This window comes from Streptomyces sp. ADMS (genome assembly GCF_033441795.1).
Lineage (GTDB): Bacteria > Actinomycetota > Actinomycetes > Streptomycetales > Streptomycetaceae > Streptomyces.
On the sequence record NZ_JAVFVX010000002.1, the window covers coordinates 1 to 175,320 of the forward strand.

General features: G+C 70.7%; 152 protein-coding genes and 16 pseudogenes. 83 read left to right on the forward strand and 85 right to left on the reverse strand.

Annotation, left to right across the window (positions count from 1 at the left end):
• Positions 1-180 precede the first annotated feature (180 nt).
• Together RB628_RS00945 and RB628_RS00950 are read left to right on the forward strand one after the other, a co-directional pair.
• Complete coding sequence (locus tag RB628_RS00945; RefSeq protein ID WP_318318287.1) at positions 181-1,893, forward strand: sulfate permease; 1,713 nt, start codon at positions 181-183, stop codon at positions 1,891-1,893.
• Between the two features lie 560 nt (positions 1,894-2,453).
• Complete coding sequence (locus tag RB628_RS00950) at positions 2,454-4,490, forward strand: glycoside hydrolase family 5 protein (protein ID WP_318318288.1); 2,037 nt, start codon at positions 2,454-2,456, stop codon at positions 4,488-4,490.
• A 206-nt stretch (positions 4,491-4,696) separates the two neighbouring features.
• Here the strand turns inward: RB628_RS00950 and RB628_RS00955 are convergent, their stop codons facing one another.
• From RB628_RS00955 to RB628_RS00985, 7 genes are all read right to left on the reverse strand, one after another.
• The gene (locus tag RB628_RS00955; RefSeq protein WP_318318289.1) at positions 4,697-5,959 is read right to left on the reverse strand and encodes a TIGR02679 family protein; all 1,263 of its coding nucleotides are present in this window, start codon (positions 5,957-5,959) and stop codon (positions 4,697-4,699) included.
• Entirely contained in the window at positions 5,956-10,113 is a 4,158-nt protein-coding gene (locus RB628_RS00960) for a TIGR02680 family protein (protein WP_318318290.1), read from the reverse strand. Before RB628_RS00960 ends, RB628_RS00955 begins: the two co-directional genes overlap by 4 nt.
• Entirely contained in the window at positions 10,110-11,450 is a 1,341-nt protein-coding gene (locus RB628_RS00965) for a TIGR02678 family protein (RefSeq protein ID WP_318318291.1), read from the reverse strand. Before RB628_RS00965 ends, RB628_RS00960 begins: the two co-directional genes overlap by 4 nt.
• Entirely contained in the window at positions 11,447-12,979 is a 1,533-nt protein-coding gene (locus RB628_RS00970; RefSeq protein ID WP_412180578.1) for a TIGR02677 family protein, read from the reverse strand. Before RB628_RS00970 ends, RB628_RS00965 begins: the two co-directional genes overlap by 4 nt.
• 327 nt (positions 12,980-13,306) lie before the next feature.
• Positions 13,307-13,528, reverse strand: a complete 222-nt coding sequence (locus RB628_RS00975) for a twin-arginine translocase TatA/TatE family subunit (RefSeq protein WP_318318293.1) — start codon at positions 13,526-13,528, stop codon at positions 13,307-13,309.
• Positions 13,529-13,919: 391 nt separating this feature from the next.
• On the reverse strand, positions 13,920-14,594 hold the full coding sequence (locus tag RB628_RS00980; RefSeq protein ID WP_318318294.1) for a response regulator: 675 nt from the start codon (positions 14,592-14,594) through the stop codon (positions 13,920-13,922).
• Complete coding sequence (locus tag RB628_RS00985) at positions 14,591-16,183, reverse strand: ATP-binding protein (RefSeq protein ID WP_318318432.1); 1,593 nt, start codon at positions 16,181-16,183, stop codon at positions 14,591-14,593. Before RB628_RS00985 ends, RB628_RS00980 begins: the two co-directional genes overlap by 4 nt.
• 166 nt (positions 16,184-16,349) lie before the next feature.
• On the opposite strand from RB628_RS00985, the gene RB628_RS00990 reads away from it, so the two are divergent.
• From RB628_RS00990 to RB628_RS01010, 5 genes are read left to right on the forward strand one after another with little or no spacing between them, the layout of a single operon-like run.
• Complete coding sequence (locus RB628_RS00990; RefSeq protein WP_318318295.1) at positions 16,350-17,360, forward strand: Bug family tripartite tricarboxylate transporter substrate binding protein; 1,011 nt, start codon at positions 16,350-16,352, stop codon at positions 17,358-17,360.
• Positions 17,357-17,890, forward strand: a complete 534-nt coding sequence (locus RB628_RS00995) for a tripartite tricarboxylate transporter TctB family protein (protein WP_318318296.1) — start codon at positions 17,357-17,359, stop codon at positions 17,888-17,890. Before RB628_RS00990 ends, RB628_RS00995 begins: the two co-directional genes overlap by 4 nt.
• Positions 17,890-19,389 carry a tripartite tricarboxylate transporter permease gene (locus tag RB628_RS01000; RefSeq protein ID WP_318318297.1) on the forward strand — a complete coding sequence of 500 codons (1,500 nt, stop codon included), beginning with the start codon at positions 17,890-17,892 and terminating at the stop codon, positions 19,387-19,389. The genes RB628_RS00995 and RB628_RS01000 overlap by 1 nt, the downstream gene beginning before the upstream one ends.
• 33 nt (positions 19,390-19,422) lie before the next feature.
• Positions 19,423-19,818, forward strand: coding sequence for a universal stress protein (locus RB628_RS01005; protein WP_318318298.1), 396 nt, complete (start codon positions 19,423-19,425; stop codon positions 19,816-19,818).
• 58 nt (positions 19,819-19,876) lie between these two features.
• Positions 19,877-21,022, forward strand: coding sequence for a DUF475 domain-containing protein (locus tag RB628_RS01010; protein WP_318318299.1), 1,146 nt, complete (start codon positions 19,877-19,879; stop codon positions 21,020-21,022).
• Between the two features lie 73 nt (positions 21,023-21,095).
• On the opposite strand, the gene RB628_RS01015 is transcribed toward RB628_RS01010, so the two are convergent.
• Positions 21,096-22,013 carry a hypothetical protein gene (locus tag RB628_RS01015; RefSeq protein WP_318318300.1) on the reverse strand — a complete coding sequence of 306 codons (918 nt, stop codon included), beginning with the start codon at positions 22,011-22,013 and terminating at the stop codon, positions 21,096-21,098.
• Between the two features lie 45 nt (positions 22,014-22,058).
• On the reverse strand, positions 22,059-22,298 hold the full coding sequence (locus RB628_RS01020; protein WP_318318301.1) for a hypothetical protein: 240 nt from the start codon (positions 22,296-22,298) through the stop codon (positions 22,059-22,061).
• A gap of 269 nt (positions 22,299-22,567) precedes the next feature.
• Here RB628_RS01020 and RB628_RS01025 point away from each other — a divergent pair, with 269 nt between their 5' ends.
• The gene (locus RB628_RS01025) at positions 22,568-23,224 is read left to right on the forward strand and encodes a hypothetical protein (RefSeq protein ID WP_318318302.1); all 657 of its coding nucleotides are present in this window, start codon (positions 22,568-22,570) and stop codon (positions 23,222-23,224) included.
• A gap of 569 nt (positions 23,225-23,793) precedes the next feature.
• Here RB628_RS01025 and RB628_RS01030 read toward each other — a convergent pair.
• The gene (locus RB628_RS01030) at positions 23,794-24,987 is read right to left on the reverse strand and encodes a sensor histidine kinase (RefSeq protein WP_412180579.1); all 1,194 of its coding nucleotides are present in this window, start codon (positions 24,985-24,987) and stop codon (positions 23,794-23,796) included.
• Between the two features lie 346 nt (positions 24,988-25,333).
• Between RB628_RS01030 and RB628_RS01035 the strand changes: the two genes are divergently transcribed.
• Together RB628_RS01035 and RB628_RS01040 are read left to right on the forward strand one after the other, a co-directional pair.
• On the forward strand, positions 25,334-28,540 hold the full coding sequence (locus RB628_RS01035; RefSeq protein WP_318318304.1) for a family 78 glycoside hydrolase catalytic domain: 3,207 nt from the start codon (positions 25,334-25,336) through the stop codon (positions 28,538-28,540).
• Positions 28,541-28,769: 229 nt separating this feature from the next.
• On the forward strand, positions 28,770-28,910 hold the full coding sequence (locus tag RB628_RS01040; RefSeq protein ID WP_318318305.1) for a hypothetical protein: 141 nt from the start codon (positions 28,770-28,772) through the stop codon (positions 28,908-28,910).
• Between the two features lie 301 nt (positions 28,911-29,211).
• On the opposite strand, the pseudogene RB628_RS01045 reads toward RB628_RS01040, so the two are convergent.
• Positions 29,212-29,658 (reverse strand): annotated as a pseudogene (locus tag RB628_RS01045) (NAD-dependent epimerase/dehydratase family protein); the annotation flags it as partial.
• 251 nt (positions 29,659-29,909) lie between these two features.
• Between RB628_RS01045 and RB628_RS01050 the strand changes: the two are divergent.
• Positions 29,910-31,637, forward strand: a complete 1,728-nt coding sequence (locus tag RB628_RS01050) for a SpoIIE family protein phosphatase (RefSeq protein ID WP_318318306.1) — start codon at positions 29,910-29,912, stop codon at positions 31,635-31,637.
• Between the two features lie 455 nt (positions 31,638-32,092).
• Here RB628_RS01050 and RB628_RS01055 read toward each other — a convergent pair whose 3' ends face one another.
• Positions 32,093-32,305: a hypothetical protein gene (locus RB628_RS01055; protein WP_318318307.1), complete on the reverse strand. Its 213-nt coding sequence runs from the start codon at positions 32,303-32,305 to the stop codon at positions 32,093-32,095.
• Between the two features lie 65 nt (positions 32,306-32,370).
• On the opposite strand from RB628_RS01055, the gene RB628_RS01060 reads away from it, so the two are divergent.
• Entirely contained in the window at positions 32,371-32,508 is a 138-nt protein-coding gene (locus RB628_RS01060) for a hypothetical protein (protein WP_318318308.1), read from the forward strand.
• Positions 32,509-32,533: 25 nt separating this feature from the next.
• Here RB628_RS01060 and RB628_RS01065 read toward each other — a convergent pair whose 3' ends face one another.
• On the reverse strand, positions 32,534-33,790 hold the full coding sequence (locus RB628_RS01065) for a cation:proton antiporter (protein ID WP_318318309.1): 1,257 nt from the start codon (positions 33,788-33,790) through the stop codon (positions 32,534-32,536).
• A gap of 334 nt (positions 33,791-34,124) precedes the next feature.
• Here RB628_RS01065 and RB628_RS01070 point away from each other — a divergent pair, with 334 nt between their 5' ends.
• Positions 34,125-34,328 (forward strand): hypothetical protein, encoded by a 204-nt coding sequence (locus RB628_RS01070; RefSeq protein WP_318318310.1) that lies wholly within the window; start codon positions 34,125-34,127, stop codon positions 34,326-34,328.
• 36 nt (positions 34,329-34,364) lie between these two features.
• Here RB628_RS01070 and RB628_RS01075 read toward each other — a convergent pair whose 3' ends face one another.
• The 5 genes from RB628_RS01075 to RB628_RS01095 all read right to left on the reverse strand — a co-directional run bounded on the left by RB628_RS01075 (position 34,365) and on the right by RB628_RS01095 (position 40,766).
• A complete protein-coding gene (locus RB628_RS01075) occupies positions 34,365-36,587 on the reverse strand; it encodes a S9 family peptidase (RefSeq protein ID WP_412180574.1) in 2,223 nt (740 codons plus the stop codon).
• A complete protein-coding gene (locus tag RB628_RS01080) occupies positions 36,584-38,368 on the reverse strand; it encodes an N-acetylglutaminylglutamine amidotransferase (protein WP_318318311.1) in 1,785 nt (594 codons plus the stop codon). The genes RB628_RS01075 and RB628_RS01080 overlap by 4 nt, the downstream gene beginning before the upstream one ends.
• A 197-nt stretch (positions 38,369-38,565) precedes the next feature.
• Positions 38,566-39,759, reverse strand: a complete 1,194-nt coding sequence (locus RB628_RS01085; protein ID WP_318318312.1) for a glutamate--cysteine ligase — start codon at positions 39,757-39,759, stop codon at positions 38,566-38,568.
• A gap of 194 nt (positions 39,760-39,953) precedes the next feature.
• The gene (locus tag RB628_RS01090) at positions 39,954-40,217 is read right to left on the reverse strand and encodes a hypothetical protein (protein WP_318318313.1); all 264 of its coding nucleotides are present in this window, start codon (positions 40,215-40,217) and stop codon (positions 39,954-39,956) included.
• 93 nt (positions 40,218-40,310) lie between these two features.
• Positions 40,311-40,766 (reverse strand): DUF4383 domain-containing protein, encoded by a 456-nt coding sequence (locus RB628_RS01095; protein ID WP_318318314.1) that lies wholly within the window; start codon positions 40,764-40,766, stop codon positions 40,311-40,313.
• A gap of 181 nt (positions 40,767-40,947) precedes the next feature.
• Between RB628_RS01095 and RB628_RS01100 the strand changes: the two genes are divergently transcribed.
• Positions 40,948-41,670 (forward strand): DUF2071 domain-containing protein, encoded by a 723-nt coding sequence (locus tag RB628_RS01100; RefSeq protein WP_318318315.1) that lies wholly within the window; start codon positions 40,948-40,950, stop codon positions 41,668-41,670.
• Positions 41,667-42,305: a hypothetical protein gene (locus tag RB628_RS01105; protein WP_318318316.1), complete on the forward strand. Its 639-nt coding sequence runs from the start codon at positions 41,667-41,669 to the stop codon at positions 42,303-42,305. The genes RB628_RS01100 and RB628_RS01105 overlap by 4 nt, the downstream gene beginning before the upstream one ends.
• A gap of 233 nt (positions 42,306-42,538) precedes the next feature.
• On the opposite strand, the gene RB628_RS01110 is transcribed toward RB628_RS01105, so the two are convergent.
• Positions 42,539-44,197: a catalase gene (locus tag RB628_RS01110; protein ID WP_318318317.1), complete on the reverse strand. Its 1,659-nt coding sequence runs from the start codon at positions 44,195-44,197 to the stop codon at positions 42,539-42,541.
• Between the two features lie 465 nt (positions 44,198-44,662).
• Between RB628_RS01110 and RB628_RS01115 the strand changes: the two genes are divergently transcribed.
• Genes RB628_RS01115 through RB628_RS01125 form a run of 3 tightly spaced genes read left to right on the forward strand, consistent with a single transcriptional unit; the run spans position 44,663 to position 46,444 of the window.
• The gene (locus RB628_RS01115) at positions 44,663-45,385 is read left to right on the forward strand and encodes a hypothetical protein (RefSeq protein WP_318318318.1); all 723 of its coding nucleotides are present in this window, start codon (positions 44,663-44,665) and stop codon (positions 45,383-45,385) included.
• Between the two features lies 1 nt (position 45,386).
• Positions 45,387-45,800: a phage holin family protein gene (locus RB628_RS01120; protein ID WP_318318319.1), complete on the forward strand. Its 414-nt coding sequence runs from the start codon at positions 45,387-45,389 to the stop codon at positions 45,798-45,800.
• Positions 45,776-46,444, forward strand: coding sequence for a DUF3618 domain-containing protein (locus RB628_RS01125; protein ID WP_318318320.1), 669 nt, complete (start codon positions 45,776-45,778; stop codon positions 46,442-46,444). Before RB628_RS01120 ends, RB628_RS01125 begins: the two co-directional genes overlap by 25 nt.
• A 134-nt stretch (positions 46,445-46,578) precedes the next feature.
• Here RB628_RS01125 and RB628_RS01130 read toward each other — a convergent pair whose 3' ends face one another.
• From RB628_RS01130 to RB628_RS42490, 3 genes are all read right to left on the reverse strand, one after another.
• Entirely contained in the window at positions 46,579-47,724 is a 1,146-nt protein-coding gene (locus RB628_RS01130; protein WP_318318434.1) for an RNA polymerase sigma factor, read from the reverse strand.
• An 8-nt stretch (positions 47,725-47,732) separates the two neighbouring features.
• Entirely contained in the window at positions 47,733-48,140 is a 408-nt protein-coding gene (locus tag RB628_RS01135) for a YciI family protein (RefSeq protein ID WP_318318321.1), read from the reverse strand.
• 109 nt (positions 48,141-48,249) lie between these two features.
• Entirely contained in the window at positions 48,250-48,597 is a 348-nt protein-coding gene (locus RB628_RS42490; protein WP_412180575.1) for a hypothetical protein, read from the reverse strand.
• Positions 48,598-48,907: 310 nt separating this feature from the next.
• Between RB628_RS42490 and RB628_RS01145 the strand changes: the two genes are divergently transcribed.
• Together RB628_RS01145 and RB628_RS01150 are read left to right on the forward strand one after the other, a co-directional pair.
• Positions 48,908-51,613: a cellulosome protein gene (locus tag RB628_RS01145; protein WP_318318322.1), complete on the forward strand. Its 2,706-nt coding sequence runs from the start codon at positions 48,908-48,910 to the stop codon at positions 51,611-51,613.
• Positions 51,614-51,946: 333 nt separating this feature from the next.
• A pseudogene (locus tag RB628_RS01150) lies at positions 51,947-52,607 on the forward strand (helix-hairpin-helix domain-containing protein); the annotation flags it as partial.
• Between the two features lie 101 nt (positions 52,608-52,708).
• On the opposite strand, the gene RB628_RS01155 reads toward RB628_RS01150, so the two are convergent.
• From RB628_RS01155 to RB628_RS01170, 4 genes are read right to left on the reverse strand one after another with little or no spacing between them, the layout of a single operon-like run.
• The gene (locus RB628_RS01155; protein WP_318318323.1) at positions 52,709-53,542 is read right to left on the reverse strand and encodes an ABC transporter ATP-binding protein; all 834 of its coding nucleotides are present in this window, start codon (positions 53,540-53,542) and stop codon (positions 52,709-52,711) included.
• Positions 53,543-53,555: 13 nt separating this feature from the next.
• Complete coding sequence (locus RB628_RS01160) at positions 53,556-54,338, reverse strand: ABC transporter permease (RefSeq protein ID WP_318318324.1); 783 nt, start codon at positions 54,336-54,338, stop codon at positions 53,556-53,558.
• Entirely contained in the window at positions 54,335-55,195 is an 861-nt protein-coding gene (locus tag RB628_RS01165) for an ABC transporter permease (protein ID WP_318318325.1), read from the reverse strand. Before RB628_RS01165 ends, RB628_RS01160 begins: the two co-directional genes overlap by 4 nt.
• Positions 55,192-56,169 carry an ABC transporter substrate-binding protein gene (locus tag RB628_RS01170; protein ID WP_318318326.1) on the reverse strand — a complete coding sequence of 326 codons (978 nt, stop codon included), beginning with the start codon at positions 56,167-56,169 and terminating at the stop codon, positions 55,192-55,194. Before RB628_RS01170 ends, RB628_RS01165 begins: the two co-directional genes overlap by 4 nt.
• A gap of 382 nt (positions 56,170-56,551) precedes the next feature.
• Between RB628_RS01170 and RB628_RS01175 the strand changes: the two genes are divergently transcribed.
• The 3 genes from RB628_RS01175 (at position 56,552) to RB628_RS01185 (ending at position 59,406) form a co-directional block, all read left to right on the forward strand.
• The gene (locus RB628_RS01175) at positions 56,552-57,406 is read left to right on the forward strand and encodes a PaaX family transcriptional regulator C-terminal domain-containing protein (RefSeq protein ID WP_318318327.1); all 855 of its coding nucleotides are present in this window, start codon (positions 56,552-56,554) and stop codon (positions 57,404-57,406) included.
• Between the two features lie 739 nt (positions 57,407-58,145).
• Entirely contained in the window at positions 58,146-58,802 is a 657-nt protein-coding gene (locus tag RB628_RS01180; RefSeq protein ID WP_318318329.1) for an ATP-dependent Clp protease proteolytic subunit, read from the forward strand.
• Position 58,803: 1 nt separating this feature from the next.
• The gene (locus RB628_RS01185) at positions 58,804-59,406 is read left to right on the forward strand and encodes an ATP-dependent Clp protease proteolytic subunit (protein ID WP_318318330.1); all 603 of its coding nucleotides are present in this window, start codon (positions 58,804-58,806) and stop codon (positions 59,404-59,406) included.
• A gap of 18 nt (positions 59,407-59,424) precedes the next feature.
• Here RB628_RS01185 and RB628_RS01190 read toward each other — a convergent pair whose 3' ends face one another.
• A complete protein-coding gene (locus tag RB628_RS01190) occupies positions 59,425-59,829 on the reverse strand; it encodes a helix-turn-helix transcriptional regulator (RefSeq protein WP_318318331.1) in 405 nt (134 codons plus the stop codon).
• 96 nt (positions 59,830-59,925) lie between these two features.
• Here RB628_RS01190 and RB628_RS01195 point away from each other — a divergent pair.
• Together RB628_RS01195 and RB628_RS01200 are read left to right on the forward strand one after the other, a co-directional pair.
• Positions 59,926-60,706, forward strand: a pseudogene (locus RB628_RS01195) (class I SAM-dependent methyltransferase).
• A gap of 300 nt (positions 60,707-61,006) precedes the next feature.
• The gene (locus RB628_RS01200; RefSeq protein WP_318318332.1) at positions 61,007-61,897 is read left to right on the forward strand and encodes an RNA polymerase sigma factor SigF; all 891 of its coding nucleotides are present in this window, start codon (positions 61,007-61,009) and stop codon (positions 61,895-61,897) included.
• A 48-nt stretch (positions 61,898-61,945) separates the two neighbouring features.
• Here RB628_RS01200 and RB628_RS01205 read toward each other — a convergent pair whose 3' ends face one another.
• Together RB628_RS01205 and RB628_RS01210 are read right to left on the reverse strand one after the other, a co-directional pair.
• A complete protein-coding gene (locus RB628_RS01205) occupies positions 61,946-62,413 on the reverse strand; it encodes an ATP-binding protein (protein ID WP_318318333.1) in 468 nt (155 codons plus the stop codon).
• Positions 62,414-62,524: 111 nt separating this feature from the next.
• Positions 62,525-63,781 carry a DUF6777 domain-containing protein gene (locus tag RB628_RS01210; RefSeq protein WP_318318334.1) on the reverse strand — a complete coding sequence of 419 codons (1,257 nt, stop codon included), beginning with the start codon at positions 63,779-63,781 and terminating at the stop codon, positions 62,525-62,527.
• Positions 63,782-63,943: 162 nt separating this feature from the next.
• On the opposite strand from RB628_RS01210, the gene RB628_RS01215 reads away from it, so the two are divergent.
• Together RB628_RS01215 and RB628_RS42495 are read left to right on the forward strand one after the other, a co-directional pair.
• Positions 63,944-65,233, forward strand: coding sequence for a streptophobe family protein (locus RB628_RS01215; protein WP_318318335.1), 1,290 nt, complete (start codon positions 63,944-63,946; stop codon positions 65,231-65,233).
• A 144-nt stretch (positions 65,234-65,377) separates the two neighbouring features.
• Positions 65,378-65,557: pseudogene (locus RB628_RS42495) on the forward strand (nuclear transport factor 2 family protein); the annotation flags it as partial.
• A gap of 149 nt (positions 65,558-65,706) precedes the next feature.
• Here RB628_RS42495 and RB628_RS01220 read toward each other — a convergent pair.
• The 4 genes from RB628_RS01220 to RB628_RS01235 form a co-directional block, all read right to left on the reverse strand.
• Positions 65,707-66,723, reverse strand: a complete 1,017-nt coding sequence (locus RB628_RS01220) for a serine/threonine-protein kinase (RefSeq protein WP_318318336.1) — start codon at positions 66,721-66,723, stop codon at positions 65,707-65,709.
• Positions 66,723-67,319, reverse strand: coding sequence for a hypothetical protein (locus RB628_RS01225; RefSeq protein WP_318318337.1), 597 nt, complete (start codon positions 67,317-67,319; stop codon positions 66,723-66,725). The genes RB628_RS01220 and RB628_RS01225 overlap by 1 nt, the downstream gene beginning before the upstream one ends.
• Before the next feature lie 13 nt (positions 67,320-67,332).
• Positions 67,333-69,675 carry an FHA domain-containing protein gene (locus tag RB628_RS01230; RefSeq protein ID WP_318318338.1) on the reverse strand — a complete coding sequence of 781 codons (2,343 nt, stop codon included), beginning with the start codon at positions 69,673-69,675 and terminating at the stop codon, positions 67,333-67,335.
• A 69-nt stretch (positions 69,676-69,744) separates the two neighbouring features.
• Positions 69,745-70,155 (reverse strand): hypothetical protein, encoded by a 411-nt coding sequence (locus tag RB628_RS01235; RefSeq protein WP_318318339.1) that lies wholly within the window; start codon positions 70,153-70,155, stop codon positions 69,745-69,747.
• A gap of 331 nt (positions 70,156-70,486) precedes the next feature.
• Between RB628_RS01235 and RB628_RS01240 the strand changes: the two genes are divergently transcribed.
• The gene (locus tag RB628_RS01240) at positions 70,487-70,783 is read left to right on the forward strand and encodes a DUF1905 domain-containing protein (RefSeq protein ID WP_318318340.1); all 297 of its coding nucleotides are present in this window, start codon (positions 70,487-70,489) and stop codon (positions 70,781-70,783) included.
• A gap of 25 nt (positions 70,784-70,808) precedes the next feature.
• Here RB628_RS01240 and mgrA read toward each other — a convergent pair whose 3' ends face one another.
• The gene (gene mgrA, locus RB628_RS01245) at positions 70,809-71,801 is read right to left on the reverse strand and encodes an L-glyceraldehyde 3-phosphate reductase (protein WP_318318341.1); all 993 of its coding nucleotides are present in this window, start codon (positions 71,799-71,801) and stop codon (positions 70,809-70,811) included.
• Positions 71,802-71,920: 119 nt separating this feature from the next.
• Between mgrA and RB628_RS01250 the strand changes: the two genes are divergently transcribed.
• Together RB628_RS01250 and RB628_RS01255 are read left to right on the forward strand one after the other, a co-directional pair.
• Complete coding sequence (locus RB628_RS01250; protein WP_318318342.1) at positions 71,921-72,808, forward strand: LysR family transcriptional regulator; 888 nt, start codon at positions 71,921-71,923, stop codon at positions 72,806-72,808.
• Between the two features lie 53 nt (positions 72,809-72,861).
• Positions 72,862-73,377 carry a mycothiol transferase gene (locus RB628_RS01255; protein ID WP_318318343.1) on the forward strand — a complete coding sequence of 172 codons (516 nt, stop codon included), beginning with the start codon at positions 72,862-72,864 and terminating at the stop codon, positions 73,375-73,377.
• On the opposite strand, the gene RB628_RS01260 is transcribed toward RB628_RS01255, so the two are convergent.
• Both RB628_RS01260 and RB628_RS01265 read right to left on the reverse strand, forming a co-directional pair.
• On the reverse strand, positions 73,359-74,429 hold the full coding sequence (locus RB628_RS01260) for an adenosine deaminase (RefSeq protein ID WP_318318344.1): 1,071 nt from the start codon (positions 74,427-74,429) through the stop codon (positions 73,359-73,361). The two genes, RB628_RS01255 and RB628_RS01260, sit on opposite strands and share 19 nt — an antisense overlap.
• Positions 74,430-74,480: 51 nt before the next feature.
• The gene (locus RB628_RS01265; RefSeq protein WP_318318345.1) at positions 74,481-74,876 is read right to left on the reverse strand and encodes a VOC family protein; all 396 of its coding nucleotides are present in this window, start codon (positions 74,874-74,876) and stop codon (positions 74,481-74,483) included.
• A 224-nt stretch (positions 74,877-75,100) separates the two neighbouring features.
• On the opposite strand from RB628_RS01265, the gene RB628_RS01270 reads away from it, so the two are divergent.
• Positions 75,101-75,943, forward strand: coding sequence for a phosphatase PAP2 family protein (locus RB628_RS01270; protein WP_318318346.1), 843 nt, complete (start codon positions 75,101-75,103; stop codon positions 75,941-75,943).
• Positions 75,879-76,586, forward strand: a complete 708-nt coding sequence (locus RB628_RS01275) for a dienelactone hydrolase family protein (protein ID WP_318318347.1) — start codon at positions 75,879-75,881, stop codon at positions 76,584-76,586. Before RB628_RS01270 ends, RB628_RS01275 begins: the two co-directional genes overlap by 65 nt.
• A 625-nt stretch (positions 76,587-77,211) precedes the next feature.
• On the opposite strand, the gene RB628_RS01280 is transcribed toward RB628_RS01275, so the two are convergent.
• Positions 77,212-78,582: a PI-PLC domain-containing protein gene (locus tag RB628_RS01280; protein ID WP_318318348.1), complete on the reverse strand. Its 1,371-nt coding sequence runs from the start codon at positions 78,580-78,582 to the stop codon at positions 77,212-77,214.
• A 185-nt stretch (positions 78,583-78,767) separates the two neighbouring features.
• Here RB628_RS01280 and RB628_RS01285 point away from each other — a divergent pair.
• The 3 genes and pseudogenes from RB628_RS01285 to RB628_RS01295 form a co-directional block, all read left to right on the forward strand.
• Positions 78,768-79,229: pseudogene (locus RB628_RS01285) on the forward strand (acyl-CoA dehydrogenase family protein); the annotation flags it as partial.
• 49 nt (positions 79,230-79,278) lie between these two features.
• The gene (locus RB628_RS01290) at positions 79,279-79,392 is read left to right on the forward strand and encodes a hypothetical protein (protein WP_318318436.1); all 114 of its coding nucleotides are present in this window, start codon (positions 79,279-79,281) and stop codon (positions 79,390-79,392) included.
• Positions 79,393-79,434: 42 nt separating this feature from the next.
• Complete coding sequence (locus RB628_RS01295) at positions 79,435-80,208, forward strand: FadR/GntR family transcriptional regulator (RefSeq protein ID WP_318318349.1); 774 nt, start codon at positions 79,435-79,437, stop codon at positions 80,206-80,208.
• 261 nt (positions 80,209-80,469) lie between these two features.
• Here the strand turns inward: RB628_RS01295 and RB628_RS01300 are convergent.
• The 3 genes and pseudogenes from RB628_RS01300 to RB628_RS01310 form a co-directional block, all read right to left on the reverse strand.
• A pseudogene (locus RB628_RS01300) lies at positions 80,470-81,177 on the reverse strand (AMP-binding protein); the annotation flags it as partial.
• Between the two features lie 19 nt (positions 81,178-81,196).
• Positions 81,197-82,087 (reverse strand): amidohydrolase family protein, encoded by an 891-nt coding sequence (locus RB628_RS01305; RefSeq protein ID WP_318318350.1) that lies wholly within the window; start codon positions 82,085-82,087, stop codon positions 81,197-81,199.
• Between the two features lie 308 nt (positions 82,088-82,395).
• A complete protein-coding gene (locus tag RB628_RS01310; protein WP_318318351.1) occupies positions 82,396-83,385 on the reverse strand; it encodes an AMP-binding protein in 990 nt (329 codons plus the stop codon).
• 201 nt (positions 83,386-83,586) lie between these two features.
• On the opposite strand from RB628_RS01310, the gene RB628_RS01315 reads away from it, so the two are divergent.
• A complete protein-coding gene (locus RB628_RS01315) occupies positions 83,587-84,456 on the forward strand; it encodes a ferredoxin--NADP reductase (protein ID WP_318318437.1) in 870 nt (289 codons plus the stop codon).
• Between the two features lie 44 nt (positions 84,457-84,500).
• On the forward strand, positions 84,501-86,108 hold the full coding sequence (locus RB628_RS01320) for an enoyl-CoA hydratase-related protein (RefSeq protein ID WP_318318352.1): 1,608 nt from the start codon (positions 84,501-84,503) through the stop codon (positions 86,106-86,108).
• Here RB628_RS01320 and RB628_RS01325 read toward each other — a convergent pair.
• The 12 genes and pseudogenes from RB628_RS01325 to RB628_RS01380 form a co-directional block, all read right to left on the reverse strand.
• On the reverse strand, positions 86,062-86,631 hold the full coding sequence (locus RB628_RS01325; protein ID WP_318318353.1) for a helix-turn-helix domain-containing protein: 570 nt from the start codon (positions 86,629-86,631) through the stop codon (positions 86,062-86,064). The two genes, RB628_RS01320 and RB628_RS01325, sit on opposite strands and share 47 nt — an antisense overlap.
• Before the next feature lie 161 nt (positions 86,632-86,792).
• Entirely contained in the window at positions 86,793-87,080 is a 288-nt protein-coding gene (locus RB628_RS01330; RefSeq protein ID WP_318318438.1) for a DUF1330 domain-containing protein, read from the reverse strand.
• Between the two features lie 49 nt (positions 87,081-87,129).
• The gene (locus RB628_RS01335) at positions 87,130-87,276 is read right to left on the reverse strand and encodes a ferredoxin (RefSeq protein ID WP_318318439.1); all 147 of its coding nucleotides are present in this window, start codon (positions 87,274-87,276) and stop codon (positions 87,130-87,132) included.
• A 281-nt stretch (positions 87,277-87,557) separates the two neighbouring features.
• A pseudogene (locus RB628_RS01340) lies at positions 87,558-88,487 on the reverse strand (cytochrome P450); the annotation flags it as partial.
• Positions 88,488-88,518: 31 nt separating this feature from the next.
• Positions 88,519-88,998, reverse strand: a complete 480-nt coding sequence (locus RB628_RS01345; protein WP_412180580.1) for an NAD-binding protein — start codon at positions 88,996-88,998, stop codon at positions 88,519-88,521.
• Positions 88,978-89,399: pseudogene (locus tag RB628_RS42500) on the reverse strand (NAD(P)-dependent oxidoreductase); the annotation flags it as partial. The pseudogene RB628_RS42500 and the gene RB628_RS01345, both read right to left, overlap by 21 nt.
• Positions 89,399-89,956: a DoxX family protein gene (locus RB628_RS01355; protein ID WP_318318356.1), complete on the reverse strand. Its 558-nt coding sequence runs from the start codon at positions 89,954-89,956 to the stop codon at positions 89,399-89,401. The gene RB628_RS01355 and the pseudogene RB628_RS42500, both read right to left, overlap by 1 nt.
• Positions 89,953-90,276, reverse strand: coding sequence for a hypothetical protein (locus RB628_RS01360; RefSeq protein WP_318318357.1), 324 nt, complete (start codon positions 90,274-90,276; stop codon positions 89,953-89,955). Before RB628_RS01360 ends, RB628_RS01355 begins: the two co-directional genes overlap by 4 nt.
• Positions 90,231-90,788: a Zn-ribbon domain-containing OB-fold protein gene (locus tag RB628_RS01365; RefSeq protein WP_318318358.1), complete on the reverse strand. Its 558-nt coding sequence runs from the start codon at positions 90,786-90,788 to the stop codon at positions 90,231-90,233. Before RB628_RS01365 ends, RB628_RS01360 begins: the two co-directional genes overlap by 46 nt.
• On the reverse strand, positions 90,785-91,198 hold the full coding sequence (locus tag RB628_RS01370; RefSeq protein WP_318318359.1) for a cytochrome P450: 414 nt from the start codon (positions 91,196-91,198) through the stop codon (positions 90,785-90,787). The genes RB628_RS01365 and RB628_RS01370 overlap by 4 nt, the downstream gene beginning before the upstream one ends.
• Positions 91,199-91,284: 86 nt before the next feature.
• Positions 91,285-92,025: pseudogene (locus tag RB628_RS01375) on the reverse strand (phosphotransferase family protein); the annotation flags it as partial.
• Positions 91,995-93,272: an acyl-CoA dehydrogenase family protein gene (locus RB628_RS01380; RefSeq protein ID WP_318318360.1), complete on the reverse strand. Its 1,278-nt coding sequence runs from the start codon at positions 93,270-93,272 to the stop codon at positions 91,995-91,997. The pseudogene RB628_RS01375 and the gene RB628_RS01380, both read right to left, overlap by 31 nt.
• 175 nt (positions 93,273-93,447) lie before the next feature.
• On the opposite strand from RB628_RS01380, the gene RB628_RS01385 reads away from it, so the two are divergent.
• Positions 93,448-94,098 (forward strand): TetR/AcrR family transcriptional regulator, encoded by a 651-nt coding sequence (locus RB628_RS01385; RefSeq protein ID WP_318318361.1) that lies wholly within the window; start codon positions 93,448-93,450, stop codon positions 94,096-94,098.
• 190 nt (positions 94,099-94,288) lie between these two features.
• Here RB628_RS01385 and RB628_RS01390 read toward each other — a convergent pair whose 3' ends face one another.
• Positions 94,289-94,729, reverse strand: coding sequence for a MarR family winged helix-turn-helix transcriptional regulator (locus RB628_RS01390; RefSeq protein WP_318318362.1), 441 nt, complete (start codon positions 94,727-94,729; stop codon positions 94,289-94,291).
• 92 nt (positions 94,730-94,821) lie between these two features.
• Positions 94,822-95,177, reverse strand: a pseudogene (locus RB628_RS01395) (YciI family protein).
• Positions 95,178-95,274: 97 nt separating this feature from the next.
• On the opposite strand from RB628_RS01395, the gene RB628_RS01400 reads away from it, so the two are divergent.
• Positions 95,275-96,324: an acyl-CoA dehydrogenase family protein gene (locus RB628_RS01400; RefSeq protein WP_318318363.1), complete on the forward strand. Its 1,050-nt coding sequence runs from the start codon at positions 95,275-95,277 to the stop codon at positions 96,322-96,324.
• Between the two features lie 138 nt (positions 96,325-96,462).
• On the opposite strand, the pseudogene RB628_RS01405 reads toward RB628_RS01400, so the two are convergent.
• A pseudogene (locus RB628_RS01405) lies at positions 96,463-96,702 on the reverse strand (alkanesulfonate monooxygenase); the annotation flags it as partial.
• Between the two features lie 321 nt (positions 96,703-97,023).
• Here RB628_RS01405 and RB628_RS01410 point away from each other — a divergent pair.
• From RB628_RS01410 to RB628_RS01420, 3 genes are all read left to right on the forward strand, one after another.
• Entirely contained in the window at positions 97,024-97,461 is a 438-nt protein-coding gene (locus RB628_RS01410; protein WP_318318364.1) for an SPW repeat protein, read from the forward strand.
• Positions 97,462-97,632: 171 nt separating this feature from the next.
• Positions 97,633-97,917 carry a GlsB/YeaQ/YmgE family stress response membrane protein gene (locus RB628_RS01415; protein WP_318318365.1) on the forward strand — a complete coding sequence of 95 codons (285 nt, stop codon included), beginning with the start codon at positions 97,633-97,635 and terminating at the stop codon, positions 97,915-97,917.
• 195 nt (positions 97,918-98,112) lie between these two features.
• On the forward strand, positions 98,113-98,994 hold the full coding sequence (locus tag RB628_RS01420) for a GNAT family N-acetyltransferase (RefSeq protein WP_318318366.1): 882 nt from the start codon (positions 98,113-98,115) through the stop codon (positions 98,992-98,994).
• Between the two features lie 34 nt (positions 98,995-99,028).
• Here RB628_RS01420 and RB628_RS01425 read toward each other — a convergent pair whose 3' ends face one another.
• Positions 99,029-99,805 (reverse strand): GNAT family N-acetyltransferase, encoded by a 777-nt coding sequence (locus RB628_RS01425; RefSeq protein WP_318318367.1) that lies wholly within the window; start codon positions 99,803-99,805, stop codon positions 99,029-99,031.
• Positions 99,806-99,970: 165 nt separating this feature from the next.
• Here RB628_RS01425 and RB628_RS01430 point away from each other — a divergent pair, with 165 nt between their 5' ends.
• The gene (locus RB628_RS01430) at positions 99,971-100,462 is read left to right on the forward strand and encodes a nucleoside deaminase (protein ID WP_318318368.1); all 492 of its coding nucleotides are present in this window, start codon (positions 99,971-99,973) and stop codon (positions 100,460-100,462) included.
• 34 nt (positions 100,463-100,496) lie between these two features.
• Here RB628_RS01430 and RB628_RS01435 read toward each other — a convergent pair.
• Positions 100,497-101,402: pseudogene (locus RB628_RS01435) on the reverse strand (GNAT family N-acetyltransferase).
• Positions 101,403-101,593: 191 nt separating this feature from the next.
• Between RB628_RS01435 and RB628_RS01440 the strand changes: the two are divergent.
• The gene (locus tag RB628_RS01440) at positions 101,594-103,189 is read left to right on the forward strand and encodes an alpha/beta hydrolase (protein ID WP_318318369.1); all 1,596 of its coding nucleotides are present in this window, start codon (positions 101,594-101,596) and stop codon (positions 103,187-103,189) included.
• A 31-nt stretch (positions 103,190-103,220) separates the two neighbouring features.
• On the opposite strand, the gene RB628_RS01445 is transcribed toward RB628_RS01440, so the two are convergent.
• A complete protein-coding gene (locus RB628_RS01445) occupies positions 103,221-103,661 on the reverse strand; it encodes an SsgA family sporulation/cell division regulator (RefSeq protein WP_318318370.1) in 441 nt (146 codons plus the stop codon).
• A 485-nt stretch (positions 103,662-104,146) separates the two neighbouring features.
• Here RB628_RS01445 and RB628_RS01450 point away from each other — a divergent pair, with 485 nt between their 5' ends.
• A complete protein-coding gene (locus tag RB628_RS01450; RefSeq protein ID WP_318318371.1) occupies positions 104,147-105,586 on the forward strand; it encodes a PP2C family protein-serine/threonine phosphatase in 1,440 nt (479 codons plus the stop codon).
• Here RB628_RS01450 and RB628_RS01455 read toward each other — a convergent pair.
• A complete protein-coding gene (locus tag RB628_RS01455) occupies positions 105,583-107,079 on the reverse strand; it encodes a hypothetical protein (protein ID WP_318318372.1) in 1,497 nt (498 codons plus the stop codon). The two genes, RB628_RS01450 and RB628_RS01455, sit on opposite strands and share 4 nt — an antisense overlap.
• A 233-nt stretch (positions 107,080-107,312) precedes the next feature.
• Here RB628_RS01455 and RB628_RS01460 point away from each other — a divergent pair, with 233 nt between their 5' ends.
• Positions 107,313-108,458 carry an aminoglycoside phosphotransferase family protein gene (locus RB628_RS01460; RefSeq protein ID WP_318318373.1) on the forward strand — a complete coding sequence of 382 codons (1,146 nt, stop codon included), beginning with the start codon at positions 107,313-107,315 and terminating at the stop codon, positions 108,456-108,458.
• Positions 108,459-108,671: 213 nt separating this feature from the next.
• Entirely contained in the window at positions 108,672-110,669 is a 1,998-nt protein-coding gene (locus RB628_RS01465) for a peptidoglycan recognition family protein (RefSeq protein WP_318318374.1), read from the forward strand.
• A gap of 52 nt (positions 110,670-110,721) precedes the next feature.
• Here RB628_RS01465 and RB628_RS01470 read toward each other — a convergent pair whose 3' ends face one another.
• The 7 genes from RB628_RS01470 to RB628_RS01500 form a co-directional block, all read right to left on the reverse strand.
• A complete protein-coding gene (locus RB628_RS01470) occupies positions 110,722-111,219 on the reverse strand; it encodes a hypothetical protein (protein WP_318318375.1) in 498 nt (165 codons plus the stop codon).
• 60 nt (positions 111,220-111,279) lie between these two features.
• Complete coding sequence (locus RB628_RS01475) at positions 111,280-111,879, reverse strand: CGNR zinc finger domain-containing protein (RefSeq protein ID WP_318318376.1); 600 nt, start codon at positions 111,877-111,879, stop codon at positions 111,280-111,282.
• Between the two features lie 103 nt (positions 111,880-111,982).
• Positions 111,983-112,225: a DUF397 domain-containing protein gene (locus tag RB628_RS01480; protein ID WP_055523791.1), complete on the reverse strand. Its 243-nt coding sequence runs from the start codon at positions 112,223-112,225 to the stop codon at positions 111,983-111,985.
• Between the two features lie 83 nt (positions 112,226-112,308).
• Positions 112,309-113,475 carry a thiolase domain-containing protein gene (locus RB628_RS01485; RefSeq protein WP_318318377.1) on the reverse strand — a complete coding sequence of 389 codons (1,167 nt, stop codon included), beginning with the start codon at positions 113,473-113,475 and terminating at the stop codon, positions 112,309-112,311.
• A complete protein-coding gene (locus RB628_RS01490) occupies positions 113,465-114,523 on the reverse strand; it encodes a thiolase domain-containing protein (RefSeq protein WP_318318378.1) in 1,059 nt (352 codons plus the stop codon). Before RB628_RS01490 ends, RB628_RS01485 begins: the two co-directional genes overlap by 11 nt.
• Complete coding sequence (locus RB628_RS01495) at positions 114,520-115,467, reverse strand: Zn-ribbon domain-containing OB-fold protein (protein WP_318318379.1); 948 nt, start codon at positions 115,465-115,467, stop codon at positions 114,520-114,522. The genes RB628_RS01490 and RB628_RS01495 overlap by 4 nt, the downstream gene beginning before the upstream one ends.
• Positions 115,468-115,488: 21 nt before the next feature.
• Positions 115,489-116,289 (reverse strand): crotonase/enoyl-CoA hydratase family protein, encoded by an 801-nt coding sequence (locus tag RB628_RS01500; protein WP_318318380.1) that lies wholly within the window; start codon positions 116,287-116,289, stop codon positions 115,489-115,491.
• Between the two features lie 194 nt (positions 116,290-116,483).
• Here RB628_RS01500 and RB628_RS01505 point away from each other — a divergent pair, with 194 nt between their 5' ends.
• The 4 genes and pseudogenes from RB628_RS01505 to RB628_RS01520 all read left to right on the forward strand — a co-directional run bounded on the left by RB628_RS01505 (position 116,484) and on the right by RB628_RS01520 (position 121,312).
• A complete protein-coding gene (locus tag RB628_RS01505; protein WP_318318381.1) occupies positions 116,484-118,103 on the forward strand; it encodes an acyl-CoA synthetase in 1,620 nt (539 codons plus the stop codon).
• A 134-nt stretch (positions 118,104-118,237) separates the two neighbouring features.
• The gene (locus RB628_RS01510) at positions 118,238-120,058 is read left to right on the forward strand and encodes a sulfatase (RefSeq protein ID WP_318318382.1); all 1,821 of its coding nucleotides are present in this window, start codon (positions 118,238-118,240) and stop codon (positions 120,056-120,058) included.
• A gap of 383 nt (positions 120,059-120,441) precedes the next feature.
• Positions 120,442-120,703 (forward strand): annotated as a pseudogene (locus RB628_RS01515) (hypothetical protein); the annotation flags it as partial.
• A 48-nt stretch (positions 120,704-120,751) separates the two neighbouring features.
• The gene (locus RB628_RS01520) at positions 120,752-121,312 is read left to right on the forward strand and encodes a cysteine hydrolase family protein (protein WP_318318383.1); all 561 of its coding nucleotides are present in this window, start codon (positions 120,752-120,754) and stop codon (positions 121,310-121,312) included.
• Between the two features lie 9 nt (positions 121,313-121,321).
• On the opposite strand, the gene RB628_RS01525 is transcribed toward RB628_RS01520, so the two are convergent.
• Entirely contained in the window at positions 121,322-122,821 is a 1,500-nt protein-coding gene (locus RB628_RS01525; RefSeq protein ID WP_318318384.1) for an acyl-CoA synthetase, read from the reverse strand.
• 262 nt (positions 122,822-123,083) lie between these two features.
• Here RB628_RS01525 and RB628_RS01530 point away from each other — a divergent pair.
• A pseudogene (locus tag RB628_RS01530) lies at positions 123,084-123,507 on the forward strand (penicillin acylase family protein); the annotation flags it as partial.
• 72 nt (positions 123,508-123,579) lie between these two features.
• Here the strand turns inward: RB628_RS01530 and RB628_RS01535 are convergent.
• Both RB628_RS01535 and RB628_RS01540 read right to left on the reverse strand, forming a co-directional pair.
• Positions 123,580-125,130, reverse strand: a complete 1,551-nt coding sequence (locus RB628_RS01535) for an acyl-CoA synthetase (RefSeq protein ID WP_318318385.1) — start codon at positions 125,128-125,130, stop codon at positions 123,580-123,582.
• Positions 125,127-126,254: a nitronate monooxygenase family protein gene (locus RB628_RS01540; RefSeq protein WP_318318386.1), complete on the reverse strand. Its 1,128-nt coding sequence runs from the start codon at positions 126,252-126,254 to the stop codon at positions 125,127-125,129. The genes RB628_RS01535 and RB628_RS01540 overlap by 4 nt, the downstream gene beginning before the upstream one ends.
• Before the next feature lie 171 nt (positions 126,255-126,425).
• Between RB628_RS01540 and RB628_RS01545 the strand changes: the two genes are divergently transcribed.
• A complete protein-coding gene (locus tag RB628_RS01545; protein WP_318318387.1) occupies positions 126,426-128,204 on the forward strand; it encodes a serine hydrolase in 1,779 nt (592 codons plus the stop codon).
• Between the two features lie 25 nt (positions 128,205-128,229).
• On the opposite strand, the gene RB628_RS01550 is transcribed toward RB628_RS01545, so the two are convergent.
• The 3 genes and pseudogenes from RB628_RS01550 to RB628_RS01560 all read right to left on the reverse strand — a co-directional run bounded on the left by RB628_RS01550 (position 128,230) and on the right by RB628_RS01560 (position 133,415).
• The gene (locus RB628_RS01550; protein ID WP_318318388.1) at positions 128,230-129,816 is read right to left on the reverse strand and encodes an NAD(P)/FAD-dependent oxidoreductase; all 1,587 of its coding nucleotides are present in this window, start codon (positions 129,814-129,816) and stop codon (positions 128,230-128,232) included.
• Between the two features lie 459 nt (positions 129,817-130,275).
• Complete coding sequence (locus RB628_RS01555) at positions 130,276-132,510, reverse strand: serine/threonine-protein kinase (RefSeq protein ID WP_318318389.1); 2,235 nt, start codon at positions 132,508-132,510, stop codon at positions 130,276-130,278.
• A 57-nt stretch (positions 132,511-132,567) separates the two neighbouring features.
• Positions 132,568-133,415 (reverse strand): annotated as a pseudogene (locus tag RB628_RS01560) (oxygenase MpaB family protein).
• Between the two features lie 533 nt (positions 133,416-133,948).
• Here RB628_RS01560 and RB628_RS01565 point away from each other — a divergent pair.
• The 4 genes from RB628_RS01565 (at position 133,949) to RB628_RS01580 (ending at position 136,157) form a co-directional block, all read left to right on the forward strand.
• The gene (locus tag RB628_RS01565; protein WP_318318390.1) at positions 133,949-134,254 is read left to right on the forward strand and encodes a hypothetical protein; all 306 of its coding nucleotides are present in this window, start codon (positions 133,949-133,951) and stop codon (positions 134,252-134,254) included.
• Positions 134,251-134,970, forward strand: a complete 720-nt coding sequence (locus tag RB628_RS01570) for a CBS domain-containing protein (protein ID WP_318318391.1) — start codon at positions 134,251-134,253, stop codon at positions 134,968-134,970. The genes RB628_RS01565 and RB628_RS01570 overlap by 4 nt, the downstream gene beginning before the upstream one ends.
• A gap of 73 nt (positions 134,971-135,043) precedes the next feature.
• Positions 135,044-135,271, forward strand: coding sequence for a hypothetical protein (locus RB628_RS01575; RefSeq protein ID WP_318318392.1), 228 nt, complete (start codon positions 135,044-135,046; stop codon positions 135,269-135,271).
• Positions 135,272-135,644: 373 nt separating this feature from the next.
• Complete coding sequence (locus tag RB628_RS01580; protein WP_318318393.1) at positions 135,645-136,157, forward strand: universal stress protein; 513 nt, start codon at positions 135,645-135,647, stop codon at positions 136,155-136,157.
• A 103-nt stretch (positions 136,158-136,260) separates the two neighbouring features.
• Here the strand turns inward: RB628_RS01580 and RB628_RS01585 are convergent, their stop codons facing one another.
• Both RB628_RS01585 and RB628_RS01590 read right to left on the reverse strand, forming a co-directional pair.
• On the reverse strand, positions 136,261-136,392 hold the full coding sequence (locus tag RB628_RS01585; protein ID WP_318318394.1) for a hypothetical protein: 132 nt from the start codon (positions 136,390-136,392) through the stop codon (positions 136,261-136,263).
• A gap of 118 nt (positions 136,393-136,510) precedes the next feature.
• Positions 136,511-136,933: an Hsp20/alpha crystallin family protein gene (locus RB628_RS01590; protein ID WP_318318395.1), complete on the reverse strand. Its 423-nt coding sequence runs from the start codon at positions 136,931-136,933 to the stop codon at positions 136,511-136,513.
• A 469-nt stretch (positions 136,934-137,402) separates the two neighbouring features.
• On the opposite strand from RB628_RS01590, the gene RB628_RS01595 reads away from it, so the two are divergent.
• Genes RB628_RS01595 through RB628_RS01615 form a run of 5 tightly spaced genes read left to right on the forward strand, consistent with a single transcriptional unit; the run spans position 137,403 to position 142,785 of the window.
• The gene (locus RB628_RS01595; RefSeq protein WP_318318397.1) at positions 137,403-138,296 is read left to right on the forward strand and encodes a universal stress protein; all 894 of its coding nucleotides are present in this window, start codon (positions 137,403-137,405) and stop codon (positions 138,294-138,296) included.
• 35 nt (positions 138,297-138,331) lie between these two features.
• Entirely contained in the window at positions 138,332-138,907 is a 576-nt protein-coding gene (locus RB628_RS01600; protein WP_318318398.1) for a 2-oxoacid:acceptor oxidoreductase family protein, read from the forward strand.
• Positions 138,891-140,132: a pyruvate ferredoxin oxidoreductase gene (porA, locus tag RB628_RS01605; RefSeq protein WP_318318399.1), complete on the forward strand. Its 1,242-nt coding sequence runs from the start codon at positions 138,891-138,893 to the stop codon at positions 140,130-140,132. Before RB628_RS01600 ends, porA begins: the two co-directional genes overlap by 17 nt.
• Positions 140,129-141,136, forward strand: coding sequence for a thiamine pyrophosphate-dependent enzyme (locus tag RB628_RS01610; RefSeq protein WP_318318400.1), 1,008 nt, complete (start codon positions 140,129-140,131; stop codon positions 141,134-141,136). The genes porA and RB628_RS01610 overlap by 4 nt, the downstream gene beginning before the upstream one ends.
• Complete coding sequence (locus RB628_RS01615; protein WP_318318401.1) at positions 141,133-142,785, forward strand: NAD(P)-binding protein; 1,653 nt, start codon at positions 141,133-141,135, stop codon at positions 142,783-142,785. The genes RB628_RS01610 and RB628_RS01615 overlap by 4 nt, the downstream gene beginning before the upstream one ends.
• 280 nt (positions 142,786-143,065) lie before the next feature.
• Here the strand turns inward: RB628_RS01615 and RB628_RS01620 are convergent, their stop codons facing one another.
• The 7 genes from RB628_RS01620 to RB628_RS01650 all read right to left on the reverse strand — a co-directional run bounded on the left by RB628_RS01620 (position 143,066) and on the right by RB628_RS01650 (position 150,257).
• The gene (locus RB628_RS01620; RefSeq protein ID WP_318318402.1) at positions 143,066-144,478 is read right to left on the reverse strand and encodes an NAD(P)(+) transhydrogenase (Re/Si-specific) subunit beta; all 1,413 of its coding nucleotides are present in this window, start codon (positions 144,476-144,478) and stop codon (positions 143,066-143,068) included.
• A gap of 5 nt (positions 144,479-144,483) precedes the next feature.
• Entirely contained in the window at positions 144,484-144,807 is a 324-nt protein-coding gene (locus RB628_RS01625; protein ID WP_318318403.1) for an NAD(P) transhydrogenase subunit alpha, read from the reverse strand.
• Complete coding sequence (locus RB628_RS01630; RefSeq protein ID WP_318318404.1) at positions 144,804-145,919, reverse strand: NAD(P) transhydrogenase subunit alpha; 1,116 nt, start codon at positions 145,917-145,919, stop codon at positions 144,804-144,806. The genes RB628_RS01625 and RB628_RS01630 overlap by 4 nt, the downstream gene beginning before the upstream one ends.
• A 57-nt stretch (positions 145,920-145,976) precedes the next feature.
• Positions 145,977-146,990: a zinc-dependent alcohol dehydrogenase gene (locus RB628_RS01635; RefSeq protein WP_318318405.1), complete on the reverse strand. Its 1,014-nt coding sequence runs from the start codon at positions 146,988-146,990 to the stop codon at positions 145,977-145,979.
• Positions 146,991-147,002: 12 nt separating this feature from the next.
• The gene (locus tag RB628_RS01640; protein WP_318318406.1) at positions 147,003-147,371 is read right to left on the reverse strand and encodes a DUF779 domain-containing protein; all 369 of its coding nucleotides are present in this window, start codon (positions 147,369-147,371) and stop codon (positions 147,003-147,005) included.
• A 14-nt stretch (positions 147,372-147,385) separates the two neighbouring features.
• Positions 147,386-148,906 (reverse strand): aldehyde dehydrogenase family protein, encoded by a 1,521-nt coding sequence (locus RB628_RS01645; protein ID WP_318318407.1) that lies wholly within the window; start codon positions 148,904-148,906, stop codon positions 147,386-147,388.
• Positions 148,907-148,973: 67 nt separating this feature from the next.
• The gene (locus RB628_RS01650) at positions 148,974-150,257 is read right to left on the reverse strand and encodes a GAF domain-containing protein (protein ID WP_318318408.1); all 1,284 of its coding nucleotides are present in this window, start codon (positions 150,255-150,257) and stop codon (positions 148,974-148,976) included.
• Between the two features lie 258 nt (positions 150,258-150,515).
• On the opposite strand from RB628_RS01650, the gene RB628_RS01655 reads away from it, so the two are divergent.
• The 9 genes from RB628_RS01655 (at position 150,516) to RB628_RS01695 (ending at position 160,344) form a co-directional block, all read left to right on the forward strand.
• Positions 150,516-150,956: a hypothetical protein gene (locus tag RB628_RS01655; RefSeq protein ID WP_318318409.1), complete on the forward strand. Its 441-nt coding sequence runs from the start codon at positions 150,516-150,518 to the stop codon at positions 150,954-150,956.
• Positions 150,957-151,661: 705 nt separating this feature from the next.
• Positions 151,662-152,882: a PAS domain S-box protein gene (locus tag RB628_RS01660; protein WP_318318410.1), complete on the forward strand. Its 1,221-nt coding sequence runs from the start codon at positions 151,662-151,664 to the stop codon at positions 152,880-152,882.
• Positions 152,883-152,902: 20 nt separating this feature from the next.
• A complete protein-coding gene (locus tag RB628_RS01665; RefSeq protein ID WP_412180581.1) occupies positions 152,903-153,259 on the forward strand; it encodes an STAS domain-containing protein in 357 nt (118 codons plus the stop codon).
• Entirely contained in the window at positions 153,256-153,690 is a 435-nt protein-coding gene (locus RB628_RS01670) for an ATP-binding protein (RefSeq protein ID WP_412180576.1), read from the forward strand. Before RB628_RS01665 ends, RB628_RS01670 begins: the two co-directional genes overlap by 4 nt.
• Positions 153,687-154,697 carry a SpoIIE family protein phosphatase gene (locus RB628_RS01675; protein ID WP_318318413.1) on the forward strand — a complete coding sequence of 337 codons (1,011 nt, stop codon included), beginning with the start codon at positions 153,687-153,689 and terminating at the stop codon, positions 154,695-154,697. The genes RB628_RS01670 and RB628_RS01675 overlap by 4 nt, the downstream gene beginning before the upstream one ends.
• 41 nt (positions 154,698-154,738) lie before the next feature.
• Positions 154,739-155,926: a PAS domain-containing sensor histidine kinase gene (locus RB628_RS01680; RefSeq protein ID WP_318318414.1), complete on the forward strand. Its 1,188-nt coding sequence runs from the start codon at positions 154,739-154,741 to the stop codon at positions 155,924-155,926.
• 509 nt (positions 155,927-156,435) lie between these two features.
• A complete protein-coding gene (locus RB628_RS01685) occupies positions 156,436-157,278 on the forward strand; it encodes a hypothetical protein (protein ID WP_318318415.1) in 843 nt (280 codons plus the stop codon).
• Between the two features lie 216 nt (positions 157,279-157,494).
• Complete coding sequence (locus RB628_RS01690) at positions 157,495-159,834, forward strand: heavy metal translocating P-type ATPase (RefSeq protein ID WP_318318416.1); 2,340 nt, start codon at positions 157,495-157,497, stop codon at positions 159,832-159,834.
• 126 nt (positions 159,835-159,960) lie between these two features.
• Positions 159,961-160,344: a hypothetical protein gene (locus RB628_RS01695; RefSeq protein ID WP_412180577.1), complete on the forward strand. Its 384-nt coding sequence runs from the start codon at positions 159,961-159,963 to the stop codon at positions 160,342-160,344.
• Between the two features lie 63 nt (positions 160,345-160,407).
• On the opposite strand, the gene RB628_RS01700 is transcribed toward RB628_RS01695, so the two are convergent.
• Positions 160,408-161,088 (reverse strand): DUF2202 domain-containing protein, encoded by a 681-nt coding sequence (locus RB628_RS01700; protein ID WP_318318417.1) that lies wholly within the window; start codon positions 161,086-161,088, stop codon positions 160,408-160,410.
• A gap of 172 nt (positions 161,089-161,260) precedes the next feature.
• Here RB628_RS01700 and RB628_RS01705 point away from each other — a divergent pair, with 172 nt between their 5' ends.
• The 6 genes and pseudogenes from RB628_RS01705 (at position 161,261) to RB628_RS01730 (ending at position 167,271) form a co-directional block, all read left to right on the forward strand.
• On the forward strand, positions 161,261-161,956 hold the full coding sequence (locus RB628_RS01705; protein WP_318318418.1) for a response regulator transcription factor: 696 nt from the start codon (positions 161,261-161,263) through the stop codon (positions 161,954-161,956).
• Positions 161,946-163,415, forward strand: coding sequence for a HAMP domain-containing sensor histidine kinase (locus RB628_RS01710; RefSeq protein WP_318318419.1), 1,470 nt, complete (start codon positions 161,946-161,948; stop codon positions 163,413-163,415). The genes RB628_RS01705 and RB628_RS01710 overlap by 11 nt, the downstream gene beginning before the upstream one ends.
• A 95-nt stretch (positions 163,416-163,510) precedes the next feature.
• Entirely contained in the window at positions 163,511-163,837 is a 327-nt protein-coding gene (locus tag RB628_RS01715) for a rhodanese-like domain-containing protein (RefSeq protein ID WP_318318420.1), read from the forward strand.
• A gap of 101 nt (positions 163,838-163,938) precedes the next feature.
• Positions 163,939-165,168, forward strand: a pseudogene (locus tag RB628_RS01720) (FAD-dependent oxidoreductase).
• A 133-nt stretch (positions 165,169-165,301) separates the two neighbouring features.
• A complete protein-coding gene (locus RB628_RS01725; protein ID WP_318318421.1) occupies positions 165,302-166,723 on the forward strand; it encodes an MBL fold metallo-hydrolase in 1,422 nt (473 codons plus the stop codon).
• 257 nt (positions 166,724-166,980) lie between these two features.
• On the forward strand, positions 166,981-167,271 hold the full coding sequence (locus tag RB628_RS01730; RefSeq protein ID WP_318318422.1) for a hypothetical protein: 291 nt from the start codon (positions 166,981-166,983) through the stop codon (positions 167,269-167,271).
• Between the two features lie 595 nt (positions 167,272-167,866).
• Here RB628_RS01730 and RB628_RS01735 read toward each other — a convergent pair.
• From RB628_RS01735 to RB628_RS01745, 3 genes are read right to left on the reverse strand one after another with little or no spacing between them, the layout of a single operon-like run.
• Positions 167,867-168,340 (reverse strand): DsrE/DsrF/DrsH-like family protein, encoded by a 474-nt coding sequence (locus RB628_RS01735; protein WP_318318423.1) that lies wholly within the window; start codon positions 168,338-168,340, stop codon positions 167,867-167,869.
• 19 nt (positions 168,341-168,359) lie between these two features.
• Positions 168,360-168,677 carry a TusE/DsrC/DsvC family sulfur relay protein gene (locus RB628_RS01740; RefSeq protein ID WP_318318424.1) on the reverse strand — a complete coding sequence of 106 codons (318 nt, stop codon included), beginning with the start codon at positions 168,675-168,677 and terminating at the stop codon, positions 168,360-168,362.
• Positions 168,678-168,694: 17 nt separating this feature from the next.
• Positions 168,695-169,936, reverse strand: a complete 1,242-nt coding sequence (locus RB628_RS01745; protein WP_318318425.1) for an FAD/NAD(P)-binding oxidoreductase — start codon at positions 169,934-169,936, stop codon at positions 168,695-168,697.
• A gap of 277 nt (positions 169,937-170,213) precedes the next feature.
• Between RB628_RS01745 and RB628_RS01750 the strand changes: the two genes are divergently transcribed.
• The 6 genes from RB628_RS01750 to RB628_RS01775 all read left to right on the forward strand — a co-directional run bounded on the left by RB628_RS01750 (position 170,214) and on the right by RB628_RS01775 (position 174,800).
• Positions 170,214-170,666 (forward strand): OsmC family protein, encoded by a 453-nt coding sequence (locus RB628_RS01750; protein WP_318318427.1) that lies wholly within the window; start codon positions 170,214-170,216, stop codon positions 170,664-170,666.
• The gene (locus tag RB628_RS01755) at positions 170,663-172,357 is read left to right on the forward strand and encodes an aminotransferase class V-fold PLP-dependent enzyme (protein WP_318318428.1); all 1,695 of its coding nucleotides are present in this window, start codon (positions 170,663-170,665) and stop codon (positions 172,355-172,357) included. The genes RB628_RS01750 and RB628_RS01755 overlap by 4 nt, the downstream gene beginning before the upstream one ends.
• A 45-nt stretch (positions 172,358-172,402) precedes the next feature.
• Positions 172,403-172,771, forward strand: a complete 369-nt coding sequence (trxA, locus tag RB628_RS01760) for a thioredoxin (RefSeq protein WP_318318429.1) — start codon at positions 172,403-172,405, stop codon at positions 172,769-172,771.
• A gap of 514 nt (positions 172,772-173,285) precedes the next feature.
• Positions 173,286-173,582 (forward strand): metal-sensitive transcriptional regulator, encoded by a 297-nt coding sequence (locus tag RB628_RS01765; protein ID WP_318318430.1) that lies wholly within the window; start codon positions 173,286-173,288, stop codon positions 173,580-173,582.
• Positions 173,583-173,672: 90 nt separating this feature from the next.
• Positions 173,673-173,831, forward strand: a complete 159-nt coding sequence (locus RB628_RS01770; RefSeq protein ID WP_318318431.1) for a hypothetical protein — start codon at positions 173,673-173,675, stop codon at positions 173,829-173,831.
• A 135-nt stretch (positions 173,832-173,966) separates the two neighbouring features.
• Complete coding sequence (locus tag RB628_RS01775; RefSeq protein ID WP_318318440.1) at positions 173,967-174,800, forward strand: PIG-L family deacetylase; 834 nt, start codon at positions 173,967-173,969, stop codon at positions 174,798-174,800.
• Positions 174,801-175,320 lie beyond the last annotated feature (520 nt).

A 175,320-nucleotide genomic window follows, 5' to 3' on the forward strand; every position in this document is an offset into this window, starting at 1 on the left:
AGGGGGCGCGCGACGCCGGATGCCGAAGGTCCGCGACCACGGGGCCGAACGTCCCCGAGCTGAGGGCCTGTTGGGCTGCGGAAGCGGCTTGGGTGTCACGGGTGCCAGTCGAACCGGCCCGGTCCCTCGCACTCCTCCGCCCGTCCGTGGATCATGGGGTCACGCCGCAGAAGGAGGCCCATGTCCCAGAGCTCGGGCAGACCCGTTTCCCTGGGGCGCCGTTTCGCCCCGGGGCTCGGCTCGCTCCTCGGCTACCGGCGCGCCTGGCTGCGCGGCGACCTGCTGGCCGGGTTGACCGTGGCCGCGTATCTCGTGCCGCAGGTGATGGCGTACGCGGGTGTGGCCGGTCTGCCGCCGGTCGCCGGGCTGTGGGCAATCCTGCCCGCGCTCGCCCTGTACGCCCTGCTCGGTTCCTCGCGTCTGCTGTCGATCGGGCCCGAGTCCACAACAGCGCTGATGACGGCGACCGTGGTCGGGCCGCTGGCCGCGGGAGACCCCAGCCGTTACGCCACCCTGGCCGCCACCGTGGCCATCACGGTCGGGCTGCTGTGCGTGGTGGCCTGGGCGGTGCGGCTCGGCTTCGTCGCGGACCTGCTCTCCCGGCCGGTGCTGGTCGGCTATCTGGCGGGGGTGGCACTGATCATGATCGTGGACCAGTTGCCCAAACTCACCGGGGTCAGTACCACGGGATCGACCTTCTTGCCCCGGCTGTGGTCCTTCGTACGGCATGTGTCGCAGATCCACCTCCCCACACTGCTGTTCGCGACGGCCCTGCTCGCCTTCGTCCTGACCGTGGCCCGCTTCTTCCCCACGGTCCCAGGGCCCCTGCTGGCCGTGGTCCTCGCGACGACGGCCGTGACCGTCCTCGACCTGGAGGACCGCCACGGGATCAAGGTGATCGGAGAGGTCCCGGCAGGTCTGCCGGGGCTTGCCGTCCCGAACCTGACCGAACTGCCGCACCTGGTGCTGCCCGCCCTCGGTGTCCTCCTCGTCGGTTACACCGACGTCATCCTCACCGCGCGGGCCTTCGCCGACCGCGCCGAAGAGGGACCCGGGCTCGACGCCAACCAGGAACTGCTGGCCCTGGGCGCGGCCAACCTCGGCGCTGGGGCGGTGCACGGGTTCCCGGTCAGCAGCAGCGCCAGCCGCACCGCGCTCGCCTCTTCGGTGGGCGCCCGCTCCCAGGCGTACTCGCTGGTCGCCGCCGCGGCCGTCCTCGCCGTCCTGTTCTTCCTCAGCCCGCTGCTCACCCGGACACCGTCGGTCGTGCTGGGCGCACTCGTCGTCTACGCCGCCCTCCGCATGATCGACCTGGCGGGCTTCCGGCGGCTGGCGGGCTTCCGGCGCCGTGAGCTGCTGCTGGCGCTCGGCTGCCTGGCCGGCGTACTGGCTCTGGACATCCTGTACGGGGTGCTGGTCGCCGTCGGTCTGTCGGTGGCCGAGTTGCTGGCCCGGGTCGCGCGCCCGCACGACGCGATCGAGGGGGTGGTCCCCGGGGTGGCCGGCATGCACGACGTGGACGACTATCCGCAGGCCCGCACGATCCCCGGTCTGCTGGTCTACCGCTACGACTCTCCCCTGTTCTTCGCCAACGCGGAGAACTTCCACCGCCGGGCCCTGGCCGCCGTCGACACACAGGAGAGCCCGGTCCGCTGGTTCGTCCTCAACGCCGAGGCCAATGTGGAGGTCGACATCACCGCCCTGGACGCTGTCGAAGAGTTGCGCCTCGAACTGGCCCGCCGGGGCATCGTCTTCGCCCTCGCCCGTGTCAAGCAGGACCTGCGGGACGAGTTGGACGCGTACGGCCTGACGGAGTCCGTGGGCGCCGGCCTCATTTTCCCCACCCTGCCGACCGCCGTTGCCGCGTTCCGGAGGTGGGACCGCGCTCAGTAGGTCACGAGTCCGCGCTCCCTGAACTGCCACGCACCCGCGCCGTCAGCGCGGTGTCGGGAGGGAGTAAACCCATGAATCGTTTCACCTCGCAAGCGGGCGCCGAAGTTGACGCTCTCGTCGGCGTTCACAGATGGTCCACTCCCGCTCCACCGGACGGGTAGCCGACACCGCGGAGCCCCGGTCCATGCTCGCCGCAGTGCGCCTGACGCGGTCCGCGCCTCACGACCTCCCGCAGGGCAGCCCTGGCTGACAGGATTCAGCAGGTGACAGAAGCGTTGGCAGCGCACGCAACCCACGCCGACATCGCCACCGCGCTGGGCAAGAACTCCGACGCCGCCACCTACACGGCCCAACGCCATCAAGGACGCGGTCAACGCCCGGATGCGGGACTCCACCAAGGGTGCCTACGCGACGGCCTGAACAACGACGGCACGGCGATCAACCACTACGCCGTCCCAGCCGGCGTCTCGGGGACGCCCCCTGTACGCAGGACTGGACCAATGCGGCACGGCCCCTCATGATGACGATGCCATGTCAATGCATGCCTCTGGACGGTGACCGTGCGCGGATCCTTCATCTGGGCCAGGGCAGCACTGGCCGCCGTACTCCTCGTGACGACCCTGGCACCCGTTGCCGAGGCAGCAGTCCGACGAGCGCCCGCCCCCGAGGCCGGTGCCCGACCCGAAGACGCCGCGCACTCGGTGGACTGGACGGCGCCGCTCAGCACACGGGGTCGCTGGATCGTCGACGCTGACGGCGGCCGTTTCAAGCTGCGGTCCGGTAACTGGCACGGAGCCAGCGGCACCTGGAACGGCTCGGGAAACCCGGACGAGGACGCCGGCCATCACGCGGGGGAGAACTCCGGCAGGATGCCGCTCGGCCTGGACCGTGCCCCCATGGCCGAGATCATCGCCGGCTTCCAGGAGATCGGCATCAACAGTGTCCGGCTGCCCTTCTCCAACGAGATGATCCACGACAGCCGCTCCGTCACGGACGATTCCGTGGCCGCCAACCCCTCCCTGCGCGGCCGAACCCCGCTACAGGTGTACGACGTCGTGGTACGGCAACTCACCGCCGCCGGGCTCGCGGTGATCCTCAACAACCACACCAACACCACACGCTGGTGCTGCGGAGTCGACGGCAACGAACGCTGGAACGCGAGCCAGTCCGCCGAGACCTGGGAGAACGACTGGCTCTTCATGGCCCGCCGCTACCGGGACAACCAACGCGTCGTCGGCGCCGACCTCTACAACGAGGTGCGCCGCGATGTCTGGGACGACCCCAACTGGGGGCTCGGCGACGACCACGACTGGTTCGCCGCCTCGCAGCGCGTCGGTGACCGCATCCTGACGGAGGCCGACCCCGACCTCCTGATCATCGTGGAGGGCATCAACTGGACCGGCATCCCTGTCGACGGACTGCCCCACGAACGCCCCACCCTGGAACCCGTACGCCGCCTCTCCCACACCCTTGTCGACTCCGGCAAGCTCGTGTATTCCGCCCACTTCTACGACTACACGGGCCCGAACCACAGCGGCGCCACAGGCACGGGCGAGACCAGCGACCCCCGCTACCGCGACCTGAGCCCCGCCGAACTGATCAAGGTGCTGGACCGCCAGGCCTTCTTCGTGACCACGGAGACGGACAGGCACTTCACCGCGCCCATCTGGGTCAGCGAGTTCGGCGTCGGCGGCCGGGACGAGACCGGGGACAAGCAGCGGGCGTGGTTCGGGAACTTCGTCGACCACCTGATCCGTACCGACGCCGACTTCGCGTACTGGCCGCTCGTCGGCCAGCACGAGGACCGCAAGGGCAACGGCTGGGCCCTGCTGCACTGGGACGCCGAGGGCCACCGCATGGGCCTCTACGACGGCGACGACTGGCGGGCGACTGCCTGGACCCGGCTCATCGGGGCCCAGGGTCGCACCGGCACGGTGGAGCCCGTGGCGGACTGGTCGATGCTCAGCCCCGATCACGGCGACTTCGTCCAGTCGCGGCGGATACGGGCCCTGCCCGACTGGGACTTGGGCGCCCGCAAGGCCGTGTGCCCCGACGGACAGCGACTGCTCGGCCTCGGCCACACCGGCAACCGGGGCCTGTGCTCGGACGTGTCCACCGGCCCCTTGTGGGACCCGGCCGGCGGACACGTGGTGGTCGTCGACGAACGGTATGTCGGGCCGGGCCAGGAATGGGCGTCCGGATACACCAAACTCCAGTGCCCCGACGGCCACTTCCTGACCGGCTACAGCGTCCGCGGCGCCGCTGTCTCCGCCGCCCTGTGCGCGGCCGCCCCGGCCGGCGCGCTCGGCGCGAACGGCCGTACCGTCTGGTTCGACCGGGGCGACAACAGGGGCTCGGCCGCCAAGGGCGGCGACTTTGCGCAGGGCCGCTACAAGGGCCAGTGCGCGGACGACGAGTACGCGGCCGGGATCGCGTACACGGGTCGGGTGGGCTCGGCACGGACTCCGGACGCGTTGTACTGCCGGAAACTGACGGGAGTTCCGGGCTGGTCTGCGCGCCGTGCCACGACGCCACCCCGGCCGACGTTGACCAGCGGGCCGCCGGGCTTCACAGCGCCGGCTGTTCGGCGCCGATGATGTGCTGTGTGCCTGGGTGAGCGACACCTGGAAGATCATCACATCGCATCGGCGCAAGCACAGCCAGGTGGCAGCGGCGGCCGCCGCCCGTCGCTCCTCGGGACGGGCTGATCAGCCCGCTGTCCGGCTCACCTGAAGACTGCCTCAGCCTGCGTACATTGTGACCCTCGGCTGGACGAACTGCCGGCAGGCACCAACACGGTCTCCTACCTGGTGCCGGCCGACCCTTCACCGGCCAGGTCGGTCAACAACACGTCAGCGACCAGTTCCTCGACCACGGCGGTGTTGTGTTCGGTCATGGCCCGGGTCAGTTCGGGGTCCCAGGGCGCTTCGGTGAGGCGGCCGGGCGGAGGGCCGTGCGGAGTACGGGCGACCGCTGCGCGGTAGTCCGCCGCCGTCATGCGCCAGGGATGGGCCGGCGTCTTGTCCAGGAGATACGCGGCGATGCGGATGCCTTCGCCATCGAAGTCGCCGTGGTAACGGAGAGCGGCGCCATGGTTCGCGAGGAGGCGGAGAAGGTGGATGGCCGCACTGTTGGGCCAGCCGGAGGTGCACACGAGCGGCGGGCAGTCCGAGCCGAAGCGGCGTACGGCGAGAGCCAGAATGCTGGGGTTCTCCACTGCGTGAACGACGGGTGCGGAGTCTGTGGCGAGGGTGAACCCACCCGGGGCCCGCAGTTGAGCGAGGGTCAGGCTGGCGGCCTGGCCGGCCTCGGCGCACACGCGGGCCACACGGGCGAGCGGGCCGTCTCCGGCGGGGTGCAGTCCACCTACGAGGACGGTGGCGGACAGGCCGTCGTCGGCGACACCGACGCGGGTCCACAGGGCACGCCGGTCCGCCGCGGACTGCGGCGGGTCGGTGTCGTGGAGGGTCGCCAGGGCACGCAGGACGAGGGTGGACAGGCGGGTGCCGTCGTCGAGTGCGTGGGAGTCGCCCTTCAGCACTCTGGCAGCGAACACGGGCAGCGGCTCCGCTCCGGCGGGGAGCGCCGCGAGCACGGTCAGGGCGTCGGTCAGCAGGGATCGGGTTCGTTCCGGGGAGCCACCCACCAGGCCGGCGGCTCGGCACGAGGCGGTCCAGGCTGCGAGCGCAGGCTGGGCACGTACCGTGGCGTGGCCGTCCAGCCACGTCCACAGTTCGGCGCGTTCGCCCTCCTGGCGGCGCCGTTCGCCCGCGCGGTCGTCGAGGGGGCCGACGAGTTCGGTGACGGTTTCGCGCACCGTACGGCCGCACAGCTCGGTGACGGCCTCCTCCAGACGGACCAGGGCGACGGAGGGCCGGGCGTCCGGCAGACGGTCCAGGCCGAGAAGGTCGGCGAGGGCCTCGCGCTGCGCGTCGTCGAGCGGTCCGAGACGCACCCGTGTGACGGAGCGGCCGGAGGAGAGACGGTTGTGGACCGTGTGCCAGAGCGGCCGGAGTTCAGGGCGCCGCAGGGTGTGCTCGCCCGGGGTCGTCTCCGGGTGTGTCATCCCGCCTCCAGGTCGGTGCCGTTCCAGACGAAGCGGGCGCTGGTGACCGCGTCGTCGCCTCCGTCTGTGAGCAGTTGGTGAACGGCGATGCCGGGCAGCTCGCCGTAGGTGCACCACTCGTGGTCGGAGGTGACCATGAGATCCAGGTCGAGTGCCGTGAGCAGGGCGAAGACCTGGCCGCGGTTGACGGTGTCGACACCGACGAAGACCTCGTCCAGCAGGATCGGCCGGGGTGCCAGGGGCACGGCCTCGTAGTGGGCGGCGACCGCGGCGAACAGCGGCAGGTGCAGCGCGATGGCCTTCTCTCCGCCGGAGAGCGCGCCGTGCAGCTTCTTGGTCAGGGGCTGCCAGCCGGTTCCGTTCGCCCGGTCGAGGCGGACGGTGAAGCGGTGCCAGGCGGTGTAGTCGAGCACCTCGCCGAGCTGTTCCTCCCAGCTCGCTGCGGTGTCACTTCCCTTGGCCTCCTCGATACGGGCGCCGAAGAAGCCGTGCAGGGCCTCCCGGTCGGTCTCGGTGACCCGGCCGGGATCCTTCAGCAGCAGCCGGCGGGCGGTGCGGGTGCTGTCCGGAAGATCCGGACGGACGTCCCAGACGAGCTGGACGGCGACGTTGGAAGCGGTACGGACCCGCTCCAGGTGCCCGTTCATACGGTCCACGAGGTCGCCGGCCTGACGGATGCGCGCCGCGAGGTGGCGGCGGATGTCACCGGTGAGGATCTGGTCGAAGAGGCGGCGCTCGGCGGTGGTGATGTCGTCCCTGCTGCGGTCGCGCTCCTGGGCGAGTGTGGTGAGCAGGCCGGTCGCCCCCACTCGTACGCCGTCCAGGGTGGCGGTGAAGAGCTGGATGTCTTCGTCCGGTTCCAGGTCCAGGTCGGCACGGGCGCCGAGGTGCTGGCGAGCCTCGTGGACCGCTTCGGAGAGGCGGGTCGCGGCGTCGCCCAGGTGGCGTGGGGCATGCGGGATGCCGGGCCACTTCGCCGCCGTGGCGCGGGCCGCCTCCAGGGTGGCCTTGGTGCCGTCCCCGGCGTGCAGTTCCGGTGTGAAGCCGGCGTCCTCTGCCAGCCCGACCAGGCACAGGTGCCGGAACCGTTGAACCGAGCCGTCCCGGACCGCGACGGCCTGCTCCCGTCGTTCGGCGTCCTGGCCGCTGGTCGCCCGCAGGCCCCCGATCTGCCCTTCCAGCCGCAGCAACAGATCGGCCACCTGGCCGGCCTCGACACGGCAGCGGCCAAGCTCGGCGCGCGCCTCGGTGACGCGTGCGACGATCTGGCGGTAGTCCTCGCCGACAGTGGCCTCCACCGCCTCCAGGCGCGCGTGCAGACCCGCCGCCTCCGCTTCGGCGGCGGTCGCACCCTCGGCCTGTTCCTCGGCCGTCCGGCGCGACCGGTCTGCCTGCGCGGCCAGCTGGTGGGCCCTGTCGGCAGCGGTGGTCGCGGTGAGCCGGGCGTCCACCCAGCTGTCGGCGGAGTCCCGGAACCTGTCGATGTCGACAAAGAGTTCACGCAACCGGTCGCGGTCGGTGGGCAGTCCGTGTTCCGCGGCCCGGCGGCTGAGCGTGCGCAGAGCGGACGCCACCTCGCCCTCGCACCGCGCCAGATGCCCGGCGGCGTCGCGCACGGCGTCGTCCCGGGCAGCCACCTTCTCCTCGGCCCGGTCCCAGTCACGCCGACGCGCGTCGAGTTCCCGGTGGTCGGGTCGAGCGGCACGGTCGGTGTCCAGGCGGGCGCGGCGGGCGCCCAGGCCGCGCAGCTGGTCGTCGAGCACGGCGAGGGAGGCGTTCATCTCGCCGATCCGTTCGGAAAGTTCACCGATTCTGCGCCGGCGGGCCCGCTGTCGCGCGAGGGCGCCGATGTGGGCCGGTTCCGGTTTGCTCCAGCTTCCGGTGGCGAGCGAGAGACGCCAGGCACCGTGTGCCGAAACGGCCGCGGGGTGCCCGCCGGGCAGAGATGTGCCGTAGGCGACACCGGCGAGGATGCGGGTCACGGTGTCGGCCGGGACGGGGATGGCCTCCTCGGGCTTCAGTACCTCCAGCAGGCTGGGCCCGGGAGCGGTCACGGCCAGGGCCGCCTCGGCACGGGTGTCGTGTCCGGGCAGCGTGATCCCTTCGTAGGGGCTGACCCAGGCATCGAGTAGGCCCGACGCCTCCAGTGCGGCCTCCACCGCGGCCTGGACGGGAAGCGGCACGCCTTCACGGAAGGCGACCAGACGCCACAGGGGCGCTCCCGCCGTCGCCGTACGGACGGTGGTGCGGGTGGACGGCGACGGAGGCGGCAGCTCGGTTTCACCGCTCAGCGCTCGTACCGCCTCCTCCACTCGGCTCCGGTCGTCCCGCAGCCCTTGGCGCGCGGCTCGGACGGTGGCCTCCGCCGTGGCGATCTCCTGTTCCAGCGGGCGTGCGGCGGCTTCGGCCAGGGCCGTTACCTCTGCCTCGCTCGCCGCACCGACCACCAGTTCCCCGGGGTCGGCGATGCGCAGTTCCGTGCAGCCGTCGGCCCACGCGAGGAGCCGTTCCGCCTGTGCGGCAAGGGCGTCGTCCCAGGCGCCGGATGCCTCGTCCCGCCGGGCGATCCCCTCGGCGAGCCGTACACGCGCCTCGTCCAGCAGCCCTTCGGCGGTGCCCCGGTCGCGTACCGCCCGGTCGTGCTCGTCCATCGCCCCGGTGATGACGGTGACCTGCTGCCGTCGGGCGGTGACCGCGCCCCGCAGCAGCCGACGGGCCTGTCGGGCCCCGTCGTCACCTCCCGTGGGTGCGGTGCCGAAGGCTTCGGGCCGACTGCCGCCCGGCTCACGCCCCGTGCGGGTGGTGAGGGACCCCGTACGGTCCTCGCCCAGGACGGACCTCGCCTCGTGATGGATGGACTCCAGCCCCGCCGCCCGGGCCGCCCTGCGTGTTTCCTCGGCGGCTTCGCGCGCGTGCTCGGCGAGTGTGCGGGCCCGGCCCATGGCGTCGTCGGCGTGCCTCTGGTCCTCTTCCGCCCTGAGCCCAGTGGCCCGGGCAGTAGCGCGCCGGCGCCCGGCGGCGGCTGCCATGTCTTCCGTGCGGCGGCGCAGCCGGTCGAGTTCCTCACCCTGTCTGTACGCGTCGCTCTCGCGCAGCCCCTCGACGGTCTCCTCCAGGGCATGCGCGCGCAGGTCCTGTTCCCTGCGCCGGGCCTGGGCCGACTCGCGTTGCGCCAGTGCCTGTTCCAGCTCCTCGGCGCTCTGGCGGGCGACACGGGTGAGGTTGTCCATCTCCGTGGTGGCCGAGATCAGCGCTGCGGAACCGGCGCGCAGGACCCGGCGCGCGTAGGCACGTTGCCGGGATGCGACAGTCTCGGCTGCCGTCACTTCGTCGTCGAGCCGCTTGAGGTGTTCGCGCTGGCGGTCCAACCGCTCGAAGCCCTCGGCGAGTTCGGCGATCTCTGCCTCGCCCAGCGGTGGCAGGGCGCGGGACAGCAGGGTGGAGAGCAGGGACGGGTCGAGCCGTTCGGACAGTTTGGGCTGGCGCAGCTGGAGCAGGGCGGACAGCAGCGATTCGTACCGCTGCTCCCCCATGCCGGCGAAGAGTTCACGCCGTACGGCCGTGCGGTAGTCGGTGGCCGTGGTGTACACGTCGCCGCGGTCGCGCAGCGCTTCGGTGAGGGCGGCCCGGGTCAGTGGCTGTCCAGCCTCGTTGACGAGGAGCACACCGTCGGGGTGGGCGATCCTGGAGCCGGTGGTGAAGTAGTCGGCGTGCACCCCGCTGGTGTGCACGCTCGCCTGCAGGCGAGCTCCGCAGCCGAACCACCGCTCGGTGCCGTCGTCGCCGGTGCGGCAGAACTCCATCCACACGTACCCGACGCGGGTCTTGCCGGAGGCGCCCTCGCCCAGCAGGTTCCAGTGCATGGTGCGCTCCGAACCACCGAACGTCGACAGGCGGTTGGGGCGGAGGCTGGCGTCGAAGAGGAAGGGCAGCAGAAGTTCCAGGGCCTTTGACTTGCCCGAACCGTTCTGCCCGCGCAGCAGCAGGCGGCCCTGGTGGAAGGTGAAGGTCTCGTCGTAGTAGCGCCAGACGTTGAGGATGCCCGCGCGTTGCGGCTGCCAGCGGCTGCCGACGGCGTGCGCGGCACGTGCCGGTGCACCGGTCCGCTCGGTGGGCTCCGGCTGCCGCGCCAGGGGAAGCTCTGTCACGCTCACTGCTGGTCTCCTTCTGCGACAACGCCACCGGAAGCGGTGGTGCCTGCCGTCTTGCGCGAGCTCGCGTCCGGTCCGGACTTGTCTTCCGGGTCCGAACTCGTCGTCTTCGTCAGGCGGTAGCGGTACGCGGCCGGGCACGCGACCACACGGCCCCTGGTCCGGCGGACCAGGCCGGCATCGCGCAGCACACCTACAGCGTCGTCGGCGAGCCGGGCGGCGCCGTCCTCGGACTGAAACGCCTTGGCCCAGCGCGGGAAGCGTCGCAGCAGATCCGCTCCGGCCTCGGCGAGCTGCTCGGGCAGCAGTCCGGCCGGCGCGGCGCAGAGCGGCTCCAGAAGGAGCAGCGCGGCGACCCTGGCGGTGGATGTGTCGTCGGGGAAACGGACATCGGTGGCCAGTCCGTCCGGGTCCACGAGCAGGAAGCCCTCTGCTCGTTCCTCCAGGACGAAACCGGCCTGCTCGACCGAGCGACGCAGGATCTGGCGTCCGGTCAGAGAGGTTACGTAGGCCAGCTCGTCGTCGGTGAGGTCCGACCGGTACAGCACGGGGTCGTCGAAGAGGCGGCGCAGTACCGAGTGGCGGAGCCTCAGGTTGCGTTGTGCGTCCGTGGCGGCGGCCTCGCTGTGTGCCTCGTCCGCCGTACCGTCGACGACAACGCCGCCGTAACGGCGCTCCCGCGCAAGCCCCGTGAGGAGTTGCTCGAACCGCGCGGGCACCTCGTCCGGGGGTACGGCGAGCCCGGAGGCGCCGACGGGTGCGGCGGGCAGCCGCATAAGCAACGTGGTGTCCACGCGGTACAGGACTTTCGCCGCCGTGGACTCGACGTATGCCTCGGTGGTCCCGTCCACCGCCCGCAGGACGTCGTACGCCTCCAGCAACTTCAGGACGTCGACGAACGCCGTCCGCTCCGGCCGGTGTACCGGGTCGAACGAGGGCAGCGCCCGGTCTGCCGCCGTGGCCTGCACGACACGGTCGGCAAGCATGCCGATGGTCGTCATCGGCATCGACAGCAACTCGGCCGCGGTCACGCACAGCAGCACGTAACGCCGGCGATCGAACGGGGCCCGGCCGGAACGCTCCCTGCGGGCCGGGCGGGAGCCGTCCGGGTTAGCACGGACCTTGGTGAGGCGGGCGTAACCGCGGCGGGCCTCAACGACCAGGCTCCAGCCGCAGGTGTAGTCGAACCACCGGGCCAGCGGCTCACGCCGGCGCCGCACCAGTTCGAAGCCGGCTGGGTCGGCGGCCTCGGTGAGCAGGGGACGAACCAGCAGAAGCCGGATCGCACGGGCAACCTCCTCCCGCTCCGCGGCGGCCAGTTGGTTGGCGAGTGTGCTCATCCCGCCGCCTCCTGCTGTGCGGCAGGGAAGTCCGCCAACGCGCCGGCTCCGCCCGCCGCCGCGATGTGGACCACGTAGTCCGGTCCGGCCAGTGAGCCCTTCGCCGTGCGCAGCAGGGCGGTGCGGCCGTCCGGGGGCAGGGCGAGTGCGATCTCCACCCGGCCGTCCCCCGTCGTGGCGCGCCGCAGCCCGTCCGAGTCAGGCCGGGCCGACAAGGCCCGGCCCAGCAGGTCCAGCAGCCGGTCGAAGACAGCGGGGTCCAGCGCGTCGAAGGAGGACAGACGCACGGGCCCTTCCGTCTCAAGCACCCGCCAGGCACGTGCGAGTTCCGCCCGCTCCGCGCGCGCCCTCTCGGCGCGCTCCGCCCTGACCGCCGCGACGTCGCGCACTCTGGCCGTACGCGTGAAACGCTCTGTCCGGCCGCTGGTCCGCAGCAGCGCCGACACCTCCACGGGCGGGGCCTCCGACCAGGAATGGGACGACGGGATCAACTCCGGGTCGGGGTGCGCGAGGTGAGCGTGGCGCGCCGGGCCGAGGCCGAAGGCCGCCGACCACAATCGGTGCAGGTCCTCTTCCGCGGGGGCCGCGGCGAACCAGCGCGCCAGCTCCCGGAAGTCCTGCACGGCGCTGGAGGAGCGGCGCCGGGACTCGTTGATCCGCTCCAGGACCTGCAGGAGGGAGAGGATGGCCCGCCGGGCGATGTCATGCAGCTGCTCGATCCGGGGGCGCGCCCCGTCGTCCGGAAGGAACCACCCCAGCAGGCCCGCCCAGCGCGCCCGTCGGCTCTCCAGCCATCCGGCCGCGGGATCCTCTCCAGCGATCGGCGGCAGCTCGGCTCCGCGCAGTGCCCGCTCGCGCAGCACGGCGATCCCTTGTTCCTCCACGCGGGCCACGGCGGCGGCGACCGCCTGGCCACGCAGGTCGAGGTTGACCAGAAACTCCTGCAGATACGCGACGGTGGCCGCCTTGACCTCCCGGAACACGCCCAGATCCGCGCCTTCTGCGCGCAGCAGCCGCTGCAGTTCGCCGTTGAACGCCTTGGTGTTCTCCACCAGGGCTTCGAGATGCCCCTCCAGCTCCCGCAGCGTGCTGAAGATGCGGCGATCGGACGAGGCGGGTTCGCCGGACAGCAGGCACAGTTCGTCGAGCCGGTCGGCGATCGCCTCCAGCACGGCCGTCTGCAGCGCCCCGGTCGAGGCGAGAACCTCGAGCGCGTGCCGCACTCCGGCGAGAGCGGCCTCGCCCCGGCGGGTCAGCGAGTACTGCAGGTTGCGCCGCTCGTACTCCTCGGCCGTGCGGTAGTTCTCGGCGTGGTTGTGCACCACGTCCAGGAGCTCCCACTGCACGAGTTTTCTGAGCGCTTCATACAATTCCTCGTCCTCGACCGCCGCTGCCCAGCCGACCCCGCGCAGTCGCTCACGCACCGTGTCGAGCCCCAGCGTCGTCTCCAGGTGCTCGCCGGCCACGCCGAAGACGTCCAGCACCGCCCCGTACAGATCGGATCTCTCCACCGTCGTGAACCGGAACATCTCCGGTGGAACCCTGCGCACGCCTGTCTCCCCCTGCCCCACCGCCTCGGCGGCATCCGAATCTCCACGGTAGAGGGCGGTACCGACACTACGGGGCGAGTCCCGGAACAGTGGATTCTTCCGGCGAGAATCGGACGGTCTCCTGGGCCGGGCCGCTGGAGGCCGCCCTCGGACCTGGCCGACGAGTGCGGCCAGGTCCACCGGTCGCGGCGGCGGCGCCGTACTCGACCCGCAACAGCACGTTCCCCATGGGAGCGCACTGTGCCGAAAGGCCGCGGACACGGGCTGCCGACGAGGCCGGCGGCCTTGCCGCCGGCGCGCCCGCAGTCAGGGACGCGAGGGCGGATCTTCCCGCTCGACAACGCCCGGGACAACCCGCCCCGGTTCAGACGGCGCCCCGGACGAGTCCTGCTCCTTCAGAGCCTTGGCCTCGCTCTTGAAGATCCGGGCCGCCTTACCCGCCGAACGCGTCAGCTCGGGCAGCTTTTTGATGCCGACGACCACGATGACGACAATGAGGATCAGGGCCAGTTCACTCAAGCCGAACATCAGGTCTACTCTCTCCCGGTGACAGGCAGCGGCCGATACGAGCACCGGTCAATCGCTACCCAATCGACATTGCTGTAGAAGTATCGCCTGAAGTGCGATCACTCAACAAGCCCCGCCTTCCAGCCTCCCCGACCGAGACGCAGATCAACCGAGGAGGCGGCATACCGCTCTTGGAGATCCGGGCATCATCGGTGCACCCGGCACCCGGACGGGCCGAACCACAGCGCCGACTCAGGCAGGGTGCACAGCCGTCGGCGTAGCTCGGGAGCGAATGCTGGTGGCCTTGGCGCGGCGGGATGTGTTCGTCGCGCCCGTGAGCTGCGAACGCGGCGCTCGACTGGCCGATCACCACCTCCGCACCCACAACCCGGCAGGCGTCAGGCGTCAGGCGTCAGGCGTGCCAGTGGTAGCGGCGTTCGGGGCGACCTGCCTGCCCGTAGCGCAGCGACACCACCGCCTGGCCCGTGACACTGAGGTACTCGAGGTAGCGGCGCGCGCTGACGCGTGAGATGCCCACCCTCGTCGCACACTCGGCCGCGGACAGGGTTCCGTCAGCCGCGCGCAGCGCGCGTTCGACCAGTTCCGCGGTCTCCACACTCATGCCCTTCGGCAGAGTGGGCGTCACCGTCGGCGCCGCCGCACGTCCCAGTGCGCGGTCCACATCGGCCTGCCCGCTCACCGTGGCGGCGTGCAGATTGCCGCGCCGGGCGCTGTAGCGCTCCAGCCGGTCCTTGAGGTCGTCGGCGTCGAAGGGTTTCAGCAGGTAGTCGACCACGCCCTGGCGGACGGCACCCCGGACCGCCTCTGCCTCCCGGGCGGCACTGATCACCAGCACATCGCAGTCCTGGGCCGCCGTCCGCAGCCTGGGTATGACATCCAGACCGAACATGTCGGGCAGGTACAGGTCGAGCAGCACCAGGTCGGGCTGCAGCTCGGCGGCGGCGGTGAGCGCCTGCTCCCCGCAGTTCGCCGATCCGACCACGCGGAACCCGTCGACGGCGTCGACGAATCCGCGGTGGATCCGCGCCACCATGAAGTCGTCCTCGACAACCAGGACGTCGATCATCGGACTTCCTCCGTCTCCCGGTCGGTGAGCTGGCCCACGGACATACGGGCGGTGAACACGGCGCCAGGATGTGTGTTGGCCACCGACACCTCGCCTCCTCTGCGTGTGCAGACCAGCCGGGTGAGTGCCAGGCCGATACCCCGGTCGCCGCCCTGCGCGGCTTTTGTGGTGAAGCCTCGGGAGAACACCTCCTGTGCGAGCTCGGGAGCCACGCCCGGGCCCGAGTCCCGCACCACGATCTCCACGCTCGACGCGTCCTGGCGCAGTTCGACCTCCACCCAGGCGTCGTTCGTGTGGTCCGGGGCCGCGGCGGCGTCGAGGGCGTTGTCGACGAGATTGCCGAGAACCGTCGCCACGTCCGCGGAGTCCGTCGGTTCCAGCCGGTCCAGGGCCGTGAGCTCCGAGATGCGCAGCTGCACCCTGCGCTCCGCCGCGAGCGCGGACTTCGCCATGAGCAGCGCGGCGACGGCCCGGTCGCGCACCCGGCTGGTGAGGGTCAGGTCGAGCGACTCACGATGCTTTCGCAGGGCGCGAACATACCGTACGACCTCGTGGTGCTCGCCGATCTGGATGAGGCCGGAGATGGTGTGCAGCTGGTTGGAGAACTCGTGGGCCTGCGCGCGCAGCAGTTCGGTGCTGCTGCGGAACGAGCCCAGTTCGCGTTCGAGCTGGGCCAGTTCGGTGCGGTCGCGCAGGGTCGTCACCGAGCCCAGCCGACGGCCGTCCTTGGTGACGTCCATCCGGTTCATCACCAGTACCCGGCCACGGCGTACGACCACCTCGTCGCGCCTCTCGGTCCCGTGCTCGGCGCCCTGCTCGCCGCCGGTCCCGGCCAGGACGTCGTACAGCCTGCCCTCGATCCCGAGGTCGGCCAGGCTCATCCCGACGCAGTTCTCGGGAAGGTCGAGCAGTTTGCGGCCGACCTCGTTCACCAGTGTCAGCCGCAGCTGCGGGTCGAGTGCGATCACGCCTTCGGCTATCCCGAACAGCATCGCCTCGCGGTGCTCGGCGAGGCCCGCGATCTCGCGTGGTTCGAGGCCGAGGGTCTGGCGCTTGATCCGCCGGGCCAGCAGCCAGGAGCCGGCCACCCCGAGCACACTCGCGATGCCGAGGTAGGCGAGCAGGTACGACGAGGCACCGCTCAGCCGCTGCCAGGCCGTCGGTGAGACCCGTCCGATCATGACCGTTCCGAGATGCTCGCCGACGTGCTTTCGGTGCTCGGCGAGGACCGGGACCTGGGCCACCAGCTCGCGGACCCCGTCCACCGGCAGCTCCCCCGACCAGCCGCGCGCCTGCGCGACGCTGGGCCCGTCGACCGGCAGCCACGTCCCGACCAGGGTGGGATTGGTGGAGGCGACGATCCTGCCATGCTCGTCGGCGACCGTGACGGAGGTGACGTTCGACCGGGTCAGCGTGGTCTGCAGCAGCGGCGCGAGGGTCTCACCGGGGGCGGGACGGACGAGCTGGGTGCGCAGCAGTGGGTTTCCGGCCATCTCTTCGGCGAGGGCGGCCACCCGGCGACCCTCGACCCGGTCGAACGTCGCCTTCGACTGCGCCAGCGACACCGCGGCGATCGCGAACAGCACCATCACCACCACTGTGAGCTGCAATACCAGCAGCTCACCGGCGAGCGTATGGCGACGTGACACAACGACCACTATGAACTCAACCTTCAATGGTCACACAAGGCAGACGGGTTGTCCGGGGGGCCGCACAATCATGGCGCCGGACTCGCCCAAGCGAAAGAGATGAGCCATGAGAACTCGCAGAGCCGCACTTCTCGGCGCTCTTGCCACCGTGTCGATACTCACCGTGAGCGCCTGTGGCGCCACCGCGGACAAGGAGGAAGCAGCCAGCGGAAACACGGGCGACAAGCCCGTCACCGGTCTGCGGATCATGGTGCCCAACACTCCGGGCAGCGGGTACGACGTCACCGCCCGGACCGTCGCCCAGGTGATGCAGGACTCCAAGGTGGCGTCCGGGGCCCAGGTGTACAACCTGCCCGGGGCCGGCGGCACCGTCGGCCTGCAGCGACTGGTGAACGAGAAGGGCAACGGCAAGCTGGCCATGCAGATGGGGCTGGGGGTGGTCGGCTCCTCGTACACCTCGAAGTCGGCGGCGACGCTGACCGACACCACGCCGCTCGCCAAGCTGATCGAGGAGGCCGGCGCGATCGTCGTGTCGAAGGACTCCCCCTACAAGACGATCGACGACCTGGTCACCGCGTGGAAGAAGGACCCCAAGAAGGTCGCCGTGGGCGGCGGCTCGTCACCGGGTGGCCCGGACCACCTGCTGCCGATGCAGCTGGCGGAGGCGGTCGGCATCGAGCCGACGGAGGTCAACTACATCGCGTACGACGGCGGCGGTGAGCTGCTGCCCGCCATCCTTGGCAACAAGATCGCCTTCGGCGCCAGCGGCTTCGGTGAGTTCCTCGACCAGATCGAGGCCGGACAGGTGCGGGTGCTCGCGGTCACCAGCGAGAAGCCCATGGACGCGGTGAAGGACGCCCCCACCCTCAAGGACTCGGGGATCGACCTGGTCTTCACCAACTGGCGCGGGATCGTCGCCCCTCCCGGGATCACCGACGCGGAGAAGAAGACGTGGATCGACTCCCTGACCACGATGCACGACTCGGAGCAGTGGAAGGCCGAGCTGACCAAGCGCGGCTGGACCGACGCGTTCGTCACCGGTGACGAGTTCGGCTCCTACCTGAAGGAGCAGGACAAGTCCGTCGCCGACCTGCTGACAGAGCTCGGGCTGGCATGAGCTCCGGGATCGACGAACGGAGCGTCGACGACGCCCGTCCGCCCCAGGGCAAGGACCGCGCACAGTACGGCGTGTGCGCGTTCCTCGTCCTGGTGGGCGCCGCGGTGATCGTGGACGGGCTCGGTATCCGCCACGTCACCAGCAGCACCGACCCGGTGGGACCGCGCGCGGTGCCCATGCTCCTGGGCGTACTGCTCCTGGTGGTCGCGGTGCTGTACGCGGTCGACGTGGTCCGGGGCGGCCACGGCGAACCGGAGGCCGGCGAGGACGTCGACCTGTCCCAGGGCACGGACTGGCGCACGGTGCTGCTGCTGATCGGCGCGTTCGTGGTGAACGCGGTGCTGATCGAACGGCTCGGCTGGGTGATCAGCGGCGCGCTGCTGTTCTGGGGGACGGCCTTCGCCCTCGGCAACCGGCACTACGTACGCAATCTGCTGATCGCGGTGACGATGTCCCTCACCACGTTCTACGCCTTCGCGATCGGGCTCGGTGTGAACCTCCCGGCCGGTGTGCTGCAAGGGATCCTGTGATGGACAACCTGAACAACCTGATGCAGGGCTTCGAGGACGTCGTCGCCCCGATGAACCTGCTGCTGGCGTTGATCGGCGTTCTCGTCGGCACCGCGGTGGGTGTGCTGCCGGGCATCGGCCCGGCGATGACCGTGGCCCTGCTGCTGCCGATCACCTACGGCATGGAGCCGGTGCAGGCGTTCATCATGTTCGCCGGCATCTTCTACGGCGGCATGTACGGCGGGTCGACCACCTCCATCCTGCTGAACACCCCCGGGGAGTCGTCGTCGGTGGTGACGGCCATCGAGGGCAACAAGATGGCCAAGGCCGGCAAGGCGGCGCAGGCCCTCGCCACCGCCGCGATCGGTTCCTTCGTGGCGGGCACGATCGGCACCCTGCTGCTGGTGCTGGTCACCCCGATCGTGGTGGACTTCGCGGTCAGCCTGGGTGCGCCGGACTACTTCGCCCTGATGCTGCTCTCCTTCATCGCGGTCACGTCGGTGCTGGGCGCGTCACGCGTCCGGGGTCTGATCTCGCTGCTGCTGGGTCTGACGATCGGCATGGTCGGCATCGACGCGGTGTCCGGTCAGCAGCGGCTCACCCTGGGCGTTCCCCAACTGGCCGACGGAATCGACGTGGTCGTCGTCGCCGTAGGTATCTTCGCCGTCGGCGAGGCGCTGTGGGTGGCCGCGCATCTGCGGCGCAAGCCCGTCGAGGTCATTCCGGTCGGCAGGCCGTGGATGGGGAAGAAGGACTGGAAGCGGTCCTGGAAGCCCTGGTTGCGGGGTACGGCGTTCGGCTTCCCGTTCGGCGCGCTCCCGGCCGGCGGTGCGGAGATACCGACCTTTCTGTCGTACGCGACGGAGAAGCGGCTCAGCAAGCACCCGGAGGAGTTCGGCAACGGCGCGATCGAGGGCGTGGCCGGGCCGGAGGCGGCGAACAACGCCTCCGCGGCGGGCACCCTGGTCCCGATGCTGGCCATCGGACTGCCGACGAACGCGACGGCCGCGGTCATGCTGGCGGCGTTCCAGTCGTACGGTATCCAGCCCGGTCCGCTGCTGTTCGAGCGGGAGGCGAGCCTGGTCTGGGTGCTGATCGCCAGCCTGTTCATCGGCAATCTGTTCCTGCTCCTGCTGAATCTGCCGCTCGCGCCGGCCTGGGCGAAACTGCTGCAGATTCCGCGCCCCTATCTGTACGCGGGAATCCTGTTCTTCGCGTCGATGGGTGCGTATGCCGTCAACGCCCAGCCCCTGGACCTGTTCCTGCTGCTGTTGCTGGGCCTCCTCGGCTTCGCGATGCGGCGGTTCGGACTGCCGGTGCTGCCGCTGATCATCGGCGTCATCCTCGGCCCGCGGGCCGAACTGCAGGGGCGGCGTTCCCTGCAGCTGTCGGGCGGCGAACTGTCGGGGCTGGTGGGCGGACCGGTGTCCTACGCGGTCTACACCGTGATCGTGCTGGTGCTTGTCTGGCCGCTGGTGCGGCGGTTCGTCGTGCGTCCCCGGGGTGAGCGAAGTGCCTGAGAGTGCCGAGAGTGTTTGGGAGGGAGAGCAGACATGACCGTACTGGTCGGATACGTACCCACGCCCGAGGGCGAGGCCGCGCTGCGGGCGGGGATCGACGAGGCACGCCTGCGCGGCGAGAAGATGCTGGTGGTGAACACCTCACGGGGTGACGCCCTTGTGGACCCGCGCTTCGCGCAGGAGCCCGATCTCGCGCATGTCCGGGAGGATCTGGCCGCGCTGGGCATCGATTTCGACATCCGCCAGGTGCTCGGCGCGGGCGATGCCGCCGAGGAGATCATCGAACTCGCGGAGGCGGCGGATGTGTCCCTCGTGGTGATCGGGCTACGGCGCCGGAGCGCGGTCGGCAAGCTGATCATGGGCTCCGCCGCACAGCAGATCCTGCTGGGAGTCGGCTGCCCGGTCCTGGCGGTGAAGGTCCCTTCCTGAGTCCGGCCACTCCCAGTGGCCGGCGGCTCCCAACTCACTCTCTCCGTATGGGATGACGATGATCTTTAGAACATTCGGCTGGTCGTTCGCCGTCACGGCGGCCGGCCTCGCCTTCGCCGCGTGGCAGTGGGGATGGGAGGCGTTCGGGATCGTACTGATCCTGTCGATCCTGGAGATCTCGCTGTCCTTCGACAACGCGGTGGTCAACGCCGGGATCCTGAAGAAGATGAATGCCTTCTGGCAGAAGTTCTTCCTCACCGTCGGCATTCTGATCGCCGTGTTCGGCATGCGGCTGGTCTTCCCCGTCGTCATCGTCGCCATCAGCGCGAAGGTCGGCCCCGTCGAGGCGGTCGAGCTCGCCATCGACAACCCCGGACGATACGAGGACCTCGTCACCGACGCCCACCCCGCCATCGCGGCGTTCGGCGGAATGTTCCTGCTGATGATCTTCCTCGACTTCATCTTCGAGGACCGCGACATCAAGTGGCTCGGCTGGCTGGAGCGCCCGCTCGCCAAACTCGGCAAGGTCGACATGCTGTCGGTCTGCGTCGCGCTCACCGTATTGCTGGTCTCGGCGATGACCGTCGCCACCCACGCACACGTCAGCACCGGCCACGCGGACAAGTCCGCCACGGTGCTGCTCTCCGGAGTCGCCGGCCTGATCACCTATCTCGTCGTCGGCGGCCTCTCCGGCTACTTCGAGGACAAGCTCGAAGACGAGGAGGAACACGAACACGAAGAGGAGGAAAAGGCCAGGGCCGAGGGCAAGCCGGTCTCGGTGGCCGCCCTCGCGGGCAAGGCCGCGTTCTTCCTCTTCCTCTACCTCGAAGTCCTCGACGCGTCCTTCTCCTTCGACGGCGTCATCGGCGCCTTCGCCATCACCAACCACATCTTCTGGATGGCGCTCGGCCTCGGCATCGGCGCCATGTACGTCCGCTCCCTCACCGTCTACCTGGTCCGGCAGGGCACCCTCGACGACTACGTCTATCTGGAGCACGGTGCCCACTACGCCATCGGTGCCCTCGCCACGATCCTGCTGATCACCATCCAGTACGAGATCAGCGAGATCATCACCGGCCTGGTCGGAGTCGTCCTGATCGCGGCCTCCTTCCTGTCGTCCGTACGCCGCAACAAGGCACTCGAGGCGGCCCAGGGGCAAGGCCTGGTTCCGGAGGAGAAGACCGAGGTCTCGTCCGGCACGTGACCGGCCGGCGATCCGCGTTGATCGCGACGTTGGGCTTCGCTCCTGGACGACGGTGACCGATCAGGCCGAACGGTCACTTGGCCTGGTCGCCCGGGTCGTTGAGTGATGCTTGAATTTGCAACCAGGTCGGATCTGTTGCGGTCGCGGTGGTCACTGCTGCCAGGTCCTCGGCTTCCCAGGTCCGGGCTCCGTCGGTGACGACGAGATGGGTCTCCAGGTCGCCGTCGTCGGGAACCTCGGATGTGGCGTCCAGGAACTCTGCGACGGCGGCCCTCGACGTATCACCGTCCGCGCTCTGGGTCTTCGCGGAGCCGGCGCGCACGGACACCAGCGCGAGATCACCTCCACCGCCGGCGACGACGAGATCGTCTGTCACCATGGCACCCAGCGCGGACACCGGCGAGCCGGCCAACACGTCGTGCTCGACCGTGTGCTGGGTTTCGAGGTCGACTTCGACAAGGGTCCAGGCGCGCATCTGGTCGAGCCACCCCGGTGGGTACGGGTAGCCAGGGCTGGGTTCACCGAGAGTTGTCGCCAGAACGCGGTGGAGCGAAGGAAACGCGAATATCTCCAGTGAGTTGTCGTATGCGTTGCCTCGAATCGCGAGATGACGTCCGTCTGCGCTGAAGATCGGCGTCTCGTAGCCGTCGCAGTCCAGGATCAGCGCCCGGTCGGGCACGCGCATCGCAGTCGGCACCTTCTCGTGCTCGACCCGCCCGAAGAGTCGGAGCGTCGCGCCTTGATCGCTGGCGAGCGTTGCCACCAGCCCGCCGGCGGGATGCTCCGCGACCCCGGTGTCCCAACGGGGACCGGAACTGACAGTTCCCGAAGCGAGATCGAGAACGTCAGAACTGTCCCATGCGCTGTCCTCGTCGCCCGACGACGGCGTCCCCCACAACGCCCCACCGTTCGGGCTGAAGGCCACACTGCGGTAACGGTCAGTGGGTGGAAGACCTTCCAGTTCAGAGACCCCGGCAGAAGTCCACTGCACGACTCCGTGCTCGCCCGCCACCACGAGCAGCGGCCGGTCCGGATGTCATGCCACAGAGGGTGTGCGTGTCATCCGGTCCCAGCCGAAGGCATCGCCGTAGACAGTCGACTCGGCGCCCACACAACCGAGTTCGCGCAGTTGCGCTCCCTCGCAGTCCCAGACATTCACCGCCGGACGGTCCGAGTCCACACCGGCCACCAGAGGAAGCCGCGGGTGACATAGCAACTGCTCAACCGGACGCCCACCACTGACTCGCACATGGGCAACGGCCTCAACGTCAGTCATCTCAACACGGTAGTTGTCAGTGGCTCGTTGGGCGAGGCACTGACCGGCTGGTGGTCCTGCCCTGCCCAGTCACCCGCAGGCAACCGACGACATCGTTCCCCGAACCCACCAGAACTTCGCGGACCACCACCTCTGCCCGCCCGTACTATCTCTACGCGGGGGCAGCCTGTACCGGGTGTGACCCACCCATGACGCGTTCAAGCCCTGCGGAACCACCGCTGCGGGTGACTTCACAGCCCGCGGTCATACCTCGTGGAAAGGCCGGCATCATGACTGACACCAAGACGCCCACCACCGAACTGACATCGCAGTACACGGCCCAGGTGGCCAACGACCTTGAGCGCAATGCCAAGGACCAGGACCGCATCACTGCGGAGATCGACACGCTGTACGAACAACTGCGCGCCCTGCAACACGATCACACCGTGCTGACGAGCATGCAGAAGGCACTCGGCACCATGGACACCGCCGCGGAGGCTGCCCCCGAAGAGGTCGAAGTCCCCTCAGTTCCGCGGCAGAAGACCAAGGCGCAGCCCGCCTCCGGCAAGCGGGTGCGGGCGAAGAAGACAGTCACCGCGCAAGGCAGCGAAACGGTCGAGGAGCCGGCTTCCGAGAAGCCCGAGGCCGCAGTTGAGACGTCGGCAGCGAAAGCGACCCGGCCCACCCTCGTCGAACTGATCCGTCGCCACCTCACCGAGCAGAGGGAACCCCGCTCCGCGGCCGAGATCGCCACCACCCTCGGCCAGGCCCACCCCGAACGCACCATCAAGACCACCGTCGTGCGCAGCACAGTCGAAGGCCTCGTCGCCAAGAGCCTTGTTCAGCGCACCAAGCAGGGCAGCTCCGTCTACTACACCGCCGCCGAGACCCCGGAACCGACCCCATCGGCAGCGGTCCCGGCCAATGACCAGCCCGAGGCGAACTGATCGTCGGGGCGCCGATTCTGGGCGCGCCGGGGAGGTCCAGCGGGTTTCGGGCCACGAATGGGCAACCACGACTCTTCGGTACATGGCGACTGCCCAAGCCGACCCCGAGCATGCCAATGTTGCTGCGAGCTCGCTGCGCTGACGCTCGCGGGGAGGGGTACACGACTCTGATGCCGACCCGCGGATCAGCGTCGGCATCACCATGGACGGCACCTTGACAACTTCGCCGGCACGCTCATGTCAGTGGCCGAGCGGGGCCTCGCACGACCGCTTCTGCGCATTGACAAGGGCGGAATCACGAACACCGGCCCCGGCTGGCAGGCGTCCCGCGCCCACACCCCCGGCCGGACACATCAGCTCACGCCACGCGGACCGGGCATGCGTCGTTCACGGCTCGGATCGTCGCCGAGGCGAACCGGACCGGTGAGGAGCGCGTTCTCCCGAGGGCCCGGTCATCGGCGCCGCCCGAGGTCTCCCCGTCTGCCCGCCGTAGCCGCTGGTCTCCCTCACGGCGGGCAGCCGCACTGCTGCCCGCTGCGGCGGCTGGCCGAGCGCCGGGGCGGTCCCAACTACGCCTTCTCCGCCGGCAGCATCGCCTTGACCTCCCAGCCACGACGCTCGGAGCGGGGCCCCGTGCGCAGCTCGCCGCCGAGCGCGGTGACCCGTTCGGTCAGCCCGACCAGGCCGAAGCCGCCTCCGCGTGCGGCCTGGGGCAGCCCGGTGCCGCCACGGCCGTCGTCGCGCACCGTCACCTCCAGCATCCTGCCGTCGTAGGCCAGCCCGACCGTCACCTCGGTGGCATCCGCGGCATGGCGCCGTACGTTGGTGAGTCCCTCCTGGACAACCCGGTAGGCGGCGGCCTGCACCTCGTGGGGCAGGGCATCGGGCACCGAGGGATCGCGGTGCAGCGAGGCCTTGGGACCGACGGGTCCACCGAAGCCCTCCACCAGTTCGGGCAGCGCGGGCAGATCGCCCCTGGGGCGGCGGCCGGGGTCCCCGGCTTCCGGCACCTCGCGCATCAGGCCGACGGTGCTGCGCATGGAAGCCAGGGCCTCGGTGGCTGCGCGCTCGACGTCCTTCAGGATCACGCTCAGACGCTCGGGGTCCGTCGTGGCGAGGAGCTGGGCCACCTGCGTCTGCACCAGGATGCCGGTGACATGGTGGGCCACGAAGTCGTGCAGGTCGGCGGCCATGGCAAGGCGCTCGGCCCGCCGGATCTCGGTGACCGCCGCACGGCGACGGTGGTCCAGCGCGCGCAGATACCCGCCGAGTCCGGCCACCGCACCGGCCAGCACCAGCATCCCGAACGGGTTGGCCGACGATACGTCGAGGATCTCCCTGTAGGGCAGCAGCGCAGCCGCCGTGCCGTTCAGAACGCCGCACACCGCCGCCCACCGGACGGGGCAGTCACGCACCGCGATCAGGAGCAGCCACAGCAGGATCGCGATTTCACCGGTTCCGGACAGCGCCTCCCGGCCGGACACCACCACGCCGACGGTCACGGCACCGGAGAGGACCGCGGGCACGGCGGTGCGCACCGCCACGGTGAGCCATGCCGGCCGTCCCGCGGCCGGCCAGAGGACCGCGGCCAGACCGATCGGCAGCACCACCAGCTGAGGCCACAGCGGCCCACCCTCCACGCCGGCCAACAACAGGTCCCCGACTGCCAGCAACAGCAGAAGGACGATGCCGAACGCCCGCAGAAAGCCCCACCGACGGCCATCCGGTCCGACAGGCGCACCGAGGGCACGCACGTTGCTCAAAAGATTCACGGCGCGACCCTAATCCCCCAGCGGCGCAGCGGGATCAGCCGAAAGGCCACTCCGCCATCGCGGGAGGCCGCGCATACCGGCCGAACGGCCGAGACGCGGTCGGGGTCAGAGGCCACGGGCTGCTTGTCGGCGGTGAGCAGGCCGTCCGCGTGCAGGTGGAAGCGCTGGGGAGCGAGCCCCGCCGGCGGAAACCGCGCCCGTCCCGTCACGGACACGCGCGTTTAAATCGTTTCAATTTATGGCTTTTCGATTGTGACACAGGCATTGACTGACCTGACGCGGAACCCTAACCTCCGGGAAATCACATTGAAACCTTTCACCAACCGAGGGTGCGCCAATGTCCTGGGACCTGTCGCGTCGAAGACTTCTCCAACTGGGTGGCGCCACGGCCGCCTCGGTCGTGCTGACCGGGCCCCGCGCACTCGCGGCCCCCGGCCCGGGCGCCGCCGCGGCCCCCGGCAGGCCGCCCGTGCCGACCGGCATGCTGACCGACCTCCTCCCGCAGGCACTCACGACGAGCGCCGGGCAGAACCCCCGGTTCAGCTGGCAGGTGCCCGACTTCTGCGCCGGTACCCTCCAGCGCGCCTACCAGCTGCAACTGGCCGCCGCTCCAGGCGGTTTCGCGGACGAGCGGCTCGTCTGGGACTCGGGCAGGCGCCAGTCCGCCGACTCCACCGCCGTACCGTATGCCGGGCCGCCCCTGCAGCCCCGTACCGCCTACTGGTGGCGGGTGGCCAGCTGGGGCGACAAGCGCTCCGCCTGGTCGGAGCCCGCCCTGCTCGCCACCTCGGTCGAGGACGAGTGGGAGGCCGAGCCGATCTGGGTGCCGGCCGGGCCGGTCATGACCGACGGCACCTTCGCCGCCCGGCTGAGGATCACCGCTGTGGCCGCCGGAATGTGGTTCCGCGCCGCCAACACCGCCAACAACTACATGTGGCAGCTGCGCGCCGGCAGCCCCGGCATTTTGCGCAAGCACGTCTGCGTGAACGGCACGTACAGCGTCCTCGGCGAGGTCCGGCTGCCGGCCGCGGTCACCACCGGGGAGTGGCTGGACCTCGCCGTCACCATGGCGGGCTCGACCTTCACCACCACCGTCGACGGCACCGTCGTCGACACCACCACCGACACCCGCTACACCTCCGGCAACGTCGGTCTGCGCAACGGCCTGACGGAGTCCCAGGTCTACGACCGAGTCACCTTCACCGCCGCCGACGGAACCGTGCTCCTCGACGACGACTTCGCCTCCGACAAGGGCACCTTCGCCTCCGGGACGGTCTCCGGCGGCACGCTGACCTTCCCCACCGGTGCTTCCTCGCTCTCCTCCTACGGGGCCGACGACACGTGGGCGCTGCTGCGCCACGAGTACGACACAGGCGCCGGCAAGGACATAGCCGCCGCCGTCCTCTACGTCGCGGCCACGTCGCCCGACCCCGCCCGCCAGTACGTGGCCAAGGTGTGGAGCAACGGCACCGTGGTCGGGCACGCCTCCGTGCGCTCCGGCACCGGGACCGCGTACCAGGCGTTCGACGTCACCTCGACCCTGCGCAGCGACGGCGGGCCGAACGCGCTCGCCGCGCTGTGCTGGACCACCTCGCAGCAGAAGTTCCTGGCCCAGCTGGAGATCACGTACACCGACGGCAGCCGGACCACCGTCGCCTCGGGAGACCACTGGAAGGCGCGCCGCCAGGCCGGGTTGCTGCCGGCGAAGGGCAGCGCGGGCAGCAGTTACTTCACCGTCCCCCAGGAGTACTGGGACCTGCGGCAGGAACCCGTCGGCTGGACCCGGCCCGGCTTCGACGACAGCGACTGGCACACTCCCGCCGTCCGCACCGCGATCAGCGGACTCGTCCCGGCCCCGATCGAGCCGCCCCGGCTGCACGACGTCACCCCCGCCTCCGTCACCGAGGTCGCCGACGGCCGCTGGCTGGTGGACCTCGGCCGGGAGATCGTCGGCGGGCTGTCCCTGGAGGTCACCGGAAGCGCGGGCGACACCGTCGAGGTGCGACTCGGCGAGGAGCTCAACGCGGACGGCACCGTCAAGTACCAGCTTCGCGCCACCAACACCTACCGCGAGGTGTGGACTTTGCGGGACGGGCAGCAGAGCGTCGAACACTGGGGATATCGGGGCTTCCGCTGGGCCGAACTGCGGACGACGCTGGACCTGTCGGGGGCCGCCGTCACCGGGCGGGCCTGGCGGCTCGACTGGAACGACTCGGACGCCTCCTTCCACAGCTCCGATCCCGCCCTGGACCGGGTCTGGGAGCTGTGCCGGTACTCGATCGAGGCCACCCGCAGCGACCTCTACACCGACACACCCACCCGGGAACGCGGCCCCTACGAGGGGGACGCGCTGATCAACCAGCTTTCCGAGTACGGCGTCCAGCGCTCCTACGCCCTGGCCCGCTGGTCGAACGACTACCTGGTCCGCAAGGGCACCTGGCCCACCGAGTACCGGCTGATGTGCGCGCTGTCCGCCTGGGAGGACTACCTCGCCACCGGCGACGACCGGCAGCTCGCCAAGGACTACGACCTGCTCACCGCGAAGAACCTCACCGCCTACCTGGACTCCCAGGGCCTGGTCCGCAAGGCACCCGGCGGCAGCAGCCAGAACCTGGGCGACCTCGTCGACTGGCCGACCGCCAGCCGCGACGGCTACGTCTTCACGAACGTCAACACCGTCGTCAACGCCTTCCAGTACGCGGCCTTCGACGCCCTCGCCCAGTGCGCCGCGGCGCTCGGGAAGGACGACGACTCGACGGCTCTGCGCTCACGCGCCGACACCCTCGCCACATCCATGCGCGCCACCTTGCTCGACAGCGAGGCCGGCCGGTTCCGCGACGGCGAGGGCACCACGCACAGCGCCCAGCACGCGACCGCCTTCCCGGTGGCGCTCGGCGTCGCGGACACCCTCGACGGCGAAGTGCGCACCCGGCTGGGGGACACGCTCGCCGCCGGCGGCATGCGGATGAGCGTGTACGGGGCTCAGTTCCTCCTCGACGCCCTCTTCCGGCTCGGCCGCGCCGACGCCGCACTCGCGCTGCTCACCTCCACGGCGACCAACTCATGGCTGCACATGCTCGACGCGCTCAAGGCCACCATCGTCACCGAGGCCTGGGATCCCGCGCTGAAGTCCAACATGACCCTCTCCCACGCCTGGGCCTCGGCTCCGGCCAACGCGATTCCCCGGCACGTGCTCGGCGTCCGCGTCGCCGCCCCCGGAGCGGCGGAGTTCCTCATCCGTCCGAGGACCGGCGCCCTGACCGAGGTGGCGGGCACCGTGCCGTCCATGCGCGGCCCGGTCAAGGTCGCCGTGCACCGCTCGACCGACGCCCACACGGCACGGGTGACGGTGCCGCCCAACTCCCGCGCGGTGCTGGAGGTGGAGATCGGAGACGCGGACCCGGCGAAGTACCGGGTGACGGGGACGGCACCCGGCGGAAGGAGACGGGTGACAGTCACCCCGTTCACTGACCTCACCGGCACGGTGCTGCGGATCGGGCCCGTCGGCTCCGGCACGACGAAGGTCGAGCGCACGGTTTCCTGACGACGGGGCCCCGGGTTCCGGCCCGGGGCCGCCCTTCACCCAACTCGCCCGCACACCGCGGCAGTCGATGGCGACGACAAGCGGTCCAGCCGCGTCCGTCCTGCGCGCACCGACAGTTCCGCAGCATCGGGCAGAGACGTCGGAGGGTCACGCTCGTCGTGGACGACAAGGTCTCGTTCGATCCGTTCGTCGTGCGCGGCGTCCGGATACACGGGGAGGCGGACGGACCTTGCCGTGCGGGCGTGACATCGAGCCGTACACCGTGCCCGGCACCGAATCGGTGAGCATCTCGCCGCATCTGGGGCTCACGTCACAGTGGAGGGAGGCCTTCGGCGGCCAGGCCGTACAACGGCTGGCCGAGCGGGGCTGAACACTTCGGGAATCAGTCTGCGGGGCGGCCACAGAGCCGGGGCTGCCTGCGATGCCGCAGTTCGTCGTCCGCCGCACGGGGTGGAACGCGGTGCCGAGTGGACCCGCAGGTGTGTGGCACCGGCCAAGTGGCGCACAGGACAGCTTCGTACCGTGAATCCTCGACGACGAACGCCCGAATCATCCGTGTGCGGCCGGCTGCTCCTGTGAAAGAGGGTCCAACCTCTCGACAAGCCTGGGTGACCGGCGGCAACTTCTGCATCGCTTTCTTTACAGCCGCTTTCCCTCTCCAGGAGACAGGCGTCCAGCGCCCTCTCCGGATAGGCCTTCTCACGCCAGTACGCGGCATCCGGCCACCCGTGAGTCGGCCACGACTCGTCCACCGCGTGATCCTTGGGCCCAGGCGAACAGGCGCCCGCCGACGAGGCGTGCACCAGTGCCGGCACCTTCGCGGCGGCCACGGCCTCGAACACCCGGATACTGCCGAGCACGTTGGTACGCCAAGTTGCCGCCGGGTCGTGCGTGGGCTGGAACGCCCGGGCCAGATGCACGACGGCGTCGGCACCTTCGAACTCCTTGGCGAGGTCTGTGTCCTCGGACGCCAGGTCCACCGCTGACCATTCGGTCTTGGCGGGCGACCGGTCGGGAAACCGGCGGGCCAGACCCCGCACCGAGCCCACTTCCGCGTCTTCGGCGAGCAGACGCACCAGACTGGTGCCCACATTGCCGGTGGCTCCCGTGAAGACGATCCTGCCGCCGGATTCACTGCTCGCAGTCGCTCCTCAAGGTGGGTCTGACCCACACGTCGCGGGGCGGTGCCCGCGCCGGGTACCCAGCTCCCGCCGGATATGCACGCGAAGCCCAAGGCCACGGCACGTGCCTGGCGACACGGTTTACCGGACGCCGGCGAAGGCGAGGCTGGATTCACCGGCGCCGGGGCAGACGGAACAACGGGTACCGCCGAGCGGGCGGACCGCCAGTCAGCTAGGGAGATCAGGTCATGGCAGAACCGGAGCATACGGAGACCCACGGGGAACGGCCCCTGGCCGCGGCGCCCGACGCCGGGCTCACCGAGGCGCTGGAGGCCATCGGGGCCGGGGCCTACCTCGTGGACGAGGAGGGCCGCATCATCGCCGCCAACTCCCGCACCGAGCGGCTCCTGGACCGGTCGGCCGGAGATCTCTTCGGTCACGACGCGCACGACCTGCTGCACCGGGACCCCCACGGTCAGCCCTTGCCGAGGACTCGATGCCGCATGCGGCAGGCCTTCCACGCCCGGCGCGCCGCTCAGGGAGAGCAGGACTACTTCGCACGCGGAGACGGCTCCCTGCTGCCCATCTCGTGGCTGATCGCTCCGTTCGATCTCGGTGGACACGAGCGCAGCACGCTCGTCCTCTTCCATGCCCGGCATTCACGGGAAGCCGACCCGCGACCCGAGCCTGAGGCGATGCTGCTGCCGGAAATCGAACGGCTCGCGCTGCTGGCCGCGACCACCTCGCAGCTGACGTCCACGCTCGATGCCGAAGAGGCGCTGCGGCGGCTGGTGACTCTGGTGGTGCCCCGGCTGGCGGACTGGGCCATCATCGACCTGATCACCGAACGTGACGAGGTGTGGCGTACTGTTGTCGTCGAAGCGAACGACGACTCCCTGATGCGCCACGAAGAACTTCAGGGACCGATGCCACCGGTGCCTGAGGACTCCCCCATGCCTCTGTCCAGGGCCCTGCGCGGGGTCGCCTCGACTCTGGCCGGCCCGCAGACCTACCAGGGGGCACCGGATTCCGGCATCGCGGTCGAACAGCGCCGTCTGTTCGACGCCACCGGCATTCACTCCGCGGCCATCGCCCCCATCCGCAGCACACGCGCGGTACTCGGGGCCTTGACCCTGGGGCGCGCCAAGCAGCTGGGAGACTTCAGCGCCCACGATCTCCCCCTGATCGAGGACATCGCCCGCCGCGCCGGCCTCGCTCTGGACAACGCGCGCCTCTACCAGCGCCAGCGCAAGGTCGCCGAGACCATGCAGAACCATCTCCTGCCCCAGATGCCACGCGTGCCAGGGTTGCAGATGGCGGTCCGCTATCTGCCCGCGCCCGACGCCTCGCAGGTCGGGGGCGACTGGTACGACGCCTTCTCCCTCGTCGGCGGCGCCACCGCACTGGCCATCGGCGATGTCGTCGGCCACGATCTGGAGGCCGCGGCAGGCATGGCGCAGGTGCGCAACATGCTCCGCGCCTATGCCTGGGCCCTGCAAGAGCCGCCCAGCCAGATCGTCGAGCGCCTCGACGAAGCGGTCCTGCACATCACCGACGTAGCCATGGCCACCATGATTCTCGCCCGGGTCGAAGAGAGCGACGACGGCCGGTGGAACCTGACCTGGACCAACGCCGGCCACCCACCGCCTCTGTTGATCAGCCACGACGGCCTGGCCGAATACCTCACCGGCGGCCACGGCATCCTCCTGGGCACCGGCGCCGGCAAGGACCGCGCCGACGCCACCACCCTGCTGCCGCCCGGATCCACCCTCCTGCTGTACACCGACGGCCTGATCGAAGAACCCGGCCACACCCTCGACGAGGGCCTGCACCGACTGCGCCAGCACGCAGCCGCTCTTGCCCACCGCCCCCTGGACTCCTTCACCGACCAGTTGCTGCGCCGGGTCCGCCCGGTCGCGAACGACGACGACGTCGCCCTCCTCGCCGTACGGCTACCGACTCGAACACTGACGTGACATCTTCTGCCTGCCGACGCGGCCGGCGTTACCGGAACAGACTCGCGACCCGGCCAGAACTCATCGCGGCAAGTCCGAAGCTGGTGAAAACCCTTCGTCACACCGAGGCGCGCTGGCTGACCTGCCGTCCATGGCCTCACTCGTGCACCGCCGCCTGCCGTCTGCCGAAACCGGCCCGGTGCTGCGCGCGCTGTGCGAGTGGACGCCGGCCGATGCCCCGGGCGGCGGCTCCATCCCGGCGACGTCGGGTGGCATCTGCGGTTCGACGACGCGGCCGTTTTTCTCTGGACCGACGGTGCGGTACCGGTGGCAGCCGGCTTCCTCGACGGCCCCGTGCTGCGCGTGACCGCCTCACCCGACGCCGATCCCGGGGCGCTCGCGGCCGATGCCGAGGAGCTGCTCGAGCCCGGCAACGACCGGTCCGACGGTCTGCCCGTGCCCGGGCGGGAACCCGATCAGGAGGAGTCCTGGCTCGTCATGTCGTGGACGCCGCGACCGGTGTCGAACCGTGCCGAGCCGGTCGGTGAAGCCGGTGCGGCCGACCGGGTGCTGGTGCAGCGCTCCGCCTTCGCGGGGTCCACGTTCACCGTCGAGCGCTGGCACGCGATGAAGCGGTCGTCGGCGATCGTTCCGACCAGCACCACCGCGTGCGCCGTTCCGAGCCACAAGGACGCGTCCCTGACACGGCTCCCGCTGCCCCGACTCGCCGCCACCCCCATGGACACGGTGGCGGATGCGGCCCGGCTGGAACCTGGGCAACGCCCCCGGCGCCAGCGCGCAGTCGACGCTCACCTTCAACTTCTGGAGCGGGGCGACCGTGACGTACCGCGTGACGGAGTCCGGAAGTTCTGTGACCGGCGCAGTCTGCTGACGCACGGACCCCCGCCCTGAGGCCGCTACCTGGATTCGGCGTCTCGGAGACGGTCGACGCGTGCGATGACCGGGCCTGCCGAGACACCGTGCAGCACGACTGAGGCCAGCACGGCGAAGGTCACCACGGCCCACAGCTCCCGCTCCGGGACGGTGAAACCGTGCCGGCCCAGGGCGTAGGCAAGGTAGTACAACGAGCCGATCCCCCGGACGCCGTATACCGCGACGACCCAGCGTTCCCGCTTCCCCAGAGGGCTGCGCAGCAGTCCGGCCCACCCCGCCAACGGCCGGATCACCAGCAGCACCACGCATGCGGTGACCGCGCCCCGCCACGTGAGGGCAGACAGGCCGCCCAGCGCGATGAAGGCGCCCAGCATGAACAGCACGGTCGCAGTCAGCAGGCGCTCCACCTGCTCCATGAAGTCGTGCAGGACGTTGTGGTACCCGTGTGCTCGCTCTGCGGCCCGGATGGCGCACGCGGTGACGAACACCGCCAGAAAGCCATAACCCCCGGCAAGCTCCGTCACTCCGTAGGACAGGAAGGTGGCGCCCAGCGCGACGAAGCCCTCCCGGTGCTGAGACAGCCGCAGCACCCTTGACCGTGTCCAGAAGAAGAGCCAACCGAGCAACCGCCCCACCAGCAGCCCGCCCAGCACACCGACAGCGCACTTGTATGCGACGTCCTGCGCGGCCCACGGACCGATCCACTCAGCCGACCAGCCGCTGCCTGCGGCGGCGGCCAGCCCCACGGCCGCGTACGTCAGCGGAAACGCGAGTCCGTCGTTCAGGCCCGCCTCACTGGTGAGAGCGAACCGCACCTCGTCCTCATCGTGTTCGTCGTCCGTGGGCTCGCCCACCCGTACTTCAGCAGCGAGCACCGGATCGGTGGGTGCCAGGACGGCCCCCAGCAGCAGCGCGGCGGCCGGCGGCCAGTCCAGCAACCACCAGGCCACCAGCGAGGTGATCACGACCGTCAACGGCATGGTGACGCCCAGCAATCGCCAGGTCGAGCCCCACCGGTGCCGCCCGAGCGGCCGGTTGAGCGCCAGCCCCGCACCCATCAGCGAGATGATCACCACGACCTCGGTGACATGCTCGGCCACCACCCGGTCATCCACCGGATCGATCATGGGCAGCGGCAGCGGCAGCAGATATACGCCGATGCCGCACAGCAGGAAGACCAGCGGCAGCGACAGCGGTCGTCCGGCCAGGGCCCGAGGCAGCACGGCCGCGAGCAGCGCTCCGAACCCCAGCCACGCAAATACCGCGTCCGCGCTCGTCACCAGTACGGCCCGCCCTTCTCGTCATCGGCCGTTGCGGGCACCTGTCGCCCTCCGTTCACACAACCGCGGTCAGGGCGCCTCCTTGACGCGGACACTGCCTCGGGGTCGAATCGAGGTCGCCTCGCCCCAGCGGCCGGCGCCAACCGGGCCATCGTCGGCTTCGTCGCGGGAGGGCGTATCCGCCCATGGGCATCACGCCGACCCCTTCCTGACTGCCCGGTGTTGCGCGTTGCAGACGTGCGAGGGCCTCAGGTACGACTCCCTTGGCACGCGGGGAGGCTGGCGGTCGCACCTTCGACACCCTCCGTGTTCGCTACGGAGCTGTACGGTCCGGATGCCATCGAGATCCTCTCCCTGGTCCCGGGACAGGTTCACCGAGTTCATCATCGGCCACCACTCCGGCCGGCACACCCTCCACGGGACGCAGCGCCGCCTCATGGCAGCCGTGGTGGACCAACACGCCGACAAACTCGACGACGACGCCACCGTCCTGCTCAGCGAGTGGTGTGGCGGCCATCAGGAGAACCGCACGCCGTGAAGCAAGAGGGGCGCGAAGGGACAGAGGCCGCGTCGATCAGCCGCTGAGATGCCGTTCCAGCCAGTCGGCGGCGGCCCGGCGGAACAGCCGCCGGTTGTCCGCGCGCAGGAAGTCGTGGCCCTCGTCGCGCAGGGCGAGAAGCTCGGCGGGGATGCCGCGTTCCCGGGCGGCCCGTACGAACTGCTCGGACTCCCCCGGTGGCACGTTGGTGTCGTGTTCGCCGTGGACCGCGAGCAGCGGGACACGCAGTGCGTCGACCCGGCTCATCGGAGAGAGGGCGTGCAGCAGTGCGCGGTCGCGCTCGGGGTGGCCGTACTTGTGCGCGGCCGACTCCGCGATCCATGGCTCCGTACCGGCGAAGAAGGTCAGGAGGTCGGACATCCCGCAGACGGCGACCCCCGTGCGGAAGAGGTCCGGGTGCCACACGAGGGAGGCGAACGTGAGATAGCCGCCGTACGAGCGTCCCATGACCGCCAGCCGGGTCGGGTCGGCGGGACCCGCCGTCACCGCGTGGGCCGTGCAGTCCGCGACGTCGTTCAGCGCGGCGAAGCGGCCGTTGCCCAGGTCGGCGTCGACGAACGACCTGCCGTGTCCTGAGGAGCCGCGGACGTCGGGGGCGAAGACGTCCAGCCCGCGGCCGAGCAGTTCGTGGTAGAGCGGGTGGAAGACGGGGCGTTCCTGCTCCTCCGGACCGCCGTGCAGATGGATCACACAGGGCGCCGGCTCGCCCGGGGCCCGCCCCGATGCTCTGTAGTACCAGCCACTCAGGGGCAGCCCGTCCCGGGCGGTGAGGCGCAGGGGGACGGGGCGCACGGGTGGGCGGCCCGTCGAGACGGCGTCCTCGTCACGGGACGACCACGGGGTGCGCAGCAGGGACACGCCCTCGTGGGCCCACCACACACCCGGACGGCGTTGCGAACCGGAGAGCGCGAGCAGCATGCGCCCCGGTCCGGCAGCCACCACCCGGGTGACGACCTCGTGCGGCAGGGAGATGGGCCTCTCCGGCCCCGCGTGGTCCGGGACCTGCCCTGCCGGGAAGGTCTCGACGAGTTCGAGTTCCCCTGCGCCCTGTGCGTTCCACACCAGCACGGCCGTGCGGCCGTCATGGGCCAGCGTCAGCAGTTCCAGCTCCTGGTTCTCGCGCTGCGCGAGGACAGACCTGTCGCGCGGTTCGCCGTCGGCGCCGAGAGCGACCGCGAACAGCGCCGCGTACTCCCGTTCGGTGTCGCTGCGCAGCCAGAGGGTCAGCCCGTCCGGGGAGAACCGGCCGATCCACGGATCACCGTCGGCGACCGGCATCGTGTACGTCGTCACGGAGTCGACGGTGCGCCGCACGACCGCCTCACGCCGTCCGCGCGGCCCGCGGCGCAGCAACGCGAGCGTTCCGTCGGGGCTGAGGTCGCACACGCGCAGGGTCGCGGCGTGTGTCTCCGTGGCGAGGAGCTCCGGGGACGCCAGGCCGTCGGGATCGATCAGATAGGCCGACAGACCGCTGCCGGGCCGGACCGCCGGTGCCGCGAGTGCTCCGAGGCCGATCGGCGTCGGGGACGGTGCCGTCCGCTGCCCGGCCTGGTACCGGGCGCCGCCGAGCATCGTCGCGCGGCCGTGCCGGTCGGCCCGGTCGGGCGGGAGCGGGGTACCGGCCGGATCCGGGTCCGGCGAGGTGAGGCCCGTACGGTCCATATACGTGTGGGCGCCCGGCATGGTGACAGTGACGGCGACGGCCGACCCGTCCTGCGTCCAGCAACCCAGATACGCGGAACTGCCAAGAGCCGCTCCGGCCAGGATGCGGCGACCGGTGCCGTCGGGCCGCACGCACAGCACGCGTGAGTGCTCGCCGCCACCCGGCGCGACGGTGTACGCGATCCAGCGGCCGTCCGGTGACCAGGCCACCTCCTTGACCGGGTCCGGGGAGGAGTCGAGCAGGCGCACGTCGTGGCCGTCCACCGGCCCGGCCCACAGCTGAGGGACACCGCCGCGGTCGCAGATGAAGGCCGTTTCGGTGCCGTCGGCGTTGGCGGAGGGATACCAGCAGCCGTGCGCGTGCAGCCGGGTCACCGCATCCCACGGGCCTCCCGCCTCGGGCAGCGGCACCGTGGCGGGAGCGGCGGCGAGGGCAGGCCCGTGTGCGTCCGCCGACCGGGGGTCCGACAGCTGCGGAGTCCGTGGCGCCGGGTCGGGGACCCCGGGGCGGGCAGCGGTCGGCGGCCGGGCGGGCATCGCTGTCCGCAGGGTCCGCGTGCCCGGCTCGTCGGTCACTTGATTCCGTGCGTCTGAAGCCATATCTCCAGCAGAGCCACCTGCCACAGGGCATTGGCCCCACGCTTGGTCCGGTGCGCGTCGGGTGCCGCCAGAAGCTCGGTCACGTACGAATCCTGGAACACGCCGCGCGCCTTCGCCTCGGGTGCCTCGAGCGCCTCACGCACCCGCTCCAGGACCGGGCCTGCCATGTGCTTGATGGCCGGGACCGGGAAATAGCCCTTGGGCCGGTCGACGACCTCCCGGGGCAGGAGCTTGCGGCCGGCCTCCTTCAGCACGCCCTTGCCGCCGTCGGCCAGTTTGAGCTTCGGGGGGCAGGCGGCGGCCAGCTCCACCAGCTCGTGGTCGAGGAAAGGCACGCGGGCCTCCAGGCCCCAGGCCATGGTCATGTTGTCGACCCGCTTGACGGGGTCGTCGACGAGCATGACGTGGGTGTCCAGGCGAAGGGCCGCGTCCAGGGCTGTCTCCGCTCCGGGCACGGCCATGTGTTCCCTGACGAAGCGGCCCGACACGTCGTCGAGGGGCAGCATGTGGGGCCGCAGGATCCGGGTGAGGTCGGCGTGCTGCCGGTCGAAGTACGTCTCGGCGTACCTGTCCGGCTCCTCCTCACGGGCGACCTCCGCCAGCTCCGGATACCAGTGGTAGCCGGCGAACACCTCGTCCGCGCCCTGCCCGCTCTGCACGACCTTCACCTCCTGCGCCACCTGCTCGGACAGCAGGTAGAAGGCGACCGCGTCATGGCTGGTCATCGGCTCGCTCATCGCCGCGACGGCCCCGTCCAGGGCAGCCGACACGCGGCCGGAGGGAACCATCAGCTGGCGGTGGTCGGTGTCGAACTCCCGGGCCACCAGATCCGAATACCCGAACTCGTCCCCGTCCTCGCCTCCCTCCGCCTCGAACCCCACGCTGAACGTCCTCAGGTCACGCTGGCCCTCGTCGGCCAGCAACGCGACGACCAGGCTGGAGTCCAGTCCCCCGGAGAGCAGGACGCCGACGGGCACGTCGGATACCGTCCGCCGGCGTACGGCGTTGCGCAGGGCCTCCAGCACCGCGTCGCGCCATTCCTCCGGGGCCATGCCGGCGTACTCGGCGCGCCGTGTGTAGGACGGCTGCCAGTAGCAGTGGTCGCGGTGGGTGCCGTCCGGCTCCACGACGCGGACGGTGGCGGGCGGGAGCTTGCGTACGCCGTTGAGAACGGTGTGCGGCGCCGCCACTGTGGCGTGCCAGCTCAGGTACTGGTGAACGGCCACCGGATCGAGGGAGGTGTCCACGTCCCCGGCGGCCAGCAGGGCCGGCAGGGTGGAGGCGAACCGCAGCCGGCCCGGCGTCCGCGCCAGATAGAGGGGTTTGATCCCGAGTCGGTCACGGCCCAGCACCACACGACCGGTGCGGTGCTCGACGATCGCGAAGGAGAACATGCCGTAGAAGTGCTCGACGCAGGCGGTTCCCCACTGCTGGTAGCCCTTCAGCACCACTTCGGTGTCGGACGTCGACTCGAAGCGGTGGCCCAGTCCGCGGAGCTCTTCGCGCAGCTCGCGGTAGTTGTACACGCAGCCGTTGAAGACGCCGGTGACCTGGCCCCGGGCGTCCGTCATCGGCTGCGCGCCGAGGTCCGACAGATCGATGATCTTCAGGCGGCGGTGCCCCAGCGCCACGGCGCCGCGCGTCCAGAGGCCCCGTCCGTCGGGACCGCGGGCGGCCAGCCGGTCACTCATGCGCTCGACGGCGGCGAGGTCGGGGCGCCGGCCGTCGAAGCGGATCTCCCCGCTCAGACCGCACATGGCGTGCCGCCCCCTTTCCGCATTCGGTCGGTCGCGCACCGGCACGGGTGGGCCGGTGCTCTCCTTCCGGGCACGATCGGGTCGGTGCTGCTGGGCATGACGGGACATCTCCTGAACAGGTGGGGTGAGGGACAGGACGCGGTGCGGCGGCCGTCGTACCCACGGACCACGCCGGCCTCTTGCCGTTCACCGGCACGTCAGCGGCCGATGACCTCCGGCGCCCCCGAGCTGAAGGGCGGGCCGGTCGTGTCCCTGCCGGAGTACGGAAGGCTGACGCGGCCGGGCGGCGCCGGCCTGCGGTTTCTGCGTTCCCCACGGGTTTCGGCGATCAGCAGGTCGATACAGGCCAGCAGGCCCTCTTCCTGTGCCGTACGGCGTATGCGCTCGGCGGCGCTGCCCTCGGCGAGGGCCTCGTCCGTCAGTGCCCTGACGGTCCGCCAGTCTCCGTGGGCCTCAAGTGCGGGGCGCAGCCGGGCGAGCAGCTTCCGGACAACCTGCCGCGCGGGCGCTTCCTTGTGCGTCCCCGGGTCCACCAGGGTTCCTTCGAGGCCGGATCGGGCAGCCCGCCAGGAGGCGCCACGCAGCCATTCGTGCCGGCCCTGGCAGAGCGGCGGGCCGTCCTGCCGCAGCTTTTTCCGGGCCTCGGTCACCAGTGCGCGGAACAGTCCGGCGATGAGCACGACGGTCTCCGCACGCGGGCAGGCGTCGCAGATACGCAGTTCCAGGGTCTTCAGATGCGCGGAGGGACGTATGTCGTAATAGATCATCCCGGCGTCAGTGATGATCCCGGCCCGGACCAGGTCGCTCACCGCCGCGTCGTAGTCGGTCGCGCTCGGGAAGCAGCCGATCGGGCCGGCGGTGGGCCAGCGCTGCCAGAGCATCGTGCGCCAGCTGGCGTAGCCGGTGTCGGAGCCCTGCCAGAACGGTGAGCTTGCGGACAGCGCCAGGAGCGCGGGCAGCCAGGGCGAGACCGCGCACATCACCCGCACCGCCATGTCCCGGTCCGGGACGTCGACGTGGACCTGAGCGCCGCAGATGAGCTGCTCGTCGGCGACCTGGCGGTATTCGTCGACCATGTGGCGATAGCGCGCGTCGGCGGTGGGGTGCCCGGAGGAGGCGAGCGCGAGCGGCGCCGTGCCCGCCGCCACCGCTGCGAGCCCCAGCGAGGCGGCGGCCGCGTCGAGCCGCCGCCTCGTTCCGGTGAGGTCGTCGTACAGGTCGTGCAGGGATGAGTGCACTCCGCTGTTGGACTCCACGATGGACTGGTGAAGTTCGCTCGAGAAGCTCCGTCCGGGAAGCCGTCGCAGTACCGGGTCGGCGCGCGGCACGAGCAGGCCGCTTTCCACTTCCAGGAGGTGGAACTCTTCTTCCACTCCGATGCAGATACTCACGGTCACTCCTTGAGGGCCTCAATGCCGTCCGTCCCGGGAGGGGCAGGTCCCTCAGCGGGAGGATGCGGCGACTGTGACCCCCACCAGGTTCCCCGGACAACGTCATATAAGCCCAGAATTCACCTTTTGGCACGTCGGCCCCACAGGTAGCAATCCCGTCGTCTGCGGAGGTTGCACGGAAGCGCGGCTCGGGCTCACCCTCCCGGGCTGATGACGGCGCGGACGCAGCCGTCCGTCTTGTGCTTGAACATGTCGTAGGCCTGCGGCGCTTCGTCCAGAGACACGGAGTGGGTCGCCCGGTGCGCCGTGCTCAGGCCCCTGGAGGCCAGACGGTCAAACCGCATCGGGATCCAGCCCCGGCCGTGCTGCCGGGCACCCCGCACGGTCAGCCCCTTGTTGATCACCGCCCCCAGCGGGAACCTGTCCACGGCGCCGGCGAACACGCCGAGGACGAACACCGTGCCGCCCTTGCGGCAGGCGTGGATGGCCTGACGGACGGCAGTGGAACGGTCCGTCTCCCACCCAGAGAGACCTGCTGGAAACCATCGCGGTCACCGTCCGGAAGCAGTGCCGCGCGAGCGGGTCAGAAGCGCGCCCAGTGCGATCATGCCGATGCCGAGGACGAAGTGCAGCCAGTTGTCGGCCGTGTTCAGGGGTACGAAGTTGGCTTCGCTGTCGTGGCCGACGAACAGGCCGTAGACCCAGAGCACCAGATAGATGGCACCGCCGACCAGCAGGAACTTACGGGCCCCGGAAAAGGTGCGGGCCATGGCCACGCCGGCCACGCCGAAGGCCAGGTGGACGAGGTTGTGCAGGACGGAGACCTGGAAGACACCGAGCAGTTCGGCGCCGGACTCGTGCGAGGCGAACTTCATCGTGTCGTAGTCCGTGGTGATCCCCGGGATGAATCCCAGGATCCCCGCCACCAGGAACACCACACTCACCAGCAGTGCGGCCTGTTGTACGGGAGAGCGCGAGGTGCTCGAAGTACGTGCGTGCGTGGTCATGGCAGCCCAGACCTTCTCTCGGGGCGCCCTGGTGGCGCCGGTATGCGGCGAGTACCCCGGCACCGCCACACAACCCACCCCTGAACTCCCACAGGCTGGAGGTCCGGCGAGTGGCAACGCGATGAGGGAAAACGCCTCTGGCCTGGTGTTTCGCCGGGCAGAGGCAGGGGACCCGGCGTCTGTGGTGGCTTACGGAGCAGAGCAGCGGGTGCGGGTGCCGGCGTTGCGGGCCGGCTGGTTGACGCAGACGTTCGTCCACTGGCCCTACCGCCCGGAGGCGGTTCAGGCCCTGTTGCCCGAGGGGCTGGCCGCGGACGAGTACGAGGGTGCGGCGTGGGTGGGACTGACGCCGTTCGTCATGGCGGCGGTGCGTCCCCCGGGCGTACCCGCCACGATGCCCGGGCTCCCGACGTTCGCGGAGACCAATCTGCGCACATACGTCCGGAGCGGGGACGGGCGGGACGGGCTCTGGTTTCTGTCCATCGGGGTCGCCTGGCCCTTGATGGTCGCCGCTCGTGCGGTGGGCGCTCCCTACAACTGGGGGACCCTGCGCGTTTCGACGGGCAGGCACACCGTCGCGTACGCCGGTTCGAGGCGGACCGGTAAAGCCTCCTACCGCCTGGTCGTCCGCCCCGGCGACCCGATCGCCCCGACGGAGCGGGACGTGTGGCTGACCTCGCGCTGGCGGGCGTACACCCGCCGGGTGGGTCTTCTCTGGGAGACGCCCGTAGAGCACGAACCGTGGCCCCTGGCCGGCGCCGTCGTGGAGGTGCTGGAGGAGACGCTGACCACCGCGGCGGGCCTCCCGGCTCCGCTCGGCGAGCCGGTCGTGCATTTCTCGCAAGGTGTCAGGCACGTAAGGCTGGGGGCCTCCCGGCCCTGTTTCCGGTCGGCGGGCGCATGAACAGGACCGCCGGCAGAGCAGCCCACCGCGCACGGTTCCGCTTCGACGGCTGGATCGCCGGCATGGGCACCGTCTCCGGGACGCGCATCGTGCTCGGGCACTGGCCACGGTCGCCGTTCGGACCGTTCAGCGATGTGATGCTCGAGCAGTCCGACGGAAAGCGGCTGCTGCTCGCTCCCACTTCCGCGACGGCAGATTTCGTCAGCGGCACCTATGCCTTCGACGCCGTACACGTCGTCCCGGTCGACGTGAGCATCGCGGACGGCATGTGGACTGTCAGGGCCGGACCGCTCGACCTGCGCTTCGTCGTCGGCCGCCGACGGCTCCTGGGGTGGTTGCTGCGTGCCGTGCCCGGTGTGCTCGCCCGGCGTCCCGCGTGGAGCGTGCTGACGGACTTTCCCGCTCGCGTGCTGCTGGACGGAGTGCGGACCCGTGGCAGTGCCGGCGAGGGACGCCGCGAATGGTATGCCGCCCAGGACCTGCGTCTCGTCGGCGCGATGTCGGCGGTCTTCGAGGGCAACGACCTCGGCGCGATGGCTCCGGTCGATCCTCCCGTCCGCTTCGGGTTCGGGTCCGTGCCGCGACGGCCCGCCCTCACCCGGGTCACGACGACGGTCGCCCTGGGCACGGAGTGAGGTCACCGGCCAGGGGTACCCGGGCGGCCGGGCGAAGGGCGGACACATGAGAAGGACGAGTCCTCCCCGTCGCGTGGGTCTTCGGTCCGAAGACCGATGTGTGGCTGCAGTGGACGACCGGAGGTTTGCTGGTCTCCGCCGGTCTCGCCCGCCGGTATGGTGGCGGCAACGGGCGAGGGAACAGCAGCCCTCTCCGGAGCGCGCCACCATGCCCGCACCTGTCGTTCCGGGCCTTACCGGGTCACCACGTGCCGCTCGTCGGGCACGCAGTGCGTCATGGTGAGTCCCTCGACGTCACGCGGCGGGTTGTCGCCCAGGTTGGCGAGCCGCTTGCGGTCCTCGTCGGTCAGGTCCTGGCTCGCCAGCGGCTCCAGGTCCGCCACATCGTCCGGACCGATACCGAGGCCCTCCCCGATCCGGCGGCCGAGGTCGTTCTCGACGAGCAGGAAGTGCCACACCATGCGTTCCTGAACCGGCCGGTCGCACTGCACCAGCGCGGCGGTGAGGTTCTTGACGAGGTCGTCGCGCTCCCACTCCTCCATCAGCAGATAGCGCTGGCCGGCCTGCAGGTAGTCGTTGGTGCGGGGGATGCGCTCGCGCGTCAGCCTGCCGCGGATCTCGGGCCCCTGCTCGTCGTCCGTGGCGTACTGCGCCTCACGCAGACCGCCGGTGATGGACGGCTCGTAGTTGACGCTCGGGTTCTCCCCGCCCCCGTCCTGGTGGTACGCCATGAGGCCGTCGCGCTGGTTGGTGCGCACCTCCGCGTTCCTGGCCTGGTTGACGGGCAGCTGGAGGTAGTTGGGCCCGACCCGGTAGCGCTGGGTGTCGCTGTAGGAGAAGGTGCGGCCAACCAGCATCTTGTCGTCGGAAAAGTCCAGGCCGTCGACGAGCACACCGGTTCCGAAGGAGATCTGCTCGTTCTCCGCGAAGAAGTTCTCCGGCATACGGTCGAGGACCATCCGTCCGACGGCCCGCGGCGGGAAGTCCTGCTCCGGCCAGGTCTTGGTGTCGTCCAGCGGGTCGAAGTCCAGCTCCGGATGATCCTGATCGTCCATCATCTGCACCAGGAGTTCCCACTCCGGGTGGTCGCCACGGGCCACCGCCTCGTAGAGGTCCTTGGTCGCATGGCCGAGTGACTCGGCCTGGACGTTCGCGGCGTCCTCCTCGGTCATGCTGCGCACGCCCTGCCTGGGCATCCAGTGGTACTTCACCAGCACGGTGCGGTTCTCGTCGTTCACCCACTTGTACGTGTTGACGCCGAAGCCCTGCATATGGCGGTAGTCGGCCGGGATGCCGCGCGGACTGAACAGGTTGACCAGCATGTGCATCGCCTCGGGCGTCTGGGACATGAAGTCGAAGATGCGCCTCGGCTGCTGCTCGAAAGTCACCGGGTCGGGCTTGAGGGCGTGGATGACGTCCGGGAACTTGATCGCGTCCCGGATGAAGAAGACGCCGAGGTTGTTGCCGACCATGTCCCAGTTGCCGTCCTCGGTGTAGAACTTCACCGCGAAGCCCCGGGGATCACGGGCGGCCTCGGAGGAGTCACGGCCACCGATCACGGTCGAGAAGCGGACGGCCAGATCGGTACGCCTGCCCCGCTCCTGGAAGAGCTTGGCCCGGGTGTAGCGGCTGACGGGCTCGTCGCCCCAGCTGCCGTACGCCTCGAAATAGCCGTACGCCAGGACGCCGCGCGCGTGCACGACACGCTCGGGGATGCGCTCCCGGTCGAAGTGGCTGATCTTCTCCAGGAACTGGTAGTTCTCCAGCGTGGCGGGGCCCCGGGCGCCGACCGTGCGCTGGTTCTGGTTGTCGTGGACCGGGTGGCCCTGCCGGTTGGTGAGCACCTTCCGGTCGTCGCCGGGGGCGGGTCCGGTGCTGGATACGTCCGTCATGATCGTGGGCTCCTTCGGGTCGTCCCCACGGTCGCGGGTGGGGGTCAGTGATGCCGGGTACCCGGCATCACCGCGGAGTCACCTCGATCCGTGATCCCATGCAGAACGGTCACCGGTGCCGGCGAACCGGCCGTTCGGTGGCGGGCGAAGAGGCACACGCGCGCGGTGGTGGCCACTCTCGACCGGCCCGTCACCGAGGCGAGGTTCAGCCCGGCGAAGGCGAGCCCAGCTGCAGCGCGGAATCCGCGTCGACCCGACCTGCGGCACACCGCTGCCGCGCACGGCACCGACTGGCTGGGCTCTACACCTAAAAGTAATGCCCTGATTCGTGTGTCAGTGCGGGCCGAACAGTTACTCGGGGAGGGAGCGAATGCACGACCGGGAGGCCCAGGGCAACATCGCGGTTCGCCGCCGAGCGGTCTCACGCAACCCATTCGACAACGATCTAGTCCGGTGAGGGTGGCAATGACTGATTACGAGGAAGACCGGGCCGGGAGGCTCAGGCAAACCGGCGAGACGGCCAAGGCCGAGGCCGCGACCACGGCCGACCAGGCCAGGCAGGCCGCAGGCCAGGTCACGGAAACCGTCGCGGAGCAGACCAGGGCCGTGGCCGGAGAGGCCCGTCAGCAAGCCGGCGTGGTCGTCGACGAGCTGCGCAGCCGCGCTGTGAACGAGGTCGAGGAACAGGCCCGGCGCGCGACGGGAATGCTGCGTCAGTGGTCCGACGACATCGGCGGCCTGGCTGACAACGCGCCGGGCGATTCACCCGCCCGCAGTCTCGCCTCCCAGGTGTCCGACAGCGGACACCGGGCCGCCGACTACCTGGAGAAGCAGGGAGTCGACGGCGCCCTGTCCGATCTCCGCCACTTCGCCCGCAGGCGTCCCGCTGCGTTCCTGGGTGGCGCCCTGCTGGCCGGTGTGGTGGTCGGGCGACTGGCCAAGGCAGGCAAGGCCGGGCAGTCGTCGCAGTCGAGTCAGCGCGGCTTCAGGGACACCTCACAGCTCGGCGCGGAGAACGAGCCGGTCCCGTCGCCGCTCCCGTCCGGTGCTGTGCGGGAGGCCCCTCCGGTGCCGCCCGTACCGTCTGCCGCTCCGCGTTCGGCAGAGCCCTTCGGGCCACCGCAGACCCCGCTCTCGCCCGTGGACCCGCCAGCCGAGACGCCGCGTCGGCCCTACCCGGAGGTGTGAGGTGACCTCGTACTCCCCGAGCCCGGCGGAGCGCGGGCAGGACCCGTCGGTGGGCGAGCTGCTGTCGGTGGTGACGTCCGACATCCAGACCCTGTTCCGCCAGGAGATCGAGCTGGCAAGGGCGGAGATACAGCAGGAGGCGACCAAGGCGGGCAAGGCGGCCGGTTTGTACGGCGGCGCAGGGTTCGCCGGCTACATGGTGCTGCTGTTCCTGTCCCTGGCGGCTGTCCTCGGTCTGGCCAACGTCATGGACGGCGGCTGGGCCTCCCTGATCGTCACCGCGGTGTGGGCCGTCGTCGCAGCCGTGCTCTACCAGCGGGGCCGCACTCGGATGCGCACTGTCTCGCCCAAGCCCGAGCAGACCGTCGAATCGATGAAGGAGAATGCGGAATGGGCACGTCACCCGACCAAATAAGGGCCGAGATCGACGCCACCCGGGGCCGTCTGTCGGCCGACGTGGACCAGTTGACCGACCGGACCAGTCCCCGTCGCATGGTGCAGCGCCGCACCGAACGCGCCAAGGGCGCCGTGACGGGCCTGCGAGAGCGGGTCATGGGGTCCGGATCAGAGGCAGCTCACGGGGTCACCGGCAGGGCCCAGTCAGCGGCCGGCTCGCTGCGGGAGGGCGCCGCACACACGACCGACACCGTGCGCGAGACAGCTGAGCAGGCAGGCGACGCCGTCAGGCGGGCACCCGACCAGGCCGTGCGCCAGACCCAGGGCAACCCGCTGACCGCGGGTCTCATCGCCTTCGGCGTCGGGGTCCTCGCGTCCTCGATGCTGCCTGCCTCACAGACGGAGGAAGAGGTGGCCTCCGGCCTCATGGAACACAGCGGTGAGGCGCTGGAGCCGGTCAAGAAGGCAGCTCTGGAGTCCGCCGAGCACCTGAGGGAAGACGCCAAGGAGGTCGCGCAGAAGGCCACGGAGGAGGTCAAGGACACGGCCGCCGAGGCTGCCCGCACCACCCAGGAAGAGATACGCGGTCAGGGTGCGCGTACGGCCGAACAGGCACGTGAATCGGGCCAGCAGATCACCCACGAGGCCCGGCAACAGCCCTGAGCGGGGCTGCCCTCCGGCCGCCGAGACCCGACGAGAGCGGCACCTGACGCTGCCCGGCCCGCCTGCGCTCGCCCGGTCCGCCAGAGCCTTCGGCCTGCCCCGCCCGCTACGCGTCGCGCCTCCCGGGCGCCTCCTCAGCGACCGCGGCAGGCATTGAGCCGGGCGGCCCGACGTGTCAGGTGGTCGCGTTCGGCGAGGTTGGGTGCCTTTTGCGCAGCCTCGGCGTAGAACCGTGCCGCTGTCGTCAGGTCACCGTCGCGTTCGTGGAGGTACGCCGCCACGGCGGTGTGGCGGGGCAGTGTGTCGTCCAGCTCCGCGAGTGCCGCCAGGCCGGCGCGCGGTCCGTCGGCCTCGCCGACGGCCACCGCGCGGTTGAGCCGGACGACGGGGCTGTCGGTCAGGCGCACGAGTTCGTCGTACCACTCCACGATCTGCACCCAGTCGGTCTCCCCGGCGGTCGGCGCGTCGGCGTGGAGTGCCGCGACAGCCGCCTGGGCCTGGAACTCACCCAGCCGGTCGCGGGCGAGGGCCGTCTGAAGGATGCCGACGCCCTCGGCGATCGTCCTGGTGTCCCACTGGCCGCGGTCCTGCTCGGCGAGAGACACCAGGCTGCCGTCGGGCGCCGTGCGGGCGGTGCGCCGGGCGTGGTGGAGCAGCATGAGGGCGAGCAGCCCCGCCACCTCGGGGTGGTCGATCGCGGCCGCGAGCCGCCGGGTGAGCCGGATGGCCTCGGCGGCGAGATCGACGTCGCCGGAGTAGCCCTCGTTGAAGACCAGGTAGAGAACGCGCAGCACGGTGGCGACATCGCCGGGCTGGTCGAACCGCACTGCGGAGACGGTGCGCTTGGCCCGGCTGATGCGCTGCGCCATGGTCGACTCGGGCACCAGGTAGGCCTGGGCGATCTGGCGGGTTGTCAGCCCGCCGACGGCGCGCAGGGTGAGCGCGACCGCGGACGACGGGGTCAGCGACGGATGGGCGCACAGGAAGTAGAGCTGGAGCGTGTCGTCCACCGTCGGCGCGGGACCGGGCACCGGTTCCTCGTCGACGAGGTCCTCACGCCGGCGGCGGGCGGTGTCCGCCCGGGTCGCGTCGAGGAACCGGCGCCAGGCCACGGTGACCAGCCAGCCCTTCGCATCCCGTGGCGGGTCGTCCGGCCAGACACGGACCGCCTCGACCAGTGCGTCCTGTACGGCGTCCTCGGCCGCCGCGAAGTCGGCTCCGCGGCGGACGAGGATCCCGAGCACACTCGGCGTGAGGCTCCTCAGCAGCACCTCGTTCACTTGAGAGATCACTCTGTGACGGTGGGCGACACGCCGTAGAACGGGCGCAGCTCGAGCCATTCGTGGATCGGCTTCCCGCCTGCCCCAGGGGCGGCCGACAGTTCTCCGCCAAGCTCGACGGCGCGCTCGTAGCTGTCGACGTCGATGATCATCCAGCCGGCGATGAGGTCCTTGGTCTCGGCGAACGGTCCGTCGGTGACCGGCGGCCGACCCTCACCGTCGTAACGGACCCAGGTTCCCTCCGGGGCGAGCGCCTGACCGTCGACGAACTCGCCGGACTTCTCGAGCCGGGCCGCGAAGTCGTTCATGTACTGCACGTGGGCCGAGATCTCCTCGGGCGTCCACCGGTCCATGGGCACGTCGTTGATGGCAGACGGGGCGCCGCGGTAGTGCTTCAGCAGCAGGTACTTGGCCATGGTGCGTCTCCTCGGTACTGGTGCGATCCATTGTGGTCGCGTTCACTACGGGGACGGAGCCAGGCACAAGTTCTCGACATCGCCGTCCGAAATTTTTTGGCTGCGTCTGTCACAGGGTGGCCGCGCCGGCCGCGGTTCCCGCGATCAGCAGGACGATGATCGCGCCGATGGCCATCTCGTTGCCACGGCGTTCGGCCGCCGGACCGGGGTTAACACGATGCGTGCCGTCGTCCAGGCCGCTCGCTGGGCCGGGGTGAGTCCGGCCAGGGAAAGCCCTTCGCCGAACAGCGCCAGGCCCGTGGGCACCCCGCCGCCCGGGGGCGAGCACTACGTCGCAGTCGTACGCGGACGCGGCCTCCACGGCCGGCGGCGGGAAGACCAGGCCGGTGATGCTGGTCCGCCCGTTGGCCAGGGCCCACGCGCCGGAGTTGGGCCGACAACCCAGCCCGTCGATCACCTGCCGGATCGAGCACCGGGTTCCTCCGGTTCCGGGCGTCCGCCGCTCAGGGCGTGGGACACGGGGCTCCGCGGGACACCGGCCCGTCCGGCGATCTCACCGATGTTCACGGAACCCCGTGTCGAACCGGTTCGTGTGGAGGGAAGTTAGGAGCGGCAGGCACCGATGTCAATGGCTTGCGCAGATTTCCAGGTGACTGCTCCCGATCCACGTCGAGGGTATTGCTGACCCCTTCTCGGCGGTGCTAGCTTCCGGCACGCGTTCTTCGAACCGGTTCGACAATTCTGACGGATCACTCACGGAGACCCAAGTGCGACGCACCCGCAGCAGAACCAGAACAGGCGCCGGCGTCACCGCCGTCACCGCCCTCGCCGCCCTGCTCGCCGTACCCGCCGCCGGCGGCACGGCCCGCGCGGCGGAGTCCGAACGGCTCACCATCGACCTCGCCACCGACACCGGCGCCTTCCACGGCGGCGCCTCCGGCTCCCTGTACGGCGTCTACGGTGACGGCGCGCCCAGCCGCAACGTCCTGGAGGGCATGCACGTCCGCACGGTGTCGACCAAGGCGCAGGACGGACCGCAGCACCCCGGAGCGGACGCGCTGGAGATACTCCCGGCGTTCGTGGACTCCGGCGGCAAGGATGTCTACATCTACATGACCGACATCTACCGCGGCTTCCCCTACCAGTGGCCGGGCACGGACGGTCCGGCGCGGCTCGCCGACTTCAAGGAGAAGATCAGGAAGCAGGTCCAGCAGGTCCTGGCCCTGGACGGCACATACAAGGACCACGTGGTCTACGTCCCCTTCAACGAGCCCGAAGGGAACATGTTCGGCACCGGCGAGTGGAGCTACAACAAGGTCTCCTGGCTGAACGACCCGCAGTACTACTTCGCGGCCTGGAAGGAGGTCTACCACCTCATCAAGGACCTCGACCCAGACGCCCGCATCGCCGGCCCCAACACCAGCGTCCTCTACAACCAGGTCAAGGGCTTCCTGCAGTACGCCAAGGCCAATGACGTCGTGCCGGACGTGATGACCTGGCACGAACTGTCGTCGCCCGCCGCGGTCCGCACCAACGTGGCGAAGTACCGGCAGATGGAGAAGGACGTCGGCGTCGGCCCGCTGCCGATCAACGTCAACGAGTACGGCCACAACTACCACCTCTCCGTGCCCGGGCAGGTCGTGCAGTGGGTCTCGGCGATCGAGGAGTCGAAGATCGACGCCGACCTCGCGTACTGGAACATCGACGGCAACCTCAACGACTCGGCCGTGGAGGCCAACAAGGGCAACGGCCAGTGGTGGCTGTTCAACGCCTACGGCCAGATGTCCGGCCACACCGTCGAGGTGACCGCGCCGCATCCCAACCAGCAGTACACCCTCCAGGGAGTGGCCACCCTCGACGAGGACAAGAAGCAGTCGCGGGCCATCTTCGGCGGCAAGAGCGGTGACGCGGACGTCGTCTTCCGGAACATCGACCCCGAACTGTTCGGCGGAACAGTCCACGCCACCGTGCAGGAGATCCCCTGGACCGGCCAGGTCGGCGACTCGGCCCAGCCGCTGCGACTGGCCGACGAGGAGCTGGCCGTCGGCGCGGACGGCACCGTCACCCTCCCCATGACCGGCATGAACGAGATGTCGGCCTACCAGGTCATCCTCTCCCCCGGCGGGCACGGCGGAGTACCGGCCGAGCCGTCGGTGAGCTGGCACGGGACGTACGAGGCGGAGAACGCCACGTACACCGGCAGCGGCTTCTCGAAGAACGGCCCCGAGGGCACGCCGTCCAACGTCGGCGGGTTCGCGACCTCCGGGACCTACAACGTCGGCGGCCTGCGCACCGGTTCCGACGGGGTCCTCGCCTTCGACGTGGAGGTTCCGCAGGACGGCACGTACGACCTCAGCGTGTTCGCCAACTCCTACAACCTGTACGGCCTGGTGAAGGAGCAGGGGCCCACCAACGTCTTCCTGCGGGTGGACGGCGCCGATCCACAGGAGCTGCGGCTGCCGCTCGGCTACAAGTGGGTGGTCTGGGGCCACACCGACACCACGGTGGAGCTCACCGCCGGCAAGCACCGCATCACGCTCGCCGCCGAGGACGCCGACCTGGGCGTCACCAGGGGCGACGCCATCATCGACAAGGTCGACCTGTCACTGCGAGACGCCCAGGTGACCGCGCCGGCCGTCTACGAGGCCGAGTACGCGACCCTCTCCGGAACGCGGCCCGCCTACACCCGCGCCGGCGCTTCGGGTCCCGGCACGGTGCCGCTGTCCAAGGGCGACTCCGCGACCTTCTGGGTCCACTCCCCCACCGACGGTGAATCGACCGTGTACGTCGACCACCTGGGCGGAGGCAGGGCCAGCCTCTCCCTCAACGGCGAGAAGCTCGACGTACCCGGCGTCGGGGGCGGCAGGAAGGGCACCGCCCGGGTGCAGATGTTCCTGTCCGGCGGTATCAACAAGATCACCGTCGACGGCGATTCACGCGCACTGCTCCTCGACCGGCTGCGGGTCGCACCGGGCGGCGGCACCCTGACGACCAAGCTCTACCAGGCGGAGGACGGCCGGCTGACCGGCGCCGCCAAGGTGACCGATGCCCACACCTTCGCCTCGGGCGGCAAGTCGGTCACCGACATCGGCGACGGCGGTGCCAACGCCCTCAGCGTCGACGTCGTCGCCCAGAAGGCCGGGCGGCACGCGGTGACCATCCGCTACTCCAACGCCGAACAGGCGCCCGCCACGCACTACAACCCCGACCCGATCGCCCGGCACGCCGACGTCTCGGTCAACGGCGGGCCGGCCCACCGGGTGCTGTTCCCGACGACCTTCCACTCCAACAACTTCTGGGAACTGACCGTCCCACTCACGCTGAAGAAGGGCACCAACCGGCTCACCTTCACCGCCGAGGAACTGCCCGACTTCAACGGCGACACCTACAACCAGTACGACCAGCGTTCCCCGTACGCACCGGTCATCGACCGCATAGCCGTCACTCCGCTCGCGCAGAAGCAGCCCGGATGACAGCTCTGAGCGATACGGGCAGTGGAAGCGCCGCGATCTGAGATAACTCGCACCATGACGGATGGCGAGGGGCCGGGCGGCTGCCGCCCGGCCCCTCGCCATCCGTCCCGTCATCGCGCCGAGGCTTCGTCACCGGGGCTGTACGAGACGGCAGGGGGTCTCACAGGGGAGGGCGGCTGTCCTGAGTCCGGCTGCGGACAGGCCTGTTCTCCAGGAGGCAGGCTCCCCCGCGGCACGACCGGCTCGAGGGTGCGGGGGGCAGGTCGGCGACCTGCCGGTGCGTGGTGGCCCTGCGATCGGCGCGGCGCAGCCGAGCACGGCCAGTCCCGTCAGCAACTCGTCGACGCGGACCCGGTGAAGGATCTCGCCGACCTGTTCGCCCTCACCCGGGAGCAACTGCTCGGCCTGGAGCGGGTGGGAGAGACGAGTACCGGCAACCTCCTCGCCGCGATCAGCGCGGCGAGGAACCCTCTCGCGCGTGCTGTGCGCGCTCGGGGTGCGTGGCACCGGACGCTCCATGTCCCGCCGTATCGCCCGGCACTGCGCCATCATGGAGAAAATCCGTGCCGCGCACGCCGACGCGCTGCGGCAGGTCGAGGGCATCGGCACCGAGAAGGCCCCGTCCATCGTCGCCGGACTCGCCGGACTGGCCCCGCTCATCGACAGACTCGTCGCGGCCGGGGTGAACATGGCCGAGCCCGGCGCCGTCCCGCCCTCCCCGGTGACCGCGCCCGCGTCCGCGGACGCGGCCGCCGCCTCGGAGGAGACGGAGCCGGCGGGCGGGCCGCTGGCGGGCATGACCGTGGTGGTGACCGGCGCGATGACCGGTGTCCTGGAGAAGCTCAGCCGCAACCAGACGAACGAACTCGTCGAATCCGCCGGTGGCCGGTCCTCCTCCAGTGTCTCGAAGAAGACCAGCCTGGTGTTCGCCGGAGAGGGTGCCGGATCCGAGCGCGCCAAGGCCGAAACCCTCGGCATCCTCCTGGCCAGCCCCGTCCCGCCGGGGGTTCACGCAGTTCCGGCGAGCGCAGTTCGTCACGCGTGTCGGACCCCCGGCCGACGCCAGGAGGTGCCGGTCCCCACGACGACATCGGCTCAGCGTTCGGTCTTCTGCAGCACCGGTTCCGGTGTCGGGCCCACGACCTGGGTGTCCGTGTCGCCGCTCCGGTGTTTGGCCCGCTGGATCTGTTCGTAGACATGGGCGCGCAGTTCGGCGAAGCGGGGGCTGGAGCGGGTGTGCAACTGGTCGCGTTCGTCGGGGAGGTCGATGGCCAGGTCCTCCTGCACGATGGTCGGCGACTTGGACAGGATGACGGTGCGCTGGCCGAGATAGACCGCCTCGTCGATGTCGTGAGTGACGAACAGGACGGTGACTCCGAGTTCGCGCCACAGGTGCCGGATGAGGTCCTCGAGTTCGGCGCGCGTCTGCGCGTCTACGGCCGCGAAGGGCTCGTCCATGAGCAGGACCTTCGGTTCGTACGCGACGGCGCGGGCGATGGCGACGCGCTGCTGCATGCCGCCCGACAGCTGCCAGGGGTAGGCCTGGTGTGCGTCGGCCAGTCCCACGACCTCGAGTGCGTGGTCGACCAGTTCCCGCTCTCGGGCCTTGCCGAGCTTCTTGCGGCGCAGCGGCAGGGCGACGTTGTCGCGGACGTTCTTCCAGGCGAAGAGAGAACGGCCGTACTCCTGGAAGACCACGGCCATGCCCGGCGGGGGCCCGGCGACCGGGCGTCCGTCCAGGAGTACTTCGCCGTCGGTGGGGGCGAGCAGGCCCGCCATGCACTTCAGCAGCGTGGTCTTGCCGCATCCCGAGGGGCCGACCAGGCAGACGAGCTCACCGGCGCCGATATGGAACGTCAGGTTCCGCAGGGCTTCGACGCTGCGGTTCCGTCCGGTGTAGATCTTCTGCAGGTTGCGTACGTCGAGCATCGACGGCTCCGTTTCAGGGGTTGCGCTGGGCGCGGCGCAGGCCGTGGTACCAGGCCAGGGCGCGGTTCTCGGCGAACCGGAAGAGCAGGGACAGCAGGAAGCCGAGGATGCCGAGCAGCAGGACGCCGCTCCACATCTCGGGGATGGCGAACGAGCGCTGGAACTGCACGATCGTGAAGCCCAGGCCATTGCTGGCGGCGAACATCTCGCTGATGACCATGAGGATGATGCCGATCGACAGGGCCTGGCGCATGCCCGTGACGATCTGTGGGCTCGCCGCGCGCAGCACCAGATGCCGCAGACGTGCGGCACCGGTGATGCCGTAGGACCGGCAGGTGTCGCTGAGCACCTCGTCCACGGCACGGACACCCTCGACGGTGTTGAGCAGGATCGGCCACACGCAGCCACTCACGATGACGAGCACCTTCATGGTGTCGCCGATGCCCGCGAACAGCATGATCACCGGCACGAGCACGGGCGGCGGGATGGCCCGGAAGAGTTCGAGAACCGGTTCCAGGACGTCACGGACGGTGCGCCGCATACCGACCAGCAGGCCGAGTCCCACTCCGACCGCCACGGCGAGCAGATAGCCGGCGGCGAGGCGCAGGAGGCTCGGTACGACGTCGGACAGCAGCCGCTCCCCCGTCCAGACCTTCCCGAAGGCTTCCAGGATGGTGGCGAGCGGGGGGACGTAGAAGTCGGTGCTGTCGGCGGTGGCGTACCACCACACGGCGAACAGGACGGCGGGCAGGCCCAGCAGAAGCAGGGCGCGTCGCAGGAGGGTGAGGACGGTCATACGGCCACCTCTGTGCGTACGGACTGGTGCCAGTGCAGCGCCCGTCGCTCGACCGCTCGCGCCACCAGGTTGACGGCGACGCCGAGGAGCCCCGTGACCAGGACCAGGGCGTAGACCTGCGGTACGGCTCCGGACGCCTGTGCGACGGCGATCTCGCGGCCGAGGCCTGGTGCGCCGATGACGAGTTCGGCGGTGACGGCGAGGATGAGCGCGACGGTGGCGGCCAGCCGTACACCCGTCATCACGTACGGCAGCGCGGTGGGCCACATGACGTGGCGCAACCGCCCCCAGGTGCCGAGCAGGTAGCTGCGGGCGGTGTCGTCCGCGACCGGGTCGACGTCCTGGATGCCGGCCAGGACCTGGACGATCACCTGCCAGAAGGCGGCGTACACCACGAGCAGCAGTTTCGATCTGAGGTCGGCGCCGTAGAGCAGCACGGCGACGGGGATCAGGGCGACGGACGGGATGGGGCGCAGGAACTCGATGGTGGAGGCGGTGACGGAGCGCAGTACGGGTACGGAGCCGATGACCAGCCCGGCCGCCACTCCCGCCACGACGGAGATGGCCAGGCCAAGGCCCCAGCCGGTGAGGGTGTCGCCCAGCGCCGTCCAGAACGTCTGGTCGGCGAGCAGGTGCCACAGCGCGCGGACGGTCTCCGAGGCCGGTGGCAGATAGTCGGCCGACACCAGACCGCTGTGCGGCAGCACTTCGAGGACCGCGACAAGGCCGGCGAGTCCGGCCAGGCCGCGCAGCGGGGCGACGGCACGCTCCGGCAGACGCCGGGCGGGAACCCCGCCGGGACCGGAACCGGTCCCGGCGGAGCCCGCCGTGGCGGTCGTGACAGCGGTGCGGGTCATGAGAACAGGGCGTTCAGGTCGGGCTTCTTGCCGTCGAAGAGGCCGTCCGTCTCCCCGAGGGAAGCCAGCTTCTCCAGTGAGGCCATGTCGATCTCCGCCGGCCAGTTGGGCAGCGTGAGCTTGGTCAGGACATCGCCGCTGATCTTCGTGTAGGTGGTGAGGATCTGGCGTGCCTCGTCCGGGTGGTCGGTGGCGTACTGGAGCGACTCGCTCATGGCCTCGGTGAACTTCTTCACCAGGTCGGGATTCTGCTTCGCGAGTTGGGTGGAGGTGAAGTACGTCGCCACGGTCAGGTTCGGGTCCGTCTCGGCGAACGGCGAAGCCACGACGCGGGCACCCTGCGCCTTGGCGATCGTCATCGCGGGTTCGCCCATCCAGGCGGCGTCCACCCGCCCGCCGTCCAGTGCGGCCGGCATCTGGTCGAACGGTATTTCGACGAACTCGACCTTCGACGGGTCTCCGCCGGCCAGCCGGACCGACTCGCGCACCGTGGTGTCCCCGATGTTCTTCAGGGTGTTGACGGCCACCGTGCGCCCCGCGAGGTCCTTGGCAGTCTTGACCGGACTGTCCTTCTTGACGGCCACGCCGGTGACATCGCCGCCGACCTTGCCGTTGGAGGCCGCGCCGTTGACCACGGACTTGACCGGTACGCCCTTGACCTGGGCGATCATCAGCGACGTGGTGTTGCTGAACCCGAACTGGAACTGATCGCTCACCACACCGGGGATGATCGCGGCGCCGCCCTGGGCGCTCACCATCTCCAGTTCGATGCCGCGGCTGCTGAAGAACCCCTTCTGCTGGCCCAGATAGAGCGGGGCCACGTCGACGATGGGGATGATGCCGACCTTGACCTGCGTGGTCTTGCTGCCGTCCGAGGACGACGAACTGCTTCCTGCCGGGTCCGAGGACCCGCATCCGGCCGCGCCGACGACCGTGATCACTACTGCGGCTAGTCCGAGAACGCGCCTCTGCATGGGCCTCTCCTGACGAAGCAACGGTGAATGTGTGTACGCCCCGAGGTGACAGAACGAGTCGCGCGGAACCCCGCGGACCCGGGTACGAATCGGCAGCCGGACGTGCGGACCTGCGGTGACGCGGCAGCAGTGGCGGGGAGGATCCACGGCTGCCTCGTCACGACTCGTCGGCCGGACCAAATGTTGTGCACTTTCTTGACGGCCGCAATGTACACACCTATGTTCGCGATGTCAGCACTCCTGACAAGAGAGGCCCCGACAACTTCGACAAGCACGGCCCGCACCCAAGAAAGCCCAGCCGAAAGGGAGTTCTACCTTTGACGCCCCGCACGAGGATCCGTGGCCGGGTCGGCCTGACCTCCCCACTGCCCCTGACGGACCCATGACCTCACCCGTCCCCCCGGCCGCCGAGGACACCCTGGCCGGACCGCAGCCGCGCCCCCAGTCCCTCCTGTTCGCCTTCTTCGGCAGCTACGTTCTGGAGGAGAGACTCGGACACGTGTACTCGGGCAGCATCATCGACGTCCTCGCCCGCGCCGGAGTCGGGGAGCACGCCGTCCGCTCCACCCTCACCCGCATGGTCAACCGGGGTCTGCTGCAGCGTCAGCGCCAGGGACGCAAGATGCACTTCGGTCTGACCGCGCAGGCGGCGCAGGTCCTCTGGGACGGCAAGCGACGCCTCTGGCAGACCGGCGCCGTCAACGACGACTGGGACGGCACCTGGACGCTCCTCGGCTTCTCGCTGCCCGAATCCTGGCAGCGCCAGCGGCACGATCTGCGCTCCCGGCTCACCTGGTCGGGCTTCGGCGCCCTGTACAGCGGGTTGTGGATCGCGCCCGGCGACGTCGACGCCTCCTCACTCGTCTCCGAGCTCGGTCTCGCCGCCCACGTCAAGATCTTCCACGCCACGGCCGACGACGCGACCGACATCGCCCTGATGATCCGCGACACCTGGGACCTGGGCGGCGTCGGCACCCGGTACGCCGACTTCGACCAGCGTTGGTCGGTCTGGCCCGGCACCGACTGCGGCGATCCGCTCGGCGTCCGGCTGCGCGTGATCAGCGAATGGCTGGACATCATCCGCACGGACCCACGGCTGCCCTCGCGCCACCTGCCCCCCGACTGGCCGGCCCGCTCGGCCCAGGAAACCTTCCACCGCATCGCACAACAGACCGAGATCCCCGCCCGCAGGATGGCCACCGAGCTCCTGGAGACGACACCGGTACACATGCCCTGACCCGAGCGCCGATCACGGCGGCCACGGCGGCCACGGCGGCCACGGCCACACGCGTGGTCGTGCGCGGCGGGGCCACGTCTCCGCCCAGAGCGGGAAGCTGGAACGCGCCAGGAATCAGCCCGGCAGACCGGGTCGTTCGTGGCCGTGCGCGCCGACTCGCGGACGACCACCCCCGTGTCGGCGGCGGTGTTCCGCGGGGCTGCGGGCGGCCGTCGGCCCCGTGGAGAGCGAAGGCGGCGAAGTGACGGGCCGGGCCGGCGGTGTCGATCCGGCCGCCGGAGACCGAGGGGACGAACAGCGCCCCCGGCGCGTGTCGTCGCGGCCGATCACGGCGAGGTCGCCGGGCACCGACAGACCCGCGCGCACCACCGCACCGACCACCAGAACGGGCCGCCGCAGAACGCCCGGACGACGGCTGCCAGCTCGTCCACGACCGACGTGATCGCGGACGGACGGCCGGTCTGGACGACGCCGATGGCGGGCGGGCCGGTGGCGGCGCCCCCGTGCCCGACCGTGCCTCTACCGCGGGCAGTTCGAGGTCGACTGTGTCGTGCCACCACGTCGGCGTGCACGGGCACGTGCTGGTCGTCCGCTCTGCCGACAGCGAATCTGCTGCGGGCCGAGAAACCGGCCGATGCCGTCGAGCCGGGCCGAGAGTGGGAGGCGCGGAGCCGTAGGCGGTACCGCGACGACCCGCAGCCCGCACACCCGCAACCGAAGACTCGACGAGGAGCCCCGAATGTCCCCACTCACCGCCGCCGGTCCCTGGCCGGCCCTGCTGCCCCGGGCCGAGGAGGGCGACACCCCTCCCTCCCGGTTCGACGACCATCTGGCCGCCCAACTGCTCGCCCAGCGCATCGTGTTCCTCGGAACACAGGTCGACGAGGTCTCCGCGAACCGCATCTGCGCCCAGTTGCTCCTGCTGTCGGCGGAGGACCCGCGCACCGACATCAGCCTGTACATCAACAGCCCCGGCGGCTCGGTGACGGCGGGCCTCGCGATCTACGACACCATGCAGCTGATCCCGAACGACGTATCCACGCTGACCATGGGATTCGCGGCCAGCATGGGTCAGTTCCTGCTCAGCGTGGGCGCGGCCGGCAAGCGGTACGCGCTGCCCAACGCACGGATCATGATGCACCAGCCGTCGGCCGGGATCGGCGGCACCACCGCCGACATCGAGATCCAGGCGGAGAACCTGGAGTTCACCAAGCGGACCGTCGAGCGGATCACCGCCCGTCACACCGGCCAGACCGAGGAGACGATCTCGCGGGACGGCGACCGCGACCGCTGGTTCACGGCCGAACAGGCCAAGGAGTACGGCATGGTGGACCACGTGGTCGGCTCGCTGACCGACGTACGCCCCGCCGCCTCGCGACGAAGGATGGGACTCTGACATGGGGACGTACACGATTCCGAACGTCGTCGAGCGCACCCCGCAGGGCGAGCGGTCGTACGACGTGTTCAGCCGGCTGCTGTCCGAGCGGATCATCTTCCTCGGCACCGAGATCGACGACGGCGTCGCGAACGTCGTCATCGCACAACTCCTGCATCTGGAGTCGTCGTCCCCGGAGCGCGAGATCGCGGTCTACATCAACTCACCCGGCGGCTCGTTCACTTCGCTCATGGCGATCTACGACACGATGACGTTCGTCCAGGCGCCGATCTCGACGTTCTGCGTCGGCCAGGCGGCCTCGACGGCGGCGGTACTGCTGGCCGGCGGCGATCCCGGGCGCCGGTTCGTCCTCGAACACTCGCGGGTGCTGCTCGGCCAGCCGGCGAGCCGCGGACACCGGGGCATGGTCTCCGATCTGGCCGTCCAGGCCAGGGAGATGGTCCGCATCCGCGCGCAGGTCGAGGAGGTGCTCTCCCGGCACACGCACCACGACGTGACGGCACTGCGCGCGGACATGGACCGCGACAAGGTGTTCACCGCAACGGAGGCGGTGGCGTACGGCCTGGCAGACGAGGTGCTGAGCCGGCGCCTCGTCGGAGTCTGACGGACGCGGGCCGATCCGTCAGGCGACCAGGCAGAGCCCGTTGTACGGCGTGTCGGTGGTCGTCGTACGCGCGCGGTTACGGCTCCGGGTGTGCCGCGTCAGCTCGCTCTGGGCCAGGGACAGCAGGTCTCCCAGGCCCAGGCCGAGGGCGTGGGCGGCTGCCGCGAGGACCTCCGAGGAGGCTTCCTTGCGGCCCCGCTCCAGCTCGGACAGATACGGCATGGAGATCCTGGCCGCGTCGGCCACGTCCTTGAGGGTGCGTTTCTGGTCGAGCCGTTCGCGGCGCAGGACGTCGCCGACCAGGTCACGGAAGAGGGGTTCCCTGGGCTGCGGCGGGGCCACGGGGGCGGCCGGCGCGGGCGCCGGCGCGGTCTTCGGACGCAGCGGGATCACACGAGCCTGGTTCGGCGCTTGATTGCTCACCCCTTCAGACTAAGAGCCGTCGCTTCCGGGGGAAGGGATCGGCATTCTGCCCAGGGTGGAATCACCACTGCGGAACAACCAGGGTGAGGGACGAGCATGCTGCGTGACACATTCGACGAGGTGGCGGAGCTGTACGACCGGGCACGCCCCCGCTACCCACAGGCTCTCGTGGACGACCTGGCCCGCGCGGCCGGCCTCGGCCCGGGCAGCCGCGTCCTGGAGATCGCCCCCGGCACGGGCCGACTCACCGTTCCGCTCGCCGAGTCGGGCTGCCGGATCACAGCCGTCGAGCTCGGCCCGCCCGTCACTCGCGGCCGTGGCCCGCGACAACCTGCGGGATTTCCCGCTCGCGGAGGTGACGGTCGCCGACTTCGAGCACTGGCCGCTGCCGCCCGAACCGTTCGACCTGGTCGTCAGCGCGACCGCGTTCCACTGGCTCGACCCGGCGGTACGACTGCCCAAAGCCGCGGCGGCACTACGGCCGGGCGGGCTGGTCGGGGTCGTCACCACCCACCATGTCAGGGGCGGCACCGTCGACTTCTTCGAGCGGGTACAGCGGTGCCACGAGCAGTGGGACCCGGCCACGCCGCCCGACCTGCAACAGGTCGACGAGGCCGACACGGCCACGGACAACAGCGAGTTGGCCCGCTCCGCGCACTTCGACCGGGTCACCGTGCGGCGCCACGCCGGGGACATCGCGTACTCCGTCGACGAGTACATCGAGGTCCTGCTCACCTACTCGAACCACCGCGCGCTCGACGCCCCTTCGCGACACGGCCTGCTCGCCTGCATCCGGGAGCTGGTCGAGACGCGGTACGGCGGCCGGCTCACCAAGCGCTATCTCCATGAGCTGATCACGGCGACGCGGGTCCCCTGATCCGCGCCGCGGTGTCGCGCGGGACTCCGGCGGGCAGGGCGCCACCGGGGTGTCTACGCCGATACTCCGGCCGATGGACCGCAATTGCCCCAGGACGTCTACGCCGGCCTGACAAACCGACCCAACGTTTCCTTACCTCCAGGTCAACACCCGTTGGTCCGGGGGCTTTTCACCCCTCCTGTCCACCCGTCCCGAGTGGGGAAACATCACTTCGGGCATGCATGGCGCCAGTTCGGGTACGCGCAGTCGGGTACGGCTACGTCAACCGCAGCGTGATGTTCGTGGGAGAGGTAACAGGTAATGGACACCGCCATGATCCGGTCGCAGGCAGAGGTCGTCGTCGAGGACACCGCCAGGACCAGGACGGGTGACGCCCCACTGCCCGGAGTCCCGGAGCCGCGAAAGGTGGCCCCGCGTGACGCGCGGGAGCTGTCCCGCCAGTTCTTCCAGCGCCTGACCGAACTCGAAGAGGGCACGCATGACCATCAGTACGCCCGCAACACACTGATCGAGATGAACATGTCGCTCGTGCGGTTCGCCGCCGGGCGTTTCCGGGGCCGCGGCGACGACATGGAGGACATCGTCCAGGTCGGGATGATCGGCCTGATCAAGGCCATCGACCGCTTCGAGCTCTCCCGAGAGGTGGAGTTCACGTCGTTCGCGCTGCCGTACATCATCGGTGAGATAAAGCGGTTCTTCCGTGACACCACTTGGGCGGTGCACGTGCCGCGCCGGCTCCAGGAGCTGCGCGTCGAGCTGGCCAAGGCCCGCGAGGAGCTGGCGAGCAGGCTGGACCGCGATCCGACGGTCGCCGAACTCGCCACGCTGATGAACCTGTCCGAGGAGGAGGTGGTCGAGGGCCAGATAGCCGCCAATGGCTACAACTCCGCGTCGCTCGACGCCGCGCTGACCGGCGACGGCCCCGAGGGCGGCGAGGCGGTGCTGGCCGACTTCATCGGGGTCGAGGAGCACGGGATGCGGCTGGTCGAGGACTTCCAGTCGCTCGCCCCGCTGCTCGCCGAACTCAGCGACCGGGACCGGCAGATCATCCATCTGCGGTTCGTCGAGGAGGCGACGCAGGCGGAGATCGGTGAGCTGCTCGGCTGCTCGCAGATGCATGTCTCCCGGCTGATCAAGCGCATCATCACGCAGTTGCGCGAGGGCATGCTCGGCGAGCTGGACTACGCCTGACGTGCTGGTCCGCCAGACCGGCCGACTGGCCGACCCCTGTGCCGGGACTCACCGGCTGGGGGGCTCACCGACGAGTGACACCACGGCGCGGACGTACTTGCCGACCGGCACGCGTCGCGCTGTCACCTCGGTGGCGAGTGCGTAAACGATCTCCAGGCCGTGCCGGCCGATCCGTTCCGGGTCCCGGGGGTAGCGGAGGGGCAGCGCGGCGCTGCTGTCGTACACGGACACCGTCACCGAGGTGGCCGTGCCCTCCAGTGCGAGGATGTACGGCCCGTGACTGTGCCGGTCCGCATTGGTGACCAGCTCACTGACCACCAGGACCAGCTCACCGTCGACACGCTCGTCGGTCGCAGGGCAGCACTCCTTCCTCAGCTGTTCGAGGAAGGATTCCGCGAAGGTGCGTGCCTCCGCGATGCAGCCCGGCGCGCCCGTGAAGTGCGTCGTCCGTCGAAGCGGTTCGACGGGAACGTCGGAACCAGTCGGTGTCACTGCTCCACCCAGGTGGTCGATCATGCGTGTCTCTCTCGGTGGCCGGTCCGGCCGGACCCGGTCGCAACACTGCACGTACCCCGAGCCGCGCGCCGCAGTCCCCCCGCCCGGTCGGCCGTCTCCGGGGGCGGCACCTCAGGAGGACGGCGACGTGGAGGCCGGCTGGGGTGTCGCCTCGGAAAGGCTGCCGGCGGGCGGCGACTCCGACGACTCGGAGGCCGAGACAGGTGGTTCGAGGGCCGGGGGCGAGGAGCTGGGAGCGCGCGATGTCGTCGGCGGGCAGGGCGTGGCCGACGGGCTCGCGGCGTCCGGTGTTCCCGGTGGTGCGGGCGAGGACACGCACGGCAGCGGTGACGGGGGCCGCAGACCAGGTGTCGCGGGCGACTCCGAGGCCGGTGCCGAGGGCGTGGACGAACTCACCGACGGGGACGGGTCGGTCACCGGCGGGTCGGTCTTCTGGTCCTTCCCGCCGGTGTCTCCCTGGCGCCGTTGGAACCAGTCGCGGCGGTCGGAGTCGTAGACGACGAAAATGTTGACGACCGTGGTGGAGGGCGCCACGAAGACGACGTTCGAGGTGCGGTACGACGGCCACGCGTCGCCCGTCGGGCGCGGGGTGCTCTGCTGCCGTACCGGGTCGGTGAGCGGGTTTCCGCAGGCGCAGCGCACGCGAGGCCGCCCGCGGTCGTCGATGAGGACGGCCGTGCCGGTCTGTAGGACGGCCTGGTAGGGGGTGGCGGTGGTGTCGCGGTAGCCGTGGTTGGTGACGCGGGTGTCCATGCGGAGCTGTACGGGGGTCAGTGAGCGCAGATACGCGGGGACCCCGGCGGGCTGGAGGCCGAGGACCGAGGCGAACGCGGCGTTCTTCGCGGGAGCCGCCCGGAGGACCCTGATCTGCTTCTCCACGTCGCAGCTGGCGACCATGCGGGTGCCGCCGTACAGGCCGGCCTGACCGCCGTCCACACGGCGGACGACGTTCGAGGTGGCTGTCTCAGAGACCGTGGCGGTGGGGATCGTCGCCGGCGGGGCGGAGCTGTCCTTGGCCGTGGACTCCGTGAAGGGGTCGGGGCCCGACGTGTCCGCGGCCTGGAGGAAGACCTCGCCGCCCGCCTGGTCGGAGGTGCCCTCGGAGCGGGTGAGAACGACGATCAGGGCGACCGCGGCGACGACCGAGGTGGCGATGACCGCGATGCGAGGCGCCGACCTCCACCAGGGCCGGTCGCGCTCGGGCCCCGGTCCGGACCCGCCGCCCGTGCCTCCGTCTCCCCCGCTGTCCCCGCCTCCGCCGTGGGCGGGCGGCTGGGACGGTGGTCCTGCTGGCGGCTGGGAGGGGCCCGACAGGGGGCCGGAGGGCGGTCCTGTGGGGCGGCCGGAGGACGGCTGTTCGACGCTCACGGGCTCTTCTTCCGACGTGGGCTCCTGCGGCATTCACCCCGATTGCAGCCGCCTTCTTCCGAAACATTCTCATTGTGTGCCCTGCTCCGGTTCTGTCCGCAAGCGGACAGAACCGGTTCCTCCCGACAGGCGCACGGCGCGAGTGCTGCCTAGCGTGGCAGGGTGAGTACGCGAAGCCCCGCTCCTGTACCGGTCCTCGCCCGTGAGCGGCCCGTCTCCCGGCACGGCTGGGTACAGGCCCTGGCCGCGGTGCTGGCCGGGCTGGGCGCCATGGTGCTGGCCGCCGGCCTGGGTCTGTGGGCGGCCGGTGCGGGCGATCTGCCGGACGGCGCCTTCCCCCGGGTCGTCGCGGCCACCGTCGTGACGGCGGTCGGCGGGACCGTCGAGCTCACGGGCGACGCCGGAGACCTCGCCACGACAACGGGCGGCCTGACCGTCATGCCGCTGTCGGTGACGCTGGTCGGGGCGCTCGTGACCGGCGCGGGATTTCTGCGCCCGCTGCGGCACCGGGCCGTCGCGGGAGCGCCTGAGCTGGCCGGCTGGGCCGCGCGCGTCGCCGTTCTGTGGGGCCTGGGCCTCGCCGGCCTGGCGTTCGCGGCCCGCCAGGCCTTCGCGGTCTCGCTGGGCGACGGAACACTCGAGGACATCGGCGAGGTTTTCGGCGCCGCACCGAGGATCGGCTTCGCGGCGAACGTACCGCTGACGCTCCTCGCCGGTCTGTTGTGGCTGGCGGGCGTACTGGCGCTGGCTCTGTTGGTCTCGCGCGGGGCCCCGTTGCCGGCGCGTCTGCTGCGGTTCCAGGAGTCGGTGCGGCCGGCCGCCTACGCCATGGTCGTGCTGCTGCTCGCCTTCGTGGCCCTCGGGACCGTGACCGGGCTCGTGGTGGCGGTGACGAGGGGGCAGCCCGCGCAGTCGCTCGCTCTGGTGCTGCTGGGCATGCCGAACCTGGTCTGGCTCGCCCTCACCACAGGTCTGGGCGCCACCTGGGAGGGGCGTGTGGACGGTCCCTTCGGGCTGCCGATGCCGCATGTCCTCGACGAGGTGCTGCGCACCTCCGACACTGCCACGCTCAACCTGAGCACCCTTTCCGGCTACGACGGCAGGGTGTGGTGGCTGGTGGTCGTCGACGCCGTGCTGCTCCTGGCCGCCGCGTTCCTGATGGCGGCGCGCTCACCGTCCCGGATGCGGGCCTGGCAGCACGCCGTGCACATGGCGGTCGCGCTCGCGCTGACGGTCCTGATGATCTGCCTCATCGGCCGGATCTCCGCCCGGTACGGCCTGTCCGTACTGGGAGTCGGCGACCTCGGCGGCAACCTCTCCGGCAGCCTGCTCCTGCGCCCCCAACTGTGGGGCGCGCTCGGTCTCGCCCTGCTGTGGGGGCTGGTCACCGGGTTCTTGGGGGCTCTGTTGGCCCGGCGGGTGCGCCGGCGGGGCGAGGTCGAAACCCGTTAGGCGCAGGTCTGGCGGGCGTGGAAGCGTGGCCTCCAGGGGGCTGACCGTCGAAGACCGGCCGGCCGTAACCGAGTTGATCGCCTGCACGGTCACCTGGTCGACGAGGGAGACCTCGACCGCACGTCGGAGGTGTCCAGCGAGGACGTGGTGCACGACCTGTCCGACTTCGGCCAGAGCCTGGTCACCGGCCGCGTCGCTCTCCCGGACACGGCACTCACCCTCGGCCCGGCGGACCCGGTCGCCCATCACGTCACGAACGTGATCTTCACCGAGCCCGGCAGCCGGGTCCACACCCGCTCCAAGGGGCTGGGCGTCACGGCGGACGGCAGGTGCGGCTCCGTGACGTACGACGACACGGTGGTGCGGGTCGAAGGGGGCCGGCGCGCATCTCGTGCCGGAAGGTGCCGGCTCAGCGGGTGCCGTTGGGCGGGCCGAGGCAGGAGTATCGCCAACCGCACGCGGCCCAGGGCCTGTTACCCCGGTCCCCGGCGACCGTGGCGACTGAACACCGGGCGGGCCCAGTCAGGTGGCCGCGGTGGTCGTTCCTCGCCCGTCTCGTGCACGCGGACCATCTGCGTGGGCGCGTGGCCCGCGGGACCGGGTCCTGTCGAGGCCGCGCGGAGTGCGGCGACGAACTCGAGGCAGGAGTCGTAGCGGTCGTCGGGGGCCTTGGCGAGTGCCTTCGCGAACACCGGGTCGACTGCGGCGGCGAGTTCGGGGCGCTGCTCGGTCAGCGGTGGCGGCTCGTCGTACTGGTGGGCCCACAACAGGGCCATGTCGTCGTCGCGCTGGAAGGGCGGGCGGCCCGCCAGGATCTCGTAGACGACGCACGCGAAGCCGTAGACGTCGCAGCGGCCGTCGACCGGGCGCCCCGAGATCTGCTCGGGAGCCACATAGTCGAGGGTGCCGACGAACTGGCCGACGGTCGTGAACCCGGTGAGCGACAGCGACTTCTTCGTCAGGCCGAAGTCGGTGAGGTAGACGTGCTCGGGGTGGTCGCTGTCGGTGCCCCGGGCGACCAGGATGTTGCCGGGTTTGACGTCCCGGTGGACCAGGCCGTGGTCGTGGGCGGCATCGAGCGCGGAGGCGACCTGGGCGGCGATGCGGATGGCGGTGGCGAACGGCAACGGGCCCTTGTGGTCCAGAAGATGACGCAGGTCACTGCCTGCGACGTACCGCATCGCGATGTAGAGGATGCCGTCCGTCTCGTCGGCCTCGAAGACCGGGACGATGTGCGGATGGTCGATCGCGGCGGCCACCCTGGACTCGTGGGTGAAGCGTTTGCGGAAGGTGTCGTTGCGGGCGAGTTCGGGGGCGAGGAGTTTCAGGGCGACGGTCCGGTCGAGCCGCAGGTCCCTGGCCCGGTAGACGACGGCCATACCGCCGCGGCCGATCTCCTCCTCGACGCGGTAGCCGGCGATCTGCTTCCCGAGCAGGTCGGAGGGGCGCCCCGCGTGCGAACGCGCGTCGTGACCCGGGTCGCGCGCCATCAGCCGCCGCCGATGCCGTCACCGTCGCCCCTGACGACCTGGGTGGGCGCGTGGCCCAGGTCGGGCACCACCTGGGTCGGCTCCCGCGCGGGGGCGGCGGGTTCCCGGTCGGCGGCGTACGTGGTCAGCCGGGTGCCGTCGGTGTACACCCAGCGCTCGTGTTCGGCGTCGTACAGCCACACGGACTCGCCGTCGACGACGATCCCGATCCGCTGTCCGCGCGTAACGCCCCGGAACGACTCCCGGTCGAGTGTGCCCCCGGTCAGCTCCTCCACGGCGCTGCGGTAGCGGGCCAGCGCCTGTTCGGCGCGGGCCAGCAGGGGGCGTGGGTCGGCGGTGCGGGTGAGCGGGGCGCCGGCGGCGGGCGGGTCCTGCGGTACGGCGACCAGGAGCCGTCCGTCGACCCAGGCCGACCAGCCGTTGGCGCACCGGACGTGCCCCCAGTCGCCGCGCCGCTCGACCAGTTCGACCGGCAGCAGCGCGTCGAGCGGCACCGTGGGCCGGGACGCGTCCGGCGCCTCCCAGGCGGCCAGGCCGTCACCCGGGACGACGTGTGTGGGCCGGAAGCCGGAGATGCGGAAACCGGGGGACGTCATCTCACCAACCCCTCTACTTCCGCATGACAGCCGGTTCGTGCCGCCGCAGCAGCCGGAGGACCAGGTAGCCGAAGACCGCGGAGAGCGCGAGCAGCATGCCCGCGTTGAGCAGCCAGACCCCGGCCGAGTGTTCGAACAGGGGGTCGCCGGTCAGTTCGCCGGGGACGATCCTGGACAGTCCGATCGTGCCCGCCATCGCCCCGAGCGCCCACCGGGACGGCACCAGCCAGGAGAGCTGCTCGATGCCGGGGACACCGTCGAGTTTGAGCAGGGCTCCGCAGAACACCACCTGGACGATGGCCAGGAGCACGAGGAGGGGCATCGTCACCTCCTCCTTGCGGACCAGTGCCGAGACCAGCAGGCCGAGCATCATCGCGGTGAAGGAGAGCAGCGCGACGGCGACCGTGATCTCCACGAGGGGTGGCATCAACACGCCTTCTCCGCCGGGGCCGTTGAGGTCGACGCCGAGCAGGGCGACGAGGGTCAGCACGACGGCCTGGGCGACCGTGATCGCCCCGAGGACCACAACCTTCGACATCAGGTACGCCGATCTCGACAGCCCGACGGCCCGTTCGCGCTGATAGATCACGCGTTCCTTGACCAGTTCACGCACGGCGTTGGCCGCCCCCGTCAGCACGCCGCCGACGCACAGGATGAGCAGCGCGTTCATCGCCGTTTCCTGGGTCAGCCGGCTGCCCGCCAGGGCCCGGGCCATCGCGCCCATCACGAACGGCAGCGCGACCATGATGGCGAGGAAGGTGCGGTCGGCGCTCAGCGCGGTCGCGTAGCGGCGGACCAGGGTGCTCAGCTGGGCGCCCCAGCTCTGCGGTTTGGGCGGGGGCGGGGCGGTGGCGACCGGGCCCGCGCTCGGCAGCCGGGGCTGGACGGTCGAGTTGACGATGTACTGCCGGTGGAACGGCGAGACACGGTAGTCCCCCGCCCAGTCCCGTTCGCGGTCCCGCTCGAACGCCTCGAACGCCTCCGGCCACTGCTCGTACCCGAAGAAGGCGAGAGTGTCCTCGGGCGGTCCGTAGTAGGCGACCTTTCCGCCGGGGGCCAGCACGAGCAGCCGGTCGCAGACGTCGAGGCTGAGCACGCTGTGGGTGACGACGATGACGGTCCGGCCGTCGTCGGCGAGGCCGCGGAGCATGTGCATCACCGAGCGGTCCATCCCCGGGTCGAGGCCCGAGGTGGGTTCGTCGAGGAAGAGCAGCGACGGCTTGGTGAGCAGTTCGAGGGCCACGCTGACCCGCTTGCGCTGCCCGCCGGAGAGACTGTGCACGGGCTGGTGCACGCGCTGTTCCAGGCCGAGTTCGCGCACCACCTCGTCGACGCGGTCCCGTCGCTCCTGCTTCGCGGTGTCCTGCGGGAATCTCAGCTCGGCGGCGTAGGTGAGGGCTCCGCGCACGGTCAGCTGGGAGTGCAGGATGTCGTCCTGGGGGACCAGACCGATGCGCTGGCGCAGTTCGGCGTAGTCGCGGTAGAGATCGCGCCCGTCGTACAGGACCGTGCCGTGGTCGGCGGGGCGCTGGCCGGTCAGGGCGTTGAGGAGGGTGGACTTGCCGGCGCCGCTCGGTCCGACGACCGCGAGCAGGCACTTCTCCCCCACCGGGAAGGACACACCCTCCAGCAGGGTCTTGCGGCCGTGGTCGACGGCGACCGTGAGGTCCTGGACGTCGAGGGAGACGTCGCCCGTGTCGACGTACTCCTGGAGCTGGTCGCCGACCAGGCAGAAGGCGGAGTGGCCGATGCCGATGATGTCACCGGACGTGATGACCGCCCGGGCGACGGGTGAGCCGTTGAGGAACGTGCCGTTGTGGCTGCCGAGGTCGACGATCTCGTACGTCCCGTCCGGGTGGGCGCGCAGTTCGGCGTGCCGACGGGAGACGACGAGGTCGTCGACGACCAGGTCGTTGTCGGCGGCGCGCCCGATGCGGACGGTTCGGGCGGACAGTGGCCGGACGGTGGTGGGCTGCCGGAAGGTGCCGGTCAGGGCGGGCACGGAGACCGCCGAGGGGCGTTCGCGGGCCGGCGGGGGCGGGCTGACGAGGACGGCACGCGGACCGTCAGCGGGGCTCCCGAAGCGCAGGACGCTGCCGGGTCCGACGTCCCGTTCATGGATGCGCAGGCCGTCGGCGTACGTCCCGTTCGTGCTGTTCTCGTCCTCGACCGTCCAGTGGTCGTCCTCGGGCCGCAGCACCGCGTGGTGCCAGGAGACCCGGGCGTCGTCGATGACGATCTCGCTGAGTGGGTCGCGTCCGACGTGATAGGCGTGGCCCGGGCTCATCAGCGTGGAGCCCGCCTCCGTCTCCAGGACGAGTTCGGGCGGCGTCGGCGCGACCGAGCGGTCTACCATGCCCAGAATTCTAGCGATTCGTCCGCATATACGCCTGGCCAGCCCCAGGGGCTTCGACGGCCTCCGCGGCTAGGCGACCGGTACGACCAGCGCCGGGTTGGTCCGCTGCATCCGCAGGGCGTCCACGGACTCCGCGAGCAGCTCGTACTCGGTGGTCTCGTCGCACGTGGCGATCCGGACGAGCCGACCGGCCGCCAACTCGTCGGCGACCAGATCCTGTTGATACGGGTCCATGCTCCAGGCGCGCAGCAGGCCGGGGACGTCGGGGACGGTTGTGGCGATCGGGAAGAGCGAGTTCGGGGGGAAGTACGGTTCGTCGGGTTGCGGATCGAGCCGTTCGGCGATCCAGTTGGCGCGGTCCCGTAACCACCACAGGGCCAGCGCCAGGGTGGGCGCGCGGTACGTGCCCAGCGGTACGCCGATGCGGCGGCCCGCACAGACGCCGTACGCCGTGACATGGCAAAGGAACTCGTCGTGCACGATCTTTCCCCCGATCGCCTGCCGGCCTTGCCTCGCTTTCCCTGCGGCTCACTCGCTGTACGTTGGTGCCGGTCGCTCGATGATCCACTCGGTCGTGCAGTCTTCTACCAGTCGAGTATCTTCACTATTGACACTCTGTCACCACGGCTTTCCAGCCAGCCTCCAGGCATTCTTCTGGCATATTCCCAGCAGGTATGGACCGGAATCCGACGGGACAGCCTCTTTCCCCGTCGGCAGATTCCCGGGGAGTCCCGACGATCACGGGATTCGCGATGAGCCTTCCGCTTCCCAGTGGTCTCTTGAGTGAAGACCACTGGGAATGGAGAGCACGATGACCACCAGCGAAAAACCCCTGAAGATCGACGAGGAATTCACAGCCGTACTGCGCAAAAGCCCGGCGCCCGGGGGCTGGACCTACCTTGTCTGGCCGGAATCCGTCGCGTTCTTCGGTACCCGCGGCCTGGTCAGGGTCGGCGGGACGATCGACGGGCATTCTTTCCGCGGCTCGTTCATGGCGCTGGGCGACGGCACCCACAAACTCCCCGTGAAGGCCGAGATCCGGAAGGCCATCGGAAAGGCAGAGGGTGACACCGTGACAGTACGGCTCGCCGAACGGTTCCGTTCATGACGGAGCAGGGCGGATCGGGAAAAGATCAGGCCTTGATGACCGCGTCGATCCGGGTCAGCTCCTCCTCGGAGAACTCCAGATTGCCGATGGCCGCGACGCTGTCCTCCAGTTGCCGCGGACTGCTCGCTCCGACCAGGGCGGACGTCACCCGGCCGCCGCGCAGGACCCAGGCCAGGGCCAGCTGGGCCAGGCTCTGCCCGCGCGACTTGGCGATGCCGTCGAGGACGCGCAGCTGCTGCACCAGGTCTTCGGTGATCTTGTCGGAGTTCAGGAAGGGGCTGTCGCTCGCCGCCCGTGAGTCCGCCGGGATGCCGTCGAGGTAGCGGCCGGTGAGCAGGCCCTGCTCCAGCGGGGAGAAGACGATGGAGCCGACCTGGAGCTCGTCCAGCGCGTCCAGCAGGCCCTCGTCCTCCGGACGGCGGTCGAGCATCGAGTAGCGGGGCTGGTGGATGAGCAGGGGCGTACCCAGCTCGGCCAGGATGCGGGCGGCTTCCCGGGTCTGCTCCGCCGAGTAGTTGGAGATGCCGACGTAGAGCGCCTTGCCCTGCTGGACCGCCGTGTGCAGGGCGCCCATCGTCTCCTCCAGCGGAGTCTCCGGGTCCGGGCGGTGCGAGTAGAAGATGTCGACGTAGTCGAGGCCCATGCGGGTCAGGCTCTGGTCGAGGGAGGAGAGCAGGTACTTGCGGGAGCCCCATTCGCCGTACGGGCCCGGCCACATGAGGTAGCCCGCCTTGGTGGAGATCACGAGCTCGTCGCGGTACGGGGCGAAGTCCGCCCTGAGTGCCTCGCCCAGGGCGGACTCGGCGGCGCCGGGCGGCGGGCCGTAGTTGTTGGCGAGGTCGAAGTGGGTGACGCCGAGGTCGAAGGCTCGGCGCAGGATGGCCCGCTGCGTGTCGACCGGACGGTCGGGGCCGAAGTTGTGCCACAGGCCGAGCGACAGCGCGGGGAGCTTCAGGCCGCTGCGTCCGGTGCGCCGGTAGGGCATGTCCGCGTAACGGTCGGTGTGTGCGGTGTACAACGCGACTCCAGAAGGGTTGGCACGACGGATGCGATCATTGCTGGTCCCACTCTTCCCCCGGGGCGGGCAGTGGTCCAACAGGAGAATCCGATGGAATTCAGCGGATAGGCTTCTCAATCATGGAACTACGGCATCTTCAGCACTTCGTCGCGGTCGCGGAGGACCAGCACTTCACCCGGGCCGCCGAACGACTGATGGTGTCCCAGTCGGGGCTGTCGGCCTCGATCCGCGCGCTGGAGCGGGAGCTGCAGACCCCGCTGTTCGTGCGTACCACCCGCCGGGTGACGCTCACGGAGGCGGGGCGCGCGCTGCTGGGCGAGGCGGAGCGCATCCTCGCACAGGTGAGGTCCGCGCACGACGCCGTGGCCGCCGTCCAGGGCGTGCTGCGCGGGACGCTCTCGCTGGGCACGGAGCAGTGCATCGCCGGGGTGGACGTCGCGGGGTTGCTCGCCACGTTCCGGAGGAGTCACCCGGACGTGGAGATCCGGCTGCGCCAGGCGGGTTCCGAGGCGATCGCTGACGAGGTCGCCGCCGGGCGGCTCGACCTGGCCTTCGCCATCCGCACGCGCGGGGACTCCGACCAGCTGCGTTCCGTGCCCCTGAGCAGCGAGCCGATGACCGTGCTGTGCCATCCGAGCCATCGCCTCGCCCTCGCGGGTGCGGTGACGCCCCAGGAACTGGGCGGGGAGGCGTTCGTCGACTTCCATCCGGACTGGGGGCCGCGCCGCATCACGGACGAGGTGTTCGCCGTAGCGTCCGTACGGCGGACCGTGACACTGGAGGTCAACGACGTGCACAGCCTCCTCGACCTGGTCGAGGAGGGCCTCGGCGTCGCGGTGGTGCCCCGGCACTTCGCGCACAAGCGCGCGGCGCTCACCGCTCTGCCCGTGAAGGGCACCGGCGAGACGGCGTACGAGACGGTCGCGATGCTGCCGCCGCCCCAGGCGACGAGTCCGGCGGCACGGGCACTGATGGACCTGCTGGAGCGGCCGGACCGGCAGGACTGACCCCGCTGTCGCGTTCTGATGCCGGGGGCATCGCGATGCGCGATCGTGGAGGCATGGATGCCAAGGACGTTCTCATCGACGCGTACGGACGGATCCAGGAAGAGGTCCACGCCGCCGTGGACGGTCTGTCACCGGACGATCTCCACGCCCGGCCCGCCCCCGACACCAACTCCGTCGCCTGGCTCATCTGGCACCTCACCCGGGTCCAGGACGACCATGTGGCCGGGGCGGCCGGGTTCGACCAGATCTGGCTGAGCGAGGGCTGGGAAAAGCGGTTCGGGCTCGGGCTGGAGGCCGCGGACATCGGCTACGGCCACAGCGCCCGGCAGGTCGCCCAGGTGCGGGTGAGGTCGGGCGACCTGCTGCTCGGTTACTACGACGCGGTGCACGCGCAGTCGGTCGAGTTCCTACGGGGTCTGACCGCGGGCGACTTCGAGCGCGTCGTCGACGAGCGCTGGGACCTGCCGGTCACTCTCGGCGTCCGGCTGGTCAGTGTCCTGGCCGACGATCTTCAGCACGTCGGCCAGGCCGCCTATCTGCGGGGACTGCTTCAGAGCGCCGAGGCGTAGCCCGGCAGGACGACGTCCTCGATGAGGGCGTTGCGTTCGCCGAACGGGATGAACGCGCTCTTGACCGCGTTCACGGTGACGGTACGCAGGTCCTCGACCGTCCAGCCGGCCTCCTCGACCAGCAGGGACATCTCGCGGGTCATCGTCGTGCCGGAGACGAGGCGGTTGTCGGTGTTGAGGGTGACGCGGAAGCCCAGATCGCGCAGGGCGGTGATGGGGTGCTCGGCGATCGACTTGGCCGCGCCCGTCTGGAGGTTGGACGTCGGGCACATCTCCAGGGCGATCCTGCGGTCGCGCACCCAGCCCGCGAGCCGGCCGAGCCTGCCGTCCACGATGTCGTCGGTGATGCGGACTCCGTGGCCGATGCGCTGGGCGCCGCAGACCTGGAGGGCCTGGTGGATGCTGGGCAGGCCGTGCGCCTCGCCGGCATGGATGGTGAACGGCACGCTCTTGCTGCGCAGGTGTTCGAAGGCGGCGAGGTGGTCGGCGGGCGGGAACCCGTCCTCGGCGCCGGCGATGTCGAAGCCGACGACACCGGCGTCACGGAAGGCGACGGCGAGGTCGGCGGCCTCACGGACCCGGTCGAACATGCGCATCCCGCACAGCAGCGTCCCGACCCGCACCGGGGTGCCCGCGGCGGCGGCCTTCGCCATGCCCGCCGCCAGGCCCTCCTGGACGGCCTCGACGACCTCGGGGAGCGTCAGGCCGCCGTTGACGTTCAGTTCGGGGGCGTAGCGCACCTCGGCGTAGACGACGCCGTCATCGGCAAGGTCGAGGACGTACTCCTCGGCGGTGCGCAGCAGGCCCTCGCGGGTCTGCATCACGGCGAGGGTGTGCTCGAAGGTGGCTATGTAGCGCACCAGGTCCCCGGAGTTGGCGGCCTCGTAGTACCAGGCGGCCAGCTCGTCCGGGTCGGTGGTGGGCAGGGTGTGGCCGGCCCCGGCGGCGAGCTCGACCAGGGTGGCGGGGCGCAGGCCTCCGTCGAGGTGGTCGTGCAGCACGGCCTTGGGAAGGCGGCGGAGGGTGGCGGTGTCGACGGGGGACGCGGTCATGTGCGGTGCTTCCTCGGCAGATGGTGCGGTGGAGTGGGGTGCTGCGGGATGTCAGTCGGTGGCGGGCTGGAGGAGGTCCCAGCGGTTGCCGTACAGATCCTGGAAGACGGCGACCGAGCCGTACGGCTCATGGCGCGGTTCCTCCAGGAAGGTCACACCGGCGGCGCTCATCCGGGCGTGGTCGCGGGCGAAGTCTTCGGTGTGCAGGAAGAAACCGACACGTCCGCCGGTCTGGTCGCCGATCCGGGCACGCTGGTCCTCGTCCTTGCCCCGGGCGAGCAGAAGGCCGGTGCCCGCCGCTCCGGTTCCCGGCTCGACGACGACCCAGCGGGAGCCGTCGGGGCGGGGGGTGTCCCCGGCGAGCCGGAAGCCGAGCGCGTCGGTGTAGAAGCGGATCGCCTCGTCGTAGTCGTCGACCACGAGGGTGACCAGTGCGATGCGTCTCATCGGCTCTCCTCGGCCTTGCGGGGTGGTGGTGAGGTGGACCGTTCGGCCGACCTGCGACAGACGTGCGGTTGACGGGTGAGGTTATACGTAACACCCCGGGTGTGTCATCTCCGCGCCCGCAGGTGTGATCTCATCCGCGTGCGCGATCCCGGGAACGATCGCCGGAGCGTGATCGTCGAGCAGGTGTGAACCGTGAGCATGCTGTCGCAAGGGCGGGCTCCCCCGTGGTGGGGAGCCTGGCCGCGTTCGTACTGCTGGCGCTGCTCGCCGTCACGGTCACCGCACAGGGCGGTGGCACCCTGTTCGGCGACCGGCATCTGCTGGAGTGGTCGCTCGCCCACCGCCCCGACCTGGCCGTCACCCTGGCCCGAGCGGTGACCCACACCGGCACGGGCTTCGTTCCGTACGCCCTGGTCGCCCTCGCCGGTCTCCTGCTCGGCAGAACCGCACGGCAGCGCATCCTCGCGGCCGCCGCCTGTCTCGTCTGCCTGGTCGCCGCCCAGGCGGTGCGGTTCTCGCTGATGGCGCTGCTGTCCCGGCCCCGTCCCGCCACGGCGCACTGGGCGACGGACGCCGGCCACTGGTCGTTCCCCTCCGGCCACACCACCACGTCGGCCGTCACCGCCGGGCTGCTCGTCCTGGCCGTCCTGATACGGGCCCCGCGCGGCCGGCACGTGATCGCCGCCGCGGTCGGCTGCTGGGGCCTGCTGGTCGGGCTGACCCGGGTCTATCTGGGCGTCCACTGGTTCTCGGACGTCGTCGGCGGCTGGCTGTTCGGTGTGTGGTGGCTGGGCCTCGCGGCGTACGGGGTGGCGCGCTTCGCCCCGGACGTCTGCGCGGAGGTGCTGCGCGGCGACGGGAGCGGAGTGCGCGGAGTGCTGTTGCCCGGCATACCGGGGCCGGGATCCGGGTCCGAATCCACGCGTGGCAAGGTGGAGGTGGCGTCGGCATCCGACTGCGGCGCACCTCCACCGAGCGCTGCCCTTCCAGGAGTTGAGTGTCATGTCCGAGCTGCCGAAGTCGACCGGATCCCCCTCCCGTCAGAACGTGACGTTTCCCAGCGCTGACACCACCGCGCACGGCTATCTGGCGCTGCCCCCGTCCGGCAGCGGGCCCGGTGTCATCGTCATCCAGGAGTGGTGGGGACTGACCGACCACATCGCGGACGTCACCGACCGGCTCGCGCAGGAGGGCTTCGTCGCCCTCGCCCCCGACCTCTACGGCGGCAGCGTGACGCACGAGAGCGAGGAGGCGCTGCGCATGATGCAGGCCCTGCCGGTGCCGAAGGGCGTCGAACTCCTCTCCGGCGCGGTCGACTACCTGCTGGCGCTGCCGGAGGTCACCTCGGAGACGGTCGGCTCGATCGGTTTCTGCATGGGCGGCGGTTTCGTGCTCTACCAGGCCGCCGCCGACCCGCGTGTCAGCGCCGCCGTGCCGTTCTACGGTGTGATCCGGGGCGGGCTGCCCGACTTCTCCGGCCTCAAGGCCGAGGTGCTGGGCCACTACGGCGAACTCGACGCGAGTATCCCGGTGGAGAGCCTGGACCCGCTGCGCGAGGCCATCAAGGAGCAGTCCGGTATCACTCCGGATCTGCGTGTCTACCCGGCCAACCACGCCTTCTTCAACGACGCCCGCCCGGTGTACGACGCCGAGTCGGCCGCCCGCGCGTGGGAGAGCACGGTGCCGTTCCTGCGGGAGCGCGTGCGCTGAACGCCGGTGGGCTGGACACGGGTGACTGATGTGACGGTGGGCGGGCCCGGGGTGCTTCCCCGGGCCCGCCCAGACGTTTCGGGTCCCGTACGTCAGCTCTGGCCCTGTACGTCAGCCGCTCGCGCCCGCGAGCCACGTCGTGGCGTTCGGGGGCGAGCGGCGCGCTGGTGACGCCGGTGCAGTTCCAGCCGTCGTACAGCGTGCTGCCGGACTGGCCGGTGCCGCCGTCGATCGGGGAGCTGCCGCCCCGGAAGGCGATCCGGCCGCTGCCGAAGGTAACGCATCGCCGCGGGCGGGCTGCCCCCAGGCGAAGACCGTGACCGACGCGTCAGCCATGCCATGGTGATCCGCTCAAGAGTCGAAAAGCTCGAAACCCCAGCGGCGCTTACCCCGGACCCCACCCGGACCCGCCGCGAGGGCCGGTCCAGGACCGGCCCCACCCGGCCTCGTTCCACACGCCCCGCCCCCAGGCGTCGCAGGGCGCCCCCCGACCAGACCGTCGGGTCCGGCGGGCAGGCGTCCGGAGGGACACGCTCGCACGGACCGGAGGATGCTGCCCCGCGCAGCCCACCGACACCAGGAAGGACGCTCCACGAGGAGAGCGGGGACACCTTGACGTGTCCGGCTACGGGTAGACGTAGGTGTTCAGCGTGGCCACCGCCGAGGCGGGGTTTCCGAGGTCGTAGCGGTCCACGGCAAGGAAGTTGGGCTTCTTGCGGGCGGCCGGCTGGCAGAACCGCTGGGCCCGGTCGGCGAGTTTGGTGTTGTCGTTGGTCGCCGTGGCGGCGATCGCCACGTCCCGGAAGTGGTTCATGACGAAGAGGGGCTTGAAGGCGCCCTCGGTGCGGGTCAGTGGGGTGTTGGAGTCGGCGCCGTACCAGCGGCTGTAGCAGGACCAGTCGGAGGAACCGATACCACCGCCCATGGACCAGTAGTTCTCCACGGTCCACTCCCGCTGGTACATCACGCCGAAGGCGTCCCGGGTGAGCCCGGCGGTCTGGTCGGCGGAGCGGCTGTGGTCGGTGAAGATCAGCAGCCGGTCGTTGGCGGCGATCAGATCGGCGACCTTCGGCCAGCCGTTCTGCCGTACGCCCGTCTGGTCGGGCCGGTACAGGACGTCCGACAGGCCGCTGACCCGGGCGAGTTCGCTGCGCAGGACGCCCGGGTCGACGTAGTCCTCCAGGAAGACGGTGACGACCTGGGTGGGGTTCTGCTTGAGGAAGTCGACCATCCGCTGGAGGTCGACCCAGAGCGCGACCGGGCTTCCGACGAGGGTGCAGCTGTTGTGGCAGAGGATCGCGCCGTCGGAGGTCTGGTGGATGTCCAGCATGAATCCGCGTACACCGTCGGCGAGTTGCTGGTTGATGCCGCGCGTCTGGTTGGGGACGAAGTTGACGAAGGGCGGGGCGAATCCGCCGTCGACGCCGTTGGCGTAGGCGTTGTGGGCGGTGAGGAACGTGACCTGGTCCAGGGTCCGTTGCTCGCTGGACGGCATCGGGGCGACGGTGGGGGTGACCGGAGTGAGATACCAGGCGGCCAGGCTGCCCGCGCCGCCGACAACCAGCTGCTCGGGGTAGTTGGCGCCGGACGGCTTGGCGGCGACCGTCAGGTAGCGGGTGGTTCCCGGGGCCTTGAGGGTGTACTGGTCGGTGCCGGACGGGGCGATCTCCCAGGCCGCGTCGGCGCTCGTGCAGGCGACGGTCCTGGCCTGGTCGCCGGAGCGGCCGAGACAGCTGCCCGCGGCGTCGGTGCTTTCCAGGATGTACGAGGTTCCGCCGGCGCGCAGAGTCCACTGCTGGTGGTCCTCGTTGCCCTTGGGTCTGTGCTGTTCGACGACTCCGGCGTCGTCGGCGGCGTTGAGTCCGGTGGTGACGCTCTGGACGTAGTAGGCACCGGCGGCCGGCACAGCGGCGGCCACGGCCGGCGGTGCGGGTGCCGCAACTGCCGCTGCCAATGCGGCTGTTGCGGTGAGCAGTGCGGTGCGGAGGTTTGGCATCTGCGGGGCCCTTCATGAACTCGGAGGCTCTACGACTCGATCGGCAGGGGCATGACATCACGAAGCCCCGCACGAAGTCAGCACACCCGGCACACCCGAACCACAACCACCGGTGCCCGCCTGTCAATTCGGTCTGACCTTTGATATGTTTCGACGCCACCTAGGCTGCGGAAGGCGTTCGAACTGTGGACTTCGAGCTGACCGAGGATCAGGAAACGATCCGCGAGGCCATCGCCGGACTTCTGCGGGACTTCGACGACCGGTACTGGATGGAGAAGGACCGGGACCACGAATTCCCGGCCGAGTTCTACGACGCCGTCGCGCGCGGCGGCTGGCTGGGGCTCACGATCCCCGGGGAGCACGGCGGCCACGGTCTCGGCATCACCGAGGCCACGCTGCTCCTTGCGGAGGTCGCGCGGTCGGGCGGCGGGATGAACGCGGCCAGCGCGATCCATCTGTCGATCTTCGCAATGCATCCCGTCGTGGTGCACGGCTCCGAGGAGCTCAAGCGCCGGACCCTCCCGCGTATCGCCACCGGCGACCTCCACGTCTGTTTCGGCGTGACCGAACCGGGCGCGGGTCTCGACACGACGAGCATCACGACGTACGCGCGCCGGGACGGCGACCACTACGTGGTGAACGGCCGCAAGGTGTGGATCTGGCATCCCGCTGGGCCGCTGGGCGACACCCGAGGAGATTGCCTGGAGTCTCATCCTCCTCGCCTCGGACGCCGCGTCCTTCAGCACCGGGCAGGTGCTGCCCGGTGCACAGGGGACGTGTCATGTGACAGGCAGCACGGGTCCGTATTGAATGGTCCGGCCGAAGTGCTACCACCGACGAGAGGCCTGACCCGTGCAGAGCGCCGGACATTCCGCCAGTGACGCGCGCTTCGACGTGGTGAGGGTGCCCAAGGCGTCGGACGTGCTGGCCGCCGAGGTGCGCGAGCGGATCCTCTCCGGCGAGTTCACCGAGGGAATGGTGCTGCCGCCGGAGCGTCAGCTGGTGGAGCAGACGGGGCTGAGCCGCGCGACGGTGCGCGAGGCGCTGCGCATCCTCGAAGTCGAGCGGCTGGTGCGGATCAGGCCGGGGCGGGGCGGCGGCGCCTTCGTGCACCGGCCGGGCCACGAGTCGGTGGCGAACACCGTGCGGCTGGTCATCCGGGGCCAGCAGATCCGGCTGGAGGCGCTGCACGAGACGCGCGAGGCGATCGAGCCGACGTGCGCCGCGCTGGCCGCGAAGCGGCGCACGTCGGCCGACCTCGCCGAACTCGACGCCGCCCACACCGAGTTGGTGGCGGCCGAGGAAGACGTCCCGCGCTTTCTGCGGGCCAACGTCCGCTGGCACACCGCCGTGGCGAAGGCCGGCGACAACGAGCTGCTGACCGGTTTCCTGGCCGCACTCTCCCAGTCGATCTACGCCGCCACGGACATCGAGCAGTTCATGGACGCGGAGATCCGCGAGGTCACCGCCCGCGCCCACGCCCGGATCACCGAGGCGATCCGGGCGCAGGACGGGCCCGCGGCGATGCGGCGCATGGCCCGGCACGTGTGCGGGTTCGCCCGCGCGGCGGCCGAGGTGGACCCGCGACAGCAGGTGCAGTTGCCCGCACCTGGCGACGACGCCTGACATCGGTTCCTCTCGGGAGAGGGCGCTCTCCCTCCCGAGACGAGCCCCACCCATGCGAGAATGTGATTTCCATTCAGCGTGAACAACACTCTTCACTTTCGGTCTGACCTTAACTACCATCCGAGGCGACCGAGCAGTAGTGAAGGAGAGGGGTTCGCATGGACGAGGCCGACTCCGTCCTGACCGTGACCGCCGACGGGTCACCGCCACCCGCAGGGAGGACAGGTCATGCTGGTCCCCCGCCGCCAGGAGCGAGTGGTAGAGCGTGGGCGGGCCGGGCAGAACCGTCACCTTCTCGCGCTCCACCAGTTCCAGTACGCGGTCCACGTCGAAGACGGGCACGGGCAGGATGGTCGCGCCCCGGATCAGGGAGGCGATACAGCCCGCCTTGTAGCCGAAGATGTGGAAGAACGGGTTGACGATCAGGTAGCGGTCGCCCTCCCGCAAGGTCGCCAGGTCGCACCACTCCCCGTACAGGCGCAGCGTCTGGACATGGGTCATCGGCACACCCTTGGGCCGCCCGGTGGTCCCGGAGGTGAACGTGATGTCGCCGACGTCGCCACCGCTCGCCGCCCGCTCGAACGCCGAACCGCTCGCAAGGAAGCCCGACTTGATGTCGATCACGGGCACGCCGGGCGGGCTCTCGAAGTCCAGGCCGAGGAAGCCCGCCTCGATCAGGAGGAGTTCGGCCCCGCTGCGCCGGACGATGTCGTGGGCCTCGGCCGCCTTGAACCGGGTGTTGACCGGGACGAGCACCCCGCCGGCGGTGAGCAGCCCGAAGGCGGCGACGATCCACTCGGCGGAGTTGGGCGCCCAGATCGCGCCCCGGTCGCCCTTCTCGATCCCGGCTGCGGCGAAGGCGCCTGCGGCCGTGCGCACCCGGTCGGCCAACTCGGTGAAAGTGAGCCTGAGTTCGCCGTCGACGGCCGCCTCGGCGTCACCGAATCGGTCGGCCGCGCTCAGCACCATCCGCGGGATGTCTCCCACTTCATTCCGGTATCAGCCTGGAGAGGTTGCCGCCCATGATCTTGGCCTGGTCCGTGACGCTCAGGTGCTGGATGGCGTCGACATAGCTCTGTGGCTGGGCCAGGCCTTCGGGGTGCGGGTAGTCCGAACCGAACAGCACCCGGTCCACGCCCATCAGATCGATGAGGTCGCTGAGGTCGTCCTCGTAGAACGGGCTGACATGGATGCTGTCCTTGACAGCCTGCACCGGGTCGCCCAGGAACTCGTTCGGCATCTTCTTGTGGACGTCGCGGAGGTTGTCGAGCAGCGGCGCCACCCAGGAGGAACCGTTCTCGATGAGCGCGATCTTCAGCCCCGGGAACCGGAACAGGGCGCCGTGGCACACCCAGGCGGCCACCGCGTCCTGGATCGGCCGCCACTCGGACACCGCGCGGAAGGCGTTGGGCTTGAACGGGAGCATCTCGTTCGTCCGGCCCTCCCAGTCGCTGGTGTACCGGGCGTAGCCGCTGTCCGAGGAGTGCATCGCGACCAGCACGCCGGTTTCGACGACGCGCTTCCAGAACGGGTCGAACTCGGGCGACGCGAAGGAGCGCGAGCCGCCGTGGCCGGGCACCGGGGCGGGGCGCACCAGAATTGCCCGGGCGCCGCGCTCGACCGCCCAGTTCAGCTCCGCGATCGCCTTGTCGACGATGGGCAGGGTGATGACCGGGGTGGTGAGGATGCGGTTTTTGTAGTTGAAGCCCCACGTCTCGTACAGCCACTCGTTGAGCGCGTGGATCAGTTCGGGATCGTCCCGCATCCGCTCCTCGATGAGGCTGGCGAGCGTCGGGAACATCAGCGTCTTCTGCACCCCCAGCTCGTCCAGCAGCTCCAGCCGGGGCCCCGGTTCACGGAACGCGGGGATGGAACGCATCGGCTCGCCGAAGATCTCCGGCGGCTCTTCCCGTCCGGGTTGCCGAACTTGAAGTAGTCCTCCATCGCCCCGGGGCGGGCGACCACCTCGAAGTGGGGTTGGGGATGTACTCGCTGATCTGCCCCCTTCGTACGACCCCTCACCTGCACGTACTGGATCGCGCCTTCGTATTGCCCGGGGAGGTGCCTGGTCAGCGCCTCTTCGGTCTCGTACAGGTGATTGGCCGCGTCGAATAGCGGATACGGCAGCTCGCGCGACGACATTGAGATCTTCCTTTGCATATTGCGAGACTCTCATTCTCACTTCTTTTACCCCGCAATGTCCCTACGGAGAACGAACTTCTGAACCTTGCCGCCGGCGGTGCGCGGGAACTCTTCCATGACGTGCAGTCCCTCCGGCCACTTCTGCCGGGCGAGGCCCTGCCGGTCGAGGTGGGCGGGTGTGAGCTCGGGGCGGTCGAGGAGGCTCGTCAGGTAGTACGCGGCACCGCCGCCGACCGTCAGCCCGTCGCCCTTCATCAGGGCGAGGGCCGCGCCGAGGTCCCAGACGTCGGCGAGGTTCACCGGGGTGCCGTCCAGGACGGGGATGAGAATGGCGTTGACCATGCCGATGAAGTGGCCGACGGGCGCCGAGGCGAGTTGGCGGCCCCGGTCGGGCGGGGAGAGCCCGGCCAGTTGCCGGGTCTCGAAGCCGAGGCTCTGGTGGCTGTACACAACTCCTTTGTGATCATGGGTAGTTCCGGAGGTGAACGCGATCAGCGCCGGGCCCGCCGGGTCGGCCGGGAGGACCCCGGCCAGGGGTTCACCGGCGAGCAGATCCGCGAAGTCCCACCCCACGACTCCGACCACCGGCACGTCGGCGCTCAGGTCCGGCCGGTGTTCGAGGTGGCCGAAGCGGGCGGCGGTGACGAAGGCGCGCGGGCGGACGGCGTCCAGGATGTAGCCGACCTCCTTGCGCCCGTAGAAGTGAACGACCGGCACGACGACCGCGCCGAGGAACGCCGACGCCCAGAAGACCGCCGCCGCCTCCATCCAGTTGGGCAGCTCGAACGCGACCACGTCACCGGGACCCACCCCGCGCGCCCCGAGCCCGGCCGCCAGCCGGCGCGCGACCAGCTCGACGTCGGCGAAGGTGCCCGTCCACGGCCGCACCGCCGAGTGCACGCGGCACTCCGCGTCAGGTGCGGCCGTCAGCCCGCGCGCCAGCAGGTCCCCGAGCGTGTCGCGGGTCCACCAGCCCTCCGTCTCATAGCGGTTGGCCAGCTCGGCGGGGACTGCGCGTGTGGGGATCGTCCACATCACGGGAACTCCCTCCCCTGTAGCGAGAATTGCACTCTCAGAGAGGGAAAAGGTAAATTCCACGCATGGTGCGAGACCACGGTTCCACCCGGTCCGGATCAAGCGGATCGTCCAGGGACAGCCGACACGCGCACGTACGTCCTCGACGCGCCCTTCCTCTATCGCGCCGGGCAGTTCCTGACGGTCCGAGCGTGCGGCGCCCTGCGCAGCTACTCGATGTCGAGTTCCCCGGACACCGACAGCGAGTTGATGACCACGGTGAAGCGGGTTCCGGGGGGTCTGGTGTCGAACTGGATGCACGACCACCTCGCACCCGGCGACCTCATCGAGACCACGTCTCCGGCCGGCGTGTTCTGTCTGCGTGAGGGCACCGCGCCGCTGGTCGCGCTCTGCGGGGGCAGCGGGGTCACGCCGGTCCTCTCCCTCGTGAAGACCGCGCTGGCCACGACCGGGCGGCGGGTACGGGTCCTGGCCGCCAACCGGGACGCGGACTCGGTCATCTTCGGCGACATGCTGGCCGACCTGGCTGAACGGCACCCGGGCCGGTTCGAGATCCACCACCACCTCGACGACCGGCAGGGTCTCGTCTCCGAGGCCGAGATACGGGAGTTCACGGGCGGCGGCCTGAACGCGGACTTCTACCTCTGCGGACCGGCTCCCTTCATGGCACTGGCGGAGACCACGCTGCTCGGGCACGGTGTCGGGGCCGGCCAGATCGTCGCCGAGCGCTTCACGGCGCCGGAGGCGGCGGCCGGGGAACCCGCCGACGGCTCCGCAGACGCCGTCCCGAAGAGCAGTGCCGGCACGGTCACCATCGTCCTTGCCGGAAGGCGGCGCACGGTCGACCAGCATCCCCGCGAGTCGCTGCTGGAGAACGCCCGCCGGGCCGGCCTCATGCCGCCGTTCTCCTGCGAGATGGGCAACTGCGGCACCTGCATCGCCCAACTCACCCAGGGCGAGGCCAAGATGCGCGTCAACAACGTCCTCGACGACGAGGTCGCCGGGGGCTGGGTCCTGACCTGCCAGAGCGAACCGGTGACACCGCATGTCACCGTCGAGTACGAGAACTGAGTCCGAGCGCTCAAGTCCGCGCCCCACCGACCGAAGAGGCACTCATGGTTGATCTCGAACTCGAACTCGGCGAGGACCTGGCGGTCATCACCATCAACCGCCCGCATGCCCGCAACGCCATCGCACCCGCCACCATGGACGAGTTGGACCAGGCTCTCGACGCGGCGGCGGGCGCCCGGGCCCTGGTCATCACGGGCGCCGGCGCCAAGGCCTTCGTGTCGGGCGGCGGCCTCAAGGAACTCGCCGCGATCCGCACCGAGGAAGAGTCGCTGGCGATGGCCCTGCGGATGCGCGGCGTCTGCGACCGGCTGGCCGCCTTTCCCGGACCGGTGATCGCCGCCCTCAACGGGCACGCCTTCGGCGGCGGCGCCGAGGTCACGGTGGCCGCCGACATCCGCATCGCGGCCGACGACATCAGGATCGGCTTCAACCAGACGGCCCTGGCAATCATGCCCGCGTGGGGCGGCGCCGAACGGCTCGCCGCGCTGGTCGGCAGGGGCCGGGCGCTCCTGCTCGCCGGCACCGCGCGGATACTCGACGCGCCGGAGGCCGAACGCCTCGGTCTGCTGGACCGGGTGCTGCCCCCGGTCCGCCTTCGAGGAGGGCTGGCGCACGCTGGCCCGCCAACTCGCCACCCGCCCGGCGCAGGAGATCAAGCGGGTGGTGTCCGGGAACCTGGCGGCGGACGAGGCGGCCCGCGCCTTCGCCCGGTTGTGGGTGTCCGACGAGCACTGGCAGGCAGCGGAAAGGGTGACGTCCCGTGGATGACACACGAGTTGAGACCGCAGGCGGACACGGCGGCGGCCGGGGCGGACTCCGGTCCTCGCGCAGGCCCGGCCCGACGGCCCCCGTACTCCGGCCGAACACCCGCACGTGCAGGCCGACTTGACCGACGTACGCATCGAACCGAGCGATACCGGTACGGACGGAGTGGGCCCCGTGCGGATCGAGTCGAGCCCGATCGGACCGGTCGTGACCCCGCCGGAGCCACCGGTCTCGTGATCCTGTATCTGCACGGCGACCGGCAGCTGTCCGGCGCGCCGGAGTCGGCGCTCGACCTGGCCGAGCGGCTCGCGCTGCGCACGGGAGCGGTGGTCGTCTGCCCGCGCTACCGCAGCTCGTTCCCGGGCGCCCTCGACGACGTGCACGCCGTGTACGACTCCTGCCGGGCCCGGGGTCCGGTGGCGCTGGCCGGGGAGCGGCTCGGCGCCGGGCTCGCGGCCCCGCTGCTGGTGCGGCTGCGGGACATGGGGGCCGCTGCGCCGCAGTGCGCGGTGCTCGGCTCGGCGCTGCTCGATCTGACCCTGGACGCGCCGAGCCTGTTGTTCAACGCGGCGGCCGGGCCCGCCTTCGACCTCGACGAACGCCGGCTGCGCGCGGCCCTCTACGCGGCCGGCACCGAGCCGACCAACCCGCTGCTCAGCCCTCTGCACGCCAACCTGCACGGGCTGCCGCCGGTGCAGCTGCTCGCGGGCACCGATCCGCTGCTGGACGACTCGCTGGGGTTCGCCTCCCGCGCGGCGCGCTCCGGGGTCACCGTGGATCTGCGGGTGCGGGAGGACGCGGAGCGGCTGCGGCCGGAGACGGTGACGGCCATGGCCGACTTCATTCGGGCGTGGACCCGATCAGAAGGGTCATCACGTCCCGCATGATCTCGGGGTAGTCGGACCGCTCGTCGTCCAGCAGCCACTGGAGCTGCATCCCGTCGAGCATGGCGACCAGGGCGCTCGCCGCGGCGCGCGGGGTGAGGCCGCTGGGCAGCCGGTCGCCGTAGATCTCGGTCAGGTGCGCGACGGTGTTGTCCTGGATCGAGCGGTAGTGGTCGCGAAAGAACCCGTGGGCGGGATCGTCCCTGACGATCCCCTCCGCCACCAGCACGCTGTGGATCTGGACCAGGCCGGCGTTCCGATGGTCGTAGGCGACGACCTCGGCCACCCGGCTCGGCAGGTCCTTGTCCGCGTGGCCGGCGGCCAGGTGCGCGCGGGCGAGGTCCTCCCGGCGCTGGAGGAGCGCGCGCAGAAGTCGCTTCTTGCTGGGGAAGTAGTGCAGGACGCCCTGCCGGGTCAGCCCCGCACGCTCGGCGACCGCGTCGATGGAGGACCTCCGGTAGCCGCGCTCGGCGAACACCTCAAGGGCAGCGCCCAGGATCTCCTCGCGCCGGGCCGTCGTCTCCACGCGTCACCCTTTCCGCCGCCGGCACGCCGATGTGCCGGTACGGTCACCTCACCACACCAGCGCCTTTCGGCCACTGCCGGTTGCCGGCCATTTCCGGCAGGTCACGCGCGGCAAGGCCGGCGCCCGCCGGCGTGTGCCGAAGGCACGGTCGCGGACCGGTGTCAGCCGTTCCCGGCGGGCGGCTCGAAACCGGCGACGATCCCCATGCTGGAGTCGGCCGCGGCATGCCGCAGGGGCTTCGCCCTCTCGTACTCGGCGGGCTCGTACCAGGCGCGGGCCGCCTCCACCGACTCGAATTCGACGACGCCGGTCCGGTCGCCGTGCCAGTCGCCCTGCGGCTCCTCGTCGACGGCCAGGGTCTTCGCGCCGCTCGCGGCCGGCGGCGCACCGGCGGCGCGGGCACAGGCCTCCAGGCCCTCCGGGCCCCTGATGGCCTCCGTGCCGATCACATACCCTCGGGCATCGCCAACTCCATTCCGATCAGCGGGCAGTTGGGCCTCAGCTCGGCACGATGGCCCGCTCGGGGCAACTGCCGACGGCTGTGCGCACCGCGTTCTCGTGCTCGGCGGGAATCTCCGGCACCAGCACCTCGGCGTACCCGTCGTCGGTGAGGTCGAAGAGCTCGGGGCACAGGGTCCAGCACACACGCCGTGCCCCCGACAGCGGTCCTCGTCCACGGCGGCCTTCATCGGGCGGGCGCCTCTGCGGGCGTGAACTCCAGGCCGAGGTGGGTCAGTCCGCGCAGGATGTACGTCGGCAGGTACCGGTACCGGCGGGCGCCTGCGGGGCCGTGCACCCGCTCGGAGATCCTGATGTCGGCCGTACGGTCGAGGATGCGTTCGATGGCCACGCGGCCCTCTGCCCAGGGCGAGGGGGGCGCCGGGGCAGGTGTGGACGCCTCGGCCGAACGCGAGGTGGTGGCGGGCGTTGGGGCGCGCGGCGTCGAAGGTCTGCGGGGCCTCGAAGTGGCGCGGGTCGCGGTTCGTCGCTCCGTTCAGGACCATGAGCGTGGTGCCGGCGGGGATGTCGATTCCGCCTACCGTGGCCGGTACGCGGGAGAGCCGGAAGTCGCCCTTGATGGGGCTCTCCATCCGCAGCACCTCTTCGATGAGGTTCGGGACACGGTCCCGCTCCGCACGCAACAGCGCCTGGATCTCGGGCTGTTCGGCGATCACCTTAAGCGCGTTGCTGAGCAGCCGGACCGTGGTCTCCTGGCCGGCGGCGAAGAGGTTGGTGGCGACGCGGGCGACATCGGCGACCTCGGGGGTCGAGCCGTCGGGGAAGGCGGCGATGGCGAGGCCGGTGATCACGTCGTCGCGGGGTTCCCGGCGACGGTCCTCGGCATAGGCCGCGAACCGTTCGTACAGGTACTCCAGCGGCGTGTGGGCCATCTCGCCCTGCGTACTGCCGACGCCCGCACCGGAGTGCGGGCGGTTCTGGAGTTTCTCGGCGAACTCGTCCCGGTCGGCCTCGGGGATGCCGAGCAGGTCGGCGATGACCCGCAGGGTGAAGGGGCCGGCGAAACCGCCGATGAAGTCGCCCTCTCCGGCGGCCAGATACTCGTCGAGCTGGGCGTCGGCGAGGTGCCACATGGACGCCTCGTTCTCCTTGAGACGCCTCGGCGTGATGAGCCGCATCAGCAGACCGCGATGGGCCGTGTGCAGGGGCGGGTCGAACGTCGGCAGCTGGTCGCTCATGGGAAGTTCGTCCCGGTGGCGCTCGATCAGCTCACTGACGTCGTCGCCCTCCAGCGGGACCGGGAACCCCGGGAAGGGCCCGGTCACCGACACGCACGACGAGAACGTCCCGGAGTCGCTGAAGACCTGCACGGCCTCGTCGTACCCGGTGACCATCATCACGTCGTGATGGTTCTCGCGCTGTACGGGCTCAGCCGGCCCTGCGCCCGCGCACGCTCCCCCGCACCGGGCGAACCCCCCGCGCCGTGATCACCGCGCTCTGCGCCATCAGGGCGAGGGCGTCGTCGGCGGTCCGCATCACGGTCGTCCCCGCCACGACGCCGGCCCCCTCGGCGAGGTCTGCCGGCAGGCGGGCGTCCTTGCGCAGCAAGGGTCCGCCATGGGTGGCGATCCGGTCGAGGGTGCCGCCGGCCGCGGCGACCCGGGCGAGCGCGAAGCTCGCCCCGCTGCCGTGCGCGATGACGTCGGCGAGGCCGGCGGGGTCCACGTCGAGCGTGCGCCCGAGGGCGAGAACGTCGGCGGAGGTCGCCAGATTCGCCGTGAACAGGGCGTTGTCGAGCAGCTTGGCGACCTGCCCCGAACCCAGCGGGCCCACGTGGACGACCGGATCGCCGTACGTCGCGAACACCCGCCGGCAGAACGCGACGGTCCCGGACTCGCCGCCGACCATCACCAGCAGCCGTCCCTCGGCCGCCGCCGTGCCACCTCCGCTGACCGGCGCGTCGACCAGGGCGACCCCGCGCAGTCTGGCCCGGTCGGCCAGCCGGCGGCAGGTGTCGGGGTGGACGGTGCTGTGCACGGCGATCACCCGCCCGGCCGAAGCCCGGCGAGCACCCCCTCGTCTCCGACGATGGCCTCCTCGACATCAGCGTCGTCACCGACGCAGACGCAGACGAGATCACTCGCGGCGGCCAACTCGGCCGCGGACACGGCACGTTGAGCAGGCGTTCCGGCGAACGGAGTGAGCGAGGCGGGGCTCCTCGCCCACAGCGTCGTCGTGAACCCGGCGTCGACGATCCGCCGTGCCATGGGCCCGCCCTGGCTGCCGAGCCCGATGAACCCGACACGCATCAGCCGGTCTCCGCCCCGGCCGCTCCGGTGACGGCCGGGTCCTCCGTCTTCGCGGACCGCTCAGGACGCTCGGGCCGCCAGAACGTCGCCAGCAGCCCCGCCGTGGCCACCACGGCCACCCCGAGCGCGATACCGCCCCCGGCCCAGCCGGTGACCTCGATGTCCGCCGCGTGGTCCACCGAGACCCTGCCGGGCCCCAGTACCCCGAGCGCCAGGGAGATCGCGGCCAGCATCAGGACGTACTCGTAGCCGTCCTTGAACACGAAGAACCCGTTGGGCCGGTGCGCGAGGAGCCCCGCGACCAGCATCACCGAGACGACCGCCGCGCAGGCCAGTGGGGTGAACAGGCCGAGGATCAGCAGCGCGCCCGCGCCAACCTCGGTGACCACGCTCATCCATGCCTGCAGCGTCCCGTGCCGCAGTCCGAGCCCGCCGAACCAGCGGGCCGTGCCCTCGATCTTTCCGCCGCCCCGCCAGTGGTTGAGCCCGTGGGCGATCATGATGACGCCCAGGACCACTCTGACAACCAGCAACGCGACCACTTCGGCGTTCGTCAACTTGCTCTCCCCTGCTGCCGTTCGGCGGCTTCCGCCGCCGCTGCCGCTTCTGCTTCCTCGCGTGCGAGCACGCACTCCTCAACGGACGACAGCACCTTGAGGTGATAGGCCAAAGACGTCAACCCAATGCTCAAGCTGTCTCCGCCGCCCGCCTGTTCGTCGACGGCGACCCGGGGCGACGCGGTGAACAGGGAGGCGATGTCGGCGAGCGCCGAAGGTCCGGGACTCCACACCCGTTCGTGCTCACCGAGGGTGTAGTGGACAGGGACGCGGATCAGTGGGGCGAGCTGGGGGAACGTGTCGATCCAGCTCCGGGCCACGACACCCTCGTACGCGGGTGAGCGCGAGGAGATGCGGGCGCCGCCGACCACTTCGATGGCGTCCGTGGGGAGGGGCGCCGGCGTTCCCTGGTCGGCCGCCGGGCGGAACAGGGGCAGCCACGCGTCCCGGCCCGCTCGAAGACGACTTCCATGCGCATGCCCAACTTCAGCTGCTCGGGTTCGCACTGGACGACGTTGGTGGTGAGGCGGACCCGGGGGTCCTCCTCGACCGCGACCTGGGCGACGACGAACGGGGTCGGCAACCCTGGCGCCGGGAAACGGTGGTTGACGGTGAAGCCGATCAGGGTCGCGAAGCCGGAGACGGCCCGCACGCCGGTTTCGTGCCCGTGGCAGTAGCGGCACACCGGCTGCGGCGGATGGATGAGGGCCGCGCAGGACCCGCACTCCGTCAGGCGCAGCCGGCCGTCCGCGCCGGAGGTCCAGAAGAAGGCGTTCTCCTCTGTGATCTCCGGCGTGGCCCGTCCCGACGTGTCGGGTGTCTCGTCGGTCATTCGGCGATCTGCGCCTTCGCCCTGCGGACCGTCACAGGCTCGGCGATCCGCTGCTCGTCGCAGACCTGTTGCAGCTTCTCCAGGGTCTCGTCGAGCCCGGCGCCGAGCCGGGGGCCCGGGGTGAAGGTCGCCGGGAGGTGCCGCATGCCCTGGATGGTGCCGATGGTCTCGTAGTGCACTGTGCCCTCCGGGTCGCACCGGTAGCCGGGCATCCGGTCGAGCACCTGGGTGACCATGCGCTTGAAGACCGTGCGGGCGACGTTGGATCCGATGCAGCGGTGGATGCCGAGGCCGAAGCTGCTGTGCCGTTTGGCCGGGCGTTCCAGATGGATGTTGTCGGGGTCGGGGAAGACGGAGGGGTCGCGGTTGGCCATCGCCCAGGACAGCCAGAGCCGTTCTCCCGTTGGCACGGATCTCGGCGATGGCCATGGCCAGTCCGATGCCAGCCCTTCTGTGAGCGGTCCTCTTCGGCGTTCGGCCAGCCCATGATCACCCAGGCGAGGTCGAGGAGCGGGTCGCCGACGGTGGCCATCTCGAAGTCGACGAGGGCGGCGAGGCGGGCGGGGGCGCCGTGCTGGAACATGACGTTGGCGAACTGGTAGTCGCCGTGGATGATGCCCGGGGTCCAGTGGCTCGGCCGGTGCCCGCGCAGCCAGGCGGCGGCCTCGTCGAGGCCGGGTATCTCACGGAACGCGAACTTCGCCAAGTGGGCCTGCCAGCGGTCGACCTGACGGTCGTGGAAGCCTTCGGGCCGGCCGAAGCCCTCAAGACCCTGTGCGCGCCAGTCGACGTTGCCGAGCCGGGCGATGCCCTCCACCAGCTCGTACGCGAGGCCGGGTCGCAGGGAGAGGTCGCTCTTGAAGGGCTCGGGCCAGCCGCCCTCGACGTTCATCGGCGACCAGCCGTCGACATGGCCCATGAGGTAGAAGCAGGAGCCGATGACGTCGGTGTCCTCGCACACCGCGACGGCCTCCGGATGCGGAACGTCCGTCCCGTTCAGGGCGTTCAGCACCCGGAACTCACGCAGCATGGTCTCGTTGCGGCCCGGCGGGACCTTCTCCGGCGGCTTGCGCAGAACCAACTGCCGTTCGCCGCGCCGGACTTCGTAGATGTCGTTTGAGGTGCCCCCGGAAATGAGGGAGATCTCGACCAGTTCGCCGGGGGCGATGTCCCGGCCGTCCAGCCAGCGGGCGAGCGACTCGGTGTTCACAGGTTCTCCAGCTGCTTGCGGGCCCATTCCCGGCGTGCGGGCAGATGCTGGGTGGGCCAGAGTCCGGAGGTGGCCTCGTAGCCGCGCAGGAGGTCGCGGGCCACGGTGATCTTGTGGACCTCCGTCGGTCCGTCGACGACGGCCATGACTGCCGCGCCGGTCCACATGTCGGCGAAAGGCATCTCGTTGGAGACGCCCAGGGCGCCGTGCAGGTGCATCGAGCGGTAAACGACGTCGTGCAGCACCTTCGGGGTCAGGAACTTGATCGCTGCGATGTCCTTGCGGACCCGCCTGTAGTCGTTGTATTGGTCGATCTGCCAGGCCGTGTAGAGGACCATCAGCCGGAACTGGGTCAACTGCGCGTAGGAGTCGGCGAGATCGGCTTGCACCAGCTGCTTGTCCGCGAGCCGGCTGCCCTGTGTCTCGCGCGAGAGGGCGCGCTCGGCCATCATGTCCAGCGCCCGCTGGCACTGCCCCACGACGCGCATCGCGTGATGGACGCGCCCGCCGCCCAGCTGGGTCTGGGCGATGGCGAACGCCTGGCCCTCCCCGCCGAGCAGCGCGTCGCCCGGGACGCGGACCCCGTCGTACGCGATCAGCGCGTGCATGCCGTCCTCCGGGCCCTCCCCGAGCAGCCCGACGTTGCGCTCCATCCGGATGCCCGGGGTGTCGCTCGGCACCAGGAACATCGACATGCCCTTGTACGGGCTGACGTCCGGGTCGGTCACCGCCATCACGATGACGAACTTCGAGGTGCGGGCGTTGGAGGAGAAGTACTTGCGGCCGGTGATGACCCAGTCGTCGCCGTCACGTTCGGCCCGCGTGGTGAACATCGCCGGGTCGGCGCCGGCCTGTGGCTCGGTCATCGGGAAGCAGGAGAAGCACTCGCCTTCCAGCAGCGGCTGGAGGTAGCGCTCCTTCTGTTCCCCGGTGCCGTAGCGGGCGATGATCTCGGCGTTGCCGGTGTCGGGGGCCGCCGTGCCGAAGGTGACGGGTGCCCAGCTGGACGCGCCGAGGATCTCGTTGATGAGGGCGAGTCTGACCTGTCCGAAGCCGCGTCCGCCCAGTTCGGGACCGAGGTGCGGGGCCCACAGTCCCTGGTCGCGCACCTGTTGCCTGAGGGTCCGGACGACCGGGCCGGTCTCGTCGTCGAGGGGATGGTAGGCCCGGTCGGGGTAGAGGAGGTCCAGCGGGTCCACGCGCTCGGCGCGGAACCTCGTGATCCACTCCAGCTTCTCCTCGAACTCGGGCTCGGTGGAAAAGTCCCATGCCATGTCAGACGACCCTCGTTTCGACAACTCGATGCCGCGCGGGCACTGCGCCGGACGTCCGCGATGCAGGCGAGAATAATATTCTCGCTGATTGCAAGTAAGGGTCTCAGAAGTTGCGGTGCGTGATTCGGTAGGGAGCTTCGCCTCATTACCGCTGAAGTGCAGTATCGTTCTACGGGTGACCGCCATCCCCGAAGAGCCAGCCTGGCGCCAGCGCGCCGTCGAGCGATCCACCCGCGCCGCCAAGCAGCGTGCCGAGCAGCGCGTTCAGCGCTTCCTGGAGGCGGCGCAGGAACTCATCGCGGAGAAGGGGACGACCGACTTCACCGTCCAGGAGGTCGTCGACCGCTCGAAGCAGTCGCTGCGCAGCTTCTACCAGCACTTCGACGGCAAGCACGAACTGCTGCTCGCCCTGTTCGAAGACGCCCTGTCCACCTCGGCGACCGAGATCCGCGAGGCCACGGCGGGCGCCGGAGAGCCGCTGCCCCGGCTGCGGATCGCGGTGGAGATGCTGTTCGAGCAGTCGCTGCCCAACCCCGGTGTCCAGCGCCCCCTGTTCAGCGACTTCGCACTGCAACTGCTGGTCAAGCACCCGGCCCAGGTGGCCACCGCGCACCTGCCCCTGCTGACCCTTTTCACAGAGCTCCTGGAGCAGGCGGCCGAGGCGGGCGGCATCCACGCGGACAAGCCCCGCCGGCTGGCGGCGCTCCTCATGCAGACGGTCATGTTCGCGGCTCAGGCCAACGGCGTCGCCGCTGAAAGCCACACCCACCCGGTGACCGCCGACGAGGTGTGGCAGTTCTGCCTCGGCGGCATCTCGGGCGCGTGAGCTACTCCACGCACACCTGAGACCGATCGCCCGCGTTGCCGAGAATCACGTTCTCGGTGACGCGGGCAATCGGCATCCAGGCCGACGCGGCCTCAGCGCAGCGGCTTCGCCGGCACCGCCTTGCGGTGGCTGAACGTCTCGATCGGGTAGCGGCCGTGTGAGCAACCGTCCCTCACCGCGCGTTTCAGCGTCAGACCTGGGCCGTCGTCACATCGAGCGTCACGGCCAGCCCGTCCAGGAGAGCGCTCAGCAGTTCGTCGTCGCCGGCACTGAGGAGCGGCCAGTCGGCGCGGACCTCGCGGTCGAGGCGGCGCCAGTACTCCTGGCCGCGCGGGGTGAGGTGGGCGAGGATGCGGCGGCGGTCGTGCGGGTCGACCCGGCGGTGGACGAGGTTCTGGTCGACGAGGTGGTCGACGGGCCTGGTCAGCGTCGGTGGCGGCAGGAAAGCGGCCTCGGCTATCGCGGTCATGTGGTGGCCGGCGCCGTCGGAGAGCTGGGCGAGTACACGCCAGGCGTCGAGGGAGCAGCCGTGCTCTTCCTGGACGGGCTGGAGGCGGCGCGCGGCCAGCCGCTCGGCCCTCGTCAGGAGCCGCAGAAGGTCCTGGGGCCGGCGCTGCGACGGCGTGGTCATCCCGCTCCTCGGTCCCGGGGGTGTGTACATCGCATGAGACGTCGGGGAGTTCACCGGAACACCCCGGCGCCACGGCACCGGTCCGTCAGCCGTCAGTCGTCGACCTCGCCGAGGAAGGGGCGGACCTCGATCGGCAGGGTGGTCGCCAGGACCGCCTTGCGGCCCCATTCCAGGGCCGTGTCGAGGTCGTGTGGCATCAGGCCAGGCAGATCCCGCCGAGGAACTCCTTGTTCTCGGCATAGGATCCCTCGATCACCTCGACCTCGTCACCCATGGGCCGCAGTACGGTCGCGGCGTCCGGGCGATGGAGTCCGCCCGCGAAGACCCAGGCTCCGGCCTCACGCAACTCGTCGTGGAAGACGCTCAGGCTGCGGTTGATCTCCACCGTTGTCTCGGGCGCGGGCGGTTCACCGACCGGCTTCATCGCACTGAGCAGGTAGTACTTCATCAGGTCCTCCTGGGATCACGGCTCTCCCCCACCTCCTACACGAAGGGAGCACCCCTGGAGAGACACAACGCACCGCGGCACCGGGAGAATCCTGTTCATGACCGCCATCCCGCACCCGCTCGTCACCGTCGCCCGCCGACTCGCCGCCGAGATCCTGGCCCCGCAGGCCGGCCGCGTCGACCAGGAGGGCGTGCCCGCGAGCAGCATCAAGGCCGTCAAGGAGTCCGGGCTGCTCGGGGTGAGCGCTCCGAAGGAGTACGGGGGCGCGGGCGCGCCCGCCGCGGTGGCCCGGGAGGTCGCCGAGATCCTGGCCGGGGCGTGCTGTTCGACCTGGTTCGTGCAGACCCAGCACCACACACCGGTGAAGCTGCTGACGGACTCTCAGTTGCCGGTAAGAGAACGCCTGTTGGGCCCACTGTCGACGGGCGCCCTGTTGTCCGGCATCGCGTACGCGCACCTGCGGTCCTTCCCCCGCGTCCCGGTGCGGGCCGGGTACGAGCGCGGAGGCTGGCGCTTCGACGGGACAGTCCCCTGGTACACGGGCTGGGGCCTCAACGACGTCATGCTACTCGCGGGGCTCACCGACACGGACGAGGTGGTGTTCGCCTTCACCGACGCACGCGAACAGTCGGGGCTGCGCGCCTCGTCGCCGATGCGTCTGGCGGCACTCACGGCCGCCAGTACGGTGTCCCTGGAGCTGAAGGGCCTGCGGCTGCCGGAGGAGGCGGTCGTTCTGCGGACCCCGCGCGAGAAGTTCGCCCTCGTGGACCTGCCCCGGGCCGCCAACACGAACCCCGCCGTGTTCGGGGTGGCGTACGCGGCCCTCGACCTCCTCGCCGTCCACCCGGACGCCACGGCGACCGCGCGCTCACTGCGCACCCGACTCGACGCCGTCCGCCGCAACGCGTACGCCCTCGCGGACCACCGCCGGCCGCAGGAGCACATCGCGGACCGGCTGGCGCTCAAGACCCGCGCGTACGACCTGATGCGAACGGCGACGACCGCGGCGATCGTCGCCGGGGGCGGCCGGTCCCTCGACATGAACCGTCCGGCCCAACGGCTGGCGCGCGAGGGCCTGTTCCTGCTGGTGCAGGGTCAGACATCCGACGTGCGCGGCGCACACCTCGGGTCCCTCGCCTCGCCCTGACCTCCTTGTGCCGGTCCCGGCCGGCGTGTCGCCGCGAGGGTGCCGAGGAGGGACAGCTGCGCGCTCGTCAAGCACGGGACCGCGTGTGCTGCACCACGACTTCGCGACCCGGGACACCTCTGACGTCGAGCACGTGCACCCGCGGTTCGGCAGAGCGAGCATCCGCTGCCGCCCCTCCGACTCGCTGCGGGCTAGGCGGTCCGGACCGAAGCCCGCGAGAATGCGGTCCGCCTCCGCCCACGCCGCCTCCGCGGGGTCCCGGGCGGTGACGTGCAGCCGGACGCCGAACCGCGGGGTGCGTGCGCCCCAGGTGAGGCAGACGTCGACGTGCCGCGCGGCCACCGCACCGGCGATCGGTGAGGAGCCCCGCAAGTACACCCCCGCCGTCGAGGACCCAGCGGCCGGCCTCGTGCCGCTCGGCGGCACGGTGAACGGCACGCAGACGCGATGCGTCCAGGCGAGCGACGCATCTTCATGCCGCTGATCGTGACAGTCACCGCCGAAGACGGAAGTCGAGGAGAACCCGCCCCCGCCCTGACGGGTACTGCCGACGCGGCGCGACACCCACCGTGCGCGGTGGGTCACCCAGCGCCCCCCACCTACACATAAGGAATATATAAGTGCAGAATGGAGATACGCGGCGTTTACCGCACACCGCATCAGGCGCGGTCGGACCAGCACAGTCGAAGGAGACGAGTCATGGCCAACGTCTCGCACACCAGAGGTGACATCCACAGCCACCCTGATGTTTCCGAAATGCGGGCACGGTACGCCCGTATGCTCGGCGGTCGCGATGTGGCGCTCGTGGACGGACCGGTGTTCCTCGTCGGTCTCTACTGCGCCGCATCCCCCTGGATCCTCCACTACACGACAAGCCAGCCCCCGCTCGTGACCCACAACCTGATCATGGGCATCGCGATCGGTCTGCTGGCCCTCGGGTTCACCAACACTCCGGAGCGCATGTACGGCCTCAGCGGGGCTCTGTGCGCCATGGGCCTCTGGATGATCGTCTCGCCGTGGATCGTCGGCGACGGTCCTGACGCCGGTGTGGTGCTGAACAACGTCATCGTCGGCGTCCTGGCCCTGTTCCTGGGGCTGTTGAGTGCGGGCGCCACGCGAAGCGCGACCAGGTCATAGGCGCGCGCGGCGAAAGTGGACAGCCGTCCGCACACGAAGGCGAGAACCGCGCCCGGTCCCGTGCAAGGGCCGGGCGCGCTCGTCGTTCCGGAACCCGGCCTCCGAACAGACTGCCCCGGGCCGCAGCGGGCACCAGAAGGACACAGCCAACACAGGCGAAGAGGGGCGGACATGACGATCTCGAGCATCATCGGCGCCATCATCATCGGCACCGTCATCGGCATACTGGGCCGGCTCGTCATCCCGGGGCGCCAGCGAATCGGAATTCTCTGGACCATCGGCGTGGGCATCGTGGCCGCGCTCGTCGGATCGGCGATCGCCGCCCAGTTCGACGTGTCCGACACGGACGGCGTCGACTGGGTCGAGTGGCTCATCCAGATCGGGCTCGCCGCCCTCGGTGTGGCCGCGCTGGACCGGGCTAAGGCGCCGCGGCGCACACACAACAGGCGGCGGTGACAGCGCGAGAGTGAGCAACGGAGTCCGGGGGCAGAACCGAGGCCGCCGCGCGGGGGCAGAGGCCCGGGGGCGCCGAAATCACCTTGCGGGCGGTGAGCCGGCGGAGCTGGCCTCGGCGGGCCCACCGCCCGTGTACGATCCGGCACGGTGCGGCCGTTCCGCCCTCCACGGCCCACTCACCGTCACGGAGGCCCTTTGCCCCCGCGCGTCACCGCACTCATCGATCCCGAACCCGGCGCGTCGAGCCGACGGCTCGCCTGGCTGGCCGCCGACCCGGGCGGTGCACCACTTGGTTCCGCGTTTCTGCGCCTGTTCACCGGCCGGGGCCAGGAGCATCTCGCCGAGCTGGACATCGCCGTCCACCGTGCCGAGCGTCGCCAGGGTGTCGGCACCCTGCTCCTGGAGGCCGCCGTCACCGCGGCCCGCAGCGACGGACGACGGTCGGTCGTGGCGCAGGCCAAGGAGGACTCCCCCGGCGACCGCTTCCTGGCGGAACGGGGTTTCCGCCGGGTGCTGGCGCTGACGTACGCCCGGCTGGTGCTGGCCGACGCCGACCTCCTGGAGATCACCCGGCTCGCCGAACTACCGCACCCGGGCTACCGGTTGACGGCATGGGAGGGCCCTGTGCCGCCCGATCTGGCCCAGAGCTATGCCGACTCGCGCCGCGCCATGGACGACATGCCGATGGAGGACACCGACTACGGGACGGTCGCGTGGGACGTCGACCGCGTCCTGGCGGCGGCCAAGGCGGTCGCGAAGCGCGGCGACCTGCTGCACACCGTGGCCGCGCTGGACGCGGCGGACGGCTCGGTCGTCGGATTCTCCGAGCTGGTGGTGCCGGGCGACGGTCGGGGCGACGGACAGCACTACGGTACGGCCGTACTCCCCGAGCACCGCGGACGCGGCCTCGGCCGCTGGATGAAGGCCGAGTCGATCCGCCGGGCCCGCCGACACCACCCCGCACTCGCGGGGCTGCTCACCGACACGGCGAACAGCAACACGCCGATGCTCGGCATCAATGACGACCTGGGGTACGTGCCCGCACACCGGGCGGTGGAGTTCCAGCTCGGGCTGTGAGACCGACGCCGCCCGGCGAACCGGCGGTCATGGGTCAGGGCTCGTACACATACGGCGTGGTGGTGGTGAGCGGTTCGAAGCCGAGGCGTTCGAGGACGGGCCTGCTCTGGTGGGAGGCGTCGACCTGGAGGTAGCGGTAGCCGCGCTCCACGGCGTCGCGGGCCCGGTGGGCGACCAGGGCCCGGTAGATGCCCTTGCCGCGCCAGCCCTCGACGGTGCCGCCGCCCCACAGTCCGGCGAACCGGGTACCGGGTACGAGTTCCATGCGGGCCGCGCTCACCGGCTCGTCGCCGGCCAGCGCCACGACGGCAGTGACCGTGTCCGGTTCGTCGGTGAGCCGGGCGAGCAGCTGGTGGCGCAGCCGGGAACTGTCGGTGCCGAATGCCTTCTCGTGCACGTCCGCCACCATGTCGACGCCGGCCTGGTCGGTCACCGGAACGAGGCGGATCCCCTCGGGCGGCTCGGTGTCGAAGGTCAGACGGGCGACCTCGCCGATCATCAGCGTCTCCTCGGGTGCGGGCGTGAACCCCGCCGCTCGCAGCCGTTGCCCCAGGTCGATGGGGAAGTCGTGGCCATAGAGCTTCCACTCGAACGCACGTTCGAGATCGCTGTAGTAGCGGATCTGCTCGGCGATCGCCTGGTCGGCTCGCGCCGCGTCGAGGTCGGACCAGACGACCCCGTTCCACCCCTGGGCGTCGGCGACCTGGCGCACCACCCCGCCCACCCGTTCGATTTGGGCGCCTGGCCCATCGGGCTGCGCCCCTTCGCGCATGTCCCGGTCGTAAAGGGCGAGCACCGCTGCATGATCCATGCCGCAACTCCAGCATCCCGATGCGGCAAGCGCAACGGTATTGGCGGCCGTGATACGTCACCCTTCGAGACATTCGCATGAGTGAAGTGCGGTTCGGCGCGGTCACGGTGTCGTACGGACGTACTCTGCAGCCTGACACCGCACCCCGGGGAGGTACGGTCAGCCGTGGTGAAGAGCGGCGAACTGCCCCACCCGCGCCGCTGCGTGGAACTGGCCGCAGGGGCGCTGACAGCGGGCGACGAGCCGTTCGGCTCCGTCCTGGTGAGCGGGGAGGGCGCGGTGCCGGCGGAGGACCACAACCGGGTGGCCTCCGGCGACCGCACACGCCACCCGGAGTTCGAACCGGCCCGCTGGTCCGCCGCCCGTCTGACGCCGGAGCAGCGCGCGGCAGCCACCGTCCGCACCTCCGGCGAGCACTGCCCGTGCGCCCCCGCGCACGCCCGAATGGGCCTCGGACGGAACGTGCACGTAGCCTCCTCCGGCCAGCTTGCCTCCTGGATCGACGAGTTGGGCGCGCCCGCGCCGCCGGCACGGACGCTGCCGAACGAGGTCGCGCCCGGGGTGACAGTTGAGGGACCGGTACCGGAACGGGGGGCACAGGCGCCCGAACTGCACCGCCGGTTCCCCACCGGCGCACCCAACAAAGCTGACCGATAAGGGAGTTGGCCGCCACCCAAGTCGGCCGCTACCGCTACCCGAGTTCGAGGGTGGTCACCCCGAAGACCCATTCCCTGGCGAACCCCCGCACCGGTCCCGTGTACATGCGCGCAGGCTCGAAGGACGGCGTGAAGCCCGCCTCCTCCACCATCGCGACGCCAGCGGCGTTCGGCTCGGGGACGTCGATCGCGACCTCCCTCCCGGGGGGCGTCGGCGCTCAGCGCGGCGAACAGCGCCCGGGCATCGTCGGCGGTGTCGGCGAACAGCGGGCCGATGCGGGGCGTGTCGCGGCCGGGGCGGACGACCCCGTAGCCGGTGACGGCTGGGTTCGCGAGGCCGTCCTGGGCAACGTCGGCGACGGCCTCGCGCACGAAGGCACGATGGCCGGGGCCCGTCAGCCAGTGCTCCAGGAAACGGGGCCGGTCGGCGGGGGTGCAGAGCGCGTCGTACGCCGTGATCGCCGCCAGATTCTCCCGCCGTACGGGACGCACGTGTGCCGGGGTGCCGCGGGCGGGGGCGGTTGCGGTGTTTACCGGACGGTGCGGTGGGCGCATTCGAAGCCGGAGCGGCGGTAGTTGTCCTGCTGGGCGACCACTCGGTCGAGGCCGACGGTGCGGGTGCCGGCGTGGGCCGGCGCGGTCTTCCAGGTCGTGATGCCGTATCCGCGTCCGCGCAGATCCGGGCGGACGAGACAGAAACCCAGAAAGGCTTAGGTCTCCCCGTAGTTGACAACCGAGATCGCCGAGACCGGCTCCCCGCCCACCCGGCCGATGAAGAAACCCTCGGGGTCCTGGGCGAAGAACCCCGTGGTGTCCGACAGGCCCGGGTTCCAGCCCTCGCCGGCCGCCCAGCCGGTGACCACGGGCCAGTCCTCGGGCATGGCCCGGGTGACGACGAGGTCTTCGGGACCCGAAGGGACCGGGCCGGCGGAGGAGGTCATGGGGGTGCTCCGTTCCGTTCGGTGGAGGGACGCGGCTCCATCCGACCATGGGTCCCGAAGGGAGCGCGACCACCCGGACGCGGCCCCCACGAACGCCCTCCCTCCGCCGGGAGGCGAGGCCCTGTCCGCCCGCTTATCGTGATCGAGGGCGCCGTCCCGGTCGACAGCCGGGCCCCGCCCCTGGAGGCCTTATGCGGTCCGCGTACCGACGCCGGGCGCTCGCCTCGGCGGCGACGCTCGCCCTGCTGGGGACTGGTTCGCCGACGGTGACCGCGGCGGACGACGAGCCCGGCCTGTCCCGCTTCCACCACCAGAAGATCAAGTGGTCGGACTGCGCCGACGAGGCGGCGATGGACGATCCGCCGACGGACGATCTCCAGTGCGGCAGGATCACCGTCCCGCTCGACTACGCGAAGCCCGGCGGCGCCACGCTCGACCTTGCGATGGCCCGCCACCGCGCGACCGGGAAGTCCCGGGGTTCCGTGCTGCTGAACTTCGGCGGCCCCGGCGGCGCGGGCGTCAGTCAACTCGCCTATGACGGCAAGGACTTCATGGGCCTGACGAACGGCTACGACGTCGTCACCTTCGACCCGCGCGGCGTCGGCAGGTCCTCCCCCGTCAGCTGCGGCGAGGGCACGGAGCCGGACGCCGACGTCGTCGGCGGTGAGGCCGGGGACAATCCGCGTGCCGTCCTGGAACAGCTGCGCAGGGCGGCCAAGGCCTGCGCACGGCACTCCGGCCCCGTACTGCGGCACATCGGCACCGTGAACGCCTCCCGCGACCTCGATGTGATGCGTCAGGCCCTCGGCGACAAGAAGCTCAACTACCTCGGATTCTCGTACGGGACACGGCTCGGCGCGGTCTACGCGGCCCAGTTCCCCGGGAAAGTGGGCCGGTTCGTCCTCGACGGCGTCGACACCCTCACCGAGTCGCTCGCGGAGCAGGGTCTCGCGGGCGCCGCCGGGCAGCAGACCGCGCTGGAGGCCTTCCTCAACTGGTGCGTGACGGACATCGCCTGCCCGTTCGGACAGGACGCGCGCATCGCCCGCCGACGAGTCGTCGACCTGGTGGACTCCCTCGACAAGGACCCGGTGCCGACCGGCTACGGCGACCGCTTCTCCGGCCAGGACCTGGTGGGGGCCATAGGCCAGGGGCTCTACAGCAAGCGGATGTGGCCGCCCCTGGAGCGGGCCCTCGCCGCGCTGGTCGAGGACGGGGACGCACGAGGTGTCATGGGGTTCGGCGGCGGAGGTGCCACTGTCCCTTCGCGCCGGAGCCCCGCGCGGGAGGCCCCCTCCCCGGACTCCGACGGCGGGCTCGTCGACGAGGTGAAGGTACCCGTCGACAACTTCCCCTCCGCGCTGATGGCGATCAACTGCGCCGACGACCCCGACCGCCCCACCGCGGCCCGGATCACCAAGCAACTGCCCGCCCTGCGCACCGCCTACGAGCAGGTCTCCCCGGTGTTCGGCCGCTATCGCCTCACCGAGGTCCTGACGTGCTACGGCCGTCCCAAGGGCACGGACTTCATCCGCACGGAGGTACGGGACGTCGACACCCCGAAGATGCTCCTCGTGGGCACGCGCGGTGACCCGGCCACGCCGTACCGCTGGACCACGGAGACTGCCGAGCGGCTGGGCTCGTCGGCCGTCGTCCTCGACAACAAGGGGGAGGGCCACACCGGGTACTCGTCCTCGAAGTGTGTGCATCGCACGGTCGACGTGTTCCTGCTGTACGGCTCCCTCCCGGCCGACGGCAGCTCCTGCGGCGCGGACGAGTCCGGCTGAGGCCTCTGCGTGGGTACACACCCCTCCGCCCTCACGGCTCCCTGCCCTCGCCCCCTGCCGAGGGGGCGCCGAGGAGTTCGGACAGGCCGCGATCGACGGCGTCGCCCAGGTCCTCTCTCCCGGCCGCCACGACGGCGAACGTACGGAGCAGGAAGCGGCGCAGAACCGGTGTGTCGAACTGGAGCAGGGCCAGGCCGTGCGGCGAGTGGAGTTCCAGGACGGTCCGTGCCGGCCCGCACGGCCAGATGTGCACATCACCGCCCCCTGCGGGCCGCCGTACGCCTTCCTCCAACAGGCTCCGGGCGAAGGTCCAGCTCACCCCCTCGCCGTCGAGGGCGGCCTCGGCCGGGAAGTCGATGTGGACGGCCAGCGGATCGGTCGAGGCGTAGCGGAGCGTGGCGTGGACGGGGAGCTCCTGCTCCTCCGAGGTGATCAGACGCGCGGGCGCGGGCTGTTCGAGGGTGACATCCATGGCAGTCTCCGCTCCGGTTCGGGCCGACGGTGGTGATGCCGACGCGTTGTGCCGACGTGGTGTTACGACCCCGAAATGGCCTCTCCGATTACGCGGAATCCACAGCTTTTAATGTGAGCTGCATCACTGTCGCGCGCGGTTTTCCGCAGGGATCGCGGACCGTTGGGCGATTCGGGGGCAACCTGACGGTGCACCCCGCCAACACATCCCCACGCATCGCACAAACGGCCGTCGAACACGCGACTGAATGAGTTGCCACTCATCTCCATCGATCCGCCAAGTCGCGTACCCCGCCTACGACTTGGCACACCGAACGCGTACCGTTTTCGCATCACGAAAACCGGCCGAGAAGACTGTGACATATGCCAGAAGCACCACCGCATCGTGTGTTGCCAAATTACTTACAGGGGGTCGCAGGCTGTGCAAGAGTCGTAACCGGTCCTTTCGCCAGCCTTGGTCGTACCGTCCCTTTATCGGAGTGCGTCATGCCGCCCCATCTCTCCGCGGACCGTCCAGCCGCCCAGCCGCCCGCGCGCGGCTCCGTCGACGCGCTCATAACGCAGGCCCGGCAGCTCAAGGGCGACGTGGACGCCGTCCGACGGGACACACCCGCCGACGGATCGGACCCGCAGGGACGCTGGCAGCGCGCTCTGTACGACCTGGCACTGCATCAGCTCAACGATCTCGACGAGCACTTGGCCCAGCTACGGGACGGACCGCAGCCCCTGCCCGAGGCTGACGCGCCCACCGGGGCGGTGTCCGCGGTCCGAGCCGCGCCGACCGCTCCCCGGCGCGACTCGCTCCTCAGCCGGGTCGGCAGCGCGGAGTGGAATCTCCTTACGGACGAGGCCAGTTGGTCCGGTGAGCTCTACCAGATCCTCGGCCGGGACCCCGCCGCGGACCCGCTCACTCTCGACGAGCTTCCCTCCCTGGTCCTCGACGAGGACCGGTCGAGGCTCACCGCGATGGTCACGGACTGTCTGATCGACGCCAAGCCCATCGACGGCGAGTTCCGCATCCTGCGGCCCGACGGCGGCGTACGGACCGTGCACATGATGGGCGAGCCCGTGCTCGACACCGACGGCGGTACCGCCTCCATGTGGGCCGTGCTGCGGGACGTCAGCGAACTGCGCCGCAGCCAGCGGACGGTGAGCGAGACCCATGACTCGTTGCAGCGTCACCGGCACCACGCGCAGTCCGAGCGCCGGCTCGCGGTCGAGCTGCAGGAGGCTGTGCTGCCGCCGTGGCGCGGCTCCCTGCGGCTCCCGCACCAGGGACCCGAGGCGCTGGACCTGGCCGCCCATTACCTCCCCTCCTCGACGAGCGCGCTGATCGGCGGCGACTGGTACGACGCGCTCGAACTGGCCGACGGCGAAACCCTGTTGAGCGTCGGCGACCTCACCGGCCACGGGGTGACCGTGACCTCCGGCGTGGCGATGCTGCTGGGCGCGCTGCGCGGCATGGCCGTGGCGGGCACCCGGCCGGGTCAGCTCATGTCCTGGCTCAACCAGTTACTCGACGCGTCCGTCCAGCCGGTCCTGGGCAGCGCGGTCTGCTGCCGCTACCGGCCCGATACCCGCACCCTCACCTGGGCCCAGGCAGGTCACCCCGCCCCGCTGCTGTTCCGCGCCGGGACGGGACGCATGCTGAACCCACCGGAGGGAGTCCTGCTCGGCGCGACCCGGAGCGCCGTCTACGGGCAGGCCCAGGTAACCCTCGAACCGGGCGATGTACTCCTCCTGCACACCGACGGGCTGGTGCCCGGACGCTGGGAAGACACCGCCGCCCCACACCGCCTGCTGGAACTGGCCCCGCGCTTCGGTGAGGCGCGGACCGCGCGGGAATGTGTACGTGCGGTGGTGGAGGAGTTCGGCGAGACCGAGCGCGAGGACGACGCCTGCGTACTCGTCGCCCGAGTGGACTAGACCCGCCCGCTGTTCGCGCCCCTCTCCTTCGCCTGCCTGGGCAGCGACAGTTTGATCTCCTCGCGGAGTTCGTTGATCTTCGGAAAGCCGGAGTACTCGGCGGTGAGCCGGTACATCTCGCGCAGCCGGTCCCAGGTGCGGTGGGACGAGTTCGAACCCATCGACACGAGGGCCAACCGCGCATACCCGGCGGCCTGTTCGGGGTCGTCCGCGATGAAGCACGCGGAGGCCATGGACAGGAAGTCGAAGATCTTCGAGCGCTGACGGCCGTCGACCCTCAGTTCCAGGGCCTTCTCCGCGTAGTACTGGGCGTGCACCGCCGCGGCCGGTTCGTGCTCGGCCAGGGTGCGGTAGGCCAGCGCCTGCATGCCGTACAGGTCCTCCGCCTTGAACATCTGCATCCAGCTCGGCGGCGGCACATCCCCCTTGTCGGAGACGAAGAGGTCCTCCGCCTGCCCCAGGGTGCGGCGCATCGCCTGGCCGCGCCCCATCGACGCCTGCGCCCAGGCCTCGACGGTGTACAGCATGGCCTGGGTGCGTGGCAGGGTCTCCTCACCCGAGCCGGAGTTGGCGAGCTTCATGAGGTCGAGCGCGTCGTCGGGCCGGCCCAGGTGCACCATCTGGCGAGCCGCCCGGGAGAGCGCCTCCCCCGCGCGCGGCCGGTCGCCGCCCTCTCGTGCCGCGTGGGCGGCGATGACGAAGTACTTCTGGGCCGTGGGTTCCAGACCCACGTCGTGCGACATCCAGCCGGCCAGGACGGCGAGGTTGGCGGCGACCCCCCACAGACGCCGCTGGAGAGGTTCGGGGTGTCGGTAGGCGAGCATGCCGCCCACCTCGTTGAGCTGGCCCACCACTGCCTTGCGCTGGAGTCCGCCGCCGCGGGCGGCGTCCCAGGCCCGGAACACCTCGACCGCGCGTTCCAGTTCCTCGATCTCCTGCCACCCGATGGGGGCGGCCTCGTACCGGTCGAAGCCGGCGGGGTCGGCGTGCAGGGGATCGTCGAGGTCGGGAGCGTCGGCGGAGAGAGTCGGGTCGGTGTGCAGCCAGTCGTGCATGGCACTGCTGAGTGCGGAGCCTGCGGTGAGCGCGACGCCCGCACCCACCAAGCCGCGTCGGTTGAGCATGAGGTCCATTCCCGTGAATTCGGTGAGGACCGCGGCAGTCCGTTCGGGCGCCCACGGCACGCCGTCGGGAGCTTCCGCACTCCCGGCGCCCGGCCGTTTCCCCACACGCCCGTGCCGGACCAGACCTAAGTCCTCGATGGTCACGACACGGCCGAGACGCTCGGTGAACAGGGCAGCCAGTACGCGCGGCACCGGATCGCGCGGGATCTCTCCCGTGTCGATCCACCGCCGCACCCGCGAGGTGTCGGTCGCCAGCTGGGGGTGGCCCATGGCCGCCGCCTGCCGGTTGACCAGCCGCGCGAGTTCGCCTTTGGACCAGCCGGCCAGGCCGAACAGGTCGGTCAGACGAGTGTTGGGTTGTCCGCTCACGTCAAGCCCCCAGGTTCTCGGCTGAGTTGACAGTAACCGCCTGTCAGTTGCTGGGCGACTATTCGCCAGGGTTCGCCAGGGTTCGCCAGATGGTGTGCCACTGGACAACCGGTGTCAGGTAGGAAAGCGCCACCCCGACCCGGTCGCCGAAGGACACTCCCCAGGGTGTACCAGGGCGGCCGGGGCGGGTGGCGCACGACCGACGCAGGCACACGAAGGGATCTGTTTCGCCCATGTACGCAGCATCGTCCTCCGTGTCCGCCCCTCCCCGGCTGCTGCACCCCCGCCCGGGTGGCAGCGGCCCGTACCTCGACCCCACGCGTCCGGCGGCTCCCGCACTCGGTGCCGCTGCCGGCCGGGCACGGCGGCTGCCGGGAATCGCCGGCCAGCCGCTCAGTGGGAGACTCGACCTTTCCGGTTCACAGGGCGCCCAGCTGCGCACGGCGATCGCGTCGGTGCACCGGATCTGCCCGGAGTTCGCCCCGGTGCAGGTGCTGCGCCGCAGCGGACGCTCCGTGCTCCTGGTCGGGACGACAGGGCGCAGCACGGCCGTCGCGAAGTGTTTACTGGATCAGTCACCCGCGTGGGCCGAGCGGATCCGGCACGAAATAGCCGCTTACCGCTCGTTCGTGCGGCACCGCCCGCCGGTGCGGGTGCCCCGGCTGATCGCGGCGGACCCGGACAACTGCACGCTGGTCATCGAGCGGATGCCGGGCCGGGCTGCGGCCCTGCAGCGGCATCCGGCCGAGGCACCGCCGCGGGCGGACATCCGGGCGGCACTCGGCGCGATCTGCCGGCTCAACAGCTGGCGTCCGCCGGCGGGCACGTTCGACGCCCCGCTCGACTACGCGGCACGTATCGCCCGGTATCACGAGCTGGGTCTGCTCACCGACCGGGACATGGGTGATCTCCAGAAACTCGTGCACGGCATCGCGCACTCGGCCGGCCGCCAGGGTATGGGCCAGTTCTGCCACGGAGACGCACTCCTGTCCAACATCCTCCTCTCACCGGCCGGTCCAGTGCTGGTGGACTGGGAGCACGCGGGCTGGTATCTGCCGGGGTACGACCTGGCGACGCTGTGGATGGTTCTCGGTGACGCGCCCGTGGCCCGACGGCAGATCAGCCAGCTCGCACAGTCGGCGGGACCGTCGGCACGGGACGCCTTCCTGGTGAACCTGATGATGGTACTGACGCGCGAGATCCGTACGTACGAGCTGGCCGTGCAGCGTTCGATGCACGAGACGACCCCGGCGGCACCGGGACCGGCCCAACCGGGTGCTGCGCCGTCCGGCGAGGAACAGCGGTTGCTGCTGAGGCGGCTGCACGACGACTGCCAGTTGGCCCGACGGGCCGTGCGCGCGGCGGTCGGTACTCGCTGACGGGGGACGTGGGCCCGCGATGCGCCTGGACAGCGGCGCATCGCGGGCCTTCGCCGTGTCTGCACACGGGTCGCCACGAAACTCCCCGCACCCCCGTTGACATGGGAAGTCCTGGGTCTCTGGGCATGATTGACGGATCGACGGGCAGCCGGACACCGCTGTGTGTTCCGGCCACGCACGCCCGGCCACGCCCGCCCGACCCTGGAGGCCGCATTGCGAGGAACCGCCACCGACCCCGACTGCTCCAGCGCTCCCGGACACAGACGGCTGCGCAGGGCCGCCGGTGCTCTCGCCTCGGCGGCGCTGCTGCTGCCGCTGCTCGGCGCGGCCCCGGCCGACAGCGGTTCCCCGGTCACCCGGCTGCAGCGCGCCTTCGCCGCGGCGGCGGACCAGTACCACGTGCCGCAGAGCGTTTTGCTCGCCGTCTCCTACCTCCAGTCCCGTTGGGACGCGCACGCCGGGGCGCCCAGCGTCACCAGCGGCTACGGCCCGATGCACCTCACCGACGCCCGTACCGCTCTCACCGACGCCCGTACCGCTCTCGCCGACGCCCCGCACCACAGCGAGGGCACGGAGGACGCGCGCGGCGACAGCGCCCGGCCGGCCCTGCACCCCACCTCCGACGTGCCGACACAGGCCGGACTCCCGCCCCGCCTGCGGACGTTGACAAGGGCAGCCGAGCTGACCGGCCTGCCTCCGGAGCGGCTCCGCACCGACCCGGCCGCCAACGTGGCCGGCGGCGCAGCGCTGCTGGCCGCCGCCCAGCGGGCCCTGGCCGAGCCGCCGAGCGCCGACCCTGCGGACTGGTACGGGGCGGTGGCCCGCTTCTCAGGCGCCGACGACACCACGACGGCTGCGGCGTACGCCGATGACGTGTACGACGTGCTGCGCACCGGCGAGGAGCGCACCACCGAGGACGGACAGCTGGTCGCCCTCGTGGGGCACCCCGAACTGGTCCCGGACACCGCCCAGTTGAAGCGGGCCGGGCTGCGGACCGTGTCGGCCGAGGGCACCGAGTGTCCGGCGACGGTGTCCTGCGAGTGGATTCCGGCGCCCTACGAGGTGTTCGGCCAGGGCGACTACGGCAATCACGACCTGGGCGACCGGCCGGCCTCCCAGAGCATCCGGTACATCGTCGTCCATGACACCGAGGGCGCCTGGGACGGCGTACTGAACATGGTCCAGGACCCGGCCTACGTGTCGTGGAACTACACACTGCGCTCGACGGACGGGCACATCGCGCAGCACGTGAAGGCGAAGGACGTGGCCTGGCACGCGGGCAACTGGTACGTCAACGCCAAGTCGGTCGGACTGGAGCACGAGGGGTTCCTCGCGAACCCGGACGCCTGGTACACGGAGGCGATGTACCGGACGTCGGCCCGGCTGGTGAAGTACCTGGCGGCCAAGTACGGCATCCCGCTGGACCGGCGGCACATCCTCGGCCACGACAACGTGCCCGGTCCGACCACGTCGACGGTTCCCGGTATGCACACCGACCCGGGCCCGTACTGGGACTGGCAGCACTACTTCACGCTGCTGGGCCGCCCCTTCGAGCGCGCGGCCCTCGCGGGCGACAACGGCATGGTGACGATCCGGCCGGACTACGCGTCGAACCGGCCCACGTACACGGGCTGCGTAACGTCGGGGCAGGCGTGCGCTTCCCACGGGTCGAGCGAGGTGCGGCTGTACTCCCGGCCGGACACCGCCTCGGCGCTCGTCAGGGACATCGGGACTCACCCCACGAGCGGCACCTCGACGACCGACGTCGACGACATCGGGTCGCGGGTCTCCACCGGGCAGCAGTACGCCGTCGCGGAGCGCGAGGGCGACTGGACGGCGATCTGGTACCTGGGCCAGAAGGCCTGGTTCCGGAACCCTGCCGCGAACCCGACGGCGGTGAGCGCTGCCGGTGCGGTCGTGACACCGAGGGCCGGTCTGGCGGAGATCCCGGTGTACGGGAGAGCGTACCCGGAGGCCTCGGCCTATCCGGCGGGGGTGCCTGCCCAGGCGCTGTCGCCGCTGCCGTACAGGCTGTTCGCGGGCCAGAAGTACGTGGCCGGGGAGAAGGTACCGGGCGAGTACTACTACGCCGTCACCTTCGACACGGCCTCGCACCGGGTCGTCGTCGGCCAGGATCAGTACCACGAGATCCAGTTCGGCCACCGGGTGGCGTTCGTACGGGCCTCGGACGTACAGCTCTTGTCCCCCTGAAGCCGGCCCGACAGGGCGAGGGAGCCAGGTTCCCCGTCCTGCGGGCGTCCCGTCAGTTCGTCTGGAAGAGCTCCGCGGGCAGCGGCTTCAGCAGGGCGTACAGGTCGTCGGTGATCGGGCGGTCCCAGGCCGCGATGGTCACCAGGACGTTGTCGCTGCGGTCGAACTGCACGCAGGCGATCCGGCTCTCGGAGAGCTTGAGACGGCGCACGATCAGGAGGTTGTCGCCCTGCATCACCGGGACGTCCTCGGTGCCGACGACGGTGACCTCCTCCTCGTTCTCCAGGGCCAGCAGCAGCTGGGCCACCTCGAACGGGACCTCGTCCTCGGCGACCTCGCGGGCCGGGGAACCCTCGGGCAGATTGCCGATGACCATCGCGGGGCCACGGCCACCGAACAGGTCGTAGCGAAGGAACACGCCCTGGCAGCTGCCGTCGGGCGCGGGCAGCAGGCCCGCGCCGAGATTGCCGGGCCAGTCACCCGGATCCATGGCCAGAACATCGAAGTCGGGGCCGGCGGGAGTGGCGCTGCGGCGGCGGAGGAACGACATACGGCCATGGTACGTGTCCGGCAGGACCTCATGTCCCTCGGGCGCCGCCGGTGCACGACGCTAGCCCACCTGCTTGTGCCGTTCATGGTGACGGGCGACGCGGGCGCGGTTCCCACAGGCGGGCCTGCACCACTCCTGGCGCGGATGCTCCTTGAGGAAGTAGCGCACGCAGCGCGGCGCGTGGCAGGCCCGCAGCCGTTCCCGGTCCGCACTGGCGAGAAAGGCGACAGCGGCCTGCGCGAGCACGGCCACGACCTCCCCTTCGCCTCGTACACCCCGATGTCGCACGACGGGTTCGGCGTCGTCGGCCCAGTCGAGCACGGGGACGGTGGGTTTACGGGCGGCAGCAGCGTTGAGCCGCCGCAGCGCTTCGGCCGGGGGCAGCAGGCGTGCCGCGTCCGCCGGGCTCGGCTCCCCGGGCCGCACCGCGCGGGCGAAGAGGGTCCGCACAGCGGCACGCAGTTCTCGTACGGCGCTCAGCGCGGCCTCGTCCGCGACGAAGCCGTCGGCGGCCGGCAGGGTGTCGCGGTGGGCGCGCACCCAGGTGGTGAGGCCGGTGGGGTCGGTGAGGTCGTCGGCGATACCGCCGTCGCCGTCATGGCGGACGGTGAGGGCAAGGTCGAGGGCGAGCCGCGCGTCGTTGTTGGTCAGGTCCCGCATACGGCTAATGCTAAACCTTGAGGCATCCATTAGCATCGCAGGGGCGGCCCCGCGGGTCGCGGGGCCGCCCCAGCCGAAGCATTGCCTCGGGGTCGGTCCGGTCTCAGGTCAGGTCGAACTCCCCTTCCCGCGCCCCCGACACGAACGCGCCCCATTCCGCGGGCGTGAAAATCAGGGAAGGGCTGTGCGGGCGGCCACTGTTGCGCATCGCGATGAACCCCTCGACAAAGGCGATCTGGACATCCCCCCGCCCGCTGCTGCTGGACTGCCAGTCGGCGTTGCTGAGGTCCAGCTCCGGCTTGTCCCAGCCCGCGAGCGGGTGCTCCTGGATCGTGCTCTCGGCCACGTCCGTGCTCCTCCCGGTTTCGTCGTCCGCGGTCAGCCTAACCATCGGTTCCTGCCGCCGACAGGCCACGTGAGGGGGACGCTTCAGGAGGTGGGCGGTTCGCTGCCGACGAGCCACATGGAAAAGAACTGGGAGCCACCGCCGTAGGCGTGTCCGAGGACCCGGCGGGCCCCGTCCACCTGGTGTTCTCCGGCCTGGCCCCGGACCTGAAGGGCTGCTTCCGCAAAGCGGATCATGCCCGAGGCGCCGATCGGATTGGTCGACAGAACGCCGCCCGACATGTTGACCGGCAGGTCTCCGTCCAGTTCGGTGACCCCGGACTCGGTGAGTTTCCAGCCCTCGCCCTCGGCGGCGAAGCCGAGGTTCTCCAGCCACATGGGTTCGTACCAGGAGAACGGTACGTACATCTCGACGGCGTCGATGTCCCGGCGCGGGTCGGCGATCCCGGCCTGCCGGTACACGTCGGCCGCGCAGTCCCGGCCCGCCCTCGGCGACACGGCGTCCTTGCCCGCGAAGAGCGTGGGTTCGCTGCGCATGGCGCCGCCGTGCAGCCACGCGGGCGGGTGCTGCGCGCGGGCGGCGCCAACGCGGTCGGTGAGGATCATCGCGACGGCGCCGTCGGAGGAGGGGCAGGTCTCGGAGTAGCGGATCGGGTCCCACAGCATGGGCGAGGCCTGGACCTTCTCCAGCGTGATGTCGTGCTCGTGCAGATGCGCGTACGGGTTCTTGAGCGCGTTGCGCCGGTCCTTGTACGCGACCAGCGAGCCGACCGTGTCGGGGGCGCCGCTGCGCCGCATGTACGCCCGGACGTGCGGGGCGAAGAAGCCGCCGGCCCCGGCCAGCAGCGGCTGCTGGAAGGGGATCGGCAGGGACAGTCCCCACATGGCGTTCGACTCGGACTGTTTCTCGTAGGCCAGGGTGAGGACGGTGGCGTGGACTCGGGACCTGACGAGGTTCGTGGCGACGAGGGCCGTGGATCCGCCGACCGAGCCGGCGGTGTGCACGCGCAGCATCGGCTTGCCGACCGCGCCGAGGGCGTCGGCGAGATACAGCTCGGGCATCATGACGCCCTCGAAGAAGTCGGGCGCCTTGCCGATGACCACGGCGTCGATGTCGGCCCACGTCAACTCGGCGTCCATGAGGGCACGTTGAGCGGCTTCCCGCACCAACCCGGCCATCGACACGTCCCGGCGGGCGGCGACGTGCTTGGTCTGGCCGATCCCGACGACCGCCACGGGCTCACTGGGCATGACGGGACTCCCCTTCGAGTACGGCGACCAGGTTCTGCTGGAGACAGGGCCCGGAGGTGGCGTGGGCGAGCGCCCGGTCGGACTCGCCCCGGTGGATACGCGCGGCGGCCTCGCCGATGCGGACGAGCCCGGCGGCCATGACCGGGTTGGCGGCGAGAGCACCGCCGGAGGGGTTCACGCGGACGTCTCCCCCCAGCCGGAGCGCTTTCCTCAGGACCACCTCCTGCGAGGTGAAGGGGGCGTGCAACTCGGCCGTGTCCACGGGCCGTTCGAAGGCTCCGGCCATTTCGGCGGCGAGTCGCGTCGACGGTGAGTCGGTCAGCTCACGGACGCCGAGCGAGTGCGCCTCGACGCGGTGGTCGATGCCCCGGATCCACGCGGGCCGCTCGCACAGTTCCCGGGCCCGTTCGCCCGCCGCGAGGATCACGGCGGCGGCCCCGTCGCCGATCGGCGGGCAGTCACCGGTACGCAGCGGACGCACGACGTAGTCCCCTTGGGGCACCGAACCACGAAGCTGGGCATGGGAGTTGGAGCGCGCGTCCGTCCTGCTGCGGGAGGCGACGGCGGCGAGCGCGGGCTCGTCGGTGTCGCCCGAGTCGATGAGCGCCTGCGCCTGAAGCGCGGCGAGCGCCACCGAGTCGGGCCACAACGGAGCCACGTAGTACGGATCGAGCTGCCGGGTCAGGACGTCCCGCACCGAGCCCGGCGAGGACTTGCCGTACGCGTACACGAGCGCCGTGTCGGCGTCACCGGTCAGCAGCTTGGTCCATGCCTCGTACAGCGCCCACGCGCCGTCCATCTCCACATGGGACTCGGAGATCGGCGGCCAGGCGCCCACGCCGTCGAGGGCCATGGTGAAGGAGAAGGCGCGGCCGGCGAGGTAGTCGGAGGAGCCGGAGCAGGTGAAGCCGATGTCGCTGGTCTTCAGCCCGGTCCGGTCGAGCACCTCGTGCAGTACCGGCATGAGCATCTCGACCTCGGAGAGCTCTTCACTGGTGCGCCGGTGATCGGTCTGCGCGAAGGCGACGACGGCGATCTCGCGTGTCACAGCGACTCCTTGTACGTCTCGTAGTCCGCGTCGGGTTCGCCGGTGGGCCGGTAGTGGTCGGGATAGCGGCCCCCTTCCGTCCACACCGGCTCCACCCGCAGCCCCATGCGGACCTGGTCGTAGGGGATGCCGCCGATCCGGCCGTGCAGGGCGAGGTCGGCGCCGTCGAGAGCGATGTGCGCGTAGACGTAGGGCACTTCGATGTCGAGGTTGCGCGCCTTGATGTTGACGATGCAGTACGTGGTGACCGTGCCCCCGGGTCCCACCTCGACCTGCTCGGCCGTGCCGACACCGCAGGTGGGACACGCGCCCCTGGGCGGGACGTACACCTTCCGGCAGGAGGGACAGCGCTCGCCGACGATCCGCTGCTCGGCGAGGGCGGTGATGTAGGCGGTCTGGGCGCGGCCGGGCGAGTAGGTGTAGTCGAGGCGGGCCGGGGCGACGATGCCGGTCACCATGTCCTCGAACTCCCCGTCATGGCCGGACACTTGGCTACCGCTCGTGCTGTCGTACGGCTCGAAGCAGGCGATGTCCGTGATCGCCCCGGAGCGCGATGCCGCCCAGCGGACGCGGACGCGCATCCCGGTGCGGACAGTGTCGGGGCCGGGGGCGTCGAGCGCGTGCAGGAGGGCCGTGTCGGCGCCGTCGAGCCGGACCAGGACCCAGGCGAAGGGCGTGTCGAGGGGCTGGCCGCGGCGCGGGGCGTGGTTCCAGGCCCAGGTGGTGACCGTGCCGGTGGGGGCGACCTGCACGAGGTCGCGTATCTCGTCGGCGGTCACCGGGTCGTACTCGACGGGCGGGACGAGGGTGCGGCCGTCGGTGGTGCGGACGCCGAGGACGACCTGTTCGCGCAGGCCGGTGAGGAAGGCGCTCTGGACGGGGCCCAGGGAGCGGGTGAAGGGGAATTCGACGACCAGGGGGGCTTTGAGGACTTCGGTGGTCATCCCGGGGTGCTCCTTCGCGGGTCAGGCCCGCCTGTAGACGGGCGGGCGCTTCTCGGCGAAGGCACGGGTGCCTTCCTTGGCGTCGGCGGTGTCGAAGATCGGCCAGCCACGCTTGAGTTCGGCGGCGAGACCGTCGGTCTCGGTCAGCTCGGCGGCCTCGTAGACCGAGGCCTTGACGGCCTCGACGGCGAGCGGGCCGCAGGCGTTGATGCGCTCGGCGATCTCCAGTGCCTTGTCCAGGGCGGTCCCGTCGGGGACGACGTGTCCGATCAGGCCGATCGCGGCGGCCTCCTGGGCGCTGTACGGGCGTCCGGTGAGCAGCATTTCCAGGGCGTGGGTGCGCGGGATCTGGCGTTGGAGGCGGACGGTGGAGCCGCCGATCGGGAAGAGGCCGCGCTTGACCTCGAAGAGTCCGAAGGTCGCCGACTCGCCCGCGACGCGGATGTCGGTGCCCTGGATGATCTCGGTGCCGCCCGCGACGCAGTACCCCTCGATCGCGGCGATCACCGGTTTGCGGGGGCGGTGGTGGCGCAGCATCGCCTTCCAGTGCAGATCCGGGTCGGCCTTGAGCCGGTGGCGGTACTCCTCCCCCTCCAGACCGCTTCCGGCCAGGGCTTTGAGATCCATGCCCGCGCAGAAGGCGCCCCCGGCTCCGGTGAGCACGATGGATCGGACGGCGTCGTCCTCGTCCGCCTCGACCCAGCCGTCGTACAGCCCGACGAGCATCGGCAGCGAGAGCGCGTTCTTGGCTTCCGGCCGGTTGAGTGTGAGCACCAGTGTGGCGTTCTCACGCCGCACGGTCAGGTGTTCCGTCCCACCCATCGCCCATCTCCCCTCTGAAAGAACGAGAACAGGTGAAAGAACGAGAACAGGTTGCAGGAGTGGAGGAAGCACTTCAAGGGTTTTCTGACAGGTAGTCAGATTTCTTCGGTGCGGCCCTTCACAGTTGCGGCGCCCTTTGCTCTGATGACCGGCGAGCCGACAACCGCCAGAGGCGCCCGGGGTCAGGAGGAGCGGTGGAGTACAACCTTGCCGATCTGTTCGAGTCGGTCGTCGATGTGGTGCCCGACCGTGCGGCACTCGTGTATCTCGACATACCCGGAACGGGTGCGGAACGCCGCCTGACCTACGCGGAGCTGGACGCCGCCGCCAACCGGGTCGCCCATCATCTGATCGACAGCGGGATACGCCCCGGCGAGCATCTGGGCCTCCATCTCTACAACGGGGTCGAGTACCTCCAGACCGTGCTGGGCTGCCTGAAGGCACGGATCGTTCCGGTCAACGTGAACTACCGCTACGTGGAAGAGGAGTTGGTGTACCTCTATCGGGACGCCAACCTCGCCGCCCTGGTGTTCGACGCGGAGTTCACGGAGCGGGTGGCGGCAGCGCGGCCGCGCGCCACGGCGTTGCGGCATCTGATCCGGGTGGGCGAACCGGCACCGGAGTCGCCCGAGTCGGCGGCGGTTCCCTTCACCGGGGCCGAGGCCTCCGGGTCCCCGGAGCGGGGCTTCCCGGCCCGCTCGGGGGACGACCAGTTCATCATCTACACCGGCGGCACCACCGGCATGCCCAAGGGCGTGATGTGGCGTCAGGAAGATCTGTTCTTCTCGGGGCTGGGCGGTGGCGCCCCGACCGGGGAGCCGGTCAAGTCCCCGCAGGAGCTGGCCGAGCGGGTCGCGGCCGGCGGGGCCGGGATCACCTTCTTCCCCACTCCCCCGCTGATGCACGGCACATCGACCCTGACCGCGTTCATCGCCTTCAACTTCGGGCAGCGGGTGGTGATCCACCGCAAGTTCGCGCCCGAGGACGTGCTCCGCACGATCGAGAAGGAGCAGGTCACCAGTGTGTCCCTGGTGGGCGACGCGATGCTGCGTCCACTGATCGACGCCCTGGGCGGACCCATGAAGGGCACGGACTGCTCGTCCCTGTTCAGTGTCTCGTCCTCCGGCGCGATCATGTCGGAGACGGTGCGTGCCCAGTTCCAGGCCCTCGTCCCGAACGTCATGCTGCTCAACAACTTCGGTTCGTCGGAGTCCGGTTTCAACGGGACGGCCACCGAGGACTCGGGCCCCGATCGCGGCTTCCGTATCCGCGTCCACTCCCGTACGCAGGTCGTGGATCCGGCGACCCACGAGCCGGTGCCCCCGGGCGAGGTGGGACGGATCGCCCAGTGCGGCCATGTACCGCTCGGCTACTACAACGACCCGCGGAAGACGGCGGAGACGTTCTTCGAGAAGGACGGCGAGCGGTGGGTGCTGCTCGGCGACATGGCGACCGTCGACGAGGAGGGCGTCGTCACCGTCCTCGGCCGGGGCTCGCAGTGCATCAACACCGGCGGCGAAAAAGTGTATCCGGAGGAGGTCGAACAGGCGCTCAAGTCCCATCCGGACGTCTACGACGCGCTGGTGGCCGGCGTTCCGGACGCGCGGTGGGGCAACCATGTGGCGGCGGTCGTGCAGTTGCGCGAGGGCGCGACGCAGCCGACCCTGACGGACGTACAGCTGCACTGCCGCACCCACCTCGCCGGTTACAAGATCCCCAGGCAACTGGTCATCGCGGCGGCGATTCAACGCTCACCGAGCGGCAAGGCGGACTACCGGTGGGCGCGGGAAGTGGCCGTAGCCGCAGATCAGTAGGGGTGGTACACCGTCGGAGCACTGAGCGCCTCCGACTGAACCGAAGGTGAATCCGAGCCGTACCGGTAGTGTCGGGGTGGGCCGCTTCGGCCGCTCCCACGCACCACCGGTCATCGCACGGAAGGACACTTCGGGTGTCGCACGTCACGCGCTCTCCTCAACCGTCGGACGCAGAGGACGACACGGCTCCGGACGAGGGGAAGCGACCGGACGACGACGCCGGGAAGCAGGAATCGGACGACGAGACCGCGCTGCCGGCGCCGCGCGACTCCGCGGAGCAGGACCCTGCCACCCGGCCCGCCCGGCGCAACTGGCGTGCCTGGCGGACCACTTACCCGCGTGCGGCCCGGACGGCGAACGTCACGGCGACCGTCCTGTCCGCTCTCCTGGTCGTCTTCGCGCTGCTCGTCCCGAACTCGTTCGACCGGCTGCTGCCGATCTCCTTCACGCGCATACCCGCCGAAGGGGTCCTGCTCGCCGGGATGCTGCTGGTCCTGCCACCCAGGGCGCGGCGGGTCATGACGGTGGTCACGGGCGTGTTCCTCGGTCTGCTGACCATCCTCAAACTCACCGACATGGGCTTCTTCCAGGTCCTGGGCCGCCCATTCAACCTGGTGTTCGACTGGATTCTGTTCGACGACGCCACGGACTTCCTCAAGGACTCGGTCGGTCCGACCGGCGCGGCCCTCGTGGTGATCGTGGTTGTCGTCCTCGTCATCGCCGTACTGACGCTGATGACGCTGGCCGTCGTCCGGTTGACGAACCTGATGGTGCGCCACCGGCAGACGTCCGCCCGGACCACACTCATCCTCGGCACCGCGTGGATCATGTGCATGACCCTGAACATCAACATCGCCGGACTCCCGGTGGCCGCCAAGTTCGACGCGGAGCTGGTCAGGAGCCGGGTGAACATGGTGCGAGACGGCATCCGGGACGGCCAGGTGTTCGCCAAGGAGGCGGCCGACGACGACTTCGCCGGGGTACCGCCGGACCAGTTGCTGACCGGGTTGCGCGGCAAGGACGTCCTCTTCACGTTCATCGAGAGCTACGGCCGTTCGGCGATCGACGACCCGGCGATGGCCGAGCAGATCGACGCGGTCCTCACCGAGGGGAACACCGGACTGGAGGCGGCCGGGTTCTCCTCACGGAGCGGCTGGCTGACGGCCCCCATCGCGGGCGCCGGCAGCTGGCTCGCGCACTCGACCTTCCTGTCCGGCCTGTGGATCAAGAACCAACAGCGCTACCGGACCCTGACCGCGAGCGACCGTATGACCCTCACCAGCGCCTTCGGCCGCACGGGTGCCTGGCGCACGGTCGGCATCGTGCCGGGTGTCCGCAAGGCGTGGCCGGAGGGCAAGTTCTTCGGCCTCGACAACATCTACGACTCCGAGCACCTCGGCTACCAGGGCCCGTACTTCAGCTGGTCGCCGGTGCCGGACCAGTTCAGCCTGGAGGCGTTCGAACGACTGGAGCGCGGCAAGAAGGACCGTGAGCCGATCATGGCGGAGATCATCCTGGCCTCCAGCCACAACCCGTGGGCGCCCATCCCCCGTATGGTCGGCTGGGACGAGCTCGGCGACGGCTCGGTCTTCGAGCAGATCAAGAAGGAGGGCAAGGACCCGACGGACGTCTGGAAGGACTCGGACAGCGTGCGCACCGAGTACCGCCGCGCCATCGAGTACTCGCTCACCAGTCTCACCCAGTACATCGAGCGGTACGGCGACGAGAACACGGTCGTCGTCTTCCTCGGCGACCACCAGCCCAACCCGACGGTCACCGGCAGCAATGCGGGCCTGGACGTCCCGATCACCGTCGTCGCCAAGGATCAGAAGGTGCTGGACCGGATCGCCGACTGGGGTTGGACGGAGGGCCTCAAGCCCGCCGACGACGCCCCGAAGTGGCGCATGGACCAGTTCCGCGACCGCTTCATGACGGCGTACGGGCCGGAGAAGTGACGCCGTCCGTCCCGAGGAAGGCCGCCACCAGGGCCAGGAACTCCTCGGGGCGGGTTGCATGGACCAGGTGTCCGGCGTGGCCGGTCACCAGCCGGGCCCGGGGGAGGCGCAGGACACTAGTGCGGCGACCTCCTGCTGGGGGATCGGGCTGCCGGGACCACCTCGATCACCGGTGTCGACACCGTGATGCTGGGCATGAGGTCCCACCAGACCGGATCGGGCGCGTTCCGCTGTGCGTCGGTGGCCCGGATCACGGCCCAGCCGAACGGCGGGTGCCCGTCGGGGCGTTCGGGGAGTGCCAGGACGGGTCTGGCGGTAACGGCGCGGGTACGTCCTCCAGGACGCGGCGACGTACGACGTCGGGGGCGTCCTGCGCCGGCAGCGAGTCCCGCCTCGGCCTCCTCGCCGTCCGGGCCGAGGCCTGCCCCGGCGCCACGCCCCAGGTCCCGGATCGCGGCGGCCCACGCCATCGCCACGTCGGCGAAGGACGGCATCGGTGTCCCGGCGGCGGTGGAGATCGTCGAGCCGGAGTCGCAGGATCGGTCGGTGGGGAAGATCGGGCGGGTGGTGGACCTCAGGTCGCACCGAGACCTCACCCGCGGCGGAAATACCAGGTCAGGGGCCGTTGTCAGTAGTCGGTTCTAGTCTGGGTGGCGAGATGAAGATCCGCGCCGAGGAGACGAAGAGGTTCCCATGACGACCCTGCCCGACAGGCCCAACAGCGCCCTGCTCGTCATCGACGTCCAGAACGGCGTGGTGGACGGCTCCCACAACCGCGACGAGGTGATCGCGAACATCAACACCCTCGTCGACAAGGCCCGCGCGGAGGACGTGCCGGTGGTCTGGGTGCAGCACTCCGGCGACGAGCTGAAGACGGGCAGCGAAAGCTGGGAGTACGTGCCGGAACTGGTCCGCCTCGACTCCGAGCCCCTGGTCCACAAGAGGTACGGCGACTCCTTCGAGGCCACCGAGCTGGAGGATGTCCTCGCCGAGCGCGGGGTCGGCCGTCTGGTCGTCACGGGCGCACAGACCGACGCGTGCATCCGCTCGACCCTGCACGGCGGCATCGTGCGCGGGTACGACGTCACCCTCGTCGGCGACGCCCACACCACGGAGGACCTCACGAAGTACGGCGCTCCGACACCGGCCGAGGTGATCGCGCACACCAACCTCTACTGGCAGTACCAGAACGCCCCCGGGCGCAGCGGCGGCACTGCCCGCACAGTGGAGACAGCGTTCACCACCGAGGCGTAGGGCCGTCTGTCACGAATCCGCGAACCGGTCCCTGAGCTCCCGCTTCAGGACCTTCCCGCTCGCGTTGCGCGGCAGCTCGTCCACGAAGACGACCCGCTTGGGCGCCTTGAAGTGGGCGAGCTGCTCGCGGGCGTGGGCGATGAGTTCGGCCTCCGTCACCTCGCCGCCCGGGACGACGACCGCTGTGACCGCCTCGATCCAGCGCTCGTCGGGGAGGCCGACGGCGGCCACCTCGGCGACCGCCTCGTGGGTGTACAAAGCGTCCTCGACCTGGCGTGAGGCGATCAGTACGCCACCGGAGTTGATGACATCCTTCACCCGGTCGACGACGGTGTAGTAGCCGTCGGCGTCCCGGACGACCAGGTCACCGGAGCGGAACCAGCCGTCGCGGAAGGAGGCGGCCGTCTCCTCGGGCTTGCCCCAGTAGCCCTCGCACAACTGCGGGGACCGGTAGACGACTTCGCCGGGTGTGCCGTCGGGCACGTCCTCGCCGTTCTCGTCGACCACCCGCGCGTCCACGAACAGCACCGGACGCCCGCAGGAGTCCAGCCGGCCCTTGTGCTCGAAGGGTCCGAGAACCATGGAGAGGGGGCCGATCTCGCTCTGGCCGAAGCAGTTGTAGAAGGCGAGTTTCGGGAGTCGCTCCCGCAGCCGTTCCAGGACCGGTACCGGCATGATCGACGCTCCGTAGTACGCCTTGCGCAGTCCGCCGAGGTCGCGGGTGGCGAAGTCGGGGCGGCCCGCGAGGCCGATCCACACGGTCGGCGGCGCGAACAGACTGTCCACCCGCCCCGCCTCGACGAGGTCGAGGATCGCGTCGCCGTCCGGTGCGTCGAGAACGATGTTCTGGGCGCCGACCGCGAGATACGGCAGCAGGAACACATGCATCTGCGCCGAGTGGTAGAGGGGCAGCGCATGGACGGGCCGGTCGCCGGCGCTCAGGTCCAGGGCGGCGATCGCGCTCAGGTACTCGTGCACCAGGGCGCGGTGGGTCATCATCGCTCCCTTGGGCAGTGCGGTGGTCCCGGACGTGTAGAGCAGCTGCACCAGGTTCTCGGTGCGCGACTCGGGCCCGTCGTACGGCGCGTGGTCGGTCAGTCGAGCGAGGAGGGAGTCTTCGGCGTCGCGGAGCGGTAGGGTCCGTACGCCGTCGGGGAGCCGGTCGGCCAGGTCCGGGTCGGCCAGGACCAGGGCGCTGCCGGACTGGTCCACGATGTAGGCGAGGTCGTCGCCGGTGAGGCTCTGGTTGACGGGGACGTGCACGAGTCCGGCGCGGGCGCAGGCGAGGAACGCGATCAGGTAGGCGTCGGAGTTGTGGCCGTAGGCGCCGACGCGGTCGCCGGGGGCCAGGCCCTCACCCCGCAGTAGGCCCGCCGCGCGGGAGACGGCCTCGTCGAGTTCTCCGTACGTCCAGGCACGCTCGCGGTACTCGACCGCCACCCGCGCCGGAACGCGCTGGGCGCTGCGCCGCAGCACCCCGTCAACCGTGCTCCCGTGTTGCTGCGTCATAGCCCATGATCCTGGTTCCGTCACCGAACGAGGTCAAGCACTGGCGGGGCCGGGAAACATACCCGTGGGTACGTCCAACCGCCCCTTCCCTCAATGACGTTGGGAAGCTCGATGCGTACCCGAACCAGACGGCTTGCCGTCACGGCCGTCGCAGCAATCACCGCCACGACAACACTGCCCGCCGCCACGGCGCAGAACGGGCAGGCCCAGGCATCACCGGGGTCACAGCGGTATCCGTGCCACGGCAGGCTCTCCGCCGTGATCCGCACCGGGCTTCACCAGGGCACTCGCCGACGCCGTGACGGAACCGCGCGCGGCGGGGATCGCGCTCGACGCCCGGCTCGGGGACCACCAGTACGCCGTAAGGAAGGGCCAACGCCTGCCGGTAGGCGGCGGGACCGAGTCTCTGGGCGTGTGGAACAGGATCGAGCCCGTGTCCGACACGGCGAACGGCGGCTACCGGGACAACGCGTCCGGCTCCAGCCACATCCAGGCCGTGGGCCGGGACGGCAGCCGCTGCCCGGTGGCGCGCAACTCTTGACGTACTCCCGGTCGTCGAATGCGAACTCGCCACGCTTCGCGGACGAGACGCGGCTGTTCCCGGCCAAGAAGTGGGTCAGCGCACGGTTCGCGACAAGGACATCCTGTGGTCGCCCGCGCTGCGGGTGATCCGGGTGCACGGCTGACGGACGCGCGGCCGGCCCGGTGTGGTCCCTTCCCTTTACCGGGCGGGACCACACCGCAGTTCACCAGACCGCTCACACAGGCCGCGTACGGCCCTCCCAGTAGGGGTCGCGCAACCGCCGCTTGTACAGCTTGCCGTTGGGATCGCGCGGCATCCGGTCGATGAAGTCGACGCTCTTGGGCCGCTTGTACCCGGCGAGCCGGCGAGCGCAGTGGCCGAGGATCTCGTTGGCGAGGTCGGGCCCGGCAACATGTCCGGGCGCGGCCTCCACGACCGCCTTGACCTCCTCGCCCCAGTCGTCGTGGGGGATGCCGAAGGCGGCGGCGTCGGCGACGGCGGGGTGAGCGAGCAGGGCGGCCTCGATCTCGGCGGGGTAGATGTTGACCCCGCCCGAGATGATCATGTCGATCTTGCGGTCCCGGAGGAAGAGGTAGCCGTCCTCGTCGAGGAGGCCCAGGTCGCCGACGGTGAAGAACTCACCGATGCGGCTCTTCCGGGTCTTGCTCTCGTCCTTGTGGTAGGCGAAGGCGCCGGTGCTCATCTTCATGTAGACGGTGCCGAGTTCGCCGGGCGGCAGCCGGTTGCCGTCGTCGTCGAAGATCGCGAGTTCACTGATCGGCCAGGCCCTGCCGACCGTACCGGGCTTCTTCAGCCAGTCCTCGGCGGTCGCGAACGCCCCGCCGCCCTCGCTGGCCGCGTAGTACTCCTCCACGCAGTCGCCCCACCAGTCGATCATTGCCCGTTTCACATGGTCGGGGCAGGGCGCGGCGCCATGGATGGCATGCCGCATGGACGTCACGTCGTACGCCCGCCGTACCCGCTCCGGCAGCGCCAGCAGCCGGTGGAACTGGGTCGGGACCATATGGGTGTGTGTGCAGCCGTGGGCGTCGATGACGCGGAGCATCTCCTCCGGTGTCCACTTGTCCATCAGCACCAGGCGGTGCCCGATGTGCAGGGACGCGCCCGCGAACTGGAGTACGGCCGTGTGGTAGAGCGGTGAGCAGACAAGGTGCACGTTCCCGTCGAACGGCTGGATGCCGAAGATGCCGAGGAACCCGCCGAGATACGCCTCCTCGGGCGGCTTGCCGGGCAGGGGGCGCCGGATGCCGCGCGGGCGGCCCGTGGTGCCCGAGGTGTAGTTCATGACCCAGCCGAGGGTACGGTCGTCGGGCGGCGAATCGGGCTGTCCGTCCAGGAGCTGGGCGTACGGCCGGAACCCGTCGACCTCGCCGACCGCGTACCGTTGCTCCGCCGGGAGCTGCGCCTCGTCGGCGGCGGCGCGTGCCGCGTCGGCGAACCGCTCGTGCGCGATGAGCACCTTGGCACCGGAGTCGGAGACGATCCAGGCGATCTCGGGCCCGACGAGGTGGTGGTTGACGGGGACGAGGTAGAACCCGGCCTGGGAGGCGGCCAGATACGCCACGAGGAACTCGACGCCGTTGGGCAGGACGGCGGCGAAGGCGTCGCCGCGTCCGAGTCCGGCTGCGCGCAGCCCGTGGACGAGCTGGTTGGTGGCGGCGTGCAGTCTTCCGGCGGTCCACTGTTCGCCGTCGGGTGCGATGAGGACAGTACACTCCGGGTCGGCGGCGGCCTGCGCCCAGAATCCGTTGGGGGTCTCGCTCACGGCTGGTCGCCCCTTCCGTCGGCGGTCCGTCCCGCGATTCGGTTGACTCGGTCCACAGCTTGCTCGAAGCCGCTGGTCAGCTCGTCGAAGACGGCCTGAACGCTTCGCTCGCTGTTCATCCGGCCGACGATCTGACCGACCGGCGTGCCGAGGAGCGGTGCGACCTCGTACTTCTGGATGCGGGAGACGGCTTCGGCCACGAGCAGACCCTGCAGGGGCATGGGCAGGGTGCCGGGTCCGTCGGAGGAGTCCCAGGCGTCGGTCCAGTCGGTGCGCAGCTGACGTGCGGGCTTGCCGGTCAGGGCGCGGGAGCGGACGGTGTCGCCGGAGCCGGCCGCGAGCAGTTTCTGCGTGAGCGCGGTCGAGTGCATGTCGGCCTCGGTGACGGTCAGCCAGAGGGAGCCCAGCCAGACCCCCTGGGCGCCGAGGGCCAGCGCGGCGGCCACCTGCCGTCCGCTGCCGATGCCGCCGGCGGCGAGCACCGGCAGCGGGTCGACGGCATCGACGACTTCGGGGGTGAGCACCATGGAGGCGATCTCGCCGGTGTGGCCGCCCGCCTCGTAGCCCTGTGCGACGACGATGTCGATACCGCCCTCGGCGTGCTTGCGCGCGTGCCGGGCGCTGCCCGCGAGGGCCGCGACGAGCACCCCCTGCTCGTGCGCGCGGGCCACGACATCGGCGGGGGGCGAGCCCAGGGCGTTCGCCAGCAGTTTGATCGGGTAGTCGAAGGCCACGTCGAGCTGGTTACGGGCGACCTGCTCCATCCACCCGGTGATGCGCCACCCGGACGCCTCGCCCTCGGCCAGTTCGGGCACACCGTACTTGGCCAGGGTGTCGCGGACGAACTGGCGGTGCCCCTCGGGGATCATCGCCTCGACCTCGACCTCGGTCACCCCCTCGACCTTCCGGGCCGGCATGACGACGTCCAGCCCGTACGGCCGGCCGTCGACATGCGCCTCGATCCAGTCCAGGTCGCGTCTGAGATCGTCCGGCGCCGTGTAGCGGACCGCGCCGAGCACCCCGAATCCCCCGGCCCGGCTGATGGCCGCGGCGACGGCGGGGAACGGCGTGAAGCCGAAGACGGCGTGCTCGACTCCCAGTTTCTTGCTCAGCTCCGTCTGCATGGCCGCAGGATGCCGCAGTCCTCCGGACGAGGGAAGACCTTTTCTGATACACCGTCAGATTCTTGGCCATCGGGCACGTGCGGTTGACACACACCACGGGTGACACGAAAGTTTCACCCCGCAGGGCAGTCCCGAAAGGCATTTTCACGCAGCGCGGCGGGAGGCTCCCCGGTGGAGGAAGACGCAGCAGGCAGCGAACTGACGCGTCGTCAGTTCGGTCGACGCACCCTCGCATTGGGCGGCGCCCTGGCCTTCGCCTCCTTCCCGGCAGGCCCGGCCGCGGCCACTCCCAGGACGACTGGCGGCCACCCGGCCCTTCACCCCGGCTCGCCCGAACGGGCCGGACTCCTCCCCCAGCACCTGCACCAACTGGCCACGGACGCCGCAGCGTTCCTCGATCCCTCCCCCAAGCACCCCTGGTACGCGGGCGCGGTCCTGCTCGCCGGGCGTGGCGGCACGGTTGCGCTGCATCAGCCGATCGGCATGGCGGTGCGCTATGCCGCGTACGACGAGGAGACGGACACCGGGGTCGAGTTCCCGGCCGCGGAGCAGATCCCGATGGCCGAGGACACCGTCTTCGACCTCGCCTCGGTCTCCAAGCTGTTCACGTCGATCCTGGCCGTGCAGCAGCTGGAGCGAGGTGCACTGGCGCTGGAGGGAAAGGTCGCCGCGTACCTGCCGGAGTTCGCGCGGGCGGGCAAGCAGGACATGACGATCCGTCAACTCCTGACTCACACTTCGGGATTCCGCTCTTGGATCCCGCTCTACAACGCCCCGACCTACGAGAAGAAGCTCGAACTCATCTGGAACGAGGCGCCCCTGAACCCGCCGGGCACCAGGTACCTCTACTCCGACCTCAATCTGATCTCGCTCCAACTGGTCCTGGAGAAGATCACCTCTACGCCTCTGGACATCCTGCTCCACAACGAGATCACCGCTCCGCTCGGCATGCGCCGCACGCGCTACAACCCGCCCGCCTCCTGGAGGCCGGGGATCGCCGCCACCGAGGACGCCCGCGCGCCCTGGTCCGGACTCGACCGGGGTCTGGTGTGGGGCGAGGTGCACGACGAGAACGCGTTCAGCCTCGGTGGCGTGGCCGGCCATGCCGGTGTGTTCTCGTCGGCCTGGGACCTTGCTGTTCTCGGCCGTACGCTGCTCAGCGGCGGCGCGTACGGCAGGACCCGCATTCTGTCGCCCGCCTCGGTCGAGCTGATGTTCACCGACTTCAACACCGCCTTCCCCGGGGACGAGCACGGTCTCGGCTTCGAGCTCTACCAGCACTGGTACATGGGCGCGATGGCCACACCCCGCACCGCGGGACACACCGGCTTCACCGGCACCTCGCTCGTCCTCGACCCGACGACCGACTCCTTCCTTGTCGTTCTCGGCAACTCCGTGCATCCCGTGCGCAGTTGGCGTTCCGGTTCCGCGCCCCGGGTCGCCGCCGCGAACAACCTGGCCCGCGCGGTACCGGTCCGGCCACGCCAGGGACGTACGGCCTGGTTCGCCGGCCTGGCGAGTGCCACGACGGCGACCCTCACCCTCCCGGCCCTCGCCACCACCGCCGGCTCCCGCCTGCGCTGCGCCCTGTGGTGGGACACCGAGCCGCAGTCCGACGCCCTGTTCCTGGAGTCCTCGGCCGACGGCGGCACAACCTGGCAGGCGGTCCCGTTCACGACCGCGGCCGCCGACGGCACCGAGCAGGAGCATCCGGCGGGTTCGGTGACCGGTTGGTCGGGGCGCGTCTGGCACCGCGTCTCGGCGGACCTTCCCGCCGCGCCGGCCCTCGTCCTGCGCTGGCGGTACACGACCGACCGGCTGTACGCGGGCCGGGGAGCCTACGTCGACGGCCTGACCGTTCGGGGCGATGCCGGAACCGCCTTCGACGAAACGCGCCCGGCGGACGCGGCACGCATCGGGGCGGTGGGCTGGACGGCCTCCGCGAACTGACCCGGCGCATTGGCCGCGCCGACGCTCAGTCCTCGTCCGCCTCCAGCACTGCCATGGCTGCGTTGTGCCCCGGCACCCCGCTCACCCCGCCCCCGCGCACCGCGCCCGCCCCGCACAACAGGACGTTCGGATGCCGGGTCTCCACGCCCCACCGCCCGCTGTCCTCCTGCGCGTACGGCCAGGTGAGGTCCCGGTGGAAGATGTTGCCGCCGGGCAGGCGCAGGTCGCGTTCCAGGTCGAGGGGGGTCTTCGCCTCGATGCAGGGGCGTCCGTCGGCGTCGGTGGCCAGGCAGGCCGTGAGGGGTTCGGCGAGGTGGGCGTCGAGCTGCGCGAGGGTCGACTTCAGCAGCTCGTCCCGGACGGCGTCGTTGTCGTGCGCGAACAGCCGTGCGGGCGTGTGCAGGCCGAACAGGGTCAGCGTGTGGTAGCCCTGCTCGACGAGGTCCGGGCCGAGGATCGTCGGGTCGGTGAGCGAGTGGCAGTAGATCTCCGACGGCGGCGCGGCGGGCAGCTCACCTGCGGTCGCCTGGGCGTGGGCGGCGGCCAGCTGCTCGTACCCCTCGGCGATGTGGCAGGTCCCGGCGAACGCATCGCGCGGGTCGACGGAGGTGTCCTTGAGCCCCGGCAGCCGTGTGAGCAGCATGTTCACCTTGAGCTGGGCGCCCTCGGCCGGGCTCGGCGGTGCGTCCCCCGTCAGCGAGGCGAGTTCCTGCGGCGAGGCGTTCACCAGGACGTGACGTGCGCCGACGGTGGCCTCCCCGTCAGCTGTCCGGTAGGTCACCTCGGCCGCGCGGCCGTCCGTGTCCACCCGTACGACCTCGTGGCCGGTGGAGAGCACGGCGCCCGCGTTCCGGGCGGCGCCGGCCAGCGCGTCGGTGAGAGCGCCCATGCCGCCCACGGGCACGTCCCAGGCGCCGGTACCGCCGCCGATGACGTGGTACAGGAAACAGCGGTTCTGCCGCAGGGAGGGGTCGTGGGCGTCGGCGAAGGTGCCGATCAGCGCGTCGGTGAGGACGACACCGCGTACGAGGTCATCGGTGAAGTTCGCTTCGACTGCGGTGCCGATCGGCTCCTCGAAGAGGGTGCGCCAGGCGTCCTCGTCGTCGACGCGGCGGCGGAGTTCGTCGCGGGTGGGCAGAGGCTCGGTGAGCGTGGGGAACACCCTTTCGGCGACGCGGCCGGTCATGCCGTAGAAACGCCGCCAGGACTCGTACTCGCGTTCACCTCCGGTGAGGCGCGCGAAGGCCTCGCGGGTGCGGCGCTCACCTCCGCCGACGAGCAGTCCGGTGGGCCGGCCGTCCCGTTCCACGGGGGTGTACGAGGAGACGGTGCGCCCGCGCACCCGGAAGTCCAGGCCGAGATCGCGCACGATCTTCCGGGGCAGCAGGCTGACCAGGTAGGAGTAGCGCGAGAGCCGGGCGTCGACCCCGGCGAAGGGGCGGGTCGAGACGGCGGCACCGCCGGTGCCGGCCAGCCGTTCCAGGACCAGCACGGACTTTCCGGCGCGGGCCAGGTAGGCGGCGGCGACGAGGCCGTTGTGGCCGCCGCCGACGATCACCGCGTCGTATCGGTCGTGGCGGTCGGGTCGGTCGTGGCGCTCGTGTGCGGGCATGGTTCTTCGTAACACGTCATGATCCACCCCGGCCATAGCTGTACGGCCGAGGGGCCGCGGGCGCCCCGGACCCGTCCGGCAGATCACGCGGGGGACGCGGAGCCCGGCGCCCCCCTCGCCCAGCGGCGCCGCCGTAGGCAGCCCGCTCCTCCACCCTCGGTTTCGCCCGCTCGGGCCCCATGGCATCGCCCCGGCCACGACAGCAGCCGATTGCGGCATCCACACCACCTCGCATCCCGCCCCGCCCCCACTCGACCTCGCCCACACAAAGCCCGCAGCCCCCGGCCCCACCGCATCCCCGCGTCACGTCATCAGCGGCCGATGCCGGCGAGTCCGCCGCCTTGGTGTCAGACACTGCCCGCAGGACACGGCTGGCGCGGGCGAAGGGCCTCCATCGCCCCACTCACCTGCGCTGTCAGGCGACGCAACTGTCCTCGGCCCGACCTGCCGGACGGGCCCTCAATGGCCGGACGCCCGCTGCTGCCGCAGCACGGCCACCCTCCGGTACAGCTCGACGGCCTCGGCTCCCCGGCCGAGCTGCTCCAGACAGTGCGCCTCGTCGTTGCGGCTGGCGAGAGCGTCGGGGTGGTCGGCGCCCAGGACCTGTTCGCGGGCGGCCGCGACCCGCCGGTACTCCGTCAGGGCGTCGGGCCAGCGGCCGAGCCAGCCCAGGCCGACGGCCACCTCACGGCGGCTGACCAGCGTGTCCGGATGGTCGGCGCCCAGGACCCGCTCGCGGATCGCGCACACGTCGCGCGACTCGGCGAGCGCCTCCTCCCAGCGGTCCAGCCGACCGAGGTTGACGCCGAGGCCATGCCGGGCGCGCAGGGTCTCGGGGTGCGCGGGGCCGTTGACCCGGCTGCGGTCGTCGACCAGGTCGCGGTACAGCTTGAGGGCCTCCGCGCTGCGGCCGAGCCGCCCGAGGCTGATGCCGACCTCGTAGCGGGCGGCGAGCGTGTCGGGGTGGTCGGGGCCGAGCGCCTCGGCACGCGCCCCGGCGACCTCCTGATACGTCCGCAGAGCCTCGGGCCAGCGCCCCAACTGGCCGAGTGCGTATGCGACTTCGTACTGCGTGACCAGGGTGTCGGGATGTGTGGCGCCAAGCACCCGGGCGCGCGCCGCCGCCACCTCGCAGGCCATCCGGTACGAGTCCTCCAGGCGTCCCAGACGGCTCAGGTTGAAGGCGAGGTTGTGCCGGCAGCGCAGGGTGTCCGGATGGTCGGGGCCCATCGTGCGCTCGCGGGCGGCCAGGACGGTCGTGTAGGTCTGGTGCGCCTCGAAGTGACGGCCCAGCTGTCCCAGGACATAGGCCATTTCCTGCCGGGCGGCCAGCGTGTCCGGGTGCTCGGCGCCCAGGATCCGCTCCCTTTCCCGGGCCACATGGGTGTACTCGCGCAGGGCGTCTGCGGCACGGCCGGTGCGGCTGAGGGTGAAACCGACCTCGTATCGGCTGGCCAGGGTCTCGGGGTGGGCGGGGCCGAGGATGTGCTCGCGTTCGGCGGCGACCGCGCGGTGCACCTCGCCCGCCTCGGCCCAGCGACCGAGGCGCCCCAGGCTCAGGCCCGCGTTGTGCCGCCCGGCCAGCGCGTTGAGCGTCCCGGGCGAGGGAGCGGGCGGCTGCTGCGGTACGGGTTCCTCGGGGCGGCCGGTCACCGGGCGGGCGATCCAGTCACCGGTGAGGCCGGCCGACGGGTCCGGGGGTGTGGTGCCCATCACGGCGCCGGTCGCCTTGTGGCCGGTGGTCATGCCCCGGGTCCAGGACGGCAGCCGGGGCTCGCGGGCGGCGGGCTCGGGGGGCCGGAACTGGGGCTGCGGGGTGACGACGGTCGGCACATACAGCGGGGTGGCCCGGCCCGCGCTGATCCTGCGGGCCAACTCCCGTGCGTCGTGCGGACGGTCCTCCGGGAGCTTGGAGAGAAGGGCCAGGATGACCCGTTCCAGGAACTCGGGCACTTCGGAGCGGTGGCTGCGCGGCGGCTCGGGCAGGGTGTCGCGGTGTCCGACGAGCACCGCCCAGGCGTCGCCGAGGTCGAACGGCGGCACCCCGGTAGCCAGCTCATAGAGCACGCATCCGAAGGAGTACAGATCGCTGCGCTGGTCGACCTCGCCGCCGCTGATCTGCTCCGGCGACATGTAGTGCGGGGTGCCCATCGCGATACCGGTGCCGGTCAGCCGCGAGGTGAAGCCGATGTCGTGACCGAGGCGCGCTATGCCGAAGTCGCAGATCTTCACCGTACCGTCGGTCAACCGCATGATGTTCGCGGGCTTCAGGTCACGGTGGACGATGCCCTGTTGGTGGGTGTAGGCAAGGGCCGCGGCGACCTGGTCGGCGATGTCGACGACGTCCGGGACGGGCAGCGGATGATGCTTGTTGTCCTCCAGGAGCTGGCTCAGATTGCGCCCCTCCAGCAGTTCCATGACGAGGTAGAGCACCCCTTCGGACTCGCCGAAGTCGTGCACGACGGTCACCCCGCGGTGCTGCAACGCGGCGGCCACCCGCGCCTCGCGCCGAAACCGCTCCCGCAGGACACGGGTGAAGGAGTGGTCGTGGTGCGGCCCGAGCGGTTTCAGGCACTTCACGGCGACCTGCCGCCCCAGCGACTCATCGCGCGCACGCCACACTTCCCCCATGCCACCGCGCCCGATCAGATCGATCAGCCGGTACCGGCTCTGGATCAGTCTGGTGTCCGCCATCTCCTGCTGTCGCCCCCGGTCCTGTCCGCCCTCCCCTGGCCCGTCCAGTATGGCGAGCTATCGTCCGAGTTTGTACGGCGCGGGGCGTGAGCCGGGGCCGAGCCGTGACATGGCCCGCAGGATGTGTTTGGGCGGGAGTTGCCAGCGAAGGCGTGCGGGAACGCAGCGCAGCAGGGTGCCGGTGACACGCAACTGCCGGGTGACGGCGGCCGGTTCGGGGGCGGCCCTGCCGTACAACTCGTGGGCGTACGGCGGCAGAGAGGCGTACGCCAGGTGCGCCACGCGCCGCCACAGCACCTCACGCGCCGGGACGAGCAGGGGGTGCGTCGGGGGACGGAGCAGGAAGTCGTCCACTTCGTGCGCCTCGGCTCCGGCGGTCAGTTCGGGCCGTACCTTCTCGAAGTACGCGCGCATCTCGGTCTGGTTCGCCGGTACGGCGTCGGGATCGAGGCCCACCAGGCTGGCGCTGACCAGGTTTTCGCGGATACCGGTCGGCGTGGACGTCGGCGATCGGGTATCCGGAGCGACGCATGACGTGCAGATAGGAGTCGATCTCGGCGCAGTGCACCCACAGCAGCAGCCCCGGTTCGTCGACGCCGTACCGCTCCCCCGTGTCCGGGTCGACGGCGGACAGCATGCTGTGGATCTTCCGCACCCGGGCGCCCGCGCGCTCGGCCGCCTCCGTGGTGCCATTAGGTCGTCGTGCCGACGAAACTCGCGGTGCGCAGCAGCCGGCCCCAGGCTTCCTTCCGGAAGTCGGAGTTCTGCGTGACTCCGCGCACCGCGCGCGGGTGCAGCGCCTGGAGGTACAGCGCGCGGATTCCGGCGACCCACATCATGGGGTCGCCGTGGAGCTGCCACGTCACGGACCGGGGGCCGAACAGCCCCGGGTCATCGTGTCTCATAGACCTTCCTGTCCTACGCCGCACAGGCCGCTCCCGCCTTCTTCCGGCAGCCTTCGACGGCGCATCACCGATAGCCGCGTCACCCGGGTTCCTTTCCAGAGCACCGCTGAGTCATTCTCGCCCGGCACAGCGGGCCTCGACCGTGGGACGCCGGCACCCTCCCCGCAGGTGTCAGGGGTGGGGGTGCGTCACGCCTCGCTGTGGTGCGGCAGAGAGGTTCGGCATCAGCGTCCCACCCGGGGCGGGAGGGGCAGGGGCGATTCGCCCCCGGCCCGGTCCGTTCGGCCCCTCCCCCGGTACTGCGGCGCTCGGCCGGGTCCGCCGTGCGGTGCGTCCTGCGGAACGAGGGCCGATCGGCCCCGTCACCTGCCCGTTCAGCCCCTGGGTCGACCGGCTCGTGCAGCCGAGTCTGGAGGTGAGGCCCGGAGGTTCACCATGACCGACGCCAGCAAGCAGCGGTACCCGCCCTGCTCAGCGACGGCACCACCGTCCGGATCAAGTGGGCGAGCCACGGTGACCGCGACGGCCGTCCGATGGGACTCGTCGAGTACGGCCACGAGCTGGTCGCAGCCCCGTCCGCTGTCCCGCTGCTCTTCGGCCGCGGCACGACTCGCGCCGCGGAGTCCGAGGCACTGGGTCATCTGCTGCACCGGCTGTCACGGACGGCCTGCGACGTGCCGCAGCCGTCCGCGGCGGATCTCGATCCGGCGCCGGCCGGGCCGCACGGCCTCCAGGCCCTCGGCGCCGCGTGCAGCTGCTGCCGCGCCGCATGGACAACCCGTATCGGCGCCGACGGCGCCGAGCGGGTTCCCGTAGCCCCAGAGGAGGACCAGCCATGAAACCCACGAAGATCGGCGCCCTCATGGTCGACGAAGTCGTCACCGTGGACCGCGACACCCCGTTCAAGGAAGTGGCCCGGCTTCTGGAGGCCCATCGCATCAGCGGGCTTCCGGTGACCGACGAGGACGACAAGGTGCTCGGGGTGATTTCCGAGACCGATCTCATGCTCCGCCAGTCGCGTCGGCCCGGACGCGACCCGACTCTCGGTGCCCGGCTGAGCCGTACCTTCCGGCGGGCAGGACGCAAGAGCCGGGCCTGCACGGCGGACGGGCTCATGTCGTCGCCCGCTGTCACTGTCCGGGCGGAGACGACCGCCACGGAGGCCGCCCGGACCATGCTCGGCCACCGCGTCAAGCGCCTGCCCGTGGTGGACGAGGAGGACCGCCTCATCGGCATCGTCACCCGCCGTGACCTGCTGAAGGTCTTCCTGCGCACCGACGACGAGATTCGGCGGGACGTGCAGGAAGGGGTGCTCGCCGACACACTCTGGCTGAACCCGCGCACCGTCGAGGTGCGTGTGCGCGAGGGCGTCGTGACCCTTGCCGGACAGCTGGAGCGACGCAGTGAGAAGTCCGTCGCGCTCGCGATGACCCGTCGTCTGGACGGAGTGCTCGGGGTCGTCGACCACCTGACGTATCAACTCGACGACCGCCGTCTGAAGCCGGCCGAACAGGCCCTGCACGGCGTGGCCGACGACTGGCTGCGCAAGCTCTGAACCGGCGCTCCGGCGCCTTCACCAACCCGGCCGACCCGGTGGGCCCGTGGCGGCCAGCCCAAAGGGGGCAGCAATGACACTCGTCCCGCTCGTTCTGATCGGCGCGGCCGTGCTGGGCGCATGCCTGGTCTTCGGCTACAGCTCCTTCATCGTTGGTTTCGCCCTGATGTCCGTCGGTATCCTCGGTGTCGTCGCGTTCGTCGGCGCACAGGGCGCGATCCGGCGCCCTGGCGAGAACGAGGTGGTCATCGAACGGCGTTATCTGGGCGACCACGACGACCACAGGCACTACCGGTCGTGACCGTCACCGGTTCGCGACGTCTCTACCTGGTGAAGCGGCCGATCCCACTCCCCACCGCCTCACCAGGTGACGACCTGCCGAAAACCCTGCCATGATCACGACACTCGGCGTCCCTGCTTCCGCGCAGAGGCACCCACCTGGCGGTCTTCGACCCTGGCTGCCGCTGGGCCCTCGCGGTCGGCTGCCCCGGTCGGAGGCCGTGGAAACGACCGCCGTCGGTTTCGCCTCGGTTCTCACAGGCCTGTGAGACCGCTGTACTGAAACCGGTCACCGCCAAGGGACCGTTCGGCACAAGACCGGAGCCCATCGGCCCATGCGGTGGTCCGCGGATCGCGGGCATCGTGGGACCGACGGTACGTCGAGGGAGGTCGCCATGGAGGACCGCACAGCCGGGGACGGCATCGTGGTGGGCATCGACGGGTCCGGGGCGTCCATGGCCGCGCTGCGGTGGGCGGCCGAACAGGCCCGTGCACTGCACACACACGTCGTCGCCGTGCACGCCTGGGAGCCCAAGGGGTTCGGATTGGCCCCCTACGCTCGTGTGCCGACCGGCCCGACACACGCCGAGCAGCGCGTCGAGGCAGCGCGGTTGCTCGCCTCGACCGTACGGAAGGTCTTCGGTCCGCGGATCGACGACTCGGTACGGGCCGTCGTAGTGGAAGGGCCGCCCGCGCGCATGCTGCTGGAACAGACGAGTGGAGCTGTGCTGCTCGCGCTCGGACACAAGACGCACGAGCAGGACGGTCTGCCTGCCTTCGGCATGGTCGGCCGCGCTTGTCTGCGCGGCGCGAAGGTGCCCGTCGTCGCCGTGCCCGCCACCGAGCGGCACACCGCACCGCTCAGGGTTGTCAGCGCGTCTCGCGGCTCGCGCAGAGGAGCTGCGTGACGGGGCGGGCAGACGGTCGACCGGACCGGCGCGTGAGAACGGCGCCTTGCCGGACGGCCCTCGACTGCCGGGGCCGAGTGACCGTCCGATGTCCATGGACGAATCAGGTCCCGCAGCGCGAGACCGGGATGAGCGGCATCGGGTCGCCGTCCAGGACGACGGTGGCGACGATGCCGGATGGGACGGCCAGGGACGACATGCTCCCGGCCGTCTCCCACACGGCGACGGAGACCAAAGTAGGCGCCGCCTTCCGGTGGCGCTCGGCCTTCCGGCAGGCGGACGGCGCAGCGAAACGTGTGCGTGGCCGGACGACCGGCCACGCACACGCGGTGCGGCGCGGCGCACGACGGCGCTCAGACGTGCCGCACGGAAATCGTCCTGGTGCCTTCCTTCTTCTCCGGCACCGGGACCGTGACGGTCAGGACCCCGTCCTTGTACTCCGCGGTCGCCTCGTCCCCCTCGGCACCGGCCGGAAGCCGGACCACGCGGGTCAGGGTGCCATAGCGGAACTCGGTGTGGTGCTTGTCCTTCGTCTCCTCGATGCGCTCGGCGCGCAAGGTCAGCAGGCCTTCCGTGACGGTGATCTCGACGTCCTTCTCGGGGTCGATGCCCGGGAGTTCGGCCCGCAGTACGTACGTTCCGTCTGTCAGCCGCTCCTCGATACGGATGCCGTGCGTCCCCGGCGCGGTCTGCGCCACGGGGAACCCGCTGTCGACCCACCCGAACAGGTCAGGCAGCGTCGCCCAGTTGGGCAACCTCTCGATCATGCCGCTCATGTCACCCTCCTCATTCCCTTCCGCTTACCAGCGTCCCGCGCCTCGGCGGAGGCCGGGTGGGGCCGACCGGCCCCAACGCAGGGCCCTTTGGGCCCTGTCAGCCGCTCATCCTCTTCCGCCGGCGCGGGCCGACGGGCGCGTAGCGGGGCTGGTGAGACGTTCGGACGGACCCGTGCGCTCGATCGGCTGGACCTGACGGTCGCCACCGGCTCGGTGCACGTTCTCCCCGGCCCCGACGGGGCGGGCAGGACCACGGCCGTCCAGGTCTGAGACCGCTCGGCCCGGCCGGATTGCGACGGCGGGACGTCGGCCAGGTTCCCGTGGACGGCTCGGCTGCCGTGCAGAGGGGCCGTTCGGCCCTGTGGTCGGGACGCACCGGCCCCTGACGGCGGTGGGGCCGGCGCGCCGATTCTGGTGGGGCAGGGTCCGCACACTTTCGTACGGACACCGGCCAGAGGAGGTGTCGGTCATGCTGCGCCCCGTTGTCGTGGGAATGGACGGATCGAAGGAGAGCGTCGCCGCCGCGGAGTGGGCGGCCCGGGAGGCGCTCAGGCGCGGTCTGCCGCTGCGTCTGGTGCACGCCTGGGAGGGGGGTACGGCCCCCACCGAGTCGAAGCTGCCCGAACTGGACGCACCGCGCCACTGGTCGCGGCGCATCGTGCGCGACGCCATGGATCGCATCAACGAACGCTATCCGCAGCTCTTTCTGAGTGCCGCGCAGATCTCCCGTCCCGCCTCCGACGCTCTCGTCGCCGCGGGGGACGAGGCCGAGCTGCTGGTACTGGGCAGCCGTGCGTTCAGCGGCTTCGGCGGCTTCATGGCCGGATCCGTCGCGCTGGCGACAGTCGCCCATGTGACGCGCCCGGTCGTCCTCGTGCGGGCGGACGAGACCCTGGAGGCCGAGCACCTGCCGGACGCGGAAAGCCGCCCTTCCACGGTCACCCCGTACCGTGACGTCGTCGTCGGCGTCGACCCCGCGAACGCGTGCGAGGAGGTGCTCGCCTTCGCCTTCGAGAGCGCGATGCTGCGGGCGGCGCCGCTGCGGGCCGTGTACACGTGGCAGCTGCCGTACATGGAGGCAGCCGCGGAGGCGAAGGCGCGCAGGGCAGTGGGGGCGCGCGCCGCGAAGACGCTGACCGCCGTGCTGCGTCCGTGGCGGGAGAAGTTCCCCACCGTCGAGGTCCACGAGCTGGCACCGGAGGGCAGCGCCGCCCAGCGGCTGGTGGATGCCACCCAGGACGCCGGCCTGCTGGTCGTCGGCCGCCACATCCGCCCGGCCAGGCTGGGCACGCACACCGGGCCCGTCGCACACGCGGTGATGCATCACGTCCGTTGCCCGGTCGCCGTCGTGCCGCACCAGTGAGTGTCCCGCACCGGATCCCAGGACAGGAGGGTGCCGTGTTCCAGGTACGCATCCACGGCCGCGGCGGCCAAGGAGCCGTCACGGCCGCGGAGCTGTTGTCGGTGGCGGCGTTTCTGGAGGGCCGCCACGCTCAGGCTTTCCCGAGCTTCGGCTCTGAGCGGACGGGGGCTCCGGTGATGGCGTTCTGCCGGATCGACGACCGGCCGATCCGGGTCCGCGAGCCCGTCGCCCGGCCCGACGCCCTCGTGGTCCAGGACGCGACGCTGCTGCACCAGGTGGACGTCTTCGCCGGCCTGCGGCCCGGCGGCCCGGTTCTGGTCAACTCCCCTTATGACACCGCTCACCTGGGTCTGGAGTCACTCACCGGTCCGGTCCTCACGGTCCCCGCCACCGCACTCGCCCTGCGCCATGTCGGGCGTCCGGTGCCCAGTGCCGTCCTGCTCGGCGGACTCGCCGCCCTCACCGGCTGCGTGACGCTCGACTCGCTGACCGCCGCGATCCGGGAACGCTTCCCCGGGAGGCTGGGGTCGGCCAACGCGGACGCCGCCCGGGAAGCGTACGAGTACGTCGAGGTCCTTCGTCAGGAGTACGCCCATGCTGAAACAGACTGAGGGCTCGCGCGCGGTCGCCGAGACCGTCGCCTACTGCCGCCCGGAAGTGATCGCCGCCTACCCCATCTCCCCGCAGACCCACATCGTGGAGGAGCTCAGCCGCCTGGTGAAGTCCGGTGCGCTGAAGCCGTGCGAGTACGTCAACGTCGAGTCGGAGTTCGCCGCGATGTCCCTGTGCATCGGCGCCTCGGCGGCCGGTGCCCGCACCTACACGGCGACCGCGAGCCAGGGCCTGCTGTACATGGTGGAGGCCCTCTACAACGCCTCGGGCCTCGGCCTGCCGATTGTGATGACGGTCGCCAACCGGGCCATCGGCGCGCCCATCAACATCTGGAACGACCACAGCGACAGCATGTCCCAGCGCGACTCCGGCTGGATCCAGTTGTACGCCCGCGACAACCAGGAGGCCGCCGACCTGCACCCGCAGGCCTTTCGGCTGGCCGAGGAGCTGTCGCTGCCGGTGATGGTGTGCATGGACGGCTTCGTCCTCACACACGCCTGGGAGCGGATCGAAGTGCCGGAACAGGCGCAGGTCGACGCGTTCCTGGCGCCGTACGAACCCCGCCAGGTCCTGGACCCGGCCGAGCCGGTGTCGATCGGCGCGATGGTCGGCCCGGAGGCCTTCACCGAGGTGCGCTACCTCGCCCACGCCAAACAGATGCAGGCCCTGGAGGCGATCCCCAGGATCGCGGCGGAGTTCCGTCAGGTGTTCGGGCGGGAGTGCGGCGGCCTGGTCCATCCGTACGCCTGCGGAGACGCCGAGACGATCGTCGTCGTCCTGGGGTCGACGTTCGGCACGGTGTGCGACGTCGTCGACGAGATGCGCGAACGCGGGGTGCGCGTCGGCGCCCTGGCGATCACGTCCTTCCGCCCGTTCCCGCTGGAGGAGGTGCGTGCCGCGCTGGGCGGGGCCCGCCAAGTCGTCGTGCTGGAGCGGGCGTTGGCGGTCGGAATCGGAGGAATCGTCTCGGCGAACGTACGCACCGCGCTCTCCGGGATCCAGCTCGACGGCCACACCGTGATCGCCGGGCTCGGCGGGCGCGCGATCACCAAGGCCTCGCTGCACCGGCTGTTCGCCGACGCGCTCGCCGGACGACTCGGGCAGCTGACGTTCCTGGACCTCGACACCGGCCTGGTGGAGCGGGAGTTGGCCCGCATGGCACGGACCCGGCGGTCCGGGCCGTCGGCCGAGAACATCCTGCGTGATGCGGGGAGCAACCGATGAGCACCGCACGGCAGGTGAAGTTCTACCAGGTCGGCAGCTTCGCGGCCGGAAACCGGCTGCTGGGACCGGAGTTGCAGTCGGACCAGGCGGACCCGGACCGGTCCAACGCGCTCACCTGCGGTCACCGCGCCTGCCAGGGCTGCGGCGAGGCGCTCGGCGCCCGGTACGTCATGGACGCGGCGCAGCGGGCGGCCGGCGGCAAGGTGATCGCGGTCAACGCGACCGGCTGTCTGGAGGTGTTCTCGACGCCGTACCCGGAGACCTCCTGGCAACTCCCCTGGCTGCACTCACTGTTCGGCAACGCGCCCGCGGTCGCCGCGGGTGTCGCCGCCGCACTGCGCGTCAAGGGCCGCACCGACGTCCGCGTGGTCGGACAGGGCGGGGACGGCGGGACGGTCGACATCGGACTGGGCTGTCTGTCCGGCATGTTCGAACGGGGCGACGACGTCCTGTACGTCTGTTACGACAACGAGGCCTACATGAACACCGGCGTGCAGCGTTCCGGGGCCACTCCCCCGACCGCGCGCACGGCGACCACCCAGGCGGTCGGCGAGGAACCCGGCGCCCCTTTCGGGCAGGGCAAGAGCCTGCCGCTGATCGCGATGGCGCACGAGATCCCGTACGTCGCCACGGCCACCGTCGCCGGGCTCCGCGACCTGGAGGCCAAGGTGCACCGGGCGATGGGGATGCGCGGAGCCCGCTACCTGCAGGTGCTGGTGCCCTGCCCGCTGGGCTGGGGTACGGCGCCCCGTGACACGGTGCGCATCGCACGCCTCGCCGAACAGAGCGGACTGTTCCCGGTGTTCGAGGCCGTCGACGGCGAGGTCACCGACGTCACCCGCATCCGGCGGCGCGTGCCGGTCGAGGAGTACCTGCGCCCGCAGAAGCGGTACGCGCACCTCTTCGAACCGGAGGTCCGTACCGACGTCATCGCCCGTCTCCAGCGGGCCGCCGACCGCACCGTCGCCCGCTTCGGGCTGCTGGCCGAGGAGGAAGTTCCGTGAAGGAGAAGCCGTTCGCGATCACCCTGGACGTGGGGTCCAGCCTGGCCAACCGGACCGGCGCCTGGCGCACCGAACGTCCTGAGTACGTCCACCGGCTGCCGCCGTGCAACCAGGCCTGTCCCGCCGGGGAGAACATCCAGCAGTGGCTCTTCCACGCGGAGAGCGGCGACTACGAGTCCGCCTGGCGGGAGTTGATGCGGGACAACCCGCTGCCCGCCGTGATGGGCCGGGTCTGCTACCACCCGTGCGAGACCGCCTGCAACCGCGTGCAGGTCGACAACGCCGTCGGCATCAACGCCGTGGAGCGTTTCCTCGGAGACGAGGCGATCCGGCACGGCTGGAGGATTCAGGGTCCTTCGGACTCCTCCGGCACGGGGGTCCCCCCGGCCGGAGGCTGGAGCAGGGTCCTGGTCGTCGGTTCCGGTCCGGCCGGGCTGTCGGCGGCGTACCACCTGCGGCTGCTCGGGCACGAGGTGACGATCCGTGAGGCGCAGGAGCGGCCCGGCGGCATGATGCGGTACGGCATTCCGCGCTACCGGCTGCCCCGCGAGGTGCTGGACGCCGAGATCGACCGCATCCTGGCGCTGGGGGTCACGCTGGAGCTCGGGACGCGGGTCGACGACGTGCTCGCCGCACAACGGGACGGTGGCTTCGACGCGGTGTTCCTGGCGGTGGGCGCCGGCATCGGCCGCCGCGCCTACATCCCGGCGGGCGACAGCGCGCGCATTCTCGACGCGGTCTCCCTGCTGGCAGGCGTGGAGGGCGGCCGGCCGCCCCTGCTGGGCCGCCGGGTCGCCGTGTACGGCGGCGGCAACACTGCCATGGACGCGGCCCGCACCGCGCGCAGGCTCGGCGCCACCGACGCCGTCGTGGTCTACCGGCGCACCCGCGACCGGATGCCCGCGCACGACGTGGAGGTGGAGGAGGCGTTGGAGGAGGGCGTGCGGATGAAGTGGCTGTCCACCATCAAGCATGCCGACGGCGAACGGATCACCGTCGAGCGGATGCAGCTCGACGAGACCGGATTCCCTCAGCCCACGGGCGAGTTCGAGGAGCTGGAGGCCGACACCGTGGTGCTGGCGCTCGGCCAGGAGTCCGACCTGTCCCTGCTGCGGGACGTGCCCGACCTGTCGGTGGACCACGGCACGGTGCGGGTGGCCGACGGGCTGATGACGGGGCATCAGGGCATCTTCGCCGGCGGCGACATGGTGCCCGCCGAGCGGACGGTCACGGTGGCTGTGGGGCACGGCAGGAAAGCGGCGCGCCACATCGACGCCTGGCTGCGCGGCACGTCCTACGAGCCCGGCCCCAAGCACCCGGCCGCCGACGCCGACCGGCTGAACACCTGGTACTACTCGGACGCACCGGCGTCCGTGCGGCCCCAACTGGCGATGGCCCGCCGTGTCTCCACCTTCGACGAGGTCGCCCAGGGGCTCGACCGGTCCACCGCGCTCTTCGAGGCCCGGCGCTGCATGTCGTGCGGGAACTGCTTCGAGTGCGACAACTGCTACGGCGTCTGCCCCGACAACGCCATCACCAAACTCGGGCCGGGCAAGGGGTTCGCGATCGACCTCGACTACTGCAAGGGGTGCGGACTGTGCGCGGCCGAGTGCCCGTCCGGGGCGATCGACATGGTGATGGAGGAATGACGGGACGGGCATCCCGACGCCGGCCGGCGCGACCGCGGTGACCACCACGGCCCGGCGCCGGTTCACCATGGGCGGCCCGACCGCCCCTTCGCAGGAGCGGCACTGCTCCGACGGCCACGCCACGCTCACCGCCACCAGCTCCGGCATCTTGTCGGGTGAGTCCCTCACCGGGGGCGGCCGGCTTCTTCGGACTCCGGCTGCCCGGGCTGGTGTTCATCAGCCGACCCCGCGTCCGAGGTGGGCCCCGCATCGTTCGCGGGACCCACCTCGGAGCCGTACGTCAGCTGACGAACTCGCTGACGGCGGCCTTCAGTTCGCTCAGTCCCTTCTTCGCGTCGGTGAAGAACATGCCGGTCTTCGGATCGGTGTAGAGCTCGTTGTCGATGCCCGCGTACCCGTGCCCCATCGAGCGCTTGATGACGACGACGCTCTTCGCCCCGTCGACGTCGAGGATCGGCATGCCGGAGATCGCGTTGCCGGGGCGGCGGGCGATCGGGTTGGTCACGTCGTTCGCGCCGATCACCAGTGCCACGTCCGCCTGCGGGAACTCGGGGTTGACGTCGTCCATCTCCTTCAGCTGGGTGTACGGCACGTTCGCCTCGGCCAGCAGCACGTTCATGTGACCGGGCATACGACCCGCGACGGGGTGCACTGCGTAACTGACATCGATGCCCTGCTCGCTCAACAGCTTCGCCAGAGCACCGAGTTCGTGCTGCGCCTGGGCGGCGGCGAGACCGTAGCCCGGGACGAAGACGACCTTGCTCGCGTACGCCAGCTGGATCGCCACGTCGTCCACGGACACGGACCGCACCTGGGCCGGGGCCCCGCCCTCACCGGTCGTCGCCGGAGCGTTGTCACCGGTGCCGAAGCCGCCGATGACGATGTTGGCGATGGAACGGTTCATGGCGTCGGCCATCAGCTTGGTGAGGATGCCGCCCGAGGCGCTGACGAGCATGCCCGCGATGATCAGCGCGGTCTCGTCGAGCACGAAGCCCGCCATCGCGACCGCGGATCCCGTGAAGGCGTTCAGCAGGGCGATGACGACCGGCATGTCGGCGCCGCCGATGGGCAGCACCATGGTCACGCCGAACAGCAGCGCGACCACCACGAGCCCGTACAGCGCGGTGCGGGAGTCGGGGGCCAGCACCAGCCAGACGGTGCCGGCGACGAAGGACACCGGCAGCAGCACGTTCAGCAGGCGTGCCCCGGGGAACACCACGGGCGCACCGGACACCATTCCCTGGAGCTTGCCGGCCGCGATCAGGGATCCGGAGAAGGTGACCGCGCCGATCACGATGTCCAGCGCGCCGGGTACCGAGACACGTGCGCCCAGCCCCGCCGGATTCTCGGTCTGGAGCAGGTCGTTGACGGCGATGAGCGCTGCCGCGCCGCCGCCGACGGCGTTGAAGAGGCTGACCAGCTGCGGCATGGCGGTCATCTGCACCTCGCGCGCCGCCCACAGGCCGAGCACCGCGCCCAGGAGGCCGCCCGAGACGAGGACGAGCCAGCCGGTTCGGCTGATCACGCCCTCGTCGGCGACGAGCCAGACGGTGGCGGCGATCGCCGCGGCCATGGCGGCGGCTGAGAGGGTGTTGCCGCGGCGGGCGGTGCGCGGGTGGTTCATCAGGTGCAGGCCGATGACGAAGCACGCGGCCGCGGCCAGGAAAACATAGTGGACGGTGTCGGAAACCATGACGCTCACTCCTCGGCCTTCTTCTCGGCCTTCTTCTCGGTCGCCGGCCGTGCCCTGAACATTTCCAGCATCCGGTCGGTGACGACGTATCCGCCGACGACGTTCATCGCGCCGAACACCATGGCCGCGAAGGCCAGGGTGTATCCGAGCCAGGTGTGCGACTCGGCCGCGATCAGCATGGCGCCGATGACGACGATGCCGTGCACCGAGTTGGATCCGGACATCAGCGGGGTGTGCAGGGTCGCGGGCACCTTGCTGATGACCTCGACACCGACCAGCACGCTCAGCACGAACACGGTGATCGCGGTGAGCAGATCGAGGTCGTTCATGACGTTTCGCCTCCCATCAGGGCTCCCGTGATCTCGTCGGCCGGGTCGAGGACCAGGTCGCCGTCCCGCACCAGGTGGCGCAGCAGGGCGACGAGGTTGCGGGCGTAGGCCGTGGACGCGGCGGTGGCCATCGCGGACGGCAGCCGCCCGGCGCCGATCACGGTGACGCCGCCCGCCAGGACGTCCGTCTTGTCGGGCTCGGATCCCTCGACGTTGCCGCCGAGTTCACTCGCGGCGAGGTCGACGACGACCGAGCCGGGCCTCATCCGCCCGAGGACGGCCGACGTCACCAGCAGGGGTGGCCTGCGTCCCGGAACCTGGGCGGTGGTGATCACAACGTCGGAGCGGCCTATGTGCTCGTCGAGCGCCGCTCGTTGGGCTTTCTGCTCATCGGCGGTCAACTCCCGTGCATAGCCGCCTCGTCGGGTTCCCGGTTCCTCGTCGTGCGGGGTCTGGACATCGAGGAACCGGGCTCCCAGCGACTCCACCTCCCCTCGTGACTCGGGGCGTACGTCGTAGCCCGTGACGACGGCGCCGAGACGGCGGGCGGTGGCGATCGCCTGAAGTCCGGCCACACCGGCGCCCAGAACGAGGACCTGCGCCGGGCGCATGGTGCCCGCCGCGGTGGTCAGCATCGGGAAGAAGCGGTCGTACGACTCCGCCGCGACGACGGCCGCCTTGTACCCGGCGACGCTCGCCTGCGAGGTCAGCGCGTCCATGGACTGGGCGCGGCTGAGGGTGCGGGGCAGCAGGTCGAGGCTCGCCGTGCGCACACCCCGCCCGTGGAGCTCCTGGACCAGCGCGGGGTACCGCAGCGGCTCCAGCAGGCCGATGAGGGTCTGGCCGGCGCGCAGCGACCGGGCGGTGTCCGGGTCCGGCGGTCCCACGCACAGGACCGCGTCCGCCCTCGCGTACAACTCGTCGGCCGGTACGACGGCCGCTCCCGCCGCGGTGTAGTCGGCGTCGGCGAACCAGGCTCCGGACCCCGCCCCGGTCTCGATCAGGACGTCGATGCCCGCCTTGTGCAGGAGGGTGACGGCCTCGGGGACGAGGGCGACGCGGCGTTCGCCGGGCGCCCGCTCCCGTACGGCACCTACGGTGACGGTGGCCATGATCTGCTGCCTCTCCCCGGGACCCGGTGGTGCCGGGTCCCAGAACTCTCAGAACTCTCAGAACTCGAGGACGAGCCGGGCTTCGGCCCGTCCGGCGAGGACCTCGTCGAACGAGTCGTTCACCTGGTCCAGGCGCCGCGATTCGGCGATGACCTGGGTGCGTCCGGCCGCGTGCAGCGCGAACACCTCGGTCAGGTCCTGGCGGGTGCCGACGATGGATCCGATGACGGAGATGCCGCTGAGCACGGTCTCGAAAATCGGCACCTTGATCGCCGCGTCGTCGGCGGGCAGCGCCACCATGACGAGGCGTCCACCGCGGTTGAGTGACCGGTAGGCCTGCTCGAACGCCTTGGGTGCGGCGGCGAGCACGACGGCGACGTCCGCGCCGCCGGCCTTCTTGATCTCCTCGACCGGGTCGTGGGTGCGGGCGTTCACGATCTGGTCGGCGCCGAGCCGGTGGGCCACACCCAGCTTGTCGGGTTCGAGGTCGACCGCGGTGACGAAGCCGCCGACCAGGCGCGCGTACTGGAGCGCGAGGTGCCCCAGGCCGCCGATGCCGAAGACGGCGACCCGCTCGGCGGGGATCACACGGGCGACCTTGATCGCCTTGTACGTGGTGACGCCCGCGCAGGTCAGCGGGGCGGCGTCGAAGGAGGTCACGCCGTCGGGCACCCGAACGACCGCGCCCGCGTCGGCGACGGCGTACTCGGCGTAGCAGCCGTCGACGGAGTAGCCGGTGTTGACCTGTGACAGGCACAGGGTCTCCCAGCCGGAGAGGCAGTAGCGGCAGGTGCCGCAGGACGAGCCGAGCCACGGTATGGCGACCCGCTTGCCGGTCAGGTCCGCGGCTACGCCTGTGCCGACGGACTGGACGATGCCGATGCCCTCGTGGCCGGGGACGAACGGCGGCTGTGGCTTGACGGGCCAGTCGCCGTGGGCGGCGTGGATGTCGGTGTGGCAGATCCCGGAGGCCTCCATCTTCACGAGCACCTGGCCGGGGCCGGGCTCGGGGACGGGCAGGTCCTGGATCTCCAGGGGCTTGCCGAAGTCGGTGACTACTGCTGCCTTCATGGCGTCCGCTCCTCAACTGACAGTGTTCCGGGGCGCCTCGACCCGGGTCACGAAATGCAGCCCGTCCCCGGCTGCGAGGGAGAAACCACCCGGTGTGCCCGGTTCGACGTCCAGGACGAAGAAGGGGCGGCCGAGGGCCTCGTACTGGTCGGCGTTCATGTGGAACATGCAGCCCTCGATGACGCCGACGAGCATGTCGCCCTGTCCCAGGGCGAATTCGCCGCCCGGGAAGCACATCGGGTCGCTGCCGTCGCAGCAGCCTCCGGACTGGACGAACATCACCGGTGCGCCGTGGGCGGCGCGCAGGGCCGCGATCGCCTTGCGCGCCGCACGGGTGGCCGTGACGCGCCCGACGGTGCCGTTGTGCAGCTTCGCGGGCATGTCGTCGCCTCCTCCTAGAACAGCCCGAGCGGCTTGGTGCCGTAGCTGACCAGCAGGTTCTTGGTCTGGCTGTAGTGCTCGAGCATCATCTTGTGCGTCTCGCGGCCGATGCCGGAGACCTTGTATCCGCCGAACGCCGCGCCGGCGGGGTACTGGTGGTAGCAGTTGGTCCAGACCCGGCCGGCCTTGATCGCGCGGCCCATCCGGAAGGTGCGGTTGGTGTCGCGGCTCCACACGCCGGCCCCGAGGCCGTACAGCGTGTCGTTGGCGATGGCCAGTGCCTCGGCCTCGTCCTTGAAGGTGGTGACCGCGAGGACGGGTCCGAAGATCTCCTCCTGGAAGACCCGCATCTTGTTGTGGCCCTTGAGAACGGTCGGTTCGAAGAAGAAGCCGTCCGCGAACTCTCCGCCGAGCGCGGGCCGGTGGCCGCCGACCAGCAGGTCGGCGCCTTCCTTGAGGCCGATCTCGACGTACGAGGCGATCTTCTCGACCTGTTGTCTCGACACCTGCGGGCCGATCATGGTCGCGGTGTCGAGCGGGTCACCCTGCCTGATGGCGCGGATCCGCTCCAGGCAACGCCCCATGAACTCCTCGTAGATGTCCTCCTGGATCAGGGCGCGGGAGGGGGCGGTGCAGACCTCACCCTTGTTGAACGCGTAGAGCACCAGGCCTTCGACGGCCTTGTCCAGGAAGTCGTCGTCCGCCGCGGCCACGTCGTTGAAGAAGATGTTCGGCGACTTGCCGCCCAGCTCCAGGGTGACCGGGATGATGTTCTGCGCCGCGTACTGCATGATGAGCCGGCCGGTGGTGGTCTCGCCGGTGAACGCGACCTTGGCGATGCGCTTGTTGGTGGCGAGCGCCTTGCCGATCTCGGCGCCAGGGCCGTTGACGACGTTCAGGACGCCCGGCGGGAGGATGTCGCCGATGACCTCCATCAGCTTCAGGATCGACCACGGGGTCGGCGAGGCCGGCTTGATCACTGTGGCGTTGCCCGCGGCGAGCGCCGGGGCCAGCTTCCACGCGGCCATCAGCAGCGGGAAGTTGAACGGGATGATCTGCCCGACCACGCCCAACGGCTCGTGGAAGTGGTAGGCGATCGTCTCCTTGTCGATCTCGGTTATCGAGCTCTCCTCGGCCCGGATCGCCGCCGCGAAGTAGCGGAAGTGGTCGGCCGCGAGGGGGATGTCGGCGGCGAGGGTCTCACGTACCGGCTTGCCGTTCTCCCAGCTCTCGGCGACCGCGAGCTCCTCTCGGTGGGCGTCGATGGCGTCGGCCACCTTGTTCAGCACCGCGGCCCGCTGTGCGGTGCTCGCCTCGCCCCACGCGTCCTTCGCGGAGTGCGCGGCGTCCAGAGCCAGTTCGATGTCCTCGGGCCCCGACTTCGGGATCTCGCAGATCGGCTTGGCAGTGGCGGGGCACAGGTTGAGCGTGTACTGCCCGGTGGTGGGTGCCTGCCACTTGCCGCCGATGAAGTTCTCGTACCGTGGCGCGACGTCCACAAGACTGCCCGGCCCGCCCGGGGGGTCATACTTCATGGCCGTCTCCTCTCCGATCGATTCCTGATCACCACCGGTCACGACGATCGCGGTGATGCTGAGCACGTTAGGAGCGGCAACGCTGCAATACCGCTGCATGCTTCTTGGCCTGCGGCACGCCGGCTCCCCGAAGGTCCAGCGCACGGGCGGCGGCAGCAGCTCGCTGCGGTGACCCGGCGGGCAGGGTGCGGGCGAGCGCGGCCCACGCGGACACGTCGTCGGCTCCCCACGCCGAGGCGACCCAGCGGCGCAGCGGTCCCACGGAACCGCCGGCCAGCACGGCACCGCGCAACTGCTGTTCCAGAGACCGCCGGTGCTCCTCGACGAGCGGTGCCTCGGACCGCGGCAGCAACGGGCCGGGATAGCGGGCGAGGGCCTCGTCCACCCGTCCCTCGGCGAGCAGTTCGGCCACTTCGTCGTAGTCGGTGCGCACCGGGCGCAGCAGCGCGTACGGCCGGGAGCCCAACAGGTCGGGCCCGAGGACCGCCCGTAGCCGGGTCAGTTCGGCGCGCAGCGTCGACGGGGGTATCTCCTGCTCCGAGAGGCCCACTGCGAGCCGGTCACCCGTCACGCCCCGGCCCTCCAGCGCCAGGGCCACCACGATCTCGCTGTGCCGCGGGCTGAGCCGCCGTGACCGCCCCGCGTCCTCCAGCAGAACGCTGTCCCGGCCCAGCGCCCGGAGCCGTACGGCGTCGGAGGCGGCCACGGAGGAACCGGGCATGCGGGCCAGTTCCGCCTCGACCGCCAGCGCGGCCGCACGCACCGCGGCCAGCGCCGGGGGCGTGGCGATACTCGCACCGCCGGAGAGGTCCACCACCCCCAGCAGGCGGCCGGTTCGCAGATCGCGGACGGGAGCGGCCGCACACGACCAGCCGTGGACCGCGGCACTGTAGTGCTCCCCTGCCACTATCTGGACGGCGCGCCCCAACTCCAGGGCGGTTCCCGGCGCGTTGGTACCGGCCAGGCGCTCGGACCACCGGGCGCCCTCGACGAAGCGCATCCGTTCCGCCCGTCGCAGGGCTGCGGAGTCGCCCTCGACCCACAGCAGAGTGCCGTCCGTGTCCCCTATCGCGAAGACGTGCCCGTCGTCCGCGGCGCCGGTACCGAGCAGGTCGCGCAGCAGCGGCAGTGAGGCGGCGAGGGGGTGACCGCGCCGGTACGAGGCCAGGTCCCCGGGCGTCTGGCGCAGGGGTGGGAGGGCGCCGCCGTCGGGGAGTACGCCGCACGCCGTGCAGCGCGCCCACGAGTCGGCCACCAAGGGCCGCACGCCCTGCGCGAGCCCGGGCGACGAGGTCACGAACCGCTCGTGCGCCGCGCGCAGCGCGGACACGGAGGCGGCGGAAGCGTCCATGGCACCTCCCACGTGCCTCTCTCCCAGCTGGTCATGTCAGCCTCACCCGCGCACGGCGCGGGCTGTAGGGGCCGAAGGGCCCCATGGCGGGACCCCGAGGGCCCTGTCCCACTTCCCAGCCTTGCCCTGCGGGCCGGACATGGGGATGGGCCGCAGGGCCACAACAACCCGCCACAGGGACCTTTTTGAAGGGACTGGCGGAGAACCCGGGGGGGTACGCGAGTCACGTGCGCACCGGTGTGACGGTGCGCCCTCGTCATGGTCGGGCGGACAGCTGCCGGCCCGGTCACCACGCACGCCGCCGACGATGTCTTCTCCCGGCAGCACGCCGAGCGGCCTTCCACGCGGGCCGTACTCCTCACCAAGGTCCCGGCCGCCGCCTCAGGAGGCGTGGGGGCACGCGACCGGGTCGCGGCGGCGATCCGCTGGACGGCCGACGACGGTTCCGCCCGTACGGGCAGGACTCTGGTGGAGACCGGTCAGAAGTCGGGCGCCAGGATCATCATCTGGCGGGACGCCCGGTCCGAGCTCACCATCGAGCCACCCGGTCCTACGGAGGCGGCCTGCGGGCCGGCGTTCATGGGCACGGCGACCGGCGCCGGAGCACTGGCACGGTGGCGGATCGGCCGGCGGCGGATCGCTCAACGAGGCACGGAGTGGAACGGGGTGGAGCCACAGTGGAGGCACCGGACCCGCTGACGCCCTCGGCCCGGCGGGGTCGCCCGCGGCACTCCCAGCGGGGTAGCCCATGACATGAGGGAATGCACGCGGCGCAAGGTCCTCACCGGCCCTCACTGGGCTCCGGCCGGCCCTCTCGCGTACTTTCCCGCGGAGTGATCCTTGAATCAGCGCGGGCGTCGGGAACGCCATCTGCAAAGGGGCTCCCCCGTCCCCCCGGCCGGGAACGGCGTCCGTGCCGGGGAGACGGCTCGTGACGGACCGTGGCCGCACGTGGGTCGTCGACCCGGCCCGTACCACTTGCCGGCGCATCTCCCCGCAACAGGTCCCCGGTCCGGTCCGGAGCATCACAGGGGTGGCGCGGTCCGGACCGGGGATCGTACGCGCCTGTCCTGCCGCCGGGCAGGCGATGGAAGCGCAGCAGCCGGGACAACCGAACCGCAGGCCGCCCTTCACCACGAGGACACCGTCGCGTGCTCCTCGCCCCGCACCGACTCGTCGCATCCGCGCATCAGTGCCTGCGCCGATTCAACTGACCCTGCCGTCATCACAGTTGGACCCACACCACTCACTTGCGCGGAGGCTCCTGGCCGACCCCGCGGTGAACGGCGAAGACTTCATCACCGACTCGGGGGACAGGTAGCATCGGGCCCGCCGGAGATCAGCCGGACACTGCCATCGGTGCACCCGGGGCGGGATCTGACGAGGTGAAGGGCGGGTCCGGGCATGACGACGCCACCGGTGGACGAGGAGGATCCGCAGGCCAGACTGCGCGATCTGGAGGCGATGCTGGACGCGCTGGGCGACCGGGCCGTCGTCAGGCTGGGCCCGAACGGTGAGGTGATCCGCTGGAGCCGCAGCGCGCGGGCGATGACCGGTTACACCGAATCCGAGGTCGTGGGACGGACCTTGGCTCTGCTGCGGACCGAAGAGGACCGCGGCGCCGGACTGTTGGAACAGGAACTGGAAGCGGTACGCCGGCACGGCCGGCGCGACTTCCAGGGCTGGTGGCTCCGCAAGGACGGCGAGCGGTTCCTGGCCCGCGTCAGTCTGACACCGGTGACCGCCGAGGACGGCACAGTGACCGGTTTCGTCGAGGTCCTGCGGGACGCCACCGAGGCCGCACGGGCCGAGTCGCTCTTTCACGGCCTGCTGGAGTCGGCTCCCGACGCCATGGTGATCGTGGGGTCGGACGCGCGGATCATCCTGGTCAACCGGCAGGCAGAGGCCTTGTTCGGCTTCGAACGCGACGAGTTGGTCGGCCAGGAGATCGAGGTGCTGGTACCGGCCCGCTTCCGTGACCGTCACGTGGGCCACCGCACCGGCTTCCTGCACAACCCCCAGGTGCGGCCGATGGGCGCCGGACTGGAACTGCAGGGACGGCGCCGGGACGGCACGGAGTTCCCCGTCGAGATCAGCCTGAGCCCGTTGGAGACCGCCGAGGGCCGGCTCGTCGCCGCCGCGGTCCGGGACGTCACCGAACGGCGGGAGACCGAGCAGCGCCTGCAGCGCCAGCGCGACGAGATCCTGGAACTGTCCACGCCCGTGATCCAGGTGTGGGACAAGGTCCTGGCACTGCCGATCATCGGCACCCTGGACACCCTGCGGGCCACGCGGCTGACCGAGGGGCTTCTGGAGAGAATCGCCCAGACCCAGGCCGAGGTGGCGATCCTGGACATCAGCGGGGTGCCCACCATCGACACCCAGGTCGCCCAGCACCTGCTGAAGACGGTGCAGGCGGCCGCGCTGATGGGCACGGTGAGCATCATGAGCGGCGTACGGCCGGAGACCGCCCAGTCCATGGTGCACCTGGGCATCGACATGGGTCGCCTGCGCTCCCGCAGCACCCTTCAGGACGCGCTCCAACTGGCCCTGGCAGTGCTGGCCGAGCGGGCCGGGACAGCGCAGGCGGCCGCCCGGGCCCTGACGTCCGGGGAGCCACGGTGAGCGAGGACGTGGTGCCGGTCATGCGGATCGGCGACACGCTGCTGGTGGCGCTCCAGGGCGACCTGGACGACACCACGGTCATCAGGATCGAGGAGCAGCTCACCCGGGAGATCGCCCGGACCGCCGCGACCGGCATGCTGATCGACGTCAGCCGACTGAGCGTGGTCGACTCCTTCATCGCTCGTGTCCTGGCTCGCATCGTGGCCATGGTCCGGCTGCTGGGCGCGCAGGCGGCAGTCGTCGGCATCCAGCCCGCCGTCGCCATCACCCTGGTCGAACTCGGCGTCCCCATGGGTCACTTGGACACCGCGCTCAACGCCGAGCAGGGCCTGGCGCTGCTGGCCCGGCTGCGCCGCGGCGATGCCGGCACGGGATGACCATGCCGACACAGACGGAAACGGCCCGGGAGTCGGCCGCGTTCGACATCATTGACGAGTCCGACCTGATCCGCGTGCGCAAGGTGCTGCGCACCGAGGCCGAAGCGACCGGGCTCAACCTGGTCGACACGACCAAGCTGATCACCGCGGGCAGCGAGCTGGCCCGCAACATCCTCAACTACGCCACCGGCGGCCGTGGCCGGTTCCGCGTCGAACAGATTCACGGCCAGGGCAGGCGGGGGGTCCGGGCCACGTTCGCCGACGACGGCCCGGGCATCGATGACGTCGGACAAGCGATGACCGACGGCTTCAGCACCCGCGGCAGCATGGGCCTGGGACTGCCGGGTGCGCGTCGGCTGGTGGACGACCTGACCCTGGCCTCCGCCGCCGGTTCGGGCACGACCGTGGTGATCGTGAAGTGGCAGAGATGAGCGAGGCAGAACACCGGCTCTGCGCGGTCGGGGCCGAGGAGGACGTGGGCGCGTTGCGCCGCACGGTGGCTCGAATGGCGGTGGGGCAGCCCGGATTGCGCCCGGGCGTGGCCGAACTGGTGGCCACCGAACTGGGCACCAACCTCGTCCGGCACACCGGCAGCGGCAGTTACGTGCTGGCTCGCAGGGCCGGGGACGGGATCGAGCTGATCTCCGTCGACCGCGGCCCGGGGATGCCCTACGGTGCCCTCGCCCCCGACATCGACACGGTCACGTCCCCGGCGCGAGGAGGAGGGCTGAACGCGGGCCTGAGCGTCGTACGCCGGCACACCGCGGAGTTCGACTGCTACTCGACCCTGCGTGGCACGGTCCTCTACGCCCGCCTCGGCACCGTGGCCCCACAGCCGGTCGGCCGCTGGCGCTTCGGCGCCGTCGACATCCCCTACGGCGGCGACGGCCGGTCCGGCGACGCCTGGGCCGTCACACCGGGACCGCAGTTGGCCGCCATGGTCGTCGACGGCCTCGGGCACGGCTCCGCCGCGGCCGTCGCGGCCCGTACCGCGATCACGGAGTTCGAACGCGAGACGGCCGCCGACCCCGCCCGGCTGGTCGGGCGCGCCCACGAGGCGATGCGGGCCACCCGTGGCGGTGTGCTGGGCACGTGTCTGATCGATCCCGGCCGCGGTGAGCTGACCTACACCGCGGTCGGCAACATCACCGGGCGCGTCCTGGCCCGTGGCCGCACCGTCCACCTGCTGGACCGCCCGGGCACCCTCGGCACCCACCTGCCGCTGCCCAACGTCCGCCCGCAGCACTGCCCCTGGGAACCCGGCGCCACCCTGATCCTGGTCTCCGACGGGATCCGCTCCGGCTGGAACCTCGACGATCACCCGCGTCTGCTGGAGCACCACCCGGCCGTCGTCGCCGCCGTCGTCCACCGTGACCACGGACGGCCCACGGACGATGCCACGGTGCTCGTGGTCCGCGACAGGCCGGACACGGCATGATGGACGAGGCTCACCTCATCTCAGGCGAAGGACGGTCAGGCATGGGGAATCCGGGCAGCCTCCAACCTCTCGACGGACCGTCTCCCGCGGATCACGACGCCTCCCAGGAAGCCGAGTCGGCGCGTCACGCACGTCTTCTCGGCGAGCTGCGCCAGGAGTTGGACGACACCAACCGGGGCCTGATCGCCCTGCACACCGAGTTGGAGACCACCCGGCTGGCCGAGGCTCGCCTCGCGGCCATGGTCGCCTCCTCCGACGACGCCATGTTCTCCCTGGACCTCGACTGCCGTGTCCAGACCTGGAATCCGGGCGCGCGGCGCCTGCTCGCCCACACCGAGCAGCACATCACCGGGCAGCCGGCCGACACGCTGATGTCCGACGCGGCACGCGCAGCGCTCCGAACGGCGCTGGAGCAGATCCGCTCCGACCGGCGCGCCGAGTCGTATGCGTGCCGCTGGCTCCGGGCGGACGGCACGGAGGTCGACGTGGCCGTCACCGTCTCGGCGATGCGCGACGCCGGCGGTGGCCTGATCGGCTATTGCGCGACGGCCCGGGACATCACTCACCAGCTCGCCGCCCAGGCCGAACTGGCCGCCGCCCGCGCCGACCGCGAGGTGATGGCCGAGCGCGACCGCATCGCCCGCGACCTGCACGACATGGTCATCCAGCGGGTCTTCGGCGCCGGACTCGCCCTGCAGAGCACAGCTGCCCGCCTTCCCCACTCCGAGGCCGACCGCATCCACACAGCCATCGGCGAACTCGACGCCACGATCCGCGAGTTGCGCACCACTATCTTCGACCTCCACCAGCCCGCGCAGAAAGCGGCCAGCCTCCGGGCCCAGGTCCTCGACGAGACCTCCGCCGCACACGACCGCCTCGGCTTCGCCCCCTCCGTCGAGTTCGACGGTCCGGTCGACGCCGCCCTCCCCGACGCGACCGCCGCCCACCTGCTCGCGGTCCTGCGCGAGGCATTGTCCAACGCCGCCCGCCACGCCCATGCCTCCGCCGTCACCGTCTCCATCCAGGCCGGCGGTGACCTGCTGCTGGAGGTCACCGACAACGGCCGCGGCCTCGATCCGGCCGTCACCCGCAGCAGCGGCCTGACCAACCTGCGCCGACGCGCCGAGAGACTCGGCGGCAGCTTCGACATCGTCAGCCCCGCGGGAAGCGGCACCCACGTGCGCTGGCGCATCCCGCTGATCGCAACGGACCCGGCACTCACATCCTGACGTTCACCACGCAGGAGGGCCGGCGGACGACGGAGTCGGCCTTGCCCGGGCTGAAATCGTGCAGGCCGCCTCATGGAGGGCTCAATGGCCCGGACGCAGGCCGCACGACCTCCCTCGTTGTGCCATCCTGAGGGGGAGGCACCGGCTGTGCCGGACGGATCACACGCTCCACACGTTCCCGGGCGGCCGCCGGCAACGGGTCGCTCGAAGGACACCTGGCGCGGCGCACCGGCAGACCGCCGACTGTCCGCCTTCCCTTCCCGACCACGGGGCACCCTCATGACCCGCCAGCCATGACGAACAAACCACCACCACCGCCTGACCGGGGCGCCGTCGGACATCGCCGTCCGCGTCGACCGTGCCGTACTGAACCAACGTTCCAAACACAGTGCGCAGCAGTTTCGACCCCGGCAGATCTGCCTACTGTGGGTGGGCGTCGATATGCCGCCGACGGTCGCACATGCGTTCCGGTGAGGCCGTCGAGCGCTTCGGCCCCACGGGGGTGTGCTGTGGAATCTCCAACCGATCCCGGGCAGGTACTAACCGACACCGACGGCGACACCGTCGGCCGACAGTTCCAACAGCCCGGCCTGACGTCGAGGGCTCTTCCGTTCGGGCTGGTCGCCGTCGTGGCCACGGGCAGCGTCCTGGTGCCGGACGGTGACGTGCAGTCCTGGCTGGAGTACTGGTCGAGCGTCACGCTCCTGCTCGTCTGCGCCGCCGCTTTCCTCTTGCCCTGGCAACGGCTACCGGCATGGGCCCCGGTGCTGGTGCCGCTGACCTACACCCTGTCCGTCCTGGAACTGAGCCTGGCATCGGGCGCGGCCTCCGGTGTGGGACTGCTGCTGCTGGTCCCGCTGATCTGGTCGGCGCTGTTCCACCACCGGTGGGAGTCGGCGTGCGTGGTGGTGGCGGTGGTGGCGGTCCAGGCAACGTCGTCCATCGCTCAGGCGACGCCCGGTGCCGTGGTCGCCAGACGCCTGGTCCTCTGGAGCGCCCTCAGCGTGCTGATCGCGGTGGCGGTTCATGGATTGCGGGACCGTGTCAGAGACTCGCTGATGGCCAACGCGGCGTTGCAGACGGAGGTCCGCGAGCTTTCTCTGGCCCGGGAACGGGACCGTATCGCCACTGATCTCCGCGAGAGCGTGGTACGGAAGGTCTTCGACGCCGGGCTGGACCTGAACAGCACGGCCGCGATGATCGACGAGGGCCCCGCACGCAGGCAACTTCTGCACGGCGTGGCCGAACTCGACGAGGTGATCCGGACGCTGCGGGAGAGCGTGTTCGACCTGGGCCATGACGCCGGCCATCCGATCGGCGCCTCGAAAAAAGCCGAACCCGACGAGCGCTGACGACAGGCAGTCATCCGCGCAGACGGTCCGGGGCCCCGCAGCGCTCGCGTGAGCACCTGGGCACGGCGGGTTGCCGCCCACGGACCAGGGGGCGTCGAAGCTGTCGTTCGGCCCAGGCGGAAGGGCCGTTCGTCCCCTGCCGGACGGGCCGGTCTCCGCGATGTGATGGACGGGGACCTGACCGAAGGTCGCCGCGACAGCCGGACGAGGTGAGCCATGGACAGCCCCACCAGCCTCACCCTCACGGCGCGGCTGCGCCGCATCACGGACGCCATCGTCCTCCCCCGGCTGGAACCCGCGCTCCTGGCCGTCACGGCGGCGGCTCTGACGGCCGGCGGCATCGCCTGGCTCGTCGGCGCTGACGACCTCGCGGACCTGTTCTGGGGGCTGGGCACGGTATCCGCCGTCGTACCCGCGGTGGGGTGGGTGCTGCACGCGCTGCGCCACGGACGCGCGGGCGTGGACCTGATCGCCGTGCTGGCGCTGGCCGGCACCCTGGCCGTGGGCGAGTACCTTGCCGGGGCCCTGATCGCGCTGATGCTCGCCACCGGCCGCACCCTCGAAGCCGCCGCCCAGCGGCGTGCCTCCCACGACCTGCGAGCCCTGCTCGAACACGCGCCGCGCTCGGCGCGCCGCCGTACGGACGCCGGGGTGGACACGGTGCCGCTGGCCGATGTCGGGGTCGGCGACCTGCTCGTCGTAGGTCCAGGCGAGGTGATCCCCGTGGACGGCCGGGTGGTGAGCACCGCCGCCGTCCTCGACGAATCAGTGCTCACCGGTGAGCCCCTCCAGGTCGAACGGCCGCAGGGCGAAACGGTCCGCAGCGGTGTGGTCAACGCGGGAGGCGCCTTCGAACTGCGCGCGACCGCGACCGAGCAGGACAGCACCTACGCGGGCATCGTCCGCCTCGCCCAGCAGGCCGGGGCGGAGTCCGCGCCCGTGGTGCGGCTCGCCGACCGCTACGCGGCCTGGTTCCTTCCCCTGTCCCTCGTGGTGGCGGGACTGGCCTGGCTGATCAGCGGATCCGCGGTACGGGCGGTCGCCGTCCTGGTGGTCGCCACGCCGTGTCCGCTGCTGCTGGCCGCGCCGGTCGCGATCGTCTCCGGTCTCTCCCGGGCCTCCCGCCTCGGCGTCGTCATCCGCGACGGCGGCGCCCTGGAGAACCTCGGCCGCGCCCGCACTCTGCTGCTGGACAAGACCGGGACCCTCACGGGTGGCCATCCCCGCGTCCTGGACGTGAGCGCCGCTCCCGGCCGTAGACCCGCGGAGGTACTCCGCCTGGCGGCATCCCTCGACCAGTACTCGCCACACGTGCTGGCCCACGCCATCGTCAACACGGCCCGGGACCGCAAGCTGGAACTGTCGGTTCCGTCGGACGTCACCGAGGAACCCGGCCGCGGTGCCACCGGTGTGGTGGACGGGCACCAGGTTTACATCGGCCGTCTCGACCCCTCGGACGTGCAGGCTTCCTGGGCCCGCGCCGTCGACAACCGCGCCCTCCTCGACGGCGCGGCCGTCGCCTGGCTGACCGTCGACGGACAACCGGCCGGTGCCGTCCTCCTGCGCGACCCCGTCCGGCCCGACGCGCCCCGCACCCTGCGCCACCTGCGAGCGGCGGGCATCGAACGGCTGATGATGCTCACCGGCGACCGCGCCGAACCCGCGCACGAGGTCGCCGCCGTCCTCGGTCTCGACGACGTGCGCGCCGAGCTCAGCCCGGCCGGCAAAGTCGCCGTCGTGCGCGCCGAACGCGAACGCGCGGTCACCGTGATGGTCGGTGACGGCGTCAACGACGCCCCCGCCCTCGCCGCCGCCGACATCGGCGTGGCCATGGGTGCCCGTGGCTCCACCGCCTCCTCCGAGGCCGCCGACATCATCCTGACCACCGATCGGGTGGACCGCCTGGCCGACGCCGTCTCCATCGCCGTACGAGCCCGGCGCATCGCCGTGCAGAGCGCGCTCGGCGGCATGCTGATGTCGCTCGCCGCCATGGCCGCAGCCGCGTTCGGCCTCCTCCCACCCGCCGCCGGCGCGCTTCTCCAGGAGGGCATCGACGTCGCCGTCATCCTCAACGCCCTGCGCGCTCTGCGCGTCGACCAGAGCGCACGACCGGTCCTCACCCCCACCGCCGAGGCACTCGTCCACCGCTTCGCGGCCGAACACGACGACCTCCAGGACGTCCTCGAAGCCGTACGCGGCGCCGCCGACCAGCTCTCCGACAACCCCGGCCCCGAGGCACTCGCAGCCGTCGAGGAGACCCACCGGCTGCTCACCGAACGGCTGCTGCCCCACGAGTACGCCGAGGAGCACCAGCTCTACCCCGCTCTGGCCCCCGCCCTCGGCGGCCCCGAGGCCACCGCCACCATGAGCCGCGCCCACGCCGAGATCGAACGTCTCTCCCGCCGTGTCGCCACCCACCTGCAGCTTGCCGAGGCCGACGGCGGCCTCACCCCCGGCCAACTGGACGACCTGCGCTCCAGCCTCTACGGACTGAACACCGTTCTGCGCCTCCACTTCACTCAGGAAGAGGAGAACTACTTCTCGCTGGCCCCGTGATAACCCGCCCTCGGCGCGCGAGGCCGACTGGTTCCGACGCCGGCCTCAACGCCGGCAGCCTGCCCTCGGTCAGCTTCCTGAAGGCTGCCGCGTACCAGGACGGCCACGTCGCTGTCCACGGCGGTCGTGGTCGCCTACGACGACTCCGACGGCTGGGTACGACCACGTCACCTCGAAGGGCCCGGCCGTTGCCGTCCAACAACCGCTGTCGGTCATCTCCCCCGCAGAAAGGTCGACGTCGACCAGGTTGACCACACCGCCGTCGACCAGGCATCGATCACCCGGTTCACCGAGAACGACCGGCACCCCGGCCGCGTCGGGGACGCCTGCCCGCCGTACGTCCAGGACCTCAAGGCCCAGAACACCGCGGCAACCAACTCCACCTCGCCGGCCCTGCCGATCGCCCTCGCCACCGGCCTCCTCACCACCGGCGCGGTCACCACGGCGTTCGCCCTGCGCCGCCGCAGGACACGTGCGCGGTCCCCCGGCGACAGCCGTGTGGACGCCTGACCCACTCCGCCAGCACCCGGCGGTCCCGGCCTTCACAGGCCGGGACCGTCTCGGTTCACTCATTCACTCATCTGCGATCCAGTGGTCGAACGCCTCCTGATGCCGCTCCGAGGCGGCGAGCAGGTTGCCGTAGACCTGACGCGCGTCCGGGGCGGTGAGTCCGGACAGTGCCTTTGTCAGCGCGGCGATGTCGTCTGTCTCCACCGTGCGTCCGGCCTTCAGGGCCGCGTCCAGGCTCTCCTCACCCTGCCCGAGCAGCCGGTCGTAGGTGGCCTGGACAGCCGGATCGGCGAACTCACCGGCCGGCTGGCCGGCTGTCGGGTCGGTGACGTCGCAGCGGTCCAGAAGGGTGCGGACGGCGCTGAGGTGGTTGGTCTCGGCTGCCGCGATGCGCTCGAAGACCCGCACGTCGTAGCGCCCGGCGAATGCCGTGTAGAGGTCGTACGCGAGCTTCTCCTCCTCGGCCATGTCCGCCAGCGTGGCCTTCTGAGCGGCTGTCAGGGTGCCCTGCGAAGCCAGGGCGTCTCCGGTGCAGGTTCCGTCGTGCCGGATGCCACCGGCGTCGTTGCCACCATGCTGGCGTGCGTGGTGCTGACCGTTCGTCATCATGCCCTGGCACATGGTCTGTACGGCCCCCGGCGTGGCACCGCCCGTGCCCGCGGTCACCGGGCCCACCGCCAGCACGCCGCCGACGGCGAGAGCACCTGCGGCGACAGCCGCGGCGATCCTGATGTTGCGCTTCATGGCGAACCTCCTGGAATCCCCGGGAACGTCCTTCGTTCCCACACCGTCACCGTCGCGCCGTGCCCTGCAGCCGGCGTGCTGTGGGTGTGGAGACGGGATGGAGACATCTGCCGCAAGGGTTGGGGCTGTTCGGCCCTCGCCGGGGCGTGCCCGAGGCGCGTAGATGTGGGACATGGCCGTCACGGTGCTCGTCGTCGAGGACGAGAAGGAGATCCGCGAGCTGCTGCGCCGTTACCTGGAGCGGGCGGGCTACTCGGTGGTGACGACCGCGTCGGGCGCGGAGGCGGTACGGCTGCTGGGTGAGCGTGCGGTCGACCTGACGCTGCTCGATCTGGGGCTGCCGGACGTCGACGGTGACGAGGTGCTGCGCGAGGCCCGCGAGCGGGGTGGCGCACCGGTTGTGGTGCTCACGGCCCGCAGCACTGTCGAGGACCGCATCCACGGGCTGCGGCTCGGCGCCGACGACTATGTGACCAAACCGTTCAGCCCGACCGAGGTGGTTCTCAGGGTGGGCGCGGTCCTGCAGCGCGCCCGAGGGACGGCCACCGGTACGGCGCAGGTCTCGTCGTACGGCGGAGGACGGCTGCGCGTCGACGAGACCCGGCACGAGGCGGTACTGGACGGCACGGCGCTGGAACTGACGCCCACCGAATGGGGCCTGCTGACCGCGCTCGCGTCGGTACCCGGCCGGGTGTACTCACGCTATGAGCTGGTCAACCGGGTGCGCGGCTACGAGTTCGCCGGATACGAGCGGACGATCGACTCGCATGTGAAGAACCTGCGGCACAAGCTCGGGGACACCGGCCCCGATGTCGTGGTGACCGTGCTGGGCGTGGGCTACCGCCTGGGGTGGGCCCGTGATCCGTGAGACTCCCTCGCCGCACCGTGGCGAACCGGCCCCACCCGCTCGGCCACCCGGCGGGCTCGGCCCGCTGGGTCGACGGCTCTTCGCCGCGTTCGCCGTGGTCGCGCTGGCGTCCGTGGCCCTGCTGACGGCCGCGGCGCTCGTCGGTGCCGACCGCGGGATCAGCAGTGCCCGCCAGGCGGACCGCCGGCTCACGGCCTCCCGGGTGGCCACGGCCGCCGCCGACGCCTACCGGGCCGCCGGCGGCTGGCCGGCGGCCGACCTCTCGGTCGCGCGCTCCGTCGCCGCCGGCGCCGGCGCGGTGCTCACGGTGTGGAACGCGGACGCCGAGGTGACGTCGGGCAGCTCCGGATCCGAGGACGACCACGACATGTCCGGACCTGGTCACGGGCGTCAGGGACAGGGCACCGGTTCCGGCCCCGGCGCGAACGCGCCCGTGGTGGTCGGCGGCAGCACCGTCGGCTCCGTGCACCTGGTCTTCTCGGCCGGTTCCGGGTCGGCGGGCCTGTCCGTCGCCTGGGGCTGGGTGGCCGTAGCCGCCGTCGGCGCCGTCGCCCTGGCCCTGGCCGTGAGCTGGTTCGTCACCCGGCGACTCACCGCTCCCGTGGTGCGGGTCGCGGCCACCGCTCGTGCTCTGGCCACCGGGGACCGCACCGCGCGGACCCACATCGACGCACCCGGCGAACTCGGAGACCTCGCCCGTGCCTTCGACGCCATGGCCGACGACGTCGGTCACTCCGAGCAGGCCCGCCATCGGCTCGCCGCGGATGTCGCCCACGAACTGCGGACGCCCCTGGCCTCGTTGCAGGCGGGGCTGGAGGAACTGCGGGACGGCTACGCCGATCCGTCGGCTCAGCGCCTTGCCTCCCTGCACGACCAGGCGCTGCGGCTCGGCCGCATCATCGACGACCTCGGGGAACTGGCGGAGGCCGAGTCGGCCCGGCTGTCCCTGCACCTGGCCGAGGTGGATCTGACCGCCCTGGCCGACGCCGCCGTGGCCGAGCAGGAGGCCGGGCTGCGCACGGCAGGGCTGACCGTACGCATCGTCCCGGGCCCCGCCCCGCTGCCGGTCCGCGCGGACGCGGACCGGCTGCACCAGGCCCTCGGCAACCTGTTGAGCAACGCCGCCCGCCACTGTCGTCCCGGCGACACCGTCACCGTCACCACGTCCGCCACGCCCGCCGAAGCGCTGGTCGAGGTGGCCGACACCGGTCCGGGCATCCCCGCCGACGAGCTTCCGTACGTCTTCGAGCGTCTGTGGCGCGGGGCCGGCGCTCGCACCCGGAGTGGCAGTGGTATCGGCCTCGCCGTCGTCAAAGAGCTGGTCACCGCCCACGGCGGAACGGTCTCCGCCGACTCCGGACCGGGCGGCGGGACGCGGGTGGCTCTCCGGCTCCCCAGGACGGAGTCACGGGGATCACGGATCGCTCCCGGCCCTGGCGCCGAACCGCGGGTTACCTGACAGACAAATACCCCTAGGGGTATTTGACGACCCCTTCCCGGTCGCCGTACTCTCGACACCCGGACACCCCCGGGGGTATTTGAGGAGGCAATCAAGTGGCTCGCGAAACAACACAGGAGGCGTTCGCCACGGCCTGGGCCGACGGTGGGCTCGTGATCGACGTACGGGAGCCGGACGAGTACACGGCAGGGCACGTGCCGGGCGCGCGGCTGATGCCGCTGCACTCCGTTTCGGCCCGATGCGGTGAACTGCCGACAGACCGGCCGGTGTACGTGATCTGCGCCAGCGGCAACCGCAGCAAGACCGCCGCCGACCGGATGAACTCCCGCGGCATCGACGCCTATTCCGTGACCGGCGGCACCGGCGCCTGGGCCCGCGCGGGGCACCCGATCGAAGCCGGACACCACGAGCACGCGGGCTGAGCGACCCCGCCGTCGACCCCGCCGCGGCCACCGGCCACAAGCCACCCCCTGCTCAAGACCACCCTCGATCCGCACCCGGCCAGTTGGGAAGGAGCACCGCCTTGGCCACCACCCCCTCACCCCCCGACGCACCGGTCTCCGGCCGACACCGCGTCGCCGTCATCGGCGGCGGCAGCGCCGGCATCAGCGCCGCCGCTCGCCTGCGCCGCGCCGGCGTCACCGACATCACCCTGATCGAACCGTCCGACACCCACTGGTACCAACCGCTGTGGACCCTCGTCGGAGGCGGCCAGGCGCCCCTGCGCACGGCCCGCCGTCCCGAGGGATCCGTCATACCCGACGGGGTGCGGTGGATCCGCCGACGCGCCCTGGCGGTCGACCCCGAGGCCCGCAGGGTGACCCTGTCCGGCGGCGCCGAACTCACCTACGAGTACCTGGTCGTGGCACCCGGTCTGCAACTCGACTGGGACGGCGTGCCGGGCCTGGCCGAGGCTGTCGGCCACGACCGGGTGAGCAGCAACTACGCGCCCGAGTACGCCCCGCGCACCTGGGACCTGATCAAGGGGATGCGCTCCGGCACGGCCGTCTTCACCCATCCGGCCACCCCGCTGAAGTGCGGCGGCGCTCCGCAGAAGATCGCCTACCTGGCCGCCGACCACTGGCGCAGACGGAAGGTCCTGGACGACATCCGCGTCGTCCTGGTGATCCCCGACCCGGCGATGTTCAAGGTGCCCGCCTGGTCACAGGTCCTGGAGAAGGTGGCCGCCCGGTACGGCATCGAGGTGCGGCTTCGCTCGGAGATGACCGCCGTCGACGGCGACGCCCGCGAGATCACCATCGCCGACCACGCGAACGGCACCACGGAGACCATCGGGTACGACCTCCTGCACGCCGTCCCGCCGCAGAGCGCGCTCGACTGAATCAAGACGGGCCCGCTCGCCGATCCGGCGAGTCCCCAGGGGTTCGTCGCCGCCGACAGGCACACCCTCCAGCACCCCTCGTACGGCAACGTCCTCGCGCTCGGGGACGTGGCGAACCTGCCCACCTCCAAGACCGGTGCGGCAGTGCGCAAGCAGGCACCGGTCGTGGCCGGCAACCTCCTCGACGTCATGAAGGGCCGTTCAGCGTCGCACCGGTACGACGGCTACACCTCCTGCCCGCTGGTGACCGCCCGCGACCGGATGCTGCTCGCCGAGTTCGACTACGACCTCAACCCCACGCCCTCGTTCCCGCTGCTCGATCCCTTCAAGGAGCGGCGCACGATGTGGCTGTTCAAGCGGTACGGACTGCCGCCGGTGTACTGGCACGGCATGCTCACCGGCCGCCTCTGACCGGTCGGCCCGGGCCGACCCGACCCGGGCCTGCCACCCACCCGCCCCATGCTCGAACCCGGGTGGACCAGACCCTCTTGTATACCCCCCGAGGTATTGACCCTTCGCCCTTCCGACACGGAGGTCACCCACCATGTTCTTCGCCCAGTACTACCTCGACTGCCTCTCCCAGGCGTCGTACCTGATCGCCGACGAGACCACCGGCAAGGCCGTCGTCGTCGACCCCCGCCGTGACGTGTCCGAGTACCTCACCGACGCCGCCGAGCACGGTTTCACCATCGAGGGCGTCCTCAACACCCACTTCCACGCCGACTTCCTCGCCGGCCACCTGGAGCTCGCCGACCGCACCGGCGCCTGGATCGGCTACGGGCAGCGCGCCGAGGCCGAGTACCCCATCCGCAAGCTGACCGACGGCGAGCGGATCAGCCTCGGCGACGTCACTCTGCAGATCCTCGAAACCCCGGGCCACACACCGGAGTCGATCAGCGTCCTGGTCCACGAGCACGCGGGCGACACCCTCCCCTACGGCGTCCTCACCGGCGACGCGCTGTTCATCGGCGATGTCGGCCGGCCCGACCTGCTCGCCTCGATCGGCGTGACCGCCGACGAACTCGGACGCATGCTCTACGACACCATCCAGCACAAGCTGATGGCGCTGCCGGACGCGGTGCGGGTCTTCCCCGCCCACGGTGCCGGATCCGCCTGTGGCAAGAACCTCTCCACCCAGCGCCAGTCCACCATCGGCGAGCAGCGCGCCACCAACTACGCCTGCCGGCCCATGAGCGAGGAGAAGTTCGTCGAACTGGTCACCGCGGGCCAGCCGTCCGCGCCCGCCTACTTCGTCTACGACGCCATCCTCAACCGCAAGGAGCACGGCCTGTTCGACGCCGCCGCCGCGCCGCGGCCGCTGTCGGTCGAGGAGTTCATGCACCGGCGTACGGCGGGGGCGGTCGTGGTCGACGCCCGCTCGCCGCAGGACTTCGCCCCGGGGTATCTCCGCGGCTCGGTCAACGTGCCCGCGGACGGGCGATTCGCCGAGCAGGCGGGCATGGTCATCGCCCCCGAGCAGGACGTCGTCGTCATCGCGCCGCAGGACCGTGAGGAGGAGGTCGTCACCCGACTCGCCCGGATCGGCTTCGACAAGGTCGGCGGCTACCTGCGCGAACCCGATGGTGCCTTCCCCGCTCTGGCCGACGAGATGGCACAGGCGAGCCGCCTGACCTCCGACGAACTGCGCCGCCTGCTGGACAGCGACGAACCCCCGCTGGTCCTGGACGTGCGCAACACCGCCGAACGCGAAGAGGGCTTCATCGAGGACTCCCTGCACATTCCGCTGGCCGAACTCGCCCGCCGCATGGACGAGATCCCGGCCGGCCGGCCCCTCGTCGTCCACTGCGCGGGCGGTCACCGCTCCTCCATCGCCGCCAGCCTGCTCCGCCACCAGGGCCGCACCGACGTCTCCGACCTGCTCGGCGGCTACGGCGCCTGGCTCGCCCTGTCCTCCCCCACGCTCGGCTTCGCTCGCGCGGAGGGACCCGCATCGGCCAACGTCTGATCGACCGCAAGCCGGCGGCGGCCGCACCCATCGACCGCCGCCGGCCCCGCCCGCCGCTCCAGTGACAGCGAGGACCCTCATGCCCTTGCGGCGGTTGTCCGACCGGGACACCCGCGTCGCGGGAGACCGGCCGCGTGCCCGCGAGCGCGGGAACAATGCGGCCTCGCCGGACGCTGCCACTTGTACCCCGCCGGGTATACAAGTCTTGGAAGCCGCATGCCGGGAGGTCACCGAACCGGCGAAGGAGCGTGAGAACGATGGAGACGACAGGACCTGACCGGCTCCCCACGAGCGAGGACGGCTTCGTCGTGACCAGGTGCGGGCGCAGGATCGCCGTGCGATGCCTACGTCTCGCGGCCGCGGACCGGCCCATCCGCCGGGTCACCCTGGACGTGGGCACCGACCAGGGAGGCGAGCCGGGAGTGTGGGCTGCGCTCACCCCCGACGAGGCACGTGGCCTGGCCCACCTGCTTCTCCTGCAGGCGAGCCTGGCCGAGCGCGGTACCGAGCCCGCCGACCCGTCACGGCAGGGCGTCCCTTCCTCCTGACTTCGCCGTCGGCCCGGGTCGTTCCAAGGTCCGCAGATGTTCCCGGTCGCCGTGGAGCGCCGGACGGCGCGGGAGCACCGGGTTGTCGGACGACAGGCGGGCGCGGCAGGGGTTGGCGCGGCCTTGGCGCTCGCGCGGCACCGGTTCGACGGCACGGCACTCGGCCGGGTTCCGCCCGGTGAAGGACGTAGCGGACTCGGCGTTCAGCCGGCCTGGCAACCGCTGTGCCCGGGGCCGCCTCGGCACCGTCCCGGCAGGCGCGAACCGTGTGGCGCCGGTGGCGCGTCGGTGATCCCCATGTCCAGTGACGCCTCCGGCCGAACACGAGTGGGCGGGTGGAGGCCAGTTCCCGTGCGGCCAGGCGAGTTCGTCCGCGCGCGTGGTGTGCGCGCCGCCGCTCCTGCCCTGCAGGCTGGACGCCTCGCCGCGAGGCGGGGCAGAGCACCGCCGCGGGGCACCCCGCCGCCGGACAGCGGGTCAGGAGGCCGTGCCGGCCCGAACGCCTGGCCGTCGGGACGGGCAGCCACCACGATCACCCGCCGCACGCCGTCCCGCAGGCCGGGCAGCGTGCCGCGCGCCTCAGGTGTAGCCCGCCTCAGGTGTAGATGATCTGGCCGCCGGCCGCGCGCTCGTAGAACTCGCCGACCGTGATGATCCCCTGGACCTGCTCCACGAGGTCGTCCTTGTCGAGTTCGAAGAGGTCGACCGACGCCTTGCAGGCGTAGATTCCGGCACCGGTGTCGGAGATCATCTCGATGAACTCGGGGACCGGCGGAATGTCGAGCCTGTCCATCTTCCGTTCCATGTACCGGGTGACCAGGTCCGGCACCCCCGGCATGCCACCCAGCAGGGTCGGCAGATGCAGGCCGGGGTTGCCGACCGTGGCCAGCTTGATGTGCTCCCAGCGCTTCTTCGTGATGGCGTCCAGGCCGAAGAAGGTGAAGAACAGGTCGGCCTCGATGCCTTCGGCGCGGGCGCCGTTGGCCATGATCAGGGCCGGGTAGATCCCTTCCAGGGATCCCTTGGAGACGATGATCGAGACCTTCTCGATCGTGGCGGTGTCGGCCATGGCAGAACGCTCCTTCAGGTCAGATACAGCCGCGGGGCTTGGGGATACCGGCGATCTTCGCGGCGGTCTTGGCCGGCCCCTTGGGGAAGAGCTGGTAGAGCTCCTTGACGGTGACGCCGGACGTCTTGCCGAGCACCCGCACGGTGGGACCGGTTCCCTTGGTGGTGTACTGCTCGCGCATGAAGCGGATGACCGTCCAGTGCCGGTCGGTCAGCGTTTCGACACCGGCCTCGCGGGCGATCTGCTCGGCCATGGGCTCGGTCCACCGGCCGGGGTCGGTGAAGAAGCCCTCGTCGTCGACGGGGACGGTCGTGTCGCCGTAAGTGGCGGTGGGCATGACGGTGCTCCTTCGGTTCAGGTGTGGAGGTGGTGCTTGCCGTGCTCGGGCATCGCCGAGCCGATGCCGGGCAGTTCGCGTCCGGGCAGCAGGCTGTGCCAGTACAGCCACTCGAAGGCGAGCTTGCCGAGGTGAGCCGCGTGGGACTCCTTCAGCAGCGGCAGGCCGACGGGGCCGGGGAAGTGGCCGGGCAGTGGCTCGGTGTCGTAGTTGAAGTCGATGAGCAGGGCCTTGTGGAAGCCGGTCTCGACGAAGCAGTTGGCGTGCCCGTCGAAGGAGGCGTCCAGCGGCTGTCCGGCGAGGAAGCGGGCTATGTTGTGCACCAGCACCTCGCCCTCGAAGTGGGCCACCGAACCGGCCTTGGAGGCCGGCAGGCCCGCCGCGTCCCCGATGGCGAAAACCTCCCGATGGTCGGGGTGCTGGAGGGTGTGCGGATCGACCGGCACGAAGTCCAGCTCGTCACCCAGGCCCTCGGAGCGGCCGACGTACTCCGCGCCGCCGTGCAGCGGGACGACGACCGCGAGGTCGAACGGCACCTCCCGTTCGTCGTACGAGACCAGCCGCCCGCCCGGGCCGTCGACCTCGCCCAGCGTGAACTCGGTGAGCAGCTCGATGCCCTTGTCCGCCAGCAGGCCGCCCAGCGCCTTCGCGGCGACCGGCTTGGTGAATGCGGCGTCCAGCGGGGTGGCGTAGGTCAGTCGGACCTTGTCGCGGATGCCGCGTCGCTGGAAGTACCAGTCGGCGAGGAAGGCGAACTCGAGGGGAGCCACGGGGCACTTGAGCGGCAGGTCCGCCACGTCGATCACGACGCGGCCACCGTCGAAGCGCTCCAGCGCGTGGTGCAGGCCGACGGCGCCGGGCAGGTCGTAGAAGGTGAAGACGTTCTCGCCCCAGCCGGGACCGGTCAGCCCTTCGGTTTCCTCCGGCAGCAGCCGGGCTCCGGTGGCGACCACGAGCACGTCGTAGGACAGCCGGATGCCGCCGGCCAGGTACACCGTCCGCTCGTTCAGGTCGACTCGCTCGATCCGGGCCTGCTTGTAGTCGACGGCGGCGTTCAGCTGCCGCGGGCGGGAGCGGACGAGGTGGTGCGACTGGGCCAGCCCGAACGGCACGAACAACAGGCCGGGCTGGTAGACGTGGTCGTCGTTCTGGTCGACGACCGTGATCCGGAAATCCCGCTCGTCGCAAGTGCGTTGCAAACGGTTGGCCGTCAGGGTGCCGGCCGTTCCGCTTCCGAGAATCACGAGGTGTTTGCCCATGTCCCCACTGTCGTGCGGCAGATGAGAGCGGGACATGGGCCACTGGTCCCCACTCGAGTACCCACCGGGGTATGTCTTCTTCCTCGGCCTCTCCGTCCCTCAGCCGGCTTGCCCGCCGCAAACCCACTGATAAAATACCCAGCAGGGTATACCGTCACGACAGCTCGTACGAGGGCCACAAGGCCCCCGCCGCACCCCGTCGGCCTCTCGATCCGCCGCGTCGTCCGCGATCGACTGGAATCCGACAGCAGTCGGCAACAGCGAGAAGGGCCCGGCCATGACCGCCAGCACGCAGCAGCCTCCCGGCACGAACCCGCCGCGGTCCACGGACGTGCACCGCATCGAGGTCACCCACGCCGAGCACGACGCCTACACCGTGGACATCCGCGGCCACCGCCTCCAGGTCGACCAGCCCACCGAGGCGGGCGGCACGGACACCGCGCCCACCCCCACCGAACTGTTCGCTGCCTCCCTGGCCACCTGCGTCGCGTTCTACGCGGGCCGCTACCTCCACCGCCACCACCTGTCCCGCACCGGCCTGCGAGTCCGTACGGAGTTCACCATGGCCGCCGACCGCCCCGCCCGCGTCGCATCCCTGCACGTCGTGGTCGTCCCGCCCCCGGAGCTCCCCGAGCAGCGCCGGGCGGCTCTGCTGGCCGTCGCCTCGCACTGCACGGTCCACAACACCCTCGGGCAGCCGCCCGAGGTCGCGATCGAGCTGGAGTCATGAGCACGTCCCTGGCCCCGGCCGCGTCGGCGCTGCTGGAGCGCATCCGCAGCGGACTCATCGGGGACGACGAGGTACTCGACGGCCCGTACGGCCCGAAGCGGATCGTCTACGCCGACTACACCGCCTCCGGCCGCTCCCTGGACTTCGTCGAGGACTTCGTCCGCGAGCAGGTGCTGCCCCGCTACGGCAACACGCACACGGAGAGTTCCAGCACCGGTCTGCAGACGACCCGCCTGCGCGAGGACGCGCGCCGGATCATCCGCGGCGCGGTCGGAGGCACCGAGGACGACCTCGTGATCTTCTGCGGCTCCGGCGCCACCGCGGCGGTGAACAAACTGGTCGGCATTCTGGAGCTGCGCCGCCCCGACCAGCCGCCCGAGGCCGAGCGCCCGGTGGTCTTCGTCGGGCCGTACGAGCACCACTCCAACGAACTGCCCTGGCGTGAGTCAGTGGCCGACGTCGTCGTCATCGACGAGGACCCGGACGGCCACATCGACCTCGCCCGGCTCGAAGCGGGACTGCGGCGGTACGCCGACCGGCCGTTGCGCATCGGCAGCTTCTCCGCCGCATCGAACGTCACCGGAATCCTCACCGACGCCGACCGCATCGCCCGGCTGCTGCACGCCCACGGCGCTCTCTCCTTCTGGGACTACGCGGCCGCCGCCCCGTACGTCCCGATCCGGGTCGCGGAGAGCGGGCCCGGTGCGGGCGACCACAAGGACGCTGTCTTCCTGTCCCCGCACAAGTTCGTCGGCGGCCCGCAGACCCCGGGCGTGCTCGTCGTACGCCGTGAGCTGGTCCGCAACCCGGTGCCCACCGCACCCGGCGGCGGCACCGTCGCGTTCGTCGACCCGCTCGGCCACCGGTACCTCGACGACCCGGTCGCCCGGGAGGAGGGCGGCACCCCGGCCATCGTCGAGTCGGTCCGCGCCGGCCTGGTCTTCGCCCTCAAACAAGCCGTCGGCACCGACACCATCCAGGCCGCCGAGGAGCGCCACTGGCGGCAGGTGCTGGCCGGCTGGGGCGCCGGCCCGCGGATCGAGATCCTCGGCGACCACCACGCCCGCCGCCTGTCCATCGTCTCGTTCCGTATCCGCTACGGCGAGCACTCCCATCTGCACCACAACTACGTCGTCGCCCTGCTCAACGACCTGTTCGGCATCCAGGCCCGCGGCGGCTGCTCGTGCGCCGGACCGTACGGCCACCGCCTGCTCGCCATCGACGCGGCCACCTCGCACGCCCTGCTCGACGAGGTCGTCCACGGCTGCGACGGCATCAAACCCGGCTGGACCCGCATCAACTTCAACTACTTCATCAGCGACACCGTGCGCGACTACCTCATCGACGCCGTCGGCCTGATCGCCGCGCACGGCCACCGGCTCCTGCCCGAATACCGCTTCGACCCGCACACCGGACAGTGGCGCCACCACGCCGGCGCCGCCGATCCCCCGCTGAGACTGACCGGCGTGCGGTTCGCCGCCGACGGACGCGTCACCGTTCAAGACGTCCGCCACCGCCGACTGGGAGAGGAGGCACTGCCCGGCCAGCTCGATCGCGCCCGCCAGTTGTTCGCCTCCCGCTCCGACCGTCTGGACGACGGTCCCACCGGACTGCCGGCCGACTTCGAGCACATGCGCTGGTTCCCGCTGCCGCCCGCCTGCCTGGAACAAACCCGGACCGGTACCGGTTGAACCGAGCAGATACCCCACCGGGTATCCGAGAGGAGACCGGAAGCCATGGCGACCGTTGAACTGACCAAGGACAACTTCGAGGAGACCGTCACCGGTTCGGAGATCGTGCTGATCGACTTCTGGGCGGCCTGGTGCGGACCGTGCCGTATGTTCGGCCCCGTCTACGAGAAGGCGGCCGCACGCCACCCCGACATCGTCTTCGGCAAGGTCGACACCGAGGCACAGCAGGAACTCGCGGGAGCCTTCCAGATCTCGTCCATCCCCACCCTCATGGCGGTCCGTGACCGGACGGTCCTGTACTCGCAGGCGGGCGCCCTGCCGCCGCAGGCGCTGGAGGAGCTCATCGGCAGGATCCGGGCCGTCGACATGAAGGACACACACCGACAGTCCGTGGGGTCGGCGGGAGCGCACTGACGCCCGGAGTCTCCACGGATGCCCCGGAACGCACCGCGCAGTGCGACGAGCGTGACGTCCGGGTCGGCCCCGCACCGGCGGTCGGGGAGCAGATTGCCGATCCCGGCCGCGATGCCGCAGGTGTCCGTCAGGCCACCCGCGACGCCGGCCGGGGTCGGCGGGAACAGCTGATGCACCGGCCGGCCGGGCAGGAGACCGAGCGGGACCATGCTGCCGACGGTGAAGCGAACCTGGCGTTTCCGCGGTCCAGCCCGCCCACGTGCCGCGGGAGGTTGGTGCGTGCAGGCCCTGCCCCTCAGCGACCCTGGAGCCGGTAAAGCCGACGAGGGTGCCGGTGGGGACGCAACGCTCGGCCGGCCGACTGCCGTCAGGCGGATATTCACCGGGGCGCAGACCTCGCCGACGCCGAAGGACCAGGGTGAAGGCGCGGTCAAGGCAGGCGTGATCCTTGACGGTCGACGCGTCCCGAACCGGGACATACAGTACCCCTAGGGGTATTTATGGAGGAGTGATCGTGGACCTGCAACTTGAGGGTACGGACCTGAAGGCCGTGCTGAACCGGCTGCGCCGGGCGCAGGGTCAGATCTCCGGTGTCATCCGGATGATCGAGGAGGGGCGTGACTGCGAGCAGGTCGTCACGCAGCTCGCCGCGGCCTCCCGCGCGCTCGACCGGGCCGGTTTCGCGATCATCGCGACCGGGCTGCAGCAGTGCGTGGCCGACATCGAGTCCGGCCGCAGGAACGGCGAAGACGGCGAGGACGGTGCGCAGATGCGCGCCCGACTGGAGAAACTCTTCCTGTCGCTGGCCTGAGGGCCCGCGCAGCCGCTGGCCTGGCCCGCCCTGCGGCGGCTGTCGCAGGGCGGCGTCGACCAGCGTGAAGTTGCTGGTGACTGGTGTGGCGTGGGGGGGGCGGGAGAGGTCCGCGGCAAGGAGGGCATCCTCTTCAAGGTGGCGACGGCCGCCGTCGCCAAGCCTGACGAGGTCGTACGGCGGGCACTGTTCCTGGTAATGGGTGAGAAGACGCTGCGGCCTATCCGGCCGGGGCCCGTTCTGAAATGATCAGTTGAAGGACAGCTGAACCCAGGCCCGTCGGATCCTGGGGGCCACCGGAAAGACCCTGCGGGCTGCGGGCGGTCGCGTACCTCTGTGCCGCAGACTGGCACCGATCGCTTGACCGACCAGGGGATGGATTTCATGGCTGACCGGCCTTTGACGCTGATGGCAGTGCACGCCCACCCGGACGACGAGGCTACGGGGACAGGGGGTGTCCTGGGGCGTTATGCGGCGGAGGGCATCCGCACGGTGCTCGTCACGTGCACTGACGGTAGCTGCGGTGACGGTCCGGGGGGTGCCAAGCCGGGCGACCCCGGGCATGATCCAGCTGCCGTTGCCGTGATGCGTCGAGGCGAGCTCGAAGCGAGCTGTGACGTCCTGGGGGTCGGTCATCTTGAGCTGCTCGGGTACGCCGACTCCGGGATGATGGGCTGGCCGGCCAACACCGCGCCCGGATCGTTCTGGAGTACGCCCGTGGATGAGGCAGCCGCTCGGCTGGCCGAACTGATGCTGCGTTACGAGCCTGATGTCGTCGTGACCTACGACGAGAACGGGTTCTACGGCCACCCCGATCACATCCAGGCGAACCGGATCACGATGGCGGCGCTGTCGCTGACCAGGATGGCGCCGAAGGTGTACTGGACGACGGCGCCGCGCTCGATGATGAAGGAGTTCGGGCAGATCATGCGCGAGTTCGGCGCGGACTGGGAGGAGCCGGATCCGTCCGAGGCCGGAGAGGGGCCCGAAATCGGCCTGCCCGACGAGGAGATCACCACGTGGGTGGACACCACTGAGTTCGGCAGCCAGAAGTTCGACGCGCTGGCCGCGCATGCCAGCCAGGGTGAGAACATCTTCTTCCTGCGGATGGGCAAGGAGAGGTTTACGCAGCTCATGGGCGTGGAGACGTTCGTCCGGGTCCACGACACCACTGGCGCGCCCCTGCCCGAGAACGACCTCTTCGCCGGCCTGCGCTGAGCTCCGGCCGGCGGCCGTCCCTCGGACACACGGAGAACCGCAGCCTGCACACGCCGGCCCCGAGCCGGATCTCCCACGAGGACGACTCCTGGCCGCACTCCGGCAAGGGCACCCTCTTCTTCGAGCGGCACGGCGCGGCCACCTTCATGCTCGCCGCCGGCGTTGTCGAAGCCTTCTTCCAGGCGGACGACGCGCGTCCTGTCCTCGTCGCAAGCCAGTCGCCCCGGCGCCAGCCACACCGCGAACTGCTGCTCAGACCTGCCGGGCCTGTCCCCGCTGACGCGCAAGGCCACCGGACGGTCGACACAGCGGATCAGCACAGGGGTGCCCGGCTCCGGCCTACCGGCGAAAACTGCTCGCCGAGCTCCCCCTGAGACCCGATCCGCCCACCCGCACGCGCCGTCGAGCTGTGCGGGGGCGTCGGTGGACACGCTGGCAGCCGGCGGCTGGACAGTGGGCAGTAGGAGAGGCGCGTGCCGTCGGCGCTGAGAGCGATGCCGTCGGAGCCGGTCTCGTAGTG

Excerpts from the sequence above, each read along its gene's own strand:
- RB628_RS01060 (WP_318318308.1), top strand. The coding sequence starts at position 32,371 with ATGCGGCCCGGCTGGAACCTGGGCAACGCCCCCGGCGCCAGCGCGCAG.
- RB628_RS01775 (WP_318318440.1), top strand. The coding sequence starts at position 173,967 with ATGGCTGACCGGCCTTTGACGCTGATGGCAGTGCACGCCCACCCGGAC.
- RB628_RS01095 (WP_318318314.1), bottom strand. The coding sequence starts at position 40,766 with ATGACCACGCACGCACGTACTTCGAGCACCTCGCGCTCTCCCGTACAA.
- RB628_RS01025 (WP_318318302.1), top strand. The coding sequence starts at position 22,568 with ATGACTGACACCAAGACGCCCACCACCGAACTGACATCGCAGTACACG.
- RB628_RS01540 (WP_318318386.1), bottom strand. The coding sequence starts at position 126,254 with ATGCAGACGGAGCTGAGCAAGAAACTGGGAGTCGAGCACGCCGTCTTC.
- RB628_RS00975 (WP_318318293.1), bottom strand. The coding sequence starts at position 13,528 with ATGTTCGGCTTGAGTGAACTGGCCCTGATCCTCATTGTCGTCATCGTG.
- RB628_RS01255 (WP_318318343.1), top strand. The coding sequence starts at position 72,862 with ATGGATGCCAAGGACGTTCTCATCGACGCGTACGGACGGATCCAGGAA.
- RB628_RS01400 (WP_318318363.1), top strand. The coding sequence starts at position 95,275 with ATGACCGCCATCCCGCACCCGCTCGTCACCGTCGCCCGCCGACTCGCC.
- RB628_RS01230 (WP_318318338.1), bottom strand. The coding sequence starts at position 69,675 with ATGGTAGACCGCTCGGTCGCGCCGACGCCGCCCGAACTCGTCCTGGAG.
- RB628_RS00995 (WP_318318296.1), top strand. The coding sequence starts at position 17,357 with ATGAGCTCCGGGATCGACGAACGGAGCGTCGACGACGCCCGTCCGCCC.
- RB628_RS01380 (WP_318318360.1), bottom strand. The coding sequence starts at position 93,272 with ATGGCATGGGACTTTTCCACCGAGCCCGAGTTCGAGGAGAAGCTGGAG.
- RB628_RS01460 (WP_318318373.1), top strand. The coding sequence starts at position 107,313 with ATGTACGCAGCATCGTCCTCCGTGTCCGCCCCTCCCCGGCTGCTGCAC.
- RB628_RS01495 (WP_318318379.1), bottom strand. The coding sequence starts at position 115,467 with ATGACCACCGAAGTCCTCAAAGCCCCCCTGGTCGTCGAATTCCCCTTC.
- RB628_RS01135 (WP_318318321.1), bottom strand. The coding sequence starts at position 48,140 with ATGGCCAAGTACCTGCTGCTGAAGCACTACCGCGGCGCCCCGTCTGCC.
- RB628_RS01205 (WP_318318333.1), bottom strand. The coding sequence starts at position 62,413 with ATGATCGACCACCTGGGTGGAGCAGTGACACCGACTGGTTCCGACGTT.
- RB628_RS01175 (WP_318318327.1), top strand. The coding sequence starts at position 56,552 with ATGACCTCACCCGTCCCCCCGGCCGCCGAGGACACCCTGGCCGGACCG.
- RB628_RS01110 (WP_318318317.1), bottom strand. The coding sequence starts at position 44,197 with ATGACGGACGTATCCAGCACCGGACCCGCCCCCGGCGACGACCGGAAG.
- RB628_RS01320 (WP_318318352.1), top strand. The coding sequence starts at position 84,501 with ATGGTTGATCTCGAACTCGAACTCGGCGAGGACCTGGCGGTCATCACC.
- RB628_RS00955 (WP_318318289.1), bottom strand. The coding sequence starts at position 5,959 with ATGACACACCCGGAGACGACCCCGGGCGAGCACACCCTGCGGCGCCCT.
- RB628_RS01580 (WP_318318393.1), top strand. The coding sequence starts at position 135,645 with ATGGAGGACCGCACAGCCGGGGACGGCATCGTGGTGGGCATCGACGGG.
- RB628_RS01005 (WP_318318298.1), top strand. The coding sequence starts at position 19,423 with ATGACCGTACTGGTCGGATACGTACCCACGCCCGAGGGCGAGGCCGCG.
- RB628_RS01415 (WP_318318365.1), top strand. The coding sequence starts at position 97,633 with ATGACGATCTCGAGCATCATCGGCGCCATCATCATCGGCACCGTCATC.
- RB628_RS01655 (WP_318318409.1), top strand. The coding sequence starts at position 150,516 with ATGGTCGGGCGGACAGCTGCCGGCCCGGTCACCACGCACGCCGCCGAC.
- RB628_RS01070 (WP_318318310.1), top strand. The coding sequence starts at position 34,125 with ATGCCATCGAGATCCTCTCCCTGGTCCCGGGACAGGTTCACCGAGTTC.
- RB628_RS01275 (WP_318318347.1), top strand. The coding sequence starts at position 75,879 with ATGTCCGAGCTGCCGAAGTCGACCGGATCCCCCTCCCGTCAGAACGTG.
- RB628_RS01665 (WP_412180581.1), top strand. The coding sequence starts at position 152,903 with ATGCGGATCGGCGACACGCTGCTGGTGGCGCTCCAGGGCGACCTGGAC.
- RB628_RS01250 (WP_318318342.1), top strand. The coding sequence starts at position 71,921 with ATGGAACTACGGCATCTTCAGCACTTCGTCGCGGTCGCGGAGGACCAG.
- RB628_RS01265 (WP_318318345.1), bottom strand. The coding sequence starts at position 74,876 with ATGAGACGCATCGCACTGGTCACCCTCGTGGTCGACGACTACGACGAG.
- RB628_RS01440 (WP_318318369.1), top strand. The coding sequence starts at position 101,594 with ATGCGGTCCGCGTACCGACGCCGGGCGCTCGCCTCGGCGGCGACGCTC.
- RB628_RS01725 (WP_318318421.1), top strand. The coding sequence starts at position 165,302 with ATGTTCTTCGCCCAGTACTACCTCGACTGCCTCTCCCAGGCGTCGTAC.
- RB628_RS01640 (WP_318318406.1), bottom strand. The coding sequence starts at position 147,371 with ATGCCCGCGAAGCTGCACAACGGCACCGTCGGGCGCGTCACGGCCACC.
- RB628_RS01105 (WP_318318316.1), top strand. The coding sequence starts at position 41,667 with ATGAACAGGACCGCCGGCAGAGCAGCCCACCGCGCACGGTTCCGCTTC.
- RB628_RS00945 (WP_318318287.1), top strand. The coding sequence starts at position 181 with ATGTCCCAGAGCTCGGGCAGACCCGTTTCCCTGGGGCGCCGTTTCGCC.
- RB628_RS01165 (WP_318318325.1), bottom strand. The coding sequence starts at position 55,195 with ATGACCCGCACCGCTGTCACGACCGCCACGGCGGGCTCCGCCGGGACC.
- RB628_RS01475 (WP_318318376.1), bottom strand. The coding sequence starts at position 111,879 with ATGCGGGACCTGACCAACAACGACGCGCGGCTCGCCCTCGACCTTGCC.
- RB628_RS01705 (WP_318318418.1), top strand. The coding sequence starts at position 161,261 with ATGGCCGTCACGGTGCTCGTCGTCGAGGACGAGAAGGAGATCCGCGAG.
- RB628_RS01485 (WP_318318377.1), bottom strand. The coding sequence starts at position 113,475 with ATGCCCAGTGAGCCCGTGGCGGTCGTCGGGATCGGCCAGACCAAGCAC.
- RB628_RS01700 (WP_318318417.1), bottom strand. The coding sequence starts at position 161,088 with ATGAAGCGCAACATCAGGATCGCCGCGGCTGTCGCCGCAGGTGCTCTC.
- RB628_RS01570 (WP_318318391.1), top strand. The coding sequence starts at position 134,251 with ATGAAACCCACGAAGATCGGCGCCCTCATGGTCGACGAAGTCGTCACC.
- RB628_RS01525 (WP_318318384.1), bottom strand. The coding sequence starts at position 122,821 with ATGACGCAGCAACACGGGAGCACGGTTGACGGGGTGCTGCGGCGCAGC.
- RB628_RS00990 (WP_318318295.1), top strand. The coding sequence starts at position 16,350 with ATGAGAACTCGCAGAGCCGCACTTCTCGGCGCTCTTGCCACCGTGTCG.
- RB628_RS01035 (WP_318318304.1), top strand. The coding sequence starts at position 25,334 with ATGTCCTGGGACCTGTCGCGTCGAAGACTTCTCCAACTGGGTGGCGCC.
- RB628_RS01555 (WP_318318389.1), bottom strand. The coding sequence starts at position 132,510 with ATGGCGGACACCAGACTGATCCAGAGCCGGTACCGGCTGATCGATCTG.
- RB628_RS01280 (WP_318318348.1), bottom strand. The coding sequence starts at position 78,582 with ATGCCAAACCTCCGCACCGCACTGCTCACCGCAACAGCCGCATTGGCA.
- RB628_RS01170 (WP_318318326.1), bottom strand. The coding sequence starts at position 56,169 with ATGCAGAGGCGCGTTCTCGGACTAGCCGCAGTAGTGATCACGGTCGTC.
- RB628_RS00980 (WP_318318294.1), bottom strand. The coding sequence starts at position 14,594 with ATGATCGACGTCCTGGTTGTCGAGGACGACTTCATGGTGGCGCGGATC.
- RB628_RS01345 (WP_412180580.1), bottom strand. The coding sequence starts at position 88,998 with ATGGTCGGCGGCGAGTCCGGGACCGTCGCGTTCTGCCGGCGGGTGTTC.
- trxA (WP_318318429.1), top strand. The coding sequence starts at position 172,403 with ATGGCGACCGTTGAACTGACCAAGGACAACTTCGAGGAGACCGTCACC.
- RB628_RS01185 (WP_318318330.1), top strand. The coding sequence starts at position 58,804 with ATGGGGACGTACACGATTCCGAACGTCGTCGAGCGCACCCCGCAGGGC.
- RB628_RS01590 (WP_318318395.1), bottom strand. The coding sequence starts at position 136,933 with ATGAGCGGCATGATCGAGAGGTTGCCCAACTGGGCGACGCTGCCTGAC.
- RB628_RS01670 (WP_412180576.1), top strand. The coding sequence starts at position 153,256 with ATGACCATGCCGACACAGACGGAAACGGCCCGGGAGTCGGCCGCGTTC.
- RB628_RS01080 (WP_318318311.1), bottom strand. The coding sequence starts at position 38,368 with ATGTGCGGTCTGAGCGGGGAGATCCGCTTCGACGGCCGGCGCCCCGAC.
- RB628_RS01625 (WP_318318403.1), bottom strand. The coding sequence starts at position 144,807 with ATGAACGACCTCGATCTGCTCACCGCGATCACCGTGTTCGTGCTGAGC.
- RB628_RS01740 (WP_318318424.1), bottom strand. The coding sequence starts at position 168,677 with ATGCCCACCGCCACTTACGGCGACACGACCGTCCCCGTCGACGACGAG.
- porA (WP_318318399.1), top strand. The coding sequence starts at position 138,891 with ATGCTGAAACAGACTGAGGGCTCGCGCGCGGTCGCCGAGACCGTCGCC.
- RB628_RS01565 (WP_318318390.1), top strand. The coding sequence starts at position 133,949 with ATGGGACTCGTCGAGTACGGCCACGAGCTGGTCGCAGCCCCGTCCGCT.
- RB628_RS01470 (WP_318318375.1), bottom strand. The coding sequence starts at position 111,219 with ATGTCGTTCCTCCGCCGCCGCAGCGCCACTCCCGCCGGCCCCGACTTC.
- RB628_RS00985 (WP_318318432.1), bottom strand. The coding sequence starts at position 16,183 with ATGGTGCTGTTCGCGATCGCCGCGGTGTCGCTGGCGCAGTCGAAGGCG.
- RB628_RS01620 (WP_318318402.1), bottom strand. The coding sequence starts at position 144,478 with ATGGTTTCCGACACCGTCCACTATGTTTTCCTGGCCGCGGCCGCGTGC.
- RB628_RS01690 (WP_318318416.1), top strand. The coding sequence starts at position 157,495 with ATGGACAGCCCCACCAGCCTCACCCTCACGGCGCGGCTGCGCCGCATC.
- RB628_RS01630 (WP_318318404.1), bottom strand. The coding sequence starts at position 145,919 with ATGGCCACCGTCACCGTAGGTGCCGTACGGGAGCGGGCGCCCGGCGAA.
- RB628_RS01160 (WP_318318324.1), bottom strand. The coding sequence starts at position 54,338 with ATGACCGTCCTCACCCTCCTGCGACGCGCCCTGCTTCTGCTGGGCCTG.
- RB628_RS01000 (WP_318318297.1), top strand. The coding sequence starts at position 17,890 with ATGGACAACCTGAACAACCTGATGCAGGGCTTCGAGGACGTCGTCGCC.
- RB628_RS01425 (WP_318318367.1), bottom strand. The coding sequence starts at position 99,805 with ATGGATCATGCAGCGGTGCTCGCCCTTTACGACCGGGACATGCGCGAA.
- RB628_RS01680 (WP_318318414.1), top strand. The coding sequence starts at position 154,739 with ATGGGGAATCCGGGCAGCCTCCAACCTCTCGACGGACCGTCTCCCGCG.
- RB628_RS01020 (WP_318318301.1), bottom strand. The coding sequence starts at position 22,298 with ATGACTGACGTTGAGGCCGTTGCCCATGTGCGAGTCAGTGGTGGGCGT.
- RB628_RS01645 (WP_318318407.1), bottom strand. The coding sequence starts at position 148,906 with ATGAAGTATGACCCCCCGGGCGGGCCGGGCAGTCTTGTGGACGTCGCG.
- RB628_RS01305 (WP_318318350.1), bottom strand. The coding sequence starts at position 82,087 with ATGCGTTCCATCCCCGCGTTCCGTGAACCGGGGCCCCGGCTGGAGCTG.
- RB628_RS01735 (WP_318318423.1), bottom strand. The coding sequence starts at position 168,340 with ATGGCCGACACCGCCACGATCGAGAAGGTCTCGATCATCGTCTCCAAG.
- RB628_RS01050 (WP_318318306.1), top strand. The coding sequence starts at position 29,910 with ATGGCAGAACCGGAGCATACGGAGACCCACGGGGAACGGCCCCTGGCC.
- RB628_RS01310 (WP_318318351.1), bottom strand. The coding sequence starts at position 83,385 with ATGTGGACGATCCCCACACGCGCAGTCCCCGCCGAGCTGGCCAACCGC.
- RB628_RS01550 (WP_318318388.1), bottom strand. The coding sequence starts at position 129,816 with ATGCCCGCACACGAGCGCCACGACCGACCCGACCGCCACGACCGATAC.
- RB628_RS01730 (WP_318318422.1), top strand. The coding sequence starts at position 166,981 with ATGGAGACGACAGGACCTGACCGGCTCCCCACGAGCGAGGACGGCTTC.
- RB628_RS01520 (WP_318318383.1), top strand. The coding sequence starts at position 120,752 with ATGACGACCCTGCCCGACAGGCCCAACAGCGCCCTGCTCGTCATCGAC.
- RB628_RS01445 (WP_318318370.1), bottom strand. The coding sequence starts at position 103,661 with ATGGATGTCACCCTCGAACAGCCCGCGCCCGCGCGTCTGATCACCTCG.
- RB628_RS01155 (WP_318318323.1), bottom strand. The coding sequence starts at position 53,542 with ATGCTCGACGTACGCAACCTGCAGAAGATCTACACCGGACGGAACCGC.
- RB628_RS01125 (WP_318318320.1), top strand. The coding sequence starts at position 45,776 with ATGGGCACGTCACCCGACCAAATAAGGGCCGAGATCGACGCCACCCGG.
- RB628_RS01410 (WP_318318364.1), top strand. The coding sequence starts at position 97,024 with ATGGCCAACGTCTCGCACACCAGAGGTGACATCCACAGCCACCCTGAT.
- RB628_RS01200 (WP_318318332.1), top strand. The coding sequence starts at position 61,007 with ATGGACACCGCCATGATCCGGTCGCAGGCAGAGGTCGTCGTCGAGGAC.
- RB628_RS01595 (WP_318318397.1), top strand. The coding sequence starts at position 137,403 with ATGCTGCGCCCCGTTGTCGTGGGAATGGACGGATCGAAGGAGAGCGTC.
- RB628_RS01610 (WP_318318400.1), top strand. The coding sequence starts at position 140,129 with ATGAGCACCGCACGGCAGGTGAAGTTCTACCAGGTCGGCAGCTTCGCG.
- RB628_RS01010 (WP_318318299.1), top strand. The coding sequence starts at position 19,877 with ATGATCTTTAGAACATTCGGCTGGTCGTTCGCCGTCACGGCGGCCGGC.
- RB628_RS01755 (WP_318318428.1), top strand. The coding sequence starts at position 170,663 with ATGAGCACGTCCCTGGCCCCGGCCGCGTCGGCGCTGCTGGAGCGCATC.
- RB628_RS01260 (WP_318318344.1), bottom strand. The coding sequence starts at position 74,429 with ATGACCGCGTCCCCCGTCGACACCGCCACCCTCCGCCGCCTTCCCAAG.
- RB628_RS01365 (WP_318318358.1), bottom strand. The coding sequence starts at position 90,788 with ATGACCGACGAGACACCCGACACGTCGGGACGGGCCACGCCGGAGATC.
- RB628_RS01675 (WP_318318413.1), top strand. The coding sequence starts at position 153,687 with ATGAGCGAGGCAGAACACCGGCTCTGCGCGGTCGGGGCCGAGGAGGAC.
- RB628_RS01180 (WP_318318329.1), top strand. The coding sequence starts at position 58,146 with ATGTCCCCACTCACCGCCGCCGGTCCCTGGCCGGCCCTGCTGCCCCGG.
- RB628_RS00965 (WP_318318291.1), bottom strand. The coding sequence starts at position 11,450 with ATGAGCACACTCGCCAACCAACTGGCCGCCGCGGAGCGGGAGGAGGTT.
- RB628_RS01635 (WP_318318405.1), bottom strand. The coding sequence starts at position 146,990 with ATGAAGGCAGCAGTAGTCACCGACTTCGGCAAGCCCCTGGAGATCCAG.
- RB628_RS01650 (WP_318318408.1), bottom strand. The coding sequence starts at position 150,257 with ATGGACGCTTCCGCCGCCTCCGTGTCCGCGCTGCGCGCGGCGCACGAG.
- RB628_RS01390 (WP_318318362.1), bottom strand. The coding sequence starts at position 94,729 with ATGACCACGCCGTCGCAGCGCCGGCCCCAGGACCTTCTGCGGCTCCTG.
- RB628_RS01575 (WP_318318392.1), top strand. The coding sequence starts at position 135,044 with ATGACACTCGTCCCGCTCGTTCTGATCGGCGCGGCCGTGCTGGGCGCA.
- RB628_RS01115 (WP_318318318.1), top strand. The coding sequence starts at position 44,663 with ATGACTGATTACGAGGAAGACCGGGCCGGGAGGCTCAGGCAAACCGGC.
- RB628_RS01220 (WP_318318336.1), bottom strand. The coding sequence starts at position 66,723 with ATGGCGCGCGACCCGGGTCACGACGCGCGTTCGCACGCGGGGCGCCCC.
- RB628_RS01225 (WP_318318337.1), bottom strand. The coding sequence starts at position 67,319 with ATGACGTCCCCCGGTTTCCGCATCTCCGGCTTCCGGCCCACACACGTC.
- RB628_RS00970 (WP_412180578.1), bottom strand. The coding sequence starts at position 12,979 with ATGTTCCGGTTCACGACGGTGGAGAGATCCGATCTGTACGGGGCGGTG.
- RB628_RS01240 (WP_318318340.1), top strand. The coding sequence starts at position 70,487 with ATGACCACCAGCGAAAAACCCCTGAAGATCGACGAGGAATTCACAGCC.
- RB628_RS01500 (WP_318318380.1), bottom strand. The coding sequence starts at position 116,289 with ATGGGTGGGACGGAACACCTGACCGTGCGGCGTGAGAACGCCACACTG.
- RB628_RS01450 (WP_318318371.1), top strand. The coding sequence starts at position 104,147 with ATGCCGCCCCATCTCTCCGCGGACCGTCCAGCCGCCCAGCCGCCCGCG.
- RB628_RS01750 (WP_318318427.1), top strand. The coding sequence starts at position 170,214 with ATGACCGCCAGCACGCAGCAGCCTCCCGGCACGAACCCGCCGCGGTCC.
- RB628_RS01660 (WP_318318410.1), top strand. The coding sequence starts at position 151,662 with ATGACGACGCCACCGGTGGACGAGGAGGATCCGCAGGCCAGACTGCGC.
- RB628_RS01745 (WP_318318425.1), bottom strand. The coding sequence starts at position 169,936 with ATGGGCAAACACCTCGTGATTCTCGGAAGCGGAACGGCCGGCACCCTG.